The sequence below is a fragment of the Agrobacterium sp. SORGH_AS_0440 genome, from assembly GCF_031453135.1.
GTDB lineage: Bacteria > Pseudomonadota > Alphaproteobacteria > Rhizobiales > Rhizobiaceae > Agrobacterium > Agrobacterium pusense.
This window is the reverse complement of sequence record NZ_JAVIYR010000001.1, coordinates 628,052-858,737: the sequence shown is the minus strand read 5'-3', so window position 1 is coordinate 858,737 and position 230,686 is coordinate 628,052. Positions and strand designations below refer to the sequence as shown.

Annotated in this window: 206 protein-coding genes, 1 other RNA gene and 6 pseudogenes (2 of these 213 cut by a window edge); 118 read left to right on the top strand and 95 right to left on the bottom strand. The window is 58.9% G+C overall.

The genetic code is table 11. The annotated features are described in order from the left end of the window. Nucleotides 1-354, top strand: partial view of a universal stress protein gene (locus tag QE453_RS03980; RefSeq protein WP_162719276.1) — the final stretch only. It extends 471 nt beyond the left edge of the window; only the last 354 of its 825 coding nucleotides appear in the window; the start codon falls outside the window, past its left edge; its stop codon occupies nt 352-354. 72 nt (nt 355-426) lie between these two features. On the opposite strand, the gene QE453_RS03975 is transcribed toward QE453_RS03980, so the two are convergent. After that, the gene (locus tag QE453_RS03975; protein WP_244405641.1) at nt 427-1,353 is read right to left on the bottom strand and encodes a LysR family transcriptional regulator; all 927 of its coding nucleotides are present in this window, start codon (nt 1,351-1,353) and stop codon (nt 427-429) included. Nucleotides 1,354-1,476: 123 nt separating this feature from the next. On the opposite strand from QE453_RS03975, the gene QE453_RS03970 reads away from it, so the two are divergent. Beyond that, nucleotides 1,477-1,833: an antibiotic biosynthesis monooxygenase gene (locus QE453_RS03970; protein WP_004446047.1), complete on the top strand. Its 357-nt coding sequence runs from the start codon at nt 1,477-1,479 to the stop codon at nt 1,831-1,833. Nucleotides 1,834-1,900: 67 nt separating this feature from the next. After that, on the top strand, nt 1,901-3,046 hold the full coding sequence (locus QE453_RS03965) for an MFS transporter (RefSeq protein WP_309776420.1): 1,146 nt from the start codon (nt 1,901-1,903) through the stop codon (nt 3,044-3,046). Nucleotides 3,047-3,135: 89 nt separating this feature from the next. Here the strand turns inward: QE453_RS03965 and QE453_RS03960 are convergent, their stop codons facing one another. Both QE453_RS03960 and QE453_RS03955 read right to left on the bottom strand, forming a co-directional pair. Next, nucleotides 3,136-3,720: a pyridoxamine 5'-phosphate oxidase family protein gene (locus tag QE453_RS03960; protein ID WP_244405645.1), complete on the bottom strand. Its 585-nt coding sequence runs from the start codon at nt 3,718-3,720 to the stop codon at nt 3,136-3,138. A 34-nt stretch (nt 3,721-3,754) separates the two neighbouring features. Then, nucleotides 3,755-4,726, bottom strand: coding sequence for an MBL fold metallo-hydrolase (locus tag QE453_RS03955; RefSeq protein ID WP_244405647.1), 972 nt, complete (start codon nt 4,724-4,726; stop codon nt 3,755-3,757). Between the two features lie 124 nt (nt 4,727-4,850). Between QE453_RS03955 and QE453_RS03950 the strand changes: the two genes are divergently transcribed. Beyond that, nucleotides 4,851-5,747 (top strand): LysR family transcriptional regulator, encoded by an 897-nt coding sequence (locus tag QE453_RS03950; RefSeq protein WP_113732067.1) that lies wholly within the window; start codon nt 4,851-4,853, stop codon nt 5,745-5,747. 64 nt (nt 5,748-5,811) lie between these two features. Here QE453_RS03950 and QE453_RS03945 read toward each other — a convergent pair whose 3' ends face one another. After that, nucleotides 5,812-6,186 (bottom strand): VOC family protein, encoded by a 375-nt coding sequence (locus tag QE453_RS03945; protein WP_022563187.1) that lies wholly within the window; start codon nt 6,184-6,186, stop codon nt 5,812-5,814. 39 nt (nt 6,187-6,225) lie between these two features. Then, nucleotides 6,226-7,032 carry a helix-turn-helix domain-containing protein gene (locus QE453_RS03940; protein WP_244405648.1) on the bottom strand — a complete coding sequence of 269 codons (807 nt, stop codon included), beginning with the start codon at nt 7,030-7,032 and terminating at the stop codon, nt 6,226-6,228. Nucleotides 7,033-7,087: 55 nt separating this feature from the next. On the opposite strand from QE453_RS03940, the gene QE453_RS03935 reads away from it, so the two are divergent. The 5 genes from QE453_RS03935 to QE453_RS03915 all read left to right on the top strand — a co-directional run bounded on the left by QE453_RS03935 (nt 7,088) and on the right by QE453_RS03915 (nt 11,573). Further along, on the top strand, nt 7,088-7,477 hold the full coding sequence (locus tag QE453_RS03935; protein WP_244405650.1) for a hypothetical protein: 390 nt from the start codon (nt 7,088-7,090) through the stop codon (nt 7,475-7,477). Then, nucleotides 7,474-9,477 carry an FUSC family protein gene (locus QE453_RS03930; RefSeq protein WP_244405652.1) on the top strand — a complete coding sequence of 668 codons (2,004 nt, stop codon included), beginning with the start codon at nt 7,474-7,476 and terminating at the stop codon, nt 9,475-9,477. Before QE453_RS03935 ends, QE453_RS03930 begins: the two co-directional genes overlap by 4 nt. Further along, nucleotides 9,474-9,680 (top strand): DUF1656 domain-containing protein, encoded by a 207-nt coding sequence (locus tag QE453_RS03925; protein WP_022563183.1) that lies wholly within the window; start codon nt 9,474-9,476, stop codon nt 9,678-9,680. Before QE453_RS03930 ends, QE453_RS03925 begins: the two co-directional genes overlap by 4 nt. Before the next feature lie 2 nt (nt 9,681-9,682). After that, nucleotides 9,683-10,603, top strand: a complete 921-nt coding sequence (locus QE453_RS03920; RefSeq protein ID WP_111814729.1) for an HlyD family secretion protein — start codon at nt 9,683-9,685, stop codon at nt 10,601-10,603. A gap of 109 nt (nt 10,604-10,712) precedes the next feature. After that, the gene (locus QE453_RS03915; protein ID WP_244405654.1) at nt 10,713-11,573 is read left to right on the top strand and encodes an alpha/beta fold hydrolase; all 861 of its coding nucleotides are present in this window, start codon (nt 10,713-10,715) and stop codon (nt 11,571-11,573) included. Between the two features lie 111 nt (nt 11,574-11,684). Here the strand turns inward: QE453_RS03915 and QE453_RS03910 are convergent, their stop codons facing one another. The 3 genes from QE453_RS03910 to QE453_RS03900 are packed head-to-tail and all read right to left on the bottom strand — an operon-like array spanning nt 11,685 to nt 15,258. Then, nucleotides 11,685-13,601 carry an iron ABC transporter permease gene (locus QE453_RS03910; RefSeq protein ID WP_244405656.1) on the bottom strand — a complete coding sequence of 639 codons (1,917 nt, stop codon included), beginning with the start codon at nt 13,599-13,601 and terminating at the stop codon, nt 11,685-11,687. 56 nt (nt 13,602-13,657) lie between these two features. Then, nucleotides 13,658-14,515: an ABC transporter ATP-binding protein gene (locus tag QE453_RS03905; protein WP_309776417.1), complete on the bottom strand. Its 858-nt coding sequence runs from the start codon at nt 14,513-14,515 to the stop codon at nt 13,658-13,660. Then, on the bottom strand, nt 14,512-15,258 hold the full coding sequence (locus QE453_RS03900) for a helix-turn-helix domain-containing protein (protein WP_035208712.1): 747 nt from the start codon (nt 15,256-15,258) through the stop codon (nt 14,512-14,514). Before QE453_RS03900 ends, QE453_RS03905 begins: the two co-directional genes overlap by 4 nt. A gap of 285 nt (nt 15,259-15,543) precedes the next feature. Between QE453_RS03900 and QE453_RS03895 the strand changes: the two genes are divergently transcribed. The 7 genes from QE453_RS03895 (at nt 15,544) to QE453_RS03865 (ending at nt 24,756) form a co-directional block, all read left to right on the top strand. Beyond that, entirely contained in the window at nt 15,544-17,739 is a 2,196-nt protein-coding gene (locus QE453_RS03895; RefSeq protein WP_309776416.1) for a TonB-dependent siderophore receptor, read from the top strand. After that, on the top strand, nt 17,685-18,362 hold the full coding sequence (locus QE453_RS03890; protein ID WP_309776415.1) for an ABC transporter substrate-binding protein: 678 nt from the start codon (nt 17,685-17,687) through the stop codon (nt 18,360-18,362). Before QE453_RS03895 ends, QE453_RS03890 begins: the two co-directional genes overlap by 55 nt. Nucleotide 18,363: 1 nt before the next feature. Next, a complete protein-coding gene (locus QE453_RS03885; RefSeq protein ID WP_309776414.1) occupies nt 18,364-18,609 on the top strand; it encodes a hypothetical protein in 246 nt (81 codons plus the stop codon). A 40-nt stretch (nt 18,610-18,649) separates the two neighbouring features. Continuing rightward, nucleotides 18,650-19,363 carry a siderophore-iron reductase FhuF gene (fhuF, locus tag QE453_RS03880; RefSeq protein ID WP_309776413.1) on the top strand — a complete coding sequence of 238 codons (714 nt, stop codon included), beginning with the start codon at nt 18,650-18,652 and terminating at the stop codon, nt 19,361-19,363. 309 nt (nt 19,364-19,672) lie between these two features. Next, nucleotides 19,673-20,134, top strand: coding sequence for a DUF4126 family protein (locus QE453_RS03875; RefSeq protein ID WP_309776412.1), 462 nt, complete (start codon nt 19,673-19,675; stop codon nt 20,132-20,134). Beyond that, nucleotides 20,131-21,492 carry an FAD-containing oxidoreductase gene (locus QE453_RS03870; RefSeq protein ID WP_137069606.1) on the top strand — a complete coding sequence of 454 codons (1,362 nt, stop codon included), beginning with the start codon at nt 20,131-20,133 and terminating at the stop codon, nt 21,490-21,492. The genes QE453_RS03875 and QE453_RS03870 overlap by 4 nt, the downstream gene beginning before the upstream one ends. A gap of 345 nt (nt 21,493-21,837) precedes the next feature. Then, on the top strand, nt 21,838-24,756 hold the full coding sequence (locus tag QE453_RS03865; protein WP_309776411.1) for an autotransporter outer membrane beta-barrel domain-containing protein: 2,919 nt from the start codon (nt 21,838-21,840) through the stop codon (nt 24,754-24,756). Nucleotides 24,757-24,814: 58 nt separating this feature from the next. Here the strand turns inward: QE453_RS03865 and QE453_RS03860 are convergent, their stop codons facing one another. The 5 genes and pseudogenes from QE453_RS03860 to QE453_RS03845 form a co-directional block, all read right to left on the bottom strand. Beyond that, nucleotides 24,815-25,186 (bottom strand): TetR/AcrR family transcriptional regulator C-terminal domain-containing protein, encoded by a 372-nt coding sequence (locus QE453_RS03860; RefSeq protein ID WP_309776410.1) that lies wholly within the window; start codon nt 25,184-25,186, stop codon nt 24,815-24,817. 87 nt (nt 25,187-25,273) lie between these two features. Beyond that, nucleotides 25,274-25,342: pseudogene (locus tag QE453_RS25220) on the bottom strand (TetR family transcriptional regulator); the annotation flags it as partial. A gap of 91 nt (nt 25,343-25,433) precedes the next feature. Then, on the bottom strand, nt 25,434-27,236 hold the full coding sequence (locus QE453_RS03855; RefSeq protein ID WP_244405676.1) for an NAD(P)/FAD-dependent oxidoreductase: 1,803 nt from the start codon (nt 27,234-27,236) through the stop codon (nt 25,434-25,436). A 118-nt stretch (nt 27,237-27,354) separates the two neighbouring features. Then, nucleotides 27,355-28,428 (bottom strand): 2,3-butanediol dehydrogenase, encoded by a 1,074-nt coding sequence (locus QE453_RS03850; RefSeq protein WP_072493375.1) that lies wholly within the window; start codon nt 28,426-28,428, stop codon nt 27,355-27,357. Nucleotides 28,429-28,592: 164 nt separating this feature from the next. Further along, nucleotides 28,593-30,479 (bottom strand): sigma-54-dependent Fis family transcriptional regulator, encoded by a 1,887-nt coding sequence (locus tag QE453_RS03845; protein WP_244405678.1) that lies wholly within the window; start codon nt 30,477-30,479, stop codon nt 28,593-28,595. Nucleotides 30,480-30,764: 285 nt separating this feature from the next. Here QE453_RS03845 and QE453_RS03840 point away from each other — a divergent pair, with 285 nt between their 5' ends. Then, the gene (locus QE453_RS03840; protein WP_309776409.1) at nt 30,765-32,531 is read left to right on the top strand and encodes a diguanylate cyclase; all 1,767 of its coding nucleotides are present in this window, start codon (nt 30,765-30,767) and stop codon (nt 32,529-32,531) included. A 205-nt stretch (nt 32,532-32,736) separates the two neighbouring features. Here the strand turns inward: QE453_RS03840 and QE453_RS03835 are convergent, their stop codons facing one another. Continuing rightward, a complete protein-coding gene (locus QE453_RS03835; RefSeq protein ID WP_309776408.1) occupies nt 32,737-33,810 on the bottom strand; it encodes an NAD/NADP octopine/nopaline dehydrogenase family protein in 1,074 nt (357 codons plus the stop codon). A 387-nt stretch (nt 33,811-34,197) separates the two neighbouring features. Here QE453_RS03835 and QE453_RS03830 point away from each other — a divergent pair, with 387 nt between their 5' ends. The 10 genes from QE453_RS03830 to QE453_RS03785 all read left to right on the top strand — a co-directional run bounded on the left by QE453_RS03830 (nt 34,198) and on the right by QE453_RS03785 (nt 43,841). After that, nucleotides 34,198-35,178: a LysR family transcriptional regulator gene (locus QE453_RS03830; protein ID WP_048902906.1), complete on the top strand. Its 981-nt coding sequence runs from the start codon at nt 34,198-34,200 to the stop codon at nt 35,176-35,178. Between the two features lie 53 nt (nt 35,179-35,231). Then, nucleotides 35,232-36,332, top strand: a complete 1,101-nt coding sequence (locus QE453_RS03825) for an extracellular solute-binding protein (protein ID WP_112765539.1) — start codon at nt 35,232-35,234, stop codon at nt 36,330-36,332. 79 nt (nt 36,333-36,411) lie between these two features. Then, nucleotides 36,412-37,395 carry an ABC transporter permease gene (locus tag QE453_RS03820; protein WP_004446007.1) on the top strand — a complete coding sequence of 328 codons (984 nt, stop codon included), beginning with the start codon at nt 36,412-36,414 and terminating at the stop codon, nt 37,393-37,395. A 9-nt stretch (nt 37,396-37,404) separates the two neighbouring features. Further along, on the top strand, nt 37,405-38,196 hold the full coding sequence (locus QE453_RS03815; RefSeq protein ID WP_034497471.1) for an ABC transporter permease: 792 nt from the start codon (nt 37,405-37,407) through the stop codon (nt 38,194-38,196). A 3-nt stretch (nt 38,197-38,199) separates the two neighbouring features. After that, on the top strand, nt 38,200-39,270 hold the full coding sequence (locus QE453_RS03810) for an ABC transporter ATP-binding protein (RefSeq protein ID WP_309776407.1): 1,071 nt from the start codon (nt 38,200-38,202) through the stop codon (nt 39,268-39,270). Nucleotides 39,271-39,323: 53 nt separating this feature from the next. Then, nucleotides 39,324-40,805 (top strand): NAD(P)/FAD-dependent oxidoreductase, encoded by a 1,482-nt coding sequence (locus QE453_RS03805; RefSeq protein WP_309776406.1) that lies wholly within the window; start codon nt 39,324-39,326, stop codon nt 40,803-40,805. Between the two features lie 10 nt (nt 40,806-40,815). Continuing rightward, complete coding sequence (locus QE453_RS03800; protein ID WP_309776405.1) at nt 40,816-41,409, top strand: 2-hydroxychromene-2-carboxylate isomerase; 594 nt, start codon at nt 40,816-40,818, stop codon at nt 41,407-41,409. A 7-nt stretch (nt 41,410-41,416) separates the two neighbouring features. After that, on the top strand, nt 41,417-41,923 hold the full coding sequence (locus tag QE453_RS03795; RefSeq protein ID WP_004446001.1) for a CMD domain-containing protein: 507 nt from the start codon (nt 41,417-41,419) through the stop codon (nt 41,921-41,923). A 1-nt stretch (nt 41,924) separates the two neighbouring features. Next, entirely contained in the window at nt 41,925-42,503 is a 579-nt protein-coding gene (locus tag QE453_RS03790; RefSeq protein ID WP_004445999.1) for a peroxidase-related enzyme, read from the top strand. After that, entirely contained in the window at nt 42,504-43,841 is a 1,338-nt protein-coding gene (locus tag QE453_RS03785; RefSeq protein WP_309776404.1) for an MATE family efflux transporter, read from the top strand. It abuts the gene before it with no gap. A 24-nt stretch (nt 43,842-43,865) separates the two neighbouring features. Here QE453_RS03785 and QE453_RS03780 read toward each other — a convergent pair whose 3' ends face one another. After that, nucleotides 43,866-44,129, bottom strand: a complete 264-nt coding sequence (locus QE453_RS03780; RefSeq protein WP_006697835.1) for a hypothetical protein — start codon at nt 44,127-44,129, stop codon at nt 43,866-43,868. A 312-nt stretch (nt 44,130-44,441) separates the two neighbouring features. On the opposite strand from QE453_RS03780, the gene QE453_RS03775 reads away from it, so the two are divergent. Together QE453_RS03775 and QE453_RS03770 are read left to right on the top strand one after the other, a co-directional pair. Continuing rightward, a complete protein-coding gene (locus tag QE453_RS03775; protein WP_309776403.1) occupies nt 44,442-45,044 on the top strand; it encodes a cytochrome c oxidase assembly protein in 603 nt (200 codons plus the stop codon). Next, nucleotides 45,041-45,541, top strand: coding sequence for a CopD family protein (locus tag QE453_RS03770; RefSeq protein WP_309776402.1), 501 nt, complete (start codon nt 45,041-45,043; stop codon nt 45,539-45,541). The genes QE453_RS03775 and QE453_RS03770 overlap by 4 nt, the downstream gene beginning before the upstream one ends. Here the strand turns inward: QE453_RS03770 and QE453_RS03765 are convergent. Continuing rightward, nucleotides 45,519-46,016: a DUF2231 domain-containing protein gene (locus tag QE453_RS03765; protein WP_072493364.1), complete on the bottom strand. Its 498-nt coding sequence runs from the start codon at nt 46,014-46,016 to the stop codon at nt 45,519-45,521. The genes QE453_RS03770 and QE453_RS03765 overlap by 23 nt on opposite strands. A 51-nt stretch (nt 46,017-46,067) precedes the next feature. Between QE453_RS03765 and coxB the strand changes: the two genes are divergently transcribed. Both coxB and ctaD read left to right on the top strand, forming a co-directional pair. Beyond that, the gene (gene coxB / locus QE453_RS03760) at nt 46,068-46,736 is read left to right on the top strand and encodes a cytochrome c oxidase subunit II (protein ID WP_162696269.1); all 669 of its coding nucleotides are present in this window, start codon (nt 46,068-46,070) and stop codon (nt 46,734-46,736) included. Next, complete coding sequence (gene ctaD / locus QE453_RS03755) at nt 46,736-49,234, top strand: cytochrome c oxidase subunit I (RefSeq protein ID WP_309776401.1); 2,499 nt, start codon at nt 46,736-46,738, stop codon at nt 49,232-49,234. Before coxB ends, ctaD begins: the two co-directional genes overlap by 1 nt. A 402-nt stretch (nt 49,235-49,636) precedes the next feature. On the opposite strand, the gene QE453_RS03750 is transcribed toward ctaD, so the two are convergent. The 7 genes from QE453_RS03750 to QE453_RS03720 form a co-directional block, all read right to left on the bottom strand. Then, nucleotides 49,637-50,653 (bottom strand): P1 family peptidase, encoded by a 1,017-nt coding sequence (locus QE453_RS03750; protein ID WP_404977885.1) that lies wholly within the window; start codon nt 50,651-50,653, stop codon nt 49,637-49,639. Between the two features lie 133 nt (nt 50,654-50,786). Next, nucleotides 50,787-51,548 (bottom strand): DeoR/GlpR family DNA-binding transcription regulator, encoded by a 762-nt coding sequence (locus QE453_RS03745; protein ID WP_004445980.1) that lies wholly within the window; start codon nt 51,546-51,548, stop codon nt 50,787-50,789. 141 nt (nt 51,549-51,689) lie between these two features. Further along, on the bottom strand, nt 51,690-52,442 hold the full coding sequence (locus QE453_RS03740) for a cysteine hydrolase family protein (RefSeq protein ID WP_044459075.1): 753 nt from the start codon (nt 52,440-52,442) through the stop codon (nt 51,690-51,692). A gap of 10 nt (nt 52,443-52,452) precedes the next feature. Then, entirely contained in the window at nt 52,453-53,259 is an 807-nt protein-coding gene (locus QE453_RS03735) for an ABC transporter permease (protein WP_309776400.1), read from the bottom strand. A gap of 3 nt (nt 53,260-53,262) precedes the next feature. Next, on the bottom strand, nt 53,263-54,159 hold the full coding sequence (locus QE453_RS03730; RefSeq protein ID WP_022563145.1) for an ABC transporter permease: 897 nt from the start codon (nt 54,157-54,159) through the stop codon (nt 53,263-53,265). Nucleotide 54,160: 1 nt separating this feature from the next. Beyond that, the gene (locus QE453_RS03725) at nt 54,161-55,291 is read right to left on the bottom strand and encodes an ABC transporter ATP-binding protein (RefSeq protein WP_004445970.1); all 1,131 of its coding nucleotides are present in this window, start codon (nt 55,289-55,291) and stop codon (nt 54,161-54,163) included. Nucleotides 55,292-55,320: 29 nt separating this feature from the next. Next, nucleotides 55,321-56,460, bottom strand: a complete 1,140-nt coding sequence (locus QE453_RS03720; RefSeq protein WP_022563144.1) for a PotD/PotF family extracellular solute-binding protein — start codon at nt 56,458-56,460, stop codon at nt 55,321-55,323. Between the two features lie 305 nt (nt 56,461-56,765). Here QE453_RS03720 and fabG point away from each other — a divergent pair. Further along, nucleotides 56,766-57,540 (top strand): annotated as a pseudogene (fabG, locus tag QE453_RS03715) (3-oxoacyl-ACP reductase FabG). A 58-nt stretch (nt 57,541-57,598) separates the two neighbouring features. Here fabG and QE453_RS03710 read toward each other — a convergent pair. From QE453_RS03710 to aspT, 5 genes are all read right to left on the bottom strand, one after another. Further along, nucleotides 57,599-58,927 (bottom strand): aspartate aminotransferase family protein, encoded by a 1,329-nt coding sequence (locus QE453_RS03710; protein WP_004445965.1) that lies wholly within the window; start codon nt 58,925-58,927, stop codon nt 57,599-57,601. A gap of 10 nt (nt 58,928-58,937) precedes the next feature. Next, nucleotides 58,938-59,927, bottom strand: coding sequence for a phosphotransferase enzyme family protein (locus QE453_RS03705; protein ID WP_244405707.1), 990 nt, complete (start codon nt 59,925-59,927; stop codon nt 58,938-58,940). 358 nt (nt 59,928-60,285) lie between these two features. Beyond that, a complete protein-coding gene (gene dinB / locus QE453_RS03700) occupies nt 60,286-61,383 on the bottom strand; it encodes a DNA polymerase IV (protein WP_244405709.1) in 1,098 nt (365 codons plus the stop codon). A gap of 418 nt (nt 61,384-61,801) precedes the next feature. Beyond that, nucleotides 61,802-63,391: a bifunctional aspartate transaminase/aspartate 4-decarboxylase gene (locus QE453_RS03695; protein WP_004445962.1), complete on the bottom strand. Its 1,590-nt coding sequence runs from the start codon at nt 63,389-63,391 to the stop codon at nt 61,802-61,804. Nucleotides 63,392-63,409: 18 nt separating this feature from the next. Then, on the bottom strand, nt 63,410-65,095 hold the full coding sequence (gene aspT / locus QE453_RS03690; RefSeq protein WP_034497443.1) for an aspartate-alanine antiporter: 1,686 nt from the start codon (nt 65,093-65,095) through the stop codon (nt 63,410-63,412). A 128-nt stretch (nt 65,096-65,223) separates the two neighbouring features. On the opposite strand from aspT, the gene QE453_RS03685 reads away from it, so the two are divergent. After that, nucleotides 65,224-65,550: a hypothetical protein gene (locus QE453_RS03685; protein ID WP_131258889.1), complete on the top strand. Its 327-nt coding sequence runs from the start codon at nt 65,224-65,226 to the stop codon at nt 65,548-65,550. A gap of 226 nt (nt 65,551-65,776) precedes the next feature. Beyond that, the gene (locus QE453_RS03680) at nt 65,777-67,651 is read left to right on the top strand and encodes a methyl-accepting chemotaxis protein (protein WP_045531321.1); all 1,875 of its coding nucleotides are present in this window, start codon (nt 65,777-65,779) and stop codon (nt 67,649-67,651) included. Nucleotides 67,652-67,798: 147 nt separating this feature from the next. Here QE453_RS03680 and QE453_RS03675 read toward each other — a convergent pair whose 3' ends face one another. Then, nucleotides 67,799-68,881, bottom strand: coding sequence for an aldo/keto reductase (locus tag QE453_RS03675; RefSeq protein WP_113381442.1), 1,083 nt, complete (start codon nt 68,879-68,881; stop codon nt 67,799-67,801). A gap of 30 nt (nt 68,882-68,911) precedes the next feature. Then, nucleotides 68,912-69,904: an MBL fold metallo-hydrolase gene (locus QE453_RS03670; protein ID WP_244405713.1), complete on the bottom strand. Its 993-nt coding sequence runs from the start codon at nt 69,902-69,904 to the stop codon at nt 68,912-68,914. 158 nt (nt 69,905-70,062) lie between these two features. Between QE453_RS03670 and QE453_RS03665 the strand changes: the two genes are divergently transcribed. After that, nucleotides 70,063-70,989: a LysR family transcriptional regulator gene (locus QE453_RS03665; protein WP_135855485.1), complete on the top strand. Its 927-nt coding sequence runs from the start codon at nt 70,063-70,065 to the stop codon at nt 70,987-70,989. A gap of 67 nt (nt 70,990-71,056) precedes the next feature. Here QE453_RS03665 and QE453_RS03660 read toward each other — a convergent pair whose 3' ends face one another. Together QE453_RS03660 and QE453_RS03655 are read right to left on the bottom strand one after the other, a co-directional pair. Beyond that, nucleotides 71,057-71,713: an NTP transferase domain-containing protein gene (locus QE453_RS03660; protein ID WP_111814651.1), complete on the bottom strand. Its 657-nt coding sequence runs from the start codon at nt 71,711-71,713 to the stop codon at nt 71,057-71,059. 366 nt (nt 71,714-72,079) lie between these two features. Next, a complete protein-coding gene (locus QE453_RS03655; protein ID WP_022563130.1) occupies nt 72,080-72,823 on the bottom strand; it encodes a helix-turn-helix domain-containing protein in 744 nt (247 codons plus the stop codon). A 308-nt stretch (nt 72,824-73,131) separates the two neighbouring features. Here QE453_RS03655 and leuA point away from each other — a divergent pair, with 308 nt between their 5' ends. Then, nucleotides 73,132-74,802 (top strand): 2-isopropylmalate synthase, encoded by a 1,671-nt coding sequence (gene leuA / locus QE453_RS03650; RefSeq protein ID WP_309776397.1) that lies wholly within the window; start codon nt 73,132-73,134, stop codon nt 74,800-74,802. A 340-nt stretch (nt 74,803-75,142) separates the two neighbouring features. Here the strand turns inward: leuA and QE453_RS03645 are convergent, their stop codons facing one another. The 4 genes from QE453_RS03645 to QE453_RS03630 form a co-directional block, all read right to left on the bottom strand. After that, entirely contained in the window at nt 75,143-77,446 is a 2,304-nt protein-coding gene (locus QE453_RS03645) for a xanthine dehydrogenase family protein molybdopterin-binding subunit (protein WP_309776396.1), read from the bottom strand. Beyond that, entirely contained in the window at nt 77,443-78,432 is a 990-nt protein-coding gene (locus tag QE453_RS03640) for a xanthine dehydrogenase family protein subunit M (protein ID WP_142182339.1), read from the bottom strand. Before QE453_RS03640 ends, QE453_RS03645 begins: the two co-directional genes overlap by 4 nt. After that, entirely contained in the window at nt 78,429-78,962 is a 534-nt protein-coding gene (locus QE453_RS03635) for a 2Fe-2S iron-sulfur cluster-binding protein (RefSeq protein WP_309776395.1), read from the bottom strand. The genes QE453_RS03640 and QE453_RS03635 overlap by 4 nt, the downstream gene beginning before the upstream one ends. A 118-nt stretch (nt 78,963-79,080) precedes the next feature. Beyond that, the gene (locus tag QE453_RS03630) at nt 79,081-80,070 is read right to left on the bottom strand and encodes an XdhC family protein (protein WP_309776394.1); all 990 of its coding nucleotides are present in this window, start codon (nt 80,068-80,070) and stop codon (nt 79,081-79,083) included. 228 nt (nt 80,071-80,298) lie between these two features. On the opposite strand from QE453_RS03630, the gene QE453_RS03625 reads away from it, so the two are divergent. Then, a complete protein-coding gene (locus QE453_RS03625; protein WP_034497665.1) occupies nt 80,299-80,880 on the top strand; it encodes a TetR/AcrR family transcriptional regulator in 582 nt (193 codons plus the stop codon). A gap of 69 nt (nt 80,881-80,949) precedes the next feature. On the opposite strand, the gene ggt is transcribed toward QE453_RS03625, so the two are convergent. Further along, nucleotides 80,950-82,707 carry a gamma-glutamyltransferase gene (gene ggt, locus QE453_RS03620; protein ID WP_309776393.1) on the bottom strand — a complete coding sequence of 586 codons (1,758 nt, stop codon included), beginning with the start codon at nt 82,705-82,707 and terminating at the stop codon, nt 80,950-80,952. A 362-nt stretch (nt 82,708-83,069) separates the two neighbouring features. After that, entirely contained in the window at nt 83,070-83,993 is a 924-nt protein-coding gene (locus QE453_RS03615; RefSeq protein WP_309776392.1) for a LysR family transcriptional regulator, read from the bottom strand. A 134-nt stretch (nt 83,994-84,127) separates the two neighbouring features. On the opposite strand from QE453_RS03615, the gene QE453_RS03610 reads away from it, so the two are divergent. Then, complete coding sequence (locus QE453_RS03610) at nt 84,128-84,901, top strand: SDR family oxidoreductase (protein WP_309776391.1); 774 nt, start codon at nt 84,128-84,130, stop codon at nt 84,899-84,901. A gap of 60 nt (nt 84,902-84,961) precedes the next feature. Then, nucleotides 84,962-85,231: a hypothetical protein gene (locus tag QE453_RS03605; RefSeq protein WP_309776390.1), complete on the top strand. Its 270-nt coding sequence runs from the start codon at nt 84,962-84,964 to the stop codon at nt 85,229-85,231. A gap of 245 nt (nt 85,232-85,476) precedes the next feature. Here QE453_RS03605 and QE453_RS03600 read toward each other — a convergent pair whose 3' ends face one another. Further along, nucleotides 85,477-86,397 (bottom strand): LysR family transcriptional regulator, encoded by a 921-nt coding sequence (locus tag QE453_RS03600; protein WP_309776389.1) that lies wholly within the window; start codon nt 86,395-86,397, stop codon nt 85,477-85,479. A 139-nt stretch (nt 86,398-86,536) separates the two neighbouring features. Between QE453_RS03600 and QE453_RS03595 the strand changes: the two genes are divergently transcribed. From QE453_RS03595 to QE453_RS03585, 3 genes are all read left to right on the top strand, one after another. After that, nucleotides 86,537-87,403 (top strand): pirin family protein, encoded by an 867-nt coding sequence (locus QE453_RS03595; RefSeq protein WP_309776388.1) that lies wholly within the window; start codon nt 86,537-86,539, stop codon nt 87,401-87,403. A 92-nt stretch (nt 87,404-87,495) separates the two neighbouring features. Then, on the top strand, nt 87,496-88,176 hold the full coding sequence (locus QE453_RS03590; protein WP_035208641.1) for a hydrolase: 681 nt from the start codon (nt 87,496-87,498) through the stop codon (nt 88,174-88,176). A gap of 311 nt (nt 88,177-88,487) precedes the next feature. Continuing rightward, complete coding sequence (locus QE453_RS03585; RefSeq protein ID WP_155682139.1) at nt 88,488-90,317, top strand: PAS domain-containing sensor histidine kinase; 1,830 nt, start codon at nt 88,488-88,490, stop codon at nt 90,315-90,317. Nucleotides 90,318-90,395: 78 nt separating this feature from the next. On the opposite strand, the gene QE453_RS03580 is transcribed toward QE453_RS03585, so the two are convergent. Beyond that, nucleotides 90,396-91,478, bottom strand: coding sequence for a hypothetical protein (locus QE453_RS03580; protein ID WP_112556276.1), 1,083 nt, complete (start codon nt 91,476-91,478; stop codon nt 90,396-90,398). Nucleotides 91,479-91,911: 433 nt separating this feature from the next. Here QE453_RS03580 and QE453_RS03575 point away from each other — a divergent pair, with 433 nt between their 5' ends. Next, nucleotides 91,912-92,328, top strand: a complete 417-nt coding sequence (locus QE453_RS03575) for a hypothetical protein (protein WP_309776387.1) — start codon at nt 91,912-91,914, stop codon at nt 92,326-92,328. 156 nt (nt 92,329-92,484) lie between these two features. Here the strand turns inward: QE453_RS03575 and QE453_RS03570 are convergent, their stop codons facing one another. From QE453_RS03570 to QE453_RS03540, 7 genes are all read right to left on the bottom strand, one after another. Further along, nucleotides 92,485-93,195, bottom strand: a complete 711-nt coding sequence (locus QE453_RS03570; RefSeq protein WP_004445932.1) for an anti-sigma factor domain-containing protein — start codon at nt 93,193-93,195, stop codon at nt 92,485-92,487. Next, on the bottom strand, nt 93,192-93,734 hold the full coding sequence (locus QE453_RS03565) for a sigma-70 family RNA polymerase sigma factor (protein WP_022563115.1): 543 nt from the start codon (nt 93,732-93,734) through the stop codon (nt 93,192-93,194). The genes QE453_RS03570 and QE453_RS03565 overlap by 4 nt, the downstream gene beginning before the upstream one ends. Nucleotides 93,735-93,859: 125 nt before the next feature. Further along, nucleotides 93,860-94,291, bottom strand: coding sequence for a DUF2177 family protein (locus QE453_RS03560; RefSeq protein WP_004445929.1), 432 nt, complete (start codon nt 94,289-94,291; stop codon nt 93,860-93,862). Nucleotides 94,292-94,364: 73 nt separating this feature from the next. Then, nucleotides 94,365-94,742, bottom strand: a complete 378-nt coding sequence (locus QE453_RS03555; RefSeq protein ID WP_072493340.1) for a DUF2147 domain-containing protein — start codon at nt 94,740-94,742, stop codon at nt 94,365-94,367. Between the two features lie 27 nt (nt 94,743-94,769). Beyond that, nucleotides 94,770-96,002, bottom strand: a complete 1,233-nt coding sequence (locus QE453_RS03550) for a cyclopropane-fatty-acyl-phospholipid synthase family protein (protein ID WP_309776386.1) — start codon at nt 96,000-96,002, stop codon at nt 94,770-94,772. Next, on the bottom strand, nt 95,989-96,807 hold the full coding sequence (locus QE453_RS03545) for a DUF1365 domain-containing protein (protein ID WP_309776385.1): 819 nt from the start codon (nt 96,805-96,807) through the stop codon (nt 95,989-95,991). The genes QE453_RS03550 and QE453_RS03545 overlap by 14 nt, the downstream gene beginning before the upstream one ends. Further along, entirely contained in the window at nt 96,804-98,177 is a 1,374-nt protein-coding gene (locus QE453_RS03540) for an NAD(P)/FAD-dependent oxidoreductase (protein ID WP_034497400.1), read from the bottom strand. The genes QE453_RS03545 and QE453_RS03540 overlap by 4 nt, the downstream gene beginning before the upstream one ends. A gap of 188 nt (nt 98,178-98,365) precedes the next feature. Here QE453_RS03540 and QE453_RS03535 point away from each other — a divergent pair, with 188 nt between their 5' ends. The 5 genes from QE453_RS03535 (at nt 98,366) to QE453_RS03515 (ending at nt 103,975) form a co-directional block, all read left to right on the top strand. Next, nucleotides 98,366-99,154, top strand: a complete 789-nt coding sequence (locus tag QE453_RS03535; RefSeq protein WP_309776384.1) for a DUF1295 domain-containing protein — start codon at nt 98,366-98,368, stop codon at nt 99,152-99,154. After that, on the top strand, nt 99,151-100,191 hold the full coding sequence (locus QE453_RS03530; protein WP_282456112.1) for a cyclopropane-fatty-acyl-phospholipid synthase family protein: 1,041 nt from the start codon (nt 99,151-99,153) through the stop codon (nt 100,189-100,191). The genes QE453_RS03535 and QE453_RS03530 overlap by 4 nt, the downstream gene beginning before the upstream one ends. 119 nt (nt 100,192-100,310) lie before the next feature. Beyond that, the gene (locus QE453_RS03525; RefSeq protein WP_309776382.1) at nt 100,311-102,521 is read left to right on the top strand and encodes an ATP-binding protein; all 2,211 of its coding nucleotides are present in this window, start codon (nt 100,311-100,313) and stop codon (nt 102,519-102,521) included. After that, nucleotides 102,514-102,969 (top strand): response regulator, encoded by a 456-nt coding sequence (locus QE453_RS03520; RefSeq protein ID WP_037092067.1) that lies wholly within the window; start codon nt 102,514-102,516, stop codon nt 102,967-102,969. The genes QE453_RS03525 and QE453_RS03520 overlap by 8 nt, the downstream gene beginning before the upstream one ends. Nucleotides 102,970-102,982: 13 nt before the next feature. Further along, a complete protein-coding gene (locus QE453_RS03515) occupies nt 102,983-103,975 on the top strand; it encodes a sensor histidine kinase (protein ID WP_142182365.1) in 993 nt (330 codons plus the stop codon). Between the two features lie 44 nt (nt 103,976-104,019). Here QE453_RS03515 and QE453_RS03510 read toward each other — a convergent pair whose 3' ends face one another. Continuing rightward, a complete protein-coding gene (locus QE453_RS03510; protein WP_006699868.1) occupies nt 104,020-104,394 on the bottom strand; it encodes a response regulator in 375 nt (124 codons plus the stop codon). 210 nt (nt 104,395-104,604) lie between these two features. Between QE453_RS03510 and QE453_RS03505 the strand changes: the two genes are divergently transcribed. From QE453_RS03505 to QE453_RS03480, 6 genes are all read left to right on the top strand, one after another. Continuing rightward, nucleotides 104,605-106,059 carry a CHASE3 domain-containing protein gene (locus QE453_RS03505; protein ID WP_309776381.1) on the top strand — a complete coding sequence of 485 codons (1,455 nt, stop codon included), beginning with the start codon at nt 104,605-104,607 and terminating at the stop codon, nt 106,057-106,059. Beyond that, nucleotides 106,056-106,493: a response regulator gene (locus tag QE453_RS03500; RefSeq protein WP_004445914.1), complete on the top strand. Its 438-nt coding sequence runs from the start codon at nt 106,056-106,058 to the stop codon at nt 106,491-106,493. The genes QE453_RS03505 and QE453_RS03500 overlap by 4 nt, the downstream gene beginning before the upstream one ends. A gap of 4 nt (nt 106,494-106,497) precedes the next feature. Continuing rightward, nucleotides 106,498-107,535 carry a sensor histidine kinase gene (locus QE453_RS03495; RefSeq protein ID WP_042935498.1) on the top strand — a complete coding sequence of 346 codons (1,038 nt, stop codon included), beginning with the start codon at nt 106,498-106,500 and terminating at the stop codon, nt 107,533-107,535. 500 nt (nt 107,536-108,035) lie between these two features. After that, nucleotides 108,036-109,490 carry an HlyD family efflux transporter periplasmic adaptor subunit gene (locus tag QE453_RS03490; RefSeq protein ID WP_244405749.1) on the top strand — a complete coding sequence of 485 codons (1,455 nt, stop codon included), beginning with the start codon at nt 108,036-108,038 and terminating at the stop codon, nt 109,488-109,490. Nucleotides 109,491-109,638: 148 nt separating this feature from the next. Further along, on the top strand, nt 109,639-111,603 hold the full coding sequence (locus QE453_RS03485; protein WP_309776380.1) for a glycosyltransferase family 2 protein: 1,965 nt from the start codon (nt 109,639-109,641) through the stop codon (nt 111,601-111,603). A gap of 95 nt (nt 111,604-111,698) precedes the next feature. Further along, nucleotides 111,699-112,997 (top strand): hypothetical protein, encoded by a 1,299-nt coding sequence (locus tag QE453_RS03480; protein WP_309776379.1) that lies wholly within the window; start codon nt 111,699-111,701, stop codon nt 112,995-112,997. 84 nt (nt 112,998-113,081) lie between these two features. Here the strand turns inward: QE453_RS03480 and QE453_RS03475 are convergent, their stop codons facing one another. The 5 genes from QE453_RS03475 to QE453_RS03455 all read right to left on the bottom strand — a co-directional run bounded on the left by QE453_RS03475 (nt 113,082) and on the right by QE453_RS03455 (nt 118,073). Then, a complete protein-coding gene (locus tag QE453_RS03475) occupies nt 113,082-113,963 on the bottom strand; it encodes a carbohydrate ABC transporter permease (protein WP_309776378.1) in 882 nt (293 codons plus the stop codon). After that, the gene (locus QE453_RS03470; RefSeq protein ID WP_112416160.1) at nt 113,960-115,048 is read right to left on the bottom strand and encodes a carbohydrate ABC transporter permease; all 1,089 of its coding nucleotides are present in this window, start codon (nt 115,046-115,048) and stop codon (nt 113,960-113,962) included. The genes QE453_RS03475 and QE453_RS03470 overlap by 4 nt, the downstream gene beginning before the upstream one ends. Nucleotides 115,049-115,059: 11 nt before the next feature. Then, nucleotides 115,060-116,328, bottom strand: coding sequence for an extracellular solute-binding protein (locus tag QE453_RS03465; protein WP_309776377.1), 1,269 nt, complete (start codon nt 116,326-116,328; stop codon nt 115,060-115,062). A 152-nt stretch (nt 116,329-116,480) separates the two neighbouring features. Beyond that, complete coding sequence (locus tag QE453_RS03460; protein ID WP_309776376.1) at nt 116,481-117,446, bottom strand: MYG1 family protein; 966 nt, start codon at nt 117,444-117,446, stop codon at nt 116,481-116,483. A 159-nt stretch (nt 117,447-117,605) separates the two neighbouring features. Continuing rightward, nucleotides 117,606-118,073, bottom strand: coding sequence for an Lrp/AsnC family transcriptional regulator (locus tag QE453_RS03455; RefSeq protein ID WP_309776375.1), 468 nt, complete (start codon nt 118,071-118,073; stop codon nt 117,606-117,608). Nucleotides 118,074-118,196: 123 nt separating this feature from the next. On the opposite strand from QE453_RS03455, the gene QE453_RS03450 reads away from it, so the two are divergent. Further along, nucleotides 118,197-119,480 (top strand): cystathionine gamma-synthase family protein, encoded by a 1,284-nt coding sequence (locus tag QE453_RS03450; RefSeq protein ID WP_004445895.1) that lies wholly within the window; start codon nt 118,197-118,199, stop codon nt 119,478-119,480. 85 nt (nt 119,481-119,565) lie between these two features. Continuing rightward, nucleotides 119,566-120,276, top strand: a complete 711-nt coding sequence (locus tag QE453_RS03445) for a DUF2161 domain-containing phosphodiesterase (RefSeq protein ID WP_006697220.1) — start codon at nt 119,566-119,568, stop codon at nt 120,274-120,276. An 83-nt stretch (nt 120,277-120,359) separates the two neighbouring features. Here the strand turns inward: QE453_RS03445 and QE453_RS03440 are convergent, their stop codons facing one another. After that, nucleotides 120,360-121,256, bottom strand: a complete 897-nt coding sequence (locus QE453_RS03440; RefSeq protein WP_004445891.1) for a LysR family transcriptional regulator — start codon at nt 121,254-121,256, stop codon at nt 120,360-120,362. A gap of 105 nt (nt 121,257-121,361) precedes the next feature. On the opposite strand from QE453_RS03440, the gene QE453_RS03435 reads away from it, so the two are divergent. From QE453_RS03435 to QE453_RS03420, 4 genes are read left to right on the top strand one after another with little or no spacing between them, the layout of a single operon-like run. After that, complete coding sequence (locus QE453_RS03435; RefSeq protein ID WP_309776374.1) at nt 121,362-122,444, top strand: 4-oxalomesaconate tautomerase; 1,083 nt, start codon at nt 121,362-121,364, stop codon at nt 122,442-122,444. Nucleotides 122,445-122,490: 46 nt separating this feature from the next. Continuing rightward, entirely contained in the window at nt 122,491-123,492 is a 1,002-nt protein-coding gene (locus QE453_RS03430) for an ABC transporter substrate-binding protein (RefSeq protein WP_022563095.1), read from the top strand. A gap of 9 nt (nt 123,493-123,501) precedes the next feature. Next, on the top strand, nt 123,502-124,323 hold the full coding sequence (locus QE453_RS03425) for an ABC transporter ATP-binding protein (protein WP_077985811.1): 822 nt from the start codon (nt 123,502-123,504) through the stop codon (nt 124,321-124,323). Then, nucleotides 124,310-125,086 carry an ABC transporter permease gene (locus QE453_RS03420; RefSeq protein ID WP_004445883.1) on the top strand — a complete coding sequence of 259 codons (777 nt, stop codon included), beginning with the start codon at nt 124,310-124,312 and terminating at the stop codon, nt 125,084-125,086. Before QE453_RS03425 ends, QE453_RS03420 begins: the two co-directional genes overlap by 14 nt. 182 nt (nt 125,087-125,268) lie before the next feature. On the opposite strand, the gene QE453_RS03415 is transcribed toward QE453_RS03420, so the two are convergent. The 6 genes from QE453_RS03415 to QE453_RS03390 form a co-directional block, all read right to left on the bottom strand. Beyond that, nucleotides 125,269-126,345: an ABC transporter ATP-binding protein gene (locus QE453_RS03415; RefSeq protein ID WP_282456106.1), complete on the bottom strand. Its 1,077-nt coding sequence runs from the start codon at nt 126,343-126,345 to the stop codon at nt 125,269-125,271. After that, complete coding sequence (locus QE453_RS03410) at nt 126,342-127,169, bottom strand: carbohydrate ABC transporter permease (protein ID WP_309776373.1); 828 nt, start codon at nt 127,167-127,169, stop codon at nt 126,342-126,344. The genes QE453_RS03415 and QE453_RS03410 overlap by 4 nt, the downstream gene beginning before the upstream one ends. Next, on the bottom strand, nt 127,166-128,068 hold the full coding sequence (locus QE453_RS03405) for a carbohydrate ABC transporter permease (protein ID WP_006697215.1): 903 nt from the start codon (nt 128,066-128,068) through the stop codon (nt 127,166-127,168). The genes QE453_RS03410 and QE453_RS03405 overlap by 4 nt, the downstream gene beginning before the upstream one ends. Nucleotides 128,069-128,176: 108 nt before the next feature. Continuing rightward, nucleotides 128,177-129,409, bottom strand: coding sequence for a sugar ABC transporter substrate-binding protein (locus tag QE453_RS03400; RefSeq protein ID WP_006697214.1), 1,233 nt, complete (start codon nt 129,407-129,409; stop codon nt 128,177-128,179). Nucleotides 129,410-129,470: 61 nt separating this feature from the next. Next, nucleotides 129,471-130,373 carry a sugar phosphate isomerase/epimerase gene (locus tag QE453_RS03395; RefSeq protein WP_006697213.1) on the bottom strand — a complete coding sequence of 301 codons (903 nt, stop codon included), beginning with the start codon at nt 130,371-130,373 and terminating at the stop codon, nt 129,471-129,473. A 12-nt stretch (nt 130,374-130,385) separates the two neighbouring features. After that, complete coding sequence (locus QE453_RS03390; protein WP_309776372.1) at nt 130,386-131,420, bottom strand: Gfo/Idh/MocA family oxidoreductase; 1,035 nt, start codon at nt 131,418-131,420, stop codon at nt 130,386-130,388. Between the two features lie 140 nt (nt 131,421-131,560). Between QE453_RS03390 and QE453_RS03385 the strand changes: the two genes are divergently transcribed. Next, a complete protein-coding gene (locus tag QE453_RS03385; protein WP_004445871.1) occupies nt 131,561-132,595 on the top strand; it encodes a LacI family DNA-binding transcriptional regulator in 1,035 nt (344 codons plus the stop codon). A gap of 53 nt (nt 132,596-132,648) precedes the next feature. On the opposite strand, the gene QE453_RS03380 is transcribed toward QE453_RS03385, so the two are convergent. Beyond that, nucleotides 132,649-133,263 (bottom strand): TetR/AcrR family transcriptional regulator, encoded by a 615-nt coding sequence (locus QE453_RS03380; protein WP_006697211.1) that lies wholly within the window; start codon nt 133,261-133,263, stop codon nt 132,649-132,651. Between the two features lie 298 nt (nt 133,264-133,561). Here QE453_RS03380 and QE453_RS03375 point away from each other — a divergent pair, with 298 nt between their 5' ends. The 4 genes and pseudogenes from QE453_RS03375 to QE453_RS03360 all read left to right on the top strand — a co-directional run bounded on the left by QE453_RS03375 (nt 133,562) and on the right by QE453_RS03360 (nt 139,697). Beyond that, complete coding sequence (locus tag QE453_RS03375) at nt 133,562-134,638, top strand: efflux RND transporter periplasmic adaptor subunit (RefSeq protein WP_244405775.1); 1,077 nt, start codon at nt 133,562-133,564, stop codon at nt 134,636-134,638. Then, nucleotides 134,638-135,723 carry an efflux RND transporter periplasmic adaptor subunit gene (locus QE453_RS03370; RefSeq protein ID WP_037092034.1) on the top strand — a complete coding sequence of 362 codons (1,086 nt, stop codon included), beginning with the start codon at nt 134,638-134,640 and terminating at the stop codon, nt 135,721-135,723. The genes QE453_RS03375 and QE453_RS03370 overlap by 1 nt, the downstream gene beginning before the upstream one ends. Beyond that, nucleotides 135,720-138,792 (top strand): annotated as a pseudogene (locus QE453_RS03365) (efflux RND transporter permease subunit). Before QE453_RS03370 ends, QE453_RS03365 begins: the two are co-directional and overlap by 4 nt. Nucleotides 138,793-138,980: 188 nt before the next feature. Further along, a complete protein-coding gene (locus QE453_RS03360; RefSeq protein WP_022563084.1) occupies nt 138,981-139,697 on the top strand; it encodes a FadR/GntR family transcriptional regulator in 717 nt (238 codons plus the stop codon). On the opposite strand, the gene QE453_RS03355 is transcribed toward QE453_RS03360, so the two are convergent. Further along, entirely contained in the window at nt 139,666-141,093 is a 1,428-nt protein-coding gene (locus QE453_RS03355) for an aspartate ammonia-lyase (RefSeq protein ID WP_309776371.1), read from the bottom strand. The genes QE453_RS03360 and QE453_RS03355 overlap by 32 nt on opposite strands. Before the next feature lie 270 nt (nt 141,094-141,363). On the opposite strand from QE453_RS03355, the gene QE453_RS03350 reads away from it, so the two are divergent. The 9 genes from QE453_RS03350 to QE453_RS03310 all read left to right on the top strand — a co-directional run bounded on the left by QE453_RS03350 (nt 141,364) and on the right by QE453_RS03310 (nt 152,294). Then, nucleotides 141,364-142,815: an amino acid permease gene (locus QE453_RS03350; protein WP_004445858.1), complete on the top strand. Its 1,452-nt coding sequence runs from the start codon at nt 141,364-141,366 to the stop codon at nt 142,813-142,815. Next, nucleotides 142,812-143,759, top strand: a complete 948-nt coding sequence (locus tag QE453_RS03345) for an asparaginase (RefSeq protein WP_309776370.1) — start codon at nt 142,812-142,814, stop codon at nt 143,757-143,759. The genes QE453_RS03350 and QE453_RS03345 overlap by 4 nt, the downstream gene beginning before the upstream one ends. A 319-nt stretch (nt 143,760-144,078) precedes the next feature. Next, a complete protein-coding gene (gene kdpF / locus QE453_RS03340; RefSeq protein WP_003506089.1) occupies nt 144,079-144,168 on the top strand; it encodes a K(+)-transporting ATPase subunit F in 90 nt (29 codons plus the stop codon). Between the two features lie 33 nt (nt 144,169-144,201). Then, nucleotides 144,202-145,905 (top strand): potassium-transporting ATPase subunit KdpA, encoded by a 1,704-nt coding sequence (gene kdpA / locus QE453_RS03335; RefSeq protein WP_309776369.1) that lies wholly within the window; start codon nt 144,202-144,204, stop codon nt 145,903-145,905. Nucleotides 145,906-145,914: 9 nt separating this feature from the next. Next, nucleotides 145,915-146,079: a hypothetical protein gene (locus tag QE453_RS03330; RefSeq protein WP_309776368.1), complete on the top strand. Its 165-nt coding sequence runs from the start codon at nt 145,915-145,917 to the stop codon at nt 146,077-146,079. 43 nt (nt 146,080-146,122) lie between these two features. Next, complete coding sequence (gene kdpB, locus QE453_RS03325; RefSeq protein ID WP_004445850.1) at nt 146,123-148,207, top strand: potassium-transporting ATPase subunit KdpB; 2,085 nt, start codon at nt 146,123-146,125, stop codon at nt 148,205-148,207. 12 nt (nt 148,208-148,219) lie between these two features. Further along, nucleotides 148,220-148,786, top strand: coding sequence for a potassium-transporting ATPase subunit KdpC (gene kdpC, locus QE453_RS03320; protein WP_309776367.1), 567 nt, complete (start codon nt 148,220-148,222; stop codon nt 148,784-148,786). A 54-nt stretch (nt 148,787-148,840) separates the two neighbouring features. After that, the gene (locus QE453_RS03315; RefSeq protein WP_309776366.1) at nt 148,841-151,555 is read left to right on the top strand and encodes a sensor histidine kinase KdpD; all 2,715 of its coding nucleotides are present in this window, start codon (nt 148,841-148,843) and stop codon (nt 151,553-151,555) included. 49 nt (nt 151,556-151,604) lie between these two features. Further along, entirely contained in the window at nt 151,605-152,294 is a 690-nt protein-coding gene (locus QE453_RS03310; RefSeq protein WP_006697199.1) for a response regulator transcription factor, read from the top strand. Nucleotides 152,295-152,324: 30 nt separating this feature from the next. Here the strand turns inward: QE453_RS03310 and QE453_RS03305 are convergent, their stop codons facing one another. Then, on the bottom strand, nt 152,325-153,377 hold the full coding sequence (locus QE453_RS03305; RefSeq protein WP_309776365.1) for a low specificity L-threonine aldolase: 1,053 nt from the start codon (nt 153,375-153,377) through the stop codon (nt 152,325-152,327). Nucleotides 153,378-153,747: 370 nt separating this feature from the next. On the opposite strand from QE453_RS03305, the gene gltB reads away from it, so the two are divergent. After that, a complete protein-coding gene (gltB, locus tag QE453_RS03300; protein WP_006697197.1) occupies nt 153,748-158,493 on the top strand; it encodes a glutamate synthase large subunit in 4,746 nt (1,581 codons plus the stop codon). A gap of 179 nt (nt 158,494-158,672) precedes the next feature. After that, nucleotides 158,673-160,127 (top strand): glutamate synthase subunit beta, encoded by a 1,455-nt coding sequence (locus QE453_RS03295; RefSeq protein ID WP_004445843.1) that lies wholly within the window; start codon nt 158,673-158,675, stop codon nt 160,125-160,127. Nucleotides 160,128-160,209: 82 nt separating this feature from the next. Here the strand turns inward: QE453_RS03295 and QE453_RS03290 are convergent, their stop codons facing one another. The 4 genes from QE453_RS03290 to QE453_RS03275 form a co-directional block, all read right to left on the bottom strand. Next, nucleotides 160,210-161,565 carry a HAMP domain-containing sensor histidine kinase gene (locus tag QE453_RS03290; protein WP_309776364.1) on the bottom strand — a complete coding sequence of 452 codons (1,356 nt, stop codon included), beginning with the start codon at nt 161,563-161,565 and terminating at the stop codon, nt 160,210-160,212. Next, nucleotides 161,562-162,236, bottom strand: coding sequence for a response regulator transcription factor (locus QE453_RS03285; protein ID WP_004445841.1), 675 nt, complete (start codon nt 162,234-162,236; stop codon nt 161,562-161,564). The genes QE453_RS03290 and QE453_RS03285 overlap by 4 nt, the downstream gene beginning before the upstream one ends. A 245-nt stretch (nt 162,237-162,481) precedes the next feature. Then, nucleotides 162,482-163,717, bottom strand: a complete 1,236-nt coding sequence (locus tag QE453_RS03280) for a DUF459 domain-containing protein (RefSeq protein WP_309776363.1) — start codon at nt 163,715-163,717, stop codon at nt 162,482-162,484. Nucleotides 163,718-163,782: 65 nt separating this feature from the next. Continuing rightward, complete coding sequence (locus tag QE453_RS03275; RefSeq protein WP_004445839.1) at nt 163,783-165,006, bottom strand: lytic murein transglycosylase; 1,224 nt, start codon at nt 165,004-165,006, stop codon at nt 163,783-163,785. 195 nt (nt 165,007-165,201) lie between these two features. On the opposite strand from QE453_RS03275, the gene galU reads away from it, so the two are divergent. Further along, the gene (galU, locus tag QE453_RS03270) at nt 165,202-166,089 is read left to right on the top strand and encodes a UTP--glucose-1-phosphate uridylyltransferase GalU (RefSeq protein WP_004445838.1); all 888 of its coding nucleotides are present in this window, start codon (nt 165,202-165,204) and stop codon (nt 166,087-166,089) included. Nucleotides 166,090-166,147: 58 nt separating this feature from the next. On the opposite strand, the gene uppP is transcribed toward galU, so the two are convergent. Then, a complete protein-coding gene (gene uppP, locus QE453_RS03265; protein WP_309776362.1) occupies nt 166,148-167,641 on the bottom strand; it encodes a polysaccharide biosynthesis protein UppP in 1,494 nt (497 codons plus the stop codon). A gap of 413 nt (nt 167,642-168,054) precedes the next feature. On the opposite strand from uppP, the gene QE453_RS03260 reads away from it, so the two are divergent. Beyond that, nucleotides 168,055-168,420, top strand: a complete 366-nt coding sequence (locus tag QE453_RS03260) for a PAS domain-containing protein (protein WP_006697194.1) — start codon at nt 168,055-168,057, stop codon at nt 168,418-168,420. Between the two features lie 57 nt (nt 168,421-168,477). Continuing rightward, entirely contained in the window at nt 168,478-169,473 is a 996-nt protein-coding gene (locus QE453_RS03255; RefSeq protein WP_309776361.1) for a KpsF/GutQ family sugar-phosphate isomerase, read from the top strand. Nucleotides 169,474-169,507: 34 nt separating this feature from the next. Here the strand turns inward: QE453_RS03255 and QE453_RS03250 are convergent, their stop codons facing one another. From QE453_RS03250 to QE453_RS03225, 6 genes are all read right to left on the bottom strand, one after another. Next, complete coding sequence (locus tag QE453_RS03250) at nt 169,508-169,972, bottom strand: NfeD family protein (RefSeq protein WP_004445832.1); 465 nt, start codon at nt 169,970-169,972, stop codon at nt 169,508-169,510. Between the two features lie 2 nt (nt 169,973-169,974). Next, nucleotides 169,975-171,024: an SPFH domain-containing protein gene (locus QE453_RS03245; protein ID WP_004445830.1), complete on the bottom strand. Its 1,050-nt coding sequence runs from the start codon at nt 171,022-171,024 to the stop codon at nt 169,975-169,977. Between the two features lie 58 nt (nt 171,025-171,082). Continuing rightward, nucleotides 171,083-172,117 (bottom strand): ferrochelatase, encoded by a 1,035-nt coding sequence (hemH, locus tag QE453_RS03240; protein ID WP_035208588.1) that lies wholly within the window; start codon nt 172,115-172,117, stop codon nt 171,083-171,085. A 353-nt stretch (nt 172,118-172,470) separates the two neighbouring features. Beyond that, nucleotides 172,471-174,387, bottom strand: coding sequence for a 5'-nucleotidase C-terminal domain-containing protein (locus tag QE453_RS03235; protein WP_006697189.1), 1,917 nt, complete (start codon nt 174,385-174,387; stop codon nt 172,471-172,473). Nucleotides 174,388-174,604: 217 nt separating this feature from the next. After that, nucleotides 174,605-174,979 (bottom strand): outer membrane lipoprotein Omp10, encoded by a 375-nt coding sequence (gene omp10 / locus QE453_RS03230; protein ID WP_003506132.1) that lies wholly within the window; start codon nt 174,977-174,979, stop codon nt 174,605-174,607. 146 nt (nt 174,980-175,125) lie between these two features. Continuing rightward, nucleotides 175,126-176,571 (bottom strand): homospermidine synthase, encoded by a 1,446-nt coding sequence (locus QE453_RS03225; RefSeq protein WP_072493310.1) that lies wholly within the window; start codon nt 176,569-176,571, stop codon nt 175,126-175,128. 253 nt (nt 176,572-176,824) lie between these two features. Here QE453_RS03225 and QE453_RS03220 point away from each other — a divergent pair, with 253 nt between their 5' ends. Next, complete coding sequence (locus tag QE453_RS03220) at nt 176,825-177,733, top strand: GGDEF domain-containing protein (protein ID WP_006697187.1); 909 nt, start codon at nt 176,825-176,827, stop codon at nt 177,731-177,733. Here QE453_RS03220 and QE453_RS03215 read toward each other — a convergent pair. Both QE453_RS03215 and QE453_RS03210 read right to left on the bottom strand, forming a co-directional pair. Continuing rightward, nucleotides 177,730-178,365: an aminotransferase class IV family protein gene (locus QE453_RS03215; RefSeq protein ID WP_006697186.1), complete on the bottom strand. Its 636-nt coding sequence runs from the start codon at nt 178,363-178,365 to the stop codon at nt 177,730-177,732. The genes QE453_RS03220 and QE453_RS03215 overlap by 4 nt on opposite strands. A gap of 101 nt (nt 178,366-178,466) precedes the next feature. Next, complete coding sequence (locus QE453_RS03210) at nt 178,467-180,317, bottom strand: M3 family oligoendopeptidase (RefSeq protein WP_309776360.1); 1,851 nt, start codon at nt 180,315-180,317, stop codon at nt 178,467-178,469. A gap of 170 nt (nt 180,318-180,487) precedes the next feature. On the opposite strand from QE453_RS03210, the gene QE453_RS03205 reads away from it, so the two are divergent. Together QE453_RS03205 and QE453_RS03200 are read left to right on the top strand one after the other, a co-directional pair. Next, nucleotides 180,488-182,032, top strand: a complete 1,545-nt coding sequence (locus tag QE453_RS03205) for a sigma-54 dependent transcriptional regulator (protein WP_309776359.1) — start codon at nt 180,488-180,490, stop codon at nt 182,030-182,032. 176 nt (nt 182,033-182,208) lie between these two features. Then, nucleotides 182,209-184,113: a DUF882 domain-containing protein gene (locus QE453_RS03200; protein ID WP_072493307.1), complete on the top strand. Its 1,905-nt coding sequence runs from the start codon at nt 182,209-182,211 to the stop codon at nt 184,111-184,113. Nucleotides 184,114-184,195: 82 nt separating this feature from the next. Here the strand turns inward: QE453_RS03200 and pyk are convergent, their stop codons facing one another. Continuing rightward, nucleotides 184,196-185,635 (bottom strand): pyruvate kinase, encoded by a 1,440-nt coding sequence (gene pyk / locus QE453_RS03195; protein ID WP_004445813.1) that lies wholly within the window; start codon nt 185,633-185,635, stop codon nt 184,196-184,198. Further along, nucleotides 185,635-186,021 (bottom strand): DUF1036 domain-containing protein, encoded by a 387-nt coding sequence (locus QE453_RS03190; RefSeq protein WP_318252556.1) that lies wholly within the window; start codon nt 186,019-186,021, stop codon nt 185,635-185,637. The genes pyk and QE453_RS03190 overlap by 1 nt, the downstream gene beginning before the upstream one ends. A 292-nt stretch (nt 186,022-186,313) precedes the next feature. On the opposite strand from QE453_RS03190, the gene QE453_RS03185 reads away from it, so the two are divergent. The 3 genes from QE453_RS03185 to QE453_RS03175 all read left to right on the top strand — a co-directional run bounded on the left by QE453_RS03185 (nt 186,314) and on the right by QE453_RS03175 (nt 187,828). After that, nucleotides 186,314-187,102, top strand: a complete 789-nt coding sequence (locus tag QE453_RS03185; RefSeq protein ID WP_309776358.1) for an N-formylglutamate amidohydrolase — start codon at nt 186,314-186,316, stop codon at nt 187,100-187,102. 15 nt (nt 187,103-187,117) lie between these two features. Next, on the top strand, nt 187,118-187,423 hold the full coding sequence (locus QE453_RS03180) for a DUF1244 domain-containing protein (protein ID WP_309776357.1): 306 nt from the start codon (nt 187,118-187,120) through the stop codon (nt 187,421-187,423). A 147-nt stretch (nt 187,424-187,570) separates the two neighbouring features. Continuing rightward, on the top strand, nt 187,571-187,828 hold the full coding sequence (locus QE453_RS03175) for a DUF2312 domain-containing protein (RefSeq protein ID WP_006314683.1): 258 nt from the start codon (nt 187,571-187,573) through the stop codon (nt 187,826-187,828). 67 nt (nt 187,829-187,895) lie between these two features. On the opposite strand, the gene QE453_RS03170 is transcribed toward QE453_RS03175, so the two are convergent. From QE453_RS03170 to QE453_RS03150, 5 genes are all read right to left on the bottom strand, one after another. Further along, the gene (locus QE453_RS03170; protein WP_034497310.1) at nt 187,896-188,516 is read right to left on the bottom strand and encodes a tetratricopeptide repeat protein; all 621 of its coding nucleotides are present in this window, start codon (nt 188,514-188,516) and stop codon (nt 187,896-187,898) included. A 100-nt stretch (nt 188,517-188,616) separates the two neighbouring features. After that, nucleotides 188,617-188,742 carry a type B 50S ribosomal protein L36 gene (gene ykgO, locus QE453_RS03165; protein WP_003497670.1) on the bottom strand — a complete coding sequence of 42 codons (126 nt, stop codon included), beginning with the start codon at nt 188,740-188,742 and terminating at the stop codon, nt 188,617-188,619. Nucleotides 188,743-188,888: 146 nt separating this feature from the next. Next, nucleotides 188,889-189,965 (bottom strand): 5-(carboxyamino)imidazole ribonucleotide synthase, encoded by a 1,077-nt coding sequence (locus QE453_RS03160; protein ID WP_037091980.1) that lies wholly within the window; start codon nt 189,963-189,965, stop codon nt 188,889-188,891. An 11-nt stretch (nt 189,966-189,976) separates the two neighbouring features. Further along, nucleotides 189,977-190,444 carry a 5-(carboxyamino)imidazole ribonucleotide mutase gene (gene purE, locus QE453_RS03155; protein ID WP_034497641.1) on the bottom strand — a complete coding sequence of 156 codons (468 nt, stop codon included), beginning with the start codon at nt 190,442-190,444 and terminating at the stop codon, nt 189,977-189,979. 48 nt (nt 190,445-190,492) lie between these two features. Beyond that, nucleotides 190,493-190,696 (bottom strand): YdcH family protein, encoded by a 204-nt coding sequence (locus QE453_RS03150; RefSeq protein ID WP_003497661.1) that lies wholly within the window; start codon nt 190,694-190,696, stop codon nt 190,493-190,495. A gap of 234 nt (nt 190,697-190,930) precedes the next feature. Between QE453_RS03150 and QE453_RS03145 the strand changes: the two genes are divergently transcribed. After that, nucleotides 190,931-191,107 (top strand): YdcH family protein, encoded by a 177-nt coding sequence (locus QE453_RS03145; RefSeq protein ID WP_003506164.1) that lies wholly within the window; start codon nt 190,931-190,933, stop codon nt 191,105-191,107. Nucleotides 191,108-191,208: 101 nt separating this feature from the next. Here the strand turns inward: QE453_RS03145 and QE453_RS03140 are convergent, their stop codons facing one another. Continuing rightward, nucleotides 191,209-191,973, bottom strand: coding sequence for a sulfite exporter TauE/SafE family protein (locus QE453_RS03140; protein WP_006697178.1), 765 nt, complete (start codon nt 191,971-191,973; stop codon nt 191,209-191,211). A 104-nt stretch (nt 191,974-192,077) separates the two neighbouring features. On the opposite strand from QE453_RS03140, the gene QE453_RS03135 reads away from it, so the two are divergent. The 6 genes and pseudogenes from QE453_RS03135 to QE453_RS03110 all read left to right on the top strand — a co-directional run bounded on the left by QE453_RS03135 (nt 192,078) and on the right by QE453_RS03110 (nt 198,795). Beyond that, on the top strand, nt 192,078-192,731 hold the full coding sequence (locus QE453_RS03135) for a thiamine phosphate synthase (RefSeq protein ID WP_309776356.1): 654 nt from the start codon (nt 192,078-192,080) through the stop codon (nt 192,729-192,731). 8 nt (nt 192,732-192,739) lie between these two features. Then, nucleotides 192,740-193,840, top strand: a complete 1,101-nt coding sequence (locus QE453_RS03130) for a tetratricopeptide repeat protein (protein ID WP_309776355.1) — start codon at nt 192,740-192,742, stop codon at nt 193,838-193,840. A gap of 164 nt (nt 193,841-194,004) precedes the next feature. Next, complete coding sequence (locus QE453_RS03125) at nt 194,005-194,805, top strand: inositol monophosphatase family protein (RefSeq protein WP_004445792.1); 801 nt, start codon at nt 194,005-194,007, stop codon at nt 194,803-194,805. 265 nt (nt 194,806-195,070) lie between these two features. Beyond that, nucleotides 195,071-196,025: pseudogene (locus tag QE453_RS03120) on the top strand (flagellar motor protein MotA); the annotation flags it as partial. Nucleotides 196,026-196,027: 2 nt separating this feature from the next. Further along, nucleotides 196,028-197,059: a peptidoglycan -binding protein gene (locus tag QE453_RS03115; protein WP_004445789.1), complete on the top strand. Its 1,032-nt coding sequence runs from the start codon at nt 196,028-196,030 to the stop codon at nt 197,057-197,059. An 89-nt stretch (nt 197,060-197,148) separates the two neighbouring features. Further along, nucleotides 197,149-198,795, top strand: coding sequence for an FAD-binding dehydrogenase (locus tag QE453_RS03110; RefSeq protein ID WP_309776354.1), 1,647 nt, complete (start codon nt 197,149-197,151; stop codon nt 198,793-198,795). Between the two features lies 1 nt (nt 198,796). On the opposite strand, the gene QE453_RS03105 is transcribed toward QE453_RS03110, so the two are convergent. Next, nucleotides 198,797-200,596, bottom strand: coding sequence for an ABC transporter transmembrane domain-containing protein (locus tag QE453_RS03105; protein ID WP_309776353.1), 1,800 nt, complete (start codon nt 200,594-200,596; stop codon nt 198,797-198,799). Between the two features lie 260 nt (nt 200,597-200,856). Here QE453_RS03105 and rpmE point away from each other — a divergent pair, with 260 nt between their 5' ends. Further along, nucleotides 200,857-201,078: a 50S ribosomal protein L31 gene (rpmE, locus tag QE453_RS03100; protein WP_003497640.1), complete on the top strand. Its 222-nt coding sequence runs from the start codon at nt 200,857-200,859 to the stop codon at nt 201,076-201,078. Nucleotides 201,079-201,231: 153 nt separating this feature from the next. Here rpmE and QE453_RS03095 read toward each other — a convergent pair whose 3' ends face one another. The 3 genes from QE453_RS03095 to QE453_RS03085 all read right to left on the bottom strand — a co-directional run bounded on the left by QE453_RS03095 (nt 201,232) and on the right by QE453_RS03085 (nt 203,626). After that, complete coding sequence (locus QE453_RS03095) at nt 201,232-201,747, bottom strand: DUF1465 family protein (RefSeq protein WP_003506184.1); 516 nt, start codon at nt 201,745-201,747, stop codon at nt 201,232-201,234. Nucleotides 201,748-202,148: 401 nt separating this feature from the next. Then, nucleotides 202,149-202,340, bottom strand: coding sequence for a DUF1192 domain-containing protein (locus QE453_RS03090; protein ID WP_309776352.1), 192 nt, complete (start codon nt 202,338-202,340; stop codon nt 202,149-202,151). Beyond that, a complete protein-coding gene (locus QE453_RS03085) occupies nt 202,337-203,626 on the bottom strand; it encodes an MFS transporter (protein WP_004445776.1) in 1,290 nt (429 codons plus the stop codon). Before QE453_RS03085 ends, QE453_RS03090 begins: the two co-directional genes overlap by 4 nt. Before the next feature lie 137 nt (nt 203,627-203,763). On the opposite strand from QE453_RS03085, the gene QE453_RS03080 reads away from it, so the two are divergent. Next, the gene (locus tag QE453_RS03080) at nt 203,764-203,919 is read left to right on the top strand and encodes a hypothetical protein (protein WP_004445774.1); all 156 of its coding nucleotides are present in this window, start codon (nt 203,764-203,766) and stop codon (nt 203,917-203,919) included. Between the two features lie 54 nt (nt 203,920-203,973). Here the strand turns inward: QE453_RS03080 and QE453_RS03075 are convergent. From QE453_RS03075 to tkt, 5 genes and pseudogenes are all read right to left on the bottom strand, one after another. Then, nucleotides 203,974-205,000 (bottom strand): annotated as a pseudogene (locus QE453_RS03075) (class I fructose-bisphosphate aldolase). Nucleotides 205,001-205,191: 191 nt separating this feature from the next. After that, nucleotides 205,192-206,394, bottom strand: a complete 1,203-nt coding sequence (locus QE453_RS03070; RefSeq protein WP_004445771.1) for a phosphoglycerate kinase — start codon at nt 206,392-206,394, stop codon at nt 205,192-205,194. Nucleotides 206,395-206,461: 67 nt separating this feature from the next. Then, nucleotides 206,462-208,327, bottom strand: a complete 1,866-nt coding sequence (locus QE453_RS03065; protein ID WP_035209187.1) for a potassium/proton antiporter — start codon at nt 208,325-208,327, stop codon at nt 206,462-206,464. A 315-nt stretch (nt 208,328-208,642) separates the two neighbouring features. Then, complete coding sequence (gene gap, locus QE453_RS03060) at nt 208,643-209,653, bottom strand: type I glyceraldehyde-3-phosphate dehydrogenase (RefSeq protein WP_004445768.1); 1,011 nt, start codon at nt 209,651-209,653, stop codon at nt 208,643-208,645. Nucleotides 209,654-209,715: 62 nt separating this feature from the next. Continuing rightward, complete coding sequence (tkt, locus tag QE453_RS03055) at nt 209,716-211,698, bottom strand: transketolase (RefSeq protein WP_004445766.1); 1,983 nt, start codon at nt 211,696-211,698, stop codon at nt 209,716-209,718. Nucleotides 211,699-212,022: 324 nt separating this feature from the next. On the opposite strand from tkt, the gene QE453_RS03050 reads away from it, so the two are divergent. The 7 genes from QE453_RS03050 to QE453_RS03020 all read left to right on the top strand — a co-directional run bounded on the left by QE453_RS03050 (nt 212,023) and on the right by QE453_RS03020 (nt 216,878). Continuing rightward, complete coding sequence (locus QE453_RS03050) at nt 212,023-212,295, top strand: DUF4164 domain-containing protein (RefSeq protein WP_004445765.1); 273 nt, start codon at nt 212,023-212,025, stop codon at nt 212,293-212,295. A 10-nt stretch (nt 212,296-212,305) separates the two neighbouring features. Further along, nucleotides 212,306-212,683 (top strand): cell division protein ZapA, encoded by a 378-nt coding sequence (locus QE453_RS03045; RefSeq protein WP_004445763.1) that lies wholly within the window; start codon nt 212,306-212,308, stop codon nt 212,681-212,683. A 75-nt stretch (nt 212,684-212,758) separates the two neighbouring features. Beyond that, nucleotides 212,759-212,917, top strand: a non-coding RNA gene (gene ssrS, locus QE453_RS03040) — 6S RNA. Nucleotides 212,918-213,146: 229 nt separating this feature from the next. Further along, nucleotides 213,147-214,409 (top strand): hemolysin family protein, encoded by a 1,263-nt coding sequence (locus QE453_RS03035; protein ID WP_004445761.1) that lies wholly within the window; start codon nt 213,147-213,149, stop codon nt 214,407-214,409. After that, a complete protein-coding gene (locus QE453_RS03030; RefSeq protein WP_309776351.1) occupies nt 214,409-215,026 on the top strand; it encodes a 5-formyltetrahydrofolate cyclo-ligase in 618 nt (205 codons plus the stop codon). Before QE453_RS03035 ends, QE453_RS03030 begins: the two co-directional genes overlap by 1 nt. Nucleotides 215,027-215,098: 72 nt before the next feature. Then, the gene (locus QE453_RS03025; protein WP_004445757.1) at nt 215,099-215,923 is read left to right on the top strand and encodes a TIGR00282 family metallophosphoesterase; all 825 of its coding nucleotides are present in this window, start codon (nt 215,099-215,101) and stop codon (nt 215,921-215,923) included. Between the two features lie 112 nt (nt 215,924-216,035). Further along, a complete protein-coding gene (locus QE453_RS03020) occupies nt 216,036-216,878 on the top strand; it encodes an MBL fold metallo-hydrolase (protein WP_034497294.1) in 843 nt (280 codons plus the stop codon). Between the two features lie 37 nt (nt 216,879-216,915). Here QE453_RS03020 and QE453_RS03015 read toward each other — a convergent pair whose 3' ends face one another. After that, the gene (locus tag QE453_RS03015) at nt 216,916-217,419 is read right to left on the bottom strand and encodes a pyridoxamine 5'-phosphate oxidase family protein (protein ID WP_004445753.1); all 504 of its coding nucleotides are present in this window, start codon (nt 217,417-217,419) and stop codon (nt 216,916-216,918) included. A gap of 198 nt (nt 217,420-217,617) precedes the next feature. Here QE453_RS03015 and QE453_RS03010 point away from each other — a divergent pair, with 198 nt between their 5' ends. Further along, on the top strand, nt 217,618-218,364 hold the full coding sequence (locus QE453_RS03010) for a YebC/PmpR family DNA-binding transcriptional regulator (protein ID WP_004445751.1): 747 nt from the start codon (nt 217,618-217,620) through the stop codon (nt 218,362-218,364). Nucleotides 218,365-218,420: 56 nt separating this feature from the next. On the opposite strand, the gene QE453_RS03005 is transcribed toward QE453_RS03010, so the two are convergent. Beyond that, nucleotides 218,421-219,422 carry an LLM class flavin-dependent oxidoreductase gene (locus tag QE453_RS03005; RefSeq protein WP_004445749.1) on the bottom strand — a complete coding sequence of 334 codons (1,002 nt, stop codon included), beginning with the start codon at nt 219,420-219,422 and terminating at the stop codon, nt 218,421-218,423. A gap of 223 nt (nt 219,423-219,645) precedes the next feature. Here QE453_RS03005 and ruvC point away from each other — a divergent pair, with 223 nt between their 5' ends. From ruvC to tilS, 16 genes and pseudogenes are all read left to right on the top strand, one after another. Then, nucleotides 219,646-220,158 (top strand): crossover junction endodeoxyribonuclease RuvC, encoded by a 513-nt coding sequence (ruvC, locus tag QE453_RS03000; RefSeq protein ID WP_004445748.1) that lies wholly within the window; start codon nt 219,646-219,648, stop codon nt 220,156-220,158. Nucleotides 220,159-220,187: 29 nt separating this feature from the next. Beyond that, nucleotides 220,188-220,805, top strand: a complete 618-nt coding sequence (gene ruvA / locus QE453_RS02995) for a Holliday junction branch migration protein RuvA (protein WP_004445745.1) — start codon at nt 220,188-220,190, stop codon at nt 220,803-220,805. Between the two features lie 122 nt (nt 220,806-220,927). Then, nucleotides 220,928-221,968 carry a Holliday junction branch migration DNA helicase RuvB gene (gene ruvB / locus QE453_RS02990; protein WP_004445743.1) on the top strand — a complete coding sequence of 347 codons (1,041 nt, stop codon included), beginning with the start codon at nt 220,928-220,930 and terminating at the stop codon, nt 221,966-221,968. 52 nt (nt 221,969-222,020) lie between these two features. Then, nucleotides 222,021-222,239 (top strand): DUF2945 domain-containing protein, encoded by a 219-nt coding sequence (locus QE453_RS02985; RefSeq protein WP_004445742.1) that lies wholly within the window; start codon nt 222,021-222,023, stop codon nt 222,237-222,239. Between the two features lie 33 nt (nt 222,240-222,272). Then, nucleotides 222,273-222,854: a DinB family protein gene (locus QE453_RS02980; RefSeq protein WP_309776350.1), complete on the top strand. Its 582-nt coding sequence runs from the start codon at nt 222,273-222,275 to the stop codon at nt 222,852-222,854. Continuing rightward, nucleotides 222,851-223,375, top strand: coding sequence for an NUDIX hydrolase (locus QE453_RS02975; protein WP_034497288.1), 525 nt, complete (start codon nt 222,851-222,853; stop codon nt 223,373-223,375). Before QE453_RS02980 ends, QE453_RS02975 begins: the two co-directional genes overlap by 4 nt. Beyond that, a complete protein-coding gene (locus QE453_RS02970) occupies nt 223,372-223,908 on the top strand; it encodes an NUDIX hydrolase (protein WP_072493289.1) in 537 nt (178 codons plus the stop codon). The genes QE453_RS02975 and QE453_RS02970 overlap by 4 nt, the downstream gene beginning before the upstream one ends. Then, nucleotides 223,905-224,345: a tol-pal system-associated acyl-CoA thioesterase gene (ybgC, locus tag QE453_RS02965; protein WP_004445735.1), complete on the top strand. Its 441-nt coding sequence runs from the start codon at nt 223,905-223,907 to the stop codon at nt 224,343-224,345. The genes QE453_RS02970 and ybgC overlap by 4 nt, the downstream gene beginning before the upstream one ends. Nucleotides 224,346-224,606: 261 nt before the next feature. Then, complete coding sequence (gene tolQ / locus QE453_RS02960; RefSeq protein ID WP_309776349.1) at nt 224,607-225,326, top strand: protein TolQ; 720 nt, start codon at nt 224,607-224,609, stop codon at nt 225,324-225,326. A gap of 57 nt (nt 225,327-225,383) precedes the next feature. Beyond that, the gene (gene tolR / locus QE453_RS02955) at nt 225,384-225,845 is read left to right on the top strand and encodes a protein TolR (protein ID WP_004445732.1); all 462 of its coding nucleotides are present in this window, start codon (nt 225,384-225,386) and stop codon (nt 225,843-225,845) included. 9 nt (nt 225,846-225,854) lie between these two features. Further along, nucleotides 225,855-227,024, top strand: a complete 1,170-nt coding sequence (locus tag QE453_RS02950; RefSeq protein ID WP_309776348.1) for a hypothetical protein — start codon at nt 225,855-225,857, stop codon at nt 227,022-227,024. Next, a pseudogene (gene tolB, locus QE453_RS25215) lies at nt 227,021-227,239 on the top strand (Tol-Pal system protein TolB); the annotation flags it as partial. The gene QE453_RS02950 and the pseudogene tolB (QE453_RS25215), both read left to right, overlap by 4 nt. After that, nucleotides 227,151-228,353 (top strand): Tol-Pal system beta propeller repeat protein TolB, encoded by a 1,203-nt coding sequence (tolB, locus tag QE453_RS02945; protein WP_404977881.1) that lies wholly within the window; start codon nt 227,151-227,153, stop codon nt 228,351-228,353. The pseudogene tolB (QE453_RS25215) and the gene tolB (QE453_RS02945), both read left to right, overlap by 89 nt. Nucleotides 228,354-228,563: 210 nt before the next feature. Beyond that, complete coding sequence (gene pal, locus QE453_RS02940; RefSeq protein WP_004445728.1) at nt 228,564-229,097, top strand: peptidoglycan-associated lipoprotein Pal; 534 nt, start codon at nt 228,564-228,566, stop codon at nt 229,095-229,097. Between the two features lie 158 nt (nt 229,098-229,255). Beyond that, the gene (ybgF, locus tag QE453_RS02935; protein WP_309776347.1) at nt 229,256-230,263 is read left to right on the top strand and encodes a tol-pal system protein YbgF; all 1,008 of its coding nucleotides are present in this window, start codon (nt 229,256-229,258) and stop codon (nt 230,261-230,263) included. Between the two features lie 31 nt (nt 230,264-230,294). After that, nucleotides 230,295-230,686, top strand: the 5' portion of a protein-coding gene (gene tilS, locus QE453_RS02930; protein ID WP_309776346.1) for a tRNA lysidine(34) synthetase TilS. It continues 949 nt past the right edge of the window; 392 of the gene's 1,341 nt are visible here — the first part of the coding sequence; its start codon is at nt 230,295-230,297; the stop codon falls past the right edge of the window.

The following is a 230,686-nucleotide window of genomic DNA, read 5'->3' as shown; positions in this document are numbered from 1 at the left end:
GCCTGGCAGGAAACCGCGGAGGCGTCTTCTGCGGTGAGGGCCAGCGTGCCCCTTCTGAAGCTCGCCGGGTCGGTCCACATTGTCATCGTTGACGATAACCGCGATCTACGCGATCCGGCGCCAGGCTTATTATCCTATCTTTCTTCTCGCGGCGTCGAAAACCTGTCAGCACAAGTCGTGCCGCGCAATGATCGCTTGGTGTCTCACGTTTTAGATGATCACGCCGAGAGAGTAGGTGCGAATCTTGTGGTGATGGGAGCCTATGGCCACGCAAGACTTCGGGAATGGGTGTTCGGCGGGGTCACGCGTTCCGTTGTCCAGCATCTGACAAGGCCGACATTTATGGCCCGCTAACCGGCGCGGGCGTCGCTGGAGCCTGCCCCCCTCGGTTCATGCCCGGCGGAAACAGCGGGGTGGAGGAAACCTCTAGCCAGCTTTCTGCCCGTTGACATGAGCTGCAGCCCTTTCCGGCACGAAAAGATTATCAGCCATGAAGTCAACGAACACGCGGATTTTTGGCGATAGATAACGGCTTGTCGGCCAAAGGACGCGGAAAACACCCGCTTCTGCTGTGAAGTCTTGGAGTACCGAGACCAGCGTGCCCTGTTCGATCTGTTGAGCCACGGCGAAGTGTGGCAGGCAGGTTATGCCAAAGCCGTTTTCTGCAAGGTGGATAAGCGGTTCAAGCGTGCTGGCAACCGTCGTCGTCGGCGGCGCGATGCGCAGATTTTTGCCGCTTCTGGCCAGCGGCCATGGCTCCAGTTTGCCCGAGTTGGCAAATCGGTGGTGCATGCAGCGATGACTTGACAGGTCCTCGGGAACGAGCGGGATGCCTTCTCTCTCCAGATAGGCAGGCGAGGCGACTATCCGGTGTCGGAAAGAACCAAGTTTGCGGCTCATCAGCCGCGTGTCGCGCACCTCGCCAGTGCGGACAACGGCATCGAAACCTTCTTCTATCACGTCAACCAGTCGGTCGGTAAAATCGAGATCCAGCGTGATGTCGGGATATGCTTTCATGAATGCGCATATTGCCGGCATAAGCAGCATTCCCGTCAGCGGAAAACTCACGCGCAACAGGCCATGAGGTTCGCTGTGGGACCTTGAAAGCTGCGCCTGCGCCCTGTCCAGCTCAGACAGAACGCGCCGACAGGTATCGAGAAAAAAGCTCCCTTCCTCCGTCAGCGTCATGCTGCGGGTCGAGCGATGGAAAAGCCGTACTCCCATCTCCTGCTCAAGCCGCGCAATGGCCTTGCCAACGGCGGAGCTGGAGAGCCCCAGCCTTTGAGAGGCTGCAACGAAGCTGCCGCCTTCCGCCGCCTGAACGAAAATACTCAGCGTCCCAAGCTTATCCATATCGCTCCCATTAAGGAATATTATTCCGCTCTGATTGGAATACGCGACTGTTTATCGCTTATCGCTCGGCCGATATCCAGTGGGACCCGACAATGGGTAACGATTTTCACGAAAGGAAAGCATATGGACAGCACATTCACCGCCGGATTTGCCATCGCCCCGGAGCCGACAACTTTCATCGTCAATGTCATTCATGCTCATCCGGGCAAGCAGGATGAAGCGTTTCAAATCATTCAGGACGTGGTCCACTACGTGGCAGAACGAAAGCCCGGATTTCTGTGGAGCAATCTTGCAAAGAGCACTGACGGGCTGACCGTGGTCAATATCGAAGCAATTCAGGGGGCGGGCAACGTAGACGAATTCTTTTCAGATCCGGTTTTCGTTGAAAAATTCCGTAAGCTCGACACCGTCTCCACCAGTGAATTCCATACATACTCTGTCGGCGATCTCGTTTTGCCCAAATTGGGCAAGACGGGCTGACACCATGTCACATTCGTTCCCGGACAACCGCAAAACAGCCGCAGGATCAGATGGCAATCGATTGCCGATGGCGGCGCTGCTTGCCCTTGCCACGGCTGGCTTCATAACCATTTTGACGGAGGCCCTGCCAGCAGGGCTTCTTCCACAAATGAGCACGGACCTTGGCGTCAGCCCCGCTGGTGTCGGCCAACTCGTCACGGTTTACGCCATAGGGTCTCTGGTGGCGGCCATTCCGCTCGCCGCAGCCACCCAGCGGTTTCGCCGCAAACCACTTCTCCTCTGCGCCATTGCCGGTTTTGCCGTTGCCAATACGATAACATCCGTCACGGACAGTTTTGGCATCCTGCTGATGGCGCGATTTTTTGCCGGCGTATCCGCAGGCCTGCTTTGGGCGATGGTTGCCGGTTACGCGGCGCGCATGGTTCCGGATGAACTCAAGGGGCGCGCCATCGCTGTCGCGATGGTCGGTACGCCGCTGGCCCTGTCATTAGGTATTCCCACCGGGACGCTGATAGGGTCCGAGATCGGTTGGCGAAGTACATTTTCGGCCATGACCGCGCTGACCGTGGTTTTGATCGGCTGGGTGTTGGTGAAGGTGCCCGATTATCCGGGCACCACGATCAACGAACGGATCACGATCGGCGGAGCGTTGGCAACAGGTGGGATCAAGTCTGTCTTGATGGTGACGTTGCTGTTCGTCCTGGCGCACAACATCCTCTATACCTACATCGCCCCGCTCGTGGCTCCCGCGGAATTAACTCAGAAGCTCGACGTTGTTCTGCTGTTGTTCGGGGTAACGGCCATCGCAGGGATTGGTATTGTCGGCTATCTGATCGGGCGCTGGCTGCGCGAGCTTGTGCTGGCAAGCATCATGCTCTTCGCTGGCGCCGCCTTGACCTTCGGCCTCGGAGGAAACGTGCCTGAACTCTTCTGGCTGGCAACCGGTGTATGGGGATTGGCTTTCGGTGGCGCAGCCACACTGTTTCAGACCGCTGCCGCCAAAACCTCGGGAAAGGCGTCGGAGGTAGCGCAAGCCATGATCGTGACCGCCTGGAACCTTGCGATTGCGGGCGGCGGCATCATTGGTGGCCTGTTGCTCGAACACTCCGGCATCAACTGGCTCGCCTGGTCGGTTTTGGCGCTACTGTCTCTCGCTTTTATTATTGCTTACCTGGAAAAGGAGAGGGCATTTCCGTCGAAGCAATCTACTTGATGACAGACGTGAGCCGAATGCGGACATGATTTCCGCAAACGGCTCACGTCGTTCCTAAAAGCCGTCATCGCGGACGCCTCGGACCAATTTCACGGCGCCGCGCCTGATGCCTGTCGCCATCGTTGCAACTCAGCAAGTGTAAAGCGCGGCGTTATGTGCTGGGGGCAGTTCCAGTCGAAAGCTTCCACGCCGATGAGGACAAGACGTTCCACCCGAGCGGAATAGTCTGGCATGGTCAGCCTCTCCGCCAGCGACGGATCATCTGCTGCGTCGATGATCCGGATGCGTCCAAAAATTTTCAGGCGTTGCCGGTGTGCGTAGTCCATCAGGAACAGTGACACACGGTCATTTGCCGTCACATTACCCGTCGTAATGTATTGCCGGTTGCCGCGAAAATCTCCAAAGCCCAGGAGTGCCGGCTCGAGAACGGTGAGAAAACCGGCTGGTCCGCCCCTGTACTGGACGTAAGGCCAGCCCGTTTCCGAGACACTGGCAAGATAAAAACCGTCACGCTCCCCGATGAAGCCTGCCTCTGCGAGGCCAAGGCGCTGGCCCCGGGTCGTTTCATCCACGCCACCGCGCGCGGCAATCCGCGCCCATTGCTCCGCGCTTCCATACTTATCCTGCGCGGCCGCGACGGAAGGAGTCGTGGCAATATCAAGATATCTGCTCATTTTCCATCTGCCTTTCCAGAGGCCTGAACCCGCCTCAGTCTTGCAATGCCCAGTCCGCAACCTGCCAGCGGATTTGTCCCCGATCGGCAACGACGTGGCCCAGCCCCGGGAACGGCATGTGCGTCGCCGCTATGAGTGTGCCTTCCGAAGCAGCGCGGGGAAAGAAGCGGTCGCGCATTGCCTTGGCCGCTGCCCGGTCCTGTTCGAACAGAAAGAACACGTCAGTCGCTGCCGGATGTACGACCGGGAAGATCATGTCTGAAACCATGATAAGGCTCTTTCCCTCATCTTCCACGCGAACACCGATATGGCCGGGTGTATGGCCGCTCAGGTCGACAATCGAGACGCCCCGCACGATTTCGCGCTCCCCGTCGATCGCCTGAAGTCTGGGGTAGAGACGCACGACCTCTTCCGCCATCTGAAAGCTGGTCTGAAGGTAATCCGGTGCGCCACTACGCTTGGCCGGGTCGGTCCAATGCTTGACGTCGCGTCGATCGATATAGACTTCCGCGTGCGGATAGTTGTTCCTGCCGCCGGCGATCAGGCCGCCCATGTGGTCCTGATGCATATGCGTCACGATCACCGCGTCAATCTGATCAAGCCGCAGACCGAGCCTGGCGAGGGCCTGCGGCAGGTTGCCGGTTTGCCCGATGGAGCCCGCTGCGCCGGCATCAATCAGGATGCGGCGTTGGCCATCATCGATGAGATACTGATTGAACAGAAATCGCACTCCGCTTGGCCTGGCGGTGAACTGGGCGGCAGCCGCCTGTTCCACCTCGGCCGGATCCCGCCCCGGGAAGAAGTTATAAGGCATATCCGCATAACCATCCGTCAGCGCCGTCACCGTAAAGCGGCCGATGCGGATCTGCGCCAGCGGGGTTACGTTGGCCGGCGTCGCGACCGGTTCCGGCGTTGCGGCGATCGCCTGCGCACTATGGATCAGTCCTCCCCCGAGGAGGCCAAAAGGAAGGGCGCTGGCAAAGGCACGACGCGAAAGATCGGGCATGATGTCTTTCTCCTTATTGTGGCAATGGGGGAAGATCCCCGACGTCCTGAAAGCTAGGATATCCAAAACCAATAGGGTATCCTGCGATTTCAGGAGATTACCTCTCAATTTATGGAAGGATGGAATGGATCGGTTCGAAGCGATGTCAGTGCTGCTGGCGGTGGTCGATGCCGGCAGCCTCTCGGCCGGCGCACGGCGATTGCAGGCGCCGCTCGCCACGGTCAGCCGCAAGGTCGCCGACCTCGAAAAGCATCTTGGTGCCCGTCTGGTGCTGCGTACCCGCCGCGGGCTGACCTTGACGGAGGAAGGGCGAAATTACGTCGCGGCTTCCCGGCGTATTCTGGGGGAACTGGACGCGGCTGAGCGGCAGGCAAGCGGCGATTACGGCGCGCTGCGCGGAGGGCTGCATATGACGGCTCCGATCGCGTTCGGGGAGCGCCACGTTCTGCCCATAGTGCTCGAATTCCTGAGGGAACAACCCGAAATCGACATGCGGCTGACGCTGACGGACCGCCAGATAAGTCTGGCGGATGAACCCGTTGACGTGGCGCTGCGCATCGGCCATCTGGCCGATAGCGCGCTGATCGCAACCCGTGTCGGTTCGGTCCGTCGGGTCGTCTGCGCCAGTCCTGACTATATCGCCCGGCGAGGCGTTCCGCTTGATCCCGATGACCTCGCCCGGCACGACGGTATAAGCTTCCAGGGCTTCGCGACCGCGCCCGAAGTTCGTTACCGCCGCGACGGGACGACCTTCAATGTCGAACCCCGCCCCAGGCTTGCGGTCAACACGACAGAGGCCGCAATTCAGGCAGCCATGTCCGGTATTGGCATCATCCGGGTGCTCTCCTACCAGGTCGCCGATCAACTGCGATCCGGCGCCTTACAGGAAATTTTGACCGAGTTCGCACCTGAACCGCTGCCTGTTAATGTCATTCATGGGCCGGCCGAGCCCTTGTCGATGAAAGTGCGGTGCTTTCTCGACTGGCTCACACCCCGCCTGCGCGAGCGGATGGCTCAATAAGTTCCGCTCCGGAGCCACGACCGAGCTTCATTTCTGCAGCCAACCGAGCGCAAGGTTGCCTGCCTCATGTCGTCGGAGGCGTCCGAGCGGTCAGTTTATTTCCATCGGGATCGCGAAGATATGCGACGAACGCCCCGTTCGGACGCGCCGTCGGCGGGCTCTCGATTGCCGTGCCGCCATGCGCGACGCCGGCGGCATGCCAGGCTAAAACATGATCGGGGGTCGCCGCCGCAATACCGATCGTTCCGCCGTTGGCGGCAGTCGCCGGCTTGCCATCGATCGGTTTCGTGATCATGAGCCGCCCACCCTCATGGGCGTAAATCAGTCGGCCTCTTGCATCCATTTCGCCGGGCTTGCCGCCCAGTGCAACAAAGACGGCATCGTAGAATTTCCTGGCCCGCTCCAGGTCGTTGCTGCCGATCATGACGTGGGTGAACATGTTTTATCTCCTCTCAGGTGTGGCGGTGTTTTTTGACGTTCAGCGGTCGAAATTTCCCAGATATCGGGCAGGTGATGTGCCAAGCGCCTTCTTGAACATGGTTATGAACGCAGACACGGATTGATATCCTAGATCGCCCGAAACCTGCTGCACCGTTGCCCCCGCGGCAAGGCTTCGGATCGCGACAATCACCTGCAATTGTTGTCGCCAGCGGCCGAAGGTCAGGCCCGTCTCGTTTTGGACGAGGCGGGCAAGCGAATTCTCGCTCATCGCCATTCGTCTTGCCCATTGTGCCATCGTACTACGGTCGGATGGATCTTCCGCCAGTTCCGATGCAATGCGTGCAAGCCGGGGCTCATCCGTCACCGGCAGATGAAGATGCTCAACCGGCATCCGCGACAAGGCTGACAGAAGCAGCGTTGCCATGACTTCCGAGTCAGCAGTCGCCACTGCGGACTGGTCGGCCATCTCTATGATCAACTCCCTGACGAGCGGGGACAGGGAAAGCGTGCAGCACCGGTTCGGCAGATCGGCGGCCCCCGGCTCGATGAACAGGAAGAACAAACGCGCGTTGGCGGTCGCCACGTTGCTGTGACGCATGCCTCCTGGAACCCAGACGCCACAATGAGGCGGAACCATCCACATGCCTCTTGGGACGCGGCATGTCACGCCTCCCCGCAGAGGCATAACAAGCTGGCCTTTGCGGTGCTGGTGTTCCGGAGCCTCGCGTTCGTTCTGCGACACGTCGATCCTCACAGCGCGAACGCGCGACGAGGAGCTTTCGAGATCATGGTCGGCGAGGGCGCCGGACAGGGATATCGGCGCCTGGTGGTATTTAGTGATCATTAGAGAGAATATCTAAATTCTTCTTCCGGTTTTGTCGATAGGGTCATCCGGAAAGATGCTGGAGAAGAAGATTATGGCACTTCAAAAATACGACGACCGCTGGTGGTCGGATATTATCCGGACTGAAATTCGTCTTCCCCTGAAAGGACCTCGCGGGTTCTGCGCCCTTCTCCCGTTACGACCGGGAGCAAGGTTGGCCCGCGCTACGGTGCTGAAAAAGATGACAGACGGGCTCGTTTCGAAAGCCCGAGCGCTCGTTGCCCGCCATCCACCGGCCATGTCGCCCGGTGAGTCCGCCGACCCGGCCGAAGCCTATCTGCACGCCTGCCTCGCCGTACCCTTCTTTTGTTATGTGTCGCCAGCGACTTATGGCCTCGCAGACGAGATCACCAGCAATAAACAAGGCATCGAGCGCAGCGCCCCCGCGCCGGAGGATGCGGTGTGAGCAGCCGGCCAGTTGTCACCAGCGGGAATGTCATCTTTTCGCTGAAATCATTCCTTGCGGCCATGCTGGCATATCTTGTTGCCATCAGCTTCGATTTGAACCGACCGTCCTGGGCAGTTGCAACCGTCTATATTGTCGCTCATCCCCTCTCCGGTGCGATATCGTCGAAATCGGGATATCGGCTTCTGGGCACGGTCATCGGCGGCGGTGCGACGATCCTCATGGTCCCGAATCTGGTGAACGAACCGATATTGCTTTCCGGCGCGATCATCGTATGGGTCTCCGGGTGTACCTTTGTCAGTCTTCTTGATCGCACACCACGCAGTTATGTTTTCCTGTTAGCCGGCTATACCGTTCTTCTCGCAGGACTGCCGCTCGTCAACGCCCCGGCAAACACGTTCGATATTGTCGTTTCCCGCACCGAAGAGATCGGGCTCGCGATCATATGCGCGTCGATTGTCAGTCACGTTGTTTTTCCAGTTCACGTGGGGACGGCGCTTCTCAACCGGATCGATGGATGGATGGCCAGGGCGCAGAAGCTTTTCGAAGCCACAGCAACCGGCAAAATGGACGAAACCCAAAATCGGATGGAACGCCACGCCCTAGCGGGGGAGGCGGCCGATCTGCGGTCGTTCGCGGTGCATCTTCAGTATGACGGATCCAGATACCGAAGCAGAGTGGCGCTGGTGAAGTCGCTGCAGCACCGGATGGTTTCCTTCCTGCCCCTACTGAGCGAACTTGAGGATTTGCGACGATCGCTGGGGAGGTTGGACCCTGCCGGCCGGTACAAGGCATTGGCGATAGTCGCGGAGGCGGATTCGCGTCCGGGAGGCTCCTTCTCCACGATCGATGCGCTTGCCTTCCCCGCCTCGCTGCCGACATGGGAAAAACTCCTCCTTGTCAATTTTACCCGAGACTTGCGGACTTTTTCCCGGCTCTCTGACGAGTGCCTTACTCTTCGAAAATCCATTGAAGATGAAAACGGAGAAAGAGGTGCCCGCGCGCCCGACAGAGCGCCCGCACCGCATCGCGATATCGGAATGGCGTGGCTGTCGTCGGTGGCGGTTGCAGTATGCCTCGTAACATCGCTCTTCTTCTGGATCGCCACCGGCTGGTCCGACGGAGTTACCTTCGCCCAGATATCCGGTGTCCTTTGCTGCCTCCTTGCCACCATGGACGACCCGGTTCCTGCCATGCGCAAGTTTGTTAATGTGACGATCGGTGCAGCCATTGCGGCATTCGTCTACGGCTTTGCAGTCCTGCCGGTAATCGACGGGTTTGCATCGCTCTCTGCTGCGTTGGGGCTGTTTCTGATACCGGCGGGCATATGTCTTGCAGTGCCTTCACTCGCCATTGTCGGCATGGGGCTTTGCATAAACTTTCCCCTTCTTCTCACCCTTCAGGCATATCCCGCGACAGACTTCGGCACATTCGTGAATGCCGCGGGGGCGACCATACTCGCAATGGTCTGGACGATCGCGGTTTGCGGCCTCTTTCGATCCGTGCGAGTTGAGACAAATGCGAGAAGGCTTCTTTCTGTTGTCCGGAAACATGTCGCGAACATCGCCGTTGGTAAACAAACCGACATTCTCGCCGCCCATTATCGCATGATTGACGTTGCCGGCCTGTTCGCCTCAAGACTGGCGAAACTGCCTCCGGTGTCGGAGGTCGGCGGCTATGACCCGTTAAGGGATATCCGGGCAGGGCTGCATCTTATTGCAATGCAGGAGCTTTTACCCAAGGTTTCGAACGGTATTCACCTTGCTGCACAACCGGTCTTTCAGGCGGTCACAATTCTATACCGCGGCCGTGCCGGTAAAGGTGGAAAAATCCTGGAAAGCGCCGTCCGGGCGCTGGATGATCTGATCCTTTCTCCTGCGGCCATCACCGTGATGGATAACGAACTTCTGCTGCGCGCCGCTGCTCTTCGCCTGTGCATTGCACCGGACGCTGACGCGCCCGTTCCCCAGATACCCGGGTCTTGGAGGAAAGCCGCTTGAAGGAACAGCTCGATCTCTATGGCATTTTTCTGCCCTCGTTCGCAGCGCTCGCATTGTTTGCGTATGCAGGATTTCGTCTTCTCACATCACTTCTCGAAAAGATGGGGTTTTACCGGATGGTATGGCACCGCTCCCTGTTCAACCTTGCGCTTTACATTACCCTTGTCGGCGGATTTTCTGCCGCTATCGACTGGTTTCCATGATCATGAAAAATCTGACGTTTACCGCGGGTCGAGTGCTTCTCACCTTCTCCATGACGGGATGCGCTGCGGTGCTGGGCTGGCACCTATGGTCTTTCTACATGGAGGCACCGTGGACGCGTGATGCCCATGTCCGGGCGGATATCATCCGATTGGCACCAGATGTTTCCGGGCCTGTCGCCGAGGTTCTGGTGTCGGACAATGCACAGGTGGAGAAAGGAACGCCGCTGTTTCGCATCGAAACAGATCGCTTCGAGCTCGCGCTGCGCGAGGCAGAAGCGCAGGTTACAGCGACAAGGGCGGCGGCGGAGCTGGCGAAAACCGATTTCGAACGGTATCAACTGCTTGCATCAAAGGAGGCGGCAAGCCTCAAGGAGCGTCAGTACGCGGAAAGCCGGATGTATCAGGCAGAGGCCGCCTATCAATCTGCGCTGGTTGCCCGGGATCTGGCAAGGCTCAACCTTGAGCGCACAACGGTCAGGGCACCGGCATCCGGTGCAATCACCAACTTTTCCCTGCGCAGGGGTAACTATGTCGTTTCCGGCAACGCCGTGGGAGCCCTGGTGGAAGAAGAATCCGTCTATGTCGCAGGATATTTTGAAGAAACGAAGCTCCCCCGGATCCACATTGGCGATCCGGTAACGATCAGTATCATGGGCGAAGCTCAGTCGGTCACCGGACGTGTCGCAGGCATTGCCGCAGGCATTGAGGATCGGGAGCGAAGCGATAATGCGGGTTCTCTGGCAAGCGTCGCCCCGACATTCTCATGGGTCCGACTTGCCCAGAGAATCCCGGTGCGGATCGAGATCGATGACGCCCCAAAGACGGTTCGGCTCGTTGCGGGAAGGACCGCAACCGTTTCGATCGAGCAGAGGAGTAACCGGGTGGCACTTCGTCATCCGTTACCCTCCGCGATCACACCCTGATCGCTACCGAAGCAGAGTTTTGAGGGGGGCCGCGGTTCCAAGCCACGGCAGGCCGAGATGGAACCGCTGGTGGCAGAGACCGTTCGTTCCATGATCCAAGGGGAGCGCGATGTTTGAAAATTTCAGGCTGGAAATGATCAATGTCCCGGAAACGACGCTCCGGGTTCGCCATGGCGGCAAGGGCCCGCCGCTTCTTCTGCTTCACGGACATCCGAGAACACACACAACCTGGTACAAGGTGGCTCCCATTCTGGCCGACAAGTTCACGGTTGTTTGCCCCGATCTGCGAGGTTTTGGCAAGTCTGGCAAGCCGTCTGACCCCTATGATCATGAAGCGTCGTCAAAGCGGGCCAAGGCTCGTGACTGTGTTGCGCTCATGGAACATCTCGGTTTCGACCGGTTCTTTCTGGCCGGCCACGACCGTGGAAGTTACACGGCATTTCGCACCGCGATGGACCACCCGGCAAGAGTTGAGAAGCTCGCGATCCTCGACGGTGTTCCGATCCTCGAAGCGCTGGAGCGATGCAATCTTCGCTTTGCACAGCAATGGTGGCACTGGTTCTTTTTTACTCAACACGACAAACCCGAGCGGGCCATCCTTGCCGATCCCTTGGCATGGTATGGCGGGAGCGAGGCTTCGATGGGAAAAGAAAACTTCGCGGACTTCCGCTCGTCCGTCGAAGACCCCAGGACTGTTCAGGGCATGCTGGGTGATTATCGCGCGGGTATCCACATAGATCATCTCCACGATCTTGATGATCGAAATTGCGGAAGAAAGCTGACATGCCCACTTCATGTCCTTTGGTCGCTGCAGGACGATCTGGAAATGTTGTACGGAGATGTCCTGTCGGTATGGCAGCCCTGGTCAACCCTTCCCGTTTCGGGTCTGGGAATAGACAGCGGACATCACATGGCAGAAGAGGCTCCAGCGGAACTGGCGCGTGAGCTCATCTCGTTTTTCACCGAATAAGGCTGTCGATTTCGTCCGCCCCTTGCTGTGTAGGCGATGGGCATTGTCACCGGATTTTACCGCCCCGCAGTCGAGCACCCGAGACCATAGAGTTGCACCTCTTCCATTCGATCAGGACCGCGACCTCAATCCGGAACGGAGCAGCAGCATAAAGGCGGGCGCACCGATAATTGCGGTGATGATGCCCGCCGGAAGTTCAAGTGGCGCGATAATGCTGCGACCGATCGTGTCGGCGAAAGCGAGCATCACAGCGCCGAGCGCCATCGCGACAGGAAGGCTTTTGGCATGGCGCGCTCCGGTAAGGAGCCGAGCCGCGTGGGGCGCGAGCAAGCCAACGAAACTGACGGCTCCGATGGAAGAAACGGCGATTGCCACCGCGACGGCGGCATAGAGCATCGCGTATTTGCTCGCATTTCCCGTCGCGAGGCCCAGTGAGCGGGCTTTTTCGTCCCCAAGCAAAAACGCATCAAGATGACGGCTGAACAACAGGCCGATGGCCGACAGGGCGAAGACCCATGGCACCAGTACGACTGCGTCGGCGTAACCACGGGCGTGCGTCGAGCCGATGAGCCACGAAAGTGCCTGAGCCGTTTGCAGGCGAGCCTCCACGACGATGATCGTTGCGGCCGCGCCCAGGCTTGCTGCGATTGCGACACCGGCCAGAACGAATTTCTCGGGAGAATATTTCGGCGCCAGCAACCGGAGCAGCAAGAGCACGGTAATGGCCCCGGCCAGAGCGACCGCCTGGAAAGTTGGCGTTGCTGGCGCAAATCCCAACAGGAGCGCGACGAGGCTAAACAGCGCTGCTCCCTGTGTAAGGCCCAGCGTCTCCGGCCCGCACAGCGGATTGCGTGTCACCGCCTGAAGGACGGTGCCGGCAGCAGCCAGCAATGCACCACAGCCAAGTGCCACAAGAAGGCGAGGCGCGCGCAGGTCGAGGTTTCCCGTCACCTCGGCAATCGTCAGTGAAAGCCCGTCGCCTGTCGCGAGACTTGCCGCGATGACTATCAGGCCCAAGGCGGCAAGTGCTGTCGCGGCAAGGGGCAGGGGCGGGGGCGCTATCCCTACGGGCAAGCCGATTCGGCGCTCTCCCCCGATCTTTGCCTTCCGGAGCAGGAGCAGCATGGCCGGTGCACCAAGGCAGGCAACCGTAACGCCTGTGGGTATGCTCGCGCCATTGTGCGCGAGGGACTGCGTGACGACATCTGCGAGGAGCAGGGTGTTTGCTCCCCAAACCATCGAAAGCGGCAGATGGCGATGATGCCGAATTATACCCAATGCGCGCAAAACATTCGGGACTGCAAGGCCGATGAAGCCAATTGGCCCTGCGAGGGTAACGGCGGCGCCGCAGAGAAGAACGCCGACGAGCAGACCGAAAAGTGTGACGGCCCGCGTCACCCCGAGACTGGCCGAGGCCTGATCTCCCAGTCCCAGCAAGTCCAGGGCGCGCGCCATCACCATCAGCATCAGGAAAGACAGGAGCACCAAGGGGATCGCCGTGGCGACCCTGGCCCATCCGGTCTGGTCCAGGATACCGGAGGACCAGAGCAACAGACCGGACGCCCGTTCGTCGGCGAGAAGCACGATGGCCGATGATATGGCGGAAAAACAAAGTGATACGGCGATACCCGAAAGAGCCAGCCGGCCGGGCGCGGCTTGAAAGCCGCCTGCCAGCGCGAGACATGCAGCTGCGCCGGCGAGACCGCCCGCGCTTGTCGCGATGATGGGTGGCAGAGCCAAGGGCAGCAACAAGGTTGATATGACTAGGAAAAGCTGCGCGCCGCTGGTAACGGACAGTATATCCGGAGCCGCCAAAGGGTTTCGCAAGACGGTCTGGAGAACCGAACCTGCCAGCGCGAGGGCGGCGCCAGTTGATATTGCTGCGACCATACGGGGCGCCCGGGTCGTTTCCAGAATTGCCTGCGCGAGTGTTTCCGGGGCTGTCGGAAAAAGAAACACGTCCCTCCAGCCGACCAGCCTGCTCCCCACTCTGAGTTCCAGCGCCGCCAGGAGCAGCAAAAGGATCACGCCAACGGGCCAGACAAGGGATGGAGCCAATCGATGAAGGGCGAGGCGAGACAAAGTCATGGTTGAGCCGAAGCCGGGCGGTTTTGCCGATTGCCGGTGCCGACCCAGTCGACCATGCAATAGGTTCGCGCGCTTCCGTCGGGGTGTGGGACGAGATCGACGTGGCACTCAAAGGCCTGCCGCAGCAGGTCAGCCCGAAGCACCTTGTGTGTCGGCCCAGCCGCGAGAACCTCACCCTTCTGCATCAGGACGACGTCATCGGCGACATCCATAACCTGATTGAGATCGTGAAGCACCGCGATGATCGTGAGCCGTTCCTCCGAGTTGAGTTTGCGCAGGAGTGTCAGCAGCTCGGCCTGATGTCTGATGTCGAGAAAGCTCGTGGGTTCATCAAGAAAGAGGACACGCGGTTCCTGCGCCAGAGCCATGGCCAGCCAGGCGCGCTGCCTTTCACCGCCGGAGAGGGTCGTGAGTTGACGCGCACGTAAGTCCTGGAGGCCGACGCGGAAGATGGCGCTTTCGATAATTCCGCGGTCCCGTGTCGACAGGCGTCCCAGCCAGGGGCGATGAGGATAACGGCCTTGTTCAACGAGTTCCTCGACGCTCAGACCGATCGGAACCTCCGGCGTCTGGCTCATGACGGCAACCTGACGGGCGACGGTGCGCCGTGACAAAGCGTTGAGTTGCTGCCCGGCCAGGTGGACCTCGCCCTCCGTCGGTTGTTCGAGCCCGGCGAGGCATTTGAGCAGCGTGCTTTTCCCGGAACCGTTCGCGCCGCATATGACGGTAATACGGCCTTCGAATGCGATTGAATCGACCTGCCGAAGCGCTTGAGCCTGATCATAGATGACGCTGAGACCAATCGCCTGTGCGGCGATTATCTCCGTCTTCTGTTTGCTTGCGAGCCCCGTCATCCGGCAGCCTCGCGCATAGCTTTGCGCAGAGAGGAAAGGCTGCGATAACCGACGTCTGCGGCCGCCTCTTCCAGACGCGCTCCCTCCGCCTGCCGGCGCATGACATGCGCCATGCGCAAGCGACGCCGCCATTCGGCGAAACTCATGCCCGTCTGGATTCGGAATTTCCGGGTCATGGTGCGCCGGCTCATGCCGAGATTGTCTGCCCAGCGGTCTATATCAAGATCGAGCGATGGGGTTTCGGAAAGATCCCGACACAGCCGCTGCAATCGCTTATCACTTGGCATTGGAAGCGCAAACGGGCCTTCCTCCGCATTGGCAATTTCTTCGAGTATCAGAGCTGCCAGATGTCCGCCGCGCCCATTTTCGTCATAAAGAGTTGGTTCCTTCAGGAACGCTCCAACCGTGGCCGAAAGGAGCGTCGAGGTCGAGATGACACGTGGCGGCTCCCACGGCATGGCGATCCCCGGGTCCGGCTCGATATAGACCGACTGCATGGAAACCCGCCCGTGTGAATGGACGGCATGTGGTATCTCCGGCGTTATCAGCAAACCGTAACCACAGGGGATGATGAACGAGGTGTCGGGGGTGCGGGCGGTCATGAAGCCGTCGATGATCTGGAGCAATTGCCCTCGGCGATGGCTGTGCCAGCCAAAATCGACGCTTTGCTCGTAGGTCCGCGCCATGGCAGCGACAGGCCGCGGCACATTTTGAAGATCGGCTGCCCTTTGCGGCTGTTTCATCGTGTTTCCAGGCAATGGGATTCCTCACGGGGGCCTTGCCGCCGCATCCAACGGGAAGAGCCATAGTCGCGTCGCGTCCGTATTTCAAAAGGAAAAATTGGCCCGATGGAGCAGAATAATATCATTTAACAGGGTCGGGCCACAAAATGGCCCGCAAGAGCTCGATTTTGACCTGACAATGCTGATAAAAAAAGTCTAGTTAAGCGGCCAAGCGTGCGGGAAAAGAAAATCACTGCGGACAGTCCGGAGTAGCCTTTACGCAGTATTCCTATCACAGGTCCTCGAATGCAGAACATCCACCCTCGCCTTCGCACATCAACCTGCCACGTCACCAGACAGCAGCTCCTGTTTCTGGTGTCAGGCGTTGCGTTGGGAGCGCTTGTCCTCCAGCCGGGAAGGGTTGAGGCGCAAGAGGCAAATGGGTCCACCGTGCTTGAGCCAATCGTCGTACAGGGAAAGACGGCGGCCAAAGGGGCGCGTGTCGAACAGCGTGGCTACGTTGCGACGCAATCGGCTTCGGCCACCAAGACTACGACGGCGATTGCCGAGACGCCGCAATCCGTCTCCGTGATTACCCGTGGCGCGATGACGGATCGAGCCGTGCAGACGGTGGCGGACAGCCTGCTCTATAGCGCGAACGTCAACGGCCAACGCTACGGTAACGACCCCCGTTCGGATTACTTCAGCATCCGCGGCTTTAGCGCCGATCTCTATCTCGACGGCTTGCGCGTGCCGCAGATTGCAAACCAGACCGGTGGCTATGCCGGCTTTCGAGTGGAACCCTACTTCCTTAATCGCGTGGAAGTGCTGCGCGGACCAAGTTCGGCGCTTTTTGGACAAACGAATGTCGGCGGCGTCGTCAACATGATCAGCAAGGATCCGTCAGAGACCGCTGGCGGAGAAGTCTACGCGCGCTTCGGAAGTTATAATCAGAAGGAAGCAGGGTTTGACGTCACGGGCCCTGTCGGTGCGGATTCAAATCTTACCTATCGCCTGGAAGGCATTATCCGCGATAGCGAAACAATGAACGATTTCGGCAAGAACGACCGTTTCGCCATCAGCCCGACAGTCAGGTGGTCGCCGGATGAAGATACCAGTCTCACGGTTTATGGCGCCTATATGAAGGATGACGCCGGCCAGGTGCCTTCGCTTATTCCAGCACTCGGGAGCATCTATTCCAATAGTCTCGGTTTGACGATACCGCGCAGCTTTTCGGACGGCGATCCCTCGTTGGCGATTTACGACAAGGAAACGGCCTATATTGGATATCGGTTCGAACACGCAATTAACGACGATCTCGTTCTACGCCAGAATTTCCGGTACTCATATCTGGACGTCAATTATCAAAACCTTTTCGGCAACGGCCTTTCCGCCAACCAGCGCACGCTTTCACGCCTCGTTTACAATGCGCAGCCAACGCTCAACGCCGTGGCGCTGGATACCAATCTTGAGTACAAGTTCGACAGTGGGCCAATCAGCCATACGCTTCTCGGCGGTATCGACGTGCAGTGGCAAAACCTTGTGAACAGGACAGGATCGCGCAGTGGCCCCACACTCGACCTGTTCAATCCGGTCTACGGCATTGGCGTGCAGCCGGCAGCACTGACGACACGTCTTGATCAGACGCAGCGTCAGGTCGGTTTCTATCTCCAGGATCAAATGGAACTCGGCGGGCTTCGACTGACGGTTGGCGGCCGCCAGGACCATGTCAGCAACGATTCCGACAGCACCACGCTTGCCAGCGGTCTTACCACCCGATACCGGCAGGACGATAGAGCCTTCACCGGCAGGGTCGGTGCCGCTTATGTCCTTGATAACGGCCTTGTGCCCTACGCGCTTTATTCCACGTCCTTCTCCCCGGTGCTGACATTGGCGCCAACGCCGCTGAAGCCAACCAAGGGCGAGCTGAAGGAAATCGGCGTGAAATTTGCGCCACAGGGCGAGGACTTCAGCCTTACTCTTTCCGGCTTCGAGGCGACGCAGCAGAATGTCGTCAACCGTGTTGCAGGCGTTTATTACCAGACTGACGAGGTGCGCGTCCGCGGGATCGAACTGGAGGCCAACGCCACCCTTTGGGACAGTCTCAATGTTACTGCGGCGGCGAGCTGGCAGGATCCTGTGGTAACCGAGAGCCAGACGCCCACCCAGATCGGGAAAATGCCGTATACCGTTCCAAAGCAGCAGCAGTCGCTGTTCGTGAGTTATGATCTGCCGATGCCGGACAGCTGGAACGGCAAGCTGACAGTCGGTGGTGGTGTCCGACGCATCGGCAAGACTGCCGGGGATACCGCGAACTCATTCTTCGTTCCCGGTTATACGCTGGTCGATGCCTTTGCCCGTTACGAACATGATCGCTATTCGTTCCAGCTCAACGGCTACAATCTCGGAGACAAGACCTACGTCGCCGGTTGCAACACCACCACGCAGTGCTATTACGGGCAGGGTTTGACTGTTGTCGGAACAGTGAGCGTGAAGTGGTAGCGGGTATAGGCAGACGATCGTTCTTGAGTGGCGCGGTGGCTTTGATTGCGGCGCCAGGGTCGCTTGCCGCCTCAGGACCCTCACGCCTGGTCACGCTCGATTGGACTGCCACCGAGATTGCGCTTTCCCTTGGAATATCGCCGGCTGGATGCGCGGAAATCTCCGGGTACAGAACATGGGTCGATGTCGCAAATGAAGGCCTCTCCGATGCCGTCGACGTCGGACGACGACAGCAGCCCAGCCTCGAGGCGGTCCGCAAACTGCTGCCTGACCTCATCTTGACGTCGCGGTATCGGCACGCGTCCATCGCTCATGCGCTCGGTGAGATCGCTCCGGTTCATCTGATCGATGATCAGGAAAATGGCGGTGACATGCTGGTGAGCGTCTGTCAGAGCGCCCGTCAGGCGGGCGCAGCGCTTTCGCGATCGGATGACGTCGCAAGGCTCCTCGGACGTTTTGATGATGAGATCGAAAACCTGAAATCGCGCCAATGCCGGGCAGGTGGCAGGCCGCAAGCTGGTCGTGGCGCAACCGTTGCCTGGCGTCCCGCGGTTGCGCGTCTTTGCGCCCAACGCCGCAATTTCCGGCCTTCTCAGGAAGATCGGCTTTGCCGATGGCATTGAAATGTCAGCGCAACCTTTCGGTTTTACGACAATCGATCTTGAAGGACTTGCCTCCCTTGGGAGCGACAGCACCTTGTTCATCCTTGGCGAGACCGTTCCGGCTGATCTTCTCAATGCTTCGCTCTGGCCCATGTTGCCGGTCGTAGCGCAAGGAAATGTCCGTTTGACCGGCATGCCATCCTGGCCATTCGGCTCCACGGCCTCACTGCAGCATCTGGCTCGCCAGATTGTCATCCGGCTCGTTTAGGCTGCGGGAGCGTATGCGAAGGTCGGAGATTCTTGGCGAATTGCTGCGGCAGTCGGCACATTCGCAATGGCGGGACTGCTTCCGGCTCAGGCGGCCCGCCGATCTGGCTTTCACTGAATTGCTGGAGCCCGATTGTCTTTTGGCTGTCCTCAACAGTTACGGTCGCCGCCACGGGGCGAACGCGCCCATTGCCGCCGTTGCCGGGGAGTGGTCAAAGCGGTACTTCGCAAAGGTGATGAGACCGATTGCCACCGCAGCCATGTTACTGGATTGGCGGGTAACTCTGACGCCGGCGGACTTGAGCATCGAAATAAGCGGTGAAGGGGAGGTCGTTTCGCTCGGCCTGACTGATTTCGGCCACCCGGTCCGAGCGAAGTCCGCAGAGGACCGTTTCGATTTTCTGATCAGGGGCAATATCGAAGCAGTTATCCGAGCTGTGTCCGAGGTGAGCGGGCTGTCTCGCAACGTCCTTTGGTCAAATGCGGGCAACCTGTTCGAAGGTATCGCCCGCGGTTACGCCGTGGTTAATGATTGCCCTGGTGCAGGCGTCGCGGATGCACTGGCATTGCTTGAACTGCCTCAGATGGCAGATGGCTCACGTAACCCGCTTTTCAGACCTATCCTTTACCCTGAAAGCGATGGCCAGCCGGAGCGGCTCCGCCGCGTCTGTTGTATCCGATATCTGATCGACGGACTGGATTACTGCAAGACGTGCCCGTGCCCGGGGCGGCACTGTTCTTCGGGAAAAAATTAAGGGCCTGCCGAAAGCAGATAGCGTGCCCCCTTTCAACAAATTTGCAGGACCTCAAACAACCGAAACGACGGGGCGCTGGCTCACGGCACCACGTAGCGGCCCTGTCGACCAAACTGGCGCGCCATGGTACGGTTGCGATCTGTCCGGCAGGTAACGGCAAGTTGAGGATCAATCCGGGACGCCGTCGCGGCCGATCTTGCGGCTTTACTTCGGACGTGTCGACCGAGGACGGCCCAGACGGGCAAGGGAACTGTCAACTGCGCATCAGCCGGGCGCCGCGGCATGCCGACTTAGCTTAGGGGGATCTGAATGCTCATTCTTCTCGCAGTGCTGATAGGGCTTGTCGCCGGTCTGCGCACCATGACTGCCCCGGCCGCAGTCTCCTGGGGCGCTTATCTCGGGTGGTTCGATATTTCTCCAAGCGTTCTCTCTTTCATGGGCTCGCTCTGGGCTGCGGCGATTTTGACTGTGCTTGCCATCGTGGAACTGATTGCCGACCAGCTTCCCGGCACGCCCTCACGCAAGGTACCCGTTCAGTTCGGAGCACGGGTTATAATGGGCGCTCTCAGCGGTGCGACGGTCGCCGCAACTGCAGGAATGGTGGTTCCCGGGCTTCTCGCGGGGGTCATCGGCGCCGTCGTCGGAACCTTCGGCGGTGCATCCGGCCGCGCTTATCTCGCCAGGCATTTCGGCCGCGACCTTCCCGCCGCCCTGATCGAGGATGCGGTCGCCATCCTGCTCGCACTGATCGTCGTGGTGTCCGTGTCATGAGGGAGTATGACGCGATCTTCATCGGGGCCGGTCAGGCCGGACCATTCCTTGCCGCCCGCATGGCGGCGATGGGCCGCAAGGTGGTCCTGATCGAACGCAAATATCTTGGCGGCACCTGTGTCAACGCCGGGTGCATGCCGACCAAGGCATTGGTCGCCAGCGCCAAGACCGCGGAGGTTGCGCGGCGCGCATCCGAATTCGGCGTCACCATCAGCGGTGAGCCGATAGTGAACATGCCGGCCGTAGCGGCCCGCGCCAGGAAGGTGACCCTTGATGCGAGAAACGGTTTGGCATCCTGGTTTGACAGTCTCGAGACGATGGATGTGATCCACGGCCAGGCCAAATTCGTCGGTGCGAAGGCCGTGTCCGTGGACGGGACAGACTATACTGCGCCGCAGATTTTTATAAATGTCGGCGCGCGGCCACACATCCCCGACATTCCTGGCCTTGAGGACGTGCCATACCTCACGAGCACGTCGGTGATCGCGCTCGAGAAATTGCCGAAACATCTGATTGTTCTTGGTGGCAGTTACATCGGACTGGAATTCGCCCAGATGTATCGGCGCTTCGGCGCCGAGGTTACGGTCATTGAGCGTGGGCAGCAACTGGCGCCCAGGGAGGATACCGATATCTCGCAAGCCATTGCGGAGATTCTGAGTAGGGATGGCATCGAGGTTCTTTTGAACCGCAGACTCCTGTCCTTCACCAAGGAAGATGTGGGCGTCGTCGTGCGGACCGATCAGGGCGAAGTCAGTGGGAGCCATGTCCTGGTCGCCCTCGGACGGCGGCCGAACACCGATGATCTCGGTCTCGATCTTGCTGGCATCGAGACTGATCGACGCGGCTTCATCACGGTGGATGAGCGCTTGCAGACCACCGCAGAAGGCATTTGGGCCCTTGGTGACTGCAACGGGCGAGGCGCATTCACGCATACGTCCTACAATGATTTCGAGATCGTCGCGGCAAACCTCCTTGATGGCGGCAACCGAAAAGTGTCAGACCGCACCCTCGGTTACGGCCTCTACATTGATCCGCCGCTCGGACGCGTTGGCATGACGGAGCGTCAGGCGAAGGAGGCCGGTCACCGGATCAAGGTCTCGACCCGACCGATGAGCCGCGTCGGCCGGGCCGTCGAGAAAGGTGAAACGCTTGGCCTCATGAAACTCGTCGCCGACGCCGAAACCGACCGGATACTCGGTGCCGCTTTCCTGGGGGTCGGAGGTGACGAGGCGGTCTATGGCGTGCTCGACGCCATCAACCTGGGGGCCACAACTGAAGAACTGCGCTGGGCGGTGCCAATCCATCCAACGGTCGGAGAGCTGGTGCCGACACTGATTGGCGACCTCAGGGAAACCTGACGTCCAGCCGGCCCGGCGAGGAGCGCAAAGGCTTTTCCGGATCGATGAGGCGACTGTCGCTCGTTTCGTTGGTGCAACGCCGGCCTTACGCACCACACGTGTCCGGCTGAGCTGCTCACTCGATTTCGGGAATGGCTTCTGCGGTATCCACGAACCGCAATCAAGAGTTGATATTTTCAGAAATAGCGATTTCTTTGCAACTTGCCAATCGGCGAGAAGTGAAGTTAGTGATTTGTTAAGCATAATCCTCCCACCATCGCTGTTGCTTGGTTCAATTTTTCAACTAGGTCTGCGATGCAGAAAAGCCGTTTCCTCCATAACGTTCGTGCACCCCGCCAATGCCTCATGTCGACGGCACTGTTGGTCGTGGCGCAGGCGACGCTTTCGCCCGCCTGGGCACAGGTATCGATTGGCGGCGACAGCACACCATCGGATCCCGCGCTCGTCGATGGCAGTGTCGACCTGGACATCGGTTTTACCAATTTCGGCAGCTTGACCGTTTTCAATGGCAGCATATTGACGAACAACGCAGGCTACGTCGGCGGCGATGCGGGAGGATTTGGCGTCGTAACGGTCTCGGGCCAGGATTCGCGATGGGACAATCTGGGGAATGTCGTCATCGGGCAATATGGCCGAGGAACCCTCGACATCCTGGCAGGTGGGCTCGTGACCGGGGAAACCGGCTACATCGGCGCCAGCACCGGCGGCATCGGCATCGTGACGGTTTCGGGCGATGACGGTTCCGGCACTGCATCCAGCTGGTCTCTCCGGCAGGACCTGAATATCGGAGAGGAGGGGGCCGGTACTCTGAACGTCACGCAGGGTGGTCATGTTTCTATCGCCGGGCGGGTCAGCGTCGGTTCATGGGGGCAAGGCAATGTTGAGCTTTCCGATAGTGCCACAATCTCAAGCTATGACGCCATTATCGGTATCAGCGGATACGGAGAGGCCCTTCTAACGTCGGGCTCGTCCTGGACCGTCACGGATCAGTTCACGGTGGGGTTGTTCAGCCAAGGCGATCTGCGGATCGAAGACGGCGCCAGCCTGACCAGCAGCCAGGGCTATGTGGGCGCCAATTCCGGCGGCAATGGCAACGTCACCGTCACCGGCGCGGGATCGAACTGGGAAATGACCAGCTTCAACCTTAACCTGGGCAATTACGGAACCGGCGTCATGACCATCGACGATGGCGCAAGGGTCTACGCGAACAGCGGCGTCTATCTTGGCATATCGGACACCACGGCCAGCGGCACGCTGAATGTGCTGGGTGCGCCGGGCGCGCGCGGGGTTCTGGAAACCAGCGGTTTCCGAGGCGGGCTGGGCACGGCGAACGTCACCGTTAATGGCGGCATTGTCCGCGCCATCCGAGACAATACGAATTTTTTCAGCAATTATGGCGCGCAGCAGGTCACCCTGGGTTCCGGCGGCGGTATCATTGATACCAACGGTCACAATATCCGCGTCGCTCCGGTAATGACCGGACCGGGTAGTCTTACGAAGGACGGCCCGGGCACGCTGACGCTCACGGGTGCCAATAGTTATGGCGGCGGTACGACGATTGCAGCCGGCGTCCTGCAGCTGGGCGATGGCGGGACGCGCGGCAGCATCCTCGGAAATGTCGACAACAGCGGCGTCCTGGCTTTCAATCGCTCCGACATAGTGACCTTCGGCGGGACGATTACCGGGACGGGTGGCGTTTGGCAGGTGGGTCCCGGGCAGACCATTCTCAGTGCCGATAGTTCAGGCCTCTCGGGTGTCTCCAGGGTGTATGGTGGCATCCTTTCGGTTAATGGTGTGCTTGGCGGGTCGATCGAAGTCATAGGCGGACGGTTGCAGGGCGTTGGTCAGGTAGGGACTACGGCGAATTTTGCCGGCGGAACCATCGCGCCGGGCAATTCGATCGGCACCCTTACAGTCGCCGGCGATTATGCCGGCAATGGCGGCGTGCTGGAAATCGAAACGGTTCTGGGCGGCGACAATTCGGCCACGGATTTGCTGGTGGTAACCGGTGGTGCGTCGGGCAGCACAAATGTTCGCGTCATCAATCTCGGCGGCGTCGGTGCGCAGACCAGCGAAGGCATCAAAATCGTCGATGTCGGCGGCGTATCCACGGGCGATTTCCACCTGCTTGGGAACTATACCTTCGAGGGGGACGCTGCCGTCGTTGCTGGAGCCTATGCCTATCGTCTCTACCAGGGGGGCATAAGCTCACCCGCCGACGGTGACTGGTATCTGCGGTCGGCATTGCTCGATGGCAGCGTTCCGACTGGTCCGCTATACCAGGCGGGAGCCCCGGTCTACGAGGTCTACGCCGCGGCGCTGCAGGGGCTCAACGAGCCTGAAACATTGCAGCAGCGCGTCGGCAACCGTTCATGGATGACCGGCACGAGCGAGACAGGCGCGTTGACCGAAGCAGCTGAGGACAAAACCGGCATATGGGGCCGCATTGTCGGCCGCCACGCCAGCATGGATTCCCGGTTCTCCACCACCGGCGCCAACCTCGACATCGACACATGGCAATTGCAGGCCGGCCTCGACCAGGAGCTGTTTTCAGGCGAGGCAGGCAATCTTTTCGGGGGGCTATCGGTACGATATGGCACCATTGCAGGTGACGTGACTTCGGTTTTCGGAAACGGTTCAATCAGCAGCGACGGCTATGGTGTGGGTGGATCGTTGACCTGGTACGGATCTGGCGGCTTTTACCTTGATGCCCAGGCCAGCCTGACCTGGTATGACAGCAGACTTGATTCCTCAACCGCGGCAACCCGTCTGGCATCGGACAATGGCGGCTTTGGCTATGCGATTGGCGTCGAGGCCGGCCAGCAGATCGCACTTGCCGACAATTGGTCGATGACTCCGCAGGCGCAACTTACTTATTCCAACGTTACGTATGATCGTTTTACCGACGTCTATGGCGCCGCCGTTTCGCTGGACGAGGGTGACGATCTTACTATCCGGCTGGGCCTTTCGACCGACTACCAGAACAGCTGGAAGGATGAGGGCGGCGACACCAGCCGCATCCATGCTTATGGCATTGGCAATTTCTACTACAACGGTCTGCCGGATAGCAGGACCGAGGTCGCCGGCACGGCGCTCGTCAACACCCAGGACAACCTTTGGGGTGGTCTCGGGATCGGCGGGACATATGCCTGGGGTAACGAAAGATACGCCATCCACGGGCAAGTGGGCGTCAACACAAGTCTCGTCAGTTTCGGCAGCAGCTACAGTATTGTCGGCACGGCAGGACTGACCGTCAGGTTTTAAGACGGGCCAGGGAATTGCCGACACGCGGTTCAATTTTCCGGGAGTGACTTGGTCTTGCTCAGCGTGAAACCGTGTCTGAAGGTCCGTAGATCTTGAGAAAGAGGTCCACGCCCCTTGCAACCTTGTGCTGGATCTCGGCGTCCGTCAGAGGCTGGCGGGCTCCGAGCTTTATCTCCAGATTGACAAAACCCAGCCACAGTCCGGTCAGGTCTTCCGCAGCGACGCCGGGATCAAGAGCACACAGTTCATCTTTGGACAAAGCCTTTGCGATAATCTCGGTGAGCATTTTCTGGCCGCGGCCGGGGCCAGCGTCGAAAAATTTGCGCGGTAGATCAGGATGGGCCGTTGATGCCGACGCGGTCAATCTGTCCCATCCGTGCAGTTCACGTCCATTGATGAAATTAAGATAGCGCGTGCCGAAAGCGATCAAAGCTTCCTTGATCGACAGTGACTCGGACGCTCGAAACTGCCCGCCGGTGATCGTGAGGTCGGATTCTCGCTGGATTACCGCTTCGATGAGTTCTTCCTTGTTTGCAACGCGCGAGTAGATTGTCGCCTTCGATACGTTTGCATGGCGGGCAATTTCTTCAAGCGTGAAGGATAGGGCCGGCCATTTAACTCAACACCGGAGGATGCTTACAAAAAGAGCGCCGGTAAAGCCGACGCTCTTTTTGTGCTTAGGCCAGGTGATGCGGCTTGGTCATTCCGTATATGGGTGTCTCGATGCCCACCTGGCGGGCTTTCAACTGCAGTGACAGATATTGGGAATAATGGCGTGACTGATGCAGGTTGCCGCCGTGAAACCACAGGGCTTCCTGCTGTGTCGGTTTCCACATGTTGCGCTGCTCGCCTTCCCAGGGGCCCGGATCCTTGGTGGTGTTGGAGCCGAGGCCCCAGCATTTTCCGACCTTGTCCGCCACGTCGCGCGAGATGAGATCGGCGGCCCAGCCGTTCATTGAACCGTAGCCGGTGGCGTAGACCACGAGGTCAGCCGGCAGCTCCGTCCCATCCTTCAGGACGACTGCGTTCTCTGTCAGATGCGAGACGTCGACGCCCGACTTCAGTTTGATCGAACCGTCGATGACCAGATCGCAGGCCCCCACGTCGATGTAATATCCCGACCCCCTCCGCAGGTATTTCATGAACAGGCCCGAATCGTCGTCGCCGAAGTCGAGCATGAAACCGGCCTTTTCGAGCGCCTGGTAGAACTCGGCATCCCTTTCCCGAATCCTGTTGTAGATCGGGATCTGGAACTCATGCATGATCCGGTAGGGCAGCGACGCAAAGATCAGATCGGCCTTGCGCGTCGTCATGCCGCCCTGAACCGCCCGCTCGGAATAAAGATCGCCAAGGCCGATCTCCATCAGCGAGTCCGACTTGACGATATGGGTAGACGAGCGCTGCAGCATGGTGACATCGGCGCCGGCTTCCCAGAGCGCTGCGCAGATATCGTGGGCCGAGTTGTTGGAGCCGATGACGACCACCTTCTTGCCGGCATAGGCATCCGGACCCGGATGCTGGGAAGAATGCTGTTGCTCGCCCTTGAAGATGTCCTGACCGGGGAATTTCGGCACATTGGCCTTGCCCGACATACCGGTTGCCAGCACGAGCTGCTTCGGCTTGAGGACGACCTCTCTGCCGTCGCGATCGACGACGACGGTCCATTCGCCGGTCTTCTCGTCGTATTGGGCGGATTTGCAGGTCGTGGAGCCCCAGTAATTCAGTTCCATCACCTTGGTGTACATTTCCAGCCAGTCGCCCACCTTGTCTTTTGGGGTGAATACCGGCCAGTTTTCCGGGAAGGGAATGTAAGGAAGGTGATCGTACCACACAGGGTCGTGCAGGCAGAGTGACTTGTAGCGCTTGCGCCAGCTGTCACCGGGCCGCTCGTTCTTCTCTATGATGATCGTCGGAACGCCGAGCTGGCGAAGGCGTGCGCCGAGCGCGATCCCGCCTTGGCCGCCACCGATGATGACGACATAGGGCTGGGACGTGTAACCGAGTTCCGCCGCCTCGCTTTCGCGCTTTTCCTTCCAGGTCGTGCGGTTTCTGTCATGGCCGTGCTCCGCCCCCATCGGGCGGCGGAAGCCCTTCGGCTCCTCATGGCCCTTCAGTTCGGTCATGGTGGTCAAGAGGGTCCAGATCAGACCATCCTTCAAACGGATATGGCCATAGCCGCGGGCAACCCCCGTTTCGAATTCGAACCAGCCTTCGGTAACGCCGACCGCTTCGGAGGCGGCCTCCCTGGTGTCCTGCACAAAGTTGGACGGTTTGGTTGCGGCAAGCTGGCTGGAAAGCATGTCGCGGACCTGCTCGCGGCCTTCGAGGGTCTTCAGGTTCCAGGTAAAGGTCACCAGATCTCGCCAGTAGCAATCCGCCTGAAACAGGTTGGCGGCGGCGTCCACGTCGCCTTTCGCCAGCGCTCCTTCGAGCTTCGCAAGGGCCGTGTCGATCTTGGTTCCGGGGCTGATATCGAGCATTTATTCTCCTCCATGATTGCTTGGTGATGGTCACGGAACGCCGCTGCCGGGCGTTCCGTTAAAGCCTCCAAACCGCCGCCTTCAGGGCTCCTCTCCCTTCAGGCCTTGGCCGAGATGCTTATTTCGAGAGATCGATCAGGATCTTCAGGTGGGTGCCGGCCGGATCGAGGAGGGCGTCGAAGCCCTCTTTCACGGCCGTTTCAAGCGTGACGCGCTTGGTGACAATCTTCGTCGCCGGCAGGAGGCCGGATGAGATCAGGCTGATGACACGCGGCCAGTAATGGGTTGGATAGGCCCAGGAGCCTTTGACCTCGAGATCGCGGAACGTGACCTGGAACCAGTCGATCGGATTCTCATGCGGATGCAGGCCTGTCTGAACGACGACGCCCTGCTTGCGCACAGCATCCACGCATGCCTTCAGGGCGTGTTCGTTGCCGACGCATTCGATCGCAACGTCGCATCCCACCTGGCCCTCGGTCTGGGCGCGGACGACATCGCCAACCTTCTCGCGCTTCGGATTGATGGCGACAAGGTCGGGCAGGACTTTCTTGGCAAGCTCGAGGCGGGCATCGTTCAGGTCCGAGACGAACAGCTTGGTGGCACCGGCCGCTCGGGCCGCCAGCAGCGTCAGCATGCCGATCGGGCCGGCACCTGTAACGAGAACGCTGTTACCGGCGGTGACGCCGCCACGGTCGCAGGCATAGACGGCAACCGCCGTCGGCTCGACGAGTGCGGCCTCTTCATCGGTCATCTCGTCTGGGATCTTCTGGACATTATATTCGTGAACCAGCGCGGCTTCAGCCATGCCTCCGCCATTCCAGCTGAGACCCACAAGTGCGAGTTGCGGGCTGAGATGGAAAAGGCCGCGGTCGGCGAAGTAGTCGCCGGAGCGCGGCATGACGAGAGGCTGGATCGAGACGCGGTCGCCGATGGCGACCGAGGTCACGCCTTCACCGATGGCTTCGACAACGCCACCGAACTCGTGGCCGAGGACCTGAGGGCCGTGGGCGCCGGTAAACGGATGCGGCTCGGTCGGGATGAAGATCGGGCCATAGCTGTATTCGTGAAGATCCGTTCCGCAAATTCCGACGAAGCGGTTGCGGACGATGACCTGGCCCGGTCCCGCCTGTCTCGGCTCGGGGATGTCCTCGAGCCGCAAGTCCTTTGCGGCGTGAAATCTGAGGGCGCGCATGTTTCCTCCTTAATGCTGCTTTTCATGCCATCAGGAGGAGCAACCGCCGTGCCAGCCGAGCCGACCGTCGAGAGGGCTGGAAATCACAGCGTTTTCAAGGAAGGTGATGACGATTGCGCCACAGCTGTGGCGCAACAGGTGTGGCGGATGCTGCAATGAATGGCTCAGTGCGGACGCTCTATACCGAACCGCCTCATCCGGCGATGGAGCGTCGTGCGATCGATACCAAGACGGCGGGCGGCTTCGGAGACGTTGCCCTTGCAACTCGTGAGTACGGCACGCAGGTTTGTTTCGACGCTGTCGCCGATGCGCACGCTGGCAGGCTGCGACAAATGATCCGGCAGGTCCGTGATCTCGATCACACCATCGTCGCACAGCGCTGCGGCAAAGGCGATGGCATTGTCGAGTTCGCGGATATTGCCTGGCCAGCGATGGTTGAGAAGCAGCAGCCTCGCTGCGCCCGATAACGTCAGGCGGCCGTCCTTCGTATTGTGTTTATGGAGCAGCTGCTCGAGGAGCCACGGCAGATCCTCGCGTTCATGGAGCGGCTGTAACGACAGGACGGCGGCGTTGAGCCGATAATAGAGGTCTTCGCGGAACCCGCCTGCCGCGACCATGTTGGCCAGCGATCGATGCGAAGCGGAGACGACACGGAAACCCACCTTGCGAGCGACCGAGCCGCCGACGGGAAGCACCTCGCCCTCGGCGAGAACCCTGAGCAACCGGCTCTGGGCGGCATAGGACATGTCGCCGATCTCGTCGAGGAAGAGCGTTCCGCCCTCGGCCTCCTCGATCAACCCCTTTTTCCCCTTGGCCAGTGCCCCGGTAAAAGCCCCCGGGACGTAACCGAAAAGTTCACTCTCGATCAGCTGCTCCGGAATGGCGGCGCAATTGACTGCCACGAAGCGGCCAGAAAGCCCGCTCATCTCATGAATGATGCGGGCGAGATATTCCTTGCCCGTCCCGGTCTCTCCCTGCAGCAATATCGGCAGTCTGCTGGGTGCAAGTTTGACTACCTTGCGCCTGAGGTCGTCGATCGCCGGCACATTGCCGCCGAGCCCGTTGATCGCCGGCGATCGGCCGGAAGTGCGGGCAGAGGGCACGTTGCCTGTGCGTTGCTGCGGTTCTATGGCATGGGCAAAGAGCAGCGAGCCGTCGCGAACGGCGATCCGCCGTTCCTGGGGCAGGCTGGCGCGGGTCAGCGAGGCTAACTCGTCGAGCCCCGCATGGAAGAAGTCCGTAACGGGCTGGCCGATCAGAAGCTCGGGCGTGCGCCAGTCGAGACCGCGCGACGCGGCGAGAAGCCGGGCGCCGCCGTGGGTCATGCCGGTGATGCGCCCCGCACCGTCTACGGATATCGCCGCTTCCGGATCGACGTCGAGAAACTCCGGCGCTCCCGCAAAGCGCAGGACCAGATCGTGACGGCTGTTTGCCATGAGATTGGCAAGCTCGATCCGCCGCACCGTCGACGAGACGAGATGACGCGCCATGTTCTGGCTGGCTTTCAGGATTGGCGAACTGAGGAGTGAAATGTCGAGAACGGCCGCCAATGATCCTTGCGTATCATAGATAGGGGCTGCCGTGCAGGACAGGGGTGTATGGGTGATGTCAAAATGGTCGGTCTGGTGGATCGTCAGGGCCTCGCCCGTGGCAATGCAGGCGCCCACCGCGCAGGTGCCGGCCCGGGGCTCGGACCACTCGGAACCGAGATAGAGCCCCGCTTTGCGCAGATTGTTGTTGAAGGAGGGGTCACCCAGGAATTCAACGGTGACACCAAGCCGATCCGACAACAGCAACACGTAATTCTGTTCGGCAACCTGCCGGTAGAGCCGCTCGAGGCCGGAGCGGGCGATGTGTACCAGATCTTCCGCCTGCTGACGGTGTTCCCGCAGCCGTGTTTCCGAAACGATCACTGCCTCGCGCGCCTGCGCCGGATCGAGCTGGTAGGCGTCCAGACAGCGCCGCCAGGACTCCAGGACAACGGCGTCGCGGCCCGTGTTGGTTCCCTGTCCGACCCGCTCGATTTCCTTAACGTGGTCCGTAAAACCCATCAATCACCGGCCCTCGAAGGCCGCCTCCCGTGATCTGCCACAATAACATAGCCGCAATTGTTCAGTGTGACCAATGCTTCGGCGAATGCCGGACATCATTTGGAACCTCGATCTCCGCGCGGGACGGAATGAATGATTTCCGTGGCGCTCTCGTTGACTGTCCAGTCAACTTCGGCCAGCTTGCTGAACTCTGGGCCTGCCGGCGCCGGCAATGTCGAGCAGGCACCATGCAATCGCAACCGGCGTCTTAATCCTCCCGCAAGCAGCGGTGTGTAGTATTAGAGAATGAGAATAAGCGCGATCACCAACTGGGCTTACGGAGCGACAGTCGTCTTGACGGCTTTGTCTGGCGCGGCCTTCATCATGTCGTCTCGCAGCGCCGTCGAAGAGCGTGTCGCGGTGGAAGAGCATCTGACGCTGGATAGTCTGGCGGAAGACCTCGCACTTGGCGCAGAGGTCCGGTCCGACGAGGCCAGGCTGTTTGTTATGCGTGGCGAAGAACGTCATCTCAATGCGTTCCGGGCCGAAGATGGAAGCGAGCGAAGCCGGGAAGCCGCAGTTGACCAGCTCTTGTCGAAAGTGCTGCCGAAGGCCGAGGTCGATGCGCTGCGAAAGATCGAAACGGATGCGGACGCACTCGACAAGTTCGAGATCGCGGCGGTCGAAGCATTTCAGCGCGGTGAGAAGAGCGCTGCCCAGTCCACGTTGTTCGGCCCCGAGCATGAAAGACTGCAAGAGGATATTCTGGCGACTGTCGCGCATTTTCGCGATTTGACGGCCGCAAGGACCGGATCGCAGTTGGCCGCGGCGCGAGCGCGTAGCGACTGGTGGAGCGTCATCGCCAAGATCATGCTGGGGCTGACGGGGGGGCTGTTCCTGGCGGTGCTCTATTTCATCCTGAGACGCCGGATCGCCATGCCATTGGTGCGAATGAGCGGGATCATCGACCGGCTTGCAAAGCAGGATTATTCCGTCGAGGTGCTGCCCGACAGTCGCCGGGACGAGATCGGCGAGATGAACACCGCGATTGAAATCTTCCGGGCGAGCGGCATCGAGCGCGATCGGCTCGACGCGGAACGACGGGCAGACCAACAGACCAAGGACCTCATCCTGCAGATGATGCACCGCCTGCAGGCCTGCCAGAACCAGGGCGAGCTTGCCAGCATCGTCGCGCGCTTTGCGCCGCAAATCTTTCCCGGCATTGCCGGCGGTCTCTATATCCTGAACGAAAGCAAGAATATCCTCAATCGCAGTTCGGACTGGCTAGCGCCTGACAATGCCGGAGACAGTTTTCCTGCGTCTGCGTGCTGGGGGATGCGCCGCGGGCGGGCGCACGCCAACGGGTTCTCCGACACCGATGTGCCGTGTCAGCATCTGGATGATCCGGATGCTATCGCTCTTTGCGTCCCGTTGACCGCGCAAGGCGACATGATCGGGCTTTTTTACCTGGAAGAAAAAGAAGGGCAGGCGCTGCACCTCGATGCGTCACGGCTTTATCTCGAACTGATTGCCGAAAATGTCGGGCTTGCCATCGCCAATCTGCAGCTGCGTGAGAAGTTGACGCTGATGGCTATCGAAGACCCTCTGACCGGGTTGTTCAATCGCCGGCATCTGGATGAAAGGGTGCAACGTTTCGCGAGCGACGAATTAAAGACACCACTTGCCTGCCTGATGATCGATATCGACCACTTCAAGCGCTTTAATGACGAATATGGTCATGATGCCGGCGACAAGGTCATGCAGTATGTGGGCCGAACGCTTCGTGACACGCTGGGCGATCACGGTGAGGCTTACCGTTATGGGGGAGAGGAATTTACCGCGCTCTTGCCGGGGATGCTCAAGGGCGACGCTGCCGGTTTGGCCGAAAAAGTGAGAACGGCAGTAAGTGCTACAGCGATTTCCCATGCCGGGAAACTTCTTGGAACCGTAACAATTTCCGTGGGTGTGGCAACCTCGCCGGAGGCCGGGCCGCTGGACACGCTGCTGGCACGGGCGGATGCGGCCCTTCTGCTCGCCAAGGCACAAGGACGCAATAGAGTTGTGGCCTCGTGAATAACCGGCAACATCCGCGTCGGGCCAATTACGGCCATGACGGAAAGCGCTCACTTAGCTCTGCCGTAACGATGACTGAGCCTGCCCAGCTGCTCATGTGATCGATCCAGGACTGCGGTTCGCGTGCCAGCCCGCCGTTGCCGCAAGCCGATCTGCCTCAGAATCTGCGGATCGCCAAAGGGCCGCTGAAAGGCCCTCTGCTCCGTTAAAATCCGCTCTCGCAAAGCTCGCGCAGCTCGCTCGGACCGAGATGATCAAGTGAAAGCTCCGGCAGCAGGTCATTGTCTGCTTCCAGATTGTGTGCGACCGATGCGGTAAAGATGCGAACGCCTGCCTCATGCAGAACCGCAGGCCGGTTGACTATGCGGCCGAGAAGCACGGTTGGCAGTAGACCGAACGGCACATCTTCGAAAATGTAGCGGCTTTCGATGGAGGAAGGGCCCATTCCGCCTCGTCCTTCACGATGCATCTGCTGGTTCATTTCGGAAACAGAGGCGAGGGGCACATGGAAGGAGAGAGAAAAGTGTTCGCGAACTGTTTTGACCTCCAGGCCGAAGCTCTCGGCAATTGACAGTCGCTCGGCGTCGAGCGCCTCAATCAACTGACCGACCGCCGGTGTGACATGTTCGCCCTGTCCCCAGCTCTCCGCCTTTTCCATCCGTGTCAGGTTGAGCAATGCGATCCCGAGATGATTTTGAGGATTGAGGTTTGAGAGCGCGATGGCAAGCAAACCGTCACGTTCGACGAAGCGATCACCGAAGAGTTCAGTGCAAAGGCTCCGACCCTCAGCGGCTGCCGACTTCGGCAGGGTGGCAAAGTCCACCTTCTGGCGGATGGTGTTGACGACGACGCTGCGCCCGTCGGTTTGGCGGCGGGCCGTCAGAAGCGTGGTCCCCCAAGCAATGATCGGCAGGCGGAGCTGTCGTTCGGAAAGCCGCTTCGACAGATAGAGCGCTCCAAAGGAGCTATGGGAGCTGATGATGACGGGCAGTCCCGACCGCAAATGCGGCAGCGCCGCGTCGATGGCGGCACGATGACCGTTTGCAGGCATTGCAATGATGACCGCATCTGCATCCGCAACAGCAGTCTCGCAGGTTGCCGCGACCTCGACCGGACCGACGAAGTCCAACGCGCCGGTAGCGACGAGCGGTTCGCCTTCCGACAACGGCTTGGCACTGCGGCCGGAGGGCGACCATAGGGACGGATGATGCCCCGCATTGGCGAGGAAAGCCGCCATGCCATAAGCAATCGAACCCGCACCGAGAATGGCTATCCGCATGTCATCTGTCCTTTCGGTTGTAGGAGTGGACATGGCGCCACCCTCTGGTCTCTATCTTTCGCGTAGAACACAAACCGGTTCTGTACATTGCCCGCCGATCGTTGCGCAAATGCATCATTTTTTCTGGCGCGCCAGAGGCTGTGTTTTCGGTTCCCCTGCCTCATTTATCCGCGCGCCTGCCTACGCCCTCAGCAAATTCTGGCTCCTTCCAGTAAATGCATGTGCTGCACGAGCAAAAGCCACACCCCGAGGCTTAATTTTCTGCACAGTTCGAAGTCAGCAAGCCATCTTTTTCATCTTCCGCGTCCCAAACGAAAAATTCTCTTTTGTCACTAGCAGACATCATGCGTTTAATGCACATTAAATTTGTCATAATGCAAAGGATGCATGATAGCGATGGAGATACGCGAACTGGAGGCATTTCTTGCGGTTATGTCCGCAGGCAGCATCACCGGTGCTGCGCGCCTGCTTGACCGTTCGCAATCCCAGGTCACACGTCTTATCCAGGACCTTGAAACGTCGCTTGGATTTCCGCTGTTTGATCGCAATGGCCCGCGCATAACGCCGAGTGACAAGGGGATTGCTTTTCATTCTGAAGCGGAACGCTTCATCAGCGGCATCGAGCATCTGCGCAATCGAGCGCAAAGGATCAGTCTCAAGGAGCCCGAACCGGTCGAGATCGCCGCTACGCCTGCTTTTGCCACGGGTATGGTGCCGCTTGCTCTCGCCGAGCTACCGGAAGCCCTTCTTCCGCATACGGTCTTTTTAAGAAGCATGCCTGCCGAAGCCGCCGTTCAGGCGGTGCTGGGGCGTACCGCCGATTTCTGTGTGACGTCGCTCCCGGCCGAACAGCCCGGCCTCGAAGCGCACGGATATTTTCAGGGCCGCTGTGCAGCCGTTCTGTCCGTTCACGATCCGCTGGCCGCCAAGGATGTCATTTCCGTTGCCGACCTGGCCGGCCAGACAGTCATTACGCTTGCAAATCCGTTCCGTCTTCGTCGCCGGGTGGACAAGGCTCTGCAGGAGGCAAATGTTCGTGCACGACGGATCATAGCGACGAGCGCGGCGATGAGTGCGGTGCAGATCGCTTCGACCGGGATGGGGATTGCGATTGTCGAACCGGCAACCGCTTACGGTCCCCTGACCGCGGGCGTGACTGTGCGACCGCTCGACGTCGACATCCCGTTCCTCTGGGGAATCTTCTCGGCAACAGCGCGCCCGTTGTCGGCCACTGCCCAGGAGCTGATCCAGCTGATCATCCGTGTTGCTTCCGCACGCATGCCCGATTTCACCGCTCACGATCCTGGCGCATCAGGACGTGTTGCGGATGTCACCTATGGGGGAACCGTCGAAGGAGACGTTCCCTAAAAATGCAAGTGCTCTGCCCATCAAACCGGTCAAACAAAAACAAGGAGATTGCCATGAAAGAGTTTAAAGCGACCCGTCGTTCCACCCTCAAGCTGCTCGCTGCCGGCTCTGGCATCCTGGCGGCGCCCAGCCTGATGCGCTCCGCCCACGCGCAGGGCAAGGTCGTCAATATCACGACATATGACAAGTTCGTGCCGCAGTCTTTCATCGACCAGTTTCAGAAGGACACGGGGATCGAGATCCGCATCCGTCTGACGGACGATCAGGGCAAGCAATATAACATCCTTACGGCGGAAGGCGCCACGCCGTCGACTGATATCGTGACGGTAACCGGCCACCGGCTCTCCCAGTTCATCGGTTCCAACCTCCTTTCGCCGCTTGATACCAGCCGACTGAAGAATTGGGACAAGCTGGCAGCAGCTTACAAAGGCGCACCGCAGCTCACCATCAACGGCTCCACCTACGGCGTTCCGCTTTTGGCGGGCTTTGAAGGTCTGGCCCGTAACACGGAGTACACCAAGCCTTCCGATAGCTGGGGCATGATGTTCGATGACGAATACAAGGGGCTGACATCCTACATCATTTCGGACTTCCTTTCGCTGACCATGCTCTATCAGGGCAATGACGGTGACTATGTCACCTATGAAGGCAAGGAAGCCGTTGCCCAGGAAGCCACCAACAAGGCGCGCGACTTCCTGATCGGCCAAAAGGACAAGGTTCGCAAATATTACGATGCGGGCTCCGAGGTTCAGCAGATGTTCCTGAACGAGGACATCTACGTCGCGCAGGCCTGGTCCGGTCCGACGTCCAAGCTGATCATGGACGGTCACCCCATCGAGCTGTCCGTTCCGAAGGAAGGCACCTACGGGTTCCTCTACTCCTTCAACGTGGTGAAGAACGGTCCGAATGCGGACGCTGCCTATACCTTCCTGGACGCTATCCTCGCCTCGCCGGAAATCGGGGCTGCCATGGTTCGGCAGTCGGGCTTCGCCTCGGCCTTTGATGGCGTCGACAAGCTGCTCAACGACCGCGAACGGGCCGCCATGGCGCTTCCACAGGACCAGATGGAGCGCATCAAGTTCTTCAGCTCGGTCAACCGGGCCATGAAGAACGCGATGATCGACAAGGCAGCTGCCGAAATCAAGGCTGCCTGAGTTACGGCTGCGATGCGAACCCGACCTCGGCCGGGTTCGCAGGACCCCAATAAAAGCTTGTCCAGAGCTGGGAACGATCATGGTGAACACGACAATGACTGAACTGCGAGAGGAAGGCGCGCCAGCCCCGGCGCATTATTCCGGATGGATTGGCAAGGTGACAGGCTCCGCCCTTTACCGAACCACCATAGGCCGGCTGGCAGACAGTCGCCATGCGCGCCTTGCACTCCTTGCCGGGATACCCGTGATATGGCTTTTCGTCCTGCATGTCGGGCCGATCCTGCAAATGGCCAATATCAGCTTCACGGACAACTATCCGCCTCAACCGAACGAGGCCACGCGCTATACGCTCGCCAACTATGCCCTGTTCTTCTCGGATTCGATTTACGTGCTGCCGTTCATACGCAGCCTCGTATTTGCCGCCGTCGTTACCGTGTCGACCCTGGTGATCGTTTATCCGGTTGCCTATTACGTGGCGAAGGTGCTCCAGCCGAAGCAGCGTATGCGGGCGCTGCTGCTCCTGCTCATCCCGTTCTGGGCCGGAGAACTGATCCGGACCTTCTCGGTCATCATGCTTCTGGCCAATCGGGGAGCCGTCAACGTCCTGTTGCGCGAGATCGGCGTCATCGATCGGCCCATCCCGATGCTCTACACGTCCTTCTCGCTGAGCTTCGGCGTTATCTACCTCCTGGCGCTCTACATGCTGCTCCCACTTTATTCAGCCATAGAAAAGATCCCGGTACAGCTGGTGCATGCCGCTGCCGATCTTGGCGCAAGCCCTTTCCAACGCTTCCGCCGCGTTATCCTGCCGCTGTCGAAAGACGGTATCGTGTCCGGATGCAGCCTGGTTTACCTCACCGCCGTCGGCGTCTTCGCCGCTCCGCTGCTGCTCGGCGGGCCGAACGCCGTCATCTTCCCGGAGGTGATCGCGACGCTTTTCCACTCTTCCAACGACAAATGGCCTGAAGGCGCTGCCTTCGCCATGCTGATGCTCGCCGTGTCGCTGACGACGGTTGGTCTCTTCATGCGCGTCGTTGGCGGTCGCTCTGTCCGGCTGATGTAGGAGATGATGATGCGGTCCCCCTTAAACGACCTTCCGAAGACGGCACTTGGCGCCTGTTATGCCGTTTTCGTTATCTATCTGCTTTTGCCGCTGGCCCTGATGATGGCGATGAGCTTCAAGGATGCAAACTTCATCGCCTTTCCGATCAGTAACTGGACCCTGGACTGGTATGGCAAGGTACTTCAGGACAAGCAGTTCATCGAAGCCTCGCTTTATTCGGTCGGAATAGCGTTTGCCACCACGATCGGAGCGACCGTCATCGGTGTGTGGATTGCCCTGCTGATTTCTACCGAGGGCATCCGCGGCAAGGCCATCCTCTTTGCGCTCGCCTGCCTGCCTGCCGTCGTTCCCGGTCTCATCAACGCCATCTCAATGCGGATATTCATCCGGATGGTCGATATCCCCACGGGCACCTTCGCGATTATCCTCTCCCATACCGTCCATGCGGTGCCGTTTGTCGTGATCATGGTGCTGACGCGCCTGCGTTCCATGCCCGCCAATCTCGTGGATGCGGCAAGAGACCTCGGGGCTGACGCATTTATCGCCTTCATGCGCGTTACGGTCCCCTACATCCTGCCGGCCCTGATCGGCGGCATGATTTTCTGTGTTTTGACCAGCATCGACGATTTCGTGCGCACCTTCTTCCTGGGTGGATACAAGCCGACGCTACCGATGCTCATTTTCGCCAAAGTCCAGGGCGGCATGTCGCCCGAGATCAACGCGATGGCGACCATCGTCCTCATCGTCACCGCCGCCGTCGGCCTTTATGCCGAGCACTTCACCCGCCGTTCGAGGAGCTGAGTTATGCAGCCGGTTGTTCATTTTAAAAACGTCAACAAGTCTTACGGCGCTTCTCTTGCTGTCGATGATCTGGACCTGGCGGTCGCGCCGGGCCAATTCGTTACCCTGCTTGGCCCCTCCGGTTGCGGCAAATCCACGACGCTGAGAATGCTCGGAGGGTTCGAGACGCCATCTTCCGGCGAAATCTACCTCGACGGGCAGCCGATCTCGCATCTGCCGCCCAACAGGCGAAACGTCAATATCGTCTTTCAGGACTATGCCCTGTTTCCGCACCTGTCAGTCCAGCGCAACATTGCCTTTGGACTTGAACTGAAGGGGCTGGATTCGGCGTCCATCCACCGGCGGGTCATGGAACTCCTCGGTCTCGTCAAGCTGCAGGATTTTGCCGGGCGGATGCCTGAGCAACTGTCGGGCGGTCAGCGCCAGCGCGTGGCCCTCATGCGGGCGCTGGCGCCGGACCCGAACGTCTTGCTGCTCGACGAGCCGCTATCGGCACTCGACGCCAAGCTGCGCCATGAGATGCAGATCGAGTTGAAGTCGATCCAGCAGACGACCGGCAAGACCTTCATCTTCGTCACCCATGATCAGGAAGAGGCCCTGACCATGTCTGACGTCGTGGTGGTGATGAACAAGGGGCGGATCGAGCAGATGGGAGCGCCTGATGATCTCTATGCACGCCCCCGCAGCCGCTTCGTCGCCGACTTTATTGGCCAGAGCAACTTTCTCGAAGGCCGATTGGCGTCTGCCGAAGGCGATGTTGCAACAATTGGATGGCAGGGCAGCCTGATCCGGGCCGATCTTAACGGCCACCATCACGCGGTTGGCAGCCACGTCACGATCGCGCTGCGTCCGGAAGCCCTGTTCTGTCTTCCCGAGCAGCCGAGTGATCGTTTTGCCCTCAAGGGCCAGATCGAGCGGCGCGTGTTCAAGGGCGCGCACACGACGTTGACGATCCACCTTGATAACGGCGCACTCCTGTCGGCCCAGCTCGATCCGGTGGCGCTCTCGCATCTTGATGGCGAGACGGTCTGGGTGGGTTGGCGCGATCGCGACGCCGTGGTGCTCGCCGATTAATCCTCATGCCCGTCGGTGCCGATGGGCAACAGTGAATTTCAGGAGATCACCTGATGACTTTAGAACAGCAAGACCGGACCGAGCAGCAGAGACTAGCTGCGCTCAACGCCCGGGTGAGGCAGGATTTGTCCTACCTCAACTATCCCGCAGCAAACTGGTCGAAACCGGTCTCGACCTCAGACGGTCAGCTTGCCAGCGATGTCGTGATCATCGGTGGCGGCATGTGCGGCCTCGTCGCCTGGCATGCCCTGACAAGGGCAGGGATCGCCAATATCCGGATTGTGGACCGCGCCGCAAAAGGTGAAGAGGGGCCCTGGGTGACTTACGCGCGCATGGAAACCCTGCGCTCGCCCAAGAACCTGCTCGGGCCAGCGCTCGGTATGGCATCGCTCACCTTCAGGGCTTGGTACACCGCCCGCTTTGGCGAAGAGGCCTGGGAAGAACTCTTTCGCATCCCGCGACCGATGTGGATGGAATATCTGAGCTGGTACCGGCAGGTGATGGAAATCCCGGTTGAAAACAACATCCACGTCACCCGCGTCATACCACGGTCCGATGGGCTTCTGGAGCTTGAGATCGACGGGGGGAAGGCTGACCCGATCATCACCCGGAAACTGGTGATGGCAACAGGCCGTGATGGCCTGGGAGAACCGACGATCCCGGATTTTGTGAAGGGCATGCAACGTCACGTCAGCTGGGCGCATTCCGCCGACATGATTGATTTTCAGCGTCTGAAGGGAAAACGCGTCGTTGTCATCGGGGTAGGGGCGTCCGCTGTGGACAATGCAGCGGAAGCGCTCGAGCAGGGGGCCGGTGAGGTGCGTCTTCTTGCCAGACGCAAGACAATGCCGACGATCAACAAGTTGATGGGCATCGGATCATACGGTGTCACCGCCGGCTTCGCGAAAATTGACCCTGAGTGGCGCTGGCGTCTCATGGATTATTCCGTCAAGCAGCAGACCCCCGCGCCACACAATTCAACGCTGAGGGTGAGCCGACATCCCAACGCCTATTTCCATTTCGACTGCGGTATCCAATCGATGAAGGAAGAGGGCGGCGAAGTTGTCATCACCACAATCAACGGCCGCGTTTTTCGGACCGATTTCGTGATTTTGGGAACGGGATTCTCAATCGACCCCGTCAGTCGTCCCGAACTCGAAATGTTCAACGGGCAGATCGCCTGCTGGGAGGACCGACACACGCCGCCACCAGGTGAGGAAAACCCTGGGCTCGGGCGATTCCCCTGGCTGCAAGACGACTTCTCTTTCACCGAGAAAGAGCCGGGTACCGCCCCTTGGCTGCAGCAGATCCATTGTTTCAATTACGGTTCATCGGTCAGTCTGGGCAAAGTCAGCGGCGATATTCCGGCCATCAGCGAAGGTGCGCTCTGGCTTGCGCGAGGTATCGCAGCTTCGCTGTTCATCGCCGACATCGATCATCACTGGGAGGCGCTGAAGGCTTACGAAAAGCCCGAACTCGATGGGTCCGAATGGACAGATGCGGATGCCGACCCCACCATGCAGAAGACAGCCTGAGGTTAAGGCGATGAGCAGAAAAACCGTTTATTATTACCATGCGCTCAGTTCGCCCTGGGCCTATCTGGGCTGGCCACAGTTCAAGGCGCTGATTGAAAAGCACGATCTTGATATCGTCGTCCGCCCTACCCGCATCGTCACCGAAAACGGTGGTGTTCCACTTCGTTCCAGACCGCAGCCGCGGCAGGACTACCACGCCGTCGAACTGGAGCGCTGGCGCAAGCGTCTCGGTATGCCGTTGGTGCTGAAGCCCAGATATTATCCCACCAACAACGAGTTTGCCGCGCGCATGGTGATTGCGGCCGACAGGCAGGGTTTGCCTGCACTGGAACTCAGTCATGCGCTTCTGCGGGCACTGTGGGCGGAGGAGCAGGACGTGACCGATCCGGACGTTCGCATCGCCGTGGCAAACGGCCTGGGTCTTGATGGTCGTGCGCTGCGTGCGCTCGAAGACACGCCCGAGATCATGGCGGCCTGGCATGACAGCCACGCCGAAGCACAGGCGCGTGGTGTATTTGGAACCCCCACCTGGATTTACCGCGACACGCTCTACTGGGGACAGGACCGCCTGACCTTCCTGGATGACGCTCTTTCCGAGGATTGAAAAAACAATGACAGCTACACCTCCAGAAGACGTGATCGACCGCGTCCTCGGCCTTGATGAAAGCTCCGATCTGCTGAAACTCCGCGAGCGGCGCTCTAAGCTCAAACACCTGACGCAGACCAGCTATCTTGCGGCTTTGCGGCCGGCAGAGCCACGCAACTTTTCCTACGCCCTGCGGGCGGCACTTGCCGCGCGTATGTCCGCTTTGTGGAAGGCGAAAGAACTTCATGCGCACTACATCGAGCGGCTTGCCGAGGAGGAGGGAGGCTCCGACCACGCGTCGGTCGCTGATCCGTCATCGGTCCTTCAGCACGCGGATTCCCGCCTGCAAGCCATCCTGAACCACGTCGATCTCGTGACCCTTACGCCGAAGAACGCGACCCGGGAAAACATTGAGAAACTCTATGCCGTTGGTCTCGACGACCGCGATATCGTCACGCTCGCCGGCCTGATTGCCTATGTGAATTATCAGGTGCTGGTCGTTGCCGGCCTCAAGATGATGAGGGACAATTGATATGTCACAGCCCGTCCATGAATTCACCCTCGATGCGCTTGACTGGCATCCTTACGTCCAGCCTGTGGACCTTGCAAACGCGACCCCCGAGCAATTGTCGGCCCTGAAGGTCACCCCTTCCAATACCAAGGTATCGGCCTATGTCCTCGTGCTCGCTAACGAGGCGGAGGCGCTGAACGAGCGCACCCCGCTCTTCAACGATATCATGTATAGTGAAGGCGGATTGTCACGCGGTGGGCGCGAGATCGGCGCGCTGGCGGCATCCTTCGTCAATCACTGCATTTACTGCGCCGCTGTTCACGCCAACCGTTATATCCAGCTGGAGAAACGGCCCGAGGTCGTGGACGAAATATACAAGAACGGGCTGGATGCGGACCTTCCTGATTTCGAGCAGGCGCTGTTCAATTTCGGTGTCGATCTGACCGCCCATCCAGACAATGTGGGGGTCTACCAATTTTATCACTTGCGGGAAATCGGTCTGGATGATCTTGAAATTCTCGACCTCATCCATTCCATCGCCATCTTCGGCTGGGCGAACCGGCTGATGCATACGTTGGGTGAACCACATCGGAAAGAATAAGTGAAGGCAACGGCAATCACGGGGACCGAGGCAGCTGTCCGCCCGTTCGGCGTCGCGCATCGCGATGTCCTCAAAATCGCGATACCAATGATGATCGCCTATCTGTCGACCCCGCTTGTGGGTCTTGTGGCGACGGGCGTCATCGCGCATATGCGAAACGAGGCGCTGGTGGGCGGGGTGGCGCTGGCCTCCGTGATCTTCGATGTCATCTTCGTGACCTTCAATTTTCTGCGCGGTGCCACCACCGGCTTTACGGCACAGGCAATGGGTGCCGGCGACCGGGTAGGTGAACAGCGCATGTTGCTGAGCGGCCTCATCATCGCACTGGTGGCCGGTCTGTTGTTGCTGCTGCTCCAGGGCCCGATCGGTGCGCTCGGCATGAGCGTTATGGGCGCAGAAGGGATTGTCGCCGAAGCCGCCTCGACCTATTTCCACTGGCGAATCTGGTCGGCCCCCTTCGTTCTCTTCAATTTTGTCGCCTTCGGCTGGCTCATTGGCCGCGGTGAGGCCATGTGGAGCATGATCCTCCAGACGCTGCTGAATGGCCTGAATGCCGCCCTCAGCGTTCATTGGGTCATAGGGCTCGGCTGGGGAGTGGAAGGTGTTGCGATCGCCACTTTGGTTGCAGAAGCCGTGACCGCGGTGGCAGGCGCAGCCTTGATCCTGGCAAAGACCCAGCGCTCCTCCTGGCGGCTTCCGGATATACCGGCAATCAGACGATCCTTTGCGGTCAACGGCGACATGATGATCCGCTCCTTCGCATTGCTGATCGGCCTCTCCTTCTTCACCCGCCAGAGCGGCTTCCTTGGGATCGACGTGCTTGCCGCCAACACCATTCTGCTGCGTTTTTATTTCTTCGGGGTCGCCTTCCTTGACGGTGTCGCTACGGCGGCGGAACAGCTTGCCGGCCGCGCTGTCGGTGCACGTTATCGGCCGGCCTTTGACCGCACGATCAAGCTGACGACATTCTGGGGCCTGATTTTTGCAGCGCTGGTTTCCTTGGCCTTCCTGGCTGCCGGGGATTGGGTGATTGCGCTGACAGCGCCCACCGACGCCGTTGCGAGACTGGCCGATACCTGCCTGATTTACGTGGTGGTTTTGCCGGTTGTCGGCATCATCGCGTTTCAGATGGACGGCGTCTATATCGGGTCCACCTGGTCTCGGCAAATGCGCAACCTCATGGTGGCATCCCTGATCATCTATTTCGCCGCCTGGGCAGTCCTGCAGCCGCTTTATGGCAATGACGGCCTGTGGATTTCGCTTCTCTTGTTTCAGGGCGCCCGCAGCATCGCCTTCCGGTTCATGCTTCCGAAACTTGCGGCGGCGACGTTCCGGTAAAGATGGGACAAAATGAGTTCCCCGTCACGGCTGTTTCTTCCTTGCCAGATTGAGGAAGGCTTCCGACGCCCTCACCAGATGCTTATGTGAAACGTCGGCGCGGACAATCAAGCCCTGCTCAATTCCGCCTTTGTCAATATTTTCAGGGGTATGGCCGGCGTTTTCCTCCAATCCCTGATCGTAGGTTTTGACCTTAATGATGCGGCGATCCACGCCGATGTTCTCGAGATATTGGACGGCGCGCTTGGCGCCTTCTTCGTCTTCAAAAAGTCCCGTAACGATTGGCATTGTTTCCTCCTTCCTCGCGTCCCGGCCTGATGGTGAACCACGGGCGTGCCTCATCGTTCCTTCACATTGATCACGGGTTGTTGTCCCGATCGTGAGCAAAGAGGGGAACGCATCTCCGCAAGCGGAGTTGGGTGAGGGGTAGAATTGACATGGGGGCTCGAGACTTTGAGCGAAACAACTGTTCCGTACTGCGGACCAGCACCTGATTTCACCGACCTTGCATATGCATGGAACCTCGATCCGGTTCTCATCGCGATGATAGCGCTCGCAACCGTTCTGCTGTTTGGGACAGCGACCCGACAGGGGGCCTTCTTGCAGCGTGCCGCCATAATCTGCGTTCTTGTCGTTGCGTTCGTATCGCCGCTTTGTGCGCTGACGACGGCCCTTTTCTCCGCAAGGGTTTTCCATCATTTCATATTGATTGCCGTCCTTGCGCCATTGCTGGCGCTAAACCTTGAAGGACGCCTGCCGCGCTTACCCTGGCGGCTCCCAGCCCTTCCGGAAATTCCGTTTCTCGCGCATACCATCGTCTATTGGGCCTGGCATCTGCCGCCGGGTTATTCATTCACGCTTTCAAACTCCCTTGCTTACTGGGGCATGCAGCTCGCCTTGATTGTAACCGCTGTCTGGCTATGGAGGACGATGCTCGTCTCTGCCGGACCGGGAAGGAGAATTGCGCTCGCACTTGCAACGATGGCGCAGATGGGCTTCCTCGCAGCCATCCTTACATTTGCTCCTTATCCGCTTTTTGCAGAGCATCTGCTCACGACCGAGTCGTATGGAATGACAGCGCTCGAAGATCAGCAGCTTTCGGGCCTCATCATGTGGACATTCGGTCTTGTCCCCTATCTCGTCGTTGCGATTTCCTCCGTCCGGACCATGCTGCACATGAGTGCATGGCGGGGGGTGGAATGATCGCGCTCTTCAAGTTTGTCCATTTTTTAGCGATCTCCGTCTGGATCGCAGGCCTTGTCAGTCTTCCCGGTCTCTACGTGCAACGTGCGCATGTCCAAAACGATGACGATCGTTTCCGCCTGCAAAAGATCGTGCGGTTTTCCTATGTAAAGGTATTGTCGCCAGCCGCTTTTTTAGCAGTCGCGTCCGGAACCACGCTTATTTTCCTGCAATCCACATATTTATCATGGTTCAGCGCAAAGCTCGCCCTTGTGGCTATTCTCGTGTTTCTACACGTGCTTACGGGCTTGGTCATTCTCCGTCTCTTTAACAACGGCGAGATCTATCCTGTGTGGCGTTTCATTGTCGTCACGGCGTTCACCAGCATCATAGCCCTTGGCATCGTCTATCTGGCGCTCGCAAAACCGGAGATACCCGCACTGCTGCCTGACTGGTTCCATGAGCCTGGGGCACTAAAGCGTAACATCGCCCCCCTCATTCCTTGGGAGACACCATGAGGCCGATGCCGTGATCGAATATCAGCTTTCCGCCGTGCCAACCCGCGAGCGCAGTAAGGACCGAAGCAAGGAGGGACAGGCCGAGCCCATGCGGCAAAATCTCGATCATGCCGAATGTCCGCCCTCCCCAATTGGCGCCTGCCACGGAGATCAGCGCTATTGCGGCCACACCATGCGCCCAGCTGGCAACCCGGGCGCGAATTCCCGCGACAAGAAGCAGTTCCGCCGTGCCGATGATGCCGGCTGCGACGCCGCTGAAAAAAGCGCCTCCCGATGCCCAGACACCGGCGCGAACCCAGAACTCGTCTGCGGACCACCAATAAAGGAGGTCGCAAGCCAATGTCGTTATGACAAGGGCAATAGGGAAATGAACGGTCATTGCGTGCAGTGGATGGCCGGCAACGGCGATTGCGGAGTCCGTCGTCTTCTCCTCCACCTTGGAGATGACCGGGTTGGGTGTGTCGCTTTTTTCCATCTGACGTTTCCTTTTCGAGCGCTAACCTGCGGGAGAAGCGCGGGGTTCCGTTTGATAGCGCTCATTCCTCTGCTTTTGCTGGTTTCCGCTTGCTCCGGTGACCTCTCGACACTGGCGCCGGCAGGCCCGGCCAGTCGCAAGGTCGCGCTGCTGTGGTGGGTAATGTTGGGCGGCGCCTGCGCAATCTTCATGCTGATTGCCGTTCTGCTGGCGTTGGTCTTTTTCAGCCCGGCCTCCCTTGCTCGGGTGAAAACGCACCATTGGCTGATCGGCGGCGGCATCGGGTTCCCCATACCGATCCTGACGGCCCTGGTGGCTTTTTCATTCATGCAAGGAGAATCCCTCCTGCCACAGTCCGGGAGCGATCCGCTTCGCATATATGCGGTTTCACGCATGTGGAAATGGGAGTTTGCTTACGAAACACCGACCGGAGAAGTCCGCATTTCCGACGTGATGCATATGCCGGTGGGCCGTGATGTCATTGTAGAGGTCACAAGTGACGATGTCATTCACAGCTTCTGGGTTCCAAGGCTTGGCGGAAAGATCGACGCCATTCCCGGACTTTCCAACAAGATTGCCCTCACGGCGGATCAGACCGGCACTTTCGGCGGCATCTGCGCGGAATATTGCGGTACCGGCCATGCCGGCATGAGTTTCCGCGTTGTTGCTCACACGGAGAGCGAGTTTTCAAAGGTGATCGGGGGTTTGGGACAACGCTGATGAATGATGTGCGCACACCGAAGAAACACTCGTCATTAAGGCTTCACCGGGAACTCAATGAGGTCTGGAGTTCGGGCACCGGATTGCGGCGTCTCGCAGCGGTCAACCACACCGTCATAGGCAAACGCTTCATGGTGACCGCGCTTGTTTTCTTCGCCGTAGGCGGGTTCCTGGGCATGCTCATCCGGACACAACTGGCCACGTCATCAAACGCCTTCATGGATGCCGAGCAATATGCGCAGGTCTTCACGATGCACGGCACGATCATGATGTTTCTGTTCGCAATTCCTTTTTTTGAAGGACTTTCGATCTACGTCCTGCCGAAGCTCATCGGCGCCAGGGACCTCGCTTTTCCCCGCCTGTCCGCCTATGGCTACTGGTGTTACCTCTTCGGCGGCGGAATGCTGATTTTCGCCCTTATTGGCGGGGCTGCGCCTGCGGGGGGCTGGTTCATGTACACGCCGCTGTCGTCATCGCAATACAGTCCCGGGATCAATGCCGACATCTGGCTTCTTGGCATTACCTTCGTGGAGATTTCCGCTATCAGCGCGGCGATCGAAATCATCGTGACGATCCTGAGGTTGCGTGCACCCGGCATGTCCCTCGACAGGATGCCGGTCTTCGCCTGGTACATGCTCGTTGTCGCCGCGATGATGCTGATCGGTTTTCCGCCGCTGATCCTCGGTTCGATATTGCTGGAAGCTGAACGGGCCTTCGATATCCCGTTTTTCGACCCGCAACGCGGCGGTAGCCCGCTTCTGTGGCAACACCTCTTTTGGCTGTTCGGCCACCCCGAGGTCTACATCATCTTTCTGCCGGCGGCCGGAGCCCTGTCGACAATTATCCCCGTTCTGGCAGGAACGCGCCTGATTGGTTACAACATCATCGTTGCGGCGTTGATTGCCATGGCTTTCCTGTCCTTCGGACTGTGGGTGCACCACATGTACACGGTGGGCATCCCCCATGTGGCGCTGTCGTTTTTTTCTGCCGCGAGCGCGCTTGTAACCATCCCGACAGCGATCCAGATATTCGCCTGGCTTGGAACCATCGCAAGCGGCAAGCCGACGATGAGCGTTCCCATGCTCCACATCCTCGGGTTTTTCTGCGTGTTCGTCATTGGCGGCCTGACCGGCGTCATGCTGGCCATGGTACCCTTCGATCAGCAGGCGCATGATACACATTTTGTGGTGGCGCATCTTCATTATGTCCTGGTCGGGGGATTTCTCTTTCCCATGCTCGCCGGGCTTTATTACTGGGTGCCGCATATCAGCGGGCGCCAGCCCGTCCAGCACCTTTCCAGGGCCGCGTTCTGGATGATCTTCATCGGCTTCAATCTCACATTCTTCATGATGCACCTGACCGGGCTGCTGGGCATGCCGAGGCGTGTTTTTTCCTATCCAGAGGCTTCCCCCTGGGAGTGGCTCAATCTTCTCTCGTCGATTGGCAGCTTCATAATGGCCGCGGGCTTCATGCTGGTGGTGCTGGACTTCGCGCTGCTGTTTCGCTACGGGCGCGCCTTCAGGCGCAATCCGTGGGATGCCGGTACCCTTGAATGGGCCATGCCGACCCCGCCAGCGGCCTATGCCTTTGCGTCACAGCCGGAAGTGACTGCTAGAGCGGACAGCCTTCCGATCAACCGGATCGCGGCGACGCTCGCCGCGGGTAAAGGGTACCTCGGCTTTGTGAGATCCAGGAAAATGGAGACCATGGGGACGGATGCCGTAACCGGTGCGCCGCTGCAGATCGTCGTGTTGCCAGGGCCAAGCTTTCTTCCTTTGCTGACTGCCATGTCCACGGCCGCCTTTTTCATCGCATTGCTTCTCAAGGCGTATCCGGTGGCGGTTTTCGCTCTCGTCATTATTGCTTTGCTCTTCCTGGCGTGGACGCCGAACGATGATGCCAGACAGGAACGCGGACCCGTCGTCGCGCGTGGAGAAGAACGTTTTCCGCTTCATTACGAATGCGCCGATGCTCCGTCCGTCATGGCGGTGAAACTTGCCCTGATTGCGGACACGACGCTTTTTTCCTCATTGCTTTTCGGCGGGCTTTTCCTCTGGATTTCCGCTGGTGGCGAAAAGATCGTCTGGCCGCAGTCGATATCACTGCAGACGGTTTTCCTGTTGAGCGCCGCTGTAGCCACCATCTTTGGCGCACTGGCGAGACATCTGAGAGCGGCTGTGACGATGTCGATCATCAGCACGATTGCCTACGTGGCGGCGATCGTCTGTGGTGCAATGGTGCTGCGGGAGGAATATACGGCGGTAAGCCATGCAATCCACGGCGTTTCGGTTGCGGTCAACGTTTATCTCCTTTTGCACGGATTTGTCGGCCTGATCCTTGTGGCATTCGGGTGTTGGCGTCTGTCGAATGGCTACGTCTCGGACCGTCGCCGAAACGACCTTCGCATAGGCACCCTCTGGCATGTTCACTTGCTTTTCGCGACAGGCATATCGTTTCTTTTCCTGCAGACACTACGGTCATTAACGGAGGGAGGCTGAGATGCGCTACCGAACAGCCTTCAGTCTTGCCGGGCCCTTCATCACCTGGGCCCTGTGCTTTCTCACATTATATGCTGTGCAATTCGTCGGCTGTGCCTGGGGGTGGGATACGCGCTCCTGGGCCGGTGTTTCGATCCTTCGATCCGTACTGCTTGCTCTGTTCGGCTTATCGCTTTTCCTGCTTGTGCTGTGGATGAGGAAATTGCGGAGCAATCAAAAGTTGGGGAGCGATATCCTTTCGGTAATCTCTCATGCGGCAGCGCTCGCGGCGTTTGCTTCCACCGCTTTGGTTTTTCCCGGCGTGTTTTGGCTTAGCCTGTGTTAAGGCGATAACATCCGTCGCCGCATGTTCAAAGCTGCATCTGCGCTTCCAGCGGGCGGGACGGAAGCGGCGCGATGGGATCAGCGGGGTGAACTCTGAGCCAGAAGTCTGGCAACCGCGTCGGCGTCTATTGCCTCGATGCGGTATCGATCGTGGGGTGTGCCACCTGTTGTTTCCGCGGCGACCATCGCATTGATCACCGCCTCTTCCACGCTCTGCACCACGGCCTGATAGACCGGATCAAGCACATCGTCATTGACCATGTCGATGCTCAACAACGGTCCGGCCTTATGGCGCATCGGGTGTGGATTGGCCGTCGAAAAAGCGAGAAAAATGTCGCCGGAACTATTGCCGCCGACTGTGCCGTTGCGGCCGATGCCTATCGCGCCGCGCCGCGCCAGCTTCCGCAGCTGGTGCGGCGCAAGTGGCAGGTCCGTGGCAATCACAACGATGATCGAGCCTCGTTCGGACAGCCCCGGGTTTTCTTGTTGCAGCAGTTTTCCAACGGGTAGGCCGCTAATTGTCAGCCAGTCCCGCTGGCCGTGATTGGCCTGCACCAACGCCGCGACGGTGAACTCCTTGTCGTCAATTGCGATCAGGCGCGAGGCAGTGCCCGTGCCGCCCTTGAAACCGTAAGCAATCATGCCCGTGCCGCCGCCGACATTGCCCTCAGCGACCGGACCGCTTCTGGCAGCGTCCAACGCCTCCAGGACGTGCTCGACCGCGACGTGTTGGCCGTTGATGTCATTGAGCATGCCGTCATAGGTTTCTGCCACCACGGGCATGATCCACAGGTGGTCGTCTCCCTCGTAGGTCGATGCAAATCGGTCAATCATCCATCGCACGGCGCTTTGATGGGCGATACCTACGCTGTGCGTGTTGGTAATCAGGACAGGCCCGACAAAGTAGCCCCCGTCCTCGATCCAGTGAGATCCCGTCATCTCACCATTGCCATTGAAACGATGAATGCCAGCGAATACCGGTACTGGTTCGCCCGCTGCGGCGTGCGGCAGTATCGCCGTCACGCCGGTACGCACCGGCAACCTTCGACCGGGGCGGGGTGTCTCTTCACTGATCGTCGAAAAGCCGACATGGATACCGGCGATGTCGGTGATGGCGTTGAGTGGGCCGGGCGTGCCGTCGAAGGCAATACCGAAGTCACGCGCGCGTTTTTTTTGCCTGCTGAGGTCGTCTCGCTGATCATTGGTCCCTCCGATTTTCAGGCAGCTTTCAACAAATGGTCAGTTTCACGTCGTTGTTGTCCAGGCTTTCTGTCAAATCTTCGCCCAGCGCCTTATCGGTAACGACGTGCGTGATGTCCCGCCAAGCGGCATAGCGCGCGGGGAAGAGGCGGTCGTGCTTGGAATGATCGGCGACCACGACGGTGCGCGCTGCGCGAGAGACCATCGCGCTGTAGACCGCGCCACACTCCAAGAGGGCGTCCGAGGGGCCGTCTGGACCCAGACCGCTTGCGCCAAGAATGGCGAAATCGGCGTAGAAGGAATTGAGGAATGACACGGCATAGGCACCGACCGTCGCGCCCTCGGTGGCGTGGTAGTCGCCGGGGAGCATGACCACCTTGATTGTCGGGTTGATAGCAAGCACGGTCGCCACACCAAAGGAATGAGTGAGTACAGTGATGTTCTTCATCTCGACTGCTACGCGCCGCGCGGTGTGCACTGTCGTCGAGCCCGAGCCGATCATAAGCACCTGAGCGCCTTTAAGTATTTGGACGGCCGCCTTGGCGATCCTTTCACGCTCGCCGACAAAGAGCGCATGGCGCTCGGTCACCGAAGGCTCGGTGGAAAGCGAACGCACAGCGCCGCCATAGGTGCGGTTGAGCAGACCCTGTTCGGTCATCTCGTCCAGATCGCGCCGGATTGTCTCTGTCGAGACGTCTAGGCGCCGGGCAAGTTCAGCAACGCGCAGGCTCGGTGCCTGGTTAAGTTCAGTCAGGATGCGCGATTGGCGCACGCTTTTTGGTTTTTTCATCGCGCCTCACTCCCAATGGCTTTCCAGCGCAAAACTCGGCCGCGTGAGGAACAGCTCAGTGCGCCGTGTTCAACTGCAGCAGAGACGGAGGAATTCTTGTCGGCATAAAGGGCTTCGAGTGCTTTCATCGACCAAGTTGTGTCAGGAACACTCTGGGCGAACAAGCCCGGGGCGACTTTCGTCCCCGATTGTTTCATGCTTTGGCTGCGGCAGATAGCCGATCAACTCTTCCGTGGTCATCACGTTGGCATAGATCATGTGCAGTCTGGTCAGTTCACTGACGTGGAGTTCCATGGAGCCTGCTGCACACGCGTCATCGACGACGATGACGTCGAAGCTCTCGTCAGCGAGGCTGCGGACGGTGGAAGATACACACTGGTCGGTAAAAATCCCGGCGCAAACAACGTGGGTGATGCCCATATTGGTCAGCAAAAGCCTGAGATTCGTGCCCGTCAGCGCACTGTCTGTGGTCTTGGTGACAACGATCTCGCCGTCCTGCGGGGCAATTTTCGACAGGATCTGCGAAGCTTGCTCATCCTTCGGAAGCAAAAGATTGTTCCATCCCGGCTTCTTCTGGCTGAGCGAACGATCCCGGCCATCGGTGCGCAGACAAGCAATTCGCGCGAAAAACACGTCGAGGCCGAGTGCGCGAAACCGTTCCATGAGACGCCGGGTATTGGGGATGACGGTGTCATGCATGCGCTCGTGAAACGGCGTCCAGGCGTGATAGCGGACAAGATCATCACCAGACAGCGTGTCGGGAGCTGGGCGATCGAGATACGTGTTCTGCATGTCGATGACGAGAAGCGCCACCTTGCCCTTTTCAAGCGTCGGATCGTCGGGTTCCGGAGCGCCCTGATAGTAGAAGGAACGGCGGTCGGTTTTCCAGTTCATCGAGGCGTCCTCATGTATCCGCCTGACGACGGCGGACCAGCATGATGGCGAGACCGCCAGCCAGCAACAATATGGCAGCCGATACAGTGCTCATCGTGCCGAGCGCCGGCACCATTGGCGAATACCCGGCGACCATCTTCGAATAGAGCCATTTCGGGATCGTAGAGTCGACGCCGGCTGTATAAAGCGACAACGGAAAATTGCCCCAGGAAAGCAGGAACGCGAAGAGCGCGCCGGACCAGATGCCCGGCCACAGAATAGGCAGGGTCACGTCGCGCAGAATGAACCAGCGGCCCGCTCCGAGGTCACGCGCAGCCTCTTCCAGTGTTGGATCAAAGGAATAGACCTGGATGGCAATGACGAGCGTGACCACCGGAACGATCCAGACGAGATGCGCAATAACGGCCGTCTGCCAGCTCGGGTTGATGCCAAGCGCGTTGAACCACAGGAGGAGAGCGAGCCCCAGCACCGGCTGCGGAAAGAAGACTGGCAGAAGGATCGCCTTCTGGAAAAGCTTGCGCCCCTTCCAGTCGTAGCGGGCGAAGGCGAGCGCGCCGAAGAAGGCGAATATCACGGAGACAAGCGTGACGATGAAAGCGATCAGGAGGGAGTTCTGCACGAGAGCCTGAATCTCGAGCGAGCCAAGGGTCTTGCCCCACCATTCGATCGAAAAGGCGTTAATCGGGAAGCCGAAATAGCGTCCCCTGGACAGGCCGGCCATCGCTCCGCAGAGGATAGGAAGGTAAACGGCAAGGACGACAATGGATGTCCAGACCTTGACGAAGGCTCGGGCGCGGATTTGCGAGCGGGTTTCCATGTCTCACTTCTTTCCCAGAATGCGGTCGAGATCGAGCTTGGACAGAACGTAGAGGGCAAGCCCGCTGATGATCGCGACGAGCAGGAGGGCGAGCGCCGAGCCAAGCGGCCAGTTCTGTGCATACGTGAAAGCAACCTCGATATCCTGCGCGATGGTAATGACCGACTGGCCGCCGAGAATCTTGGATTCGGCGATCGCGCCGGCGCCGAGCACGAAGGTGAGCAACATGCCGATCAGGATACCGGGCATGGCGAGTGGGAGCTCGATCTCGCGCCAGATCGTCAGCCTGTTAGCCCCAAGGTCGCGGGCCGCATCGACAAGGTCCCGGGGGATCATGGCAATGCCAAGCGACATCGGGAACAGCATGAAAGGCAGATAAACATATGTCATGCCGAAGAGGATGGCGCCGGGTGTGTAAAGTATCTCGGGTCCGCCCGAGAAGCCGAGCCACTTCAGGCCGCCGTCGAGCACCCCGTTCTTGATAAAGAACAGCACCCAACCGTAGAGGCGTACGTTTTCCGAGACGAACAGCGGAAAGACGAACAGCACGCCGACCAGGCCAGACCATTTGCCGAACATGCGATTGAGACCGTAGGCGATGGGATAGGCGATCATCGCAAGCAATATGACTGTCGCAAAGGCATAGGCGATCGACCAGGCAAACGACATCCAAACGGTATTGGAAGGATCAAGGATCACCGTGAAGTTGGCGAGGGTAAAAGAGCGAAACACGTCGAAGCTCTTGGGCGTGGCGAAGGCATAGGCAGCTACCGTAAGAAGCGGTGCCAGAAAGCCAAGCAGCAGCAGGATCGTGACAGGAGCGGCCGCGCGCAGTCCTGCAGGGATAGACGGAAAATGCCTTTGTTCACCGGCCGCTTCAGCATGGGTCATGGTTACCATATCAGTCTCCCACCACGATCGCGTCGCGGGCGTCCCAGCCGATAGTGACCGTGTCGCCCGACGTGATGCCGGTCGCGGCGGCGCGTGCGGCCTCGACCAGATAGATCCGGTCGCCGGAATGAATCTGATACTGCATGCGCGAGCCGAGAGAATATTCGTTGTAGATCGTGCCGGAGATCAGATTGTCAGCGCTCGAGGAGCCGGTGACGAAGCGCATGGTTTCGGGCCGAACGATGACAGTTGCCGTCTCGCCAATCGTTTGTGCTACCGGGGCTACAGTGATCGGCCTGCCGTCGGCGAGCGTCCACACGCCTTGGTGGTCGCGCCTGACTTCAAAACTGTTCACCTCACCAAAAAATTCCGCGACGAAGCGCGTTGCCGGCTTGGTGTAGATTTCCTCTGGTGTGCCAATCTGAACGAGGCGGCCACGGCTCATTACCCCGACGCGATCAGACATGACCATGGCTTCCTCGAGCGAATGGGTAATGTAGACAAAGGTCTTCCCGCTTTCGCGGTGCAGGTCCTTGAGCTCCTTTTCCAGAACTTTCTTCAGTTTGTAGTCGAGCGCCGATAGCGGTTCGTCGAAAAACAAGACGTCGGGGTCATAAGCAAACGCGCGGGCGAGCGCCACGCGCTGTTTTTCACCACCCGAGCAGCGCATCACGTTCTTGGAATAGTAACTCTCAGGCAGGCGCACCATGCGCATGAGTTCGAGAGCGCGCGCTTTGCGTTCTGCGGCCGGCATTTTGCGAACTTTTAGCGGGAACTCGATGTTCTCGCCGACGCTCTTGTGCGGGAAAAGCGCAAGCGACTGGAAGACGAGACATGTCGGACGCCTGTCGGACGGCACGTTATTGATCGTTTCGCCGCGCAGCGTGATATAGCCTTCTGATGGTGATTCCATGCCGGCCAGCATGCGCAGAAGTGTGGTCTTGCCGGACCCGGAGGGTCCGACAATGGTGACGAATTCGCCTTCTCTGATATCGACACTTATGCCATCTACCGCGGCAAAATCGCCGAAAATCTTTCGAACGTCGACAAGTTGCAGCACCGGTTTCGGCGTTGGATGGATCGGATCCTCGATTTTCGGCAAGACGTCGGATAGGGTGGGCGAGATCATCGCAAGGCTCATGTTCTGTTCTCCGTCGGGACAGGCTTTGCTCAGCCGCGCAGGCGCCTGGCGGCGGTCATCAGTTCCAGTGCCTTGTCATAGTCAGGCACGATGTCGTATTGCGCCGAACGCGCCATATCCTCCTCGAGGCTGTCCCATTGGATGGCTTCCATCTCGTCCTTGGTGAAGAGTTCGTAGCACTTCGGGTTGCCCATCTGGCTGACCGGGTTGAATGTGCCTTCAGCAAAGGCGACGGTGTGGGCGACGTGCGGATCCTGGACGTATTTCAGAAATTCCAGGGCGAGTGGCGAAAGTTCGGGATTGTTGACCGTCGAGGTGATCTCGATCCAGGAAATACCGCCCTTGCCATCCATCGGGCCCTTGAGTGGCGTAATGGCGCGCAAGTTCGTATAGCCGTCGGCACGCGCCGGAGAGACGGAATAAGTGCCACCGGTCATATAAAGGTCGATCTCGCCCGAGACGAGAGCCTGATTGAGTGACGCCATGTCCCCGACCATCTTGGCGCCCTTGAAAACTTTTTCTGCGGTTTCGGCAAAGGCCTTGAACTCCTCCTCCGTGTGCTCCCTGAAGGGGTCAATTCCGGCGATGAGGAAGATGTTGAAGACGTTCCAGTCGTCGGATTCCTGTATGCCGTACTTGCCGGCGATCGAGGCGTCGTTGAACAGGTCCCAGCCCTGTTCCTCCGCCGTTGCTTTGCTGACCTTGTCGGTGTTGACAACAAAGCTGTAGGGCCCGAAGCGCTGCGCCATGCCGAGCAGGTCCTTGCCGTCGTCGCTCATTGCCCAGCGATAAGGCGCCTTGAAGTTGGGGAGCATGGTCTCGAAATAGGGCTCGAACTCGGCGCGCGGCAGCGGCTTTATCAGCCCGGCCGGCCCCATCACCTTTCGGGCCCAGGGATTGTTGACGTTGATCAGGTCCCAGATTTTGGTCTCGCCCGCGCGCAGGCGGTTGATCATGGTCGGGTCGTTGGTCAGGCTTTCAGCCTTGACGGTCGCTGACTGGCTGGATCGGAAGGGATCCAGGACCTGTGCGGAATTGTAGCCTTCCCAGCACAGGATATTGAGCTCTTTTTCTCGACCCGCAAAAGCGCGGGTCGCGCTTGCCATTGGGCCGGTAAAAGCGGCCGCACCCATCATCTGCATCATGTTGCGTCTGGAGATTTTCATCATAATTGTTCCCCTTTTTCTTGGCCGCTTCCGTGGCTCGTGGATCGCTTATGTTGGAACCTTGTCGTAAAAATGTGTGATTTACAACATCTATTTTCTGCTTCATGGTGCGGAGTGTGATTGGAGCGGTAGCACCTGGAGGCGAACGCAACTTCTGCAAAAATGGAGTGCTAAATGACTAATATTACTGTGCATTTGTTTTGTGCAGGCAGCGCCGGTCGTGTGCCGATGTTTTAATCTGACGCCTCAAATTAAAGCAGCAGCGGCACGTGAATTTGTGGAAATTACAACAAAAAAGTGAGTGGAACATGTTGAAGTCACTGCAAGGGAAAACGGTCATTGTCACCGGCGCAAGCCGGGGGATTGGCAAGGGCATAGCATTGCGTTTCGGGGAGGCCGGCCTGAACGTCCTCGTTGTCTCGCGCAGCCAGGTCGACGCCGACAGGGTTGCATCCGAAATCGGAGCCAATGGCTCGGGATTTGCCGCGGATGTGAGTACAGAGGAGGGCTGCAGGGCGATGGTCGATGCAGCCATAACCCGCTATGGCGGCGTCGCGATCCTCTGCGCCAATGCCGGCATCTTTCCGGCGGCTAAGCTGGGCGAAATGACGGCAGCCGACTTCGACCAGGTGATTTCGACCAATCTTAAAAGCACCTTTTTCAGTGTTTCCGCCGTTTTGCCAGCAATGACGAAGGCTGGCTCAGGCCGTATCATCATAACCTCATCAATTACCGGCCCGATCACTGGATATCCCGGCTGGTCGCATTATGGGGGCGAGCAAGGCGGGCCAACTCGGTTTCATGCGGACGGCTGCGATCGAACTGGCGCCGAAGAACATCACGATCAATGCGGTCATGCCGGGCAATATCATGACCGAGGGGCTTGAGGACAACGGCCCAGACTATATCGCCGCGATGGCGGCCTCTGTTCCGTTGCGTCGTCTTGGCGCGCCGGCGGATATTGCGAACGCCGCTCTGTTCTTCGCATCTGAAGAGGCTGCCTACATCACCGGTCAGTCAATTGTTGTCGATGGCGGCCAAACCCTTCCGGAATCGCTCGGAGCGCTCGACGCGATGGGCTGAAACCGGAAGAAGTCCGGGCGACATCGTCGCCCGGTGTACCTGAAAGATTTCAGGCGGCTCAACGCGCGTTCAGGATGCTGTCCAGCGTAGCCGAAAAAAGATCGGCATCCTCATTCGAAAAACACAGTGGCGGGCGGATCTTCAGCGTTGCGCCATACTTGCCTGCTGCCCCGATCAGGATACCGTTTTGTTTCAATTTATTGATCACTGTCGTTGCGAACGCCGTGTCCGGCTCCCCCGTGGCGGGGTCGACAAAATCGAGGCCGATAAAGAGGCCGGCCCCCCGCACGCCGCCGATGACCGGATGTCGGGTTTGTAAAGCCTGGAGCGATTGCTGGAAATGACCACCGACAGCTGCCGAACGTTCGATCAGATTTTCTTCCTCGATCACCCTGAGTACGGCATGGCCAGCGGCGGCCGCCACGGGATTGCCGCCGAAAGTATTGAAGTATCCGGTTTCCTCGCAAAATCTCTGGAGTAAGTCAGGACGCGTTACGACGCCACCCATCGGGAAACCGTTCCCCATTGGCTTGCCCATCGTGACGATATCGGGCGTCACGCCGTGGCGCTCGAAGCCCCAAAGACTGCCTCCCGTCCGGCCAAAACCCGGCTGGACCTCATCGGCGATCAACAGGCCGCCAGCACGGTGCACCACATCTGTCGCCTCCCTGAGAAAGCCGGCAGGATCGGCGTAGATACCGTCGCTTGAGAAGATCGTATCAACGATCAAGGCGGCGAACTTGATGCCGCGCGATTTGAGTTCGTTAATCGCCTGTTCCACAGATGCGGCAAAGCTTGCAGCAACGCTCATGCCGTCACGGGGCGCCGGCGCCGGAATGACCGCCACAAAGGGTGCGGGCTTGCGCTTGCGTAAGGACGAGGGGGAAATTTCGGTCACCAGCGCAGTATTTCCGTGATAGGCTGCTTCGGTGACGACGAAACCTTCGGCGCCAGTTCCGATGCGGGCGATGCGCATGGCAAGATCATTGCTTTCGCTGCCGGTGCAGGTCAGAACCACATTGCTGAGCGCCGCCGGGAATTTTGACAGAAGCTCTTCGCTGTAGGACTCGACGACGCGGCTGAGGTAGCGCGTGTGGATGTTGAGTTCGCCAATCTGGCGCGCAACGGCCTCGACCACCCGTGGATGGCAGTGGCCGACCGACGGTACATTGTTGTAGACGTCGAGATATCTGCGTCCGCCGGCGTCATACAGGTAGGCGCCCTGTGCACGCACCATCTCGATCGGCTGCTCGTAAAAGAGCACGGATGACGCTCCAAACGTTGCCTGGCGCTTGGCGACGCGCTGCGCAAGTTCAGCCGGGAAGCCCTCGGCACGGCTTGCATCGAAACGGTTGAGATCTAGAATTTCCTTGGTGGCGACGCTCATCGGGCTCTCCTCAACGGTGTTCGGCCAGATAGCGCTCCGCGAGCGCCACGGTACCATCGGTATAGCCTGTGCCCATGGATTGGGCCGTCGGCGTTTCAGCATGGGAAGCGATCCACGCGGTGAGTTGCATGCGGCGAAGCATGATGAACATCGGCAGGGCCGCCTCATGTTGCTCATCAAGAGCGGTGACGCGCCGATAGCCTTCGAGCCAGGCGGCTTTGAGGTCGGGGATGAAAGGCTCATGTTCCATGAAGCTGATCGAGGCTGCAAAATCGTAGGCGTACCAGGACAGACCGCAATCATCGAAATCGATCACTCCCAGTCTGCCATTATCGACCAGAAGGTTGGCGGCGCGCATGTCGCAATGAACGAGGCCGAAGCGGTCCTCACCATAGCCGTAGGCGGAGGTCTGGGCTTCGAGCAGCTTGTGCGTTCTCTCTAAAACGGACTTGCCGCCGAGCGTCAGTCCGAGGGCGTCACGCCAGTCACCCCAATAGGCACCGTCCCCCAGAATCCGGTTGAAGCTCCATGTCTTGCGGACGAAGTTCTCCGGTCGCGTCCATCTGCGGCTGTGGGCGTGCAGTTTCGCATTGATTTCCCCGAGTGTCCTGTACCAGTGGACGAGGTCGGACTCAGCATCTGGCTCCTTGCCCGCCATATATTCGAAGGCGACGGCATGGCGCATGGTTTCGCCGTCCGAGAAGACTTGGAGGAGGCTGCCGTCGTTTGCCGTGACTGGCCGCGGCGTAACAACCACCCCATCTTGCCGTAGCGCATCAATCCATGCGAGCTCGGACAGTATCTCCGCTTGGGTATGGTAGTCAGGGCGATGCACACGCACGATCAGATCGCTTCCAGTGGTCTCGTCAGCGATACGGAAGGTCGCGTTCTCGGAAATCGTCAGGAGCGTCAGGGTTGCATCCGGCGAGACGCCCCATACTGGTGAGAGCTCCTTGAGGCCTTGTCCCAACCTAGAAAGAAAATCTGTATGATACAACATTTATCGCGCCCGTTTTGATCATGATTGGCAAATCCAACAATATTAATGTTGGATTTGCAACATTTAATCCAAACCCATTGATGTTTTTGGATGTTCAAAGCGGCTGCTCGTCGCGACGTTCGCGACATCATCGGAAGGCTGATGAACATCGGTGGGGTGGTGACGACCGCCCGGCGTCCGGTCGCCATCAGCGGCCGCCTCGGCACTCCGGGGGCGATCGATCAGGGTCGCCGCTCCGAGGACTCTGGGATACTGTTCTTTCCTCGCTTTGCCTGCGGAGGCAGCGACGCGATCAAGCCGACCCAGCTGACGCGCCCGTCGCCTAAATCAACTCAGGCCCCGAAGCACATTCTTCTGATCAAAAACCCAGGCCCAGCTGCGATTGGTCCTCGTATTCAGCATCTTTGTCATTGGTGAGCGACGATAACGTTACCCCAAGGAGCCGGACCGGCCGTTTGAATGGATAGACACCGGCCAACAGGGTATTGGCCGCGTCTAGAATGTCTTCTGCGTTCGAATAGGGGATGGCAGTTGTCCTGCTCCGCGTCGCCTGGGTGAAGTCGGAATATTTGATTTTCACGGTCACCGTCTTGCCGCTGAAACCCTTGGCCTCGCAATAGGACCAAACCTTTTCCGCAAGTGGCCGGAGTTCCCTGGTTGCGAGCTCGAGGTCATCGATGTCCGCGGTAAATGTATCTTCCGCTCCGACCGACTTACGCACGCGGTCCGGTCTGACCTGCCGCTCATCGATGCCCCGGGCAATGCCATAGAAGTACGGACCGGACTTCCCGAAATGCTCAACCAGAAACGGCAAGGATTTTGCTTTCAGATCCGCTCCGGTCTCAATACCAAGCCGGTGCATCTTTTCCGCCGTAGCCGGGCCGACGCCATGGAATTTCTTGACTGCGAGCTGTTCGACAAAGGCCGGACCGTTCTTCGGCGTAATCACCGCCTGACCGTTCGGCTTGTTCAGATCGGACGCCATTTTTGCCAGGAACTTGTTATAGGAGATGCCGGCCGAAGCGTTCAGCCCGGTCACCGCCTTGATCCGGGCGCGGATTTCCAGAGCGATTTCAGTGGCAATTGGCATATCCTTGAGATTTTCGGTGACGTCGAGATAGGCCTCGTCGAGCGACAGAGGTTCGATGAGCGGCGTATATTCCGCAAAAATCTCGCGTATCTGCTGGGAGACGGCGCGGTAGACTTCAAATCGTGGTTTCACGAAGATCAAATCAGGGCATTTTCGAGCCGCCGTGACCGACGGCATTGCCGAGCGCACCCCAAATTCCCGTGCCTCGTAACTTGCTGCTGCAACGACGCCACGGGCAGCCGCTCCGCCAACAGCGAGGGGTTTGCCGCGCAGTTCAGGATTGTCGCGCTGCTCAACCGAAGCGTAGAAGGCATCCATGTCGACATGGATGATTTTTCTGGCGGCTGAGGCGGTGGTGAGGTCCATTGCAACCAAGTTCGCGGAGAGAAACGAAACAAGAACATAACAGCTTGCGACGTGACATCCAAGTCACCATTCGCAGTTAGGGTCATAATGGTGTTGCCGGAACGGAAGCGACGTCGTCTGATTACAATGGGTTTCAGAACCCATACATTGCCGAAATCGGTCAGGGCGGCATCCCAGGAGGCGCGGACAAATTTGCGAGGATCGTGTGCCGTGCAATTCACTCTCCTTATGGCGTGTCCATGCTGTGAGGTTAAGATTCAGTTTGGCGGCGTGCCGATGAACCTGTTCATGATCACGATTGGCACGACATAGCCGTTGTCCACCATGAGGATCCGCGAGAGCACTCTTACACTCTCTTGATCATCAGGGTGGTCGGCGACAGAGGCGTCCCGCCATCTGGACGATGGCAGGAAGCGCGTTATCGATGCGTTTGCTGGAATTTCGCGTAGTACTCGTCAGCCATCTTACGGAGCGATCGGCCAATCGCCGCGTACTCGTACTCGTTGAGATTGGCAAGCGACGCCCGACCAGAAGGGTGCTGGGTTCCAAAGCCGCGTCCCGGCAGCAAAACGATTCCGGTCTCATCGGCAATTCTGAACAGCAGCTCGTTCGGCGAAAATTCGTGTCTGACCCATGCTGCAAACTCGTCGCCAAAAAGCCGGCGGGAAATCTTCTCAAGATCCAGCAAGGTATAATAATCGACCGAATTTTCGTCGTCGGGAGTGTCCAGGCCGAGCTCAGCGTAGAGGGCTGCCTGTCTGCGCCGGATAAGTCGCTTCAGTGTTTTCTTGTAGTTGTCGTTTTCGTCCATAAGCGCGAATAACGAAAACAGCACCGTTTGGACCTGCTGAGGCGTTGAGAGCCCTGCGGTGTGATTGAGCGCCACGGTACGGCTGTCAGCAACCAAGCGGTCGATAAACCTCAATGCCGAAACGTCTGTGACAATCGATGAATACCGCTTGTCGAGCGACGCTTTGTCTTCCTCCGGCAAGTTCCTGATCGCTTGATCGATCACGTTGTCCCGTCTTAATGCGATGGTTCCCAGCCGCCAACCCGTAGCTCCGAAGTATTTCGAGTAAGAGTAGACCAGGATCGTGTTTTTTGGGCAGACGGAGAACAGCGATTTGAAGTCGTCCGCGAAAGTCCCGTAGACGTCGTCGGTTAATATCATCAAGTCTGGCCGATGATTGTCGACGATGTCGGCGATCTTTTCCAGGCTCCGTTGATCGAGCTTTACCGATGGAGGGTTGCTTGGGTTGATGCAGAAAAAAATCTTGATCGAGGGGTCTTTAAGCTTTTCGAGTTCGGAGTCCGGATACTGCCAGCCAGCCTCTGGGTCCGCACTGATCGAAACCTCTTCAAGCCCGTATGCGTCCAGTTGTGGAATCTCGATATACGGCGTGAACACAGGCATACCGATAGCCACCTTGTCCGATTTTTTGATCAGACGGTTTTTCTGCAGCGTGTCAAAAACATACGTCATTGCTGCCGTTCCGCCCTCAGTGGCAAAAACGTCTATGTCCTGGGGCGATATTTGTCCGCCGATCATCTCTTTCGCTAAATACTGACGGACAATCTGTTCACTGACACGCAGCATGCGCGGCGGAACAGGATAGTTGCAGCCCAATATGCCTTCCACCATCTCGTGGAGGAAATCGGAAGCGGAAAGTCCGAGCTGGTCACGCACGTAACTTATGGCGCGACCAAGAAACACGACGCCTTCCTGGTCTCGATTGTCTGAGACGAAGCGTTCGAATCGCGCTTCGATGCCTTCTATGCGCGGTAAGCCACCTAGGTGCTGCTCCATGTAGGAGTATGAGAGCTCTGATTCCGCAACAGCGAATAGGCCGAGCCTGAAAAAGCCTCGCCGGGGCAGGGTTGCCAGAAAATTCGGGTTGCCGCGTCCCGCGTTCAGCATTTGTTTTTCTTTTTTCGTGGACGCCAGTTTGATGAGCTCGTCTTTGAGTTCGAAGGGGCTGAGTTTTGCGAACTGACTGTAATCGTTCATACTTCTCTCTCCTGTCTGTTAAACGAGTGCCACCACGAGTGGGCCCAGCAACGTCAGGAAAACGTTGGCAAGTGCATACGTTATGGCAAAAGGGGTCGTGGGAATGGAGTTTCCGGCTTTATCGAGGATTTCTCCGAAGGCGGGATTGGCGCTTCGAGATCCACTCAGAGCACCAGCGAAAACCGCGACGTTGTCGTACTTTAGAAGGTAGCGACCAACGAGCATTGTTATCAACAGCGGGAGCACCGTGACGACGACGCCTATCGCAAATATCGAAAGACCACTTTCGGCGACGGTGTGTACCGCTTGTTGACCTGATTGTAGGCCGACCACGGCCACGAACCCTGCCAAACCGAGATCTCTCAGGAGAGTTGATGCGGGTGTTGGCATGTTGCCAAGCGTCATATTACGGCTGCGATACCAGCCAAATACGAGACCGGCGAGCAAAGCCCCGCCGCCCGCGCCAAGCGTTAGCGGGACCGAACCGATCCTCAACACGAGAAGACCAACCAGCAGGCCGATGGCCACACCAAACCCGTGGTATACGAAGTCTGTCTTGTCACTGGGAGTTATGACGTTGCCAACTTTGTTCGAGAGGCGCTGTAAATCCTCCTGTACTCCGTGCACGGTCACTATGTCGCCGGCACGTATAACGGTATCGTTGGTCAATTCCAGTTTCACACCGGCCCGAGTTACCTGGATCACGTAGATCCCGTGGCGCAGGTCTTTGCTTCGCTCCAATATCCGGGCGACGGTTTGGCCGGCGAAGTCCCTGTCTTTTACGACGATGTCGCGCGTTGTGACCACGAGTTCCAGGCCTTCCGCCGCGGCCACCTCCCTGCCGATCAGGTTTTCAAGACCGACGACGCCCGCACGACGTCCGACTATCAGCACGAGATCACCGTTCTGCAGACGAAGCTCGGGTTCAATGCCAACCAGAGCGCTGCCGCGTTTCACGCGTTCGATCGTGATGGGCCCTTTTGTCGACAGTGCTTCCAATTCGGCAATGCTTTTCCCAGCCGCATCCTCGACCCTGAATATCCGTCCGACGAGGTCCGGAAGGGCAGGTGCTTCACCGACGCCATATACTCGGGCGCCCTTGAGCATCTCTGCTTCCGCTTTCACGGCGTCATCCCGTATCCCCCGTTTCATGAACCAGGGAAGAATATTCACGCAGACGATGATGGCTCCAAAAGAACCAAATATGTAGGTGACCGCGTAACCGATCGCGACGTTCGCCTGGAGCCTCTGCGTCTCATCGGCGGCAAGGCCAAGTTTTTCAATAGCGGAGCTCGCCGTTCCGATAATGGCCGATTGTGTCATTCCCCCGGCGGCAATCCCCGCGGCGATACCCTTATCAAGGCCTGTCAACTTTGCGAGCACGACCACGGTGGCAAGACCGCTGATCGCAAGAACCGCAGCCAAGACGATCTCTCGTATAGATTGTTTTCCCAAGGAGCGGAAAAACTGTGGCCCGCTTTCAAAACCGACCGCGTATATGAAGAGCGCAAAGAGAACGGATTTGATCCCATTGTCGATTTGAACTCCCACCTGGCTTATCACGACCGCTACAAGAAGGGAGCCCGCGACGCCTCCGAGCTGAAACCTGCCGAACTGGACCTTTCCGATCCAATAGCCAAAAGCCAGGGATAAAAAGAGCGCGATTTCAGGGGATTGGCGGAAAATTTCGGCAACGAACGACATTCGACATCCTCTCAAGATGTGTAATCAAGCGTACAAACCGGCCGGGCTAGAGCTACGCGCATGACGAGCAAATTGTCTAGGGAATGCCCTGCAAAAATCCCCTTCAGGAAGATCGTGGTTACCAAAACATGACGGCTGAGCGGTCTGTGCGACCAGATGCAGCGATCGAGGCACAGGAAAACGTATCAGTAAGTATTTTAGCAACCAAAAGTTCCATGGCCTGTTCGTTTCGCGAAGCGATTAAACAACATCATCGACTGATGGCGAGCGAAGAGACTGACCTGAAATGGCGTGAGCCTCTTGGAGCGGCGGTTCATTTCGAGATGCGGAACGAAGCAACCAAGGCCCTTGAAAGTAGCCGAGACAAGTGGGCACCCCGTCGGAACCACGCAACTGGCCCATTGGCCAAAATCGCGGCTTTGAAAGCGCTCTTCTTTTCCACGATCGAAGTTTAAAGGCGGCCGGCTTTCACATTGCCGGTGGAATTTTGAGTGAAGGTCTGTATCACGCGCAGTCCATACAATATTTGCGCCGACAGCTCTAATTAAAGATCGGACAGCGCGAATGTTATTGTTCCATCCGAGACATCAGATTTCTCGGAGACACCGTAGATAATTGTTATGACAGATAATTAAGAATAACGGGGTATTATTTTCCAAGGCCGAACTTGGGAACAGTGTCATGGCATCCATTCAGCAGAAGATCATCTTTGCGGGCGTGGCAATATTTGCAATAGCCGGGGGCACCGCCGGGGTGGGGATATGGTCGGCATCGACGCTGACGCACAACTCTGAAAACGTAACCCGATCGGCTCAGGTCCTCCGCAACCATATGCAGGCGGACATGATGCATGACGCCCTGCGCGCAGATGTGTTTGCGTCTCTCCTTGCTTCCAATCCAGCGGCCGGCGTCGCATTCGACAGCGTCAAGGCCGATCTTTCAGAACACGTTGCGTCATTTCTCAAAATGATCGCCGCGAACAAAGCGCTGGCAACCGATGCGGCCACCCAGACGGTACTCGCCGGGGTCGAGAAACCCTTGCTCGCCTACATTGATAGTGCGAACAAGATCGTCGGTACGGCAGAAAAGGATCCGATCGTCGCCCTGGCGGCATTGCCCGATTTTATGAAGCAGTTCTCAGCCTTGGAAACCGCCATGGAGGAGACGGGCGACCAGATAGAGCAAGTGTCGGAATCTATCTCTGCCGAAAGCGCCCAGACAGCCGCTGCCATGCAGGATGTGCTGCAAGCTCTTCTCGGTCTGGCAGGATTGTTTTCGATCTTGCTCTTTGTCCTGTTCCGCCGCACCGTGAGCAAACCCATCCTCGCGCTCTCTGCCGACATGACAAGGCTGGCTGAGGGTGAGACCAACATCACCTGCGCGGGTACCGGACGGAAAGACGAGATTGGGACGATGGCGGCGGCTGTCGAGGTCTTCCGCAAGGCGGCAATCGTCAACAGGCAGCTGGAGGAGGATGCGGAGCGTGCACGCGGGCAAGCCGAAGCTGACAGGCTCGAGGCGCAGCAGCAGGCTGAGGCCGATGCCGCAGAACGGCTGCAGGTGGCGGTATCCGGTCTTGCCAATGGTCTCAAAAGACTGTCCTCCGGTGACCTTTCCTTCCAGCTCGATGAGCCTTTCGCTCCGGATTTCGAAGCCCTCAGGCATGACTTCAACACGTCACTGAAGCAACTGGGTAGGACGCTGAGCGCGATTTCCGAGAGCATTACGGTCATCGACAACGGCACGCGGGAGATCGCATCCGGTGCCAGCGACCTCTCGCGTCGAACGGAGCAGCAGGCTGCCTCGCTGGAGGAAACTGCTGCTGCCCTAGATGAGATCACCGCCAATGTGACCAATGCCAGCAGACGGACAGAGGAGGCACGCGGGGCGGCGACGGAGGCCGATCGGAGCGCTTCCCGCTCGGCTGCAGTGGTCAGCCAGGCTGAGGAAGCCATGCAGCGGATCGAGAATTCCGCGCAGCAGATTTCCAATATTATCGGCGTGATCGATGAGATCGCCTTCCAGACCAATCTTCTGGCTTTGAATGCCGGCGTGGAAGCTGCCCGGGCCGGCGACGCCGGCAAGGGTTTTGCGGTCGTTGCACAGGAGGTGCGCGAGCTGGCGCAACGTTCCGCGACGGCGGCAAAGGAGATCAAGACATTGATCAATACATCCACCGCCGAGGTCGACGGCGGCGTGAAGCTTGTGCGCGAGACTGGTGTGGCACTCAAGGAAATAGGTGAGCGTATCTCCGGCATCAACCGGCATATGGAAGCCATCGCGACGGCGGCCCGGGAACAGTCGACCGGTCTTTCCGAAGTCAATGGGGCGGTCAATACGATGGACCAGACGACGCAGCAGAACGCGGCGATGGTCGAGCAGTCAACGGCGGCATCCGCTGCTCTCGCGACCGAGGCGAGAAAGCTGCGGGAGCTCGTCTCGCAGTTCCACCTGGAGGCGGCCGGCTCCGTTACCTCTGCAGCGCTTAGACAAACCGCCCGCGCCATGGCAGAGCCAGCAGCTCGCGTTGTGCCCGTCGTGGCAGCCGTTAGGTGACTCATTTACGGTCTTTGGGGCATCCTGACTCAAGCGCAAGCGATATATCGGCAGGCTGGTCGAAACCATCCGGCCCGCCGAATGCCAAAAACTATCTCGAGAATACAGGGTGAGGCGAAATGCTCTAAGGCGAGCTGGCCGCGTATTTTACCGCAGGCGCTGCGCCGCATTGGCCTGCGCCTCGCGGATGAGGCCGGAATACATATTCTCCTTGCCCGGGTACCATGGCATCGTGCCGATGGAGCCGAACCCGGAAATTGTTTCCATATGCGCGACCATCCGGGCACGCATGCGCTCGTCCGGAAGCGGGCCTGTCATCGCCTGGACATTGTCACTCATATGGTCAGGGTTTGACGTACCGCAGAGCACGCTCGTAACGGCGGGGTGTGCCATGACCCATTTCAGAAAGAACTGCGCCCAGCTGGTCGCTCCAAACTCGGTTGCGAATCCGGGAAGCGGTTGCCCCTCGACGACCTTCATCAAACGTGCCTTTTCCAGCGGTAGATTAATGAGGACGCCAACGCCCTTGTCGGCGGCGGCTGGAAGGAGGCGTCGCTCCGCATCGCGATTGAAGATCGAGTAGTTCGTCTGAATGAAATCGACATCGTCGCGTTGAACAATCGCCAGCAGCTGGTCCTGTGCCGCCGACTCGTGATGGGTCACGCCGACATGCCGTATAAGACCTTCCTTCTTCCATGCCTTCATCAGCGGAATAACGACCGGCGCATTGGTGATGCTGTGGCATTGCATCAGGTTGATCGTGTCACGCCATGTCCGCATGCGTGACTGCCGAAAGCTTTCAACGGCATGGCTTTCGTCTCCGAGATATTCTCCTGTCGACCAGACCTTGTTGGCGAGGAACATCTCATCCGATCCCTCAAATTCGCCCATGAACTGACCGACGCTGACCTCCGCCGAGCCGTAGAGAGGCGATGTGTCGACCACGCGACCGCCTGCAGCGACGTATCGCTCAAAGACCTGTCGCAGGGCATCGCGGCGATCCCCGGGCTTTAGATCAAATGTCAGAAATGTGCCGAGACCGAGGGCTGTGACCCGTTCCCCGGTGCGAGGCAAGGTCCGGGTCAGCACCTCCGGGTTCGAGGCAGATGCGGCCGACGACACGTTCGTGCCTTGAGCCTGCGCGGTAGTGCTGCTGGCGAGTGCAAGTCCGGTTGCCGCCGCACCCACCGTGCCGAGAAAGCCGCGACGATTGATCTTTGACTGATCCATGGGAGATTTCCTGCTCGATTGTTGTTGACGTCAAAACTGCCAGTTGGCGGGGACCCAGGCATAGCCGCCATCGGTCTTCAGCATCCGGCCAAGACCGGGGAAAGGATAATGAAAGCCAAGAACCGGCATACGCTCGGCGGCCGCCCTGTCAAATATGCGACGACGGGAGGAAAGGGCTGTTTCCTTATCGCGGTCGGGGCCTGGCACCCAAGGCCTGTTGACGTTGACGACAGGGTGATAGGCAAGGTCTGCCGTCAGCAGCAGCTGGTCATTTCCGGAATGAACTAGGAAGGTCGCCATGCCGGGTGTGTGGCCAGACGCGACGATCGTCGCCAGACCCGGCGCAATCTCCGTGCCGGCCTCATATAGTTCAACATCGTTCCTGAAGGGTTCGAGGCTGTTCTTGATGTTTGCCGCAAATCGTGTCCGGAAATCCTCCGGGACAGGCATGTAGGATAGGTCCGGATCGGTGCGGACAAAGAAGTCCCAATCCGCCCTCGGGACAAAGACTGTGGCACGAGGGAAGGCCTTGCCACCGCCTGCAGTTCTTAAGTTGCCGACATGATCCGGGTGGGTATGCGAGATGACGATCACATCAATGTCAGCGGCATCGAGACCGATTGCCGCGAGGTTATCGAAGATGCGGCCACCGTTCGGACCCATGGTCTTGCCAGCGCCGGCTTCGATCAGAATCCGCCGGCCACCGGTTTCGATCAGCAGCGTGTTGAGATTGAGTGTCATGTGGTCGGTCGGCAGAAATGCCTGTCGCAGCACATCCTGAAGCTCGGCCTCCGGGGCATCACTGGCGTAAATGCGTGGCGGACCACCAATCACCCCATCGCTCAAGACGGTTGCGCTGATCTCTCCCACCCGAAAGCGATAATGACCGGCATTGCCGGCCGCTGCCGAAGCCGTCTGGGCACGGGCATTGCCCGGGCCGCCCAGGCTTGGGAGGATCATGCTTGACGCGCCTGCAACCGCGGACAGCATGATGGCACGTCTGTTCAGAGTGAAGGCGTTCATCTTTCTTTCCTCTTTTATTGAGCGCACTGCCTCGGTTTGCCCCTCAAATGGGGCAGAGGTGCACCAGAGCGCAGGCCTTAACTCAGGGAACCATGACATGACGTCATTGATCTGATAACCTGCATTAACTTTATCAACTTGATTAGAAAAACTTAGCAATGGACCCTGTTCGGCTAGACAGCTTCGACGTGTTTGTCGCCATCGTGCGCTGCGGCGGCTTCCGCGCCGCGGCATTTGAACGGGGGGTTTCTTCATCGGCCTTGAGCCAAACGATGAATGCTCTGGAGGAAGCTCTGGGCATCCGGCTTCTTAATCGAACAACGAGGAGCGTGTCTCCGACCGAGGCAGGGCAGCGTCTTCTCGAGCGTCTTGCGCCTGCGTTGAGCGACATCAGGCTCGCCATCGCAGAGGTCGATGAATTACGCGATAGCCCGTCGGGGACCCTCAGGATCAACGCGCCTGCGCCTGCAGTCGATCACTTCCTCTGCCCGCTGGTCTTCAATTTTATGGAGGTATACCGCGAGGTGAAGATCGAAATTATCAGCGACGCGGCCGTCATAGACATCGTGGAACAGGGTTTCGATGCCGGTGTCAGGTTCGGCAAGCAACTGGCGCAGGATATGATCGCTCTGCCGCTTGGTCCTGCACTTCGTTATGCAATCGTTGCTTCTCCTGATTACATCGAGAGGTGCGGGCAACCACAGACGCCGCACGAACTTGTCAGTCATGACTGTGTCAAACGCCGCTTTCCCGGCGGCACGCTGGTCACCTGGCGATTTGCCGAGGGCGACGAGGAAATTGAAGTCACCCCAACCGGCCGCCTGACGGTCAGTTCGGCGCACAATGAACTACAGGCAGCACTTGCGGGAAGAGGTATCGCCCATGTCTTTGATGACTACGCCAGGCCCTACCTTCAGGATGGTCGACTGGTGGAGTTACTCCCCGACTGGAGCCCGACCCTGCCGCACTGGTTCCTGTATTATCCCAGCCGCCGCCTTCCGAGCGCGGCCATGCGTGCGTTCCTCGACTATATGAAGAACTATAAATGGGAGAAGGCGAGATCTTCAATCTACAGGGCTTCGTAAGGGTCCCTGACATTGCACTGATGAACAACGACGGGTCTTGCTACGCTGACCGACGATGGCGCTAGGACTAACCTTTCAGCGTTCCGCCCGCGGCGTGTATCGCATCGGGCGTGTCTACGTCGAGCAACGCACCTTCTCCGATCTCCACATAAATGATGGGTAGGCCGGATGTTTCTATGATCCGACGAGCCCCAACATCGCCTTCGAGGTGGGTGACGGCCTCAAACAGCGATTTAGGAAGTATTACGGGGTTCCCCGGCTTCCCGTTTCCCGTCGCACGGACAACCGCCTCACCATCGGTCGTTCGAAAAGCCGCAATGAGCCGATCGAGATCGCCGCTTGCCAAGCCCGGCATGTCGGCAAGCTGGACCAGAACTGCATCCGCTCCCCGAGCATGGCAGTATGAGACCCCCGCCGCAATCGACGTCGCCATGCCGCGGCCGTATAGCGGGTTTTCGAGACACTCGACTCCCAGGCCATCAAGCGCAGCTTCGATTTCAAACCGGCGGTGCCCCGTTACAACGACCACACTGTCGGCAGTTGAACCGAGCACGACCTGCGCAGAACGTCGTACGAGAGCAACGCCGTCAAATTCCGCAAGCAACTTGGATGCACCTGTCTCTCCCATGCGACTGGAACGCCCTGCGGCAAGCAGGATAACGAAAACACGGGGGCCGACGGGGCGTTCTTTGGGCGGCGGCTCATTGTCGTCTCTGTTGGACACAGTTTTCCTCCCATGGTTTGTGGGCTTTCCATGAGCCTCTGTGACGAGGCGCTGCTGGAACCTGCAATATCCTATGGACGTGATCAATGGCTGGATTCCGCGGGGAGCGGAAGTCGTGCATCTCGTCGCTCAGCAACCGTTCGGTCTGTCGGTTTAACCTCGCGGGTTTGGCGGCCCCGTTACGGCGTTCAAGTTGTTGACTGGCGGTGGCGATGCGGATTGCACAGGGGTGGACGGATCAGCGCGACAAGCCGAATTCAGCCTCATGCGGGATTGACTGCAACTGAATTGCGGAGGCTTGATCATCTGGCATGCAAACGCGCAGTCGATGCGCTAAACGAGGTGATGACCAGAATCCGGGCTGGCTTAAAAATAAGTGCTGGGCGGGCACCCGAGTGATCGGCGAAACACGGCAGAAAAGGCGCTTGGGCTATTGTAGCCACACTCAAGGGCGACATCGAGGACGCTTCTGCCTTCTGCCAGCATCGTCAAGGCATCGAGCATCCGGGCCTGTTGGCGCCATTGCCCGAAACTCATGCCGGTTTCACGCCTGAATGTCCGCATAAAGGTGGCTCTGCTCATGTGAAGCCTGGTCGCTGCATCTTCGATGGAGAGATTTTCCGCCAAATTGGTACGGACCTGCTCGCACATTTGCGCCAAGCCGGAATGCTTCGGTATCGGCAGGTTGAGCGGCTGCGCTGGCTGAAAGGAAAGTTCCATCAGGAGCAGCCTGACGACGGCGTCCGCTTGCTCCCGACTTTGTGGCTTCTCAGCAAGCTCGGCAAGTTTCAGAATCAATTCCCGCAAAAGAGGGGTGATCGTCACCACAAGGCATTCGTCGGGAAGCCCCCCTATTTCGCTTGTGTCAATCAGAAGTGACCGGAACTGCACGCCTGCATGGCTCGACGTTTCGTGCGCCAGCTTGGGCGGTAGCCAGACTGCCCGGCTTGGCGGAACGACCCAGGTGCCCCGATCCGTCCTGATCGATACAACCCCGCTGACGGCATATAGAAGCTGAGCCTCTTCGTGACTGTGCCTCGGCCCCGAAAAGCGGTTTTCGTCGTGGGTGATGACGGCGATCTCGTTGGTAATGTTTATGCCGCTTTTCAAAACTGATCCTTTTGCGACGATCGATGATCATCCGGCGTTAGAATATCAGCTTCGCGCTCACTACGGTAGGCCATCTAACAGCAGAGAGTTTTCGCCAGGTGACCGACCGCAACCGCCTTATTGACTGCATCGAAGAGCCGTATCCTGCGGCGCTCGGCGTGGCCGTTGGACGCGCGGCCCATGCGTTTGCCTGTTTAACGGTTTGCGACGTGTTGCGACTTACCGGCGATCGTCGGGCCTGACGGCTTCCCGGCGATCGTAATGGCCGTGTCGAATCCTTCACAACACGCATCGCAACGGATCACGCCATGTTGACCAATCCTGAAATCAAATACCGCCCTTTCGTCTCTCCCATCGAGCTGCAGGACCGCAAGTGGCCGTCCAACCGGCTTACGAAAGCGCCCCGCTGGTTGTCTACCGATCTGCGCGACGGCAATCAAGCGCTTGCCGATCCGATGGATGTGGAACGCAAGCTACGCTTTTACGACATGCTGCTCGCCGTGGGCTTCAAGGAAATTGAGATCGCCTTTCCATCGGCGTCACAGACCGAATTCGACTTTGTCCGTGCGCTGATCGAAGAAGATCGGATTCCCGACGACGTAACGATTCAGGTGCTTACCCAATCCCGTAAAGATCTTATTGTCCGCACCTTCGAAGCGCTTGAGGGCACGCGCCGGGCGATCGTTCACCTCTATAACGCAACGGCTCCGCTGTTCCGCCGCGTGGTCTTCGGGATGGAGCGGCATCAGATCATCGATCTGGCCGTCACCGGCGTCACGGCGATGCTGGAGGAAAGCCTGAAGCGACCCGACACCCACTGGACCTTTCAGTATTCGCCCGAAACCTTCTGCTTCACCGAGCCTGATTTTGCGCTTGAGATTTGTGAACGGGTGTTGGACGTTTGGCAGCCGACCTCCGAACGTCCAGCGATCCTCAACCTGCCGGCAACGGTCGAAGTCGCGACACCCAACGTTTATGCAGACCAGATCGAGTGGTTCGGCCGCAACATCTCGCGCCGTGATGCGGTGGTTATCAGCGTGCATCCTCACAATGATAGGGGAACGGCCGTGGCGGCGGCCGAGCAGGCGTTACTTGCCGGGGCCGATCGTGTTGAGGGATGCCTGTTCGGGAATGGCGAGCGGACCGGCAATGTGGACCTGGTGACGCTGGCAATGAATTTCTACACCCAAGGGATCGATCCGAAACTCTATTTTCCCGCGATCCGCGATGTCGTGAATACCGTCGAGCATTGCAACGGACTGCCGGTGCACCCGCGCCATCCCTATGCCGGCGAACTGGTGCACACGGCCTTCTCGGGCTCGCACCAGGACGCGATCCGGAAAGGGTTCACGGCCCACAGAAAGCGCAATGACAGTATCTGGGAAATGCCCTATCTGCCAGTTGATCCGGCGGACATAGGCGAGACATACGAGGCAGTCATCCGCGTCAACAGCCAGTCCGGCAAAGGAGGTATTGCCTGGGTGATTGAACAGGACAAGGGTTTGAAACTGCCGCGCTCCCTTCAGATCGATCTCAGCCGCCGTGTGCAGGAGTTCGCTGAGAGCACCGGCAGGGAAATCACGGCCGCTATGATCTGGTCGATCTTCGAAGATGCTTACCATCTAACCGGGCCGCAGCCGTTTGAACTGGTTGATTATCAGGATGAAAGCCGTCGGAGCGCCGGGAAGGAACGCGTTTTTGTCGGGCGCATCCGTCACAGAGGTCGTGTGATTGCGATCACAGGTCGTGGGAATGGCCTGATCTCCAGTGCGGTCTCGGCGCTGGAGGAGGGCTGTGGGGTGACGTTGGAAGTCCTCGACTATCACGAACATTCTCTGAAACGCGGCGCGAATTCCCAAGCGGTCGCCTACCTAGAATGCCGCACTCGTGATGGCGTCACGGTTTTCGGGATCGGCATCGACGATGACATCGCCACGGCTTCGGTCAAGGCCGTCCTCAGCGCAGCCAACAACGGCTAACCTCTCGCTATGACTGCCGCGTGATCCGCCCAGGAACAAACGAATGCCGTAGGTCATGCCCGGAGCGCTAAGGAGGCCGCCAGAGCGGCCAACTCGACGGTATGCAAACCGCAAAAACCATAGGCGAAGGGTAATGCCGGTGGTCTCTGCGCTCTTTGCCGATGGGCAGGGCTTACTGCCCATCCAGGCAGACAGATTTTGTGGACCGTTTACCGATATTGCTGTCGCTTGCAGGCGGGGTCGAGGTCCAAGCTGGACCTCGAATTTTAGTGCTCCGTGTCGGCGGCGAGCGGTTTGGACCTGGGTGGAAACGCTGAGGGCGTTGATGTTGTCGAACGCGTCAGTCGAGACCGGCCATCAGCTTGTCCAGGGTGACGGGCAGATCGCGAACACGAATACCCGTTGCGTTATAGACTGCGTTTGCAACGGCTGCGCCAACCCCTGTTATACCGATTTCACCGATGCCGCGAGCGCCCATCGGCGCCTGCGGGTCGGGCTTGTTGGTGTAGAGGATTTCAATAGGCGGTACGTCCATCTGCACCGGCACATGATAATCCGCCAGGGAGGCGTTCACGATGCGTCCAGTCCGCTCATCGAAATAGGTTTCTTCGGTCAGGGCAAGCCCGATGCCCATTATGATGCCGCCTTTGAACTGGCTGGTCGCCATTTTGGGATTGAGGATCTGCCCGGCGTCGAAGGAACCCAGGAAGCGGGAGACGCGCGTCTCGCCGGTGAGTGCGCTGACGCGCACCTCGCAGAACTGCGCACCATAGGAATGCATTGAAAAAGCTTCCATTTCGGCTGGGGCTGGTGCCTCTGCCTCGCAGACGAGCTCTTCTCGACCCGCCCTCTGGAGGATCGATTGGTAGCTCTCAAACCGGCTGCTATCGTTCACATGCGATAGCCCACCATCTCTCGCCTCGACTTCAAGAAGCGACAGCCCCGCAAGGGGCGAGTCATTCCCGGCAAGCTTGATCAACTCTTCCATGAAGACCTCGGTTGCGGCAATGATCGCCCCGCCTATGGAGGCGGTCTGAGTGGAGCCTCCGGCGATCACGCCTCTCGGCAGTCTGCTGTCGCCATACTCGAACGTGACATGCTCAAGCGGCAGCCCCAGTCGTGCCGCCAGGTGCTGCACCTGAGCCGTGGCGGTGCCCATACCCATGTCATGGACGGCCGTCGACACGGTAACATGGCCGTCTGCTGTCAGCTTGATCCGGGCCGCGCCGCCGGGAAAGCGATGGTAAGGATAGGTCGCGGTGGCGCATCCCATGCCGATAAGCCATTCGCCTTCACGTCTTTGACGTGGTGTCCGGCTCCTTTTATCCCAGCCGAATTGCTCTGCGCCCTTGTCGTAAGCTTCGATGAGATAGCGCGACGAGAACGGCTTGCCGGTCGTCGGGTCCTTTTCCGGCTCGATCCGCCGGCGCAGCTCGATGGGATCCAGTTCCAATTTCTCCGCGAGTTCATCCAGTGCACATTCAAGTGCGAAAGTCCCGACGGACTCGCCCGGCGCACGCATGAAAGTATTTGCCAGCATGTCCAGATCGGCGACATCCTGACCGATGCGGAACGTTCTGGCGCCATAGAGATGGCGGGCCGGAAAGGTGAATTGTTCCGGACAGGAATTGTGCGTCGTCATCGCCGCGGTTCCGGTGTGGATCAACGCATTAAGTGTTCCATCGGTCCTGGCACCCAAGGCCACGCGCTGTTCGGTTACGGTGCGACCGCCGATGATCCTGAAGACACCTTCCCGCGACAGCATGATGCGCACGGGGCGCCCCGCAAGTTTGGCTGCCGCGCAAGCCAGGATCTGATGATCCCAGAAACATTTCCCACCGAAGCCACCGCCGACATAGGGCGAGGTTACATGGACCTTGCTGATATCGAGCCCGAATATATCCGCGAGCTGGCCTGTGGTGAGGTCTAGCAGCTGGCTCGCATCATGAACGCGCAGCTCATCATCGTTCCAGACGATCGTTGCTGCATGCAATTCTATGGCATTGTGATTGTGGCGTGGTGTTCTGTAGATGAGATCGACCTTCACCTCAGAATTTGCAAGCGCGGCTTCCGCGTCGCCGATTTCAACAAATGGAGGCTGACCAAGCAGGTTTTCGAGCTGCCTGGGCGATTTCTTGGCTTCATCGAAGGACGTGACCGCCGGCAGCAGTTCATACTTTGCCGTGACCAACGATGCAGCGTAATCCGCCTGTTCCTGCGTTTCGGCCAGAACCAGAGCGATCGGCTGACCGTTCCAGTGGATTTCGTCGTTTTGCATGACGGGAAGATTACTCGCCCCGGCAGCTGTCGGAGACGACATCATCAGCGACGGCGCCTTCATCCTCGGTGCGTTTCTGTAGGTCATGACGAGAATGACGCCGGGCGCGGCCTCCGCTGCACTCACATTCAGCTCGGAGATGCGACCGCGGGCAATGGTGCTGAAAGCGAGCGCCGCATAGCTGATGTTGTCATAGGGAAATTCCGCCGCAAATCGCGTCCTGCCCTGAACCTTCATGGGACCTTCGATGCGCGATATGGATTGCCCGAGGGCGCCATGTTTGCGCAGCAGCGGATCTTTCGTAACGGCAGGTTGCCAGCGACCTTGTCTGCCCGCTTCCGGCAGCGTGTGGGTATCAGCGCTCATGCGTTTTCTCCCTTCAGTTCTTCCAGAACGGCGACAATAGTGCGTTTTGCCAGTTCGATCTTGAAAGCATTGTCTCGTAAACCGACAGCGTCCGCGAGTTCGGCCTCCGCCGCAGCGCGGAAACTCTTCGCGTTTGCCGGCTGGCCTTTAAGATGCGATTCAGCCGTGAGAGCGCGCCACGGCTTGTGCGCGACGCCGCCGAGCGCCAGCCTCACGTCGTTCACGTTACCTGCGCTATCGACATCAAGCGCCGCGGCGACGGAAACGAGAGCGAAGGCGTAACTCGCACGGTCCCTGACCTTTCGGTAAGCGGATCTTTTTGCAAAAGGCAGCGCTGGGATTTCGACGGCAGTGATGAGCTCGTCCGGATGAAGTGCCGTTTCTATCTGGGGTGTGTCGCCCGGCAGACGGTGAAGATCGCGCAGCGGCAGGCTGCGCGTGCCGGATGGCCCCTCAAGGTGCACCATTGCATCCAGTGCGACGAGCGCAACGCACATGTCGGAAGGATGGGTCGCGATGCAGCTTTGAGATGCCCCAAGGATTGCGTGGTAGCGGTTGAAACCTTCCAGCGCGTCGCAGCCCGAACTCGGTTCACGCTTGTTGCAATGGGCGGCATTGTCATAGAAATACCGACACCGGGTGCGTTGGAGGATATTGCCTCCGACCGTCGCGACGTTTCGAATCTGCGCGCTTGCTCCTGCCAGGATGGCCCGGGAGAGAACCGGGAATTGGATCCGTACCGCGCCATGGGCCGCGAGCGCCGTGTTCTTCACCCCCGCACCGATCAGCAGGCTGCCATCGGTGCGCTGTTCGATGCTGCTCGATAGCCGCGTGACATCGATCAGCGTTTCCGGTCTTTCGACCGTCTCGCGCATGAGATCGACAAGATTGGTGCCGCCGCCCAGATATTTCGCTGCCGGCCCGGCCTGTTTGAGCGCGATCGCCGACCCAGCATCAGATGCCTGGTGATAGGAGAAGATATTCATGCCCGTGCCCTCTCATCGGTTGGGACCGCCGTCTGCTGCACCAGCGTTTCAGATATGGCTTCAACGATGCCGTTATAGGCTCCGCAGCGACAGAGATTGCCGCTCATGCGTTCGCGAATCTCGGTGTCGTCGATGGCGATGCTGTCGCTCGAAAGATCGGCGGTGACGACGCTCGGAATATTTCGTTCAATTTCTGCCGCCATGCCGACGGCGGAACAGAGTTGGCCGGGTGTGCAATAGCCGCATTGAAAGCCGTCATGCTCTATGAAGGCTTTTTGCAGGGGATGAAGGTTGCCGTTTGCGGCGAGGCCCTCGACAGTCGTGATGTTACGCCCCTGATACTGGATCGCGAGCGCGAGACAGGAATTGATGCGCTCGCCATCCACCAGAACGGTGCATGCGCCGCATGCGCCTTGATCACACCCTTTCTTGGTGCCGGTAAATCCCAGATAGTTGCGCATGAGATCAAGCAGCGAAGTGCGGATGTCTGCCTCGACCTCCACTGCCGTTCCGTTGATGTTAAATCGCATTGGACATCTCCCTCGTCTGAAGGCCCGCGCTGGAGGATCTGTCGCGGCACCCATGGAACTCACGGTAATGGTTTGCCTGTGACCAGCCGTCGGCTTGTTGATGCGACGGTCTTCTGCTCTAGCTGTTTGTTACGTTGAACTGTCGCGACGCTGCGATGTCGGCGATGACCGACAGCGCCAGTGACTGAGCGTCTCTTGCCCGCCCGAAAACGCCAATCGGGGCCTTGATCCGGGCGATTGACTCATCCGAATGACCCCTCTGGCGCAATCTCTCGACGCGTTTCTCGTGGGTGCGGGAACTGCCGAGTGCGCCAATGTAAAAAGGCGATGCGCGCAGAGCGGCCTCAAGTAACGGGATTTCCCGATCCAGATCATGCTGGAGAACTGCAACGGCCGTGTCGGGATCAATCAACGATGCATCGATGTTGGTTCCCGGCGAATCCTCAAGGAGAACAACGTCGTATCCTGCAGCTCTCGCGACGCTGACGGCGTTTTCCACTTCGAGCGAGCGCCCGGAAAAAACCGTCCGTACTTTTGGCCGATAGTGGGTGACGAAGACATCGCCATCCCAGCCGGTCGGCTTGCTCTGGAGGCCGGGCGAGAGTTTCTCGAGACCCGGTGCATAACAAAGCGATGCGCATTGCCGGTGATCGACCTGCATGTTGGTGGAACAGAGCGGTTCAACGTTCCTGACAAGATGAATCGCAACCGTAATACCGCCTCCGCAGGGCAGCACGATATCGAAGAACGGCGAGCCTTCGCCCAGCATGACGAAGCGATCATGGCCGCTCTTCATCGCTTGCAAGGCTTCGGCGGCGATAGCCGCTTCCGTGCATCCGCCAGAAACATATCCGCAGTACCTGCCATCCTCCGCGACCGCCATATGCGCGCCAAGCGGCCGGGACGAGCCTCCGCGTATTTCCACCAAGGTGCACAGCGCCACCTCAAGCCCTGCCTTCATGGTCTCGATGGCAAAGTTCAGGACGTCGTAGGCCCTGTCAGTGGAAAAAGCTTGCTGCGGTGTTGCCAAGATTGAGGCATCGGCACTGCGACGCAACCAATCTGCGGGATTATCGTTATGTCTGATGCTATCGGCCGATCGTGTCATAAGTGCCTCCTGCATTGTGACATCAGAATGAGCGACAGAAGGTTAAGTTCCTCAGGAACTCTGGAGTTGTCGGGAGCTCATCAGCGCCAATCGTTGATTTCGGCATGACATCCGCCTCATATCTGATTTAAAGAAGCGAATGGCGCACCCATAAACGGAGGCGCCTCCGTTTAACTTAGTGGCTTGCAGTCGTCCGTCAAGCTATTTTTTAATGGAGCGGCCTTTCACGTGCCCAAGGAGCAGACGAGTCCGGTTGAACCGGCCCCTTTGCGTGCAGACGCCCGGCGAAATCGGGAAAAGCTGATTGAAGTCGCGGCGCTGGCATTTTCAGAGCAGGGCGCGGCGGCTTCGCTGGAAGATATTGCCAGGAGTGCAGGCGTTGGCATAGGGACACTGTACCGGCACTTCCCGACGCGCGAACATCTGGTGGAGAGCGTCTATCGGCGCGAGCTGGAAATTCTTGCGACGGCCGCGCGCGACCTGATCCGGGAAGAAGAGCCCGCGAAAGCCGTTGAAGAATGGATGAACCGGTTTGTTAGCTACATGGCGGCAAAAAGGGGCATGGCCAACAGTCTGAAACTCCTGTTCACCTCCAACTCCGCCCTTTTTGCGGAGGGCTCGAAGCTGTTGCACACGGCGTTCGAGGAGCTACTCGACAATGCCGTCAAGGCTGACGCCGTAAAGGGAGACATCGCAGGTGCGGATGTCCTGAACGCGCTCTTCGGCATCTATTCCATACCGGAAGGGCCGGATTGGCGTGACCGCGCGCACAGGATCGTCCGGCTGGTCATGGATGGGCTGCGGCGTTAGTCTGGTATCCAGATCATACAGGCGGATAGACACCCTCCAGCTGTTCGGGTGCTCGTGGCCGTGACGCATTCACTCTCCGACAACGGCTCCCTCGCGCCGGGGATCGGCGCTGCCGGCCAACCCGTTTGCGGTCATCTCAATGGCATGCAAACCGGAATTCATTTCACCCGGTTTTACCTCGTAACCCAGCGCCTTGAGCGATCCCACCAGATCTTCTGCGCTGGTGCCGGCCTCGACATCGTATGTGCCGAACCGGTTGATGAGATGTGGCTGGGCGACGATCGCCTCAACGGGCATGCCCCAGTCAATGTAGGCGATCAGCGCCTGTGCCACATAGCCGATGATCTGGCTGCCGCCGGGTGAACCAATGGCGAGCAGGGGTCTTCCATCCTTCATCACGATAGTCGGGGCCATCGACGAGCGCGGCCGTTTACCGGGCTCAACGCGGTTGGCGACCGGCAGGCCGCCGTCGTGAGTCTTGAACGAGAAGTCTGTCAACTCGTTGTTGAGCAGGAAACCATTCGTCATCAGACGCGAGCCGAAGCCGTTTTCGATTGTCGTCGTCATAGAGACCACATTGCCGTCCTTGTCGGCAATGACAAAATGGCTCGTGGAGGGCAACTCGAGCGCCGCATCCCGGCCCCAAAGGAGCGCGTGGTCCCATTCAGGCTCGCCGGCCTTGACGGCATCCTTGGCCAACGCCTTGTCGCCATCGAGCAGCTTTGCCCTTTCGCTTAGGTAGCTCTTGTCCAGCAGGCCCTTGATCGGCAGGGGGACGAAATCGGCGTCAGCGACATAACGCTCGCGGTCGGCAAAGGCGAGGCGTTGCGCATCGCCGATAATGCGCCAGCTTTCGACATTCTTCGGCCCCAGGCTCTTCAGGTCGAAATGCTCCGACAGGCCGAGTATTTGACCGATAGCGACGGCACCCGAAGACGGCGGTCCCATCCCGCACACATCAAGAGCGCGATAATTGAAGCAGACCGGTGCGCGCTCGATCACACGATAGTTGGACAGGTCGGTCAGCGACAAGACGCCCGGATTGTCGGCGGCCTCGCGCACGGTCTTGACGATCGCCTCGGCGATTGTCCCCTTGTAAAAAGCGTCGGCACCGCCTTTGGCAAGCACGGCAAGCGTTTCGGCATAGGCCGGGTTCTTCAACACGGCACCGGTTTGCAGGGCGGCCCCTGAGGCGTCGAAGAAATATGACCGGGCTTCTGCATATTTCTTCAGCCGGTCGCCCTCCGAAGCGATGAGGGAGGCAAGACGCGGTGATACTTTGAACCCCTCGGTCGCCAGCTTTTCGGCGGGCTTCAGAAGGCTCGCCCATTCCGCTTTTCCATACCGTTTATGGGCTTCCTCCAGAAGTCGCACCGTTCCCGGCGTGCCAACGGAACGGCCGCCAATGACTGCGTCCAGGAATTTAAGCGGCTGACCTTTATCATCGAGGAAGAGCTTAGGCGTAGCTTCCCGTGGCGCCGTCTCGCGGCCGTCCAACATCGTCAACTTGCCGCTTTTTGCATGGTAATAAACCAGGAAGGCACCGCCGCCGAGACCGGAACTCTGCGGTTCGACAAGGCCCAGCACTGTCTGCACCGCCACCATCGCATCTATGGCGTTTCCGCCCGCTGCGATCACGTCGCGTCCCGCCTCAGCAGCGAGCGGATTGGCCGCGGCGACCATGAAGCTCTTTGACTCGACACGTCTGGCAGTTGCAGCTCCCGTCGCTCTTTCGGGCGCGACAGTGTCAGAGGCCTGCTGAGCGGAGGCAATTGCGGTGGAGAGCACCAAAGCGACGACAGTCCCACCGAGAAATCTCGTTTTCATTCGCCTTGTCCTCCAGCGCGGCGCACCGCGTTAACATGAGAAGAGCATCCAGCTGAGCCGGCAGGCCAGTGAATCCCATAATGGCCGAGGCAGGGATGGTTGCCCGAACTTTCTCTTCGCTCTCGGAAGAGCCGGCCTCTGCCCGTGACGCCATTCAGTGACGGACCGTAGCGTCGCTCTATTGCTGCACTATGATGACTGTTTCGGCCTGTGTCCATCATGCCGGAAGGTGACACATGCGTTGAGGGCGCGTCATGGAGCCTCCGCCGCCAGCACTGTCGCGGTGGTGATTTGCCTGGGTGTCAGTTGTCTTGCGTGATCGGTCCGCTGGCGGACAATCTCATTTTTATCTCGGTCCCAGGTCAATCCTCAAGAAGAATGGCGTCGCTCAGGAGCTCCCGTTTAAGCAGTGCCTCCAACCAGTCTATGAAGACCTGCAAACGATGGGAGAGGTGCTGCCTGTGCGGATAGAGCAGCGCCATGGGCAGGGATTGGGCCCTGTAATCCGGCATCACCTCGATCAGGGCGCCGTTTTGCAAGTGATCTCGGACGTCGTAGGCAGGTATCTGAATAAGACCCATTCCTGCTAGACAACATGCAATATAGGCCTCTGCACTGTTGACCGTCACGCGGGCACGCATAGACATCGAGCGAACGGTGTCGTTTTCCAGCCATTCCCAGCTTTCAATTCTCCCCGTGGAAGGAGATGCGTAGTTAATTGCCCAATGTTGCGACAGATCGTCCGGGGCGAAAGGTGTGCCATGCGCGGCAAAATAGGCTGGGCTGCCGACGTTGATGAGTGGCAGCCTGCCTATCTGTCGCGCGATCAAACCGGAGTCGGTCAATGCGCCGACCCGCAAAACACAATCCACACTCTCTTCAATGAGATTGACTGCGCGGTCGGTGACCCCCAGCTCGATATCGATCAAAGGGAATCGATGAAGGAAATCCGGCAAGGCGGGCGCGATTATCAACCGGCCGATCCGGCCCGGAACGTCGATCCTCAGCCTGCCCGATGGCCGTGAGATGGTTTGTCGGAAGATGTTCTCGGTGTCCTCGACATCCGAGATAATGCGCTGGCACCTCTCGTAAAAAGCCAACCCATCCTGCGTCGCTGAAACCTTGCGGGTGGTCCGGTGAAGCAGGCGGGCGCCGACCCGCGCCTCCAGTTCCAGAACGGCAGCCGAAACCGTAGACCGTGGCAGGCCGAGTGTGTCTGCTGCACGTGTAAAGCTTGAGCACTCCACAACGCGGGCGAACACACGAAAGAGGTCGATGCGATCCACAAGAGCCTCAGATTGTGCGGGGTTTCAAACAAGTGAAACCAGAATGGATGACTTTATCACGAAAATCCAGACGATACTCTGGCTGGCGACGGCGGGCGCAGATGCGGCTGCCCATCTGCAAAAGGAGGCCATCCATGACCGATCGCAGCATCAAGGGTAAAACCGTCATCATCGCCGGGGGCGCCAAGAATTTGGGCGGGCTGATAGCACGCGATCTCGCCTCACACGGCGCAAAAGCAATCGCGATCCATTATAACAGCGCTGCCACCAAAGGGGAGGCGGATGCAACAGTGGCCGCAGTCAAGGCGGCCGGTGCCGAGGCAGTGGCATTGCAAGCCGACCTGACAACGGCGGGCGCCGTCGAAAAGCTGTTCGCCGAGGCTGTGGCTGCCATCGGCCGGCCTGACATTGCAATCAACACGGTGGGTAAGGTCCTCAAAAAGCCAATCCTGGAGATATCTGAAGCCGAATATGATGAAATGAGTGCCGTCAACGCGAAAACCGCATTCTTCTTCATCAAGGAAGCCGGCAGGCACCTTAATGACAACGGCAAGCTGGTAACGCTGGTGACCTCATTGCTCGGCGCTTTCACACCTTTCTATGCGAGCTATGCCGGCACCAAGGCGCCGGTCGAGCATTTCACCCGCGCAGCCTCGAAGGAGTTCGGTGAGCGCGGCATCTCGGTCACGGCGATCGGGCCCGGCCCGATGGACACCCCGTTTTTCTATCCCGCCGAAGGAGCGGATGCCGTCGCCTACCATAAGACCGCGGCGGCGCTCTCCGGTTTCTCCAAGACGGGACTTACCGACATCGAGGACATCGTCCCCTACATCCGTTTTATGGTCTCGGATGGTTGGTGGATGACGGGCCAAACCATTCTCGTCAACGGCGGCTATACGACCAAGTAACGACTGGGGGAACGGGCTTCAGCGCCCGTTCTCGCCTGCGAGGCATGAAAGGTTGGCATCATGCATATGATGTTGGTGATTCTGGGCGGCATTGCCCTGTTCGGTGTATTCTGCCTGTTCGGTTGGCTGTGGGGCGAGGATCCGGCAAGTGTGGCTCTCGCCGCGAAAGCTTTCATTCCCCTCTGGCTTGCGATGGCGCTGGTTAATATGTGGGTGGGCGTGACCAAAGCGGGTTACACGGTGATGCAGGAACTGCCCATCTTCGTGATTGTTGTCACAATACCGGCTGCAATAGCTGCGATCGCTGTATGGCAAATCGCAAGGGCCTGATACGTAGCGGCACGTGGCTGCCGGTTCGGCGCACGATTCCTTATCTTGCGTATGGTTGGCGCGGGCGACAACAACGCCATTCCATTCGGTCGGCGGAACCTGATCGATAGCTGCAAGCGGCATCCAGGCAGCAGTCCAAAGGTGAGGATCGGGAGAAACTGATACTGGATTGGGGCCGTTTGACCGTTGACTGCGCAACGTGCGCAGAAACCAGCGTGCACGTTCAACGGTCACCTGTGCGGGGTTCACGGTAAAATTTGCTGTCTCTCGAAAGCCGAAAGTCTTGCATATTCATCCGCCAGAAAGTCCAGAAGCGCGCGCACGGATGGCAGCAGCCCGCGCCGTGAAGGGAAGGCGGCATGGATGATGCCGCTTCGTGGCGCCCAGTCTGGCAGGAGGTCGATCAGCCTCCCCATCGCCATATCCTCCCTGATGACCATGGTGGGAAACTGGCAGACACCGATGCCCCGGAGTGTGGCAAGCCGCAGGGCCACCATGTCGTCGGTAATCAGCAGCGGCTGATAGGGAATGGCCGCGGAGGCGCCATTGGGACCAAGCAGGTTCCATTCGAAACTGCTGTGGGATGAACCCCAGGCAAGGCCGGGCATGTTGACGAGATCGGCCGGAATGGTGATGCGTGATTTGACAATGCTGGGGCTTGCGACTAACCGCTGTTCGCTTTCCGCCAGCTTGCGGATGACGAGATCGCTGTCTTCAAGCGGAGGGAAGCGCACCCGGATGGCAAGGTCAAAACCCTCGCGGATCACATCCACCCGTCGGTTCGTGCTTTCCAGATGGACTTTCACTTTGGGGTACTCGGCCATGAAGCGGGCGATCATTTCTCCAACCTGAAAATAGATCACCGATGCGGGACAGCTCACCCGCACCGTGCCCTGCGGTTCCGCTCGCCGGCGGTCGATCACTTCCAGTGCCGCTTCCGCCTCCACCACCATCGCCAGACAATGGCGGTAAAATTCCTGGCCGATTTCGGTAACTGCAAACTGCCGGGTCGTGCGCTGCACCAGCCTCACGCCGAGATCCTCCTCCAGCAGGCCGATGCGGCGGCTCAGCCGTGAGCGGGGAACGTCCAGTTTCCTTGCGGCGGCCGAAAAACCGCCCTGTTCCACAACGTCGACGAAGAGGCGCAGATCGTTCAGATCGGGCATGGTACGGCCTTTAATTGTCCTGTTTTCAGGACAGTATATCCTGATTTCCGATCTACCGGCCAGTTTGTTCCAGAATTATTTTGCTCTCACACGATCACCAGCGGCCCTTCGCAAAGAGAAGGGCACTCAGGAGACAATGATGAGACAGGTTCTTGGCGTTTACAGCAGCACATCGCCGCATTGGGTCGGGGACGGGTTCCCGGTCCGCTCCATGCTTTCCCAGATGACCCAGGGCGAACATATCAGCCCCTTCCTGCATCTTGATTATGCCGGACCGCAACGGTTTGAGCCTGGTAACGCGCCGCGGGGCGTTGGCGCCCATCCGCATCGCGGGTTCGAAACAGTGACCATCGTCTATCAGGGCGAAGTGGAACATCGCGACTCGACCGGAAGCGGTGGTCTGATCGGCCCGGGCGATGTTCAATGGATGACCGCGGCTGCGGGTATCCTGCACGAGGAACGTCATTCCCGTGCCTTTACGAAACAGGGCGGTACGCTGGAAATGGTGCAGCTCTGGGTGAACCTGCCCGCGAGGGACAAGTCCGCGCCGCCCGCTTATCAGACCGTACTCGACGGGGATATTCCCGCCGTGGTGTTGCCTGCCAATGCCGGAACTGTTCGTGTCATCGCCGGCGAGTATGCTGGACACAACGGACCGGCGCGTACTTTCACGCCGATCAACGTCTGGGATCTGCGTCTGAAGCAGGGCGGACTCGCGAGATTCGATCTGCCGGAGGGCCACAGCGCCGGTCTTGCCGTACTTCGCGGAACTGTCACCGTAAACGGGACACGATCGGCGCGAGATGCCCAGTTTGTCATGCTTGATCGCGAGGGAGGCGGCTTCGACATCACCGCCGACAGCGACGCGACGGTGCTTCTGCTGAGCGGGATGCCACTTGGCGAGCCGGTTGCGATGCAGGGGCCGTTCGTCATGAACACGCCTGAGGAATTGCGCGAAGCCTTCGTGGATTTCCGAGCCGGAAAATTTGGCGGCATTCCTGCATGAGCCATTCCCGCGGCTTTGCAAGGGCCGCGGGCCTTATCGGGGCAAGTGATTTCCTTCCCCAAGTCCATGCTTACCAACCAAGGAGACTTGAAATGAGTACACCAGCCAATTTTAACGGCCAGCGGCCTGTCATCGATCCCGATGATGCGGTGATGCTTTTGATCGACCACCAGAGCGGTCTGTTCCAGACGGTGGCGGATATGCCGATGCCTGTTCTGCGCAACCATGCCACAGCACTTGCCAGAATGGCGACGCTGACGAAGATGCCTGTTATCACCACGGCATCAGTACCGCAGGGGCCCAACGGTCCGCTGATCCCGGAAATTCATGAAAATGCACCACATGCGCAATATGTGGCGCGTCGTGGCGAGATCAATGCCTGGGACAATCCGGATTTCGTCGCCGCCGTCAAGGCGACCGGTCGCAAGACCCTGATCATTGCCGGTACCATCACCAGCGTATGCATGGCCTTTCCAGCCATCAGTGCCGTTCAGGATGGCTACAGGGTTTTTGCCGTGGTCGATGCATCCGGAACCTACTCCAAGATGGCCCAGGAAATCACTTTGGCCCGAGTCGTTCAGGCGGGTGTGGTGCCAATGGACACCGCCGCGGTGGCTTCCGAACTTCAAAAGACGTGGCACCGGGACGATGCCCAGGAATGGGCGGAAGTCTACACGAAGATCTTCCCTCCCTATCAGCTTCTGATCGAAAGCTACATGAAGGCGCAGGAAGTCGAAAAGAACAACGAACAGCTCGATTCACAACGTGGCTGATCGCGAAGAGCAAAAGGGCGGCGGAGTCTGCGCCGCCCTGCATTTCATCTCGTTCCTTCATGCGTGTATTCATGCAGGGCAGGGAGACGGTCCAGTGACACACCAAAAAGGACTCTGGACTGCAAGAGCCAGGCGGAGGTGATCGGGGGTGGGCCGCTCGGATTGAGATATATGGGGCTTTGATTGAGATACGATCGGCCATGATGACTTTCGGCTGATATCGACGGTCGGACACAGGAAACATGCCGCAACCGTGACAGACACTTTGCTCGCACCCGAAAGTTCTATAGGCTGCTTCTATAAATCCTCAGGTGGAGATCGTCGTCCTGGACAAGGTTAACACGCTCGCAGTTCCCGTATCCAGCCTCCTCGACACAGTGGACTGGGCATCAGGGCCACTTGGTCCGAAATCGGAATGGCCTGCCTGTCTGCATGCCGCCATCGGCATCATGCTTCCCTCACAGGCGCAGATCGTGATGTTCTGGGGACCGGAGTTTGTCGCGTTCTACAACGACGCCTACGCGCCAACCATAGGCAATAAGCATCCACACGCATTCGGCAGACCCGCCCGAGAATACTGGAACGAACTCTGGGACGACCTTGAGCCGCTGCTGCAGCGCGTCCTCGCGAAGGGAGAAACGGTCGCCGCAAAAGACAGGCCATTTTATATCGAAAGACACGGTTACCCCGAAACGGTGTACTTCGACATTTCGTATTCTCCGGTCGCGGATCAGGATGGCATCGTGCGTGGTGTGTTCTGTATCGTCAACGAAACGACCGAGCGGGTGAAGGCGGATGCGGCTTTGCGAGAGAGCGAGGAGCGTCTAAGGGCCATCTTCGCGCAGTCAGCCGCTGGCATAGCCCTCGGCGATCTGACCGGAAAACTCCTCAGCGTGAACGATCATTTCTGTCGGATCGTCGGTCGGCCGAGGGACGAGCTGATCGGCATCCGCATGCAGGAGATTACGTTTGCCGACGATCTTCCCGAAAACCAGCGCCTGTTCCAGCACATGGTTCAGACCGGTGAAAGCTTCGAGATAGAAAAGCGCTACGTCCGTGGTGACGGAAGTCTGGTGTGGGTCGCGAACTCGGTCTCCGCAATCCGCGATGACGGGGGAAACATGTCGCAAGCTGTCGCCATTTCGGTCGATATCGGCGAGAGACGACACGCACAGGAGATCGAGAAACACCTCGCGTCGATGATCGCCTCTTCCAATGACGCGATTATGGGCATCGATCTCGATATGAAGATCACCAGCTGGAACGCAGCTGCGGAAAAGCTCTATGGTTATTCTCAGGATGAAGTCGTCGGCCGGTCGGTGCTGATGTTGGTGCCGGATGGGAGGCAGGAAGAGGAGCCGAGGATCCTCACGGAGGTCAGGGCAGGCCGTTTCGTTGAACCCTACGAGACGCAGCGTCGTCGAAAGGACGGGCGGCTTGTCGAGGTGCTTCTCAGCGTGTCGCCGATCCGCGACGCCAACGGACGTGTTATAGGCGCCTCCAAGACGGCGCATGACATCACCGCCCGCAAGGATGCAGAGCGGCTGAAATCCATTCTCGTCAATGAACTCCATCATCGCGTCAAGAACGTCCTTGCGACTGTGACGGCAATTGCGAGACAAACGCTTGGTCGCGACAAGGCAAACCACGAGGAGGTGGAAGCCTTCACCAGCAGATTGGCGTCGCTGAGCAGAGCGCAGGACCTGCTGGTGCACGCCGATTGGCAGCACGCAGATCTCAAGGCCGTCATGCAGCAGGCCTTGTCACCTTATCCCGTCGACGCCTTTCAGATTGGCGGGCCTAGCGTTCCCTTGCCCCCGAGAGCGGTCGTGTCACTTTCCCTTGCTCTCCACGAACTGGCGACCAACGCGGCAAAATACGGTGCACTGTCCGCGCCTGGCGGTCAGGTATCCATCTCGTGGCAATTCGAGCCTCTTGCAGACAACCGCCTGCGGATTGTGTGGGAGGAGCGAGGGGGGCCGGAGGTTGCTCCGCCCCGGCGCAGGGGTTTCGGTTCGACTCTCATCGAGCGGCTTCTGTCCGCCGAATTGAAGGGCGAGACGAAATTCGTCTACGAGAAGAGCGGTGTGATCTGCGTCATTGAGGCGGAAATGTCGAAGGATGATGATGGCGCGGCGTAATGAGGCCGAAGAGCGCGGAATGGCTTATGATCGGGGCCCCGCCCGAGACGGGCGGGACTCCTTTGCAGATATGAACGGCTATCTCCTGTAGGCGAGTCCGCCCCAGATTCGTCCTTCATCCCTATGTCGACCACCGTGAACAGCGCCGATGTAAGCTGCTGCAGAGGACACGATTGCTGAAGCCGCCAATAAAAATGCGGTCAGAATGCCGGTGATTCGTGCTTTCTCCGCAACGTCAGCCGCCTGCCTCTTGGCATCCTCCAGCGCTTTCTCTGCCTGCGCCTTCATTTCGTCGACGCGCTTTTGGGCCTCATCGACTTTTTGCTGCGCTTCCGTCCGTACGGCCTGCACCCGCTCCACCGTCTGATTGACCCTGTTCTGGGCATCGGTCTGGCTGATGCCGGTACGCGTAGCAATCTGTGTCGTGAGCCAGTTTCTGTCAGCGTCGGAAATTTCGCCTGTCGACAGCAGATTTCCCAGGATGCCGCTTATTTGCCGCTGGTAGTCACCGACGGTTTGATCGGCCTGCGGCGACGCTGCCTGTCCATCCGTTCGCAACAGCGTATCAGTAAAATAATCGAGCGGATTGGCCCTGAGGCCCTGCGGAAGCATCTGCTCGATGCTGGGCGCTGCTGCCTGCCCGGCCCCTTGCGCGATACCGCCAGCGGCACTGCCGGCTCCTGAAACGATTCCCCCGGCGACCTGTCCGACGCCTTGCGCCGCTCCACCAACCGCCGTTCCCGTTGCCTCAATTGCTGTCTGGGCGGCGCTTCCAACAGCTCTTGCACCACCTGAAAGAACGCCCAGGGCCAAGAATGCCGAGACGACCGTTCCAATCCCCCAAACCACCAGCCCATTCAGGCCGTCACGAACGGTCAATTCGTTTCGGTCCGCCTGCCCTGCGGGTCTGCGCATCCGGCCGGTGATGTAACCGCCCAGCATGTAAGAGCCGACCATGGAAATGACTACGAAGAGGCCGGTTATGATCAGCCAGACTGAACTGATCTCACCGCCATTGTCCGCCGAGATTGAACTCAGTCCCAATCCGCTGGCAAACGCGGTGAGAACCGCCATTGCCCCGGAGGCAATAAACGCTCCGGCAAAAATGGCAGGCCAGTCGACGTAGCTGCGATTGGCGTCAGTAACGATTGGATCAACCATTAGCGTAACCCCAACAGTGAGAGAATGAACAGGACGACCACGACCAGCCCGACTAGGTAAATGATAGAGTTCACGGTATCTCCTCCGAAAGGGGGCAGATTCTCCGCATGGCGGATGACTGCATGCTGTGGGAAATGCGAGCTTCATTGCTCGTGAACCAAACTCGTCGCGCTCAAAAAAGTTTCACCCCCGATCGCCGTCGCTGGCAAATCCGGATTCAAGACCGATTCCCTGTCTGCGATGTGTCTTATCTCGCGTCGCCGGCCTCTAAAGAACCTTCGACAGTTAGACCCATTGACGGCGACGTCTGACGAGGCGCGGTCCCGGTGTTGTGCGATAGCTGAAGCAAGTGTTCGCAAGACCCACCGGCCAGGGCTTTACGCGACGCAAAGCAATCATTCTTGCTGGAACATCCGAGAGAGGCGCGGGTTAGATGCTGATCAAGGAGGCTTCGATGAACCAAAATACCTTTCAACAACATGGCAGTTCTGTTCCCGCGCCATCAGAGGGCGACGGACAGCCGAACCCCGCGGGTGTCCAGCCGCAAATCTCCGACGCTCCCCTCGTTGACGCGGCGCTTGCAGAGGTAGCGGAGCGCGATGACAGCCTTGCAGCGCAATTGAGCGATGAGATAAACGCACTGCGCGCCGAGATCGACAGTTTGAAAGTCCGTGCTGGCGAAACCGCTTCACGGGCTTTGGTGTCTGTAAATGCGGTTGCCCGGATCAATCGCCGCGCCGCACGCCGCGCGATCGGCAGAAGTCCTTGGGATTCACTTTGCCTGGCCGCGGGTGTGGGTTACGTGTTGGGCTGCAGCACGTTGCGAAAAGACGGATGGCGGTGGCGGTAAAATTGAGAACGGCCGCAGCAGCGCGGCGTTTCGCTTCAGATACGGCGGATCACCCTTGCCAGTCCTGGGTTCTGCGCCATGCTGGACATGGAATTGCGTCTTTCTTTTCCGGCGGCAGCATGACAATACCACGGCTGCAGACGGCCCGGCGGGGCATCAACCCCACCGGGCGGTGCCGACAGCAATGACCGGACCGGTTGCCTGACCGGTCGGTGAACCACCGAATGGTTCGACACTGATCGCGAAAGTCGTACCTTCCTTTATATTGCCACGCATGTCGGCGGGAATGACGAGGTCGCCATTCGTGCCGGGCTGGAAAACGCCGAGCGAGCGGGTCTTGCCGCCGTCCATGACGAGCCACAGTTCCAGTGACTTTTCGTCCGTCTTTCCGGTCGCTACGGGAACGATACGCATTCGGCCCGATTCCGCGTCGTAGGACGCGAGGAGATTGACCTGGCTGTCGGTTGTCGCAAGCTCGGCCACAAGCGGGCTTGTGCCGTCCCGTTGTTCCGGGAACGCGGCATAAACGACGGCAGCTACGGCGGTTGCGCTGGTGGCCACAGATATCCAGCGCCAGAAAGATGCGGAGTTCCACAAGGTGCCATTCGTGTTGACCGCTCTGCTGCCGAACAGACGCTCTTGAATACGGGCAAGAATAGCGGCGCTGGGCGTCTCTTCCTGGTAATCGGCGTTAAAGTCTGAAAACTCGGTCTCCCAGCGCTGCACCAGTTGCGCGAAGACCCTGTCCTCCTGGATACGCTGTTCCACTTCGCGGCGCTTTTCAAGCGGCAGGACACCGAGCACATATTCGCCTGCGAGTATTTCATCGCGCGAGTGCATTCCGCCGCTGTGGTCGCCCGTCGTCATCGCTGCATGCACTCTCTGAGTTTGAGAAGACTGCGCCGCAGCCAGGTTCTAACCGTATTCAGTGGCACGCGTAATTCGTCGGCGAGTTCGAGATAGCTCAGACCCTCGACATAGGCCCGGCGTATTGCCTGTGCGTGCACAGTTTCAAGTTCCCGCATGCAGTCGTCGATCCTGCGACCTTCATCCGCCAGAACAACATGCTGTTCAGGATCGCGAACGCTTTCGTCGACGAGGTCATATGCCTCGTCAATGTCATCGCCAGCAGGTCTGCGGGCGCGAATCGTGTCTATGGCGTGGTTGCGCGCGATGGTGGCGAGCCATGTCGCCGGTTTGCCGGCACTAGCGGCAAATGTGCGGGCGCGCTGCCACACCTTGATATAAATTTCCTGCAGCGCCTCCTCGGCGTCCGTTCTGTCCCGCAGGATTTTCAGGCAGATCGCAAAAAGCTTCGGGCTTGTTGCCTGGTAAAGCGAGACGAATGCTGAACGATCACCCATGCCGACGCGGTGGATAAGGCTTGCGATCTCTGTGCCCTGCATTCGAACCTTCCTTGCTATTCTTCCTTTATAGGATCGTCTTTCGAAGGAAGACAAGAGATGCTTGGGAAGTTCGTTCCGGACACGCCCTGTGATCATCGGGCGCAGGCTGCAGGAGGCGACGGTCATCATGGCCAGCCTGCCGAGTTTTCCAACGGGCCAATGATGCGTACCGTGACAAGAAAGCCGATGACGGCCGCTGCCGCGGAGACGAAGGTGCCCCACAGCAGATCGGCAACTGTCAGGGTCGTCGACCAGCTTTTCAGCGTCGCCTGATTGGTCAGATCATATGTGGCATAAGCCATGAAGCCCACGGCAGCGCCGTAAAGCAGCGCCGTGCTCCATTGTCCCGAAATAAGTGCCGGACGCACGGCGAGAAAAGTAAGGCCGGCGGCGTAGATGAGATAAAAGATGATCGCCGGAGCGAGACGGAAATTTTCCGCCAGAAGATCGCCGATGGCCGGTCGATAAAGTCGTGACGCCATGGTGCTCAACCAGATGAAATCGATCACCAGAAAGGCAACCAGGGTGAAGAAATAGGCGGCAAGATATGTCTTCATCGATTTTTTCCTTTGCCATTGATCAGGCGACTTTTTGGTCTGGTTGACGAGAGAGGGAGGATCTGGGACGTGGCTAGTCGATCCTGGTCCAGCTTATGCCCTTGCACAGCAGACCGGCGATGATGCAGCCTTTCGTAGTCATGTTGTTGCCTGCCACCGTCACCGTTATCTTGTAGGATTTATCCCGCTGCGGGTCGAAGGCCGTGCCGGTGTAATTGCCCGTCTCGCCCGGCCTTATGTCCATGATCAGGCGGTCGCCGGTCTTTTCTTTCTGGGTGCCGGGTTTGATCCATGTGTTTGTCGCACATATTTTCTCGCCGCAGGGAGCGATCAGCACTTTCGCCTTGCCGTCGCCCCGCGCCCAGTTGCCGTTGATATCGGCTGCGGTCGCACTTGTCCCTACCAGCAACGGAGACAGGGCGGATGCAATAGCCAATCCAAGAATCTTCATCGTGGTTCTCCGTTTTTTTGTCCCGCCTCATCCGTGTTCTATTGTGTACAGCCCGACGTTAATGGTTCCCTCGGCAAAACCTGCTTCGCAGTAGCAGAGGTAATAGTCCCACATCCGCCGAAAGCGCTCGTCGAAGCCGAGTAGGGAAATAGTCTGCCACCGAGCATGGAAACGCTGGCGCCATTCCGCCAGTGTGAGCGCATAGGACTGGCCGAAAAGCTCCTTTTCCGTGAGTTTGAGGCCGGCTTGCCCCACGGCTTTTTCCAGAGCTGAATCGGAGGGCAGGAAGCCGCCAGGAAACACGTATTTCTGAATGAAATCGGCCTTGCGCCGATACGTATCGAAGCGGTTTTCTTCAATGGATATGATTTGCAGCACCGCCCGACCGCCGGGTTTCAGGCAGCGCTTCAGCGTCCCGAAATAGCTTGGCCAATAGGCTTCGCCGACAGCTTCAAACATTTCCACGGAGACGATGTTGTCGAATTGACCTTTGACGTCGCGGTAGTCCTGCAGCTTCAGTTTGACCCGGTCAGCCTTGTCTGTTTTTTCCGCAGCATTTTCCGCCCAGCGCAACTGGGAGGGCGACAGGGTGATGCCGGTCACGTTGGCATTGTGCTGCGTGGTGAGGTGAATGGCGAGCGCGCCCCAGCCGCAGCCGATTTCCAGCACATCCTTGTTGCCGGTCAACTGCAACTTTTCGGCAATACGCTCGAGTTTCTTCTGCTGCGCTGCCTCGAGGGTTGGTGTCATCAGGTCGAAAATCGCCGAGGAGTAAAGCATCGAGGGATCGAGCCATTGCCGGTAAAACTCGTTGCCGAGATCGTAATGCGCCTCGATGTTGCGTCGGCTGCCACGTCTGGTATTGGCGTTCAGCCCGTGCGCAAGCCGGTTGATGAGGCGCATGGGCAGGCTGCCGCGCATTGATTTCGTGAAAGCATCACGATTTTGCGCGGCGAAACGGATAAGCGCGGTCAGGTCCGGTGTGGACCAGTCGTTCTCAATGAAGCCTTCCGCAAAGCCAATATCACCATTGACGAACAGACGGCGGATTGCCCGCCAGTTATGCAGAACGAGAATGGCGTCGATGCCTTCCGATGTCCCCGATTTTTCGATGGTTCCGCCGCCGGGGAGGGTGATGCGAAGCCGGCCGCGGTGAATATTGTTCAGCAGCCGGGTGATGAGCCAAGTGCCGAGGCCCATACGGCCGCTGACGCGGGTGTTCTGCACCGGTAATTCCGAGAGATTGTCAAACGGGGTCATGAATTCTGGCCTCGATTTGCGACGATGAAGGGTGAACGAAGGATATTGGCTGTGCGGGTGGCGGCGGGCGCTTTCTCAGCGCCACCCCCTTCAGCCAGATTTTCAGCGCTTCCCAGTGAATGCCGAGAACGACTTTCAGGGTCAGGAAAGGAATGGTGACAAAGGCTCTCAGCAAGGCTCGATCGGTCAGTTCGACCCTTCGGGCAAGATGCCGGGCGGTCAGGACGGCGCCATCATCGTCGAATGTTTCAATGACGATCTTCAGCCTCTCCCCAGGCGGGATGACGCGAAAAACATAGTGAAGGTCCATGTCCATGAAGGGCGAGACATAAAAAGCCTTGTCACAGCGCTGTACGATCTCCGCGCCCATGCCGGCCTCTACGGGGATCAGATAGGAATGCCGTTGGCCGAAAGTGTTGTCCACTTCCCAGAGGATGGCTTTGAGTTCCATGTCGCGGCCATGGCAGAAGAACACGCTGAGCGGATTAAAGGCCCAGCCAAGCAAACGCGGCATGGTAAGCAGGCGCACCGGCCCTCCATCCGCTGTCATGCCTGCCGCCGTCATTGCCGCATCTATCTGCTGGCGCAGCCCGAGCCCGCTGCCGTTGCCTCGGTCCTTGCGATGAAATGAAAACAGGTTGAACCGGTCCACCGAGAAAAACCGCAATTTCCGGTCCAGCGTCTCCAACTCATCGAGATCGAGAAACAGCGAATAGATCCGATAGTCCAGTTTGTGGGTTTTTGGCTTGAACCGGGCGTGGGTGACATGGCCAGGGAAAAGCGCAGAGACGAGGGGAGGCTTCATGCCGTCGCCTCCATGGATCGCGTGTCCCTGGCAATCGTCTCTAAATCGAGGCGGATGATCCGGCCGCTGTCGTCCGCCACCTTCCATGGGCGGGACAGGCCACCGAGATCTTCAGCGACGGCAAGCCCGGCCTGGAGGCCGTCTTCATGAAAACCGGAACCGAAATAGGCGCCGCAGAACCAGGTGTTTCGCAAGCCCTGCAAGGCCCATAGTTCCTGACGCATCTGTTCGGTTCCGGCGTCAAAGACGGGGTGGTGATAGGTTTCCTCGGCGATGATCTTTCCTTGATGCGGTTCCCGCGCCGGGTTCAAGGTCACGAAAATATCCTCGGCTTCGCCGAGCGGCTGGAGCCGGTTCATCCAGTATGTGATGCTGGGCTGGCCCGCTTCGGTGCGCGTGTCGGCCACATAATTCCAGCTTGACCAAGCCGCGCGGCGGCGCGGCATGAAGGTGTTGTCAGTGTGAAGCACGGCCCGGTTTCGCGTATAACCAAAGGCACCGAGAATGCGCTTTTCGACACGTGTCGCATCGGCCAGCAAGTCCAGGGCCTGATCCGCATGCGTCGCTATGACCACGTCATCGAAGCCGGCAATCTCACCCTGCGCAGTTGTAATTTCGACGCCGTGCGGCAGGCGGCGAATACGCGTCACTGGCGTTGACAGGCGAATTCTGTCTGCAAACGGTGCCGTGAGGCGTTTTACATATTCGCGCGAGCCACCAACGACGGTGCGCCAGACCGGCCGGTTGCGCAGCAACAGCAAACCGTGATTGCGGCAGAACTTGATGAAATGCGCCGCCGGATAACGGCCAACTTCCATGGCCGGTGTGGACCATATCGCCGCAGCCATCGGGTAGAGATGATCGTCGCGGAACGCTGCGCCGTAGCGATTACGCGTCAGATAATCGTCGAGGGACATGTCAGCCATCGAGTGCAGGTCACGCGGGGCGTTGCGATAAAATCGCAGGAGATCCGCAAGCATCGACCAGAAGCGGGGTTTTAGAGCATTTCTCTTCTGTGCGAGCAGGCCAAACCCGTTTCCGCCGGAATATTCAAAGCCGCCATTATCAAGGGAAACAGCGAACGACATGTTCGAGGCTGCGGTCGGCACGTTCAGCTTTCGAAAAAGCGCGGTCAGATTGGGGTAAGTCCAGTCGTTATAGACAATGAAACCCGTATCGACATGGATCGGGCCATTCTTCGTATCGAATGTCACCGTGTTGCTGTGGCCTCCGACGCGGTCTGCCGCCTCGAAGACCGTGACATCGTGCCTTTGCGACAAGAGCCAGGCTGCTGACAGACCGGAAATTCCCGTTCCCACTATCGCGATGCGGCGCCGGTTGTCTCGTCGCATTGTTTCGGTGTCGGTCATCGATCCTCGCTATCGCATTGTAGAAATTGTCTTTGGACAGCGCAGATACGAAGCAGCCGTCTGATAAGTTTCAGCGGCAGGCGGTTTTTCGAATTTTTTTCGAACCCTGAAACTCTTTTGCTGGTTAGGCCGTATTTGCCATCACGAAACCCGGCCTCGATCGATTAAAAGTGGTGAGCGAAGTAGTGATGTTTTCCGTGATCCTGACGCTTGCCATTCTGATGTCGCTGCTGATGGCGGGAGCCTGGGCATTACAAAGAGCGACCGGCTCGAGCGGCTGGATCGACACCGTCTGGTCGGCAAGCGTCGGGCTCGGCGGCATCTTGGCTGTGTTGCGGGCGGAGGGCGATGGCGGGCGGCGCAGTATCGTATTCTGTCTCGTTGTCGTATGGTCCCTGCGGCTTGCTGGACACATAGGCCTGCGCACGCGGGGCGGCGGGGAAGATCCGCGGTATGCAAAACTCATGGAGCAATGGGGCGAAACCGGCCCCCGGCGGCTTTTCTTCTTCCTGCAAATACAGGCGGTTGCCGCCTTCGTGCTTGTTTTGGCTGTTTACCTAGCCGCCAGCAACGACAGGATTTTCCCGCGTACCATAGATCTTCTCGCCACCATGGTTGCGCTTGTTGCACTGGCAGGTGAAGCGCTCTCGGACGCCCAGCTGTCGAAATTCAGGAAAACCCCCGAAGCGAAAACCGGTATATGTGAAACCGGTCTCTGGCGTTATTCACGCCATCCCAATTATTTCTTCGAATGGCTTTTCTGGTGCAGCTTGCCGCTGCTGGCCTTTCAGGCGCACGGCTTGTCCTGGGCGTCGCTTGCCGCGCCCGTCATGATGTACTGGCTGCTCGTCCATGTCTCCGGCATTCCGCCGCTTGAAGAGCACATGCTGAAATCGCGCGGAGAAAAATTCCGTGCCCTGCAACGCCGCGTCAACGCCTTCTTTCCGGGGCCGCGCAAAAACGAGGAAGCGCCATGAATATGCTCGCCTTTGCCATCAATGCCGCAGAACGCGCGGCGCTCAACGACAGCGTTACACTCGCCGGAATAGATATGCTCTGCGCAAGAACGAAACGGCGGCTCGCAAAAATACCGCCGGATGCCGAGGCGGCTTTTGCGGCGGATATGGCGAAATTCCCCGTCGCCAGCCATACCGACGAGGCGAACAGGCAACACTATGAAGTCCCCGCTGAATTTTTCGCACTGGTTCTCGGAGCCCAGCGGAAATATTCCTGCTGCTATTATCCCCATAACAAGACAAGCCTCGGTGAAGCGGAGACAGCTGCTCTCGCCGAGACGGTAGACCATGCCGAGTTGGAGGACGGCATGGACATTCTCGAACTCGGCTGCGGCTGGGGTTCGCTGTCGCTTTATATGGCAGCGCGTTTTCGCAATGCGCGGATCACGTCTGTCTCCAATTCCGCATCGCAACGGGAATCCATCCTTGGCCGCGCGCGTGAGCGCGGGCTGTCCAATCTTTCCGTGGTGACCGCAGACATGAACGATTTTGCGACCGGCGATCACTTTGATCGCGTCGTATCGGTCGAAATGTTCGAACATATGTCGAATTGGCAGGTGCTCTTCGAACGCGTTCGTACCTGGCTGAAACCTGATGGCAAGTTTTTCCTCCATGTCTTCAACCACCGCAGCCGATCCTATCGTTTCGACCACAACAACCCCGCCGACTGGATTGCCCGGCATTTTTTCACCGGCGGCATCATGCCCGCTTTTGATCTTCCCCATCGTTTCAGCGAGGTTCTTACCGTCGAAAGGGAATGGAACTGGCCGGGATCGCATTATCGGCGCACGGCTCTCGCCTGGCTTGAGAATTTCGATCGGGAAATCGGCCACATAAGGCCGATCCTGCAGCGTGTTTATGGCGCTGACGCGCGGTTATGGGAACGCCGCTGGCGTCTGTTTTTTCTCGCAACGGCCGGGCTGTTTGGTCACGAGGACGGTAACGTCTGGGGTGTGGGTCATTATCTCATGAAGCCCGCTGTTGTTGCCGAAACCTGAGAGGGACGTGGCCGACGGCGAAACAATTTCGTGTAAGCAAACGTTTACATCCGTAGAATAATGGCTAGGCTGGCCGCGTTTTGAGCAGGCCGTCGATCACAGAGCGGCTGGAGAAAGTCATGAGTTCAGTCACGCCGAAGCTGGATAGTTGCGGCGCCGAGCCCATCCACATTCCCGGCGCTATCCAGCAACATGGCGCACTCTTCGTGCTGTCCGCGCGTCAGTTGGCCGTCGTGCAGGCGAGCGATAACCTGCAGGATTTTCTAGATGCGCCTCTATCGATCGGGGTGATTCCAGACCCGGGAACATTGCCTTTTATCGAGGCGTTACCGGCTTGGTATTCCGGTGACGACAGCAGCTTCAGATATGTCTGGACCGAAAAAAAACTCGATGTCTCGGCGCATCGGTCGGGAAGCGTGATCATCGTCGAGCTTGAGAGAACAGGCCCGGGCGACGCCGCCGAAGCGCTGATGAGCGAATTGACAGGCCTCGCCCAATATCTCAACAGCACGCCATCGCTGAGCGACGCACTGTCTCGAGTTGCACAGCTTGTTTCCTCGATCAGCGGTTATGACCGGACCCTCATTTATGACTTCGGTCCCGACTGGAGCGGTCATGTCGTGGCGGAGGCCGGCAGCGGCGCGTTGCCTTCATATATCGGGCTTCGCTTCCCGGCTGGCGACATCCCGCCGCAGGCGCGCAAGCTTTATACGGTCAACCGTCTGCGTATGATCCCGGACGTCGATTACAGGCCCGTGCCTGTCATGCCGCAGGTCAACGCGGAAACGGGCGCAGTGCTCGATATGAGCCTTTCACAGCTTCGCAGCGTTTCGCCCGTTCATCTGGAATACATGCGTAACATGGCGACGGCGGCCTCGATGTCGGTGTCAATCATCGTCAATGGCAAATTGTGGGGGCTGATTGCATGCCATCACGCCGCCCCGCACTCCGTCTCGCTGGCCGTGCGCGAAGCCTGCGATTTCGCCGCCCAGCTCCTTTCGATGCGGATCGCAATGGAGCAAAGTTCTCAGGATGCTTCGCGCCGGCTGGAACTTGGTCATGTCCAGGCTCGCCTGCTCAAGCGGATGGCGGCGGCACAAAGATGGGTTGATGGCCTCTTGGGCGGGGAGAGCGAAAAGGACGATCTGCTGGAGCAGGTGGGGGCTGAGGGAGCGGCACTCCTTTTTGGCGATGAGTACCATCTCGTGGGCAAGACTCCCTCGCAGGAGCAGGTCGAAGGATTGATCCGCTGGCTCGGCGAACGCGAGGTTGCAGACCTGTTTGCCACAGACAATCTTGCCGGCGATTATCCCGCTGCTGCGGCGTTTGCGTCCGTGGCAAGCGGGATCATAGCGATGCGGGTTTCGGAATTGCACGGAAGCTGGCTGATCTGGTTTCGGCCGGAAGTCGTAAAGACGGTGCGCTGGGGCGGGGATCCGCACAAGACAGTGCATGAGAGCGGGCGCATTCATCCGCGCAAATCGTTCGAAACCTGGAAAGAGCAGGTGCGCAACACAGCCTCACCGTGGTCAGCCCCCGAGCTTGCAGCGGCGCGGGAGTTGCGTGGCGCGATCATCGGCATCGTCCTGCGCAAGGCGGAGGAAATGGCGGATCTGACAAAAGAATTGCAGAGGACCAACAAGGAGCTGGAGGCATTTTCCTACTCGGTTTCGCATGATCTCCGTGCGCCCTTCCGTCATATTGTCGGTTTCGCCCAGCTTTTGCGCGAACGCAGCAACGCCCTGGATGAAAAATCGCTCCACTATCTGCAGATGATCTCCGAAGCGGCACTCGGCGCAGGCAGGCTCGTGGATGATCTTCTGAATTTCTCGCAACTCGGCCGCACGCAAATCACAATGGTGCCGGTAGACATGGAGAAAGTCGTGAACGAGGTTCGCCGGTCCCTCGCTCATTCCATCGCTGATCGGCAGATCGAATGGCATATCGGCAATCTGCCCGTATCGCTCGGAGATCCGACCCTGCTTCGGCAGGTGTGGTACAACCTCGTTGACAACGCGATCAAATATTCCCGCCAGAAACCCGTTTCGATTATCACCATTTCCGCGGCAGAAATCGAAGGTGGCGTGACCTACTCGGTCGAGGATAACGGTGTCGGCTTTGACATGGCCTATTACAGCAAGCTTTTTGGTGTGTTCCAGAGATTGCAGCGGGTAGAGGATTTTGAGGGAACGGGAATTGGACTTGCGCTGGTAAGACGAATTGTTGAACGCCACCACGGTTCGGTCAGCGCTAAGGGAACTGTCGGAGAGGGAGCCACGTTCTCCTTCACATTGCCGGTTACGAAAGTTGAAGAGGAAAAAATTGCCTGAACTCAGACCTATTCTTCTCGTGGAGGATAATCCACGCGATCTGGAATTGACGCTAACTGCGCTGGAAAAATGTCAACTGGCGAACGAGGTCGTCATTGCGCGTGATGGTGCCGAAGCGCTTGATTATCTCAATGCCTCGGGTAGCTTCCACAACCGGCCTGCCGGCGATCCGACCGTGGTTCTTCTTGATCTCAAGCTGCCGAAAGTTGACGGGCTCGAGGTCCTCCAGACCGTTAAGGGCAGCGATCACCTCAAGCATATTCCGGTCGTCATGCTGACCTCCTCCCGTGAAGAACAGGATCTCGTAAAGAGCTACGAACTCGGCGTGAACGCCTTTGTGGTGAAGCCAGTGGAGTTCAATCAGTTTTTTAAGGCGATACAGGATCTTGGCGTGTTCTGGGCCCTGCTGAACGAACCGCCGCCGGGCGCGCGCCGCAATGGTGCGTGAGGCGATGCCGCAGATGGAGCAAAGCAAGCTTCTTCTTCTCGAAGACAGCTCGGTCGATGCCGAACTGATCGAGGATCAGCTTTCACGGATCTCTCCGCCCCCTGTCGTAACCAGGGCGGTGGGTAAAACTTCCTTCATCGAGGCTCTGGAAAATCAGCAGTTTGATATCATTCTCGCAGATTTTTCCCTGCCGGACTTTGACGGCATGGCTGCGCTTGATGTCGTCATGCAAACGAGACCCAACACGCCCTTCATTTTCGTTTCCGGTGTTCTCGGCGAAGACGCGGCGATCGATGCCTTCAGGCGCGGCGCAACTGATTATGTCCTGAAGCAGCGACTGGCGAGGCTGCCCTCCGCAGTGGGTCGCGCTCTCGCGGAAGCACGGGAAAAGGAGGAGCGGAGACGGGCGGAAATGCACAAGGAGCTGCTCGTCCGCGAACTCAGCCATCGTGTCAAGAACACAATGGCGATGGTCATTTCCATCATTCGTCGCACTGCAAAAGGCAGTTCATCCGTAGAGGATTATCAAGAGAGGCTCGTGGCCCGCGTGAGTGCGCTCGCCGAAAGTCATGCCCTGCTTTTCCAGAGCAACTGGGGGCAAACCGATCTCAAGGATGTCGTGAAGCGGGCAATTGAACCCCATAACACTTTTGCCAGCCGCGTCGAGCTCGACGGTCCGGACGGGGTTAGCGTATCGCCTAAATCCGCATTGGCGCTTGGCATGATTTTACATGAACTGGTGACGAATGCGCAGAAATACGGTTCGCTTTCAGAAGCGACCGGGAAGGTGCAGGTGTTCTGGAAAAGGCTTCGTAACGATGAAGGCCGGGACCTTATCGAGCTGCGCTGGCATGAAAGCGGTGGCCCGCCCATTTCCGCTCCGCTGGAGACCGGTTTCGGAACGACCCTTGTTACAAGGGGAGCCCAGTACGAGTTGCAGGGCGACAGTGAAATCCGCTATGATCGCGACGGCCTGAAATATCGGGTGATTTTCCCTCTGGACTGAAGTGTCGCCTATCAGCGTTACCGGACGTTGCGGGTATTTTCCCGCTAGCCGGTATGCGCGAATTCGGTCGCCAGAACATTCGGGAGATTATCAAAATCGCACGGCTTGGAAATGATCGTCAGCCCTGTCAATTGCGTGCGAATACCGGGTATCTCGGCATATCCGCTGCAGATGACGAAAGGTATGCTCTCGGCCCTCAGTCGTTCGATCACGGGAAAGGATAACTCGCCCTTGAGATTGAGGTCGATGACCGCTCCATCCAGATCGGTTGCGCTTATTTTCTCCAGCGCTGCGGCTATATCGGAAACCGGCCCGATGACGTCGACACCGAGGTCGGACAGAAAGTCCTCCATATCCATCGCCAGAAGGGCGTCGTCTTCCAGAACGAGGATATGCTTTCCCTGAAAATCATATTGCATAGCTTACCGCATTCACATGGTCGCAGGCGCGCCCGGACATTTTACCAACAGCGCTGAACGCCTGAAGATCGAGGTGGTTCCACCCTTGTGTAAAAAGAAATCATTCGCATCCGTCGCTTGCGTACTCTAGTTTGTGCCGCGAACTAACTGCCTACCGGGAATGTTACTGCTGTGACTGGTTTTTCACCGTTTGCCCAGCGAAGCCTTTTGATGCTTGCTGTTGGCGTTGCAATTTTGATTGGCATGGTCTCCACATCTTTGTGGCTGGTGCAGGTGAATAATCTCTATTCCCAGGAAACGGCGGAACTGCGCCGTGTCCGTGCCGCAATTCTGGATGTGCTGACGACGATGCAGGACGTCGAAACCGGCCAGCGGGGATATCTGCTTACCAACAATCGCGAATATCTGGGGCCTTACGAAGAGGCCCTTCAGGGCTTGCCCGAACGCCAGGCGCGACTTCTCGATCTTCTGAAAGGGGAAGAGCGATATAAGCAACCTCTCGCTGACTTGAAGCAGGCGATCGACGCAAAGCTCTCCGAGACACGCGAAACCATCGATTTGCAGCGCGCGGGTCGCATTACCGAGGCAGCCGAGGTCGTTCGAAATAACGACGGCAAACGCTTCATGAATGAGATCAGGAGTGTTCTGTCGGACCTTCAGTCGGATACCGACGATCGCCTGCGCGTCATCGTTGCGGATCAACTGGGCGCCGCCAATACACTTCGTTGGGTAACGATTGGCGGTGCCGTTGCAATTCTCATCGTGGTCGGCGGGTCGATACTGCTCGTCTTTACTTATATTCGCGCGCTAAACAGGTCGCGGGAGGATGTGGACGAACTCAATCGCCATCTTGAGGAGCGTGTCGAGGAAAGAACACGCGATCTTCGCCGGGCCAACCAGGAAATTCAGCGCTTCGCTTATATCGTTACTCATGATCTGAGGGCGCCGCTTGTCAACATCATGGGCTTCCTTTCTGAATTCGATACGTCGCTGAAGCCGGTCACCAACTATGTCCTGGCAGATGGAAAAACGCTGACGCAGGATGTGATCCGAGAGGCGCGACTGGCGGTTGAGGAAGACATACCCGAAGCCATCGGGTTTATCCGTTCATCGACCCGCAAGATGGACCAGCTGATCAACGCCATTCTGAAGATATCCCGTGACGGCCAGCGCAAGCTTCAGCCGGAGAAAGTCGATATCGAAACTTTGCTCTCCTCGCTTTCAGAGACCGTGCGCCATCAGATCACGGCCAATGGAGGCGAGATTCATGTCGACACGCCCAAGCTGACAGTCGTGACGGACCGCATATCTCTCGACCAGATTCTAGGTAATCTTCTCGATAACGCGGTGAAATATCAGATGCCTGGGCGCCCTCTGAGGTTAACGGCACGCGCCTATCCGGCCGGGCGCGGCGCGATCGCCATTGAAATTGGCGACAACGGGCGCGGTATCGGTGAGCAGGATCTTGAGCGTGTCTTCGAACTGTTTCGTCGGGCGGGCGAACAGGACCAGCCCGGTGAGGGAATAGGTCTCGCACATGTCCGTTCGCTAATCAGAAATTTAGGAGGTGACATTAGGGTGGAGTCGCGACTCGGGGAAGGCAGCACATTTATCTTGCTGCTTCCGAGTGACCTCAGAAGAGTAACGAAGGAAGGCGACAAATGAAAGCGACCGGTCAGGAAGTAACGATCGTGATGATCGAAGACGACGAGGGACATGCCCGTCTGATCGAGAAGAATGTGCGCAGAGCAGGTGTCAACAACGAGATCGTGCCGTTCACACTCGGTGCAAAGGCGCTGGATTACATTTTGGGCCAAAGCAGGGATGGGCTCGTCAGCAAGGATCGCTATCTGCTCGTTTTGCTCGACCTCAATCTCCCCGACATGTCCGGCATCAGCATTCTCGAGCAGATCAAAAGCAATGAATACACCCGCCGTCTGCCTGTCGTGGTTTTGACGACCACTGATGACGAAACCGAAATTCAGAAATGCTATGATCTCGGCGCGAATGTTTATATAACAAAGCCGGTCGACTATGAGGGCTTCGCGAATGCCATCAAAAATCTCGGCCTTTTCTTTTCCGTAATACAGATACCCTGAAGGCATGATGGCTCTGCGCGTTTTGTATGTCGATGACGACCCGGCTCTGGCGCGGCTTGCGAGCCGCGTCCTTGGTCGCCACGGAATGGAGGTGGTCCATGCCGCGTCCGTTGCTTCCGGGCTTGAGCTTTTCCAAAACGGGCAGTTCGATGTCGTCGTTCTCGATCACTATTTTCAGACGGCGACGGGAATGGAGTTTCTGGCGGCTATCGAGACGGTGCCGGCCCGGGTTCCCGTTCTTTACGTAACGGGGTCCAACGAGGCCCAGATCGCCATAGACGCGCTCAAGGCAGGTGCCGCCGATTACGTCATCAAGAATGTTGGAGACGACTTTTTTCCGCTGTTGCTGGCAGCCATCAACCAGGCGCTTGAAAACCATCGCCTGCGGCAAACAAAAGAGGAAGCTGACCGTCTGCTGATAAAGGCCAAAGAGCATGCGGAAATGATGGTGAAAGAGATGAACCATCGCATCGCGAATAGTCTCTCACTGGTTTCCGCCATGATCCGGCTGCAGATCAATACGCTGAAGTCCCAGGAAGCAGAAACGGCGTTGCTGGAAACGCAGAGCCGGATTTCTGCGATCGCCGGCGTTCATCGCAGTCTCTACAATACAGCGAATGTGGGGCTCGTATCCCTGAATTCCTATCTCACCTCGATCATAAGCGACCTGTTCCAAGCTGTTCCGGGCTCTTCCTCCATCACGGTCGAAACGTCGCTCTGTGAGGTTGATCTGAACGCCGACCATGCCGTTGCGCTCGGTGTCATCGTCACTGAGCTTCTGACAAACGCGCTCAAATATGCCTATCCGGATCAAGAAGGCACAGTGCGCATTAACCTGTCCGCCCAGGACGGCCGGTTCATTCTTGTTGTGGAGGATGACGGCGTCGGTGTGAAACCGGATTCAGCCCCTCGCGGCACCGGTCTCGGCACCAAGCTGATCATGGCGATGGCGCAGAATATTGGCGCCCGGGTCGAGCAGACGCACACGCACCCGGAACTCAAAAAAGGCACCCGTTTCTCGATGATATGGAATGAACGGTGACGGCATGGCCGCCGTGCCTTGCGATTATATCTCGATATAACGGCTGTCTAGCGGAGAGCGATTGGACCTCCTGGCCGTCCCCATAGCCTTCAGCGCGAACGAATGGTCAAAATATTTTGCCCGAAGCACGGAAGAGTGAAGCCGCTTTCGGCGCTCAGAGCAGAGCGACCTGCCGCCAAAGCGATTCTTTAAAATTTTTCTCTCTGCCATAGTGGAAACGCGGTACATTCTCAGGTTGTGCGCCCCGGTCGAGCAAAGTGCACAAGGCGGGTGCCGGCTGCCGCTATAAAGGCACAGCTAATATGGAACGACTGAAATTTGACCCAGGAAGTTTTCATGGGTGAAATTTTGCGTCCATAAAGCCGGCAGATGCATAGTATTTCGGCAATTTCGGAAAATGTCTTAATGCAATCTTAACGATGTTGCGCTGCAAAAAAACTTGATGGACTATTTTAATACTGCGGGAGGAAATGCTGTTCAACAAAACAGGAGTTCGTGCCATGCTGTTCCGCAATAGAGATAAAGAAAAACCTCAAGGCGCCTCGGTCAGGCTGGCCTCATATACTGTTCTCGGTGTTGTCGCCACAGTGTTTTCCTCCTCCGTGTTTCCACCTGTCTTCACTTCGCAGACAAACCGCGCCTTGATCAATGCTCCCGTCATTCCGCTGACGACCCCCATCAGTGGCGTGGTGAAAATATCCGGTAACGGCAGGGCGGCTGTTGAAAACGACAAGGTCGACAACACCACTCTGATCGGCCTGAAAGTGCAACTGGCGGCACTCGACAATGAACTTCGCCAGAAAAATGCGATTATCGGCGATTATGCTAGCCGGGTCGACAATCTGAACAATGATCTTCTCAGCCAGCAAGCGGCTTTACTGCAGAGAACAGAATCCGACCTTGAAGCGGCAAAGGCTGCTTTGCAGATGGTGACCTATTCGACCCGCATCGCGAAAGCAGAAGCGGTGCGCAAACAGAAGCTGGTTGCCAAGGGCGTTTATTTCGGAATTGGCGACGACATCGCCGATACGATACAACTTGAAGATACAAAACTGCAGGCCGCGAAAGTTGCCGTCGACAAGCTGAACAAGGAAATGAGCTTCGCGCGCCAGGGCATCTATATCGGTTCCGACCTGCAATCCCTGCAAAATCTTCAGCAGGAAATCCGCACGAGGTCCGCCGATCTGCTGCAAATCCAGATGCAGATGACGACCATGCAGACGCGGAAAAGCGAACTCGAAGCGCTTGCCTCCGCGGAGGCCGCGCGTATCGACAGGCTGACCCGCGCCGATCTCGCCATTCCGCCGGGCACGACGCTTTATAAGCCGGTTGCCGTGACGGGACGTGAAGTGGTGGCCGGCGACACCTTGGCGGAGGCGCTCGACTGTCGCAACGCTTTCGTCGTGGCAATTTTTTCCGAACGTCAGGCGCAGGCCCTTTCCGTGGGTTCAAGGGTAAAGGTAAATGCCGATGCGTGGGCGCAGGAAGCGGACGGGGTGGTAGAGCGGCTGGTGCCCCGGACCACCGAACGCGTCGACCTCGATTATGCCGTACCGTTTCCCCCCACGGAGCGGCGGGAGCTTTACGCTTATATCCGCATGGCCGGGACATCCGAGAGCCAGTTTATGAAAAACGGCGTCTGTTCGGTCGGTACCTGGGTGAGTGTAAGTCTGCCGCGCGAATGGCTCGGCAAGACCCGGGAATATGTTCATGAGGCATCGGCAAGCCTTTTCCAGTTTGCGCAGGCATCCGCCAGCGAAATGCCCGATGTGAGGCAGGCCGCCTGGACGCTCATCGAGACATCACGAGAGAAAATATTCGAGCAGATGGGCATGGGCGAGCAGCCGCAACAGCCGCCGGGAATAGCGGCGCCCACTACAAAGCCGGATATCATCACGCAGCATGCGATCAGCGGTGCAGATGCCACCGCGAAAGCACCGCGCACCCAATCCTGACACCCGCATGGATTGGGCAAGCCCCTGCGGGCGCGTCCACGACGCCCGCAGGGCGACCCACCTGTTTCACACAGTCGAAGCAGCCTCATTCGCGCACGCTATCGGGCGCGGCTTTTGGGACGTATCCGGTCAACCATGAGGACAAGCGATGTATTTCACTTCAGAGGGCGATGTTCAGTCCGTCCTTTATGTCAATCTCATCATCGCCCTCTGCGCGATCCTGTTCACCATGCTTGCCGACCCGCGGCGAACGCTGGACCGGCTGGCGTTCAGCACCATCATGCTGCTTTCGCTCAGCGTCTATATTTTGTGGCGCGCCACCGATACGCTGCCTCCCTTCGAGCTTTCGCTGGAAACCGCCTGGAATTACATCTATTTCACTTTCGAACTGATCTCCGTGCTTTATGCGATGGGATCGATCCTGATCCTGACAAGACGAACGGACTGGTCTTCCATTGCAGACGAAGCCGAAGCCGGGATTACGGGCGATCCCAATGCGCCGCTGGTCGATGTGTTCATCTGCACCTACAATGAACCTTTGAACGTGCTTGAAAAATCGATTGTCGCGGCTCAGGCAATGCAATATCCGCGGTTGCGCGTTTTCGTCTGCGACGATACGCGCAGGTCCGAGGTTCGGGACTATTGCGAAACAGTCGGCGTCAATTACGTGACGCGGCCGGACAATAAGCACGCAAAGGCGGGGAACCTGAACAATGCGCTTGTCCACACCAATGCGCTGTCGGAAATTTCAGATTTCATCATGGTTCTTGATGCTGATTTTGCGCCGCAGGCCAATTTCCTGTCACGCGTGACCGGACTTTTTGCCGATCCCAAAGTGGCCGTGGTGCAGACACCGCAATTTTATTTCAACAGCGACCCCATCCAGCATAATCTCGGTATCCGCAATTCCTTCGTGGATGATCAACGGGTATTCTTCGACGTATTCCAGCCTGCAAAGGACGCGGTCGGTTGTGCGTTCTGCGTCGGAACGAGTTTCGTTCTGCGGCGGGCAGCGGTGAACGAACTCGGAGGTTTCCCGCATGATGCACTTTCGGAAGACATGCTGCTGACCTACCGGTTGATGGAACGGGGGTATGTGACACGCTGGCTCAATGAAAAGCTCAGCGTCGGATTATCGGCAGAAGGCCTGCCGGAGTATATCACGCAGCGCACGCGCTGGTGTCTCGGCACCATCCAGATTGGACTTTTGCGCACCGGGCCGCTGTGGCGCGGCAATTTCACCCTGACGCAGCGGCTGCATTATCTGCACGGCCTGTTCTGCTGGCTTTCGAAACCCTTCATCCTTTGCCTGCTGCTCGCGCCTTCCATCTATTGGCTGACCGGCGTTTCCGCGCTCCAGGCCGATGAGTTGATGTTCATGCAACTCGGTCTGTCATCGCTTGCGCTGTTCTGGGCCTACTCCACCTGGATATCGGGAAAGCGCACACTGCCGCTTTTCACCGAGGTGACACACGCACTAACCGCCGTTCCGATCACGATCACGCTTTTTCAGGCCATGCGAAAACCTTTCGGACGCCCCTTCAAGGTCACGGAAAAGGGCGGAGACAGGTCACAGGTGCGCGTTCACGGCCCGACGGCGCTATTCTTTGCCCTTGTAACCCTCGCTTCGGCCATCTCCGTGCTGATTGCCGTTTATGGATGGGACGCACCCGTGGAATTTTCGGCGCGCGATTGTCTCAACCTTATCTGGTCGGCCGTCGCCATGGTGATTGCCTTCATCAGCCTTATCTGCTGCATCGAATTGCCGCGTTTCGACAGGGAGGAGCCGATCAGCGTAAACCTTGGCGGACAATTACGGCAGGGCAATGCGGTGACAGGGGTGAAGATCGTGGCACTCTCGACTGAAACCGTGACGCTTGCGGGTTTCACTTCTTCTACAGAAGCGCAGGCCATATTCGTGCCGGAGGTGGGCTGGTTGCAGATCGATGCAACAAAAGACCAGCTAATACCCGGAAAATTCTGCCTTGCTGCAACCGCCGAGCAGCATCGGGGTATCCTGCGGCTGCTTTTCCGCACTGCACCGGAAAATGTGGCGGAACAGGGCGACCTGATAAAATCCATGCAGATGTTGCTTGCAAGGGCCTTCAGCTAATCAGGGGGCTATTGAACAGGACTTTGCCGGACACAACACGGTCCCGATGGCCGGCTGCCGCCTTGAAAGGTTTCGATCAAACGGGAATTCCGCTCATGCCTCTCAGATCGATCATCCCTGCGATCCTGATGTCCTGTGTCATAACAGTGTTGGCTGGAGGTGACGGGCGCGCTGCATCCGGATCCGTCCGCGATATGCTCGCTTCGCGCTTATGCGCGGGTCTTGCCGGGAAGATGGATGGTTCTCCCGCGCCCTTCGTGTTCCGCAGCTTCGAGCCTGCGCCCGATGGCAAGGCGCTCGATCCGGCGCTTTCGAATACGGGTTTTACCTATGACAATGCGCTGGCATCCATCGCTCTTTTTGCATGTGGGAAAGACGCAGAAGCAACAAGGGTTGCCGATGCGCTGCTGCTGGCCGTGAACCGTGACCGCCGTTACAGTGATGGCCGCCTGCGCAACGCCTATCGCTCCGGCCCGGTCGTCAGCAAAACGGAGGTTATGCTCCTGCCCGGTTTCTGGAATGCCGCCAGCAATGCCTGGGTCGAAGACGGCTATCAGGTCGGCAGTGCGACAGGCAATCTCGCCTGGGCAGCCCTTGCCCTGCTTACCGCCTCTGAGCGCTCCGACAATCCAGCCTATTTGCAGGCCGCGGAAAAAATCATGCGCTGGATCGATGCATATACCAAGGGTGACAGCGACATCGGTTACACGGGCGGCACATTCGGCCACGAACCGTCTCCGGTGAAACTCGACTGGAAATCGACGGAGCACAATCTTGACGTTTACGCCGTTGCCAGCTGGCTCACCGAGAGTGGGGACGATAAAACCTGGCGGACGATGCAGGACAGGGCAGGCAAGTTCCTCGACGCCATGTGGAATGAGCAGCAGGGTCGTTTTTATGTTGGTAGCCTGCCCGGCAGCGATCGGCCCAATTTAACCCAGTCGGGAATAGATTCCGAACTCTGGCCCATCCTCGCCGTTCCGGAATTCCGCGGCCGCGCCGAGCGCGTGCTGGAATGGATCGACCGGCACTATGCGGTCGGGGAAGGCTTTGATTTCAACGATGACCGGGACGGCATCTGGCTGGAAGGCACGGCGCAGGCAGCGCTTGCGTTTCAGCATGCAGGCCACGCCGGGCGCGCCGAAGCCCTGCTTGCCACCATTGATGTTGAGGTATCGCCCGATGGTCTGGTCTATGCCACTGTCGGGCCGGAGTTGACGACGGGGCTGATGATCGGGCCTGCCTCGACCTCTGCCGATTTCAAATATTTCAGACTGCCGCATGTCGGCGCTACTGCCTGGGCAATCCTGGCGGCGAAAGACTGGAACCCGTTTTTGAGAGAAAGCAGTTGCACGCGTCCCTGTCGGAATTATACCCGCCCCGGCAGGGGGTAAGGAGGATGTTGTTGTCGTGGGATCGCGAGAAGAACGGATGGCGGCGGGCCTTGCGGTTTAAGATGCCGGGCAGCCGTCACAACGCTATCCCTTTATCCCGCTTGCTGCGATGCTGGAGATGAAAAGTCTCTGCAGACACAGGTAAAATATCAGCACCGGCAGGGTAATAATGGTGAGATAGGCCATGACTTCACCCCAGGGCGTGTTGAGCTGGAAGAAATACTGCAGCCCCACCATAACCGGCCGGTAAGCCTCGGACTGCGTGACGAGAAGCGGCCATAGATACTGCTGGCTGTACATGACGAGAAACTTCAAGATCGCAGCTGTTGCGATCACCGGCCCGCTGAGCGGCATTACCACCTGTGCGTAGATACGCAGCCAGCTGGCTCCGTCGATGCGTGCCGCCTCCAGTAATTCCTTCGGCAGATCCTTGAAATATTGGACGAAGAGAAAAATCGTCAATCCGTCCGCGATCCATGGAATGATCTGCACATGCCAGGAATTGAGCCAACCCCAGGTAAACCCGCCGCTGCCGATCCATGGCGGATTGTTAACCTCCAGCAGCAGTGGTACGGCAATCGTCTCAAACGGAATAATGAGCGTGGCGAGAATGATAGAGAAGAGAAGGTCCTTGCCGCGCCAGTTCAAAAACGTAAAAGCGAAGGCGGCAAGCGAGCCGAGCAGCAGGGCGAGAAATACGGTGACGCCAGTCACCACAACGGAATTGAATATGAAGGTCGCAATCGGCGCCCGGGCGAAAGCCGCAGTATAGTTTTCGAGCGAAAGATCTCCCACCGGCAGGAAGGCTCGTATCGAAGTCGCATCGCTCAACAGCTGGTCGTTCGGTTTTAGCGATGAGAACCCCATGAACAACAGGGGCAGGATGAAGATCGCCGCGAAGGCGAGCATGAGCGCGTAATTGCCGATGAGAAAAACGGGACTTTTGCGGCGTCCGGCCTGCATCATTGCTTCTCCCTTGTCAGGTAGCGCTGGGTCAGCGAAATGCACAGGACAAGCAGGAAAAGGACGACAGAAATTGCGGAGCCCGCCGCTATGTCCTGCTGGCGGTATCCTCGCTCAACCGCCTGATAGACGATGCTCTGCGTAGAGTCGCGAGGCCCGCCTTTGGTCATCACATCGATCTGCGCAAAAAGCGCAAAAGCCTGCATGGTGATGACGATGATAACGAGCACGGCCGTGTTGCGCAGCAGCGGCCAGGTTATCATGCAGAACTTCTGCCAGCGGCTCGCGCCTTCAATGTCCGCTGCCTCGTAGAGATCGGGCGAGATGGTCTGCAGGCCGGAAAGCCAGATGACCATATGGAAACCGACGCCCTGCCAGACTGACATCACCAGAATGGCCCATAAGGCGGTATCGGTTCTGCCCAGCCAGTCGACAGGCTGGAAGAGCCCGAAACTCATATAGCTCAGAAGGCTGTTCAAGAGCCCATTATCGGCGGCATAAATAAACCGCCAGAGAAGCGCCACCACCACCACCGACAAGACCACAGGCATGAAATAGATCGCACGAAAAATCGTGACGCCGGGGATTTTCTGGTTCACCAACAGGGCAAGAAACAGCGCCAGCGCCGCCTGAACCGGCGCGACCACGACCACGAAGGAAAGGGTGTTTACGACGGCTGTCAGGAATACGACGTCGCGTGCGAGAATGACGATCCGGTTCTCGCCCCAGCTGAAGTTCTTATATTCCCGCATTCCGTCCAGATGAGGATAGTCGGGGTTGTTGCGGGTGAAATTACGAATTCTCGGATAGGAGATGGAGCCATCCGCATCCCGGCTGATGCTTCCATCGGCCTGCCTTTCCGGCTTGAGCGTCAGCAAACCGACGCCCAGCAGCCGGCTGTAGTTTTCAAAGCCGACGAACTCCGTCGGGTTGGGAGATGTGAGCCTCTGGTTGGTGAAGGAAAAACCCAGCCCCAGCAGAAATGGTGTGATCAGGAAGAGCCCGATCAGCACCACCGCCGGTGCGGCCATGAACCAGCCCGTGAAGCTGTCCCGGGCCGGTTTTCCCTGTGAAGAAAAGAGCGCCATCGATCACGCCCCTATTTGGGTTGGTAACCGGAATTGCGTTCCAGATTGTTGTTTATCTCGTCCGTTGCATTATCGAGGGTATCGGCCACATCCGCACCGTTGGCAATGTCGGAAAGAGCCTTGGAGAAGACCGGCGAGATGAAGGCGTAGGCCGGAGTGACAGGACGCAACGTACCCTGGCGTCTGGATAGTTCGAAGAAAACTTCGAGCGGGCCGCCCTTCTTGTAATTCTTCGTCATCTGGGCTGCCGAGGGCGTGGCCGGGATAAGACCGATCGCATCCGAGAACTGCGCGAGATATTTGTCCTGGATGGCGAATTCGATGAAGGCGGAAGCGCCTTCGGGATGCTTGCTGGTGGCCGAAACACCAAACTGCCATGACCCCGCGCCGATTTTCGGACCCTGCCCGAAATCAGGCGCAGGCAGGAAAAGCAGATCGTCTCCGTATTTTTCCAGAGCCTTCACCGCAACCCAGTTGCCCATCCATTGCAAGGCGTGGCGACCTTCCAGAAATCCGGTTTCGTGGTCGGCGGGTGATTGCGATGTCCCGGGGGCAAGCTTCTTGGCGAACAGGGATTGCCACCACTCCCCGAACTTGACGGCATTGTCTCCATTGAGGAAGTCCTCGGCGGTTTGATAATTCTCCTTGCCGATCAGGCTGCCGCCGAAACTTTCCAGAAAGGGACTGAAGGCATAGCTGTACCATTCGGTTTTATCAGCCATGCCGAGATCGATGGCATATTCGAACTTGCCGCTGGCAGCGAGCTTCTCAAGGGCTGCGTTGAATTCCTCGCCGGTCCACGGCTGTTCAAGAGTTGGAATGCGGACACCGTTTTCATCGAGCACCGATTTGCGGGCGAATACCGCCACGGCAGCGTCCCACAGGCCGACCGAATATAGCTTGTCTCCCCACCGGCCCACGGCACCGGGCAGGAAATTCGCAAGCTTTGTCTCGTCGATCTTCAGTGGTTGCAAATATCCGGACCACGCCCAGTTGGGCATGTTCGGACCGTCGACATCCAAAATGTCCGGCAGCTTGTTGGAAAGCGCAGCAGCGGTGACGGATTCATTATATGCATTCTGGGGGAATTCCTGAAGCAAGACCCGCCAGTCCGACTGGGACGAGTTGAAGTCCTCGATGATGCCGGCCAGAATCTTGCGTTCTTCAACATTGCCTGCGCCGTGATACCACATCGTGAGGTCGGTCTGGGCCAGTGCGGCGGTGGAAAAAAGCATCGACAGGGCAGTTGCTGCCCCCGCAAAAATGGCTCTGCTGGTCATAGATGGTCCTCCTCCTCACGAAGGGTAACTTCAACATCTACAGATTGTTCCGCAGAAATTTGCGTCCAGACGCTATGCGGAGAACCGCGTTTTAAAAAATGCAGACAGGATCGCGGATTTGCCCCGCCCGAACCGCATCAGCAGCCAGGCGTTCAGATCCCGCCATTTGACGGCTCTGTCGCCGGTGCATTGTTGCTGACGGAGAGAGCCTCTTTTACCGCCAGTTCTGCCATGGCCAACGCGGCGTCGCGGGTCTTTGCAGCTGCGACAAACCGGCCGTTATGGCAGAAGCTCGCGCCTTCCACGCCACAAATCGCTTCCAGATCCTTGTCAGTCAGGCCTGCCCAGGCCGCCGGCAGATCCGCCCGCAACGCGAAGCCCTCGTCGGCGCGCCGGATACCGGTCAGGCACCAGTCGTTGTTACGCGGATGAACGACGAAGAGCAGATGATCGGCGCCTGCCTTCACGATGGCGGGCCGGAACGGCATTCCCATCGGCAACTCGAGAATATGCCCTTCGCCAGCATCCACGATAGCCTGCTTTACTAGCGCTTCGGCGCGCAACTTTGCGGCACTGTTGATTATTTTTGCCTCAACGAAGCTGCGGGCAATGCCCAGCGCCGCGTGGAAATTGCGATTGTCCGCTTCGGGATCGGTGTCATCAAAAACGGGTTTCAGAGTTTCGAGCAGGACGGGCAGGGTCAGCCCGGCGAGCGGTCCGGCCGTCGAGGGGCTGAGCGCCCCATTGTCAACCAGGTCAACAGGCAACACAAAACCGGCATCGAAAGAAGCGTGAATGGTTTCGATGTGGTCTTCTGGAACGCCGAAGGCAGCAAGATAATCGCGGCCGAAATGCTTCCAGATCAGCCCGAACGAACTGTAGGGCTGTCCGTCATCGCGTAACGGCGCGCCGCGCTGGTGGTGGTCGAACATTCCTCTTGCTGCGTCGTAGGCGCCGCCCACGTCGTAGATGATGCGGTCCGCACCGGCAGCGAGCCATTCCGGTGCCCTGCTGCGGATGAGGCGGGCCTGCGGGAAAAGCCGTGTCAGCACAACGCTCGACAGAAGTTCATCGGCATGGAAGCCGCCGGAATGGGTGACGAGGAAGTCCGGGTTCATGTCAGGATGTGCCTTGTTGCTTGCGGAAGAGCCGCCCGAGAATGGGGCACCTGATACCCTTTGCCGTACATCATCTCAACCCGCCACGACCCTAATTCGGATCGAAATTTCCCCCGGAAGGTGCGGACAGCATGCAGCCAGCGCGACATTGTCCGCGCGTTACGACGACCAGATGCGCCGCGTCTTGATCGTATTCATGACGAAGCTGGTCTCGATGGTGTCCACGCATTTCAGCTTCGCGATCTTGTCCTTGATGAAACGCTCGTAATCCTCCAGTCCGCCGCACATAACCTTCAGCATGTAATCCTTCGTGCCCGTGACAAGATGACATTCGAGAACCTCGTCCCACTCAAGAACCGCCGCTTCGAACATCCGGATTTCATCATCGTGCTGGCGGCTGAGGCGAATGGATGCGAGAGCGGTCATGGTCCATCCCTCGATCGCCGAGTCGATGATGGCGGAATATCCCTTGATGGCACCCATTTCTTCCAGGCGTCGAAGCCGGCGTAGACATGCGGATGCCGACAGCCCCACGCGCTCGGCGAGTTCGTTATTCGTGATCCGTGCATCGGCGGACAATTCCCGAAGTATCCGCCGGTCGATCGGGTCTGCAATTTTCTGCGACATAAATTACAATTCTCCGCAATATATTGCTTTATGGGGCATATAAACGCTCCAAAATGCAAGGCATTTCGAGTTCATTGCGTGTAACCTGCAGGAAGTTCAACGCCAGCTGAGGGATCATCGGAAATGACCGCGCCGCATCCGTCCAAAACCCATATCGGCAACCATGCTCTTCATCCCGAAACCCAGATGCTCAATTACGGGTATGATCCGGAGTTGTCGGAGGGAGCCGTGAAGCCTCCGGTGTTCTTGACATCCACCTTCGTTTTCAAGTCGGCAGAAGATGGTCGCGACTTCTTCGATTATGTCTCCGGGCGCAAGGAGCCGCCGGAGGGCAGAGGCGCCGGTCTCGTTTATTCGCGTTTCAACCATCCAAACAGCGAGATCGTCGAGGATCGTCTTGCAGTTTATGAACGGACGGAGAGCTGTGCGCTCTTCTCCTCGGGCATGTCCGCGATTTCGACGACGCTTTTCGCCTTCGTGCGGCCCGGCGATACGGTGCTCCATTCCCAGCCCCTTTACGGCGGCACGGAAACGCTTCTCGCGAAGACCTTTCATAATTTCGGCGTGTCGGCAGTGGGTTTCGCCGATGGTGTCAGCGAAACCTCGGTCATGGCGGCGGCAGAGGAGGCGATGGCGAAAGGCAGGGTGTCCGTTATCCTGATCGAGACTCCCGCCAATCCGACGAACAGCATTGTCGACATCGCCATGATAGGCCGGGTCGCCGAGGTGATTGGCAAAAGGCAGGGGCACAGGCCGATCATCGCCTGCGATAACACGCTTCTTGGTCCTGTATTCCAGCGGCCCATAGAACATGGCGCCGATATTTCGCTCTATTCGCTGACAAAATATGTTGGCGGGCATTCCGATCTTATCGCCGGGGCGGCGCTGGGGCGCAAGGATGTGATGAAGCAGGTGAAGGCCCTACGTGGGGCGATCGGCACGCAGCTCGATCCGCACTCGTGCTGGATGCTCGGACGTTCCCTGGAGACGCTGCAAATCAGGATGGAACGGGCGGACAGCAACGCCAGGCTTGTGGCTGAATTCCTGAATGCCCATCCCAAGGTCGAAAAAATCCACTACCTACCATTCAGCGATCCGGCATCCGCGGTTGGCAAGGTGTTTGCCGCCCAATGTTCGGGGGCAGGATCCACCTTCTCGTTCGACATTGTCGGCGGGCAGGCCGCATCTTTCAAATTTCTCAATGCGCTCAACATATTCAAACTTGCGGTAAGCCTTGGCGGCACGGAGTCCCTTGCTTCTCATCCCGCAACGATGACGCATTCAGGCGTTCCTGCCGATGTCCGTCAGCGTATCGGTGTGCTTGATTCCACGATCCGGCTGTCAATCGGCATCGAACACCCCGACGATCTTATCGCCGACCTGACCCTTTCACTGGATCAGGTCTGACGCTTCACGTGCCAACCAAGAGGTTGTCCTGTGCAGGCGGATCGATATATCTGGGGGTAGTGTAGGCACGTGAACCTTCAGGCATATGGAAACTTCGCTTTATCTGCCCGTGAAAGATTTCCTCGAAGAGGCGGGTTATACCGTCAAGGGCGAAGTCGGCGGCTGTGATCTTGTTGGCTTGAGCGATAACGATCCCCCCGTCGTCGTCATCTGCGAGCTAAAGCTGAGCTTCAATCTGGAGCTCATTTTGCAGGCTGTCGATCGCGCAGCTATCGCAGATGAGGTGTGGATCGCCGCCCGGGTCTCTGCCAGGGGTAAGGGCCGCGAGGCTGACAGGCGCTACCGCGATCTTTGCCGCAGGCTCGGGATCGGTATGCTGGGAATCTCCGATGCCGGTGACGTCAGCATCATCGTCGGCGCCGTTTCGCCGATGCCGCGAACCAATCCGAAACGGCGGTCGCGGCTCATGCGGGAACACCAGAGGCGGCGGGGCGATCCCACGGCGGGTGGGAGCACGCGCATGCCAATAATGACAGCGTATCGCCAGCAGGCGCTTGGCTGCGCCGTGGCGCTGGCGTCGGGTCCGATGCGCGTGCGTGAGGTCAGGTCCAATATACCCGATGCCGGGAAGATACTGCTTTCGAATGTTTACGGCTGGTTCGTACGACTCGACCGGGGAGTCTACGGTCTGACCGAGGCCGGACTCGAAGCCCTGCAGCGGTGGCCACAGCAGGACGTGCCGGCAAAGGCTGTCGACGGGATTGTGCGAGGCACGATCGGCTTCGAAGAAACCTGACGGCGAAAAACCTTTCCAAGACTTCAGGAGATCAGGATTGCGGGGTCAGGGGCCCTCCCGGGCATCCCCGACCCATCAGGTGACTACTGTGTCTTCCAGGTCTCCAGCAGCAGCCGGACGAATTTTTCCGCGGCGGGCGAAAGGGCACTGCTTCGCCTTTGTACAATGCCAATCGTACGGGAGACGACGGGATTGACGATCGGCCTGGTGATGAGAAATGGATGTTCGTCCTGCGGCGTGGCCAGCCGCGGCAGAACGGAAATCCCCAGCCCGGCTTCGACCAGCCCGAGCGACGTATTGAGATGAGTCACCTCATAAAACCAGTTCAGCTTTAGATTGTGTCTCGCAAGCGCGCCGTCTAGAAGGGTCCTGTTGCCGCTCGAACGGTCCACGACGACGAGCGGATAAGCTTCCAGCTGATTCCATTCAATCGTTTCGAAATTTGCCAACGGGTGATCTTTCCTCATCGCCAGCACGAACGGGTCATCGATGAGCGGTTCGAATGACAGTTCGGGATCGGAATTGCCCATCAGGTTGATGCCGAATTCCACCTCGCCTCTCGCAACCGCCTGCAGCCCCTCATTTGCCGTCAGATCCCTGATGCGCAGCCTGATGTTTGGATATTGCTGACTGAAGGTCTTGATAACCGTGGGAAGAAAGTAGAAAGCGGCGGTGGGAACGCAGGCCATCGTGATGAGGCCGCGCCGTTGCGCGCCATCTTTCATGGCGAACAGCGACCCATCGAATTCTTCCAGCATACGCCGGACAAGCGGCATCACCTCCTGGCCCATGGCGGTGGGAGCGACATGTCGAGTCGTTCTCTCCAGAAGCGGTGCGCCGATGGCCTGCTCCAGCTTCTGGATGCGGCGGGTGAGCGCCGGCTGGGAGATATGCAGCGCCTCCGCTGCCCTGTGGAAGCTCTCAAGCTCAACTACCGATTGAAATGCGCGCAAATCCAGTATTTCGCAATTGATGCTCATTTCGCAATAAACCTCCAAAACATTGCATTTAACAGATTAGACTCTTTTGCCCATATTGCAACAACGCGGCGCATTGATCCGCAAAATGCAAGATTGAGGCTAATCATGAACGATCTGATGAAGATACCCTGTGTGCTGATGCGCGGCGGAACGTCTCGCGGACCGTTCTTTCTGGCTTCCGATTTGCCCCGAGATCCGGCGGCAAGGGATGCGGCTCTGCTGTCCATCATGGGCTCAGGCCATCCGCTGCAGATCGACGGTATCGGCGGGGGCAATCCGGTTACGTCGAAGGTGGCGATCATCGGACCTTCCACGGTCGCCGGCGCCGATATTGATTATCTGTTCGCACAGGTGCGCACCGACAGGCAGCATGTCGATTATTCCCCCAATTGCGGGAATATGCTGGCCGCCGTCGGTCCCTTCGCGATTGAGGCGGGGCTCGTGCCGGCGCAGGGTAACGATACGCTTGTCAGGATTCACAACGTGAATACCGGCAAACTGATCGAGGCGAAGGTGCCGACGCGGGGCCGCGAGGTAATTTATCTTGGTGACGCATCGATCGACGGTGTTCCGGGTCTTGCAGCACCCATCGCATTGACATTCATGGATGCAGCCGGCGCGAAAACCGGCAGGCTGCTGCCGACCGGAAAACCCGTCGATGTGATCGACGGGGTGGATGTAACGGCGATAGATTGCGCCATTCCGATGGTTCTCATGCGGGCAGCCGATCTCGGCGTCGCCGGCTACGAAGATCCGCAATCGCTCTCCGCCAATCGAGACCTGATTGAACGGATGACCCGCATACGCATCGAGGCTGGAAAGATGATGGGGATGGGAGACGTTCGGGATATGGTCATTCCAAAGCCGGTGCTCATTGCGCCGGCGCGGCGGGGTGGAACGTTTTCGGTCAGGTATTTCATGCCGAACGAGTGCCATCCTGCCCTCGCGACAACCGGCGCTGTCGGCATCGCGACGGCGGCCGTAACGGAAGGCACCGTCGCCTATAGTGCGGCAGGAGGGCTTTCCGTGCCGACCCAGATCCGCATCGAACATCCCGCAGGCCGTCTGGATGTACAGCTGGAAATGCGAAACGGAGCCATAACAGCCGGACTTGTAAGGACGGCGCGCAGGCTGTTCGAAGGCTTTGCCTTCGCCAAGCCGATGGCTGTGATTGAAGACGCAGCATAGACAAGGCCATAGTGGCTAAAATATCGCGAAACGGGAGGAGACCCTCATGCGTAAATACCTGCTTGCAACGGCTGCGCTCTGTGCGCTGGCGGCAACCGCCAATGCCGAATCTGTCAGAATGAGCGTCGGCTCATACAACCTCAACAACCTGCCTTTCCCCGTTGCGGCCAGCCTCGGCTTTTATAAGGAAGAGGGGCTTGATGTGACGACCGAGAACTTTGCCCAGGGAGGCTCGAAGGTGCTACAGGCGCTCGTCGCTGGCTCCACGGACGTCGCCGTCGGTTTTTATGACCACACCATTCAGATGCAGTCCCAGAACAAGCACGTCGTGGGCTTCGTTCAGCTCGCCCGCAACTCGGGTCTGGTTCTTGCAGGCAAGAACGATACTGACTTCGATCCTGCAAAGCCTGAGACGATCAAGGGCAAGAAGGTCGGCATCACCTCGCCAGGCTCTTCCTCGGACTTCTTCATTCGCTACTATATGAAGCAGCACAATTTAAGCGACAACGATATCTCCATCATTGGCGTCGGCTCGGGTGCTGCCGCCGTTGCGGCCCTGCAGCAGGGCAAGATCGATCTGCTCGTCAATTATGACCCGGCGGCCACGATTGTCGTCGAACGCGGGCTGGGCAAAATCCTCATCGATGCACGCAGCGATCAGGGCGCAAAAGATGTTTATGGCGGCATCTATCCGACCTCCGTGCTTTACGCGACCCAGGAGTATATCGACGCGAATCCCGAAGTGATCCAGAAGGTCACCAATGCCACGGTACGGGCGCTGCACTGGATGAAGCAGCATTCGGCGGAAGAAATCGTCGAGAAGCTTCCTGACGACTTCGTGTCCGGGGACAAGAAAACCTACATCAAGGCCGTCGAAGCCGCGAAGGCTATCTTCTCGGAAGACGGCAAATTCGAGCCCGGCGATCTCGAAACGCCGCTTGCCGTTCTCAAGACCTTCAACGAGGCAGTGGCAAAGGCGTCGATCGACCTCAACACCACCTATACCAACAAGTTCGTCGAAGCCGCGGCTTCGAAGGCTGCAAACTGAGAGGCCGCCATGTCATCCCCAGTCAGAAAGCTAGAGCCAGTGGCGGACTTCAAACCACAGCCCATGGTCGCGATCGAGAACGTCACCATGGCATTCGGTGCGTTTGTTGCAGTCCAAGACGTTAACCTCAAGGTCGGCGATGGCGAGTTTCTTTCCATTGTCGGACCGACCGGGTGCGGAAAGTCGACCATCCTCAATGCCATTGCTGGCTTGCTGAAGCCCGCGCAGGGCACGGTTTCCATCGACGGTTCAGCGGTCCAGGGCGTGCAGAACAATATCGGATATCTGTTTCAGCAGGACGCCCTCCTTCCCTGGAAGACCGCATTTCAAAACGTCGAGCTTGGTCTGATGTTCCGGGGCGTTGCCGAGGACGAGCGGCGTGCCAAGGTCATGGCATGGCTTGAAAAAGTCGGCCTCAAGGGTTTTGGCGACCGTTTTCCGCATCAGCTTTCCGGCGGGCAGCGTAAACGCGTACAGATGGCGCAGGCGCTGATTACCGAGCCGAAGGTCATCCTGATGGACGAGCCCTTCTCGGCACTCGATATCCACACCCGCCATCTCATGCAGAACGAATTGCTGCGCCTGTGGCAGGAGGATCGCCGGGCGGTGGTCATGATTACCCATGATCTGGAGGAGGCTATTGCGCTCGGAGATCGGGTCGTCGTTCTGGCTGCGGGTCCGAAGAGCCGTGTCATCGAGAGCTTTCCCGTCGATCTCGAACGACCCCGCAACGTCGCTGAAATCAAACTCGATCCGAAATTCATGACGCTCTATCGCGATATCTGGGCGTCCCTGCGCGGCGAAGTGGAGAAAAGCTATGCAAGCCGTTAATGTTCGTATCATCCAGGTCGTTCTCCTGGTCGTGCTTCTTGGCGGATGGCAACTCGGTGTGTCCTCCGGCGCCATTGATCGCTTCTTCTTTCCCGCACCCTACGATATCGTCAGGCAGGTGATCGACTGGGTTGCGGATGCCGGCTTCTACAAGCATGTCGGCATTACCCTCAGCGAAACCGTGCTCGGTTATCTCATCGGCACCGGTCTCGGGGTAGGTGCTGGCGTCTGGCTGGGCCTCAGCCCCTTCGTCGCCCGCGTGCTCGATCCGTTCATCAAGGCGGTAAATGCCATTCCCCGCGTCGTCTTGGCTCCGATATTCGTTCTCTGGCTTGGCCTCGGTCTGTGGTCGAAAGTTGCCCTTGCGGTTACGCTCGTCTTTTTCGTCACCTTTTTCAACGCCATGCAGGGTGTGCGCGAAGTAAATCCGGTCGTGCTGTCAAATACCCGCATCCTCGGGGCGCGGCGCACGGATCTGCTGCGTCATGTCTATTTTCCCGCTGCGGCGAGCTGGATTTTGTCGTCGCTGCGCACCTCCGTCGGCTTTGCGGTGGTTGGCGCGATCATCGGAGAGTATCTTGGGGCTTCTGCAGGCCTCGGCTACCTCATTGCCCGGTCGGAAGGCAATTTCGATGCGGTCGGCGTTTTCGCAGGCATCATCATCCTTGCGGTCTTCGTCCTCATCATCGACCTCATTCTCGATGTCGCAGAGAAAAGGCTGATCACGTGGAGGCCCAACGCAGGCGAAGAGCGGCCTGCATGAGGCCGAGGTAGCTGAAATCCAGCGGGGCAGCCATTTGGCTGCCCCGTTTTTTTGAACCGTCCCGGCGATGTGGGCCATGGCCTTTCCGACATTACACGGCAGAGCTTCGAGTTCTGGAGCTGGACGATCGGGGATCGTCAACCGAAGATGATCGGCGTCCCGCTTCGCTGCGGTTCACCCGTTTACAGGCCAGCGCCTGTCTCTTCATCGAAGAGATGCATATCGGACGGGTCAACGTCGAGGCCGATGACCTCGCCGGCCTTGACCGGGCTGCGGCCCTGTATCGCAATCACCAGTTCCGTGGATGTGCCGAGTGTTAGGAAAGTTGCCGAGCCCGTTGTCTCCACAGCGGAGACGGGCAGTGTCAACGCCGCTCCCGTTGCAGTAGCGGGGCTGATATGTTCGGGCCTGATGCCGACGATGAGATGTTTGCCCGGCTGCAGGGGGGCGGGGCTCCTGATCGACTGCCGGGGTTCACCGTCGCCGAACCGCAGCTGGAGCGATGAGCCATCCGGACTCACGGTCGCCGGGATGAAGTTCATGGCTGGGGAGCCGATAAAGCCTGCGACGAAGCGGTTGACGGGATGGTCATAGAGCTCCAGCGGTGTCCCCTGCTGCTCGATTACCCCGTCACGCATCACGACGACATGATCGGCCATGGTCATCGCCTCGATCTGGTCATGGGTGACATAGACCGAGGTGGCATGCAGGCGGTCGTGGAGGGCGCGGATTTCCTTGCGCATGTGAACCCGCAAGGCCGCATCGAGGTTGGAGAGCGGCTCATCGAAGAGGAAGGCCTGCGGATTACGGATGATCGCCCGGCTCATGGCGACACGCTGGCGCTGCCCGCCAGAGAGTTCTCGGGGATAACGCTTCATGAGCTTGGAAAGCCCCGTCGTCGCGGCAACCTCTTCCGCGGCCTTGCGGGCTTCCGCCTTGGCGACACCACGCATGCGCAGCGAATAGGTGAGGTTTTCCTCGACCGTCATATGCGGGTAGAGCGCATAGGACTGGAATACCATCGCCACATCGCGCTTGCGCGGCGGCACGCCGTTCATCAGCGTGCCGGCAATGCGCATGTCACCGGCCGAGATGCTCTCCAGCCCGGCAAGCGAGCGCAGAAGCGTGGACTTGCCGCAGCCGGATGGTCCCACAAGGGCAACAAAGGTGCCCTTCTTGATGGAAAGGTTGATGTTCTTCAGGGCATGGAAAGCGCCGTAATATTTGTTGACGCCTGATAGTTCGATCTGAAGGGTCATTTGAGCGCTCCTGATGTCAGGCCGGATACGATGCGGCGCTGCAAGAGAATGAAGAGGGCGAGAATGGGCGTCACATACATGGTCGCATAGGCCATGATGTTGTTCCATTCGCTGGTGTTGGGCCCCATGAAGGAATTCAGGCCGACGCTGGCGGGCTGCAGTTCTACCGCCTGGATCATCGATTTGGAGTAAACGAACTCACCGAAGGCCTGCATGAAGATGAGAATGGCGCTGACGAGGATGCCGTTTCTGGCAAGTGGCAGCACGATATTGAAAAACGCGCCGACCCTCGAATTGCCGTCTACGAGCGCTGCCTCCTCCAGTTCCTGCGGCACGGCCATGAAGGTGGCGCGCACCAGCACAACGAAGAAGGGCATGCTTTTCGCCGCAATGGCGAGGATGACCGACAGGCGTGGATAATCCAGAAGCCCGAATTGCGAGAAACCGACGAAGATCGGCGTGATCATCAATGAAGCTGGAAGGACTTGCAGCATCAGGATGAGGAACAGACCGATATCCACCCAGACATTGCGATAACGGGCCAGCACATAGGCGCAGCCGACGCCGAGAATGGTGATCAAAAACACCGCACTCGAAGCGATCAGCACCGAATTCCACAGGTAACGGCCCATGTTGCGGCTGTTCCAGACATAGGCGTAGGTCTGCCATTGTGGTTCACCAGGCCAGAAGGAGGGGGGATTGGCGAACATCTCCGAGCCGCTTTTGAGCGAGGTCAGATACATCCAGTAGAGCGGGAAAAGGTAGATGATGGCAAGAATGATGGCGATTGCCAGCATCAGGCGGTTACGGTTGTTGATGCTCATCCGCGTACCTCATGCCGTGTGGAGCGCACATAAACGATGGAGGCCAGCATGACGAAAACGATCATGATGACTGAAATCGTCGCGCCCTTGCCGAAGTCATATTGCCGGAAGGACAGATCCCAGGCCCAATATTGCGCCACGTTGGAACTGTTATTGGGTCCGCCATCGGTAATGGCGGCAAATAGATCGAATTGCTGCAAGGTGAAGATCAGCCCGAGCGAGATGATCGCGCCGATGGTGGAGCGCATCATGGGCAGCGTGATGGTGTAGAAGCGCTGCCAGGCGTTGGCGCCATCAAGCTCGGCGGCTTCGTAAAGATCGCCGGGAATGGAGGCGAGGCCGACGGAAAGGAGGATCATGTTGAAGGAGGTGCCGAGCCAGATATTGGCGATCACAACCGCCCAGAGCGAAAAATTCGCATCCGAACGCCAGAAAATATTGCCTGATATCAGTCCGCTTTCGCGCAGGAAGAAGTTCAGAACCCCGAAGTCGCCGGACAAAATCCAGTTCCAGATGGCACCGACAACGAGGCCGGGCATGACCCATGAAACGAGGAACAGGCCCCGCAGCCAGGTGGCGCCGGGGAAATTGACCCAGAAAAACAGAGCCAGTCCGAAGCCGATGACAAATTGCCCCGCTATGGAAGCGACGACAAAGGTTACCGTATTCATCAGAATGGGCCAGGTTTCCGGCTGTCGGAACAGATCGACATAGTTCTTGAAGCCGACGAACGGGCGCACGAAGGTGCCCAGGCTGAACATGTCGACTTCCTGAAAGCTCATGACGATGTTGTAAAGCAGGGGTAACCCCGCCATCACGAAGAGGAAAGCCAAAGGAAAGGCGACAAGGGCGATATCGAAACCGCGACCATCGCTGATGCTGGAAAGCAGCTTTTTCATAAGAAATCCTCGCAAGCTCCGCTCGGGGCCGCCGCCGCTTATCACGGCAAGCGACCCCACCGGGAGGAACCCTGCGGATGGGGCCGGACATGCCGGCCGCCTCCCTGATCAACCATCGACGAGCTTGATTTTCTGTGCAGCCTGGTCGAGTGCGTCCTTCGGAGACATCTGTCCCGTCAGCGCGGCCTGAATGGCATCCTGAATGGCCTTCGAGATTTTCGGCCATTCGGGCGAGGGGCCACGCGGCTGTGCATATTTGAGCTGCTCGACGAAGGTCTTGAGCGCTTCATCCTTCAGCGCATTTCCGGTGGGCGGTACGGGAATGTCCGAACGCGCCGGCAATTGGCCGAAATTCTTGAACATGTCCTTGTCCTGCGAGACAAAGAACTCGATCGCCTTGAAGGCCTCTTCAGGATGTTTGGTCTTCGAGAAGATCGCCCAGTTATAGTCCCCCATGGCCGATGAGCGCGGCGCATCTGGCGCCGGAACCGGCAGCAGGGTGACGCCCCAGTCGAACTTCGCGTCCTTCAGCATGCGGTCGATTTCCCATGGGCCCGAAATGACCATGGCGGCGTTGCCGGCGTTGAAGGTCGCGGTAGAATCCCACTGGCTGCGTGTCAGCGTATCGGGCGAAGCCAGTTTTTCGTCCAGCATCAGCTTCCACGTCTCGAGCGCTTTCACGGCTCCCTCGGTGTTGATGTTCTTGTAGGTGGCGCCAGCCATCTGCGCCCAGGGCAGGAACTGGAATGTGCCCTCCTCATTCGCCTTGGCGCTGAAGCTGATGCCATAGACGTTCTTGGAAGGGTTGGTCAGTTTGCGTGCCGCGTCAACCAGCTCATCCCAGGTTTGCGGCGGCTTTGCCGCATCCAGCCCGGCGGCCTTAAACAGATCCTTGTTGTAATAAAGAGCGATCGTGTTGGTCGCCTTCGGGACGCCGAAATATTTTCCATCCCACATCACCGATTTCAGCGGGCCGGGGAAATAATTCTCCGTCTTGATGACATCGGACTTGGCTATCATGTCGGTCACATCGAGGAAGGCTCCGCGTGCGGCGAACATGGCGTGGTTGGGGTTGTCGATGGCGATGATGTCGGGCGCATTGCCGGTCGAATAGGCGCGCATGGATTCGCTCACCACGTCATCGAACTGCAATTGCCGGTATTCGATCTTGATGCCGTTATTGAGCGCGTTGAACTCCTTGATGAGATTTGGAGCCGGCTGGATATCCCGGTCCAGCGACCACAAGGTCAAAGTCACGTCCTCTGCCTGTGCCGCAATCGCGCCGGCGGACACGCCCGCCAACAGAAACGCGCCGGCCATCATGCATTTTGCGATACCCATAATCTCCTCCTCTTGGTTATCGTCTCTGCAATCTCGGGAACCTTCTCCCAAAAGGTTTCCGTTATGTCGGATCGACGACGAAATCGCCGCCTCGGCATTTTTTCAGATAGTTCAGGCCATGCACCTGTCCGGTCATTTCCAGCGCATCGCGGTAGACCGGGTCATGCCAGCCTTCGATATCGATCGAGCCGGACCAGCCGGCGAGGCGCAGCTCGGAAATAATGTCGGTCCAGTTGCTGTCGCCGAAACCCGGCGTGCGCATGAAGACGAACTTCTCCTTGCCGAAAATGCCGTGCTCGCGGATGACGTCCCAGCGGATGGTCGCGTCCTTGCCATGCACGTGGAAAATCTTCTTCGCCCATTTGCGGATCTGCGGTAGCGGATCGATCAGATAAACCATCTGGTGGCAGGGTTCCCACTCGATGCCGATATTCTCGTCCGGCGTTTCGTTGAAGATCAGTTCCCAGGCATCGGGATTATGCGCAATGTTCCAGTCGCCCGTCTGCCAGTTGCCGTCCATGGCGCAGTTTTCAAAAGCGATCTTTATGCCCTTGTCGGCGGCACGCCTGGCAAGCTCGCTCCAGATTTCCTTATATCTGTGCAGGCTCTCCGGCAGCGGCCTGCCGCGCAGGCGGCCGGTGAAACCTGCCACGCAATTCGCACCGAAATGATGGGCGTTGTCGATGCAATCCTTCCAGCCCTGCAATGTCTGAAGGTCGATATCGGTTTCTTCCAGCGGATTGCCGAACATGCCGAGCGTACTGATGGTGATATCGCGGTCGCCAATTGCATCAAGGCAGCGCTTGCCGAGTTCGGCAAGGTCCTGACCGTTGGTCGTCTGCCAGAAGAAGGGCTCGAAGCTTTCAAAGCCGAGATCGGCGATCTGCCCGATACGTTCGGCCGCCTGACCCTTGGTGGCGCTGATCATGGTGCCGATGCGGATGGATGTTGCCGGATTGCTCACGTCTGTCGGTCCTTATGCTGCAATGGAAACGCGCTGGCCAAGACGCGCGCTTTCGATCGCGCCCATCACCATTGCGAGGCTGTTGATATTGTCGAAGGAGGCTGTTTCCGGCATCTCGCCGGTACGCATGGATTCGAGAAATGATAGAATGACGCTGGCATGGCCGCGCGTGTCCCTGTCTGACACAACATCGGAAACGTTTACGGTCTTGAAGCCACGCAGAAGGCCCTTTTCGTTGCCAGCCACCGAGGCGGAAAAACCGTCTTCGCCATCCCAGAGAATCATGCCTTTGGAGCCGATCAGCCGCCAGCGTGCTTCCCAACTTGTCCGCTCGCCTTCAGCGCACCACGAGCCGCGATAGGTGAAGACGACATCGTTGGAGAACTCGAAAATCGCGTTGGCGCTGGCCCCATGCGCATACCACGAGCCCGCCGGGTTCTTCTCCACACAGAAGACGGAGAGCGGCTTTTCATTGGCGACGAAACGGGCCGCGTCGAAGGTGTGAATTGCCATATCGAGAAGCAGGACGTTTTTCATCTCCTCGCGAAACCCCCCGAAATGCGGCCCCAGGAAGAAATCGCAATGGATGGCGGTCAGATCACCGATAACGCCTTCCTCCAATGCGCGGCGTAGACGTCTGATGCCGGCCACGAACCGACGGTTTTGCACCACGGCGTGAATTTTGCCGGCTTTTTTCGCCAGTTCCACCAGCGTCGCGGCTTCCTCCATCGAGGCTGCAAGCGGCTTTTCGCTCAGCACATGGCATCCAGCCGCGAGACCGGCTTCGACTACGGCAAAACGCGCCTGGGGGATGACGATGTCAAAAAGAATGTCGGCTTTCGTTTCGGTGAGAACCGCGCGAAGATCGGTGCCGATGACCGCGCCGGTGAGGGCGAATTCCTCGGCAAGCGCGCGGGCCGTGCCCTCGTTCAGGTCCACCAGACCCGCGATTTTGATTTCGCCGGCGATTTCCGGCGTGGACTGGATGGCGCGCAGCCAGCCTTTGGCCATAGCTCCGCACCCGCATAAAACGGCATTAAAAGTCATCTCATCTCCCCGGACTCTTTCGCAAACTCCTCTTTGCGCAGAGCGTCGTAAACGTTTACGAGACTATGCCGATGATGTTAGATATGTCAAGACCATCAAGTGGCGCGCAGATTGCGGGCCGGGATTTGGAAGGGGAGCGCATGAAAGGAATTCGCCAGCTTGCCGATTACCTCGAGATATCGATCGGCACTGTTTCCCGTGCGCTGAACGGCAAGCCCGACGTGAACGAAGAGACACGGCGCCGCGTTCTCGAGGCTGCGGAAAAACTGGGTTACGTCGCCAACCAGTCAGGCCGCAGCCTGCGGCAGGGAACGACCAATGTCATTGGTCTGATGACGGGCAGTGACGCGCAGACGGTGGAGAACGCCGACAACTTCTTTCTCGGCTTGACGGATGGCCTGCAAAGCGTGTTTTCCGGTCACAACCTCGATCTCATCGTTCTGCCTTGCCCGGGAGAAGAGGACCCCGACGAATATCTCAAGCGTATGGTGGCGCGCCGCATGGTCGATGCGATGATCATTTCCGCCACCCGGCGAATCGACAGGCGTGTCGATTTTCTCAAGCAGAATCGGCTTCCTTTCGTAGCGCTCGGGCGGACCGCCTCCAGCACGGATCATGCCTGGGTGGATCTCGATTTCGAGGGCGTCGCGAAAAGCGCGATCGATCGCCTCGTGGCCTCCGGGCATCGTTCGATCGCGGTAGCCGCGCCCGACAGCGATATCAATCTCGGGCATGTGTTCCTTGATGGGTACAGGCGTGCGCTGGACGATAATGGCATCGCTTATGATTCCTCTCTGGTCATCCGGGCGAAATCGAGCGAGCAGGGCGGTTATCACGCCGCCAGCGAATGGCTGCAGATGCGGCCTCGGCCGACGGCGATTGTGCTGATCTATGAGTTGATGGCCGTCGGTCTTTATCGTCGTCTTGCGGAAGCGGGGCTCGAACCGGGGCGGGATCTCGCCGTCATCGGATTTCGTGACGGCCCGCGCGGCCAGTTTCTCGAACCGCGCCTGACAAGCTTCCGCATGTCGCTGCATGATCTCGGCGTCACGGTGGCGCAGACTCTTTTGTCGACAATGCCGGCCTATGCGCCATTTTATCCCGCCCAGGCCCGCCATTGCATATGGCCGATGGTGCTCGTGGCGGGGGAGAGCGATCCAGGTCCGGTATCGTAGGTCAGCCAGGTGGGGTTCCATCCAGCCCGCGGCGGGCACGATGTTTTGGCTGCTCACGGGAGCAGGCCGTTCATGAGCACGTCGAGGTGAACCTTGATGACGGCCTCCTTGTCCAGGCTGCGCCGGTCGTCGAAAATCAGCCTGAAAACCAATGTTCCGACCATTGGTGACATGACGACATGCGCAAGTTCGGGCGCGTTGGCCCTGAATCTCTTTTTCGCGACACCTTTGTCCAGGATAGCATTGATGCGGGCGAGCACCGGCGCCATCAGAATATCATGGTGGTGGTCTATCAGATCCGGAAACTTGGCTCCCTCGGCCACGACGAAACGAAAGAGTTCCCGCATACGCCGGTCATCCACCAGTGTTTCGAACAGGAATTCGAGAAGCAGGCGAAGCTCCTCGACGGGATCGTCGGAGGTGCGTTCGTAGGCCTCGAATGCCTCTTGGAACGGTCTGCCGACGTGCTCGATCATCGCGGCAAAAAGGGCTTCCTTGGTTTCGAAATAGACATAGACCGTGCCTTTCGTCACTCCCACCCGGTCGGCAATGTCTTCGACCCGCGTTGCCGTAAATCCCCTTTTGGTGAATTCCTCAAATGCGGCGTCGAGAATTTGCAGCGGACGTTGTATCTTCTGTTCTGCACGTGAGAGTTTCGTTTTCGCCATTACCCCGGATCCTTACATATTGTCGGCGCGTGCCCTTCTACCCGTCGTGATCGGCGGAAATAACAGGTGGTCTGCCTATCGCACCAGTGCAAAAACCGGAACCGATTTCTGCAGGTGGTTTGATGCTCGGTATGTCAACATATGCCTTTGATTGCCAGCGAATGCGTCAGGCAGTCTGCAATGATCCTTCTCTAGGGGAGCGATACCCCGAACAGCTCCCAGAGCGACGGCATAAGAATTTCATTGACTATACAGTCAGTCAAATATTATGGAAGAGGGCGAAGATCAAGAGGTCAGCATGAGAACCATTCTTATCGCATGGGCGGTGGGCGGCGTTTTTGCCCTGTCATCCTGCAGCAATGAAGAGCCGCCGGCCGAAAAGCCGCTGCGAACTGTCGATGTGGTCAAGGCGGAGAAGCAGCCGATCGACCGTGGCAGCATCATCACCGGCGAAGTGAGGGCGAGGGTTCAGACGGACCTGTCGTTTCGCGTCAGCGGCAAAATCACCGAAAGGCTGGTGGATGTGGGCGCGCGGGTGACGACAGGGCAACTGCTCGCCCGCATCGATCCGGAGGAGCAGAAGGCCGACATCGATGTTGCCCTTGCCAATCTGCAATCGGCCGAAGCACAACAGACGCAGGCACAATTGGCATTCGATCGCCAGCAAAGTCTTTTCCGGACGCAGGTCACCTCGCGCTCGGCCGTCGACAAGGCCCAGGAAACGCTGCTTACCACGCAGGGCGCGGTCAGATCGGCCCAGGCGCAACTCGATACGGCGCGCGACGCGCTGTCGTATACGGAACTCAGGGCCGATGCGGATGGCGTGATCACGGCGCGAAATGTCGAAGTGGGCCAGGTGGCGCAGGCTGCCCAGCTCGTATTCACGCTGGCGCATGACGGGCCGCGCGACGCCGTGTTTGATGTCTACGAATCTCTTTTCCTGGAGCGCGACATCGACAATCTCGTCAATGTCAGCCTCCTTTCGGATCCCGCCCGCGCCGTGGCGGCCCCCGTGCGGGAAATCTCTCCGACGATCGATCCGGACAATGGTACGATAAGGGTGAAGGTCGGTCTTAACGGCGATCTGACCATGCCGCTTGGTGCGCCGGTATCCGGCCATTTCCGCTTCAGGCAGGTGGATGCCATCGAGCTTCCATGGTCGGCAATGACGTCGCAAAAAGGCCGACCCGCCGTCTGGGTGGTGGATCCGCAATCCTCCGAAGTCTCCATGCGGCCGATCGAGGTTGCGGATTATGAGACCAGTCAATTCGTCGTCTCGGCGGGGCTGAACCCCGGCGATCTCGTGGTCACGGGCGGGACAAAATTCCTCCGGACCGGTGAAAAGGTCGCCTATCAAAAGGGGCAGGCACAATAATGTTCAGGATAAACAGAAGCTTGTTTTTGCTGCTGTCCGCGATGGCGCTCTCGTCCTGTCAGGAAAAGCAGGAGGCCGCCGCCGAGGCGCCGCGACCGGTGCTCTCGGTGGTGGTCGAGGAAAAGTCGGCGGATGCGCTGCAGCTCACCGGAACGGTGGAATCGCGCATTCAGACGGATCTCGGTTTTCGCGTCCTCGGGCGGATCATAGCGCGGAACGTCGATGTCGCCGATCTGGTCAAGAAGGGCGATGTGGTGGCCTCGATCGATCCGCTCGCGCTTGAACTGTCGGTGAAGAGCGCGCAGTCGGATCTTTCCAATGCCGAAGCGCAGCTCGCCAATGCCGTGACCACCGAACAGCGCCAGCGTGTGCTGGCGGAGGCGCGTAGCGGCACCGAGGCGGCGCTGGAGGAAGCCCAACAGGCGACGCGCACCGCCAACGCCTCCGTCGCCAAGGCCCGTGCAAACCTGGACAAGGCGGAAGAACAGCTGGGTTACGCGCAGCTCCATGCGGAATTCGACGGTGTTGTCACGGCCACATCGGGTGAAATCGGCCAGGTTGTTTCCGCCGGCCAGACGGTCGTCACCATCGCCCGCCCGGAAGTGCGCGATGTAGTGGTGGATGTTCCGCAATTTGCGGCGCAGCGTCTGGATATCGGCTCGACCTTCGAGATCGCCCTGCAGCTCGATCCAAAAATCCGAACCACCGGCGTGGTGCGGGAAATCGCCCCCGCAGCCGAAACGGCAACGCGCACACGACGGACCAAGATCAGTCTGCAGGATGCGCCGGCGGCATTCCGCCTCGGTTCCGTCGTCACGGCTTCCGTGCTTGCTGCTTCCGAACCGCGGATCATGCTGCCGGCATCGGCCCTGCTGAAAACGGAGGGCGGCTGGTCCGTCTGGATCGTTAATGCCGACACGGCGACCGTCACGGCGCGCCCGGTCACGATAGAGGGTGAACCTGCCGAAGGCGGCAGCGTGCGCATCACCGGCGGCGTCAAACCCGGCGAGCGCGTTGCCAGCGCCGGCGTTCACAAGCTTAAGGATGGACAGGCCATCAGGATCGATCAGGAGGTCCGTCAGTGAAGAAATTCAATCTTTCAGACTGGGCGCTCGAACACCGTTCGCTTGTCTGGTATTTCATGCTGGTTTTCGTTCTCGCCGGCGTTTTTTCCTATCTCAACCTCGGTCGCGAGGAAGACCCGAACTTCACCATCAAGACCATGGTGATCAGTGCCCAGTGGCCCGGCGCCTCGGCGGAGGAAGTGGCGCGGCAGGTGACCGACAGGATCGAGAAGAAGCTCGAAGAACTCGATAATCTCGATCATTTGCGCAGCCAGACGGTGGCGGGCCGCACGACGATCTTTGTGGAGCTGGTGCCGGAAACCAAGGCGCGCAATGTCGAGCCGACCTGGGTGCGGGTGCGCAACATGATCGGCGATATCAAGGGCGAGTTTCCGTCCGGCGTGGTCGGCCCCTTCTTTAATGACCGTTTCGGCGACGTTTATGGCAATATCTACGCCTTCACCAGCGACGGCCTCAGCCAGCGGCAATTGCGTGACCTGGTGGAAGATGCCCGCGCCAAGGTCTTGAACCGTCGACAATATCGGCAAGGTCGATGTCATCGGCGCACAGGACGAGACGATCTATCTGGAATTTTCCACGCGACAGATCGCGGCGCTCGGCATTGATCAGCAGTCCATCATCAAGACGTTGCAATCGCAGAATGCCGTCACCCAGTCCGGCTTCGTCAATGCAGGACCTGAGCGCGTGGCGCTTCGCGTCAGCGGCCAGTTCACGTCTGAAGACAGTCTGCGGGCGATCAACCTGCGCGTCAACGACCGCTTTTTCCCGTTGACGGAAGTAGCGACGATCCGGCGCGGTTATGTCGATCCGCCGTCCTCGCTGTTCCGTTTCAACGGCCAGCCGGCCATCGGCCTCGCAATCGGCATGAAAACCGGCGCGAACCTGCTGCATTTCGGCGAGGCGCTGGATGCGCAGATGAAGCGCGTGGTGGCGGATCTGCCAGTTGGCGTCGATGTGCACCGGGTGTCCGATCAGCCTGCCGTCGTCGATGAGGCGGTCTCGGGCTTCACCTCGGCGCTGTTCGAAGCCATCGCCATCGTCCTTGTCATCAGCTTCATCAGCCTTGGCCTCAGGGCCGGCATGGTGGTGGCGGTTTCCATTCCCCTCGTGCTGGCGATAACCTTCGTCTACATGGAATATACAGGCATTTCGCTGCAACGCATTTCGCTCGGTGCTCTCATCATTGCGCTCGGGCTTCTCGTGGATGATGCGATGATCGCCGTCGAAATGATGGTCGCGCGGCTTGAGGTCGGAGACGATCTCAGAAAAGCGGCGACCTATGTCTACACCTCCACCGCCTTCCCGATGCTGACCGGTACGCTGGTCACCGTTGCCGGCTTTATTCCTGTCGGCCTCAACAACAGCGCAGCGGGTGAGTTTACGTTCACACTCTTCGTAGTGATTGCGGTTTCGCTAATCGTGTCATGGATCGTCGCGGTTTTGTTCACGCCCCTGCTCGGCGTGACGATTCTGCCGAAGACAATGAAATCTCACCACGAGAAGAAGGGCCGGTTCGCCTCGGCCTTTTCCTGGCTTCTCGGCCGGGCGCTGCGCTGGCGCTGGGTGACGATCATCCTCACCATAACCCTGTTCGGCCTGTCCGTGGGTGGCATGAGCCTCGTGCAGCAGCAGTTCTTCCCGTCCTCGGACCGTGTGGAGCTCATCGTTGACTGGAACCTGCCGCAGAACAGCTCGATTGCCGAAACCAACCGGCAGATGGCGCAGTTCGAGCAGGAAATGCTCGCCAAGAATCCGGATATTGACCACTGGACGACCTATGTCGGTGAAGGCGCGCCGCGCTTCATCCTCTCTTTCGACGTGCAGACTCCTGATGTCACCTTCGGCCAGACCGTCATCGTCACCAAAGGGCTGGACGTGCGGGACAAGGTGCGCGCCGAATTGCAGGAATATCTGGACCGGACATTCGTCGGCACTGACGCCTTCGTGAAACTGCTCGATATCGGCCCGCCGGTCGGTAAGCCGGTGCAATATCGCCTCAGCGGCCCGGATATCCAGAAGGTCCGTGAGCTCGGGCAGCAATTGTCGGGCATTGTCGGCGAACACCAGCTGTTGTCCAACATGGTCATGGACTGGAACGAACCGACACGTGTAGTGAAGGTGGATGTGCTGCAGGACAAGGCCCGCCAGCTCGGCGTCTCCTCGGAAGATATCGCCAACGCCATGAACAGCATTGTCGAGGGATCTACGGTCACCCAGGTCAGGGACGACATCTACCTCGTGAATGTGGTGGCGCGGGCGCAGTTGTCGGAGCGCGGGTCCATCGAAACCTTGCAGAATCTGCAATTGCCGGCGACCAACGGCAAGGCCGTGCCGCTTTCGGCCATTGCCAATTTCCGCTACGAGCTGGAGCAACCGACCATCTGGCGGCGCGACCGGATACCGACGGTCACCGTCAAGGCTGCCATCATCGGCCCGACGCAGCCCGCAACGATCGTGACGCAGCTGAAGCCGAAAATAGAGGCTTTCGAGAAAACGCTTCCTGTGGGTTACAAGGTGGAGACGGGCGGTTCGGTGGAATCCAGCGCGGATTCGCAAGCGCCGATCGTCGCCGTGGTGCCGCTGATGTTGTTTGCAATGGCGACGATCCTGATGGTTCAGCTGCAAAGCTTCAGCCGGTTGTTCCTGGTCTTCGCCGTGGCACCCACGGCCCTGATCGGCGTGGTGGTGGCACTGCTCTTCTCCAATGCGCCAATGGGCTTCGTTGCCATTCTCGGCGTGCTGGCGCTGATCGGCATCCTCATCCGCAACTCGGTCATCCTCGTCGTGCAGATCGAGCATCTGCGAAGCGAAGGTGTCTCGGCCTGGCGTGCCGTCATTGAGGCGACCGAACACCGCATGCGGCCGATCATGCTGACGGCGGCGGCGGCAACGCTTGCCCTCATTCCCATATCCCGGGAAATCTTCTGGGGGCCGATGGCCTATGCGATGATGGGTGGCATTGTGGTCGGCACGGCGCTTACCCTGCTTTTTCTGCCGGCGCTTTACGTTGCCTGGTTTCGTGTTCCGCGCGAGGATGAGAAGCCGGAGGGCGCAGAAATCCAGGCGTGATATCGGATGCCGGGCGAGGTGGTGGCTGCACTGCCTCCTCGCTCCAATAAAAATATCCACCGTCGTTGTTCCCGCGTGCAGGATGATGTTAGGAAGGTCGGCTTAGCCGCGAGAGCGGCAGCCGTCCTTTTGTATTTGGGCGGTTGCGTCGATATCGCGGACATATTGAGAGTGCGGAGGATTTAAAGATGGGCGGTTTGTCGGATTGGCTTGCGGATGGACAGCCGATCAATCGCAAGAATGCCGCGGAAGCGGTGTTCGATGATATCCGTTCCGCCATCACGACAGGCCAGCTTGCGGTCGGTACCCGGCTCCCTTCGGAAGCACATCTCGCAACGCGTTACGGCGTCAGCCGGCCGATTATTCGCGAGGCCCTGCGGTCTCTCCAGACGCTCGGCCTGACGCAGACGCGCACAGGCAGCGGCACGTATGTGATGACCCCGACGCCGCCATCGGAACTGAATTACGGTGCCTATTCCGCACGCGACCTGATCGAGGCCCGCCCCTTCATCGAAGTGCCGGCTGCAGGGTGGGCCGCCTTGCGTCGCACGGACGCCCAACTGCAGGTTTTGCTCGATCTCTGTAATCGCATGGAAACCGAGGAAAGGCCGCATCCCTGGGTATTGCTGGACGGCCAGTTTCATTGCGCCATCGCGGAGGCCTCCGCCAACCGCCTCTTTGCCAAGGTGGTGGCGGACGCCCGCGAGGCCGTCGCCCAGCAATCAGAGATGGTTAACCTTATGGCCGGTCGCCGCGTCGCTTCCAATTTCGAGCATCGCCGGATCGTCGAGGCGATCCGGCGCGGTTCAGCGCCTGAGGCGCGTGAGGCGATGGAGCTTCACCTCGGGCAGGTGAAGCAGGTAGTGACGACGATCATCGGCGAAGATCGGCTTCGCCAGCCGTGACCGCTGGCAGATTGGCAAGGTGCCGTGGACTGAGCGCTTGCTGCAGTTCGGCCTCTGTCATGTAACCACGTTCAAGAACCACCTGCGGCACGGTACGCCCGCTGGCAAGCGCTTCCTTGGCGACTTCCGTCGCCGCATAATAACCGATCAGCGGGTTAAGCGCCGTGGCGAGACCGATTGATTCTTCCACGCGCTGCGCCATGATGGCCGGATTGGCGACGATGCCGTCCACGCATCGCTCTGCCAGTGTGCGGCATGCGGCGCTTAGCTGGCTGATGCTCTGGGACAGCGCACGCACGATGATCGGCTCGAAGGCGTTCAACTGCAGCTGCCCGGCTTCGGCGGCCATGGTGATGGTGATGTCGTTGCCGATCACCGCATAGGCCACCTGGTTGACCACTTCGGGAATGACCGGATTGATCTTGCCCGGCATGATGCTGGAGCCCGCCTGAACGGAGGGAAGGGTGATTTCGCCAATCCCGGCGCGCGGGCCTGACGACAGCAGGCGAAGGTCGTTGCAAGTCTTCGACAGCTTTACGGCGACGCGTTTCAGCACGCCGGATAGGTGCACGAAGGCGCCGGGGTCCTGTGTGGCTTCGATGAGGTCTGCGGCCGTCACCAGCGGCCGGCCGGTCAGTTCCGCCAGATGCCGGCAGGCAAGCTCGGCATAACCGCGCGGTGCGTTGAGCCCGGTGCCGATGGCGGTGGCGCCCAGATTGATCTCATGCAGCAGAGCGGCGGATTCGATCAGACGCGCCTGGTCTTCGCCCAGCATCACCACGAACGTGCGGAACTCCTGGCCGAGCGTCATCGGTACCGCATCCTGCAACTGAGTGCGCCCGATCTTGATGAAGCCGGCAAATTCCTGCGACTTGCGGTCGAAGGCGTCCTTCAGAACGCCCATCGAGGCTGCCAGGTCGTCAATCGCCTCGATCAGGCCAACGTTCACCGCGGTCGGATAAGCATCGTTGGTCGACTGGCTGAGATTGACGTGATCGTTCGGGTGAAGCCGGGCATAATCGCCCTTTTCGTGCCCAAGCAGTTCCAGCGCGCGGTTGGCGATGACCTCATTGGCGTTCATGTTGGTGGATGTGCCGGCTCCGCCCTGGATTTCATCCACAACGAACTGCTCATGAAGAGCGCCGGCGCGGATTTCGCGGCAGGCTTCCGCAATCGCCTCCATCCGATCCCTGTCGAGCAGGCCAAGTTCGTGATTTGCACGTGCGGCCGCCTCTTTCACATAGGCCAAACCCCTTAACAGGTAAGGGTTATGGCCAATGGTCACCCCGGTGATCTTAAAGTTTTCCACCGCGCGCGCGGTGTGCACGCCCCAATAAACATTCGCCGGAATTTCCTTCGACCCGAGCAAATCATGCTCACTGCGCGTCACGCTCACTTCTTCCTCCACTGGCTTCAAGCGTTGCAAAATCTGTAAAGCTGTCTTACAGATTTAATGACCATATTCCTGCGGAGGGGGAAGGTCAATATTGGCGAAAAGATCTTGACGAATGCCATTGTCTGGACTTATGACGGCGAAAATCTGTCATGCAGCTTTACAGCATGAGCGCATTCGCTGGCCATATTTCCAGCCTTGGGGACGACGCCAGTTCCACTTTGATTTCCGGCTAATTGCCGACTACAAGCGTTTTATCGGGAGGATAAATCCATGCATTCTGGAAAAACGGCACCCGCCGAACGTGAGGTCTTCGCCGAAGAGGATCTCGGTTACCATAAAGCCCTTAAGCCGCGCCAGATTCAGATGATTGCCATCGGCGGCGCCATCGGCACGGGTCTCTTTCTGGGTGCCGGCGGGCGTCTCGCACAGGCCGGTCCGGCTCTGGTTTTCGTTTATGCACTCTGCGGCTTCTTCGCGTTTCTCGTGCTGCGTGCGCTCGGCGAGTTGATCATGCATCGCCCCAGCTCCGGTTCCTTCGTGTCCTATGCCCGTGAGTTCTACGGTGAGAAGATGGCCTTTGCGGCCGGCTGGATGTATTGGCTCAACTGGGCCATGACCTCGGTGGCCGATGTCACCGCCGTTGCGCTTTATATGAATTTCTTCAAGCAATACGTACCGTGGCTTGCGGGCATCGATCAGTGGGTATTCGCGATGACGGCGCTGGTGGTCGTACTGGCGATGAACATGCTGTCGGTGAAGGTGTTCGGCGAACTGGAGTTCTGGTTCAGCCTGATCAAGGTGCTGGCACTCGCGATCTTCCTCGTCGTCGGCGTTTATTTCGTCATTTTCGGTACGCCCATCGAAGGCCACGTTACCGGCTTCAGCCTCATTACTGACAATGGCGGCTTCTTCCCGAATGGCATTCTTCCAGCCTTCGTCATCATCCAGGGCGTGGTATTCGCCTATGCCTCGATCGAGTTGATCGGTACGGCAGCAGGCGAAACCGAGGACCCGCGCAAGGTTATGCCGCGCGCCATTCGCGCCGTCGTCCTGCGTCTCGTCGTGTTTTACGTCGGCTCGGTGCTGTTGTTCACGCTGCTCCTGCCCTACACGGCCTACAAGGCCGGTGAGAGCCCTTTCGTTACCTTCTTCGGCTCCATCGGCGTGCAGGGTGCCGATGTCATTATGAACCTTGTTGTTCTGACCGCCGTCCTGTCCTCGCTCAATGCCGGGCTCTATTCCACCGGCCGCATCCTTCACTCCATGGCTGTCTCCGGCTCGGCCCCGGCAGCGCTGGCGAAGATGAACAAGAATGGCGTGCCTTATGGTGGCATCGCGGTTACTGCCGTCGTTACCGTGTTCGGCGTCGCACTCAACGCCGTTGTCCCCGCAGCCGCGTTCGAAATCGCGCTCAACCTGTCAGCGCTTGGCATCATCTGCGCCTGGGCCGTCATCGTGCTCTGCCAGCTCAAACTCTGGCAGCTTTCGCAGCGCGGTGAACTGGTGCGTCCGGATTTCCGCATGTTCGGCGCGCCCTATACCGGCATCCTCACGCTCGTTTTTCTGTTCGGCGTGCTGGTGCTGATGGCCTTCGACTATCCCGTCGGCTCCTGGACCATCGCTTCGCTGCTGATTATCATCCCGGCGCTCGTCATCGGCTGGTATCTGCTGCGTGACCGCATCTATCGCCTTGCGGCTGAACGCGCGGGAGCATCGCATTGAGCGGGCAGGGCGCGATACCTCTGGTGGCGGTCATCGCCACCGGTGGCACCATCGCCAGTCGGCGCGGTGCCGATGGTGCCAGCACGCCCAGCCTTTCCGGTGAAGATCTGCTTGCGCTGGTACCGGAAATCGGCGCCCGGCTGAAGGCGGTGGACCTCATGGCGAAAGATTCGTCCAGCCTGACGCTTGCCGACATGCAGACCATCAGCGATGCCGTTCGTATCGAACTCGACGATCCCGAAGTGGCGGGTATCGTGGTTCTGCACGGAACCGATGCAATGGAGGAATCCTCGCTACTCGTCCATTTGCAGCACGCCATCACGAAGCCGGTGGTCTTCACCGGCGCACAGTTTACGGCAGACCATAAGGACGCAGACGGACCGGCAAATCTGGCTCGAGCCATAGAAACAGCGCTCGATCAGGCGAATGCTGCTAAGGGTGTGCTTCTCTCCTTCGGCGGTCGCTGTCTCTCGGCCTGGGGGCTCTACAAGCTGAGCGCGGACGAGGCAGACGCATTCCGCTCGACCCGGCCACTGGCTGCCGCCCGAACACCGTTGCTTGCCGCCCCGGTGGCCGATCAGCGCGTCGATATCGTTGCCATTCATCCTGGCTGTGATGCCACCCATATCGATGCAAGCCTTCAGGCGGGCGCGAAAGGCATCGTTCTTGCTGGACTTGGTTCCGGGAATGCCAATCCGCGTATCGCCGAAGCCGTGAAGCGCTGCGCCGAACGCGGCGTTCCGGTCGTCGTCTCCAGCCGCGTGCCGGAAGGGCGGCTCGTGGCGAGTTACGGCGGCGGCGGCGGTGGACATGATCTCGTCGCAGCGGGCGCCGTGCATTCAGCCACACTTCGTCCGGGCCAGGCGCGCATTTTGCTGGCCGCGCTGCTGGCGGACAAAAGTCCGGCGGAAACCATCGTTTCCGCTTTCGGTGACAACAGCTGACTTGATTGGCGGAAGCGATGTCCGGTCAGCGGGCATCGAAATTCCTATAGGATTCCTATTTTATTGCCCCTGTGGCCGTCTCGAACCTTTATGCGGTTCGGGTGCATTCTTCTGTGCGGGAAGGGATGGTGTTTCTTCCCAGCCAGAAAGAATGAAAAGCGACGTCCCACATGACGGCGCTTTTCTTCCTGTCCGGCTCCTCGATTAAAAAGGAGTCCCATCAATGATGGATATTGTTCTGATCGGCGCAGCCACGGTGTTCTTCGCCCTCTGCTTTGCCTACACGCGCGCCTGCGACCGGCTTTAGACGGAGGCTGCGATGACGTTTGATTATATCCTGAGCGGCGCCGTCACGGTCTTTATCGCTGCCTATCTCACCTATGCTCTCATTCGCCCCGAACGTTTCTGATCGGGAAGCGGCGGCTGTTGAAAGTTTGATACCATGACCCTCAATGGATGGTTCCAGGTCCTGCTTTTCTGCGGGATCATTTTTGCGCTGGTGAAGCCGCTTGGCTTTTATATGGCGCGTGTCTTCAATGGCGAGCGCACGCTGCTGTCGCCGGTTCTTGTGCCGGTCGAGCGCGGACTTTACGCCCTTGCCGGGACAAGTGACCGGGAGGAGCAGCACTGGACGACCTATGCGGTCTCCATGCTTCTCTTCAATCTTCTCGGTTTCGCCCTGCTCTATGCCCTGATGCGCTTTCAGGCCGTGCTACCCTATAATCCGCAGGGAATGGCGGCCGTCGGACCAGAATTGTCCTTCAATACGGCCGTCAGCTTCGTCACCAACACCAACTGGCAGAATTATGGCGGCGAAAGCACGCTTTCCTATCTGACCCAGATGGCCGGTCTCACCGTGCAGAACTTCGTTTCCGCCGCAACCGGCATGGCAATCGCCATCGGCCTGATCCGCGCATTCTCGCGCGCTTCCGGCAAGGCGATCGGCAACTTCTGGGTGGATATGGTCCGCTCCACTCTCTACGTGCTATTACCCCTCTGCATCGTGCTGACGCTCGTCTACGTCTGGCTTGGCGTGCCGCAGACGCTCGGCGCCTATGTGAACGCGCAGACGCTGGAAGGCGCGCAGCAGACAATTGCCGTCGGCCCCGTCGCATCGCAGCTCGCGATCAAGATGCTGGGCACCAATGGCGGCGGCTTCTTCAACGCCAATTCGGCGCATCCCTTCGAAAACCCCGATGCCATTTCCAACATGATCCAGATGGTATCGATCTTCGCCATCGGCGCAGCTTTCACCAATGTCTTCGGTCGCATGGTCGGCAACCAGCGCCAGGGCTGGGCTATCCTTGCGGCCATGGGCGTGCTGTTCATCGCCGGCGTTGCCGTCACCTACTGGGCGGAAGCAGCCGGAAACCCGCTGATGCACAGCTTCGGTCTTGCAGGCGGTAATATGGAAGGCAAGGAAGTCCGTTTCGGATTGGCGCTCTCGTCGCTCTTCGCGGTCATCACCACGGCTGCGTCCTGCGGCGCGGTCAATGCCATGCACGGCAGCTTCACGGCCTTGGGTGGTCTCATCCCGCTCATCAACATGCAGCTGGGCGAGGTGATCGTCGGCGGGGTCGGCGCGGGCTTTTACGGCATTCTGCTCTTCATCGTCATCGCCATCTTCGTGGCAGGGCTGATGGTCGGGCGCACGCCGGAATATCTCGGCAAGAAGATCGAGGCCAAGGAAATGAAGATGGCGGTTCTGGCCATTCTCTGCCTCCCGCTCGCCATGCTGGTCTTCACCGCCACGGCCACCATCCTGCCCTCGGCCGTGGCATCGATTGGGACGGCGGGCCCGCACGGCTTTTCCGAAATCCTCTATGCCTACACCTCGGCGGCCGCCAATAACGGTTCGGCCTTCGGCGGTCTGACCGGGAACACGACCTGGTACAACATCACGCTTGGTCTCGGCATGTTGATGGGCCGCTTTCTGGTCATCATTCCCGCACTCGCCATTGCGGGTTCGCTGGTCACCAAGAAGACCGTTCCGGCCTCTGCAGGCACCTTCCCGACGGATGGCCCGCTTTTCGTTGGCCTGCTGGTCGGCACGATCCTGATCGTCGGCGGCCTTACCTTCCTGCCTACGCTGGCGCTCGGCCCGGTTGCCGAACATCTCGTCATGGCGGCAGGTCAGCTTTTTTGAGGTGATGTCATGAACGAAGGCAAATCCGCACGTCGCCGCATCGTTCCCGCCCGCAACGGCGCTCCCGTCAGAGGCAGCGCCACGCCCGGCGGCTGGTGCGCCTCCAATCTCATTCTCGCGATGATGGCGGCTCTGTTCGCCGCCGTTGTCGCTCTCGAAATTATCACGGGCTGATCGACCCTCATCGGTCGCCCTGTTCAAACGCTGGAGCCTCTTCATGAGCCAGTCCAAACAAGTGAGCATCCTCGATTCTCGCATTCTCGTGCCGGCCATCGCCGCCGCATTCAAAAAGCTCAACCCGCGCACGCTTGCGCGCAATCCGGTCATGTTCGTTGTTGCGACGGTGTCAGTGCTGACCACGGTGCTGTTCATCCGCGATCTCATCACGGGCGGCGCCAATCTGGGGTTCTCCTTCCAGATCAATCTCTGGCTTTGGTTCACCGTGCTGTTCGCCAATTTCGCCGAAGCCGTCGCCGAAGGGCGCGGCAAGGCGCAGGCGGATTCGCTGCGCCGGACCCGCACAGAAACCCAGGCGAAACTGCTCACCGGCGATGACCGTAGCCAATACAGTATGGTGGCGGGCACCAGCCTGAAGGTGAACGATGTCGTTCTTGTAGAGGCAGGCGATATCATCCCTTCCGATGGTGAGGTCATCGAAGGTGTTGCTTCGGTAAACGAGGCGGCGATAACAGGCGAATCCGCCCCGGTCATCCGCGAATCCGGTGGCGACCGCTCTGCCGTGACCGGCGGCACGCAGGTGCTGTCGGACTGGATAAGGGTACGCATCACCGCTGCTGCCGGCTCCACCTTCCTCGACCGGATGATTTCCCTGGTCGAAGGTGCTGAACGCCAGAAAACGCCGAACGAGATTGCGCTCAACATTCTGCTCGCAGGCATGACACTGATTTTCGTTCTGGCCACCGCGACCATACCGAGTTTCGCGGCCTATGCCGGCGGTTCGATCCCGATCATCGTGCTGGTGGCGCTGTTCGTCACGCTTATCCCCACCACCATCGGCGCGCTTCTGTCGGCGATCGGCATCGCCGGCATGGACAGGCTGGTGCGTTTCAACGTGCTCGCCATGTCCGGCCGCGCCGTCGAGGCTGCTGGCGACGTGGACACGCTGTTGCTCGACAAGACCGGCACGATCACGCTCGGGAACCGGCAGGCGACCGAGTTCCGCCCCGTCGCCGGCGTTTCCGAGCAGGAACTGGCCGATGCGGCCCAGCTTGCGTCCCTTGCTGACGAAACACCTGAAGGTCGCTCCATTGTGGTTCTGGCGAAGGAGAAATATGGCATCCGTGCCCGTGACATGCAGAAGCTGCATGCCAATTTCGTCCCCTTCACCGCCCAGACCCGCATGAGCGGTGTCGATTTCGAAGGCTCCTCCATTCGCAAGGGGGCGGTCGACGCCGTTCTTTCCTATGTTGACGGCGGCGCTTCGCAACAGGGCAATGTGGCGCTTGCCGTCAAAACCGAAACGGATGCCATGCGCGGCATAAGGACAATTGCCGAAGAAATTGCCAAGACCGGGGGCACGCCGCTCGCCGTTGTTCGGGATGGCAAGCTTCTCGGCGTCGTGCAGCTGAAGGATATCGTCAAGGGCGGCATTCGCGAGCGTTTTGCGGAGCTTCGCCGCATGGGCATCCGCACTGTCATGATCACTGGCGACAATCCGATGACCGCCGCCGCAATTGCTGCGGAAGCGGGTGTCGATGATTTCCTCGCCCAGGCGACACCGGAAAACAAGCTGGAGCTTATCCGCGAGGAGCAGGCGAAGGGCAAGCTCGTCGCCATGTGCGGTGACGGCACCAATGACGCTCCCGCGCTGGCGCAGGCCGATGTCGGCGTTGCCATGAACACCGGTACCGTGGCCGCCCGCGAGGCGGGCAACATGGTCGATCTCGACAGCGATCCGACCAAGCTCATCGAGATCGTCGAAATCGGCAAGCAGTTGCTGATGACGCGCGGTGCACTGACCACCTTCTCGATTGCCAACGACATCGCCAAATATTTTGCCATCATTCCGGCAATGTTCCTGGCGCTCTATCCGCAGCTTGGCGTCCTGAATGTCATGGGACTTTCGACGCCGCAGAGCGCCATCCTCTCGGCCATCATATTCAACGCGCTTATCATCATCGCGCTGATCCCGCTCTCGCTGAAGGGCGTCAAATATCGCCCGATCGGTGCAGGTGCGCTGCTATCGCGCAATCTGGTCATCTATGGCTTCGGCGGCATCATCGTTCCCTTTATCGGTATCAAGGCCATCGACCTCGCCATCACGGCGCTCGGTCTCGCCTGAGGAGTAAAGACAATGTTTAGACAGCTTCGTCCCGCACTGGTGCTGATCCTCGCCACCACGGCCATCACCGGCCTTGCCTATCCGCTCGGCATGACGGGCCTGGCGCAGGCGCTTTTTCCCGCGCAGGCCAATGGCAGCCTGATCGAAAAAAATGGCACGGTGGTCGGATCGCAATTGATCGGGCAGGCCTTCACTGGTGAGACTTATTTTCATGGCCGGCCTTCCGCCGCCGGCGATGGCTACAATGCGGCCTCGTCCTCCGGCTCCAATCTCGGGCCGACGAGCGCCAAGCTTATCGACCGGGTGAAACAGGATTACGAGGCCGCGAGAGCTGAAAATCCGGCCTCGTCGGTGCCGGCCGATCTGGTGACGGCCTCGGGCAGCGGCCTCGATCCGCATGTTTCGCCGGAAGCCGCCTATTTCCAGGTTCCGCGTGTCGCCAAAGCGAGGGGCGTGGATGAAGCGGCGTTGCGCGCCATCGTTGAGCGTCATGTCGAAGCTCCGGAACTCGGCTTCATGGGCGAGCCCGTTGTAAACGTTCTTGCGCTCAACATGGCTCTTGACGCAGCCGGCTCATGAATTGAAATGGCTATGGCTTGTTCGCAAGCCATAGCCTCGACCACTGGTGGTTAAATGCCTGACGATATCAGCAACATGCCCGGCCGGCCGTCGCCCGATGCGCTTCTGGAAAACGCCAGGCGCGAGGCGCGGGGCCGGTTGAAGATTTTTTTGGGCGCCGCACCCGGTGTCGGCAAGACCTATGAAATGTTGATGTCAGGCCGGGCGAAGCTTGCGGATGGCGTCGACACCATTATCGGCGTCGTGGAAACGCATGGCCGCAGGGAGACCGAGGCATTGGTCGAGGGGCTGGAGGTCGTCCCTCGCAAACGTATCGATTATCGCGGCCAGATGCTGGAGGAGATGGATATCGACGCGATCCTCGCGCGTCGCCCCGCCCTGGTTCTGGTCGATGAACTTGCTCACACCAATGCTGCAGGCAGCCGCCACCCCAAGCGTTATATGGATGTTCAGGAAATCCTCGCGCAGGGCATCGACGTCTATACAACGCTGAACATCCAGCATGTCGAAAGCCTGAATGATGTGGTGGCGCAGATCACCCGCATCCGTGTCCGTGAAACCGTGCCCGACAGCATCATCGACCGGGCCGATGATGTCGAAATCATCGATATTACGCCTGACGACCTCATCAAGCGGCTGCAGGATGGCAAGGTTTACCTGCCCCGTACGGCACGGCGCGCCATCGAGAATTATTTTTCGCGCGGTAACCTGACGGCATTGCGCGAGCTGGCGCTCCGGCGCACCGCGCAGCGGGTGGATGAGCAATTGCTCAATCACATGCAATCCCATGCCATCTCTGGCCCCTGGGCGGCCGGAGACAGGGTTCTGGTCTGTCTTGATCATGGCGGCAACGGCCCCGGTCTTGTGCGTTATGCCCGAAGGCAGGCGGACCGGCTGCGCGCACCATGGACCGCACTGCATCTCGACACGCCGCGGTCGCAGCAATTGTCGGAGGCGGAGAAGGACCGGCTGGCCGGCACCATGCGGCTTGCCCAGCAGCTTGGCGGCGAGACGGTAACCCTGCCGGCGCTTGACCTGACGCGGGAGATCATCTCCTACGCCAATACAAACAATTTCACCCACATCATCATCGGTCGCCCGCGAAAATCCTGGTGGCAGCGAATTTTTCAGCGCTCGTTGACGCACGATCTGATCGACCATGCCGGCGATATCAGTGTGCACGTCATTTCCGGCGACAAGAATGAAGAGAAGCCGGCGCAATCGGTGAAGGCCGCACCGTCCCGCTCGCGCTGGTCGATAGGCTCCTATCTCAACAGCACGCTGTTCGTAGCGCTCGCCATCGTTGTCGGCATCGTGCTTGACCGGACGCTCGACGTTCAGAATCTGGCGCTCGTTTTTCTCATGGCCGTGCTGGCGGCCGCTGTTCGCGGAGGACTTGGACCTGCGTTGTATGCCTCGCTGCTTGGCGCCGTCGCATTCAATTTTTTCTTTCTGGAACCACGATACACGCTGACGGTCAGCGCGCCGGACAGCGTTCTGGCGTTGCTTTTTTATCTCGGAGTGGCGCTTGTTGCCTCCAACCTCACGGTTGCGGTGCAACGGCAGGCGGCCTCGGCGCGGGTAAGGGCGCGCACGACGGAAGATCTCTACCTGTTTTCCAAAAAGCTTGCCGGAACGGCCACGCTGGATGATGTGTTGTGGGCTACCGCTTACCAGATGGCTTCGATGTTGAAGGTGAGGGTGGTGCTGCTTCTGCCGGAGAACAACGCCATCGCCGTCAAGGCCGGTTATCCGCCCGATGACACGCTGGTGGATGCCGATATCGCGGCCGCGCAATGGGCATGGGAACACGACAAGGCGGCCGGTCGCGGCGCAGACACATTGCCGGGCGCCCGGCGGCTTTATCTGCCGCTCCGCACCGGCAGCGGTGCCGTCGGCGTCGTCGGGTTGGATGATGACCGAAGCGGGCCGCTTTTGACACCTGAACAACAGCGCCTGTTTGATGCGCTGGCCGACCAGGCTGCACTCGCGATCGAACGTATCCAGCTTGCCTCGGATGTCGACAAGGCAAGGCTGGCCGCGGAAACCGACCGACTGCGCACCGCACTCCTCACCTCCATTTCCCACGACCTCAAAACCCCGCTCGCGGCTATTCTGGGTTCGGCCGGAACGCTGAAGGACTTTGCCGAGGACATCCCGCCCGATGCGCGCGCCGATCTGCTTTCGACGATCGTTGAGGAATCCGAACGGCTGAACCGCTTCATCTCCAATCTTCTCGATATGACGCGGATCGGATCGGGTGCAATGGAGCCGAATTACGGGCTGCATTTCCTTGGCGACATGGTCGGGACAGCGCTTTCGCGTGCCGCGAAAATCATTGTGCGGCATGAGGTTGTCCTGGATATTCCGCCTGATCTGCCGATGCTTAGGGTCGATCCCGTGCTATTCGAACAGGTCCTGTTCAACCTCATAGACAACGCGGCCAAATATGCTCCCGAACACACGGTCATCGAACTCCGGAGCTGGCAGCAGGGAAGGCACGTCTTCCTGTCCGTGGCCGATGAGGGACCGGGCTTTCCTCCCGAAGATGCGGAGCGGGTGTTCGACAGCTTCTACCGGGTGCGCAAGACCGATCAGGTGCAGGCGGGAACCGGACTGGGGCTATCCATCTGCAAGGGTTTCATCGAGGCCATGGGTGGCTCTATTCGTGCGGAGAACAGGCAGGATCGGGGAGGTGCGCAATTCACGGTAACTTTGCCCGTTCCCGCCAACGCGCCTGTGCTAGATCATGAAAAGGGCGCCGCCTGAGCCGAAATGGCGACCCCGCTCCCACTACGCCGCCAAAGGAGACCCTGGAATGACCAATTCCGCCGTTAACATTCTGATCGTTGACGATGAACCGCCGATCCGCAAGCTTTTGCGGGTGGGGTTGTCGACGCAGGATTATACGGTAAGCGAGGCGATGAATGCGAAGGTGGCGATGGAGCTGGTCGAGCAGGACAAGCCCGATCTCGTCATTCTCGATCTCGGCCTGCCGGATATGTCGGGACACGATCTTCTGGCGAAATGGCGCAGCGAGGGGGTGGCGTTGCCGGTCATCATCCTGTCCAGCCGAACCGATGAAGCAGGTATCGTCAAGGCACTCGAACTGGGAGCCGACGACTACATTACAAAGCCCTTCGGCATGAACGAACTCGTCGCCCGCATCCGTGTCGCGCTGCGCCACCGGCTCCAGAGCCAGGGTGAAAGGCCTGTCTTTCAGACCGGCGATCTTTCGGTCGATCTTGTCCGGCGTATCGTCAGGGTGGAGGACCGGGAGGTGAAGCTCTCCCCGAAGGAATACGATATTCTGCGGGTGCTGGTTCAGCACGCAGGCAAGGTGCTGACGCACCGCTTCCTGCTGGAGCACGTATGGGATGAACTGACCGACGTGCAATATTTGCGGGTCTATGTGCGCCAATTGCGCCAGAAGATCGAAAAAATCCCCGATCAGCCCCGTTACATCCTGACAGAAACCGGGGTGGGTTACCGGTTGCAGGAGGTTTGAGGGCGCCGCAAGGCGACGCCCTCCGATATCTCAGACGGCAGCGCAGATGGACAGGAATTCATCTATATCGGCCTCGGTCGTCGCAAAGCTGGTGACCATGCGGATCAGTACTTCGTCCTTGCCGACTTTTTCCGGCATGTCGCGCGGTTCCAGCCAGTCATAGAACCTTGCGCCTTTTTCCGTCGCTGCTTGCGCGGCTGCCTTTGGCAAAATGGCGAAAACTTCGTTGGCCTGGGTCGGCCAGGCGAGGCGCGCGCTGTTCAGCGAGCCGAAGCCCGCGCGCAGCCGGTTCGCCATGGCATTGGCATGGCTGGCGAGACCGAGCCAAAGATCATCCTGCAGATAGGCTTCAAACTGCGCTGCAATGAAACGTGACTTCGAAAACAGTTGCGCTGTGCGTTTGCGCAGGAACGAGAAATCCCGAGCGAGCGAAGGATCGAAGAAAACGATCGCTTCCGCGCACCAGCAGCCATTTTTCGTGCCGCCGAAAGACAGCACGTCAACGCCGCGTTTCCAGGTCATTTCAGCCGGCGTGGTGTCAAGGGCCGCCAGCGCATTGGCAAAACGCGCGCCGTCCATATGCAGCGGCAGGCCGTTTTCCTTGGCGATTTTGGAGATGGCTTCAATTTCGTCGAGTGTGTAGACGGTGCCGGCTTCGGTCGCCTGCGTCATGGTGATGGCGGCGGCACGGCCGTGGTGAACGGCATCCTGCGGATAGCGGGCAATGCGCTCGATCAGGTTTTCCGGCAGCATCTTGCCGTTCGGCCCTTCGACTGCGACCATGCGCATGCCGGAAAAGAAATCCGGCGCGCCGCATTCGTCCTCGATCACATGGGCTTCCGAATGGCAGAAGGTCAGGCCGCCGGCGCGAGCGATGCTGGCCAGCGAAAGCGAATTGGCCGCCGTGCCGGTGGCGACGAAAAACACCGCAACCTCGCGCTCGAATATCTCGTTGAAGCGCTTTTCGATGGAGAGATCGAGTTCGCTGGTGCCATAGGCGGAGGCAAACCGGGTGGATTCCCGCGAAAGCCGTTCATTGACGGCCGGATGGGCGCCAGCCCAATTGTCTGAAGCAAAAAACATCTCTGAAGGCTTTCCGATAGCTGGTGTTCTGATTGGGAAATGCATGGAGCGACGACTGGCAAAGTTCTAGGACCTAACTCCGCGATTGGCAAATCCGGCAATGAAAGCAACGGGGAGGCGGGATTTGCGACAGAAAGTTTCGCACAATAGGTCAGTATCGAAACTTCGCTATAAAACGACGGTCTCACTAATTGGATTCGCGCCCTTGCCAATTCCGCCGGTTTCTGCCAAAATCCTAGGGAATTGAGACAGTCTTGCTGTCCTAAATTTGATCCAGCCGGCGAGAATGCGGATTTTGCCAAAGAGCGAAATTTGCGTCGCGCCGGACCTTCGCATGAAACCGTGCAAGTAATTTGCAGGAGGGACAAAAATGACGAACAAGCCGCAGGCGGACATCGCCGCCGCAACCCTGACCACTGACTGTCCCACCGCGGCTGCGGCTGCACCCGTTTCTGCGAAAGCGCGTTTCGCGGGCGGCTTGCCGGAAAGGCAGGGTCTTTACGATCCCGCCAATGAACATGATGCCTGCGGCGTCGGCTTTGTCGCCCATATGAAAGGCGTCAAGTCGCACCAGATCGTCAAGGACGGCCTGTTCATCCTTGAAAACCTGACCCATCGCGGCGCCGTCGGCGCAGATCCGCTGATGGGCGATGGTGCGGGCATTCTCGTGCAGATTCCCGACCGCTTCTTCCGCGAGGAAATGGCCGCGCAGGGCGTGACATTGCCGAAGGCTGGCGAATACGCCGTCGGTCATATCTTCATGCCGCGCGATCCCTCCCGCATCGAGCACTACAAGAAGGTCATCGTCGACGTTATCGGCGAAGAGGGCCAGCAGTTCCTTGGCTTCCGTGATGTCCCGGTCGACAACTCCTCGCTTTCCAAGGCGCCGGATATCGCAGCGACCGAGCCGCACCATGTGCAGGTCTTCATCGGCGCCGGCCGCGATGCCGCGAGCAATGCCGATTTCGAGCGCAAGCTGTTCCTCATCCGCAAGGTTCTCTCCAACCGCATCTATGACGAAGGCGGCGGCAAGGAAACGCAGGATTTCTATCCCGTTTCCCTTTCTTCCTCGACCATCGTCTACAAGGGCATGTTCCTCGCCTATCAGGTGGGCGCATATTACAAGGACCTTTCGGACCCGCGTTTCGAATCGGCTGTCGCGCTCGTGCATCAGCGTTTCTCCACCAACACCTTCCCGTCGTGGAAGCTGGCGCACCCCTATCGCATGGTCGCCCATAACGGCGAAATCAACACGCTGCGCGGTAATGTCAACTGGATGGCGGCGCGTCAGGCTTCGGTTTCGTCCGCGCTGTTCGGTGACGACATCTCCAAGCTCTGGCCGATTTCCTATGAAGGCCAGTCGGACACGGCCTGTTTCGACAACGCGCTCGAGTTCCTCGTCCGCGGCGGTTATTCCATGGCCCACGCGGTGATGATGCTGATCCCGGAAGCCTGGGCCGGTAACCAGTCCATGTCTGCCGAACGCAAGGCATTCTACGAATATCACGCAGCCCTGATGGAGCCGTGGGACGGTCCCGCCGCCGTTGCCTTCACCGACGGCAAGCAGATTGGCGCGACGCTCGACCGCAACGGCCTGCGCCCGGCCCGTTACCTCGTCACTGATGACGACCGCATCATCATGGCTTCCGAGGCCGGCACGCTGCCAGTGCCGGAAGAGCGCATCGTCAAGAAGTGGCGTCTGCAGCCCGGCAAGATGCTGCTGATCGACATGGAAAAGGGCGCGATCATTTCCGACGAGGAAGTGAAGCACGAGCTTGCCGCCAAGCATCCCTATCGCAGCTGGCTTGATCGCACGCAGCTCATCCTCGAAGAGCTGAAGCCTGTCGAACCACGCGCGCTGCGCCGCGACGTGTCGCTGCTCGACCGCCAGCAGGCCTTCGGTTACACCAGCGAAGACACCAAGCTCCTGATGTCGCCGATGGCGACGACGGGCCAAGAAGCCATCGGCTCCATGGGCACGGATACGCCGATTTCGGCCATGTCCGACAAGTCGAAGCTGCTCTACACCTATTTCAAGCAGAATTTCGCGCAGGTCACGAACCCGCCGATCGATCCGATCCGCGAAGAGCTCGTCATGAGCCTCGTGTCGTTCATCGGCCCGCGTCCGAATATTCTCGACCACGAAGGTGCTGCCCGCGCCAAGCGTCTGGAAGTGCGCCAGCCGATCCTGACCAATGGCGATCTGGAGAAGATTCGTTCCATCGGTCACACGGAAGACCGTTTCGACACCAAGACGCTCGACTTCACCTATGATGTGGAGCGCGGTGCCGAGGGCATGCCCGAAATGCTCGACCGCCTCTGCGAGCGGGCCGAATCCGCCGTCCGCGGCGGTTACAACATCATCGTTCTGTCCGACCGCCAGCTTGGCCCGGATCGCATCGCGATCCCCGCACTTCTGGCGACAGCCGCCGTGCACCACCACCTGATCCGTAAGGGTCTGCGTACCTCGGTCGGTCTCGTCGTCGAAACCGGTGAGCCGCGCGAAATCCACCATTTCTGCCTTCTGGCCGGTTATGGTGCGGAGGCGATCAACCCGTACCTCGCTTTCGATACCCTGCTCGACATGCACAAGCACGGCGCATTCCCGAAGGAAGTGTCTGATGATGAAGTCGTTTATCGCTACATCAAGGCGGTGGGTAAGGGCATCCTCAAGGTCATGTCCAAGATGGGCATCTCCACCTACCAGTCCTATTGCGGCGCGCAGATTTTCGACGCCATCGGCCTGTCTTCGGAATTCGTCGAGAAATATTTCTTCGGCACCGCCACCTCCATCGAAGGTGTCGGCCTGACCGAAATCGCCGAAGAAACCGTGGCGCGCCACACAGCGGCCTTTGGCAAGGACCCGATCCTCGCCAACACGCTCGATATCGGCGGAGAATACGCCTATCGCATGCGCGGCGAAAGCCATGCCTGGACGCCGGACGCCGTCGCCTCGCTGCAACACGCCGTGCGTGGCAACAGCCAGGATCGCTACCGCGAATTCGCCGGCATGGTGAACGAAACGGCGCTGCGCATGAACACCATTCGCGGCCTGTTCAAGGTCAAGTCGGCGGAAGCACTCGGTCGCAAGCCAGTCTCCATCGATGAGGTCGAGCCGGCAGCCGATATCGTCAAGCGTTTCTCGACCGGGGCGATGTCCTTCGGCTCAATCAGCCGCGAGGCGCATACGACGCTCGCGATTGCCATGAACCGCATCGGCGGCAAGTCCAACACGGGTGAGGGCGGGGAAGAATCCGACCGCTACATGCCGCTGTTGAACGGCCAGCCGAACCCGGAACGCTCCGCCATCAAGCAGATCGCATCCGGTCGCTTCGGTGTGACGACGGAATACCTTGTCAATGCCGACATGCTGCAGATCAAGGTGGCGCAGGGCGCAAAGCCCGGCGAGGGCGGCCAGTTGCCCGGCCACAAGGTGGATGCGACGGTTGCAAAGACCCGTCACTCCACCCCGGGCGTCGGCCTCATTTCGCCGCCGCCACATCATGATATCTATTCCATCGAAGATCTGGCGCAGCTGATCTACGACCTGAAAAACGTCAATCCGGAAGCCGATGTGTCGGTGAAGCTGGTGTCGGAAGTCGGCGTCGGCACGGTTGCGGCCGGTGTCGCCAAGGCGCGTGCCGACCATATCACCGTCGCCGGTTTTGATGGCGGCACGGGCGCGTCACCACTGACGTCGCTCAAGCACGCGGGTTCGCCCTGGGAAATCGGCCTTGCCGAAACCCAGCAGACGCTGGTGCTGAACGGTCTCCGCTCGCGCGTCGCACTGCAGGTGGATGGTGGTCTGAAGACCGGCCGCGACGTCATCATCGGCGCGCTGCTCGGTGCGGATGAATTCGGCTTCGCCACCGCGCCGCTGATTGCGGCCGGCTGTATCATGATGCGCAAGTGCCATCTCAACACCTGCCCTGTCGGCGTTGCCACGCAGGACCCGGTTCTGCGCAAGCGCTTCAAGGGTACACCGGAACACGTCATCAACTACTTCTTCTTCGTGGCCGAAGAAGTGCGCGAAATCCTTGCCTCGCTTGGCGTGACCAGGCTGGACGAGATCATCGGCGCTTCCGAACTGCTCGAGAAGGATGAGATGCTGGCGCATTGGAAGGCGAAGGGTCTGGATTTCAGCCGCATCTTCCATAAGGTCGAGGCACCCAAGGAAGCGACGTTCTGGACGGAACGCCAGAAGCATCCGATCGATGACATTCTCGACCGCAAGCTGATCGAAAAGTCGCTGCCGTCGCTGGAAAACCGCGAACCCGTGGTCTTCGAAGTGCCGATCAGAAACGTAGACCGCTCCGCCGGTGCGATGCTCTCCGGCGCGCTCGCCAAGCGCTGGGGCCATAAGGGTCTGAAGGATGACACGATCCATGTGACGCTGCGCGGCACGGCGGGCCAGTCCTTCGGCGCGTTCCTCGCTCGAGGCATCACCTTCGATCTGGTGGGTGACGGTAACGACTATGTCGGCAAGGGTCTTTCGGGTGGCCGCATCATCGTGCGCCCGCCGGAAAACGCCCGTATTGTCGCGGAAAACTCGATCATCGTGGGCAACACCGTGCTGTACGGCGCCATAACCGGCGAGTGCTATTTCCGTGGCGTGGCTGGCGAGCGTTTCGCGGTGCGTAACTCCGGCGCGGTTGCGGTTGTCGAAGGTGTCGGCGACCACGGCTGCGAATATATGACCGGCGGCATTGTGGTCGTTCTTGGCGAGACCGGCCGCAACTTCGCGGCCGGCATGTCCGGCGGTGTGGCTTATGTTCTCGACGAGAAGGGCGATTTCGCCACGCGTTGCAACATGGCCATGGTTGAGCTGGAGCCAGTTCCGGAAGAAGACGACATGCTGGAAAAGCTGCACCATCACGGCGGCGACCTCATGCACAAGGGACGTGTCGACGTTTCCGAAGACATGACTCGCCACGACGAGGAGCGCCTTTACCAGCTGATCTCCAACCACTTCCATTACACGAACTCGTCGCGTGCCAAGGATATACTCGATCGCTGGAGCGAGTTCCGTCCGAAGTTCCGCAAGGTCATGCCGGTTGAATACCGTCGTGCGCTTGAGGAAATGGAGCGCATGCGCATGGGCGTGGCGGCGGAGTAATCCGTCGCGTGAGGACACTACACCACCTGATCTCGCTGATAACAGCGGTCGCCATTCGTGGCGACCACTTGGACGGGCGGCGAGACCGGATTTGAGTTCATCGTGCTGGGGCGGCTTTGGGTTTCGCCACCTGGTACTGGGGCCCGACAGGCGCTCCGCTTTGATGTGAGGACATAAACGTGGGCAAGGTTACAGGTTTTCTGGAGATCGACCGGCAGGTGGGCAAGTATCAGCCCGCATCGGATCGTATCCGCCACTTCCGCGAATTCACCATTCCGATGTCGGATGCCGAGGTGCAGAAGCAGGCGGCGCGCTGCATGGATTGCGGCATTCCCTATTGCCATGGCCCGACAGGCTGTCCCGTGCACAACCAGATCCCCGACTGGAACGATCTGGTCTACAATAACAACTGGGAGGAGGCGATCCGTAACCTCCATTCCACCAACAACTTCCCGGAATTCACCGGTCGCGTCTGTCCCGCCCCCTGCGAGGAGGCCTGCACGCTGAATCTTGAGGATGCGCCGGTCGCGATCAAGACCGTCGAACAGGCTATTGCCGACAAGGCCTATGAGCTGGGCTTCATCGTGCCGAAGCCGGCGACGATCCACACCGGCAAGAAGGTCGCCATCATCGGTTCCGGTCCCTCGGGCATGGCGGCGGCGCAACAGCTTGGCCGCGCCGGCCACGAGGTTCACGTCTATGAGCGTGAATCCAAGCCCGGCGGCCTGCTGCGTTACGGCATCCCAGATTTCAAGATGGAGAAGAACTTCATCGACCGCCGTGTCGAGCAGATCAAGGGCGAAGGTGTTACCTTCCATTGCGGCGTCAATGTTGGCGTCGATGTGACGGTGGAGGCGCTCCTCGCCGACCACGATGCCGTGCTTTATTGCGGCGGCTCGGAAACCCCACGCCCGGCCGGCATCGGCGGTGCGGATCTGCATGGCGTTTATGATGCCATGCCCTATCTAGTGCAGCAGAACCGGCGCGTCGGTCGTGAAAACATTGACAGCGTTGGCTGGCCGGCCGATCCGATCCTCGCGGGCGGCAAGCATGTCGTCGTTGTGGGCGGTGGCGATACTGCATCCGACTGCGTTGGCACGGCGTTCCGCCAGGGTGCTGTTAAAGTCACCCAGCTCGACATACGCCCGATGCCGCCGGAAAAGGAAGACAAGCTGGCGGTTTGGCCTTTCTGGGCAACCAAAATGCGCACGTCGTCTTCGCAGGCCGAAGGCGCCATCCGCGAGTTCCAGGTGGCGACCCTCGAATTCGTTGGCGAAGACGGCGTGCTGACAGGTGTGAAGTGCTGCCAGGTGGATGACCGACGCAAGCCCATTGCCGGCACGGAGTTCATCATCAAGGCCGATCTCGCCTTCATCGCCATCGGCTTTTCCGGTCCCTTCACGGACAGCGTTCTGAAGGAAATGGACGGCAAGCTGACACTCAACACGGACCGCCGTGGCTCCACAAATGTCGTCGCCAACGAGACGGATTACAGGACCTCTGTCGACAAGCTCTGGGCGGCGGGCGATGTGCGCCGTGGCCAGTCGCTGGTGGTCTGGGCGATCCGCGAAGGCCGTCAGGCGGCGCGTGCGATTGACGAAGCGCTGATGGGCGCGACCGTTCTTCCGCGCTAAGCCGGCAAATGGATAAAAATGGAAAGGCCTGTCGCACCCGCAACAGGCCTTTTTTTGATGTCAGAGAACGAGCGCTCCTTTTTCAGCAATATGGAAGCGTAATCCGGAAGCAGGCCCCACCGCTGGATGAATCGCCGATAGTAATATCTCCGCCGTGATACCGCACGATTTCCTGCACGAGATTAAGCCCGAGGCCCGTGCCCCGGTCTCTGGGTTGCAGGCGATGAAAGGCATCAAAGACGAGTTCCCGCTCCTTTTCAGGAATGCCGTTGCCTTCGTCGGCGATCTCTATCACCCGATTGGCCGCCACTGTCATCGTTATGGTTCCGCGGTTGCCGCCGTGTTCTATGGCGTTTTGCACGATATTCATCAGGGCTCGCCGCAGGGAAGGGTCGTCCGCAAGTGCAAGGATCGGTTCTTCCTCCGGTTCAAATGAGAGCTCATAACCCTGCGAGATGGCAAGCGGTGCCATATCGGCAACAACCGATCTGCAGAGATTGACCAGATCGAGCGGCACCAATGGCGCCTTCTGGCCGCCGAGACGCTGCAGATCGAGCAATTGTTCGGCCAGCACGCCGATACGGTTGGCATCCGCCAAAATCCGGCTGCGTGCGGGCCCTTCCAGCAAAGTTTCGACACGCGTCTGTAGAATGGCGACCGGCGTGCGCAATTCGTGCGCGGCGTCGAGAATGAAGCGCTTGTGCCGTTCATAGCCATCGTCCAGGCGCTTGAGTGCACCATTGACGGCGTGCACCAGCGGCTGCACTTCCCGTGGAATATCATTGTCGGGCAAGCGATATCCGCGTCTGTCGATATCGATCGCTTCCGCGGTTTTGGCAATCGTCGAGAGTGCCCGAAATTCCCTGCGGATGATCAAGGGAATTGCTATCGTGGTCGCAATGGAGATGAGGACGAGGACCGGGAAAATCATGATGTTGGAAAACAGCAGAACAGGGAGCGTCATGCTGAAAAGATCGCCTTTTCCGACCATCACGAACTCTCCGGCTGGCCCGGATGCACGGCGAACAACCGCAAGGTAAAGAACGGCAAAATAGGAGTAGGACATCCCGGCTTCGCGAATGTTCGAAATCTTGATGTCGTTTAACTCCTTCTCCATGTTGCTGTAGGCCTCGGGAACAGGGCCACTCTGGATGAGCTCATCCTTGTCGCTCAGCGCAACAAACCAGAAATCGGGCATTTTTTCCCGGAGTTTGGCATATTCGGCCGTCTCTTTCAGCGTAAGCTTCCCATCCGTATCGCGGATCAAAGCGTTTGCAGTTATCTGCGCCGCCTCCGAGCTAAGAAGAGCGCTGCCGACGCCGTCGCTCAACAGATAGGCAAAGAATGCGACGCTGACGATCAACAGACAACCGATCTGGAAGAGGAGCAGTTGAATGGTCAATCGCCGCTTCAGTGACTTTCTCTTTAACAATCTCATCCCGTCGCCCTCAAAAGATATCCCACGCCGCGAATGCCATGCACCTCCACGGCGGCGTCCGCGGCCTGCAATTTGCGCCGCAAGCGGGAAATGTGGGAATCGAGCGCATTGGACTGGATTTCATCGTCAAAGTTATAGACGGCCTCTTCGAGCAGCGAGCGCAGCACTGTTCTGCCCTGTCGTCGCAGCAGGGCTTCGAGAATCAGCAACTCCCGTCTCGTCAGCGGAAGAAACGCGCCGTTGATACGCACTTCGCGCGTCTCGAAACAAAACTCCAGCCTGCCGAGTTTCGCCGTCATCGCCACGGTTCCGGCGGGTCGGCGCATCAGGGCGCGAATGCGGGCAAGTAGCTCCTCGACAGCGAAAGGCTTGGCCATATAGTCATCTGCACCGAGGTTCAGGCCCTTCACCCGATCCACGAGCCCGCCCTGGGCCGTCAACACTATGACGGGTGGGGTGACTGGCAGCAGACGCAGATTTTCTATCAGTTCGATGCCGTCACCATCGGGCAGTTGCCGGTCCAGCACAACGAGATCGTGGACACCATCCATGATGGCGTGTCGAGCGAGATCCAGTGTTCCGACCGTATCCACGATAATATCGAACCGATGGAGCGCGGCAGACAGGGCCGCTGCCATCTCACGTTCGTCTTCAACAAGCAGCAGGCGCATGAATTCGTCTCGGCATTGTCGGCACGCTTAGGGTGAAGCGTACACATGGAGTCAAAAACGACGGTGCCGTTGACGCTCATGGCAAGCGACGCGTCGCCGTCGAATACATTCGCCGTGCGAAATCGGTGGAGCGGCGGAGGTTTGTGACCGATCTCCGCATTCCTGCAAAGCTGCAGCTATCCTGTCATCGTGGGATTGCCTGAACATTACGCCGACCGACTGGGCGGCAGACGGCGGGCAAGCTTCTATTGCTTTGCCTGTGTGGTATCGGGCGTCATCCGATAGTCATCGATGCGGCCTGCCGGCGCATCGGCCATTTCGCCACGCTTGGTCAGCCTTTCGCGCGGGGATTCCACGACGAAGACGCGTGTTGGTGCGGCCGAAAGAGGGACATCACCGAGCAGTTTGTCGCCGCCATCGAGAGCAGGATCGGTAAGGCTGATCGGCTGGGTGCGCACCTGTCCCGCATCGATGCCAAGTGCCGGCAGGGAGGTGAGTGCCGGCAGATTGCTGCCGTCCAGTTTCACAAGGTCCGGTCCGGCGCCGTCGAGGTGCCGGCGGACGAATTTCTCGACGTAAAAGGCAAGCTTGCGCTTTCCGGCCTGCGTCATGCCGATACCGTCGGCCTCACGCAGGCGGGCCTGCTGACCGTTCATGTCGTAACCGGTGATGACGAATTTGCCGGCTTCGTCGACAAAACCGTCCCAGACATCCACGAACTCGCCGCCGAATTTTTCCACATGGCTGCGGTAAAGCCGGTTGAACCCAACGAGATCCGCAGAAAGCGAGGGAGACTGGAAGGCGGGCAAACCCACCCATAATAGCGGCACTTTCGGGCGGCCGGCGAGGGTGAGAAGCTCATCGATCCGCCTCTCATATTCCTTGAGCCAGACCTCCGTGCCGAATTTTTCCTTGATATCGCCGATCTGCATCTGCTGGCGATCGTTCGAGCCCATCATGATTACGATGGTGGCGGGGTTGGTCTCGCTTATGAACTGCGGCAGGTTTTTGAACCAGTCGTAATAATCGGTGCGCACCAGGCCGGAAGAGCCATTGGCACGCACATCTACCGCGATTGCCGGCGAGCTGGCAAAGGCATTGACCAGCTCTTCCCCCATTCCGCCGGCGAGGAAATCACCGATAACAAGGACGCGCCTGGCATTTTCAAGCTTGGCGGCAGGCTCCGGCTTAGCGGTTCGCATCTGCACCACCGAAGGCGCTTTCCTTGCTGGTTGCGGGCGGGTAACCGATCTTTCACGCGGCGCGGATGGAAAATCGCGCCGGTTGCGGGGCTGGTATTCGCGGCCTGATCCGCCATCGCGGCCCACCGGCCTGCCGAACAGCATTTCAAACAGGGTGCGCCGCTGTTCCTGTGCCAAGCTCTCGGAGGGTACGAGCGGCATGGCAAGAACAGCGGAAAGAAGGACAGCGCAGAAACGCCAGCCGGTTCTTCCAGTTTTTTCCGCAGGTTTCGTACTCATGACATCGGCCCTTCCGGATATTTCGGCGGCGTTTCGTAATTGCCGCCGAACTCGCCGGCACATTATCAGTTGCGAAGGGCTCTCAGCAACCGCTGCGACGGCTGGCCGTCCGCGTCCATCCCCATGCGTGACTGGATGGCACTGATGGCGGCCTTGGAACCGGAGCCGAAGTTGCCGTCGACTTCACCGTCATAATAGCCGAGTTCCTTCATGCGGGTCTGGAGTTCGAATTTTTCGCGAATATCCAGCGTACCGTCCGGACGCGGCCACTTCTGCTGCATGCCGCCGTAACCGGCGATTTCATCCGCGAGCAGTCCGACGGCGAGCGCATAGCTGTCGGAGGCGTTGTATTTCTTGATGGTGAAGAAGTTCTTCATCATCAGGAAGCCCGGGCCGTTTGCCCCACCCTGCAGTTTCAGCATCGCGCGGTCGGAACCACGGGTGAAATTCTTGCCGTTGGGGCGGGTGAAGCCAAGCTTTGCCCATTCAGCGATGGTCTTCGTCTGGCCTTCATACCGCGCGCCGCCACGCGGAACGGCGGTTTCGTAACCCCATGTCCGGCCGGGCTCCCAGCCGTTTTTCGCGAGAAGATTGGCGGCAGTTGCGAGAGCGTCCGGGACGGAATGCCAGATGTCCCGTTTGCCATTGCCATCCGCATCTACCGCATAAAGCAGGTAGCTTGTCGGGATGAACTGTGTATGGCCCATCGCGCCGGCCCAGGAGCCCGTCAGCTGTTTGGGGGTGACGTCACCCGCCTGAAGGATCCTGAGCGCGGCAATCAATTGCGTACGCGCGAATTTGGCGCGCTTGGGATCGGAATAGGCGAGCGTTGCCAGTGCCTGCGGGATGTTGTGCAGACGCTCCGGCTTTTCGAGAACCGCGCCGTAATTCGATTCCATCGACCAGATGGCGAGAATGATGTGCTTGTCGACGTTGAAGTTGCGCTCGATCCAGTTGAGGGTCGTCGCGTGCTTCATCTTCATTTCGCGGCCAATCCGCACCGTGTACGGATTGACGCGGGAGTCGAGATAATCCCAGATTTGCGTTGTGAATTCCGGTTGGAAAGTGGCCTTGCGCAACGCGTCGGGATCCGGCTCGCTAACGCCGGCAAAGGCTTTCTGATAGGTCGCCTTGCTAATGCCTTCTTTCGCGGCTGTTGCATAGAACTGGTTGATCCACTGACGGAATCCCGCATCGGCGCGGGCCGAAACCGGCGCCAGCGAGATTACGAGGCCAGCAGCCACCATGCAGCCGAATTTGCGGACATCTGAAAGGATCATCTTTGTCATCGTCTGTCTTTCGTTCTCTCGAATGTCATTTCGATTGCGAAAACGCATCGGGCGTCATCATGGATAACAAAAGAACGTCAACAAATTCTTTACCATTAATAGATGGTAGCGTCACCCTTTACAAAACGTTGTTGTTTTTGAAATAACAACAGCGTGCGGGGATTGTGATCAAGTGTTATCTCTCAGGAGGAATATGTGGTAGAACATAAGAAAATTCGGAAGGCCGTATTTCCCGTCGCAGGTCTCGGCACGCGCTTTCTGCCCGCAACCAAAGCAGTTCCAAAGGAAATGCTCACCGTCGTAGATAAGCCGGTTATTCAGTACGTCGTCGATGAAGCGGCAGAAGCGGGTATCGAGCATTTTGTATTTGTCACCGGCCGCGGCAAGGCGGTGATCGAAGATTATTTTGATATTCAATTTGAACTTGAACAGATGCTGCGCGAGCGCAACAAGAATGCCGAGCTGACACTGCTGGCCGGCCTTCTGCCCAAGGCAGGTACCGCAAGCTTCACGCGCCAGCAGGTGCCGCTCGGCCTGGGCCATGCGGTCTGGTGCGCCCGTGATATCGTCGGCGACGAGCCTTTCGCCGTGCTTTTGCCTGACATGATCATGCATTCACAGAAAAGCTGCCTGAAGGGCATGGTCGAACTTTACGACCAGACCCAGGGCAACGTCATCGCCGTGCAGGAATGCGCTCCCGACCAGACGCATAAATATGGTATCGTCGGCGTGGGCGAGACCGTGGGTGAGGGTTTCAAGATCACGGAAATGGTTGAAAAGCCTGCAAAGGGTACAGCGCCTTCGAATTTCTACATTAACGGCCGCTATATTCTTCAGCCCGAGATTTTCGATATTCTCGAAAATCAGGAGCGTGGCGCCGGTAATGAAATCCAGTTGACGGACGGCATGCTGACGCTTGCCAAGTCGCAGGAGTTTGCTGGCTATCATTTCCGCGGTCAGACCTTCGATTGCGGTGCCAAGGATGGCTTCATTCTGGCCAATGTCGCTTTCGCTCTCGAGCGCGGCGATATCCGTCCGGCAATCGAAGAGCCGATCAAGGCCCTGATCGACGGGCTGAAGTGAGAGACCAGAGAATAGATGACAAAATCCCGGCCTTCGCGCCGGGATTTTTATTTGGCGCTTATCGCTTCAGGACAAGCCCTGCACCGACGCGAAGTTCGCTGCTGTCATAAACCGGTGTCCACTGGTAGCTGACATCGGCAGTCAGATCGAGATAACGGTTGAGACCCCAGGTCAGGCCGGCACCCGCCGTATATTCCACGGCGTCCTCCGTGTCGGAGGAGGGGAATGTGCGATGCACGATTTGCCCGGTTAATCGCGCTACCAGATTGCTGCGCAATTCGTGGGTCAGCCCGGCATCCAGGCGATAGGAAACCCATCCGCCCTGCGGGCCGCCGGCGAAATCCTCTATTGTCGTGCGAAGGCCAAGATTGACATTCGTGCCGCGCTGGGGTGACCAGTTAAGTTCGCCATCCAGCGTCAACGCGCCGATCGACGCAAGGCGATCATCGTCATATTGTTTGCGCAGATAACCGATGGCGGCTTCGCCACGGGTCTTTTCGCCGAGATCGACCTCTGCCCCGATCTTCGCCCCATAGGCATTGGATGAACGGGCATAACCGGAATTGTCGAGGCGGCTGTCATATTTCGTTGTGCCGGCGTTCAGTTCGAGGAAGGGGATCAGCGCTGGTGACAGCTCATAGCCGAGGCGTCCGCGCAGATTCGCACCATTCTGGTCACGGTCACTGAGGCTGATCGGCCGGCCATCGAGACCCTTCGCGTCGGTATACACCGTACGGGACAGGTCAAGCGCGGCCAGACCTCGCAGCTTGCCGAAATCCCGCTCTATCGATGCCCCGGCGCTGAAACGGTGTTCGCCACCCTGCACGGCGGCGCCGGTCAAGGCATTGGGATCGGTCGTGTCTTCACGGCTGAATTCGTAACCGGCCTTGAGGTTGGCGGTTGTTTCTGATCCGAGGTCAAGACGCAGATCGGCCTCTATCCGCGCCCTTGGTTCTTCTCCGTCCTTATCACCGAAGTTTTTCTCCCACGCGCCGTCTCCGGTGACGGTCAAAGCATGGCGGGACCAGTCGCTGGTGAGCGTTCCGCGTATGCCCGTCGTCAGATAGTTTCGTCGCGAGGGACCACCCGTATTCCTCTGTTTTTCCGTGTTGATGGTCTGACTGATCGAAGGTCGGAGCAGAAGGGTGCCCAGCCGAATTCCCGGAGTCTGTCCGGGTTCGGTAACAACGCGTGGGTTTTCGCCCCCGTCCACGGTCGGCTCATAGGGGTTGTCTGCCTCGGCATAGGGTTGCCCCGCTTCGTCCTGCTGCTCGGAAATCGCGTCACCGGGATTATTTGAGGGACGCCAGAGTTGGGGCGTGGGGACAGGTGCCGTTGTGGCCTGGGCCGTACCCGCCGTTGTCCCGGGGGTCGGTCCGGGAGCGGCGGAGCCAATGCCATCGGCCGTGGCAGCGGCGCCCGGCATTGCCGGGGCGGCAGTCGCCGTCTGTGCGGAAGCATCTTCGTGGTGGTAAAAAAGGGTGCAGGCGAGCAGCAGGGTTGCTGCTTTCCGCGACGTCGGCAGACGTGTGGCGGTGCCCTTCACAGTCATTCCTTTTCACCCGGCGAATGGGCCGAATGCCGGACCGACAGTCCGCCAATACATTGCCGCAGGCCCTAGTCAGAAAGGCCGACGAAACGACATGGACAAACCAGGGACCAAACAGTCGACGCAAGTTTTAACATCGTTTTAACAATAGGTTTTTTATGGTTAACAGTTGATAAAGATCGCCGGAATTTCCTGATGTCACGGGGAGGCGTCCTGGAGTGCCGTCCACTCCCGTTACCTGCGCGCACCGGTCAGAGCTGGCGGCAGCGGGGCTGTTCGCAAATGCAAAATATTCCTAATATGAAAAGATTAAAACGTTTCAATTTGGCACGGAATCGCCCTATGATTAACGAAAGTTGACCTTCCATTGCCCGGCAAATCGTATTGAATTTTATTTTGTGTGACAGTGTCGTTTCATGAAAGCCGTTTTGAATATCAAACAGGTCGGTTTCTATTGTTGGGATATTACCAATGACCGCTTCTATTTGGATGAAGTGTGCGCTGAACTATTCGGAATTCCACTAAGACAGGCAATGCAGGGCATCAGTATTTTCCAGATACTCGAAAAAGTGGATCTGGATCATCGGAATCGGGTGATAGAGACCGCCTTGAACACCCTGAAGGACGCAAGCTTCTACAGTCAGGAATATGCCGTGCGCCGCACCGACGGTTCGGTTTCCTGGGTGAGGACCGCTGGCCGATATCTCGTCGATGAAGAAAACATTCCCTTTAAGCGGCTGGGAACCATGGAGGAAATTTCTCCGCCGGATCTGCGCCACTGAAGCAGGCGGCTCCGGCAGGGAGTGGACTTATTCCGGCTGAAAGAGTAACAGTCCCCCATGATTACGCGCGCCGTCAACTTGGTCGAAGACAATGCCATCGAATCCGCCGTACGGACGATTTCGATGGAGCGGGCGGGCCTTGCCGCCCTCGAGACGGCTCTGCGAGACGGTCTCTCGGTCCCCTTCTGCAAGGCGATCGAAACAATCGGCCAGTCGAACGGCCGTCTCATCATAACCGGTGTGGGCAAAAGCGGGCATATAGGTGCGAAGCTGGCGGCCACCTTTGCGTCCACTGGAACGCCGGCATTTTTTGTCCATGCGGCGGAGGCCAATCACGGCGATCTGGGCATGATCGGCGGTGACGACGTGGTTCTCGCCATCTCCAAGGGTGGGGAAAGTGCCGAATTGCGCAGCATTATCAATTATTCGCGCCGCTTTTCGATTCCGCTGATCGCGCTCACCTGTTCCGAGACATCATCGCTGGCGAAGGCTTCCGATATCGTATTGCTGGTTCCCAACAAGCAGGAAGCCTGCCCGCTTGGCCTTGCGCCCACAACCTCCACATTGATGCAGCTTGCACTTGGTGATGCCCTTGCTGTTGCGCTGCTGGAAGCGCGCAATTTTACGGCGGGCGATTTCAAGGTATTTCACCCCGGCGGCAAGCTGGGCGCCAGTCTCACGCTGGTCAGCGACATAATGCATACCGGTGATCGTGTGCCGCTGGTCAACAGGGGAACGGCCATGCCGGAAGCCGTGGGTGTTCTCTCCCGCAAGCATTTCGGCTGCGTCGGCGTTCTCGATGAGGACGGGCGTCTGTGCGGCATCGTCACCGAGGGGGACATGGCGCGCAACCTGTCGCGCAATCTTGCCGAATTGACCGTGGACGATATCATGACCCGGACGCCCAAAACCGTCAAAAAATCGGTCCTGGCAACGGGTGCGCTGGCAACGCTCGAAAAATTCCACATCGGCGCATTGATCGTGGTCGATGACGACAACCGGCCGATAGGACTGGTGCATTTCCACGATCTGCTGAGAATCGGCGTAGCCTGAGGCCAGCCGATCCTGAGAAGGCTGATCCTGAAACCTATCGCTCTAACGGCTCGACTGTCAGCGTTCGTCCCCGGGCGGAAGCGATCTTCACCCGGGTTCCCGCCGGCAGGTCTTCACCGTTGACCGGCCACCAGGTATCGTCCAGCCTGATACGGCCCCGCCCTTCGACAATCGGTTCCTGAAGCGTCGCCGTGCGGCCGACAAGGCTTGCCTCTCGCTGGTTGAGGAAGGGCTCGTCGCTTGTCGCCCGGTTTCTGCCGAAGTATTTCCGGCCGAGCAGAGCGAAAACGACGGAGAGCGCGGCAAACATCACTAACTGCAATTGCCACGCCCAAAACGCTGTTTGCCAAAGGAGCAGGGAGAGCGCACCGATGACCAGTGCGGCAAGGCCGATCCAGATCAGAAAGACGCCGGGGGCGATGAGTTCGGCAGCGAGCAGCACGAAAGCGACGATCCACCAGCTCCATGGTCCAAGTTCCGTGGCAAGCCCTTGCAGCATCGTCACTTCTCCGAGGAAGAACCGAAGGGATTGCCGGGAGCCGTGACGTTAATCGTCTGGCCCGAAGCCCGTGTCGGCGGCACGGAGCGGGAGGATGCAGGGGCGGCGGGAGCAGTGGGCGCGTCACCGCTGTTGCCGAAGACCTCTTTAGCAATCGTGCCGATACCGCCGAGAGAGCCGATCAGCGCCGAGGCCTCCATCGGCATCAGCACGATCTTGGCATTCTTGGCTGTGCCGATCTCGGCAAGTGCTTCAGTGTATTTCTGAGCAACGAAATAGTTGATGGCATGGACATTGCCGGCGGCAATGGCTTCCGACACCATCCGGGTGGCGTTGGCTTCGGCCTCGGCGAGACGTTCGCGCGCTTCGGCGTCGCGGAACGCTGCTTCGCGCTGGCCTTCCGCTTCCAGAATAGCGGATTGTTTTGCGCCTTCCGCGCGCAAAATCTGGGCATTGCGGGCGCCTTCCGCCTCCAGCACCTGCGCGCGTTTTTCGCGCTCCGCCTTCATCTGCCGCGCCATGGAATCGACGAGATCCTTCGGCGGCGCGATATCCTTGATTTCAATGCGGGTGACCTTGATGCCCCATGGTCCCACGGCCTCATCCACCACGCGCAGAAGGCGGTCGTTGATGGCGTCGCGGTTCGACAGCAATTCATCGAGGTCCATCGAACCCATGACCGAGCGGATATTGGTCATGGTAAGGTTCTGGATGGCGTTTTCCAGATTGGCGATCTGATAGGCAGCCTGCGCTGCATTCAGAACCTGATAAAACGCCACCGCATCGGCGGAAACGCTGGCATTGTCGCGGGTGATGACTTCCTGGGTGGCGATGTCGAGCACCTGCTCCATCACGTTCATGCGGGCGCCGATGCGCTCGAAGAAGGGTACGATGAGGTTCAGGCCAGGCTCGAGCGTGCGCGTATAGCGCCCGAAACGTTCCACCGTATAGCGGTATCCCTGCGGCACGGTCTTGATGCCGGCAAACAGCACCAGAATGACCAGAACCACGGCTGCCAAGACGACGATGTCGAAACCGCCCAATGCGATCATCACTTTACCCTCCAGCACATCATGATCAGGGTTTTACCCCCGTATCGTTATGGCAAGATTACACCCAGCCTTGCAACTCCCGCCGCACAACCTTTTCGAGAACGGTCATGCCCTCGGCACTGTCATTCAGGCATGGGATGTGGGCGAATTTCTCGCCGCCATTATGCAGGAAGATTTCTCCGGCTTCACCGGCAATTTCCTCCAGGGTCTCAAGACAATCCGATACGAAGCCGGGATTCATCACGGCTATACGTTTGATGCCTTCCGAGGCGAGTTTTTCCACCGTCTTGTCGGTATAGGGCTGGAGCCACTCTTCCGGTCCGAAACGGGACTGGAACGTGATCATGAAGTTCTTTTCGGTCAAGCCCAGAGCCTCCCGCAGCAGACGGGCGGTTTTCTGGCAATGGCAATAATAGGGGTCGCCCTTTTTGAAATAGGATTGCGGAATGCCGTGGAAGGAGGTGATCAGCATCTCCGGCTCCCAGTCCAGCGTCGCCAGATGGTTTTTGACGGAGGCGGCGAGCGCCTCGATATAGGCGGGATCGTCATGATAGGGCGGCACGGTGCGGATCGCCGGCTGCCAGCGCAGTTTCATCAGATGTTCAAACGCCTTGTCGTTCACGGTCGCCGTGGTGGACGCGGCATATTGCGGATAAAGCGGAAAAAGCAGGATTTTTTCGCAGCCCTGTTCTTTAAGCGCGTCGATCTTCGAGGCGATGGAAGGCTGCCCGTAACGCATTGCCCAGTCAACAACCACGTTGGGCAAATCCTTCAATGCCTGCGCCATCAACTCGCCCTGGCTGCGCGTATATGTGCGCAGGTAGCTTTCGTTGCGCTCGTGGTTCCAGATTTCCTCGTAGGCCTTGCCAACCTTCTGCGGGCGCTTGTTGAGGACGATGCCGTAAAGGATCGGATACCAGTAGAGGCGCGACCATTCGATAACGCGCTTGTCGCTCAGGAACTCCGCCAGATAACGGCGCATCGGCCAATAATCCGTACCATCGGGCGTGCCGAGATTGACGAGCAGCACGCCCACCTTGCCAAATGCGACACGGGGATGGTTCGCGGGGAGTGCGGATAATTCTGTCACCATGAATGATACCCTGAAACTCGAACTGGTTGTGCGAGGGACGCTCCGCCCCGGATAAAGGCTGGAAACGCTCCATCGTCTGTTTATTGACCCCAACGCAAACCGCAATGAAGTTTGGCCGGAAGTGCACGAGCTATACGCCCGTGGCGTTACTTTGTTCATCGTGTTCTAGACGAAATTCTTCAGGATTAAACCACCGCCACCGGCTATTTCCGCCATTCCGGCAGGCACATGCCTTCAGGCGGCAAAATTATTACCGTAAGTATCTGTTTTTAATTAGAAAAAAGAAGCCGGCCCAGAAATTCGAGGGCCGGCTTCGTGTCTGCGGCATATTGCCCTGTCTGCTGTAGCCCCGCTTATTGAGCCGGCAGTTCCAGCTCCTCGCCGATTTCGATGTGGTTCGGATGCTTCAGCGTGTTTGCCTTGGCAATTCTCTGCCAGAGCGCGCCGTCGCCATATTTCTCCGCAGCAATTTTCCAGAGCGAATCGCCTTTTTCCACCACATATTTGCTGGCGGCTGCAGCAGCTGCAGCAGGCGTCGTTGTGGGAGGTGCGGGGGTGGCAGGGGCTGCAGGCGCGGGTGCCGGTGTGGCGGCCGGAGCGGCTGTCGTCGCTGCCGGCGCGGGTGCTGCGGGCTTCGCCGGGGCGACGTAACCTGCGGGCGTCACTTCGGCGATGCGGCCATCCGTATAGGGCTTATAGGGGCTGTTGGCGGTAATATAGGCCGCGACGGCCTCCTCGAGATTGGGGCCGAAATCATAAGCGTTGATGGCTTTGGTCGCAAAAACCTTGAAGCCGTCACCCCCGGTCCGCACGTAGTTATTGGCCGCAACGATATAGGTCTTGGCGGGATCGAGAGGCACGAAGGCATCGCCTTCCTTGACTTCGACGGAAACGACGCGGCTGCCGGCCGGCTTCGAGCGGTCGAAGGAATATTTCATGCCGGAAACCTGCATGAAGCGGCCCGCACCGTCATCAATCTGGCTGACGCCGTTTTCGAGGGCGGCACGAATATCCTCGCCCTTGAGCTGGAAGGTTGCGACGGTGTTCTGGAACGGCAGAACCGTCAGCACTTCACCCATGGAGACATCGCCGCCATCGATGGAGGAACGCAGGCCGCCGCTATTTGCAAAAGCGATGGTGACGCCCTGATCCTTGACGCGGGCCAGCGTTGCGTCGGCCACCAGATTGCCCATCGAGCATTCCTTCACGCGGCAAATCTTGCGGTCGCCCTCGATCGGGCCCTCAGAAGTGCCGACCACCTTGGCTTTCAGGGCTTCGATCGGCGCCTTCAGTTCATCGATACGCTTCAGCGTGGCTTCATCGGGCTTGAAGGAGGAATCGACGAGGATCGGGTCTCCCTTGCTTTCCTTCACCACGCCGTTGTCGTCGAAGACGACTTTGAGGTCGCCAAGATATTTGCTGTACTGGCCGGCCTGCACGACAGGAACCTTGTAGCCGCCGGGATTGTCAACGAGCGTCGGATAAGGGCCTTCGGCTTTCTGGTCGGTGTTCGACAGCAGCGTATGCGAATGGCCGCCAACCACAACATCGACATCGGGAATTTTGGCGATGAATTCCAGATCGCGCGGGTAGCCGACATGGGTGAGCGCGATGATCTTATCGACGCCGTCCTGCTTCAGCTTCTGTACCTGTTCGCTAATTTTCGCGACATCTTCGGCAATGGTGATGTTGGGACCAGGTGTTGCCAGTTCGGCCGTATCGTTGGCAACGGCGCCGACGATACCGATTTTCTGTCCGCCGACCTCGAGCACGATGGACGGCTTTACCCGGTCGCCGATTTTAGAGGCGGCGGTGGCCACCACGTTGGCGGTTACGACGGGGAATTGAACCTTGTCGAGGAAGCCGGCGAGCCCGTCCTCGCTATCGTCGAATTCATGGTTGCCGACGGTCATCGCGTCGAACTTCATGGCATTCAGCATTTCCGCTTCCACCGTGCCCTTGTAGGTGGTGTAGAACAGTGAGCCCTGGAAATTATCGCCGGCATTGAGCAGCAGGACGTTTTTTCCCCCGGCCTTCAGGGCATCCCTTGTCTGGTTGATCGCTGTCAGCAGGCGCGCGGCACCGCCGAAGCATTCATTCTTGCCTTCCTCTTCCGCAGAGCAGGTCGAGTCGAATTTGTTGATCGATTCGATACGGGAGTGAAAATCGTTGATGTGAAGAATGTTGAGCTCGTAATCGGCCAGAGCCGCGCCGGCGGAAAGCGTTATCGCCGAAACGCTCAGCATGCCCAGTCCCAAAATTTTCTTCATGGTCCCTCTCTCCTGTTCAAAGCGGAAGCCCTGGCCGGTTGATCATTCTCCGACCGCGCTCATTCTTTAGTCCGAAAACATGTCAGTCTTTCGAAAACCGGATGTTTCCATTTAGCGGCAGTCGCCGCAAGCGAAATTATGACAGGTAGGCAATAAAGAAAAACGCACGCCAAAGGCGTGCGTCTGAGGGGTTTATCTCATTGAATAGGTAATATTATCAGCCCTGACGCGTGAGCGAGAACTGGCTGTTTGTGTCCGTCGTGCAGTTCAATTGTGACGGGGAGACGAGGGCGCAGTTGACGCGCGACTGCGTGTTGCGCACCAGCGACGTCATATTGATTTCGTAAAGCGTCGGCGAAATGGTGACATAGGTGCCGGAGGCCAGCAGCGTGTTGGTGTCGGTCGACCGGGTGGAGAAGGCGCCGTTCTGGAAGGTCGATACGATGCCGTTGCGGTCGATCCAGCGGCCGTCGACAGCCGGCCCGCGGGACAGGGACGGCGCCATCGAGGTTTGCTGCGATGGACCCGGCGCGACGCATGAAGACACCGCGATGGCGGCTGAAAGCAAAGCCGCGCTTGTCTTGAAGTTCATGAGCCTGTTCTCCTGCGATTCGATAAAAGCTTCTTGCTTCGACCATGCCGTGAAGCGTTCTTTATTTCAAGGCAACGTTGTTCGCTCTCCCCGGTTCCTGAGGTCATTCAGGAAAGTCCCGGCGTGGCAAATATGAGACTCTTCCATCAGCGCACGAGGATGTTGCGGAACTGCCAGGGATCGGACTTGTCGAGATTTTCGGGGAACAGGCCGGGACGACCATCAAGCGGTGTCCAGTCGGTATAATGACCCTCGACCGGGCCGAGATAGGGGCGCTGCACTTCAAGGCAGCGGCGATAGTCCATCTCGTCGGCTTCGACGATGCCGACCTGAGGATTTTCGAGCGCCCAGACCATGCCAGCCAGCACCGCCGAACTGACCTGCAGTCCGGTCGCGTTCTGGTTCGGGGCAAGCGACCGCGCCTCTTGCAGGCTGAGCCGGGAGCCATACCAATAGGCGTTTTTTTCGTGACCATAGAGCAGGACGCCCAGCTCGTCGGCGCCATCGACAAGCTCGTCTTCGCCCAGCACATGCTGAACCGGCTGGGGAATGCCGCCATTGCCGAAGAGTTCATGCAGGGAGAGAATCGCGTCGTTGCAGGGATGGTAGGCATAATGACAGGTGGGCCGGTATGTCACGTCGCCACCTTCGTTGCGGACGGTGAAATAATCCGAAATCGAAATCGCCTCATTGTGCGTGACGAGAAATCCATATTGCGGCCCAAGGCCCGGGCACCATGTGCGTACTCTTGTGTTGGCGCCCGGCTGATCGAGATAGATCGCTGCCTTGCTGCCCTTCTTCTGTTTTTTTGCGTTTTTCGGCATCCAGTTCTCATGCGTTCCCCAGCCGAGCTCGGCCGGCTGAAAACCTTCCGCGATAAAACCTTCGACGGACCACGTGTTCCAGAAAGCGCCGAAGGGCTTGGGTTCTTTCGCCCGCTGGGTGTCGCGTTCAGCCACGTGAACACCCTTGACGCCAAGCCGCTCCATCAGTTTCGCCCAGCCCTCCCGGTCATGGGACTGCGGCTCCTCGATGTCGACGCCGATATCCTTTGCGAGATTGACGAGTGCCTGTTTCACGAACCACGAGACCATGCCCGGATTGGCGCCGCAGGTCGAAACGGCCGTCGTGCCGCCGGGTCTGCGCGCCTTTTCCTTGAGCATGGTCTCGCGCAGCGAATAATTCGTTCTCGCGGCATTGTCGGCATCGGCATCGAAATAAAAGCCGGGCCATGGCTCCACGACGGTGTCGATGTAGAGCATGCCGTGTTTACGGCAGATACGCATGAGATCGACGGATGCGGCATCCACGGAAAGGTTGACGCAGAAACCTTGACCCCGCACGCCTTTAAGAAGCGGCTTGAGGACCTCCTTATAGTTCTCCTTTGTCAGGTGTGTCTGGATATGACGGATGCCCTTCTCGGCCAGAAATGGGGCGATGTCTGCGCGCGGATCGATGACGACGAGGCGGGTCCGGTCGAAATTGAAATGACGTTCGATCAACGGAAGAGTGCCGCGCCCGATGGAGCCGAAGCCGATCATGATGATTGGGCCATCGATATCGCCATAAATCGGGTGGTTTGCGTCCGTCATTCGTCAATTTTCCTTTTTCAGCCAATAAGTAAGCTAGATCACAAAAGCGTGCCACAATAAAGGGCAGGCAGATGACGGACATATGACGGTGCTGCCCGCAAGGTCGGTTCAGCTTCTCTTCCCTTCATTCTGCCTCTTCGCATTTTGGAGGGCGCGTTTATAATTGAACTCTTCTTTTTCGCCATTGACCAAGGCTCGGGGAGGGCTTGACGGGATGATGGAGGAGGGATTTCTCCATCACAGGAGTTGCCTGTTGAGTGATCTTTTCGCGCGTGTAACAGCGCTTCAGAGTGCCACCCCCGTTTTGATCGCCCTCTATGATTCCGACGATCGGTTGCGGCATGCCAATCCGTCGTTTCGGGAGAGCTTCAGGCTTGCCGAAGATGATTTTCCGACCTGGGCGGATATCATGCGGCTGAACCACCGGCTGCGGACCGGTGTCGTCATTCGCAACAATGATTTCGAGGGATGGCTGCTGTCGGCGCAGTCCCGTCGCGGCAAGCTGCCTTACCGCGCCTTCGAGATGGACATGTATGACGGCCGCTGGTTCTGGATGACGGAAACGGTGCAGCAGGATGGCTGGATGCTGTGCGTTGCAAGCGATGTCACCGAATTGCGCCAGGGTTACAGAACGCTGAGGCAGGACAGGGATCTGGCCGTACGCGCCTCCCAGACGGACGAACTCACGGGAACGGCGAACCGCCGCTTCGTCTTCGCCAAGCTGGCATTGCAGGTCGAGCAGGTCTCAAAGGGGCTGGAAGCCTCTTTTTGCCTTTGCACGCTCGATATCGATTTTTTCAAGCAGATCAATGATCGTTTCGGTCATAAGTGCGGTGACGCGGTGCTGCGCGATTTTGTCGGCGTCGCCCATTCCGTCATCCGCAGGGTCGATTGTTTCGGCAGGATCGGTGGTGAAGAGTTCATGCTCGTCCTGCCGAGAACGTCTCTTGCCGAGGGGCGGGACATTGTCGAGCGGTTGCTGCAGCGAGTTCGGCTTTCGCGACCTCTCGCGGATTTTCCGGATTTTTCCTACAGCTGCTCGGCCGGCATGACGGCCTATCGGACGGCGGAAAGCGCGGACGATATTTTCACGCGTGCCGATCAGGCCCTTTATGCGGCCAAGGAGAAGGGCCGCGACCGGCTTCTGGCGGTAACGGTTTAGATGAGTTCCGCCGCAACCAGCCCATGCAGCGAATTGCCGACGAAGAGCCTGCGGCCGGCAATGTCCTCCGGCCTCAGCGCCTGGCCACGCGCCTTGCGTTCGCGGATCAGATCGGCGCGCAGCACGCCCGGCAGAATGCCGCTGTCGAGCGGCGGCGTCAGCAATTGCCCATCTGGCATTTCCACGAAAATGCTGGTCGATGATCCCTCGCACAATTCGCCGCGTTCGTTGAGCAGCAGCACCTCGTCGGCCTCTCCGGCTGAAAATTCAGCACGGGCGGCGTCATAGGGTTCGCGGCGCGAGGACTTATGGCGATAGAAGGTATCAGTGGAATCGAGTGTGACGTTCCGGGCGATACGAACCCGCCAAACCGTATCCTGTCGCAGGGGCTCGAACTCGGTGGTTTCGATGTCCAGTTCCCCCTTGTAGTTCATCACCAGCCTGACGCAGAGCGGCTTGTCGCCGCCCACCGCCTTTTCCAGCGCCTGAACCGCATTGGCCGGGGCACGGAAACCGAGCGCGTCGGCAGAGCGCAGCAGCCGGCGGATATGCTGGTCAATGCGCTGAAAGCCGGTCTGTGGCTCCCAGCGCAGCGTTTCCCTCAAGGTCAGATCGGCGGGTTTGCGTTTCATGGCCTGTGCTCGTCGCCCGAAATTGATGACCGGCATCCTGTGCCGGCACTATCAACCGGCAAAGCTTATCCGGAACAGGATAGCCCTGCCGGTGGATGAGATTAAGCATGCCTGTTATCCAGCGCTTCCAGCTCGTCGATCAGCCCCTCGATCATCGAAAGCCCCTTGTCCCAGAAGGAGGGATCGGTCGCATCAAGGCCGAAGGGCTTCAGGAGTTCCGAATGGTGCTTGGTGCCGCCCGCCCTCAGAAGCTCGAAATACTTCTCCTGAAAGCCCGACTCGGCCTTCTGGTAAGCCGCATAAAGCGAGTTTACCAGGCAATCGCCAAAGGCATAGGCGTACACATAGAAGGGCGAGTGGATGAAATGGGGGATGTAGGTCCACCAGGTGTCATAGCCTTCGGAAATCCGGATCGCCGGACCCAGGCTCTCGGCCTGAACGGAAAGCCACAAGTCGCCGATCTGCTCGGAGGTCAGTTCACCCTGCTTGCGCGCAGTGTGAAGCTTGCGCTCGAATTCATAAAAAGCAATCTGGCGCACGACCGTATTGATCATGTCCTCGACCTTGCGGGCGAGCATGGCCTTGCGTTCCCGAACATCCTTCGTGTCATCGAGCAGTTTGCGGAAGGTCAGCATTTCCCCGAACACCGAGGCCGTTTCAGCCAGAGTGAGAGGCGTCGCGCACATCAGGGCCCCCTGTTCGCCGGCCAGAACCTGATGCACGCCGTGGCCAAGCTCATGGGCAAGCGTCATCACGTCGCGTGGTTTGCCGAGATAGTTGACCAGCACATAGGGATGGGCCGAGGGCACGGTGGGATGTGCAAAGGCACCCGGCGCCTTGCCGGGGCGGGCAGGGGCGTCGATCCATTCTTCATCGAAGAAGCGGCGGGCAATATCGGCCATTTCCGGCGCGAAGTCGCCATAGGCGGAAAGTACGGTATCCTTTGCCTCATCCCACGAAATGATAGTGTTCGACGTATCGGGAAGGGGCGCGTTGCGGTCCCAATAATTCATCTGCTCCATGCCCAGCCACTTCGCCTTCATGGCGTAATAGCGATGTGAAAGGCGCGGGTAGGCTTTTTTGACTGCCGCCGCCAGCGCATCGACAACCTCGCGCTCGACGCGGTTCGCCAGGTGGCGGCTATCGGCAATATCCTCGAATTTGCGCCAGCGGTCGGAAATATCCTTGTCCTTGGCGAGCGTGTTGGTGATGAGCGTGAAGACCCGCAGATTGGCCTTGAAGGTGGCGCTCAGCGCTTCCGCCGCCTTCTTTCGGGTTTCCGGTTCCGGCTCCTGAAGCATGTTGAGCGTCACTTCCAGCGGCAGGCTTGCGCCGTCTATGTCGAAACGCAGATCTGCCATCGTCTCGTCGAAGAGGCGGTTGAACGCCGCCGCGCTGGTCATCGATTTTTCAAGGAAAAGCTGTTCGAGCTGATCATCGAGCTGGTGCGGCTTGTCCTTGCGCAAATCCACGAGCCAGGGGCGGTAATGCCCTGCAGCTGCATCATTCGCCATGCAGGCATCCATCGTGGCGTCGTCGATGCGGTTGAGTTCGAGCGTGAAGAACAGGAGGTGGGAGGAAATATCCGTCAGTTTCGCCTGGGCGTCGCCGTAGAGTTTGCCGTTTGCCGGATTGGATGTGTCGGAAAAATAGGTGAGCCCGGCAAAAGAGCCGATGCGGCCGATAAGATCGTCCAGCGCTTCATATTCCTTCAGCGCCGCGCCGATGCCCTTTTCGCCCGTCGCGTTTGCGGCGGCCTCAAGCTTGCCCTTCCATTTCTGCTCGAAAGCAGCCGCCATCGACGCGGCTTTCTCCAGGTCACCCCTGTATTCGGCCGAATCTCCCGACGGATAAAGGTCCGAAAGCTTCCAGCCGGGCAGGTCGCCGAGCACTGGGGCGGCTGTTTCGGCGAGGGCGAAGACAGGCTGCGGAACGGGTTGGTTGAGGGTCATCGGATATGTCCTTCTGATTATGCTTTGCGCAGCATATGGGGCCTTTGTTTCCCGCGGCAATGGATAAAATGCAAGCAATTCTCAAAACTGGATGTTCAAGTCTCCCGTGCCAGAGTGCGGCACAAGGGACCGCATGACGCAGGTCCATAAACCGGAAACCGGAGCTAAAAATGACCGCGCATGTTCTTGTGATAGACGACGATCCCGTCCAGCGCCGCCTGCTCAAAAATGCGGTGGAACGTTATGGGCACCTGGCCCTGCTTGCCGAGAACGGCAAGGCCGGCCTGGAGCTCCTCAAGCAATATAGCGGTGAAATAAATGTCGTCGTCCTCGATCTCATGATGCCGGAGATGGATGGTCTCGGTTTTCTGAAAGCCGTTGGTGAACTGGGCGTCGACGTTCCGGTCATCGTCCAGACGGGGCAGGGCGGCATCGACACGGTGGTGCAGGCAATGCGCGCCGGCGCCTTCGATTTCGTCGTCAAGCCGGTCTCACCGGAAAGGATCGGCGCCGCCATCTCCAATGCGCTCAAGCTCGACAGAAGAGAGGCAAAGGCCCGCACGGGCAGGCGCGGACGGAGCAATGCAGTGAATTTTACCGATATCGTTTCCGCAAGCCCCGCAATGCTGAGGGTGATCGAACTGGCGCAGCGCGCCGCCCAGTCCAGCATTCCCGTGGTGCTTGAGGGTGAGTCGGGCGTGGGCAAGGAAATGGTCGCCCGGGCCATCCAGTCCGCCGGCGACCGGGCGAACAAGCCCTTTATTACAGTCAATTGCGGCGCTATTCCCCATAATCTCGTGGAAAGCATTCTCTTCGGTCACGAGAAGGGCGCCTTCACCGGCGCGACGGAAAAGCACGTCGGCAAATTCATGGAAGCGGATGGTGGCACGCTGTTCCTGGACGAGATCGGCGATCTGCCGCTGGACGTGCAGGTCAAGCTGCTGCGCGCCGTCCAGCAAGGCGAAATAGAAACCGTCGGTTCCGCTCGGGTGCAGAAAGTAAATGTGCGGCTGATCTCGGCCACCAACAAGAATCTCATCGAGGAGGTCAAGGAAGGCCGCTTCCGCGAGGATCTTTATTATCGCCTCAACGTCTTTCCGATTACCATTCCCGCCTTGCGTCGCCGGAAGGAAGATATCCCCCACCTCGCACGGGTGTTTGCCGAACGTTTTTCCGCGGAGCAGAAGCTGCCCAATCCCGTCGGCCTGGATGCCAGCGCGCTGGCGCTGCTGACCGCCTATGACTGGCCCGGCAATATTCGCCAGCTTGAAAATGCCGTCTTCCGCGCCGTCGTGCTGTCGCAGGGCGGGGAACTGTCGGATGCCGATTTTCCGCAGATCGCGCTGCAACTGCCGGAATTCTCGACAGGCGATGACGCAGAGGATGTCATCCGCTCGCCATCCGGATCGTCACTGAAGCTCGCAGCCTATTCGTCACCGGCACCAGCCGTCGAAAACCATGTCGTCACGGATGAACCGGCCGATGTTTCCACCACCATCTACAGGGGAGGAAGCCTGATCTCCAGCACGGATGAGACAGGCAACATCCGAAAGCTGGCGGAGATCGAAGAGGAGCTTATTCGTTTCGCCCTGCGTTTCTATCGCGGGCAGATGAGCCAGGTTGCCAGAAAGCTCGGCATCGGCCGCTCGACACTTTATCGCAAGCTGAAGGATTACGGCATCGATCCCGATGATCCGCTTCGAGACGTCGCATGATCGCGCAAGGCACTTATTCGAGGGCAGATCGCAAAATTCGTTAACTTCTGAGCAAGGATATCCGCTTACCGTCTATAAACCTCTTGTTAGTGGCTGATTCACTATATAGAGGAAGGTTGTATGTGTGTGGCAATTTTGCCATCGTGTCACCGTATTTGACGTTCATTTGAGGCAATGTGACAGAAATTGTCTTCCAGGCGGGGATCGAATTGCCATATCTGCATCGGAATAACGCGCTTTCAGGCAAGATGGCGCGCGGCTTGATCAAGGATATATGCACGAAGCTGTCGGCACGCGCTGTCACCTTTGCCTGCCTGATGCTCGCCGCAATGCCTTTCGTTGGTGTTTCGGCGACGGAAGCCGCCGCCGAAACGCGCAGTCTCAAGCTGTATTATATCCACACACGCGAAAAGGCGGTCATCACCTTCAAGCGCAATGGAAAATATGACCAGAAGGGTCTGCAGGAGCTGAACCGATTCCTGCGCGACTGGCGTCGCAACCAGCCGACACGCATGGACCCGCGCCTTTTCGATCTCGTCTGGGAAGTCTATCGCCGCAGCGGCGCCACCGATTATATCAACGTCGTGTCGGCTTTCCGCTCGCCTGAAACCAATGGTCTTCTGCGCACGCGCACCAAGGGTGTCGCAGAGAAGAGCCAGCACATGCTGGGCAAGGCCATGGACTTTTATATCCCAGGCGTGAAACTTTCCCGTCTTCGCGAGATCGGCATGCAGATGCAGATCGGCGGCGTCGGTTTCTATCCGACATCGGGATCTCCTTTCGTGCATATGGATGTCGGCGGCGTTCGTGCCTGGCCGCGCATGAGCCGCCAGGAACTCGTCCGCATCTTCCCGAATGGCAATACGCTGCATCTTCCTTCCGATGGTAAGCCGCTTCCCGGTTATGAGCAGGCGCTTGCCGATTACAAGAAGCGCGTCAGTTCCTCTTCCATTCAGGTTGCTTCCAGTGCCGGTGCCGGTCCGGCCTCTTCGGGCGGCGGCAAGCGCAAGACACTGTTGCAGGCCCTGTTTGGCGGCGGTGACGAGGATGAAGATCCCGATAGCATCGCAGCGCCCGAGCCCGCCGAACGTCCGGCGGTTGCTCGCCCGGCAGCTCCGCAGCAGGCGGCTCCTGAGCCCGAACCAACAATCGCCGTTGCTTCGGCCCAGGCACTTCCGGGTGTGACCGATGCCCCGTTGCCCACGGCCCGTCCCGCATTCGGCAACCAGCCGCCTGCCAATACCGGCCTTGCGACCGCGCTTTATTCGCCGGCGCGTAACGCAGCCCAGGATGCGCTGCAGGCAGCGACCACACCGACGCCCACATCCGCGCCTGCCGAGCGTCAGCAATTTGCCGATCTCGCCGAGGTCTCAGTTCCGGTGCCGACGCTTCTCGGGCCGCGTGGCATGAAGGGGGATGCCGAGGGTTCTGTTCTTACCGCTTCCGCTGAAGGCGCAACGCCCGCAGCAACGGGCGAACTGGCCTCTGTTCCGGTCCCCGCCAACCGTCCGGCTGTTGCGGAAGCCCTGCTGGCGGCCGCGAATGCCGATCCGGAGGGTGAAGACGACCTCGCCGAGACGCAGCAGGACACCCTTTCACCAACGGTGGTCGCAGCTCTGGAACAGAGCGGTCAGGCTGCCCGGTCGCAGGTTCAGTCAGCCGTCACGCCGACAGCCGCTCCTTTCCCGGCCGCCGTCAATCACAAGGTCACGGTCGCACCTGCTGAAACGGCCAAGGCAGAACCACAGCCCGGCTTCGGTGACGCTTTCGATCTGAAACCTGCCATCAATAGTGGTCTCACTGCCGGCCTGCCGACCAAGGGCGCACGCCCGAGCAAGCAGGATGCTGCGGTTTCCCACCAGGCCATGGTCGGCGGCGGGCGTCTGACACAGGACCTGATTTCGGATTGGGCGCTCAATCAGAACAAGGGCACGACCGGGCGTTCGGTCAAGGCGCCGCGGGTTGTCGCCAACCGCATGCTGAGCCACGATATGTCGGCTTCGGCGACGTCGGCAAGCTTCAAGCCGGGCGCGGTCGCCATCGAATCGAGCCGCTTCAGCACGCCGGTCAAGATGCACTGAGCCTTCATTGCCAATGCGGCCCGAGAGGCCAATAAAAAACCCGCCGGTGACGGCGGGTTTTTTTGTTCCTGACATCTGTCCGTCAGACGCCGCTCTGGCCGTCCGAGCCGATATAGGCAATACGCACCATGTTGGTCGCGCCGGGTGTGCCGAGCGGAACGCCGGCGGAGATGATGATACGGTCACCCGGTTTGCCGAAGCCTTCGGAAACGACGATGCGACAAGCGCGGTTCACCATGTCGTCCAGATCGCTGGCGTCGCCGGTGACGACGCAGTGCAGACCCCAGACAACCGACAGTCGGCGTGCGGTCTGGATGATCGGCGAGAGGGCGATGATCGGAACCTGCGGCCGCTCACGCGACGCGCGCAGACCTGTCGTGCCGGAAGATGTGTAGGTGACGATTGCCGCAAGCTTTAGGGTTTCGGCAATCTGGCGGGCGGCCAGCGAAATCGCGTCGGCGCCTGTCGGTTCCGGCTGGGCGCGCTGCGCGTAGATGATGTTGGAATAATGCGGATCCTGTTCCACGGTGCTTGCGATGGAGGCCATGGTGGAAACGGCTTCGACCGGATAATCGCCAGAGGCAGACTCGGCAGAGAGCATGATCGCGTCAGCGCCTTCGAAGACGGCGGTGGCGACGTCGGACACTTCAGCGCGGGTCGGTACAGGCGCTGTTATCATCGATTCGAGCATCTGCGTGGCAACCACGACCGGCTTGCCTGCGCGGCGGCAGGCGCGGGTCAGCTGCTTCTGAATGCCGGGAACTGCTTCCAGTGGCATTTCGACGCCAAGGTCGCCACGGGCAACCATCAGGGCGTCAGAAAGCTCGATGATTTCTTCGATGCGCTCGACCGCCTGCGGCTTTTCAATCTTGGACATAAGGCCGACGCGGCCGCGTGCGATCTTGCGCACTTCAGCCAGGTCCTCAGGACGCTGGACGAAGGAAAGCGCGACCCAGTCTACCTCGTTGGTTTCCAGCACGGCATCGAGGTCGACGCGATCCTTGTCGGTGAGAACGCCGACGCCGAGCAGAGTGTCGGGCAGGCTGATACCCTTGCGGTCGGAAATGCGCGTGCCGGAAATGACCGTGGTGACGATGCTCTTGCCGTCGCTCTTTTCAGCGCGCAGATGCAGCTTTCCGTCATCGATCAGCAGGCGATGGCCCGGTTTGACCGCCTCGAGAATTTCGGGGTGCGGCAGGAAAACGCGGGTGTTGTCGCCAGGTGCGTCGTTGTTATCAAGGGTGAAGGTCTGGCCAGGTACGAGCTCGACCTTGCCTTCCGCAAATTTTCCGACGCGCAGCTTGGGACCCTGCAGGTCGGCCAGAATGCCGATGGGGCGGCCGTTGCGGCTCTCGACCGAACGGATGCGCTGAATGAGCGTCCGCATCAGGTCGTGGCTCGCATGGCTCATGTTGATCCGGAAAAGATCCGCGCCGGCGAGATGCAGCTTTTCGATCATGGCCTCATCGGAGGAGGCAGGGCCGAGAGTTGCAAGAATTTTGACTTTGCGGTTACGCTTCATCAGTTTTGATTTCCCTGTGTGCCTGGCGTATCGGAAAGCTGGACCATCCAGCTGCCCTGTCTGCCCGTGTCATATTCCTTGAAACCCATTCTCTGGAAGCTGCGGGCATAACAATCATCCACACCGGTGATCTTGAACTCGTTTTCCGCCACGCACATGTTGACGTCACCGGTCCAGCGGCCGCCATGAGCGGCATCCTCGGCATAGAGATAATAATAACGTGACTGCAGTTCACCTTCGATCAGCGTCGCGCAGGTCGAGGCGGGGACCTGCCACCAACCTTCGCTGACCCAGCCCTCCTGTGCCCGATAGCCAATTGCGACCCCCACGAGATTCTGCGTGCTGTTGCAGACGCGAAAATCCGCATACGCGGGCGCCGCGATCATGAAAGGGGTCAGAAACAATGCCGCTATGGAAAAAAGACGGGCGAGGTGCCTGATGTGGCGGGGACGAGCGAGAGATGACTGAGTCACGGCTTCCATCCGGATTCCATGGTTATAATGAACACACTTCTTGGCGTGGCCGCCCAAGAAAGTCAACGCGAGTTTAATCGATTATATTGTTCGTGGGATCGTGAGTGCGATAAGGTAGATGGCTGTTCTTCCGCCGTAACTTGCGCCCGGCCTCAAGCCATGCCATCAAGTTTCTCTCCTCAATGCTGCCCCAGAAAAATCATCGATGAACGACTTCATACCCTATGAAATCATAGAAGGCGATTATGACAAAGGCATGGTTCTGCTGGCAGACCACGCCATGAACCTTCTGCCGGCACACTACGGTAATCTTGGTCTTCCGCAAACCGCTTTTCATCGCCACATCGCATTTGATATCGGTATAGAGGGGCTAACGCGCTCGCTGGCTGTGCGCCTTGGCGTGCCGGCGGTGCTCGGGCGTTTCTCGCGGCTGCTGATCGATCCGAATCGTGGTGAGGATGATCCAACTCTCATCATGAAAATCTCGGACGGAGCGATCATCCCCGGAAACCATCCGATTTCCGACGAGGAATGGCAAAAGCGGATCGAGACTTTTCACCGGCCTTATCACAATGCCGTGGACAGCGTGCTGACCCGTGTGGCCGAGGCCTCGGAAGAAGCGCCGCTCGTCCTGTCACTGCATTCCTATACACCGTTCTGGAAGGAAACGCCGAGGCCATGGCATGCGGCGGTTCTGTGGGATACGGATCATCGCGCCGTCGATCCGCTGCTGGCGCATCTGCGCGCTACCGGCGACATTCTCGTCGGCGACAACGAACCCTATGACGGAGCACTCAAGGGCGATACCATGTATCGTCATTGTATGGCGAAGGGTATACCGCACGCACTTCTGGAGGTCAGGCAGGATCTGATCGGGAACGAGGAGGGGATCGCCGAATGGTCAGACCGGCTCGCTCCCATTTTTGCCGCAATGAATGACGATCCGGTTCTGCATGAATATCAGCTGTTCGCTTCCCGCACCGGCCCCTATTGAGCCTGGAGTTTCGCCATGACAAATGAGAACGACAACGGGCAGATCGAGTTTGAGGCGGCCGCATTCCGGCGTCTCGTCAGACATCTTCGTGAACGCCACGATGTGCAGAACATCGACCTGATGAATCTCGCGGGCTTCTGCCGCAACTGCCTTTCCAACTGGTACCGTGAAGCGGCCGAGGAAGCGGGTGTTCCGCTCAGCAAGGAAAAATCCCGGGAAATCGTCTACGGCATGCCCTATGAGGACTGGAAAGAGAAATACCAGGGCGAAGCGAGTGGCGACCAGAAAGCCGCTTTCGAGCAGAACCGGCCCAAGGAATAAGTCTTCACCGACGGAATCGACTTGACGGGACGCCTTTCAGTGGGCAGTTCACAGGCCTGAATTTTGTTGCCTGCTTGCAGCGACCGGCGAACGCCTTGCCAGTTTGAATGAATAAGGCCCACATGCGGGCCGCCAATGAAGGATGATATGATGGACGAAACCAGCACCACCGAAACCGTCGCCGCCGCCGAACTGCGTCAGTTCATCGAGCGCGTCGAGCGCCTCGAAGAAGAAAAGGCTGCTATTCAGGGTGATATCAAGGATGTCATGGGCGAAGCGAAGGGGCGTGGGTACGATACCAAGGCGATCCGTACCATCATCCGCCTGCGCAAGAAGGATGCCAACGAGCGCATCGAGGAAGAAACGATTCTTCAGACTTATATGGCCGCGCTCGGCATGGAATGATCGGCTGAAAATGCCTCAATGAAAAATCGCCGCTTCTGCGGCGATTTTTGTTTGACTGCCCTCGACATCAGCCGCGCGTGCCAGCCAGCTTTTCTGAAAGGTCGATGGCTTCCTTGCGGGCGTCCTTGTCTGCAGGATAAAGCGCCAGATAACGCTCCCAGGCTTTCAGCGCCAGCTCGTCGCGGCCGGAGGCTTCGAGGATGTTGGCCAGGCTTGCGAGGGCAGGGAAATAGCGCGGCTCTTTTTCCAGCGTCAGGTTGATGTCCGCCATTGCCTTGCGGGTGTCGCCATCGGCGAAATGGACCATGGCGCGGCGATAGGGCGCTTGGACATAGTCGGGATCGAGCAAAACAACCTGGTCGAGAAAATCGTAAGCGGCGGCGTTGCGCTTTTCGTCGGCAGCTTCACCCGCCCATTGCATCAGGAGATTGATCGTTGCGCTGCCGGAGTCATTCCATTCGGAGGCGATCTGGTTGGCGATGCTGCGCGCCTTGACCGCATTCCGTTCCTTTTTCAGCGAAGCGAAAAGCGTGTCGATTGTCTTGGCGGGTGATGGCGCCGATTCGACAGCAACAGCTGGCTTTCCGTCTGCCGCCTGGGCAACAGCAGCCGTTCCCGCAAACGCGAGGCTTGAGACCATGAAGCCCTGAGCAATAATGAGAGCGGTGCAAAAACGATTTGGGCGCATGGGTTAAAGCTTAACCCGACTGCGCCCAATATCAAATGCAAACTTCTGGTCTGTCAACAAAGTGATCCGCGATCAGATCGCGAACCGCAGTCGCAGTCAATCAGCCCTGACGAGCCTTGAAGCGCGGGTTCTGCTTGTTGATGATGTAGACGCGGCCCTTGCGGCGAACCAGGCGGTTATCGCGATGACGGGCCTTAAGCGCTTTAAGCGAATTCTTGATCTTCATTTTACTGGTCCGCAGTTTTGCACGGTTTGTGCCGTGCTATTCAAACAATCAAAAGCGCGCAACGGGGCGCGCTCTTTTCGGTTGGCAGGCAGATACCTGTTTGAGCCCTGCCTGTCAACACTTGCCCGCGTCTTTGCCTTAAAAGACTAGGCTTTTCCTGTGTGCAGAAGCTGCGTCACGTGGCCCATCTTGCGGCCCGGCCGTGCTTCCGTCTTGCCGTAGAGGTGGACGAGACAGTCTTTTTTCGACAGCCATGCCGGTACGTCGTTGATGTCGTCGCCGATCAGATTGGTCATGATGCAGTCGGAATGGCGATCAGTGTTGCCGGGGTTAAGGCCCGATACGGCTCGGATATGCTGTTCGAATTGCGAGATCACACAGGCCGCCTCCGTCCAGTGGCCAGTATTGTGCACGCGGGGCGCCATTTCATTGGCGACCAGCGATCCATCCGGCAGGACGAAAAACTCAATGCCGATAACGCCGACGTAATCCAGAGCGGCCAGGAGCTTTTCCGCCGATTGCACGGCAATACCCCTTGCGGCATCCGAAAGTGCGGCCGGCACGGTGGATGTGTGCAGGATGCCGTTCAGATGAACGTTCTCGGCCGGATCGTAACAGGTCACGGTCCCGTCCCGGAAACGGGCGGCGATGATCGAAATTTCGCGTTCGAAGGCGATGAAGCTTTCAAGAATCAGCGGCACGCCACCAAGCGCTGCAAACGCGCCCGCGAGGTCTTCGCCTCCCCGGAAGAGGCGCTGTCCCTTGCCGTCATAACCCATGCGACGGGTTTTCAGCACACCTTTGCCGCCAAAGGCGGCCAGCGCGGCTTCCAGCTCTTCCTGGCTATCCACGGCGCGGAAATCGGCGGTTGGAATGCCGCAATCGTTGAGGAAGCGTTTTTCCGTCAAGCGATCCTGTGAGGCGCTGAGCGCCTGTGCCGGCGGATAAACGGGAACCGAGGCGCTGAGTTTTTCTGCTGCGGCAACGGGCACGTTCTCGAATTCGTAGGTCACGACATCACAGCGGCTTGCGAGTTGCGCAAGTGCGTTTTCGTCATCATATGCTGCCACGATCTGGTCGTTGCAGGCCTGTGCCGCGGGACAATCCGCCTGCGGCTCCAGCACGATGGTACGATGGTTGAGACGCGCCGCGGCCATCGCCAGCATGCGGCCGAGTTGCCCGCCACCGATGATGCCGATGGTGAGGTTGGTTGTCTTTGCCATGTCGTGTGTCGTCACTGGGCGCTGTCCATGGGGTATTCCGCGACAGCCGCCGACTGGCGCGCACGCCAGGCGTCCAAACGATCGGCAAGGTCTTCATCGCCAAGCGCCAGCACCGCGGCCGCGAGAAGGGCCGCATTGATCGCGCCGGCCTTGCCGATCGCGAGCGTGCCGACAGGGATGCCGGCGGGCATCTGCACGATGGAATAGAGGCTGTCCTGACCGGACATGGTCTTCGATTGGACCGGAACGCCGAAGACCGGAAGCGGCGTCATGGCAGCTGTCATGCCCGGCAGATGGGCAGCGCCGCCGGCGCCCGCAATAATAACCTTGAAGCCTTCGTCTTTCGCGCCGTTGGCGAAATCGTAAAGCCGGTCAGGGGTGCGATGGGCGGAAATGATGCGGGCTTCGTACTCGATGTCGAGCGCATCCAGCGTGTCGGCAGCGTTCTTCATGGTCTCCCAGTCGGACTGGCTGCCCATGATGATGGCGACGGGGGGCGTTTCTGCTGTCACGTAATGTCTCCGGGCTCAGGCGATGATATCGGGAATGACCTGATCTTCCAGCTGGGTCATCTTGTCCTTGACGGCCAGCTTCTTCTTTTTCATGCGTTGTATCCGCAGCGCGTCGCAGCTGGTCTGGATCATCGCATTGATCGCCGCGTCATAATCCTCATGCTCCTGGCGCAGCCGCGCCAGCGTGAGCCTGATGTCCGCCTGGTCCTGATCGGGCATCTTGTCATCCCCATTTTATGCCAGCCGGATAGCCTCCGGCGCGTATGTGATCGTTCACGAGCCTCTATCATCAAATCGCGGTAACGGGAAGTTATCCGTTGCGACCAAATTGCCCACTTATTGCCTTCATTTCGCCTTCGACAAGCCGACCGATCCGTGTCACATTGTCGTCGCAAACCTGAAACTCCAGCGATGGAGAGCTGGAGGTAGGTTCAAAAAGGAAGGACGTGCCGCATGACCATTCAGGCTCATATTGCATCGCTCGAAAAGAAACACGGTGCTCTGGAGGAGGAGCTCGAAAGTATTCTTGCTTCCCCGTCGTCTGACGATAGAGAGATCGCGGACCTTAAACGTCGTAAACTGCGCCTGAAGGATGAACTCCAGAGGCTCAAAGCCTCCACAAGACATTGATTTATGGCAGATCGCTGGCCCTCGATGAATGAGGGGTCGGCGGTCTGACCTTTCGAGCTCTGGCGGCGAAAACCTGCTGCCAGAGCTTTTTTATTGCCGTATTAGAACGGCAGTCCGTCCCACAGCAGTTTCAGTGCCGCAATCAACGCCATGGCATACATCAGCGGGTAAAACACGGATGGTTTAAGGTATTTCACCACTCTTGCACCGGCCAGCGTCGCCAGCATCGCGACGGGCAGCAGACTTGCCGATGTCTTGAGGTTGGTGGCGTCGAGCGCGCCAAGTGCGAAATAGGGTATGAGCTTGATCGCATTCATGATGGCGAAGAAGCGCACGCTCATGCCGGTATAGGTCTTCGGGTCGAGTTTCAGCGGCAGAACGTAGATCTGGAAGGGCGGTCCACCCGCATGGGCCACGAAACTCGCATAACCGGACAGGCTGGACCAGAGCGTGGCGGCGGCCGGCCTTTGCGGTTCTGCCGGAATTTCCTGACCGTTGCGGCTTTTGAAACTCTCATAAAAGTAACGCAACACGAACAGGATCGTGACCGAGGCGACGACGAGACGCATGGCATCTGCGGAGATCATGCTCGAAGTTGCCCAGCCGAGCGCAATGCCGGCGATAGCCCCCGGCAGCATGACAAGGAGCGTCTGGCGATGGTTGTAGTGCCGCCAGGCGAAGAGCGCGACAATATCCATGACGATCAGGATCGGCAGGAATATCGCCGCCGCCTGGACGGGCGATACGGCAAGCGCCATCAGTGGCACGCCCATCAGCGCCAGCGCGCCGCCCAGTCCCCCTTTGGAAAGGCCGACGAGAACCACTGCGGGAATGGCGACGAGATAAAAATGAAAATCGGTCAGCATGGATGTATGGTTGATCCTTTCGCCGGTCCGGTTTATCGGATTTGTCATATGAAAACGAGTGCAGATCGCGTCGGAAGCGTCGTCTGCCTGAAATGGACGAAACGATGAGCATTGTTGAAGACCGTTGCCGCCTTGTCCTGATCGTCCCGCAATCGGACGATGCGCAAAAGCAGGCGGCAGATGTGGAAGCCGCGCTGCGGGGAGGCGATGTCGCTTCGGTCATCATTCCGCAATACGGTCTGGATGACGCCGCTTTCCAGAAACGCGCCGAACTGATCGTACCCCTCGTGCAGGCGTCGGGTGCCGCAGCGCTCATTGCCGGTGACAGCCGTGTCGCCGGCCGGGTGAAGGCGGACGGGCTGCATGTGGTCGGTAACGCCGAGGCGCTTTCGGAGGCTGTGGAAAAATTCACCCCGAAACTGATCGTCGGCGGCGGAAATGCCGATGACCGCCACAAGGCGCTGGAGCAGGGCGAGGCCAATCCGGATTACGTGTTTTTCGGGAAGCTCGAAGGCGACATCAAGCCCGAGGCGCATCCCAAGAACCTGGCGCTCGGTGAGTGGTGGGCGTCGATGATCGAAATCCCCGCCATCGTCATGGGCGGCGCGGACCTCTCGTCCGTGGTTGCCGTGGCGGAGACGGGCGTGGAGTTCGTGGCTATGCGCAGCGGCGTTTTCGATAATGTCGGTGGCGCCGCCCAGGCCGTTTCTGAAATCAACGCTTTGCTTGACGAAAAAGCGCCACGGTTTGACGGTTGATACAGGCGATGATCATGCGCTCGTTTCATTTCTGCCTCTCAGTTTCGCTGCTGGCGTTTGTTTTCGGCGCGCCGGCGGGTGTCGCTCTTGCTCAATCCGGGCCGCAGAGTGAAAACAATGCGCTTTCCCGACAGCTGGAAAATGAGGCTCAGCCGACCCGGCAGGGCAGGGTGCAATCCGAAGAGCAGAAGGACTTGCAGCCTTCAGCCGGCGTGAACGTCTATCAGCGCATGGGTGCGGATCTGCCGGCACTGCCGCCTGAGAAGGAATTCAAGGGCCGGGTGGATGAGGCCTATGGCCATTTCCAGCGCGGCGAATATGTGCAGGCGCTTGATAAGGCGCTGAACCGCGCGCAGAACGGTGACGCACCCGCCCAGACGCTGGTGGCGGAAATGATGTCGCGCGGACTTGGCATTGCGCGTGACGAGAAAACAGCCGCGTTCTGGTATCAGCAGGCCGCACAGGGCGGCGATCCCGTCGCCATGTTCAAATTTGCCCTTATCCTGATGGAAGGGAAATTCGTTACGCGTGACAAGGCGAAGGCCGATGATTTCATGCGTCGTGCAGCGGAAGCCGGCAACGCCTCTGCCCAGTTCAACTGGGGCCAGATATTGGTTTCGGAAAATCCGGGCGCCAAGGGTCTGCTGATGGCTTTGCCCTTCTATGAAAAATCCGCCGAACAGGGCATTGCCGATGCGCAATATGCGGTATCGCAAATTTACTGGTCCGTGAAGGATGTGCCTGCCGAGAAAAAGGCAAAGGCTCGCGACTGGTTGATGCGCGCCGCAAAGGCCGGCTATGACACTGCACAGGTCGATCTCGGTATCTGGCTGGTCAACGGATTTGGTGGCGAGCGTAATCTCGACGAAGGCTTCCGCTGGCTCTATGGCGCAGCACAGCGCGGTAATGTCGTGGCGCAGAACAAGGTTGCGCATCTCTATATTCAGGCACTCGGTACCCGGCCTGATCCGGTTGAGGCAGCCAAATGGTACGTGCTTTCCCGCCGCGCCGGATTGAAGGATCCGTCTCTCGAGGACTTCTATCTCGGCATCAATGACGAGCAGCAGAAGAAGGCGATCGAGGCCGCAAATCGTTTCCGTCCGACCTGATGGAAGGGTTGCGTTCCCTGGCCGCGGTTGACCCATGGGCTTTTTACCTTGAATTTCCGCGCGTTTTGTGGTCTTGAACCGCAAACTTTCAATTCAAGAAAATAATGACGTGCCTGCCCGGTGAGCTTCCGGGCGGTTCGCAAGCTTTCCAGGAAAAAACATCGATGGCCCGTTCAGCCCTTCTCAATGTCATGGTTCAGGCCGCCATCAAGGCGGGTAAGTCTTTGTCGCGTGACTTCGGTGAAGTGCAGAACCTGCAGGTCTCGGTCAAGGGACCGAGCGACTTCGTTTCGCAGGCGGATCTGAAGGCCGAGAAGATCGTGCGCGAGGAGCTGATGAAGGCGCGCCCGACCTACGATTTTCTGGGCGAGGAAGGCGGCGAGGAAAAGGGAACCGATGGTGCACATCGCTGGATCGTCGATCCGCTCGATGGCACGACCAACTTCCTGCACGGCATTCCGCATTTTGCGGTTTCCATCGCGCTTGAGCGTAACGGCGAAGTCGTCGCCGGTGTGATCTTCAATCCGGCCACCGACGAACTCTACACCGCCGAGCGCGGCGGCGGCGCGTTCCTCAACGATCGCCGCATCCGCGTTGCCGCGCGCAAGGCGCTGACGGATTGCGTCATCGGCTGCGGCGTGCCGCATCTCGGCCGCGGCAACCACGGCAAGTTCCTGGTCGAGCTTCGTCACGTCATGGGGGAGGCTGCAGGCATCCGTCGCATGGGTGCGGCGTCGCTCGATCTCGCCTACGTTGCCGCTGGCCGTCTCGACGGTTACTGGGAAGCTGATCTTTCGCCGTGGGACATGGCGGCCGGCCTCGTGCTGATTCGGGAAGCCGGTGGTTTCGCCTCCGACATCAAGGGCGGCACCGATATCTTCGGCAGCAGTTCCGTTGCTGCAGGCAACGAATATATCCACAAGGCGCTCGTTGAGGTGGCCAACCGCCCTATTCCGGGCCGCTGATTGGTTTTCAGCAGAAAACCTGCCGTTTTTTACAAGTTTTTGATGCCCGGCGAATGTTCGCCGGGCGTTTTTGTGTTCCCTCGCCCGGCTCCATGCCTTTTTTCGTGAAAGGCCTGTCACGAAAGACCGGCTTTTCGCTTCAAATCGTCGCAATTTTCAAATAGCTTCCGCTGGATAGCTGGCCAAAGGGAATGCGAACGTTATGGCGGATTCGGAGCTGCTCGATCTTGGCGTCGAGAAACCGGTGACCACACGGGAATACAGCCACAAGCTGTCCAGCCCCACACCGTTTCTCTGGACGATGGTTCTGTTTCTGATCCTCGTCGGTTTTCTGGCAGCGATTCTCTATCGGCAGGCGCACACCGCCTTCATGACCAATCCGGGGCTCAACGGCTTCATTCTCGGTGTGCTCGCCATCGGCATCATTCTGGTGTTTACGCAGACGATGAGCCTGCGTTCGGAAGTCCGCTGGTTCAACGCCTTTCGTGCCGCCGGCAGCGTCGAAAAGGTCGGTCGCGCGCCCAAACTGCTTGCGCCGATGAGCACGCTGATCGGCAAGCGTGGTGAAGTCCGCCTTTCTGCCGTTACGCAACGCACGATCCTCGATTCCATCGCAACGCGCCTCGACGAGACGCGTGATACTTCGCGTTATCTCGTCGGCTTGCTGGTATTTCTCGGCCTGCTCGGCACCTTCTGGGGTCTTATCGGCACCATTGGCGCCATCAGCAACGTCATCCAGTCTCTCGACCCAAGCGCCGGTGACAGCAATGATATTCTCGGTTCGCTCAAGGCCGGTCTCACCGCGCCGCTGGCGGGTATGGGAACGGCCTTTTCCTCGTCACTGCTCGGTCTTTCCGGTTCGCTTATTCTCGGTTTTCTCGATCTTCAGGCCGGCCGCGCCCAGAACCGTTTCTACACCCAACTCCGAAAACTGGCTTTCCTCGGTGACGGATACGACGGACGCCCCAAGGGAGTCCCGAGGCGACGCAGGGGCCGTGGTGAGCACCGAGCGCTCGCTGGCGGCCATGACCAGTCTTGCCGAAGGCATTCAGGGTCTGGTCAAGAACATGCGCAGCGAACAGCAAATGTTGCGCGACTGGATCGAGGCGCAACAGGAGGAATCCAAATCGCTCCGCCGCACGCTCGACCGGCTTTCGGCGCGGATTGACAGCGATACGAAGTCTTCCGGACGCACCCGGCACGATAACGGGAGCGAATAGCCATGGCGCTTGCGCGCAACCGCCGCCGCGACAGGGGTGTGGATTATTGGCCGGGCTTCGTCGATGCGCTGTCGACGCTGCTGATGGCCATCATGTTTTTGCTGACGGTCTTCGTGCTCGCGCAATTCGTGCTGTCGCGTGAGATTACCGGCAAGGACGAGGTGCTGACGCGTCTCAACAGCCAGATTGCCGAATTGACCGAACTTCTGGCCATGGAAAAGGGCAACAAGCAGGATGTGGAGGACGCCTTGGCGAGCCTGCAATCCACTCTTGCCGCGTCTGAGAATGAACGGTCGCGGCTGCAGGCACTGCTTGACGCCGGCTCGGGCAACAATGCCAGCGCCAACGCCCGTATCGGCAGTCTCACCGGTGAACTGGACGAGCAGCGGCAGGCCAATTCCCGCGCCTCCGCGCAGATCGAGTTGCTCAACCAGCAGATTGCGGCACTGAGGGCGCAGATTGCCTCGGTCGAAGCCGCGCTGCAGGCCTCGGAAGCCAAGGATGCCTCTTCTCAGGTCAAGATCGCCGATCTCGGCCGCCGCCTCAATGTCGCGCTGGCGCAGCGGGTGCAGGAACTGAACCGCTATCGGTCCGACTTCTTCGGTCGGTTGCGCGAAATTCTGTCCGATCGTGAAAACATCCGCATCGTCGGCGACCGATTTGTCTTCCAATCCGAAGTGCTCTTCCCTTCCGGCGGCAATGAACTCAATCCGGAAGGGCAAGCGGAAATGGCGAAGCTCGCAACCGCGCTGCTTGATCTCGCAAAGGAAATCCCGGCGGAGATCAACTGGGTCCTGCGCGTCGATGGCCATACGGATAATGTCCAGCTCTCTGGCTCCGGCCGCTACCGCGACAATTGGGAACTCTCCTCGGCCCGTGCCACTTCGGTTGTGAAGTTCCTGATCTCCAAGGGCGTGCCGGCAAACCGTCTTGTCGCTGCCGGCTTTGGAGAATATCAGCCGATTGCAGAAGGTGACTCACCGGAGGCACGGCAGCAGAACCGCCGTATCGAACTCAAGCTGACCGAGCGCTGAAATCGCGGACCGCATCTGGGCGGTTGCCTTCCGGCGAAAGTAAACTTACGTTCGCGTAAAAGTAATTCCGTCATATCTGGGAGGGGCTGATGGAACGCTATGATGTGATCGTTGTCGGGGCGGGGCTTGCCGGGTTGGTTGCGGCAACGGAGGCTGCCGAGCGAGGTCTCAGCGTCTGCGTGGTTGATCAGGAGGGTGAGCGGAACCTGGGCGGACAGGCCTTCTGGTCGCTTGGCGGCCTGTTTTTCATCGATAGCCCAGAACAACGTCGGATGCGCGTGCGAGACAGTCTCGACCTTGCGAGGCAGGACTGGTTCGGTTCGGCCGGTTTTGATCGCCCGGAAGATCACTGGCCGCGTCGCTGGGCAGAGGCCTATCTCGATTTTGCTGCCGGTGAGAAGCGGGAATGGCTGCACCGCATGGGTATGCGCTGGTTTCCCGTGGTAGGCTGGGCCGAGCGTGGCGGCGGTTTGACCGATGGCCATGGCAATTCTGTTCCACGCTTCCATGTCACCTGGGGCACAGGCCCCGGGGTGCTTGCTCCCTTCGTTAAAAAGGCAAAGCTTATCGCGGCGGATGGGCGGCTATCCTTCCGCTTCCGCCACCGGGTTGATCGGCTGGATATCGCCGATGGCGGGGTGACCGGCGTTTCCGGTGTGGTTCTTGCAAGCGATCCGGTGCAACGCGGAGAGGAGAGCAGCCGGGAAGAGCAGGGCGAATTCGGTCTTTCCGCTGCTGCGGTCATTGTCAGTTCCGGCGGCATCGGCGGTAATCAGGAGCTGGTGCGGCGCAACTGGCCCGTGGAACGACTGGGCCAGCCGCCGCAAAACATGGTTTGCGGTGTGCCGGCGCATGTGGACGGCCGCATGATCGCCATCACCGAGGCGGCGGGTGGCGGGGTCATCAACCGTGACCGCATGTGGCATTACACCGAGGGTGTCAAAAACCACGACCCGATCTGGCCAGGTCACGGCATACGCATTCTGCCTGGTCCTTCGTCCTTCTGGTGCGATGCGAATGGTGACCGGCTTCATGCGCCGGCCATGCCTGGCTTTGATACGCTTGGCACACTGAAAATGCTGGGTGAACGTGGCAGCGGTTACAGTTGGTTCATTCTGACCAAAGTGATCATCAAGAAGGAGTTCGCGCTTTCAGGTTCGGAGCAGAATCCTGATCTGACGGGCAAGAATATGCGCCTGTTGCTGAAAAGGTTGGGAAAGGAGCCGCCTGGACCCGTGCGGGCTTTCATGGAACGGGGCGAGGATTTCGCCGTTCGTGATACGCTGGAAGAATTGGTGCCTGCGATGAACGCCATCGCCGGAAATGATCGCTTGGACACCAACCACATCCGCCGGCAGATCGAAGCGCGCGACCGTGAGATTGAAAACGGCTTTAGCAAGGATACGCAGGTAACGGCGATCCACGGTGCGCGCCGTTACCTCGGTGACCGGCTGATGCGAACGGCGAAACCGCATCGCCTGCTCGATCCTGCCATGGGGCCTTTGATTGCCGTGCGTCTGCATGTGCTGACGCGCAAGACCCTGGGTGGCCTGCACACCGACCTTGAGGCGAGGGTGCTGGACGCCGGCGGTGAGCCGGTGCCGGGGCTTTATGCCGCTGGCGAGGTGGCTGGTTTCGGCGGTGGCGGCATGCATGGATATAACACGCTTGAAGGCACTTTCCTTGGAGGATGCCTGTTTTCCGGGCGCGTTGCGGGGCGCAGCGTGCTGACGTAACTCAGGCCTGTGCGCGCAGTTCTTCGGGCCCGGTCTGGAATTGCAGACGGGCGAGCCGGGCATAGAGACCGTTCTGGCGAATGAGACTCTGATGCGTGCCTTCCTCGATGATGCGGCCTTCATCCATCACCAGAATGCGGTCGGCTTTGAGAACGGTGGCAAGGCGGTGGGCGATGACAATGGTGGTGCGGCTGCTCATGAGCTCATCGAGAGCCTTCTGTACCAGTGTCTCGCTTTCCGCATCGAGCGCCGAGGTGGCCTCGTCCAAAAGCAGGATAGGTGCGTTGCGCAGGATGGCGCGGGCAATGGCGATGCGCTGGCGCTGCCCGCCGGAAAGTGTTACGCCGCGCTCTCCCACCTGGGTGTCATATCTGTCGGTAAGGCGTTCAATGAAGCTGTCGGCCTGCGCGGCGATGGCGGCGGCGCGCACTTCTTCCCGTGTCGCGTCAGGCCGTCCAAAGGCGATATTGTCATGGATTGAGGAGGCGAATATAGCCACATCCTGCGGGACGATGGATAGACGCGCCCGCAGATCGGCGAGCTTGACGTCGCGGATATCAGCGCCGTCAATGGTGATACGGCCCTGCTGCGGATCGTAAAAGCGCATCAGCAGCGAAAAGACCGTGCTCTTGCCTGCACCGGAGGGTCCGACGATGGCGACGGTTTCGCCGGCACTGACTTTGAAGGAGAGGCCGGAGACGATCGGCCGTCCTGCCGCGAGCGGGTAGACAAAATCGACATTCTCGAATGCGGCTTCGCCACGCGGTGGCTGGGGCAGAGTGACGGGCGCGGCGGGATCGAGAACCGGCGAGCGCTCGTCCAGCAGTTCGGACAGCCGTTCCGCCGCGCCGCCGGCCTGCGCCAGTTCTCCCCAGACTTCGGAGAGCTGGCCAAGGCCGCTGGCCGCGATGACCGAATAAAGCACAAACTGACCGAGCGTTCCCGCGGTCATGCCACCGGACAGGACGCTTTGCGCCCCATACCAGAGAATGCCGACAACGCTGCCGAAGACGAGCGTGATGGCGACGGCGGTGAGGATGGAGCGTGCGCCGATGGCGGCGCGTGCGCCCTGATAGGCCGCTTCCACCGAAGCGCCATAACGGGCATTCGCCAGCGTCTCGGCATTGAAGGACTGTACGGTGCGGCTCGCTGCAATCGTCTCGGAAGCATAAGCGGCGGAGTTGGCCAAAGTGTCTTGTGTCGTGCGGGAGCGGGCGCGAACCGAGCGCCCGAAGGCAATCAGGGGAAAAACGATAAAGGGAATGGCCAGCAGCGCGAGTCCGGAAAGACCGGGGCTGGTATAGATCATCATCGCCACGGCGCCGCAGCACATGATGATGTTGCGCAACGCCACCGACGCAGATGAGCCGAATGCGGAGCGGATCTGCACCGTGTCGGCCGTCAGTCGCGAGGTGAGCTCGCCTGAGCGGTTGGCATCGAAGAATTGCTGTGACAGCGTGGTGAGATGGGCGAACACATCGCGGCGCAGATCGGCAACGACCCTCTCGCCGATCGTCATGACATAATAATAACGCATGGCGCTGGCGAGTGCGAGAACAACCGCAATGGCTAAAAGCATGGCGAAGTAGCTGTTGATCATACCGCCATCAGGCGTTTGGAAACCGTGATCGATGATGCGGCGAACGGCGAGCGGCAAGGCAAGAGTCGTGGCGGAAGACAGAACAAGTGCAAAAAGAGCCGCAGCCATCAAGCCACGATAACGCCTGAGATAAGGAAACAGGCCAAGGAGCGGTTTCAGGCTTCTCTGTTTCACCGCTTTATGCTGTTCGATGTCTGCCACGTCCTCTATGCTCCTCGTTCTTCGCCATTTTTCGGCCTTTTGTGGGCGAATTTCCGGCCTGCGGTAAAATTCCTGCCCGGAAGCCATCTCCTTTCACAAGGGGATAGCAGGCTCTTGTTATCTCGGCGACCTTCATGTATAGGCTCCGCATCGAATTGGGAAGCCATAGCCCATCTGGACTATGGCTTCATTTATTGAATTGGCTCAGTTGACGCAATTGCGGCAAATGGACCGCACGTCACTTAACCAGGAAGATTGTCATGAAGGCTGATATCCATCCCGATTATCACACGATCAAGGTGGTCATGACCGATGGCACCGAATACGAAACCCGCTCTACCTGGGGTTCGGAAGGCGCCGTCATGAACCTTGAAATCGACCCCAAGTCCCATCCGGCATGGACGGGCGGCAACCAGCAGCTTATGGACCGCGGTGGTCGCGTTTCCAAGTTCAACAAGCGTTTCGGCGGCCTCGGCCTCTGATCCTCTTGCGAACAGATTGTTAAAAAAGCCCGGTTTTACCGGGCTTTTTTGTTGCGCTGTTTTGGCGACGGCATCTACCCGGCATGACCGCTGAAACAAAAAAGCAGGCCGGTGAGCCTGCTTTCAAATTGTCCACTCAATGTGGTTTTTTCCTCAGTTGATCGAGAAAGCCGTGCGCAGAAGGTTGAGCTGCGCCTGAACGCTGTTCTCATTGTCCGGCACCTTCGCGGCTTCGGAAGGGCGATAGATTTCGCGGTCGAGCAGGGCGATGCGATTCTGGAGACGCAGCGAGCGCTCGATAAGATCGCGGAAGGACTCCGGCAGGTCGTTCCAGCCGGGCGCGTTGCGGTCGACGTTGAAGCTGTCGAGGCGAACCTTATTCTTCTCGCTCAAAACCTGATCGCGGGTCATTTCACCGTTGTTGACGGCGCGCTGGAGCAGCAGCCAGGAGGCCATCTGCATCAGGCGAGTCGTGAGGCGCATCGATTCCGCGGCATAAAGCACTGAGGCCATGCGCGGCAAAACTTTCGAGGCAGCGCGGCCGGCGCCGTCGAGATAGCTTGCAGTTTCCTCCACCAGGGTCATGCCTTCGGTATAGAGGGTCTTGAACTGGTTGGAAGCAGCCGCGCGCCCCGCAAAGCTTATGGTATTTAAAACCTGTTCCGACATTTCTTCAAATCCCTGCTCACGCACCACACTGTCAGGCAACGACGATCCGGATATTTTGTTCCGGCCTTTAGTGTTTTCAGGATGGTATCTTTACCTGAAATGCGCAAGGCAATTATTAAAGAAGGGTTAATACCCACAGTTTTACCGAAGCCGGCGGCGGCAAAAAAAGAGCCGCGAAAGCGGCTCTCAAGGTAAAACAGGGAGAAAAATCAGACCAATTCGCCGAATGGAGAAGATGCCTGAAATCCAGAAGAACTGGACATGTATAGTAATCTCTCAGAAAGCTTAATTTTTGGTTAATGGTAAACGAAAGACTGACCCAAAACCTCTTGTTTTGGAACGCACGTTGAACCGATTCTGCCGTTAGGCACGTGCGAGCCGGGTTTATTGGTCACCGCGCATCAGGATCGGAAAAGATTCTCCGCCGCCTGTCTTCCCGCGGATTTCCGCTTTCTTTCCTCTTCGAGTCGGGTGATTTCGGCCTGGAGAAGCTCGATCCGGCTGTCCAGTTCGTCCACGGAGAGGAGGCTGAGATCGGTGCCAATCTGGTGTGCAGCGGGTTTTTGCGGGCGGTCGTCGTCAAAGAGGCTCATATGCCTGCTCCTTTTTCCACGTAGTCCCCATCCTCGCCGGGATATTGCGGCGCGCGCGGGTCAAGCGCAATACTCTCCGGTGTCACCAGCGGAGAAGGCGTCGTCGGCATCATCGTCGAGAAATTGTCCTTCTCGTCGGTTGAAAGCGCGGCGCGCCTGCGGCTTCTGATAATGGCGTAGGCAGTAATCAAAATATGGGCGACGGCTGTGACCAGAAACAGCGCATAGGGCCCGGAATAGGTCATGACAGCGCCGCCGAGCGTCGGTCCGATAATGGTGCCGACGCCGTAAAGCAACAGCAACCCGCCTGAAACCTTGACGAAATCCTCGGACGCCGCAAAGTCGTTGGCGTGCGCCACGGCGATGGGATAGAGCGCATTGGCGGCTGCACCGTAAACGGCGATCATCGGAATCAGAACGTAGACGTGATGCGGCTGCACGGCTGCGACCGCAAGTCCCGCGACGGCGCCAAGCCCCGCGAGGCCGGCCAGCACGTAACGACGGTCTATCCTGTCCGAAAGGCGACCCGCCGGGAACTGCGCCAATGCGCCGACGAAAATCGTGACGGACACCATGATGGCGATCATGGTCGGATCCAGGCCTGCCCGGGCACCGAAGACGGCGCCGAGCGTGCCGTAAGCACCGTTGGCGATGCCGATCATCAGAATGCCGACGAAGGAGACCGGGGAGTTGCGATAGAGCGCCGGCAAATCCAGTTTCACCTTCTGCAAGGGCTGTGGACTGGCCGCCTTTGAAAGCGTTGCTGGCAGAATGGCGATGCAATAAATGATGCCGCAGATCATGAACAGCGAGGTATTGCTGATATCTCCCATCGGCACGATCATCTGTCCCGCCACGACGCCCAGAAGCGTGATGGCGATATAGAGCGAAAAGATCATGCCGCGGCTTTCGTTCGTGGCGCGCTCGTTCAGCCAGCTTTCGATGATCATTGAGGTGCCGGCGGTGCAGAAGCCGGTAAGCGCACGCAGCGTAATCCACCAGACGTCATCAACGATGAGACCGGTCATGAGCACGGTCAGGCATACCAATGCGACGAAAGACGCAAAAGCCCGCACATGGCCGGCACGGCGCACGATGGCCGGCGCGACAAAACAACCGACAACGAAGCCCGCAGCCCAGGAGGTTCCGAGGAAACCGAGGATCTCGTTGGAGTAACCTTCTGCCGAGCCTCGTACTGGCAGCACGAGGCCCTGAAGACCGTTGCCGAGAAAGAGAAACAGAGTGCTGGATAAAAGAGCGAATACGGGTAGAAGATTTCTGCTCATGACAACACTCTCATGCGTTCGGACGGACGGTCGGACAGGTCATACAACGGGAGTTACCCGAATGAGTTGCACTCTTCTGGTGAACGGTAAAAATGTCCAGCCTGTGACGATGCAGAAATAAAGAAAAGGCTCAATAAATGACGAAGGCGATCGGCCTTTTTTTACTGCTGGCCATGGCCGTCCAGATTATCCGGCCGCTCGGCCTGCCGGGGCTGAAGAAACGGGGCGATTGCTGGAAGATAGCGGTTGCCGCCTTTGTCATCTGGTCGGTAACGCTGCTTCTGCGCCCATAAGAAAAAGCCGCCCCGGGAGGCGGCTTTCATTCACCAAAGCTCTGGAGCGAAGCCTCAGGCTGCCTTTTCGAGTTCCTGCTTCCAGTTGCCCTTGGCCGCCAGGCTGTTCATGGCGGCGCGGTGCGTGAAGGCGCGCTGGCCGGCAGCGACATTCTCCTGCTTGCCGCCCCATGTCTTGAGGGCCGTATCCTGAAGCGCGCGGCCGTAGGAGTAGGTCAGAGACCAGGGCAGGTCATAGCCGGAATTCATGGCGGAGAGATGCGCCGTTGCTTCTTCGGAGGACTGGCCGCCGGAAAGGAAGGCAATGCCCGGAACGGCGGAAGGTACGGTCGCCTTCAGGACCTTCACGGTCTTTTCCGCCACTTCCTCGACGGAAGCCTTGCGGGCCTTCTTGCCGTCGATGATCATGTTCGGCTTGAGGATCATGCCTTCGAGGTTCACGCGGGCGTCGAACAGGTCCGCGAAGACGGTCTGCAGAACCCATTGCGTGACTTCCGCGCAGCGGTCGATGTCATGCGTGCCCGGCTCGCCGTCCATCAGGACTTCAGGCTCAACGATCGGCACGATATCCGCCTGCTGGCAGAGAGCGGCATAACGGGCGAGCGACTGGGAGTTTGCCTTGATCGAACCCCAGCTCGGGCGCTGTTCACCGATGGTGATGACGCCACGCCACTTGGCGAAGCGCGCACCGGCTTCGTGGTACTTGCGCAGGCGCTCATAAAGACCGTCGAGGCCTTCGGTAATGAATTCATGCGGGTGGAAGGCCATCGGCTTGGCGCCGATATCCACCTTGATGCCCGGCAGGCTGCCACGCCGCCTTGATGATATCAACGAAAGGTGTGCCGTCGGCAGCCTTCTGGAACAGGGTCTCTTCATAGAGAATGACGCCGGAGATATATTTCTTCATGGCGTCGTCGGAACGGAACAGCATCTCGCGATAGTCGCGGCGGGCGGTCTCGGTGGACTCCAGATTGATGCTGTCGAAACGCTTTTTGATCGTTCCCGTGGATTCGTCGGCGGCGAGCAGGCCCTTGCCGTCGGCGACCATTTTGATTGCGATGTCTTCGAGACGTTCGGTCATTTGCTATTCTCCCAAGGCACAATAAATTTCCGATAACAGAAGTTCCAGGGCAGGGAAATGGCACGCTAACTCATTGAAACGATTGAAATGATTTCAATCGTTTGAAACTTTTCCTCCCGCGTGCACTTACCAAAAAACAAGGCCGGACAAGCATCGCTTGTCCGGCCTCGTGTCAGGCAAGTGAGATAAGTTTACTTGGCGGCGGTCAGGATGGCAACGCCCGGCAGTTCCTTGCCTTCCATCCATTCAAGGAAGGCGCCGCCGGCGGTCGAAACATAGGAGAAATCCTCGGAAACGCCGGCATGGTTGAGCGCGGCCACGGTGTCGCCGCCGCCTGCGACGGAGACGAGCTTGCCGGCCTTCGTGCATTCCGCGGCATGTTTTGCGGCAGCCACGGTGGCTGCATCGAAGGGTTCGATTTCGAAGGCGCCGAGCGGCCCGTTCCAGACCAGCGTTTCCGCGCGTGAAATCCAGGCCTTGATGCTTTCAACCGATTTCGGGCCGACATCAAGCACCATGGCGTCAGCGGGAATGGCATTGATGTCGACCGTTTCACTGGCCGCACCGGCCTTGAATTCGCGGGCAACGACGCCGTCTTCCGGCAGCACGATGGCACAGCCGGAAGTCGCGGCCTCGATCATGATCTGCTTTGCGGTTTCGGCCAGATCGTGCTCGCAGAGCGATTTTCCAACCTGGGCGCCACGGGCGGCGAGGAAGGTGTTGGCCATGCCGCCGCCGATGACGAGGGCATCGACCTTCTTCACGAGGTTCATCAGAAGATCGATTTTGCTTGAAACCTTCGCGCCGCCGACGATGGCGACGACGGGACGCACCGGCTGGCCGAGGCCCTTTTCCAGAGCCTCAAGCTCGGCCTGCATGGTGCGGCCGGCATAGGCGGGCAGGTGGCGGGCGAGGCCCTCGGTGGAGGCGTGGGCGCGATGCGCGGCGGAGAAGGCGTCATTGACATAGATATCGCCATTGGCCGCCAGAGCCTCGACGAAGGTGGGATCGTTCTTTTCCTCGCCCTTGTGGAAGCGCGTGTTTTCCAGAAGCAGGATATCGCCGTCATTCAGTTTCGCAACGGCTTCCGCCGCCGGCGCGCCGATGCAGTCGGACGCGAAGGAGACGGCATGGTCCAGCACTTCCTCAACTGCTGGTACGATCTGGGAAAGCGACATGTCAGCCACGGGTTCGCCCTTCGGACGGCCAAAATGGGCAAGCAGAATAACCTTTGCGCCCTTCTTGGAAAGTTCCAGAATGGTCGGCGCGACCCGCTCGATACGGGTCTTGTCCGTAACTTTGCCATCCGCGACCGGCACGTTGAGATCAACGCGGACGAGAACGCGCTTTCCGGCAATGTCGTTGAGGTCATCGATGGTCTTGAAAGCGGGCATAGGTCGATCCTGATTTGTTGCGAGTTCGGCAGGGACCATACTATGCCTGATTGCCGACGCAAGCCGGTCAGGCTTCATTTTCTCTCACGGTGTTTGAAGGTGCGACCACGTCTTGTGCGGTAGCGGTGGAACGCGACTGACGCCGCTGCGCCAGATAGTCGCGCACCCGTTTGAAAATTTCCGAGAAGCTGATGAAGATCGGCAGGGTGGTAGCCGGTTCGACCGGCTCCAGCGAAATTCCGACACCCGCTATCGCCTCATGTTCGTCCAAAGTTCGCACGATCAGGACGATGGAGCCGAGGCGCACGCGGTCGGCATAATCGGCCCGTCCGGCAAGACGTGTCTCGATGAGTTCTGCGATGCTCATTGCCTGTTCTGCTGGCGCAAGCAGGCCGGGACCATAGGCGGCATCAAGCTCCTTCGCCGGCCGGGCGGGAGAGATCGCGAAGGTGCCGAAGAAATCGGCGTCGTCATCGGCGACGGGCAGGGCGCTCGCGAAGAGCCGGTCGATCAGGCGGGAATAACCGGGGGCGATGAAGAGATAGACAAGATCATTTTCACGCAGCCGCCCGGCATATTGGTAGCGAATCGATTTGCCGTCACGCACCACCAGCGAAGGCATCGCCCAGCGGGGAATGCGTTCGCCCTGCAGGATGGCGCTGCCCTTTGCCACGCGGTAGGAAATCAGTTCGTGATTGGCCGTGCCGGGAAGGTCAACCTCCAGCTTGTCCACCTCGCCCATGCGCGGCGGCACGATCAGCCCCAGCCTTGTTGCCACCGGTTTGATTGTCCAGCCCTGCACGAGGAGCGATACCAGCACGATGATGAAGGCGGCATTGAAATAGATCTGGGCGTCATCAAGTCCGCCGAGGATGGGCATGATGGCAAGCAGGATGGAGACGGCGCCGCGCAGGCCCACCCAGGCGACGAAAGAGGTTTCCTGTTGGGTGTAGTTAAACGGCATGAGGCTGAGCCAGACCGCGAGCGGACGGGCGACGAAGATCAGGAACAGCGCCAGCAGGATGGCTGGAATTGCGATTGCAGGAAACTGCGACGGCGTGGCAAGCAGGCCGAGCATCAGGAACATGATGATCTGTGCCAGCCACGTCAGCCCTTCGTGGAAGCGACGGATCGTTTCCTTGGCGAAGATCCTGCGATTGCCGGCGACAATGCCGGCGACATAGACCGCCAGAAAGCCGCTGCCGCCAATCGTGCCGGTGAAGGAAAACACGAGCAGCGCCAGCGCAAGCACAAAGATCGGCGCCAGCCCGCGATCGGCGGCAAAACGGTTGACCACGGCGGCGATCATGAGACCGCCCAGCACGCCGACGATCACACCGAGGCCCATTTCCTCAACAAAAAGCAGCAGAAAACCGCTGTCGATACCGGCCAGGCCCTGTCCTTTGGCGATGATCTCGACCAGGGCGACTGTGAGGAAGATGGCCATTGGATCGTTGGTGCCGGATTCGACCTCCAGCGTGGAGCGCACCTGATCGCGGATGTGGATGCCGCCGATGCGCAGCAGGAAAAACACCGCTGCCGCATCGGTGGAGGCGACGATGGCACCGAGCAGCAGGCCCTCTAGCCAGGAGAGCCCGAGCAGGAGGGCGGCTGCGCCCGCGAAAAAGACGGATGTGAGAATAACGCCGACCGTGGCAAGCGCCATTGCCGGTGCCGCGGAAAGCCGGAAAGACTGGATCGACGTGCCAAACCCGGAGTCGAACAGGATGACGGCAAGTACCAGCGAACCGAGCATATAGGCGAGAGGGTTGTTGGTGAATTCGATACCGAGGCCGTCCACCCCCGCTGCAAGTCCAATCACAAGGAAGAGCAGCAGCAGCGGCGCGCCGAAGCGGTAGGCGATGAGGCTCGAGAAGGCGGCGACGAGGACGAGAACAGTTGCCACCAGCAACAACAGATAAAATGATTCCACGTTTACCGCCTTTTTCACGCCGCGCTGGCCACCGCAATGATTGCTCTGCACGTTCGCAGTCAATGCGCCACGGGTTGCGGTCTGTCAGCGCTCGGTCGGCGGCGTTGAAAGGTAACGCAAGGCGGGGTGTATCGAAAGATACGGCAGGGCCGAAGTGCATTGCGCACGACCGTTATCCCTGAGTCCCTTGTCCGTTTCAAAATGGACCAGACAAAGGCAGGAAATTGAAAACATGGCGGCACTGTAGAGGAAAACCGGGAATAAAAAATCCGGCGGGATCGCTCCCGCCGGAATGCATCGACTGATGGGCATTCGTTAGATGGTCTTCGCGAAGGCGACAGCTGTATCCGACATGCGGTTGGAGAAGCCCCACTCGTTGTCGTACCAGGACAGGACGCGGACGAAGTTGCCTTCCATGACCTTGGTCTGGTCATTGGCGAAGATCGACGAGTGGCTGTCGTGGTTGAAATCGCGGGAAACCAGCGGCTCGTCGGTATAGCCGAGGATGCCCTTCAGCTGGCCGTCGGAAGCCGCCTTGATGGCTGCGTTGATTTCGGCAACCGTCGTGCTCTTCTTGGCCACGAACTTGAAGTCGACGACCGACACGTTCGGGGTCGGAACGCGGATCGACGTGCCGTCAAGCTTGCCCTTGAGGTGCGGCAGGACGAGGCCAACAGCCTTTGCGGCGCCTGTCGAGGTCGGGATCATGGACAGGGCTGCGGCGCGGGCGCGGTACAGATCCTTGTGCATGGTGTCCAGCGTCGGCTGGTCGCCGGTGTAGGAGTGGATCGTGGTCATGAAGCCATGATCGATGCCAACGGCGTCATCGAGAACCTTCACGACCGGCACGAGGCAGTTGGTGGTGCAGGATGCGTTGGAGATGACGAGGTGATCTTTCGTCAGCTGGTCATGGTTGACACCGAAGACGACGGTGAGGTCGGCGCCGTCAGCGGGAGCCGAAACGATGACGCGCTTGGCGCCGGCCGTCAGATGGGCAGCAGCCTTGTCGCGGGCCGTGAAGATGCCGGTGCACTCAAGCGCGATGTCGACGCCGAGTTCCTTGTGCGGCAGCGTTGCCGGGTCGCGAACGGCCGTCACCTTGATCGGCTTGCCACCGCCAACGATGATGGTGTCGCCTTCGACCTTGACGTCGGCCGGGAACTTGCCGTGGATCGAATCGTAGCGCAGCAGGTGAGCGTTGGTTTCAACCGGGCCGAGGTCGTTGATGGCGACGACTTCGATATCGGTGCGGCCGGATTCGACGATGGCGCGCAAAACATTGCGGCCGATGCGGCCGAAGCCGTTAATGGCAACTTTTACAGTCATTTACAGTCTCCCGATCAAGAATGGGCTTGGTCTTTGCTGAATGGTGAGGGCTTGGGAAGCCCTTACGCAAGTTTTGCCTCGACTGCGGCGACGACAGCTTCTGCCGTGATACCGAAGTGCTTGAAGAGATCCTTCGCCGGCGCGGACGCTCCAAAGGAGTGCATGCCGACGAAAGCGCCATCGTTACCGATGAAATAATCCCAGCCCTGGCGGATGGCGGCTTCCACCGCGATCTTGACCGGAGCCTTGCCGATGATGGCGTTGCGATAGGTTTCCGGCTGTTCCTTGAAGAGTTCGAAGCAGGGAACGGAAACGACGCGGGCGGATACGCCCTTGTCCTTCAGCGTTGCGGCCGCTTTCAGAGCCACTTCGACCTCCGAACCGGAAGCGAAGATCGAAACCTTGGCGTCGCTGGCGGAAACGAGTTCGTAGGCGCCGTAAGCAGACAGGTTCTTCTCTTCATATTCCTTGCGCGAAGGTGCAAGGTTCTGGCGGGTTAGGGCCAGCGCAGACGGACGATGCTTCTGTTCCAGCGCCAGCTGCCAGCATTCCGCCGTCTCGGTCTCATCCGCCGGGCGGAAGACGAGCAGGTTCGGAATGGCGCGAAGGGCAGCGATCTGCTCCACCGGCTGGTGGGTCGGGCCGTCTTCCCCAACGCCGATGGAATCATGCGTCAGAACGTGGACGACACGGATGCCCATGAGCGCGGCAAGACGGATCGACGGACGGCAGTAGTCCGAGAAGATCAGGAAGCCGCCCGCATAAGGAATGAGACCGCCATGCAGTGCGATGCCGTTCATGGCAGCAGCCATGCCGTGTTCGCGGATGCCGTAGTGCAGGTAACGGCCGGAGAAGTCCGTCGGCGTGATGGACTTCATCTGGCTGGTCTTGGTGTTGTTGGACGGCGTCAGGTCGGCAGAACCGCCGATCATTTCCGGCAGCACGCCGTTAATGACTTCGAGCGAGTCTTCCGAGGCCTTGCGGGTCGCAACGGTCGGGTTGTTCTCGATGATCTTCTTCTTGAAAGCATCGATCGAGCTATCGAAATTGCCCGTCAGGTCGCCGGCGAAGCGGCGCTTGAACTCGGCTTTCTTGCCGGCCTCAGCGGCTTCGAGGCGGGCTTCCCAGTCCTGACGCGTCTTGGTGGAGCGCAGACCGGCAAGACGCCATGCATCCAGCACGTCTTCCGGAATGACGAAAGCTTCGGCTTCCCAGTTCAGGCTCTTGCGGGCCGCAGCGATTTCTTCTGCGCCGAGCGGGTTGCCATGAACCTTATGGGTGCCCTGCTTGTTGGGCGCGCCGAAACCGATGACGGTCTTGCAGGCGATGAAGGTCGGGCGGTCCGATTTCTGCGCGGCTTCGATGGCAGCGGCGATCGCATCCGGATCATGGCCGTCAACACGGATGGTGTTCCAGTGAACCGCCTGGAAACGGGCAATCTGATCGGTGCTGTCGGAGAGGCCAACTTCGCCGTCGATGGTGATGTTGTTGTCATCCCAGAAGAGAACGAGCTTGTTAAGCTTCAAATGGCCGGCAAGCGCGATGGCTTCGTGGCTGATGCCTTCCATGAGGCAGCCGTCGCCGCACAGTACATAAGTGAAGTGGCTCTGCAGGTCGGAGCCGAACTCCTCTTCCAGCTTGCGTTCGGCGATTGCCATGCCCACGGCGTTGGCGATGCCCTGGCCGAGCGGACCGGTGGTCGTTTCGATGCCGGTGGCGTGGCCATATTCAGGATGGCCGGCGGTCTTGGAACCGAATTGACGGAAACGCTTGATCTCGTCGATCGTCATGTCCTCGTAGCCCGTAAGATAGAGCAGCGAGTAAAGAAGCATCGAACCATGACCTGCCGACAGCACGAAACGGTCGCGATCCGGCCAGAGCGGCGCCTTGGGATCGAATTTCAGATAACGGGTGAAGAGAACGGTGGCGACATCAGCGGCGCCCATCGGCAGACCGGGATGGCCTGAATTGGCCTTCTCCACTGCATCCATGGCAAGAAAGCGGATCGCATTTGCCATCCGGTTGTGTTTGTCGCGAGAAATCATGGCTTTTCCGTCTGTTTCCGGGTGAAAGGAGATAGTTTTACGCAACTATCCAAAAAGCGGGTTGATCCATAGCAGGTGAGGCAGGCAAGTCAATAAATCGACGGGCAATTGCGGTTCTGCGGTCGATAAAAATCGTTTCGCAAAGCGGGGGCTGGAACGGATTTCGTGTCCCGTCCGGCCCGGTTTCTTCGTTCATCCACAGAGCAAAACGCCACAATGCACTGGTTTGATTGACGGGATGGTAAATCGGGTAATAACCTCGTGAGCGTTTAAATGGCCTGAAACCGGACGATTCGGCCGGTGGCGTGCGAGTTGGAAAAAACGATGTCGGCTGAGAAGACCTTACAATCTGCGCTGACGGAGCTGAATGCTGCCATCACAAATCTCGAAAATGCCATCGATATGCGTATCGAGCGGCAGAGAGAGACCGGCGAGATCGATAACGAGGTGAAGCGCGTCCATGTCGACCGCGCCAGACTGGCGCAGGAACTGGACCAGGCCGAGTTTCGCGCTAACCGTCTTGAAGAAGTCAATCGCGAGGTTTCGCGCCGGCTGGTGACGGCCATGGAGACGATCCGCGCGGTGCTGGATCGATAGGAGCGGTATCATGGCGCAAGTTACTGTTATGATCGACGGAAAGGCCTATCGCATGGCGTGCGAAGCAGGCCAGGAAGACCACCTGACCGACCTTGCCACCCGTTTCGACCGGTATGTGGGGCATCTCAAGAGCCAGTTCGGAGAGATCGGCGACCTGAGGCTAACGGTAATGGCTGGTATCATGGTGATGGACGAGCTTTCCGAGCTCAACCGCAAGATCGAGAAGCTGGAAGGTGAGGTCGCATCCCTCTCCCGCAATCGCGATGGCATGGCCGAGCACAAGGCGAAGTCGGATGAGATGGTGGCGCTTGCCATCGGCGATCTGGCCGACCGGCTGAACGGCATTACCGAAAAATTGCTGGACCGCCCAAAACCGGCGGCACACTGATCGTCCGGAATCCGAAGCGATAAAATTTCGCTCTGCGCCTCTGGCGGTTTTTACCGATCCGTCCTATATCTTGAATGCGTTCTGCGCTTCTCGACAGGAACCACAATCCCTGGGGCCATACTCGATCCAAAGGGAGCTGTCCCTGGCCAGTCCCGTGGGGCTGGACACACGGTGCCCACCTACTTTTGTAGGCACCCAGGATCGTAAATCTCCATCGGTTGCCGTGGAACGCGCTTGAAGTTTCGGGACAATTCCGATGCTTCCCTGTACCCTCGATATAGTCGACAGTCATTTTTCATAACTGCCGGGCACGGCTTTTTTATATTCCTGTCATTGCAATGGCGGAACAATTCCCTATTATCCGGATTGGTATGTCTGTCATGCCCTTTAAAAAGGGGCGCTGCGGCCAAAACCGCGACGTGCCGTTCAACAGCCCAAAGAGCTAAACTTGTTTACTGAAATTATGATCGTGGTCCTGCTCACCGTATTGAACGGTGTGCTTGCCATGTCCGAGCTTGCCGTTGTCTCCTCCAGACCGGCGAGGCTAAAGGTGCTTGCCACGCAAGGCAGCAAGGGCGCCACACAGGCGCTCAGCCTTTCCGAAAACCCCGGACGCTTTCTTTCTACAGTGCAGATCGGCATCACGCTGGTCGGCGTCCTCTCGGGCGCATTTTCCGGCGCCACGCTCGGTGCCCGCTTTACGGCGTGGCTTCTGGAGCAGGGTGTTCCTGACCGTGCGGCCGATGCAATTGGCGTCGGCTCGGTCGTCGTCGCCATTACTTACCTGTCACTGATCGTCGGCGAACTGGTGCCAAAGCAGATTGCGTTGCGCGATCCTGAAAAGATTGCCGCGCGTGTTGCGCCTACCATGATGCTGCTGTCCAAGGTCGGCGCGCCGCTGGTGTGGCTGCTCGACCGGTCGGGTAAGGCCATTCTGGCGCTTCTCGGCCATAGTGGCGAATCCAACGCGTCGGTTACCGACGATGAAATTCGCACCGTTCTGGCCGAAGCCCATAGCGCCGGCGTGATCGAGACCGAAGAATCGGCGATGATCACCAGCGTCATGCGCCTTGCTGACCGCAACGCGCGCGGCCTGATGACGCCGCGTCGCGACGTGGAAGTGGTCGATATCGAAGACAGCGCCGAGGAAATCCGCGAGCAGCTTCGCGGGACGCAGCGTTCGCGTCTGCCGGTGCGCAACGGCGCGTCCGACGAAATTCTTGGCGTGCTTTTCGCCAAGGACGCCTTCGATGCGCTGGCCTCCGGCAAGGAGCTCAACATTCGTGAGCTTCTGCGCGAGGTGCCCGTCGTGTCCGACCTGACGAGCGCCGTTGACGTCATCCAGTCGCTGCGTCGCTCCACCGTGCACATGGTCCTCGTTTATGACGAGTACGGCCATTTCGAAGGTATCATCAGCTCCGGCGACGTGCTGGAGGCCATTACCGGTGCCTTTCAGGAAGATGACGACGAAGAGCCGGCCATGGTCGAGCGCGAGGACGGTTCGTTCCTCGTTGCCGGCTGGATGCCTGCCGATGAGTTCGCTTATCGCATGGGCTTCCAGATCAATGAGGACGCCGAGTTCGAGACCGTCGCCGGACTTGTCCTGGACGAGTTCCGTCGCCTGCCGGAACTGGGTGAACATGTAACCCGCAACGGCTGGCGTTTCGAGGTCATCGACCTTGATGGTCACCGCATCGACAAGGTTCTCGTGAGCCGGGCCGCCTGATGCTCGGTGACGTTGCCGAAAAAGCAAGGTTGCGCGGCGAACGGCTCGCCGCGCGAGATGCTCTGACACTGGCGGAACGGCAAGAGAAGAGCCAGTTCATTACCGCCCACGGTGCCGCGGATATTCCCCTTGTGCCGGGGACCGTCATCTCCGGCTTCATGCCGATCCGCTCGGAGGCGGATACCCGTCCGCTGATGGAAGCGTTGCGGGCGAGGGGTGGACGTCTCGTCCTTCCCGTTGTGCTGGATCGTGAAACCATTGTCTTCAGGGCTTTCGAGAGGGATACGCCGCTGGTGAAGACCGGCTTCGGCACGACCGGTCCGGGTGAGGATGCGGAGCTTCTCGATCCCGATATACTGCTCGTACCTCTGTCCGTCTTCGACGGACACGGGCAACGGGTTGGTTATGGCGCAGGCCATTATGACCGCGCCATCGCGCGGTTGCACGCCAAGGGCAAACAGCCCGTTCTCATCGGTGTCGCCTTTGACTGCCAGGAAGTGGCAGACATCCCCGCGGAGCCGCACGATGTCTCGCTTCACGCCATTCTGACGGAAAGCGGTCTGCGCTGGTTTTCCGCCCCGTTGTCGATCTCCGATAGTGGGCAAAAGGCGCTTTAGCACTTTTTAAAAGATGGATTACCCGTTAGAGGGGACAAAATATCGAAACATGCGCAAGATCGGGGCGGGTGAATGAGGCTTCTTTTTCTCGGAGACATGGTTGGCAAGACCGGACGCACGGCTGTCTGGGAGCGATTGCCGGGGCTGATTTCCGATCTGAAGCTGGATTTCGTCATCGTCAACGGTGAGAACGCTGCTGGTGGTTTCGGTATCACCGAGGATATCTATCTCGAGACCATCAATGCCGGTGCCGATGTTGTCACCACCGGCAATCACGTCTGGGATCAGAAAGAGGCGGTTTCCTTCTGCGAGCGCCATGACCAGTTCCTGCGGCCCGCCAATTACCCCGAGGGTACGCCGGGCAAGGGCTCGGGCATTTTTTATGCCCGCAACGGCGCACGCATATTGGTCGCCAACATCATGGGGCGGGTCTTCATGCATCCGGAGCTGGACGACCCCTTCAAGTCGGCGGAAAGCATTCTTGCTGCCTGCCCGCTGAAGGAACAGGCGGATGCCATCATCTTCGATTTTCACGCCGAGGCGACCAGCGAGAAACAGTGCTTCGGACATTTCGTGGATGGCCGTGCAAGCTTCGTCGTCGGCACCCACACCCATGTTCCGACGGCTGACGCACAGATATTGAACGGCGGAACCGCCTACATGTCGGATGCGGGCATGTGCGGCGATTATGACAGTTCACTCGGAATGGACAAGGAAGAGCCGATCAACCGCTTTATCTCCAAGATGCCGAAGGGCCGCTTTGAGGCCGCGAGCGGGCCTGCCACGATCTGCGGTGTCGGGGTGGAGATTTCCGACCGGACTGGGCTTGCGGAAAAAATTGCGCCGCTGCGCATCGGGCCGCGACTTTCGGAAACGCTGCCTTCCTTCTGGGTTTGATCCCGTCGAAGCGTTCACAATGACGAGAGTGCCAGCCTTCAGTTGCTGATGTAACTGGACGCTCGGCAAAACCTGTCCCATCTTCTCAGCTTCGCAAGTTCAGGGGAGTGGCATGATGCTGCGCGTGCTAATGCTTGCAATAACAGGATTGATCGCCTGTTCGGGAGCGGCCTTCTCCCAGTCGGCGAGCCGTCCTCCCGTCAGCCAGTGCCAGGCGATCGCCAGCGCCATTCCGGGCGTGATGTTCGCGCGCTTCGATGCGCGCAATGTTCAGCTGGCTCAGGCCACGGCGAAGGAAGAGGTGAAAATCAGCTTCATCGGCCACTCCACCTACCTGATCGAAAGTCCCGGCGGGGTAACGATTGCCACGGATTATAACGGTGTCTATCGCCCTCCCGTCATGCCGACGGTGGTGACCATGAACCGGGCGCATTCAACACATTTCACCCTTAATCCGGACCCGGCCATTCAATATGTGCTGCATGGCTGGAGCGATACGCCGGGAGAAAAAGCCGAGCACAAGGTGCTCGTGGGCGACGTTTACATCCGCAATGTCTCAACCGACATCCGCAACCGCTGGGGAGATTATGAGTCTTTTCAGGAAAACGGCAATTCCATCTTCATCTTCGAGGTTGCCGGGCTGTGTATTGGCCATCTCGGCCATCTGCATCATGAGTTGACGGACACGCATTATGCCGAGATCGGCCGCCTGGATGTGTTGATGGTGCCTGTCGATGGTGGTCTGACCATGGGGGCCGACAGCATGAGCAGGGTGGTCAAGCGCCTGCGCTCTGCGCTGATCCTGCCGATGCATCGCACCGGCCCGCCGCTGGAGCAGTTTCTGACCATGTTTGGCGAAAATTTCGCGATCGCCTATGCAAGCGATCCGGTCATCCGGGTCTCGATGAGAAACCTTCCCCGCCAGCCGCAGATACTGGTGCCGAAAGGCATGTAGATGGCGACGGGCGGGGAAAGGCTCGGGGAGCGGGTTCTCAGGCGAAGGTGAGGTGCTGGCGAACGCCGACGTCGGGCGTCTTGTCATCCGACATGTTTGCCTTGGCGATTTCCCAGCCGAATTTCAGCGTACTGTCCGTCGAAGCCCAGATATCGGCATCATCGACATGCAACGCCAGCATGGTCAGTTGCGGATCGCTCTTGCCGTGCTCGTACCAGGCGGCGGTGACTGAATTCCAGTATTCGTCGATCTTTGATTTGTCATCGCGCGCTTCGAGTACGCCCGAAAGGCAGGCGTGATAATCATGATCCTTGCCCACAAGGCAGAAATGCGCACGGGATCCGGATTTGAGCGATTTTACCAGATCCGTGTCTTTTTTGGAAAAAAACCAGATCGTGTTGGTCTTGGGGTCAGCGTGGGGCGCCATAGGCTGCATGTGACTGTGCAGGCCCTCAAGGCCGAGCATGCCGGCATGGACGGAATTAATCTCGTCCCAGAGCTGGCGGGCCGGGGCTTCTCTTGCTTCAGTCAGGCTGACCATATGTCTTCTCCTTCCGGTTTGGGGCTGCGGCGGAGTGGAAAAGATGGCCTTCTCCGTCGCGTTCATGATCAGAACGAAGAGCGGATAAATCAGTTCCTTCTGTTGTTGCGGCAAGAGAAAGCGCCTGCGGGCTTGAACGATGAGCCTATCGCACTTATAAGGCCCGCAATCTCCAAATTACGATAAATCAGGTTTTCCATGGCTGGTCATTCACAGTTCAAGAACATCATGCACCGCAAGGGCAAGCAGGACTCCGTGCGGTCCAAAATGTTTTCCAAGCTTGCGCGCGAAATCACCGTTGCGGCCAAGACGGGCATGCCCGACCCGAACATGAACCCGCGCCTGCGTCTGGCCATCCAGAACGCCAAGGCCCAGTCCATGCCGAAAGACAATATCGAACGTGCCATCAAGAAGGCTGCGGGTGCCGAAGGCGAGAACTATGATGAGGTCCGCTACGAAGGCTACGGCCCTGGCGGCGTCGCCGTCATCGTCGAGGCGCTTACCGACAACCGTAACCGCACTGCCTCCAATGTACGATCCATCTTCACCAAGGCTGGTGGTGCGCTGGGTGAAACCGGATCGGTCTCCTTCTCCTTCGACCGTGTCGGCGAGATTTCCTACAAGGCGGAAGTCGGCGATGCAGACAAGGTGATGGAAGCGGCCATCGAGGCCGGTGCGGACGATGTTGAATCTTCCGAAGACGGCCACATCATCATCTGCGGTTTCGAAGCGATGAACGAGGTGTCCAAGGCGCTGGAAGGCGTGCTGGGCGAAGCCGAAAGCGTCAAGGCCATCTGGAAGCCGCAGAACACGGTACCTGTAGATGAAGAAAAGGCACAGTCGCTGATGAAACTCATCGACAACCTCGAAGACGATGACGACGTGCAGAACGTCTATTCGAACTTCGAAGTGTCGGAAGAAATTCTCGCCAAGCTTTCCGCCTGATATTTTCACGTTCCTAAAAAAAGGCCCCGGCAGCGATCCGCTCCGGGGCTTTTTGTTTAGGCGGCCTTTTTGATGGATGTCCGCACGTCGGCGAAAATCTCGACCGACCGCAGCCGCTTTTCGATGTCGTGGATCGGCATTGAGACAATCAGTTCATCCGCCTGTGTTTCAGCCAGAAAACCGTCGAGATGACGCTGGATCGTTTCAGGCGCGCCAACGGCGGCAAAACGCAACGTGTGCTCCACGGAGAAGCGCTCCATCTCGTTCCAGTAGCCTTCCATGCTGTGCACGGGCTTCGGGAACTGCGTGCGTACATTGCGCCGCAGATTGACGAATTGCTGCTGTGACGAGGTGAAGAGATGCTGCGCCTCCTCGTCGGTATCGGCGCCTACACCCATCACGCCCACCATCACATAGGGCTTGTCCAGCACCTCGGAGGGCTGGAAGCGCTCGCGATAGATATGGATCGCTTCCATCAGCATGTCAGGGGCAAAATGGGATGCGAAGGAATAGGGCAGGCCAAGGGCTGCGGCCAGATGCGCACTATAGGTGCTGGAACCGAGCAGCCAGAGAGGCACGTTCGAATTCATGCCGGGTACGGCGAGGATCGCCTGATCCTGCTGGGGCGGGCCGAGATATCTTTGCAATTCAACGATGTCGTGCGGGAAATTCTCCGCACCGGCGTCGAGATTACGGCGCAGCGCCCGTGCGGTGCGCATATCCGTTCCGGGGGCGCGGCCCAGGCCAAGATCGACCCGGCCGGGCAGAAGTGCTGCAAGCGTCCCGAACTGTTCGGCAATGACGAGCGGGGAGTGGTTGGGAAGCATGATACCGCCCGAGCCGACGCGGATATGTTTCGTGGCCGCACCCACATGGGCGATAACGAGCGACGTCGCGGCGCTTGCGATGCCCGGCATGCCGTGATGTTCGGCCAGCCATATGCGGTTATAACCTTGTTCTTCAGCCTTAATCGCCATCCGGCGGGAGTTTTCGAGCGCCGCGCTGACGCTCTCGCCCTCGCCGATGGGCGAAAGATCGAGAAGGGAAAAGGGGATCATCCGACGCTCCTGCGTAATCTGGGTCTTTGCAGCGGATGTAAGGCGCGCCTGCGGATTTACCAGACAAGTCGCGTAGAATTGAAGGATGGATCAAAAAAATTGGCCTTTGCCAAAGGTCGGTACTGGCACCACTTTGGTCCTGACTCGACGTCTGTATCCGGGAATGTTGTCGTTTTGTTCACTTATCGCTGGCAGTCTCGCGGCCGGAAAGATATGGTACCTCATGCAAAAGACGATTCGGATCATCGGCATCGACCCCGGACTACGGCGCACCGGCTGGGGCGTGATCGACACATTGGGAAACAGCCTGCGTTTCGTCGCTTCCGGCACGGTGACTTCAGATGGCGACATGGATCTCGCCTCCCGGCTTTGCCAGCTTCATGACGGCCTGGCGGAAATCGTGCACAGCCATCAGCCCGATGAGGCGGCTGTGGAGCAGACTTTCGTCAACAAGGACGCGGTGGCCACGCTGAAACTCGGACAGGCGCGCGGCATCGCCATGCTTGTTCCGGCGCGTGCCGGTTTGCCGGTGTTCGAATATGCGCCGAACGCCGTGAAAAAAGCTGTCATCGGCGTGGGGCATGGTGAAAAGCAGCAAATCCACATGATGCTGAAAATCCTGATGCCGAAGGCCGAGTTCAAGGGTAACGATGCGGCGGACGCCCTCGCGATCGCAATCTGCCACGCCCATAATCGCGGCGGTGACAGGATGCGTCGGCTGCTGGCGGCCGGTTAATTTTAAGTCTCATTGCAGCGGGCGCGATCATGATCGGAAAACTGAAGGGCAGCATCGAGGAAATCGGCACGGATTACGTGTTGGTGGATGTGCATGGCGTCTGTTACGTCGCCTATTGTTCGGCGCGCACGCTGTCGAAAATAGGCTCCGTCGGAGAGGCCGTGATCCTCTTCATCGAAACCTATGTACGAGAGGACCAGCTCAAGCTTTTCGGCTTTCTTTCGGCGCTGGAGCGGGAATGGTTCAACCTTTTGCAGAGCGTGCAGGGCGTCGGATCGAAAGTCGCTCTTGCGGTGCTTTCCACCCTGTCGCCCACCGAGCTTGCCAATGCCATAGCGCTCCAGGACAAGGCGTCAATATCGCGTGCGCCGGGGGTTGGGCCCAAAGTGGCCGTGCGCCTCGTGACCGAATTGCGCAACAAGGCCCCGGCTTTCGCGGGCGAGGCGTCCGGGGCTATCGGACTGAAGCAGGAACTCGGGGAGGGTGTAGCCTCCGCGCCGGTGGCGGACGCCGTATCTGCACTCACCAATCTCGGCTATTCGCGTGACCAGGCCGCCAATGCGGTCGCCGCGGCGCTGAAAAATGGCGGTGAGGGCGCGGATAGCGCCAAGCTGATCCGGCTGGGGCTTAAGGAGCTTTCACGGTAAGGTGAGCCCGTTACACAAGCGTCCGGACGCGGTGTTGAATTTCGTGACGCGCCCTGGCGCGACAGCCATGTTATAGCGGCGAAGACGACCTTATGAATTCTAAAAATAATGGAATGCCCTGAATGAGCGATGCGGACAGACTGATCACCCCGGAAAAGCGCGGTGAGGACATCGACACCACCCTGCGTCCGCAGTCGCTGGACGACTTTACCGGGCAGGCGGAGGCGCGCGCCAATCTCAAGGTCTTCATCGAGGCCGCCAAGAATCGTGGCGAGGCGTTGGATCACGTGCTGTTCGTCGGTCCGCCCGGCCTCGGCAAGACCACGCTGGCGCAGATCATGGCCAAGGAGCTTGGAGTAAACTTCAAGTCTACCTCAGGGCCGGTGATCGCCAAGGCGGGCGATCTCGCCGCGCTCTTGACCAATCTTGAAGAGCGCGATGTTCTCTTCATCGATGAAATTCATCGCCTCAACCCGGCCGTGGAAGAAATCCTCTATCCGGCGATGGAGGATTTCCAGCTCGATCTGATCATCGGGGAAGGCCCGGCGGCGCGTTCGGTGAAGATCGATCTTTCCAAATTCACGCTTGTCGCCGCCACCACCCGCCTCGGCCTCTTGACGACACCGCTGCGCGACCGTTTCGGCATTCCCGTGCGTTTGTCCTTTTACACGGTTGATGAACTGGAACTTATAGTCCGTCGCGGTGCGCGGCTGATGGGTCTCAACATGACGGATGAGGGTGCCCGTGAGGTGGCGAGGCGGGCGCGTGGCACGCCCCGCATTGCCGGACGGCTTCTGCGCCGGGTGCGCGACTTTGCCGAGGTGGCGCGGGCGGAAGCCGTTACCCGGGATATCGCCGACGAGGCTTTGACGCGGCTCTTGGTCGACAATATGGGTCTTGACCAGCTGGACATGCGGTATCTGACCATGATCGCCGTCAATTTTGGCGGAGGCCCGGTCGGCATCGAGACCATTGCTGCCGGACTGTCGGAGCCGCGCGACGCGATCGAGGATATCATCGAGCCCTATATGATCCAGCAGGGTTTCATCCAGCGCACGCCGCGCGGTCGTATCCTGACCGCCACGGCCTGGAAACATCTGGGCATGCAGCCGCCGAAGGATCTCGAGGCAGCACAGTTCCGGCTCACGCTTGAGGACGATTGAGGGGAACAAACCCGCCTTGCCGGCTTTGATCGTCTTTGGCACGGAGATGGTCATGTCTGGATATCGCAAGGGTACGAAGGTCCGCTGGAACTGGGGCACGGGTACAGGTGAAGGGAAAATTCTTGAAGTCTTCACCGAAGATGTCGAAAGAACGATTTCCGGTTCCACGATAAAGCGTAAGGCCAGCAAAGACGAACCCGCTTATCTCATCGAACAGGAAGATGGCGGCAAGGTTCTGAAAAGCAGATCAGAGCTCGAACGCACCGATTGAATGACGCCGTTAGGTGTTACGGGAGGGATGCCGATGCCTTATGATCCGCTGCGGGTTTTCCGCAAACTTGCGCGCAACAACCGGCTCGCCAATTACCGGCTGCATCAAGCCTGTCTCCAGCTTTCGCAGGAGGCGTTTGTTGCCCGCCGCATCAGTTTCTTCCCGACGCTGCGTGCGACGCTCAATCATATCTACACTGTCGACCGCTTTTATATCGATGCGTTGCAGGGCGGCACACTGGGACTGGCCGCCTTTGCCGTAGAGGAACCCTTTGCCAACATGCCGGCGTTGCAAGGCGCCCAGACAGAGCTTGACGAGGTGTTGATCGCCCTTGTCGACGGGCTCGATGAAGATCGCCTCGCCGCTACTGTCAATATCCACCGCGGCAGGCGTATCCAGCAGGATCGCTGCGACGACGTTCTGTCGCATCTCTTCCAGCACCAGACGCATCATCGCGGGCAGGCGCATGCGATGCTGTCCGGGACCCCGGTCAAGCCGCCGCAACTGGATGAATTCATTGTGGGAGATGATGCAAAGGCGAGAAAAGACGAGATGGATGCATTAGGGTGGACGGAAACCGATTTGATGTTTCCAGCCCGCAGGCCCGCCCAATGACACACGATACCAAGCAGGACACCCGCATCCGCATCAAGTTCAAGCCGAAGCGCATTTTCCAGATGCGGGTCGCGGGGCTGGCCTTCCGCGATGGCCACGTCCTGGTGCACCGGGCCACACATGAAAAATTCTGGACCTTTCCAGGCGGGCGTGCCGAAATGGGTGAGCGCTCAGAAGAAACGCTGGCGCGAGAAATGGTCGAGGAGCTCGGTGTGGAAGCCAAGATCGGGCGGCTTCTCTGGGCGGTCGAAAATTTCTTCCATTACGAAGGCAAGGACTGGCACGAACTCGGCTTTTATTACCTGATGGACCTGCCGCAAACGCTTGCCTTTCATCCCACCGACATTATTCACCGTGTTCAGGATGGCGATAACGAGCTTGAGTTTCGCTGGGTCGCGGCAACCCGGCAGGCATTGACGGAGCTCGATATTCCCCCCTATTTCATCGCCGACGAAATAGAGAACCTGCCCAGGGCCACGCGACACCTTGTCTGGCACGACGGCGATCTGGACGATAAATGACCTCTCCGCCCCAACGTCACATGATCCGGTTGGATCGCAGACCGCAGCTTTTCAGCATGCGCGTGGCAGCCCTCATTTTTCAGAGTGATCATCTTCTGGTGCAGCGTGGCGCAGGGGATGACTACTGGGCCTTGCCTGGCGGTCGGGCTGAAATCGGTGAAAGCTCCGAGCAGACCATTGTTCGCGAGATCGGTGAGGAGCTTGATCGGACGTGTTCGGTGGAGCGCCTTTTATGGTCGGCCGAAAACTTTTTCGCCTATGACGGTTATTCGGCCCATGAATTGGGATTTTATTATCTCGTTTCGCTGGGCCATCCCCTGCCATTCCATGGAAACCACATCGTCCACAGGGTGATGGATGGCATCGAGGTCGAATTCCGCTGGCTGCCTTCACGAACTTCCGCGCTGATCAGGAACGATCTGCGCCCGCGCTTCATCGCAGAGCGCATCGAGGCGTTGCCCCTGCGGCACGAGCATCTGATTGTCCGCGAGGGCCGCTCCGACGCTACTGAAAATCCCAAGGAGACATTATGAGCGAGCTTTTGGTTTCGCTGTCGGGTGAATTGATCGAACACGGTCACCGCCTGATGCAACGCGTCTATTACGAGGATACCGATTTTTCCGGCCTGGTTTATCACGCGCGGTACCTGCATTTTCTTGAGCGGGGCCGTACCGATTACCTGCGTTGCCTCGGCTGCGAACAAAGTGCGCTTCTGACCGCTGATGAAGAAGGTCTGGTCTTCGTCGTGCATCGCATGGAGATCGATTTTAAAAGCCCCGCCCGGATGGACGACGTGCTGACGGTGACAACCATCACCGAGAAGGCCGGGGGCGCAAAAATGGTGCTCAATCAGGAAATCAGGCGCGGTGAAACGCTGCTCGTCGCCGCCAAGGTCATCATAGCCGTCATCAATGCCAATGGCCGGCCAAGGCGCCTTCCCGAGACGGTGGCGGAAAAATTTCTGAAGTAATTGACGGGCCGGATCAGTAAATCCGCCGGGCGTGGCCGGGTTGTAACACTCCTTTAACCATAATGGTGTCTTACTTTAGCAACTGGCATTTGTGCAGCGCACGCCTTCCTTTCACCAAATTTATTGGCAAGTAAGGCTTACTGGCAAGTATCGGGGTATGGCTAAGGGGTTGGCGGCTGTTGCCGCAGGACTTCGAGCGTTAACACGCGTTTGAATCGCCCGGTCCCGTACCGGGCGTTTGGATTCGGGGATTGGATATTTATGGAACAGGCAGGTTTGGCAGCGGCGACGCATGATGTAAGTCTCTGGGCGCTGTTTATGCAGGCGGGCCTCATCGTTAAGCTCGTGATGGTCGGGCTTATCGCCGCCTCGGTCTGGACGTGGGCAATCGTCTTCGACAAATATGTGAGCTTCGGCAAGGCGAGGCGCCAGTTCGACCAGTTCGAACAGGTGTTCTGGTCGGGCCAGTCTCTTGAAGAGCTCTATCGCACGCTGGCGGAGCGCCAGAATGGCGGTCTGGCCGCAATTTTCGTTTCGGCCATGCGCGAATGGAAAAAATCCTTCGAGCGCGGCGCACGTTCGCCCATCGGCCTGCAGATGCGTATCGACCGGGCAATGGACGTGACCATGGCGCGGGAAAGCGAACAATACGAGGCGCGCCTCGGCTCGCTCGCCACCATCGGTTCGGCCGGCCCCTTTATCGGTCTCTTCGGCACGGTTGTCGGTATCATGACCTCGTTCCAGGCGATTGCCGGTTCGAAGTCCACCAACCTCGCGGTCGTGGCTCCCGGTATCGCGGAAGCGCTTCTTGCAACCGCGATCGGCCTTGTCGCGGCTATTCCCGCGGTTATCGCCTACAACAAGTTCACGGCTGACGCGCACAAGCTTTCCGCCCGAATGGAAGGTTTCGCCGACGAATTTTCGGCAATCCTGTCGCGACAGATCGATGAAAAACTTCAGACACGGCAGGCCGCCCAGTAAGCGGCCGACTGCAATGCCGTCGAGTGATTTGCCGCAAGGCAAAACGGAGTAGATGATATGGGTATGTCAGCAGGTGGCAGCGGCGGCGGTTCCGGCGGACGCCGGGGTGGACGCGGCGGACGGCGCAGAGGCGGCGCGATCAGCGAAATCAACGTGACGCCGCTGGTCGACGTCATGCTCGTGCTGCTCATCATCTTCATGGTGGCGGCGCCTATGATGACTGTCGGCGTGCCGATCGACCTGCCGCAGACCTCCGCCAATGCGTTGAATTCGGACACGCAACCGATCACCATTTCCGTCAATGCCAATGGCCAGATCCATTTGCAGGAAACGGAAATCCAGGCGGCTGAAGTGGCGGACAAGCTGCAGGCAATCGCCACGACCGGCTATAACGAACGCATTTTCGTGCGCGCGGATTCCGTTGCCGCCTATGGCGTCGTTGCGGATGTGATGGCGCGTATCCAGGCGGCCGGTTTCAAAAACATCGGCCTTGTGACCCAGCAGAAACAGGACAATTGACGTAAAGCGATGAAGGGCAGCCTTACCACATCCGCGATCGTGCATGCGTCGCTTCTGGCTTTCGCCCTTGTCTCCCTGGGCTCGCCGGAACCCCTTGACGTGTCTCAGGCTGAGGCCTTGCCGGTGGAGCTGGTGCCCATCGAGGAACTGACCCAGATACAGCAGGGCGATAAAAATGCGCCCAAGGCGGAAAAATCCGCGCCTGTTCCGACAACCCGTCCCGATATCATCGAGAACGCGCAGAATATTGGCAATAACACCGCGGATATCGAGGCGCCGCCGACGCCGACCGCCAAGCCAAACGACAATATCGCCGCGGCCGCACCGCCAAAGCAGGAGAAGCCGCAGCCCGTCGTTGATACCAAAGCGAATGAGGTGAAGGAAATCGTCAAGGAGGAAACCTCGGCTCCCAAGCCGCAGGAAATGGCCGCCTTGCCGCAGACCAAGCCTGAAGTCGCACCGCAGCCCAAGACCGAGCCGCCGCCGCAGGAAACCAAGGCGGAAGAACCGCCGCCTGCCACGCAGGAGCCGGCAGAAATACCGGTGCCGCAGAACGTTCCCCGTCCGAATTCGAGGCCCGAGCCGCCGAAGCCGGAAGAGCCGAAACAGGCCGAGACGAAGCCAGCGGAGCAGAAACCGGCCGAAAAGCAAGCTGAGAAAAAGCCGGATCAGGCAAAGTCGACGGACAAGCCTTCCGATAAGAAGCCCGGCGAGAAGAAGCAGGAGACTGCGAAGTCCGCTTCCTCGAAGGAAAGCGATTTCAACGCCGACGATATTGCCGCGCTGTTGAACAAGCAGGCGCCTTCCGGCGGCGGCGCAAAGCGCTCGACGCAGACGGCAGCCCTTGGCGGCAAGAAATCAACGGGCGGCTCGACGCTCAGCCAGACGGAAATGGATGCGCTACGCGGCGCGATCCAGAAGAACTGGCAGATCATTCCCGGCATGGCGGATGCCTCGGACGTTCGCGTCCGGGTGACCATGAAGCTCGACCGTGATGGCTCCATCATCGGTCGGCCCGAGATCGAGGCGACGGGCGGTTCCGAAGGTACGCGCCGTGCCCTTTCCGGCGGAGCTTATCGCGCCATCATGCGTTCTGCTCCGTTCACGAACCTTCCTGCCGACAAATACGATGCATGGAACGAAGTCGTCGTGAACTTCGATCCCAGTGAATTGCTATGAATGCTGAAAGGCCTGGCAACATGAAGATATTTTCGCCGATCCGGCTGGTGCTCGCTGTCGCGGCCCTCATGTCGGTTTTCTCCGCACCGGCTTTTGCACGGGTGGAAATCAATATCAACAAGGGTAATGTCGAGCCGCTGCCGATTGCCATCACCGACTTCATGTCGAGCGACGGCATCGGCGCGCAGGTCTCCGCGGTCATCGCCCGCCGACTTGCAGCGGTCCGGTCTTTTTGCGCCGGTCAACAAGAACGCCTTCATCGAAAAGATCAGCAATCCGGATCAGCAGCCGCGTTTCGAAGACTGGAAGGTCATCAACGCGCAGGCGCTCGTCACCGGTCGCGTGACGCGCGAAAGCGACGGCCGCCTGCGCGCCGAATTCCGCCTGTGGGATACGTTCGCCAATCAGCAGATGACGGGCCAGCAGTTCTTCACCCAGCCTGAAAACTGGCGCCGTGTCGCTCACATCATCGCGGATGCCATCTACGAGCGCGTCACCGGTGAAAAGGGCTATTTCGATACCCGCGTCGTTTTTGTTTCCGAGAGCGGCCCGAAGACGGCCCGCAAGCGGCAGCTGTCGATCATGGACCAGGACGGTTTCAACGTCCGCAACCTGACCAACTCGAACGACATCGTCCTGACACCGCGTTTTTCGCCGAGCCGCCAGGAAGTCACCTACATGTCCTTTGAAGGCCAGCAGCCACGCGTTTATCTGCTGCAGCTGGAAACCGGACAGCGTGAAGTCGTCGGCAACTTCCCAGGCATGACGTTCTCGCCGCGCTTTTCGCCTGACGGGCAGAAGGTGATCATGAGCCTTCAGCAGGATGGCAACGCCAACATCTACACCATGGATCTGCGCTCTCGTACCACGACACGCCTGACCAACACGTCGGCGATCGATACGGCCCCGTCCTATTCGCCTGACGGTCAGCGTGTTGCCTTTGAAAGTGACCGTGGCGGCCGCCAGCAGATTTACGTCATGAATGCCGATGGTTCCGGCCAGCAGCGCATTTCCTTCGGCGATGGTTCCTATTCCACGCCGGTATGGTCCCCGCGCGGCGATCTGATTGCCTTCACCAAGCAGTCTGGCGGCAAGTTCTCGATCGGTGTGATGAAGACGGATGGTTCGGGCGAACGAATCCTGACCAGCGGCTTCCACAATGAAGGGCCAACCTGGGCACCGAATGGCCGCGTACTGATGTTCTTCCGCCAGAACGCGGGTGCGGGCGGTCCGCAGCTCTATTCGATCGACCTGACGGGCTACAATGAACAGCTCATCAAGACACCGACCTTCGCTTCAGACCCGGCCTGGTCGCCGCTTCTGGACTGATATGACTGCCATCACGGCGCCGGCTTAAACCGGTGCCGTGATGTTTTACGCATACCACAGGGAAATGTGCCTCTTTCTTGCCGCAAAGTGTTGTGAGGGAGCAAAAATACTGGGACATTTCCTTTCTGTTAACCATAAGCGTTTGCCGGCTATTAACCGCGATCAGTTAGTGTCCGGCAACGTTATTGAAATCCTAAGGAGAGACCGGCGATGAGCCGTACACATATTTCGGCACTCAGCCCCATGCAGAAACTGGCCCGTAACCCGGCTGTCATCGCCATGACGCTCGCGCTTGCTCTTGCAGGCTGCGCGAATAAGAAGAACATGCCGAACAGCGCCGGTGAACTCGGCCTTGGTGGCGCAGGCTCTGCAACGCCGGGCTCCCAGCAGGACTTCACGGTCAATGTCGGCGACCGCATCTTCTTCGACACGGACTCCACCTCGATCCGCGCCGACGCCCAGCAGACCCTGCAGCGCCAGGCACAGTGGCTTGCCCGTTACCCGAACTACGCCATCACGGTCGAAGGCCATGCCGACGAGCGCGGCACGCGTGAATACAACCTGGCACTCGGCGCCCGCCGTGCGGCAGCAACCCGCGACTTCCTGGCCTCTCAGGGTGTTCCGGCAAGCCGCATGAAGACGATCTCCTACGGCAAGGAACGTCCGGTCGCGGTTTGCGATGACATTTCCTGCTGGTCGCAGAACCGTCGCGCGGTCACGGTTCTCGGCGGCGCAGGCATGTAATTGCCTGACGTTTTTGTGAACGTAAATAAAGGGCGGTCTTCGGGCCGCCTTTTGTTTTTTTCATAGTTTGGCCGAAGTTAAGTTGCTTTTTCGGTCGATATGGAAAAAATCCGGCTTGCACTATTCCGGTGCAAATCAGTTAAGGCAGGACGAATGAGATGAAGAAACTTGTCGTGGCGGGAATGCTGGGGCTTGCAGCCTGCACCGGCTTGAGCGGCACAGCCGTTTCGGGTCCGCTGTTCGGTGCGGGGGGTAGCTTCGGCACGATCAATTCTCAGCAGCAGCCCCCGGTCGTCCGGGTTCAGGCCAATGAAGCCTATCGGGTTCAGCAGCTTGAAGAACAGATCCGGCAACTCAACGGCCGTATCGAGGAAATGAGCTTCCAGCTTTTGCAGATGCAGGAAACGATCCGCAAGGCGCAGGAAGACAATGAGTTCCGCTTCCAGGAACTGGAAAACGGAAAGGGCGGAAGTCCTGCAGCAACGCCGAAAAAGAAGGCGGAGGCAAGTCCGGTCAGTCCGGCGACGCCCCCGACCGACGACGTTGCAACGATCATCGAAACGCCACCCGAGGGTGGCGCTTCCGTTTCACCGTCCGCTCCCTCCAGTGCTCCGACAGGCGCGCCGGGTGAGACCACGCTCGGTTCGATCGAACTTGATTCCAAGGGGATGCCTATTGGCGGCACGCTCAATTCAGGCGCCAACAATTCTTCCGGCAGCCTTCCCGGCGTGACAACAGGCAACAGCACGCGCAAGACCGATCCCGTCAATACAGCGGCGCTGACCAGCGAAGGCGATATCTACCAGGCCGCTTACGGTCATGTCCTTTCCGGTGATTACAAGCTGGCGGAGCAGGGGTTCCAACAATATCTGCAGGGTTACCCCAAGGGCACGAAAGCCGCGGATGCGAGCTTCTGGCTGGGTGAAGCGCAATATTCTCAGGGCAAGTTCAACGAAGCCGCGAAGACCTTTCTTAACGGCCACCAGGCCTATGGCAAGTCTCCGAAGGCTCCGGAAATGCTGATGAAGCTTGGCATGTCCCTTGCCGCTCTCGATAATACCGAAACGGCCTGCGCCACGCTGCGCGAGGTGCCGAAGCGTTACCCCAATGCCTCGAAGACCGTGCTGAACAAAGTCGCCAGTGAACAGAAGCGGCTGAGCTGCTGATCCCTCTTTCCCGTTGAAGTGCGGTCTGTCCATGCCTGCCAAGACCAGCATTCCAGACGAAACCGGGCTTGTCCCGCTTGAGGCTGCGCGATTGTTCGTCGCGAAACTGCGCAAACCTGCGCATATTCTTGTTGCAATTTCCGGCGGCAGCGATTCCACCGGTTTGTTGCTCGCATTGCACGAAGCTTCCATCGGTTCAGGGGATCAGGTGCTGCTGTCGGCCGTCACGGTCGATCATGCGCTACGGCCCGAATCCGCTGACGAGGCAAAAAAAGTCGCCACGTTATGCGCCGGGCTTGGCATCTTTCATGCCGTGCGCCGTTGGGAAGACCAAAAACCCGCCTCCGGTTTGGCCGAGGCCTCGCGCCTGGCGCGTTACCATCTGATTGCTGGTGTCGCGGACACGATGAGCGCCGATGTCAT

Coding starts and splice junctions, on each gene's coding strand:
- QE453_RS03410 (WP_309776373.1), bottom strand. CDS start 127,169: ATGAGCATCAACAACCGTAACCGCCTGATGCTGGCAATCGCCATCATT.
- QE453_RS03675 (WP_113381442.1), bottom strand. CDS start 68,881: ATGGATCAGTCAAAGATCAATCGTCGCGGCTTTCTCGGCACGGTGGGT.
- tkt (WP_004445766.1), bottom strand. CDS start 211,698: ATGATTTCTCGCGACAAACACAACCGGATGGCAAATGCGATCCGCTTT.
- dinB (WP_244405709.1), bottom strand. CDS start 61,383: ATGGACCTCACCACCGCCTCAGCCGCCAGAAAAATCATCCATGTCGAC.
- QE453_RS03795 (WP_004446001.1), top strand. CDS start 41,417: ATGACAGCTACACCTCCAGAAGACGTGATCGACCGCGTCCTCGGCCTT.
- tolQ (WP_309776349.1), top strand. CDS start 224,607: ATGGAACAGGCAGGTTTGGCAGCGGCGACGCATGATGTAAGTCTCTGG.
- QE453_RS03905 (WP_309776417.1), bottom strand. CDS start 14,515: ATGACGGGGCTCGCAAGCAAACAGAAGACGGAGATAATCGCCGCACAG.
- QE453_RS03045 (WP_004445763.1), top strand. CDS start 212,306: ATGGCGCAAGTTACTGTTATGATCGACGGAAAGGCCTATCGCATGGCG.
- QE453_RS03030 (WP_309776351.1), top strand. CDS start 214,409: ATGCTCGGTGACGTTGCCGAAAAAGCAAGGTTGCGCGGCGAACGGCTC.
- QE453_RS03500 (WP_004445914.1), top strand. CDS start 106,056: ATGAAAGCGACCGGTCAGGAAGTAACGATCGTGATGATCGAAGACGAC.
- QE453_RS03130 (WP_309776355.1), top strand. CDS start 192,740: ATGATCATGCGCTCGTTTCATTTCTGCCTCTCAGTTTCGCTGCTGGCG.
- QE453_RS03815 (WP_034497471.1), top strand. CDS start 37,405: ATGCGGTCCCCCTTAAACGACCTTCCGAAGACGGCACTTGGCGCCTGT.
- omp10 (WP_003506132.1), bottom strand. CDS start 174,979: ATGAACTTCAAGACAAGCGCGGCTTTGCTTTCAGCCGCCATCGCGGTG.
- QE453_RS02985 (WP_004445742.1), top strand. CDS start 222,021: ATGTCTGGATATCGCAAGGGTACGAAGGTCCGCTGGAACTGGGGCACG.
- QE453_RS03665 (WP_135855485.1), top strand. CDS start 70,063: ATGGACCCTGTTCGGCTAGACAGCTTCGACGTGTTTGTCGCCATCGTG.
- QE453_RS03575 (WP_309776387.1), top strand. CDS start 91,912: ATGCTGATCAAGGAGGCTTCGATGAACCAAAATACCTTTCAACAACAT.
- QE453_RS03080 (WP_004445774.1), top strand. CDS start 203,764: ATGACGAAGGCGATCGGCCTTTTTTTACTGCTGGCCATGGCCGTCCAG.
- QE453_RS03780 (WP_006697835.1), bottom strand. CDS start 44,129: ATGCCAATCGTTACGGGACTTTTTGAAGACGAAGAAGGCGCCAAGCGC.
- gap (WP_004445768.1), bottom strand. CDS start 209,653: ATGACTGTAAAAGTTGCCATTAACGGCTTCGGCCGCATCGGCCGCAAT.
- purE (WP_034497641.1), bottom strand. CDS start 190,444: ATGGGCAGCCAGTCCGACTGGGAGACCATGAAGAACGCTGCCGACACG.
- QE453_RS03530 (WP_282456112.1), top strand. CDS start 99,151: ATGAATATGCTCGCCTTTGCCATCAATGCCGCAGAACGCGCGGCGCTC.
- QE453_RS03550 (WP_309776386.1), bottom strand. CDS start 96,002: ATGACCCCGTTTGACAATCTCTCGGAATTACCGGTGCAGAACACCCGC.
- QE453_RS03400 (WP_006697214.1), bottom strand. CDS start 129,409: ATGGGTATCGCAAAATGCATGATGGCCGGCGCGTTTCTGTTGGCGGGC.
- aspT (WP_034497443.1), bottom strand. CDS start 65,095: ATGTCGTTCGTTGCCGAAATTTTCCGCCAATCCCCTGAAATCGCGCTC.
- QE453_RS03035 (WP_004445761.1), top strand. CDS start 213,147: ATGATCGTGGTCCTGCTCACCGTATTGAACGGTGTGCTTGCCATGTCC.
- QE453_RS03820 (WP_004446007.1), top strand. CDS start 36,412: ATGGTGAACACGACAATGACTGAACTGCGAGAGGAAGGCGCGCCAGCC.
- QE453_RS03565 (WP_022563115.1), bottom strand. CDS start 93,734: ATGCAGGGCACAGAGATCGCAAGCCTTATCCACCGCGTCGGCATGGGT.
- QE453_RS03730 (WP_022563145.1), bottom strand. CDS start 54,159: ATGGTAACCATGACCCATGCTGAAGCGGCCGGTGAACAAAGGCATTTT.
- tolR (WP_004445732.1), top strand. CDS start 225,384: ATGGGTATGTCAGCAGGTGGCAGCGGCGGCGGTTCCGGCGGACGCCGG.
- QE453_RS03970 (WP_004446047.1), top strand. CDS start 1,477: ATGGACAGCACATTCACCGCCGGATTTGCCATCGCCCCGGAGCCGACA.
- ggt (WP_309776393.1), bottom strand. CDS start 82,707: ATGAAAACGAGATTTCTCGGTGGGACTGTCGTCGCTTTGGTGCTCTCC.
- QE453_RS02980 (WP_309776350.1), top strand. CDS start 222,273: ATGCCTTATGATCCGCTGCGGGTTTTCCGCAAACTTGCGCGCAACAAC.
- QE453_RS03125 (WP_004445792.1), top strand. CDS start 194,005: ATGGCCCGTTCAGCCCTTCTCAATGTCATGGTTCAGGCCGCCATCAAG.
- QE453_RS03800 (WP_309776405.1), top strand. CDS start 40,816: ATGAGCAGAAAAACCGTTTATTATTACCATGCGCTCAGTTCGCCCTGG.
- QE453_RS03290 (WP_309776364.1), bottom strand. CDS start 161,565: ATGAGATTGTTAAAGAGAAAGTCACTGAAGCGGCGATTGACCATTCAA.
- QE453_RS03250 (WP_004445832.1), bottom strand. CDS start 169,972: ATGCTGCAAGGGCTTGCCACGGAACTTGGACCATGGAGCTGGTGGATC.
- QE453_RS03360 (WP_022563084.1), top strand. CDS start 138,981: ATGGGCGGTTTGTCGGATTGGCTTGCGGATGGACAGCCGATCAATCGC.
- QE453_RS03640 (WP_142182339.1), bottom strand. CDS start 78,432: ATGAATATCTTCTCCTATCACCAGGCATCTGATGCTGGGTCGGCGATC.
- QE453_RS03770 (WP_309776402.1), top strand. CDS start 45,041: ATGATCGCGCTCTTCAAGTTTGTCCATTTTTTAGCGATCTCCGTCTGG.
- QE453_RS03405 (WP_006697215.1), bottom strand. CDS start 128,068: ATGAAAAAGCTGCTTTCCAGCATCAGCGATGGTCGCGGTTTCGATATC.
- QE453_RS03805 (WP_309776406.1), top strand. CDS start 39,324: ATGACTTTAGAACAGCAAGACCGGACCGAGCAGCAGAGACTAGCTGCG.
- pal (WP_004445728.1), top strand. CDS start 228,564: ATGAGCCGTACACATATTTCGGCACTCAGCCCCATGCAGAAACTGGCC.
- QE453_RS03670 (WP_244405713.1), bottom strand. CDS start 69,904: ATGAACGCCTTCACTCTGAACAGACGTGCCATCATGCTGTCCGCGGTT.
- QE453_RS03570 (WP_004445932.1), bottom strand. CDS start 93,195: ATGACGACGGGCGACCACAGCGGCGGAATGCACTCGCGCGATGAAATA.
- QE453_RS03965 (WP_309776420.1), top strand. CDS start 1,901: ATGGCGGCGCTGCTTGCCCTTGCCACGGCTGGCTTCATAACCATTTTG.
- QE453_RS03685 (WP_131258889.1), top strand. CDS start 65,224: ATGACGGCTGAGCGGTCTGTGCGACCAGATGCAGCGATCGAGGCACAG.
- ruvC (WP_004445748.1), top strand. CDS start 219,646: ATGCAAAAGACGATTCGGATCATCGGCATCGACCCCGGACTACGGCGC.
- QE453_RS03540 (WP_034497400.1), bottom strand. CDS start 98,177: ATGACCGACACCGAAACAATGCGACGAGACAACCGGCGCCGCATCGCG.
- QE453_RS03545 (WP_309776385.1), bottom strand. CDS start 96,807: ATGAAGCCTCCCCTCGTCTCTGCGCTTTTCCCTGGCCATGTCACCCAC.
- kdpF (WP_003506089.1), top strand. CDS start 144,079: ATGACGTTTGATTATATCCTGAGCGGCGCCGTCACGGTCTTTATCGCT.
- QE453_RS03635 (WP_309776395.1), bottom strand. CDS start 78,962: ATGCGATTTAACATCAACGGAACGGCAGTGGAGGTCGAGGCAGACATC.
- QE453_RS03630 (WP_309776394.1), bottom strand. CDS start 80,070: ATGACACGATCGGCCGATAGCATCAGACATAACGATAATCCCGCAGAT.
- QE453_RS03315 (WP_309776366.1), top strand. CDS start 148,841: ATGCCTGACGATATCAGCAACATGCCCGGCCGGCCGTCGCCCGATGCG.
- QE453_RS03705 (WP_244405707.1), bottom strand. CDS start 59,927: ATGTTGTATCATACAGATTTTCTTTCTAGGTTGGGACAAGGCCTCAAG.
- QE453_RS03680 (WP_045531321.1), top strand. CDS start 65,777: ATGGCATCCATTCAGCAGAAGATCATCTTTGCGGGCGTGGCAATATTT.
- QE453_RS03915 (WP_244405654.1), top strand. CDS start 10,713: ATGTTTGAAAATTTCAGGCTGGAAATGATCAATGTCCCGGAAACGACG.
- QE453_RS03185 (WP_309776358.1), top strand. CDS start 186,314: ATGAACGACTTCATACCCTATGAAATCATAGAAGGCGATTATGACAAA.
- QE453_RS03895 (WP_309776416.1), top strand. CDS start 15,544: ATGCAGAACATCCACCCTCGCCTTCGCACATCAACCTGCCACGTCACC.
- QE453_RS03180 (WP_309776357.1), top strand. CDS start 187,118: ATGACAAATGAGAACGACAACGGGCAGATCGAGTTTGAGGCGGCCGCA.
- QE453_RS03595 (WP_309776388.1), top strand. CDS start 86,537: ATGAGACAGGTTCTTGGCGTTTACAGCAGCACATCGCCGCATTGGGTC.
- QE453_RS03430 (WP_022563095.1), top strand. CDS start 122,491: ATGCGTAAATACCTGCTTGCAACGGCTGCGCTCTGTGCGCTGGCGGCA.
- QE453_RS03695 (WP_004445962.1), bottom strand. CDS start 63,391: ATGAACGATTACAGTCAGTTCGCAAAACTCAGCCCCTTCGAACTCAAA.
- QE453_RS02975 (WP_034497288.1), top strand. CDS start 222,851: ATGACACACGATACCAAGCAGGACACCCGCATCCGCATCAAGTTCAAG.
- rpmE (WP_003497640.1), top strand. CDS start 200,857: ATGAAGGCTGATATCCATCCCGATTATCACACGATCAAGGTGGTCATG.
- QE453_RS03745 (WP_004445980.1), bottom strand. CDS start 51,548: ATGAAAAAACCAAAAAGCGTGCGCCAATCGCGCATCCTGACTGAACTT.
- QE453_RS03375 (WP_244405775.1), top strand. CDS start 133,562: ATGAGAACCATTCTTATCGCATGGGCGGTGGGCGGCGTTTTTGCCCTG.
- QE453_RS03420 (WP_004445883.1), top strand. CDS start 124,310: ATGCAAGCCGTTAATGTTCGTATCATCCAGGTCGTTCTCCTGGTCGTG.
- QE453_RS03510 (WP_006699868.1), bottom strand. CDS start 104,394: ATGCAATATGATTTTCAGGGAAAGCATATCCTCGTTCTGGAAGACGAC.
- QE453_RS03735 (WP_309776400.1), bottom strand. CDS start 53,259: ATGGAAACCCGCTCGCAAATCCGCGCCCGAGCCTTCGTCAAGGTCTGG.
- QE453_RS02970 (WP_072493289.1), top strand. CDS start 223,372: ATGACCTCTCCGCCCCAACGTCACATGATCCGGTTGGATCGCAGACCG.
- QE453_RS03580 (WP_112556276.1), bottom strand. CDS start 91,478: ATGGTTGATCCAATCGTTACTGACGCCAATCGCAGCTACGTCGACTGG.
- ctaD (WP_309776401.1), top strand. CDS start 46,736: ATGAATGATGTGCGCACACCGAAGAAACACTCGTCATTAAGGCTTCAC.
- QE453_RS03830 (WP_048902906.1), top strand. CDS start 34,198: ATGATAGCGATGGAGATACGCGAACTGGAGGCATTTCTTGCGGTTATG.
- QE453_RS03160 (WP_037091980.1), bottom strand. CDS start 189,965: ATGGCAAAGACAACCAACCTCACCATCGGCATCATCGGTGGCGGGCAA.
- QE453_RS03235 (WP_006697189.1), bottom strand. CDS start 174,387: ATGAAGAAAATTTTGGGACTGGGCATGCTGAGCGTTTCGGCGATAACG.
- QE453_RS03485 (WP_309776380.1), top strand. CDS start 109,639: ATGTATTTCACTTCAGAGGGCGATGTTCAGTCCGTCCTTTATGTCAAT.
- QE453_RS03790 (WP_004445999.1), top strand. CDS start 41,925: ATGTCACAGCCCGTCCATGAATTCACCCTCGATGCGCTTGACTGGCAT.
- kdpA (WP_309776369.1), top strand. CDS start 144,202: ATGACCCTCAATGGATGGTTCCAGGTCCTGCTTTTCTGCGGGATCATT.
- QE453_RS03555 (WP_072493340.1), bottom strand. CDS start 94,742: ATGAAGATTCTTGGATTGGCTATTGCATCCGCCCTGTCTCCGTTGCTG.
- hemH (WP_035208588.1), bottom strand. CDS start 172,117: ATGGTGACAGAATTATCCGCACTCCCCGCGAACCATCCCCGTGTCGCA.
- QE453_RS03110 (WP_309776354.1), top strand. CDS start 197,149: ATGGAACGCTATGATGTGATCGTTGTCGGGGCGGGGCTTGCCGGGTTG.
- QE453_RS03845 (WP_244405678.1), bottom strand. CDS start 30,479: ATGGGTTTTACGGACCACGTTAAGGAAATCGAGCGGGTCGGACAGGGA.
- QE453_RS03525 (WP_309776382.1), top strand. CDS start 100,311: ATGAGTTCAGTCACGCCGAAGCTGGATAGTTGCGGCGCCGAGCCCATC.
- QE453_RS03940 (WP_244405648.1), bottom strand. CDS start 7,032: ATGATCACTAAATACCACCAGGCGCCGATATCCCTGTCCGGCGCCCTC.
- QE453_RS03390 (WP_309776372.1), bottom strand. CDS start 131,420: ATGACTTTTAATGCCGTTTTATGCGGGTGCGGAGCTATGGCCAAAGGC.
- QE453_RS03945 (WP_022563187.1), bottom strand. CDS start 6,186: ATGTTCACCCACGTCATGATCGGCAGCAACGACCTGGAGCGGGCCAGG.
- QE453_RS03140 (WP_006697178.1), bottom strand. CDS start 191,973: ATGCTGACCGATTTTCATTTTTATCTCGTCGCCATTCCCGCAGTGGTT.
- QE453_RS03385 (WP_004445871.1), top strand. CDS start 131,561: ATGAAAGGAATTCGCCAGCTTGCCGATTACCTCGAGATATCGATCGGC.
- QE453_RS03710 (WP_004445965.1), bottom strand. CDS start 58,927: ATGAGCGTCGCCACCAAGGAAATTCTAGATCTCAACCGTTTCGATGCA.
- gltB (WP_006697197.1), top strand. CDS start 153,748: ATGACGAACAAGCCGCAGGCGGACATCGCCGCCGCAACCCTGACCACT.
- QE453_RS03505 (WP_309776381.1), top strand. CDS start 104,605: ATGCTTGCTGTTGGCGTTGCAATTTTGATTGGCATGGTCTCCACATCT.
- QE453_RS03415 (WP_282456106.1), bottom strand. CDS start 126,345: ATGACCCTTCAGATCGAACTATCAGGCGTCAACAAATATTACGGCGCT.
- QE453_RS03835 (WP_309776408.1), bottom strand. CDS start 33,810: ATGCGGATAGCCATTCTCGGTGCGGGTTCGATTGCTTATGGCATGGCG.
- QE453_RS03050 (WP_004445765.1), top strand. CDS start 212,023: ATGTCGGCTGAGAAGACCTTACAATCTGCGCTGACGGAGCTGAATGCT.
- QE453_RS03310 (WP_006697199.1), top strand. CDS start 151,605: ATGACCAATTCCGCCGTTAACATTCTGATCGTTGACGATGAACCGCCG.
- QE453_RS03440 (WP_004445891.1), bottom strand. CDS start 121,256: ATGAGCATCAATTGCGAAATACTGGATTTGCGCGCATTTCAATCGGTA.
- QE453_RS03005 (WP_004445749.1), bottom strand. CDS start 219,422: ATGATCCCCTTTTCCCTTCTCGATCTTTCGCCCATCGGCGAGGGCGAG.
- QE453_RS03605 (WP_309776390.1), top strand. CDS start 84,962: ATGCATATGATGTTGGTGATTCTGGGCGGCATTGCCCTGTTCGGTGTA.
- QE453_RS03305 (WP_309776365.1), bottom strand. CDS start 153,377: ATGTTTTTTGCTTCAGACAATTGGGCTGGCGCCCATCCGGCCGTCAAT.
- QE453_RS03225 (WP_072493310.1), bottom strand. CDS start 176,571: ATGACGGACGCAAACCACCCGATTTATGGCGATATCGATGGCCCAATC.
- QE453_RS03435 (WP_309776374.1), top strand. CDS start 121,362: ATGAACGATCTGATGAAGATACCCTGTGTGCTGATGCGCGGCGGAACG.
- QE453_RS03350 (WP_004445858.1), top strand. CDS start 141,364: ATGCATTCTGGAAAAACGGCACCCGCCGAACGTGAGGTCTTCGCCGAA.
- QE453_RS03015 (WP_004445753.1), bottom strand. CDS start 217,419: ATGGTCAGCCTGACTGAAGCAAGAGAAGCCCCGGCCCGCCAGCTCTGG.
- QE453_RS03480 (WP_309776379.1), top strand. CDS start 111,699: ATGCCTCTCAGATCGATCATCCCTGCGATCCTGATGTCCTGTGTCATA.
- tolB (WP_404977881.1), top strand. CDS start 227,151: ATGTCGAGCCGCTGCCGATTGCCATCACCGACTTCATGTCGAGCGACG.
- QE453_RS03280 (WP_309776363.1), bottom strand. CDS start 163,717: ATGAGTACGAAACCTGCGGAAAAAACTGGAAGAACCGGCTGGCGTTTC.
- ruvB (WP_004445743.1), top strand. CDS start 220,928: ATGAGCGATGCGGACAGACTGATCACCCCGGAAAAGCGCGGTGAGGAC.
- ybgF (WP_309776347.1), top strand. CDS start 229,256: ATGAAGAAACTTGTCGTGGCGGGAATGCTGGGGCTTGCAGCCTGCACC.
- QE453_RS03560 (WP_004445929.1), bottom strand. CDS start 94,291: ATGAAGACATATCTTGCCGCCTATTTCTTCACCCTGGTTGCCTTTCTG.
- QE453_RS03115 (WP_004445789.1), top strand. CDS start 196,028: ATGGCGCTTGCGCGCAACCGCCGCCGCGACAGGGGTGTGGATTATTGG.
- QE453_RS03150 (WP_003497661.1), bottom strand. CDS start 190,696: ATGCCCGATCAGGACCAGGCGGACATCAGGCTCACGCTGGCGCGGCTG.
- QE453_RS03600 (WP_309776389.1), bottom strand. CDS start 86,397: ATGCCCGATCTGAACGATCTGCGCCTCTTCGTCGACGTTGTGGAACAG.
- QE453_RS03070 (WP_004445771.1), bottom strand. CDS start 206,394: ATGCCCGCTTTCAAGACCATCGATGACCTCAACGACATTGCCGGAAAG.
- QE453_RS03720 (WP_022563144.1), bottom strand. CDS start 56,460: ATGATGAAAATCTCCAGACGCAACATGATGCAGATGATGGGTGCGGCC.
- uppP (WP_309776362.1), bottom strand. CDS start 167,641: ATGACTGTGAAGGGCACCGCCACACGTCTGCCGACGTCGCGGAAAGCA.
- QE453_RS03725 (WP_004445970.1), bottom strand. CDS start 55,291: ATGAGCCTTGCGATGATCTCGCCCACCCTATCCGACGTCTTGCCGAAA.
- QE453_RS03590 (WP_035208641.1), top strand. CDS start 87,496: ATGAGTACACCAGCCAATTTTAACGGCCAGCGGCCTGTCATCGATCCC.
- QE453_RS03885 (WP_309776414.1), top strand. CDS start 18,364: ATGTCAGCGCAACCTTTCGGTTTTACGACAATCGATCTTGAAGGACTT.
- QE453_RS03245 (WP_004445830.1), bottom strand. CDS start 171,024: ATGATCGCATTGGGCGGTTTCGACATCGTCGTCTTGGCAGCCGTGGTT.
- QE453_RS03095 (WP_003506184.1), bottom strand. CDS start 201,747: ATGTCGGAACAGGTTTTAAATACCATAAGCTTTGCGGGGCGCGCGGCT.
- QE453_RS03260 (WP_006697194.1), top strand. CDS start 168,055: ATGAAAGCCGTTTTGAATATCAAACAGGTCGGTTTCTATTGTTGGGAT.
- QE453_RS03370 (WP_037092034.1), top strand. CDS start 134,638: ATGTTCAGGATAAACAGAAGCTTGTTTTTGCTGCTGTCCGCGATGGCG.
- QE453_RS03810 (WP_309776407.1), top strand. CDS start 38,200: ATGCAGCCGGTTGTTCATTTTAAAAACGTCAACAAGTCTTACGGCGCT.
- QE453_RS03490 (WP_244405749.1), top strand. CDS start 108,036: ATGCTGTTCCGCAATAGAGATAAAGAAAAACCTCAAGGCGCCTCGGTC.
- QE453_RS03170 (WP_034497310.1), bottom strand. CDS start 188,516: ATGCGCCCAAATCGTTTTTGCACCGCTCTCATTATTGCTCAGGGCTTC.
- QE453_RS03610 (WP_309776391.1), top strand. CDS start 84,128: ATGACCGATCGCAGCATCAAGGGTAAAACCGTCATCATCGCCGGGGGC.
- QE453_RS03175 (WP_006314683.1), top strand. CDS start 187,571: ATGATGGACGAAACCAGCACCACCGAAACCGTCGCCGCCGCCGAACTG.
- QE453_RS03920 (WP_111814729.1), top strand. CDS start 9,683: ATGAAAAATCTGACGTTTACCGCGGGTCGAGTGCTTCTCACCTTCTCC.
- QE453_RS03855 (WP_244405676.1), bottom strand. CDS start 27,236: ATGCTCGATATCAGCCCCGGAACCAAGATCGACACGGCCCTTGCGAAG.
- kdpC (WP_309776367.1), top strand. CDS start 148,220: ATGTTTAGACAGCTTCGTCCCGCACTGGTGCTGATCCTCGCCACCACG.
- QE453_RS03190 (WP_318252556.1), bottom strand. CDS start 186,021: ATGATCGCGGCGCCCGCGTATGCGGATTTTCGCGTCTGCAACAGCACG.
- ruvA (WP_004445745.1), top strand. CDS start 220,188: ATGATCGGAAAACTGAAGGGCAGCATCGAGGAAATCGGCACGGATTAC.
- QE453_RS03380 (WP_006697211.1), bottom strand. CDS start 133,263: ATGGCGAAAACGAAACTCTCACGTGCAGAACAGAAGATACAACGTCCG.
- QE453_RS03955 (WP_244405647.1), bottom strand. CDS start 4,726: ATGCCCGATCTTTCGCGTCGTGCCTTTGCCAGCGCCCTTCCTTTTGGC.
- QE453_RS03900 (WP_035208712.1), bottom strand. CDS start 15,258: ATGAAACAGCCGCAAAGGGCAGCCGATCTTCAAAATGTGCCGCGGCCT.
- QE453_RS03445 (WP_006697220.1), top strand. CDS start 119,566: ATGGAAACTTCGCTTTATCTGCCCGTGAAAGATTTCCTCGAAGAGGCG.
- QE453_RS03870 (WP_137069606.1), top strand. CDS start 20,131: ATGAGGGAGTATGACGCGATCTTCATCGGGGCCGGTCAGGCCGGACCA.
- QE453_RS03455 (WP_309776375.1), bottom strand. CDS start 118,073: ATGTCGCAGAAAATTGCAGACCCGATCGACCGGCGGATACTTCGGGAA.
- QE453_RS03255 (WP_309776361.1), top strand. CDS start 168,478: ATGATTACGCGCGCCGTCAACTTGGTCGAAGACAATGCCATCGAATCC.
- leuA (WP_309776397.1), top strand. CDS start 73,132: ATGTTGACCAATCCTGAAATCAAATACCGCCCTTTCGTCTCTCCCATC.
- QE453_RS03210 (WP_309776360.1), bottom strand. CDS start 180,317: ATGACCCTCAACCAACCCGTTCCGCAGCCTGTCTTCGCCCTCGCCGAA.
- ykgO (WP_003497670.1), bottom strand. CDS start 188,742: ATGAAGATCAAGAATTCGCTTAAAGCGCTTAAGGCCCGTCATCGCGAT.
- QE453_RS03465 (WP_309776377.1), bottom strand. CDS start 116,328: ATGACCAGCAGAGCCATTTTTGCGGGGGCAGCAACTGCCCTGTCGATG.
- QE453_RS03875 (WP_309776412.1), top strand. CDS start 19,673: ATGCTCATTCTTCTCGCAGTGCTGATAGGGCTTGTCGCCGGTCTGCGC.
- QE453_RS03135 (WP_309776356.1), top strand. CDS start 192,078: ATGAGCATTGTTGAAGACCGTTGCCGCCTTGTCCTGATCGTCCCGCAA.
- QE453_RS03515 (WP_142182365.1), top strand. CDS start 102,983: ATGGAGCAAAGCAAGCTTCTTCTTCTCGAAGACAGCTCGGTCGATGCC.
- QE453_RS03935 (WP_244405650.1), top strand. CDS start 7,088: ATGCTGGAGAAGAAGATTATGGCACTTCAAAAATACGACGACCGCTGG.
- QE453_RS03205 (WP_309776359.1), top strand. CDS start 180,488: ATGACCGCGCATGTTCTTGTGATAGACGACGATCCCGTCCAGCGCCGC.
- QE453_RS03285 (WP_004445841.1), bottom strand. CDS start 162,236: ATGCGCCTGCTGCTTGTTGAAGACGAACGTGAGATGGCAGCGGCCCTG.
- pyk (WP_004445813.1), bottom strand. CDS start 185,635: ATGAAGCGTAACCGCAAAGTCAAAATTCTTGCAACTCTCGGCCCTGCC.
- QE453_RS03840 (WP_309776409.1), top strand. CDS start 30,765: ATGAGAATAAGCGCGATCACCAACTGGGCTTACGGAGCGACAGTCGTC.
- QE453_RS03535 (WP_309776384.1), top strand. CDS start 98,366: ATGTTTTCCGTGATCCTGACGCTTGCCATTCTGATGTCGCTGCTGATG.
- QE453_RS02950 (WP_309776348.1), top strand. CDS start 225,855: ATGAAGGGCAGCCTTACCACATCCGCGATCGTGCATGCGTCGCTTCTG.
- QE453_RS03330 (WP_309776368.1), top strand. CDS start 145,915: ATGAACGAAGGCAAATCCGCACGTCGCCGCATCGTTCCCGCCCGCAAC.
- QE453_RS03020 (WP_034497294.1), top strand. CDS start 216,036: ATGATGCTGCGCGTGCTAATGCTTGCAATAACAGGATTGATCGCCTGT.
- QE453_RS03450 (WP_004445895.1), top strand. CDS start 118,197: ATGACCGCGCCGCATCCGTCCAAAACCCATATCGGCAACCATGCTCTT.
- QE453_RS03145 (WP_003506164.1), top strand. CDS start 190,931: ATGACCATTCAGGCTCATATTGCATCGCTCGAAAAGAAACACGGTGCT.
- QE453_RS03825 (WP_112765539.1), top strand. CDS start 35,232: ATGAAAGAGTTTAAAGCGACCCGTCGTTCCACCCTCAAGCTGCTCGCT.
- QE453_RS03275 (WP_004445839.1), bottom strand. CDS start 165,006: ATGACAAAGATGATCCTTTCAGATGTCCGCAAATTCGGCTGCATGGTG.
- QE453_RS03475 (WP_309776378.1), bottom strand. CDS start 113,963: ATGATGCAGGCCGGACGCCGCAAAAGTCCCGTTTTTCTCATCGGCAAT.
- QE453_RS03010 (WP_004445751.1), top strand. CDS start 217,618: ATGGCTGGTCATTCACAGTTCAAGAACATCATGCACCGCAAGGGCAAG.
- QE453_RS03960 (WP_244405645.1), bottom strand. CDS start 3,720: ATGAGCAGATATCTTGATATTGCCACGACTCCTTCCGTCGCGGCCGCG.
- QE453_RS03495 (WP_042935498.1), top strand. CDS start 106,498: ATGATGGCTCTGCGCGTTTTGTATGTCGATGACGACCCGGCTCTGGCG.
- QE453_RS03645 (WP_309776396.1), bottom strand. CDS start 77,446: ATGAGCGCTGATACCCACACGCTGCCGGAAGCGGGCAGACAAGGTCGC.
- QE453_RS03090 (WP_309776352.1), bottom strand. CDS start 202,340: ATGAGCCTCTTTGACGACGACCGCCCGCAAAAACCCGCTGCACACCAG.
- QE453_RS03460 (WP_309776376.1), bottom strand. CDS start 117,446: ATGAACCCGGACTTCCTCGTCACCCATTCCGGCGGCTTCCATGCCGAT.
- QE453_RS03865 (WP_309776411.1), top strand. CDS start 21,838: ATGTCGACGGCACTGTTGGTCGTGGCGCAGGCGACGCTTTCGCCCGCC.
- ybgC (WP_004445735.1), top strand. CDS start 223,905: ATGAGCGAGCTTTTGGTTTCGCTGTCGGGTGAATTGATCGAACACGGT.
- QE453_RS03025 (WP_004445757.1), top strand. CDS start 215,099: ATGAGGCTTCTTTTTCTCGGAGACATGGTTGGCAAGACCGGACGCACG.
- QE453_RS03085 (WP_004445776.1), bottom strand. CDS start 203,626: ATGAGCAGAAATCTTCTACCCGTATTCGCTCTTTTATCCAGCACTCTG.
- QE453_RS03975 (WP_244405641.1), bottom strand. CDS start 1,353: ATGGATAAGCTTGGGACGCTGAGTATTTTCGTTCAGGCGGCGGAAGGC.
- QE453_RS03215 (WP_006697186.1), bottom strand. CDS start 178,365: ATGAAACGCAAACCCGCCGATCTGACCTTGAGGGAAACGCTGCGCTGG.
- QE453_RS03470 (WP_112416160.1), bottom strand. CDS start 115,048: ATGGCGCTCTTTTCTTCACAGGGAAAACCGGCCCGGGACAGCTTCACG.
- kdpB (WP_004445850.1), top strand. CDS start 146,123: ATGAGCCAGTCCAAACAAGTGAGCATCCTCGATTCTCGCATTCTCGTG.
- QE453_RS03850 (WP_072493375.1), bottom strand. CDS start 28,428: ATGCGCGCCCTCAGATTTCACGCCGCAAAGGACTTGCGGCTCGAGGAC.
- QE453_RS03740 (WP_044459075.1), bottom strand. CDS start 52,442: ATGAACTGGAAAACCGACCGCCGTTCCTTCTACTATCAGGGCGCTCCG.
- QE453_RS03950 (WP_113732067.1), top strand. CDS start 4,851: ATGGATCGGTTCGAAGCGATGTCAGTGCTGCTGGCGGTGGTCGATGCC.
- QE453_RS03425 (WP_077985811.1), top strand. CDS start 123,502: ATGTCATCCCCAGTCAGAAAGCTAGAGCCAGTGGCGGACTTCAAACCA.
- QE453_RS03765 (WP_072493364.1), bottom strand. CDS start 46,016: ATGGAAAAAAGCGACACACCCAACCCGGTCATCTCCAAGGTGGAGGAG.